Genomic DNA, 230,686 nt, shown 5'->3' on the forward strand with positions numbered 1-230,686 from the left:
CACGGTGAAAGGCGAGCTGCACGTCGGCGGCCAGGAACAGTTCTACCTCGAAGGCCAGATCGCCTACGCCATCCCGCAGGAAAACGACGGCATGCTGGTGCAGTGCTCGACCCAGCACCCGAGCGAGATGCAGCACGTGGTCGCGCACGCGCTGGGCCTGCATTCGCATCACGTGGTGGTCGAGTGCCGGCGCATGGGCGGCGGCTTCGGCGGCAAGGAATCGCAGTCGGCGCTATGGGCCGCGGCGGCCGCGGTGTCGGCCAGGTTGTGCGGCCGCCCGGTCAAGCTGCGCGCCGACCGCGACGACGACATGCTGGTCACCGGCAAGCGCCACTGCTTCCACTACGAATACGAGGTCGGCTACGACCTTGATGGACGCATCGTCGCGGCGAAAGTCGACATGGTCTCGCGCGCCGGCTTCTCGGCCGACCTGTCCGGCCCCGTCGCCACGCGCGCGGTCTGCCATTTCGACAATACCTATTACCTGTCCGACGTCGACATCCGCGCCGCCTGCGGCAAGACCAACACCCAGTCGAACACCGCCTTCCGCGGCTTCGGCGGTCCGCAGGGTGCGATCGCGATGGAGTACGTGCTGGACGAGATCGCCCGCAATCTCGGCCGCGACGCGCTGGACGTGCGCAAGCTGAACTTCTACGGCAAGGAAGAGCGCAATGTCACGCCCTACGGCCAGGTCGTCGTCGACAACGTGATCCACGAACTGGTCGACGAGCTGGAAGGGACCAGCGAATACCGCGCCCGCCGCGCCGCCATCGAAGCCTTCAACGCAGCCAGCCCGGTGCTGAAGAAGGGCCTGGCGCTCACGCCGGTCAAGTTCGGCATCGCCTTCAACGTCACCCACCTGAACCAGGCCGGCGCGCTGGTGCACGTGTACGTGGACGGTTCCATCCTCGTCAACCACGGCGGCACCGAAATGGGGCAGGGCGTGAACACCAAGGTGATGCAGGTGGTGGCGCACGAGCTGGGCGTGGACCTGGGCCGCGTGCGCATCACCGCCACCAACACCAGCAAGGTCGCGAACACCTCGGCCACCGCGGCGTCCACCGGCGCGGACTTGAACGGCAAGGCGGCCCAGGACGCCGCACGCCGGATTCGCGAGCGCCTGGCCGCCTTCGCGGCGAAGCAGCACGGCGGCGCGCCGGAGCAGGTGCGCTTCGCGCTGGATACCGTGTTCGTGAATGGCCAGGAAATCCCGTTCGGCGAGCTGGTGGCCAAAGCCTACCTGGCGCGCACCCAGCTCTGGTCGGACGGCTACTACGCCACCCCGGGCCTGTCCTGGGACCCGAAGACCATGACCGGCCGCCCCTTCTCCTACTTCGCCTACGGCGCCGCGGTGTCGGAAGTGATCGTCGACACGCTCACCGGCGAATGGAAGCTGCTGCGCGCGGATGCGCTGTACGACGCCGGCAAATCGCTGAACCCGGCCATCGACATCGGCCAGGTCGAGGGCGCCTTCATCCAGGGCATGGGCTGGCTGACCACCGAGGAATTGTGGTGGAACGAGGGCGGCAAGCTCATGACCCACGCGCCGTCCACCTATAAAATCCCGGCGGTGTCGGACTGCCCGGAAGACTTCCGCGTGCGCCTGTTCGAGAACCGCAACGTCGAGGACTCGATCCACCGCTCGAAGGCGGTGGGCGAACCGCCGCTGCTGCTGCCGTTCTCCGTGTTCTTCGCGATCCGCGACGCCATCTCCAGCGTCGGCGGCCACAAGCGCAATCCGCCCTTGAGCGCGCCGGCGACCTGCGAAGCGATCCTGAATGCCATCGCCGCCGTGCAGGCGGCAAGCCCGGCGGGCGCCTGAGATGGAAGACTGGTTGAACGCCGCGGCGGAGAGCGCCGGGTCTGCGCATGTGTCCGATCCTGTGCCCAAGGTGCTGGTCACCGTGGCCGTCGTCGAAGGCTCGGTGCCGCGCGAACCCGGCGCGAAGATGCTGGTCGATGCCGTGCGCCAGTGGGGCACGGTCGGCGGCGGCCACCTGGAGCTGCGCGGCGTCGAGACGGCGCGCGCGATGCTGGCGCAGGGCGAGGCCCGGCGCCTGGAACGCTTCCCGCTCGGCCCCAGCCTCGGCCAGTGCTGCGGCGGGGTGGTGCAGCTGGCCTTCGAGCTGCTCGACCACGCCCACGCAAGCCTGCTGGCGGCGCGTCCCGATGAAGACAGCTGGCGCCTGGTGGCGCTGGACGGTGCGCCGGACCTGGCGCTGCTGGACGCGCGCGGACACCGGCTCCACGGCGGCGAAGCGCCGGACTTTACACGCGAACGCGGCACCCATATCATGCGCGAGCCCGACGGCCGGCGCTGGCTGGTCGATCAGGTCGAAGCGCCGCGCGCGCACCTGATGCTGTTCGGCGCCGGCCACGTGGGAGCGGCCATCGTGCGCGCCCTGGCCGAGCTGCGCTGCCGCGTGACCTGGGTCGACGAACGCGAGGACCTGTTTCCCGAACGCGTACCGGCCAATGTGCGCGTCGAAGCCACCGATATCCCTGAAGCGCTGGCGGAACGTGCTTTACCGGGTACCAGTTTCCTCGTCATGACGCACAGCCATGCGCTCGACCAGCGCCTGGCCGAAACGATCCTGAAGCGTCCAGGTATCGATGCCGACTGGTTCGGCCTGATCGGATCGAATACCAAACGCAAGCAGTTCGAGCACCGCCTGCGCGAGCGCGGTGTGGCGCAGGCGCGCCTGGACGCCATGGTCTGCCCGATCGGGGTGGCCGGCATCGAAGGCAAGGAGCCCGCCGTGATCGCCATCGCCGTGGCCGCGCAACTGCTGATGGTGTGGGAAGCCCGCACCGCACCCATACCCTCAACGGAAAGAATCTAATCTCCATGGACACCCAGAACCTGCAGGCCTACCGAGCGAGCCTGCTGCACTTTCACGCCGATCCGGCCTTCAAGGAAGACGCCCATGCCTGGCACGCGGACGGCCTGCTGGTCGTCGAGAACGGCCGGGTCAGGGCGGCCGGCGACTACGACCAGCTTGTGTCCAGCCTGCCGGCCGGCGTCGAGGTGGTCGACTACCGCGGCAAGATCATCACCCCGGGCTTCATCGACACCCACCTGCATTTTCCGCAGACCGACATGATCGCCTCGCCGGCCCCGGGCCTGCTGCCCTGGCTGGAGACCTACACCTTCCCGACCGAGCGCCAGTTCCGGGACCCGGCGCACGGGCGCGTGGTGGCCGACTTCTTCCTCGACGAGCTGCTGCGCAACGGCACCACGACGGCGCTGGTCTACTGCACCGTGCACAAGGAATCGGTCGACGCCTTCTTCGAGGCCAGCCATGCGCGCAACCTGCGCATGGGCGCCGGCAAGGTGCTGATGGACCGCCACTGCCCGGACTTCCTGCAGGACAGCGCCGACCTGCGCGACAGCGAGGAACTGATCCGGCGCTGGCACAACCAGGGGAGAAGCATGTATGCGATCACCCCACGCTTCGCGCCGACCTCGACCGAGGCCCAGCTGGCCGCTACCGGCGAGCTGGCGCGCGCGTACCCCGACACCTTCATCCAGACCCACGTCTCGGAAAACCAGGACGAGTGCAAGTGGGTCGGCGAGCTGTTCCCGCAGCGGCGCAGCTACCTGGACGTGTACGACCACTACGGCCTGATGCGCCCGCGCGCCATGTACGGCCACTGCATCTGGCTGGACGACACCGACTTCGCGCGCATGGCGGAAACCGGCTCGGCGATCGCCCATTGCCCGACCTCCAACCTGTTCCTGGGCAGCGGCCTGTTCGACATCGCGCGCGCCGACAATGCGGGTGCGCTGGTCTCGCTGGGCACGGACGTGGGGGCGGGCACCTCGTTCTCGATATTGCAAACCATGAATGAAGCGTATAAAGTTGCGCGACTGAAAGGCAGCTACCTCCCGGCCCTGCGCATGTTCTATCTCGCGACGCTGGGTGCCGCACGCAGCATGCAGCTCGAGGGGACGATCGGGAATTTCGTGGCGGGGCTCGAGGCCGATTTCATCGTGCTCGACCCCAAGGCCACGCCGCTGCTGGCGCGCCGTACCGCGCACAGCAATACGCTCGAGGAAACCCTGTTTGCGCTGGCCCTGCTGGGCGACGACCGCGCCATCCGCGCCACTTACGCGGCCGGGCGTCTGGTCCACGAGCGGACGCTGCCCTGAGGTTTCCGCCCACCCAGACAGAGAACACCTTCATGCAGAAGACATTAAGCAGCAGCCTTTCGCTTGTACTGAGCCTTGCAGCAGCCCTGGCCAGCGCCGGCGCCGGCGCCCGCCCGACCGCCGCCAACGCCAATGAAGCCGCGACCGCGCGCCACTACGCCGCCCTGATCGCAGGCAGCGAACCGAAGACGGCCGAGCTGACCATGTTCTTCACCCAGATGCCGAAGGGCGGGGACCTGCACCACCATTACTCCGGCGCGCTGTATGCCGAGACCTATGTCGACTTCCTCGACAAGCAGGGCTACTGCGTCAACAAGCAGACCTACCGCATCGAGACCGACAAGGCGGTGGTCGACGCCGAGCGCGCCAAGCCGGCGAAAGAGCGCACCTGCCTGGGCACCGCCGAGGTCTACGCCGACGACTTCACCTACCGCGAGCTGCTGCAGCGCTGGTCGAGCAAGGATTTCTACAACCACGGCGCGATCCAGGCGCCGCCGGACCGCCAGTTCTTCCAGACCTTCCTGTATTTCGGCCCGGTCTCGAACGCCAACTTCCACGAAGGCCTGGCCGAGATCAAGGAGCGCGCGATCCGCGAGAACGTCAGCTACATCGAGACCATGTTCAAGCTGTCGCCCTTCGTCGCCAACAAGGACTTCGACGCCCAGGCCTGGAAAAACGTGCACGACGATGCCGCCTTCGAGGCGCAGATGCGCGCCTGGATGTCCCAGCTCGACCAGGATCCGAAGTTCAACCAGTCGATTGCCGACTTCGTGGCCAGGATCGACGAGGCCTCGGCCGGCATCGACGACGAGCGCTTCACCATGCGCTACCAGACCTATGTGCTGCGCCTGCTGAATCCGTCCCAGGTGTTTTCCTCGATGCTGTCCGGCTTCAAGGCCGCCAGCAAGGACAGCAAGATCGTCGGCGTCAACATCGTCGGGCAGGAGAGCCAGATGGTGTCGATGCGCGACTACACCCTGCACATGAAGATGTTCCGCTTCCTGAAGTCGGTCTACCCGAAGGTCAAGGTGGCGCTGCATGCCGGCGAGCTGGCCCTGGGCGACGTCCCGCCGGAAGACCTGCAGTACCACATCGACCAGGCCGTGAACCTGGCCGGCGCCGACCGCATCGGCCACGGCATCGACCTGGCCCACGAGAGCAATGCCGTGGCCATCATGAAGCGCATGCGCGAGAAGGACATTCCGGTCGAGATCAACCTGACCTCGAACGATTTCATCGAAGGCGTGAAAGGCGAGAACCACCCGGTCACCCTGTACCGCAAATATGGCGTGCCGTATGTGATCTCGACCGACGACGCCGGCGTCACCCGCCACAACCTGGCCAACGAGTACGTGCTGTTCGCCAGCCGCTACAAGCCGGGCTATGCGGAGATCAAGAAGGCCTCGTATGACAGCATCCGCTATTCCTTCCTGGATGCGGCCGAAAAGGCGCGCCTGAGCAAGCAGCTCGATGAGCGTTTCGCGAAATTCGAGGCGGAGATCGCGGGCCTGGATAAAGCCAGCGCAGCCCTTAAACGCTGAGTTTCAGTCAGCTTTCAAATCGTCGTCCCCGCGCAGGCGGGGATCCAAGTACTGCTGGCGCTATCGAAACGCTCGCAAACTTGGGTCCTCGCCTGCGCGGGGACGACGTCGTTTAAGTGTCGTATTTATGCGGCTAAATTGCATATGCTTATGCTATGGATGTGGTCAACTCGCTACATTTTTCACGCTTTCTTGATGGGTTTGCTCAAAAAACAAGCGAAACGATTTTTCTGCAGAAACCCTCCCTTATAATCCGGCCGTCAATGGACATAGTGCAATGCACAAGGGAAATGATCATTTGCGAGTGATTTTCTGATGAATTTATATGAGTTTTGTATAAATTCTTAACGGAAATCATATTTGCCAGGCCTAAGAGCCTCATGCATGATCGGATCAGGATGGTTTTTTAACAAGTTCATCCTCTGATTGAACAGGTAAACGCGCGACAAATTTGTCGTTCTGTCATCAATCTGAAACGTCCATTCTCTACACTGCCGTGTCGATCTCGGGGCACTTCCCCAAGAATTTGTGCAGAATCAAAGCTGCTGTTGTCGTACTTACAATAACACTCTAGGGAGTTTGTAATGCAATCCGTTTTAAATCAACAACCTGTGCTGCGCTTGAGCGCAATCGCTCTCGCATGCCAACTGGCATGCTTCGCGGTCGCGGCCAACGCCCAAACTTCGACGCAGCAGAAGACTGATGCCGACGCAGGCCAGACCCGTGAAGTCGTCATCACCGGCAAGAAGATTGGTATGGGTTTGATGGTCACTGAGGATGCGCCGAAGGCACGTTCGACCATCACGGCAGAGGAACTGGAAAAGCAGCGTCCGACCGGCAACGCGTACGAAGCACTCGAGATGCTGCCGTCGGTGAACAGCTACAACTACGACGCGACCGGCCTGTTCGGTGGCGGCCTGAGCCTGCGCGGCTTCAACAGCGACCAGATCGGCGCGACCATCAATGGCGTGCCGGTCAACGACTCGGGTAACTTCGCCGTCTACCCGCAGGAATATGTCGATCAGGAAAACACCTGCTCGGAATTCGTGACCCAGGGCTCGACCGACGTCGACTCGCCGCAAGTGGGCGCCTCGGGCGGTAACTTCGGCATCGTCACCTGCAAGCCGGAAGACAAGCAGCGCGTACGCGTGATGCAGACCTTCGGCCAGCTGAACATGCGCAAGTCCTTCGTGCGCTACGACACCGGCCTGCTCTCGGACAAGCGTTCGAAAGCATTCATTTCGTACTCGGCAGCCGACGCCGACAAGTGGAAGGGTGAAGGCTCGGCGCACCGCGAGCACATCGATGCCGGCTTCAACTACGACTGGGACCGCTTCAACTACATCCACGCGACCCTGCTGTGGAACCGCGCGGTCAACAACAGCATCAACAACCTGACGCTGGCCGAAATCAACAAGAACGGTTACTACTACGACACGTCGCCCACCTTCGTCGGTCACCTGACCCCGGTCAACGGCACCGTGCAGAAGGAATCGACCCAGACGCCGCCTTATTACGGCCTGTACAACAACCCGTTCAAGAACGGCATCTTCTCGGCCATCGCGAAATTCCGCATCACCGATAACACCGACATCAAGATCGTGCCTTACTACTGGTACGGCTTCGGCAACGGCGGCATCCAGCAGAAGGCCATGTCCGAGACCGGCTTCTACAACAAGGCCACCGGCAAGAACAACGCTGCGGTCGACCTGAACGGCGACGGCGACACCCTCGACACCGTCCTGATGGCGAATGCCTCGGTCACGCATACCAAGCGTCCGGGCGTGACCACCTCGGTCATCCACCACCTGGGCAACCACGAAATCCTGGCCGGTTTCTGGTACGAGCGTGCAAACCACCAGCAGACCGGCCCGATGGTCCCGGTCTCGAACTACGGCGGCTACGACGTCTGGCTGCAGGAAAACGCGATTCGCCGTCCGGACGGTACCTTCTACGAGAGCCGCGACAACCGCACCATCTCGACCGCTTACCAGCTGTTCCTGCAGGACACCATCAGCCTGCTCGACGACAAGGCCTCGATCAACATCGGCGTGCGTAACCCGCACGTCAAGCGCGACGTGACCAACTTCGCCAGCGAAGCCAATACCGTCGGCACCTACCAGATCGCTCGTAGCTACACGACGCCGCTGCCGCAGTTCGGCGCGCGCTATCGCATCACCAACGACGACCAGATCTTCATGAGCATCGCCAAGAACATGAAGGCGCCGCCGAACTTCGTGTTCTCGAACCTGAACACCAACGTTCGCGTCATCAACGGCGTGCCGACGCTGAGCGGCGACGTGTCTGCGGAAACCTCGTGGAACACCGACGTCGGCTACCGTCACCAGGACAGCAAGTACATCGCTACCCTGACCGTGTTCGGCGTGGACTTCAAGAACCGCCAGGTCAGCTACTTCGACCCGGTCAACAACGCCTCGTTCTACACCAACGCTGGCAGCGTGAAGTCCAAGGGTTTCGAGATCGAAGCGAACAACATGCCGATCAACGGCTGGTCGCTGTACGGCTCGTTCGGCTACCTGAAGACCGAAGTTCAGGACAACATCAAGCTGAACGTGCCTGCCAACTCCGGTCTGACCGGTATCCTGCCGACCGCCGGCCTGAGCCTGCCGGGTTCGCCGCGCCTGAAGGGCGGCCTGTCGCTCGAGTACTCGCAGAACGCCTTCTGGGCACGTCTGAAGGCCAAGGCGACCAGCAAGCAGGAGTCGACCTTTGCTCACGACGAACCGGCTGCGCCTGGCTACACCCTCTTCGGTTTCGACGGCGGCTACACCTTCGCGAATTACGGCTTGCTCAAGCGTCCGAAGCTGACCTTCAACGTCAGCAACATCACCAACAAGCAGTACCGCAATCCGGGTTCCGGCATCCCGAACTCGAACCCGATCCCGGGTGTTACCAACACCACCAGCGCACTGCGTTACTACCTCGGCGCACCGCGCTTTGCATCGGTCACCTTCTCGGTCGACATCTGATGTGAGGCTTGCGCCGGACGCGGCAGTTGAGCGTCTGGCGCAGTTCGCCGATAATGAAACAGGCCTTCGGGCCTGTTTTTTTTGATCCCTGCATTCGTATTGACATCCACATGGCCCTTCGTCTTCACACCGCAGCCCTGACCGTCGCGTTCACCTACCTGGCCGCCGGCTGCGCCACTGCCCCGCATCCGGCCTCCAGCCCTGTCGAACTCAATCTCGTCGCCATCAACGATTTCCACGGCAACCTGGAGCCCAGCAAGTACAACTGGGCGCCCGCGGGCAGCGACAAGAAACAAACCATCCAGGCCGGCGGCATCGACGTCTTGATGGGCGCGCTGGACGCCTTCCGCAAGGAAGACAAGGACCTGCTGTTCGTCGCCGCCGGCGACCTGGTCGGCGCCAGTCCGGCCATGTCCTCGATGTTCGCGGACGAGCCCAGCATCGAAGCGATGAACAGGATGGGCCTGGTCGCCAGCTCGCTCGGCAACCATGAGTTCGACCAGGGCAGCAAGGAACTGCTGCGCCAGCAGCACGGCGGCTGCGACTCGCCGCGTCCGGGCAAGGCCTGCCAGCTGTCGAAGGACTTCCGCGGCGCCGGTTTTACCTACCTCGCCACCAACGTGGTCGACGCACAGACCGGCAAGAACCTGGTGCCGGGCTGGCGCATCGTCGACGTCAAGGGCGTCAAGGTCGGCCTGGTCGGCGCGGTGCTGAAGGACACGCCGTCGGTGGCGGTGGCCTCGGCCATCAAGGGCCTGTCCTTCCTCGACGAAGCGGACTCGATCAACAAGTCCATTCCCGACATGCGCGCCCAGGGCGCCCAGGTGTTCGTGGTCCTGATCCACGAGGGCGGCCATACCGGCGAGCCCTATGACAAAACATATTGCGACGGCCTGCAGGGACCGATCGTCGGCATCGTCAGGAAGCTCGATCCGGCGATCCGCCTGGTCATCACCGGCCACTCGCACAAGGGTTACCTGTGCAAGGTCGACGGTCGCGTGGTCACCCAGGCCGACGCCGCGGGCCACCTGCTGTCGCGCATCAAAATGACCGTGGAGCCGGACAGCGGCCGCGTCGACGACATCCAGGTCCGCAACGTGGTGATGACGCCGCAGGCGTTTACGCCGGACGCGCAGATGGCTGCCTACCTGCGCGACGTGCGCGCGCGCAGCACCGCGGAACTGGCGAAGCCGGTCGCGCGCATCGCCGCTGCAAGCGTGCCGCGCAAGGAAAGCGAAGCGGGCGAGTCGCCGCTGGGCGACGTGATCGCCGACGCCGTGGTGGCCGCCACGCGCGGGCAGGGCGTCCAGCTCGGCTTCATGAATCCGGGCGGCATCCGCAAGGACCTGGAAGCGGGCGAGGGTGGAGTGGTCAGCTTCGGCCAGGCCCAGGCCGTTCTCCCCTTCGGCAATACCCTGGTGGTGCTGGACATCACGGGCGCCCAGCTGCGCACCATGCTCGAACAGCAGTGGGACCGCCCCGGCAACGACCGCTACACGCTGCAGGTGTCGAGCGGCCTGTCCTATGCCTGGGACAGCACCCGTCCGGTCGGCCAGCGCCTGGTGCCGGGCAGCCTGAAGGTGGACGGCAAGCCGGTCGACGAGGGCAGGACCTACCGCATCGTGGCCAACAACTTCCTGGCCGACGGCGGCGACAACTTCCCGGTGCTGGCCAAGGGCATCAACCGCCAGGACACCGGCATGCGCGACCTCGACGCCCTGGTCGCCTACCTGAAACAACATCCTGAGATCGGCGCATCCTCGCTGGCCGCGCCGCAGGCCCGTATCAACAAGGTGCGCTGAAACGCACATGTCCCGACAAGGAACCATCATGAAGAAACTCGCTTGTGTACTCGCGCTGGCAGGCGCCTTCGCCTCGGCGAATGCGCTCGCCTGGGGCAACGACGGCCACCGCGCGGTCGGCGCCATCGCCGATAAACTGATCAAGGGCAGCAAGGCCGAACAGCAGGTCAAGGCCATCCTGCTGCCGGGCGAAACCCTGGAATCGGTCGCCACCTGGCCGGACTGCGTGAAGGGCAACTGGTGCGGCCCGCAGACCCCCGACATGGTCGAGTACGTAAACGCCAACCCGAAGCACAGCGAGTACCACTACACCGACGTGCCGTTCCAGCTGGACCACTACCATGACGGCGCGGCCGGCACCGCCGACGACGACATCGTGCAGACCCTGAAGCAGGCGATCGCCGTCCTGCAGGGCAAGGACACCCCGGCCACCAACCCGCACAAGTTCACCCCGCGCCAGGCCCTGATCCTGATCACCCACATGACCGGCGACATCCACCAGCCGCTGCACGTGGGCGCCGCCTTCGTCAACAAGGACGGCAAGTTCGTGGTGCCGAAGACCAAGGCCGAGATCGACGAGACCGCCGTCTTCGATTCGCGCGGCGGCAATAATTTCCTGATGGACGACGAGAAGCTCACCGGCCTGGTCGCCAAGCTGTCCGACGTCATCCCGCAGGAAGAGGCGAAGCCGATCAAGGAAGGCGTGCCGAAGGCGCTGACCAAGCCCTTCCACTCCTACTGGGACAGCACCACCGTCAACTACGCCTTCCGCCGCATCCGCACCAGGACCCCGGACCAGTTCGCGCAGGCCGCGATCGACGGCAAGCCGGTGATCGCTTCCGCCACGGGCGCGCTGGCGACCTGGCCCTACCAATGGGCGGACGATGCGCTGGCGGTGTCGAAGCAGGCCTTCGACGGCGTCACCGTCGGCAAGATCACCCAGCAGACCAGCAAGAAGGGCGAGACCTATTACACCTGGAACCTGGAAGTGCCGCAGAACTACCCGGTGCCGAGCTCGGCGATCGCCAAGACCCAGCTGATCAAGGGCGGGTATCACCTGGCGCAGCTGCTGCAGGCAATTTACCAATAATGTTCGCGTGGGGTGATTGATGCCGGGGGCATCGATCACGTGCCCACGCGATGCGACGCTTGCGCCACCTGCTCATGCGCGCCGCTAGAATGGCGCCATGCGCACATACTCCTACCTCACCCTCGCGGCCGCCAGCCTGCTGCCCGCCCTCGCTTCCGCCCAGGCCCGGCCCCCCGAGCGCGACTTGCCGCTCTGGGAAGCCGGCATCGGCGCCGCCGCCTTCAGCACGCCAGCCTACCCGGGCGCGGACGATCGCTCGAACCGCGGCCTGGTCCTGCCTTACCTGATCTACCGCGGCAAGGTCTTCCGCGCCGACCAGAACGGCATCGGCGCGCGCCTGCTGAATACCGACAAGCTCGAATTCGACGTCGGCTTCGCCGGTTCCTTGCCCGCGCATTCGAACGACGTCGACGCGCGGCGCGGCATGCCGGACCTCGGCACCCTGGTCGAATTCGGCCCGCGCGTGAAGTACAAGTTCGCCGACCTGGGCGAGCGGGGACGGCTGCGCTTCGAGCTGCCGCTGCGCGCCGTGATCGAGGCGAGGAGCGGGCTTCGGCGCCAGGGCTGGACCATGGAGCCGCGCCTGGTATGGGAGAAGCGGGGGGAAGCGGCGCGCTGGACCATGGAAGCCCAGTTGGGCGCCGTGTTCGGCGACGGCCGCATCAACCGCTATTTCTATGAAGTGCAGCCGCAGTATGCGACCGCCGAGCGGCCGGCCTACCACGCGGACAGCGGCCTGATGCTGGTGCGTACGGGGCTGTTCGGCACCTACAAGCTGAACCCGGACCTGCGCCTGTTCGGCTTCGTGCGCTATGAAACGTATGCGGGGGCGGCGAACCGGGACAGTCCGCTGATGAAACGCTCGACGGGAACGTCAGCGGGAATAGGTCTTGCGTGGACCTTCGCGCGCTCGGCGGAGCGAGCGCGCGCGGCTGAATGATCAGCGGGATTTGACGAATGGCTTGCCGATCGCCTTCGGCGCCACCGACTTAGCCATCAGGCCGGCCAGCACGACGACGGTCACGACATACGGGATCATCTGGACCAGCGAGCCCGGGATGCTGCCGATCACCGGCAGGTCGACGCCTTCGAGCTGGATCTGGATCGCGCCGAACATGCCGAACATCAGGCAGCCCAGCACCGTGTGCAGCGGACGCCAGTTGCCGAACACGAGGGTCGTCAGCGCCAGGTAGCCGGCGCCGGCCGACATGTCGCGCAGGAAGAAGCCGCTCTGGACGATGGCCAGGTAGGCCCCCGAGAACGAGCACAGCACGCCGGCCACCAGCATCGCCGCGTAGCGGGTGCGCTCGACCGAGACGCCGGCGGCGTCGGCGGCGTGCGGGTTCTCTCCGCAGGCGCGCAGGCGCAGGCCGAAGCGGCTGTGGTAGAGCACCCAGTGCACGATGGGGACCAGCAGGAAGGCCAGGTACACCAGCGCCGACTGGCCGCCGATCACGTGGCCGTACAGCCAGCCGATCACCGGGATCTTGTCCAGCGCATCGGTGCCGGGCAGGATGATGTCGAACAGGCGCGCCTCGCGCAGGTCCGGGGTGCGGCCGCCTTCATGGAAGAAGAACTGCGCCAGCACGAAGGTCAGGCCGCTCATGGCGATGTTGATCGCGATGCCGCACACCAGCTGGTTGCCCTTCTGGGTGATCGAGACGAAGGCCTGGACCATGGCCAGCGCGACCGACACGGCGATGCCGGCCAGAATGCCGAGCCACGGATTCTGCGTGACGTAGGCGACCGACGCCGAGACGAAGGCCGAGGCCAGGATCTTGCCTTCGAGGCCGATGTCGACCACGCCGGAGCGTTCGGCGAACAGGCCGGCCATGGCGGCGAACATCAGCACCGGCGCGTTGCGGATCGTGGAGACCACGATGCTGGCGATGTGAAAGTCTTCCATTTATGCTTCCTTGCTGGTGCGGTTCAGGTTGATCAGTTTCAGCAGCGCCGGCGCGTAGAAGTTTTCCATTGCGCCGCAGAAGAGGATGATCAGGCCCTGGATGAAGATGAAGGTCTCCTGCGGGATGTTCGGCTTCACGAGCGACAGGTCGAAGCCGCCCTGAATCAGCGCGCCGAACAGCACCGACGAGAAGAAGATGCCGACCGGGTGCTGGCGGCCCATCAGCGCGATCGCGATGCCGACGAAGCCGGCGCCGGCCGGGAAGTTCAGCGACAGGTAATGGGTCGAGCCCATCACCGAGTTGACCGCGCCGAGGCCGGCCAGGGCGCCCGACACCAGCATGGTGACGATGATCATGCGGTCGATCTTCACGCCGGCATAGTGGGCGGCGTGGGCGTTCAAGCCGGTCGCGCGCAGCTTGTAGCCCCACGAGGAGCGCCACACCATCACGCCGTACAGGACCAGGGCGGCGATCGCCAGCAGGAAGCTGATGTTCAGCGGGGTGTCGCCGAACACCGGGAACAGCTTGTTCAGCAGCGGCAGGGCGGCGCTGTCGGCGAACACGCGCGAGGCCGGGTTCTGCTGGCCTTCCGGGATCATCTTCAGGATCACGTAGTTCATCAGGCTGGCGGCGATGAAGTTGAACATGATGGTCGTGACCACCACGTGGCTGCCGCGCTTGGCCTGCAGGTAGCCGGGCAGGAAGGACCACAGCGCGCCGAACAGCGCGGCGCCTCCCATCGCGACCGGGATCATCAGCCAGCCGGGCAGGTGCGCATCGAAGGCCAGCACGGCCAGCGTCAGGCCGAGGCCGCCGACATACATCTGGCCTTCGGCGCCGATGTTGAACAGGCCGGCCTGCATCGCGATCGACACCGCCAGGCCGGCGAAGATGAAGGTCGAGGCGTAGAACAGGGTATAGCCCAGGCCTTCCGGATCGAGGATGGCGCTGTCGACCAGGATGCGCAGCGATTCCGACGGGCTTTCGCCGAGCAGGTGGATCACCAGTCCCGCCACCAGCAGCGCCGACAGCAGGTTCAGGATGGGCAGGGCGAAACCGGTCGCCCAGCGTGGGAGTTCAGTCTTTTTCATGTCAACTCAGTTTCGTCGGACTTGTGCAAGCCGCCCATCAAGAGGCCGATGCGGGTGGTGTCGAATTCGTCGATCGGCAGGATGCCGGTGATGCGCCCGCCCGACATCACGAGGATGCGGTCGGCCAGCGCGCGCACCTCTTCCAGCTCCACGGAGGAGAGCAGGATCGCCACGCCCTCGTCGCGCAGGCGCAGCAGCTGGGTGTGGATGCTCTCGATGGTGCCGATGTCGACGCCGCGGGTCGGCTGCCCGACCAGCATCATCTTCGGATGGGCCGCGACTTCGCGTGCGATCACGACCTTCTGCTGGTTACCGCCCGAGAGCAGGCCGATGCGCAGGTCCGGATTGTTCGGGCGGACGTCGAAGGCCTGCATCAGGCCGGCGCAGCGCTGCGCGATCTTCTTGAAGTCGAACAGGCCCCAGCGGTTCTTGACGCGATCCTGGTAGCCGAACACGGTGTTCTGCATGACCGAGAAATCCTTGATCACGCCGTCGCGCAGGCGGTCTTCCGGCACGTGGCCGATGCCGAGGTCGCGGAAGGTGGCGGGCAGGCCGTCGGCGTTCGCGCGGTCCGCGTAGGGCAGGTCGCGGCCGAGGAACTCCACTTTGCCGGAACTCGGCAGGCGCATGCCGGACAGGATCTCGAGCAGCTCGCTCTGGCCGTTGCCGGACACGCCCGCGATCGCCACGACCTCGCCTGCGCGCAGGGTGAAGTTGATGTCCGAGAGCAGGGCGACGCCGTTTTTGTCCTTCAGCTGCAGGTTCGAGACCTTCAGCACCTCGGCGCCCGGCTTGTAGGGCGCGCGCGGCAGCTCGCTCTGGATCGGACGGCCGACCATCATATTGGCCAGCTGCTCCTTCGAGGTCTCCGCGGTCCTGACGGCGCCGACCACCCGGCCGGCGCGCATGACCGTCACCTCGTCGGTGATGTCCATGATCTCCTGCAGCTTGTGGGTGATCAGGATGATGGTCTTGCCCTGGTCCTTGAACAGCCGCAGGATCTGGAACAGCGACGCGGTTTCCTGGGCGGTCAGGACGGCGGTCGGCTCGTCCAGGATCAGGATGTTGGCGCTGCGGTAGATCTGCTTGAGGATCTCGACGCGCTGCTGGGCGCCCACGGAGAGGTCGTGGACGGTGGCGAGCGGGTCGACGTCGAGGCGGTAGCGCGCGCAGATCTCGCGCAGTTTCGCTTCGACCTCGCCGCGCGTGGCGGCCAGCTTGAAGCTCCCCTCGTTGCCGAGCATGACGTTGTCGAGCACGGTCATGTTCTCGACCAGCATGAAGTGCTGGTGGACCATGCCGATGCCGAGCGCAATGGCCTCGTGACTGGTGCGGATGTCGCGCGCCTGGCCGTCGATCAGGACCTGGCCGCTGTCGGCGTTGTAATAGCCATACAGGATGCTCATCAGGGTCGACTTGCCGGCGCCGTTTTCGCCGATCACGCCGTGAATCGAGCCTTTGGCGATCGAGAAGCTGACCTCGGCATTCGCCTTGACCGCCCCGAAGGCTTTGCTAATGTTGCGGAATTCTACGGCTGGCTGCATAGCGATCCGTTTTCGGTAGACAAAGTAATTATGGAAAACATTCATTCAAAAGCGCGCCGCGCCGGATCAAGCCGGCGCGGCGCGCTTCATCGGTAAAACAAAAATGCGGTCGAAACCTGTGGCCTATTGCGGGCAGGAACCGGCCGCGCGATAGTCGACGACCTTGATCTTTCCGCTGATGATGTCGTCCTTGGCGGCGAGCACACGCTTCTCGATTTCCGGCGTGATGACGGCCCGGTTGTACTTGTCGAGCGCCCAGTCGACGCCGCCTTCCTTCAAGCCTTCGTAAGTGATGCCAGAGGTGAACTGGCCATTCTTCGCCTTCATGAAGGCCTCGTAGGCGGCGTTGTCGACGCGCTTGACCATCGAGCTCAGCATGGTGCCCGGGTACAGGTAGTTCTGGTTCGAGTCGACGCCGATCGCCAGCTTGCCCTTTTCCTTGGCCATCTGCAGGGCGCCCATGCCGGAACCGCCGGCCACCGCGAACACGACGTCGGAGCCGCGGTCGAACTGCGCACGCGCCAGTTCGCCGCCCTTGGCCGGGTCGTTCCAGGCCGCGCTGGTGGTGCCGACCATGTTCTGCAGGATCTGAATCTTCGGCAGCACCGATTTCGCGCCCTGGGAATAACCGCAGGCGAACGCGCGGATCAGCGGGATGTCCATGCCGCCGACGAAGCTGATCGTCTTGGTCTTGGAAGCCATGGCGGCGGCCACGCCGACCAGGTAGGAGCCTTCCTGTTCCTTGAACAGCACCGAATTGACGTTCTTGCCCTGCGCGTTGCCGTCGATGATGACAAAGTGGACGTTCGGGTATTCGGCGGCGATCTTCTGCACCGGCTGGGTCTGGGAAAAGCCGATCGACACGATCAGGCTCAGCTTCTTGCGCGCGAGCGCGCGCAGCACCTGCTCGGCCTGGGTGTCATAGTTGGCCTGGGCTTCAAACACCTTGACGCCGGTTTCCTTCATGAAGCGCGTCACGCCTTCGGCCGCCGACTGATTGAAGGACTTGTCGAACTTGCCGCCGGCGTCGTAGACGATCGCCAGCTTGGCCCCGGCGATGTCGGCCGAGGCGCTGGCGCTCACGCAGAGCGCCGCGATCGTCATACTGAGTTGCTTGAATTTCATCTATTCTTCCTGAATCCTCTACATGGGAAGACCGGCACAAGCCTGCCGCTGGGCGGCAATGCAAGGACCAGCCATCCGAGGCGTATTCGTTCCTGTGGTGTCGATGTCGATCGTGGCCGAGGCCGGTGGGCGTGCCTGCGCGTCATGGCAGCAGGCAGAACCGGGAAGTCGACCACGATGCTGCGCATTGTCTCCGCACCCTGGCGTTTAACTATGCATCAGACGTTTATCTGTGGCAAATACGATTTTACTTCGCAATTTATTTAGTGGAAATATAAATAGTGCCACTTTTCAGTGGTTTCCTACAGAAAACCACAGGTCTTGACGCGCGCGTAATGACAGGAAAGGCTTATTTATGGACCAGCGGAAGCTCGCTCGAAAGCGGCGCCGCCAGCACGGCCAGTGCCGGGCCGACGCCGATGGCGGGCACGACGATCGGATCGGCGGGGACGGGAAGGAGGGGCGCCGGCGCGCCGTCGATGGCGACCGAGGCGATGAGCGGCGCAGGAATCGGGGCCGACGATGCGGCGCTGGCCGGCAGCGCATCGGCCCCGGGGCTGCCCGCCGCCGCGGCTTCGGCCAGCGGCTTGCCGAACTGGGAGCGCAGGAAGGCCGCGATGCGGTTCTGGGTGCCTTCCAGATAGGGGATGTTCATGTGGTCCGACTCGGGCACGATGTCGTCGCCGCACAACTGGGCCAGCTTGGCCACCAGCTGGTCGGTGTGCGAATGCGGGACCACGTCGTCGCTGGCGGCGCGCAGCACATAGGTCGGCGCCTTCAGGGCCGGGGCATATTTGATCGACTCGAAGCGGTGGCGCAGCATGTACTCGATCGGCATCACGCGGAACTTGCGCTTGGCGATCGCCAGGATCGAGTCGTAGGGCGTGACCAGGACCACCGAGTGCACCGGGCGCTCCTTCGCCACCTGCACGGCGACGCCGGAGCCCAGGCTGCGGCCGACCACCGCGATGCGGCGCGCATCCACGTGGGCGCGCGACGCCATCCAGTCGAACAGCATGCAGCCGTCTTCGACCATGTGGATCTCGGCCGGATCGCCATGGGATTCACCGTAGCCGCGGTAGTTCACTGCCAGCACGGCCATGTCGGGAAACAGCTTGCCGGCATCGCGCACCACCCAGGAGACTTCTTCGGAACGGCCGCCGAAATACACGACGGCCGGATGCGGACCCGGAATCTTCGGCGTCATCAGCCAGCCGCAGAGGCGGGTGCCGTCGGCGGCGCGCAGCACCACGGGGCGGGTGCGGTGGCCGCTGCTGCGCGGGCTTTGCACTTCGCGCTCGACGGTCGGATTGAACACCAGGCGGCGCTGGTTCGCCGCGACCGCGGCCGTCAGGCCCAGCCACAGCATGCTGGCAAAGCCAGCCATTCCTGCCGCTACTTTTTTCCGAGTGTCCATGGTTACTAGTCTAGCTCTATCATCTTCAGGATTCTGTGCGCTGCTGTACAAAGCCGGGAAGGCTTGACGCAAAGCTGCGCGCACGTTGCCATGGCGCAACAATAACATGGCGGGCGGAAAGCTGCAGGGGCCGCCTAGGCAGCGTCCTGGGCGACCGTCTGATAGCGGACGCGCTGGATGGGCAGCAGTCTTGGCGGCGTCGCGCAATTGCAGGCGCACAGGTCGTTTTCCAGCGCGACCAGCCGGCCGTCATGGCGCTCCGGCGTGCGCGGTCCGGTGCAGACGATGGCGCCGGTGGCGCCGCAGCCATGGCAGCTGACTTCATCGCCTTCGAGCGCGATGCGGGCGCCGTCGATCGACATGGCGCTCGAGGCCGAGGTGACGACGCCGTCTGCCGTCGTGCGGGCGCCCAGGGTGATGTGATGCCGTCTCATGGCGGCCATGTTGCCATCGCCATGCCCGCCCACATTGGGATCGGTTAAGATGCCGGGGTCTTGTCGAATTCATAGCAAAGGAGACCTTCGTGCACTACCTGCTGATGTATGAACTGGCGCCCGACTACCTGGCGCGCCGCGGCGAATTCCGGACTCCGCACCTGAAGCTGGCCTGGGAAGCCGAGCAGCGCGGCGAGCTCGTGCTCGCCGGCGCCCTGGCCGATCCGGCCGACACCGCCGTCCTGCTGTTCACCGGCGACTCCCCGGAAGCCGCCGAGCGCTTCGCCAAAGCCGATCCTTACGTTACCGAGGGCCTGGTGACGAGCTGGCGCGTGCGTCCGTGGACCACCGTCATCGGCAGGGACGCAGCGACGCCGTTACGGAGCGCCTGAAAAACCCTCATGGCTGCGTTGCATCGTCTCGCCGTACTGGCGTACTGTCTTTGTGGTCCGCCACCGCGGCGATGCGCCTTGCCCTGAGGGTTTGTCAGACGCTCCCTTATTTACTTGGCCGCCAGCAGCTTCACGACGATGTTGTGGGTCGTGAGCGCGAACGAGCCGTCCGGCGCGCGCGCGATGCCGATCGGGCGGTCGAGGCCGCCGGGCAGGGCGCCCAGCACGATGCCCTGCTGGCCCGGCACGCCCGCCACCGTGCTGGTCACGTTGTCGAGGTTGATCCTGCGGACGGTGGCGTTGCCGGTGTCCGCGATATACAGGTCGTTGCCCTCGACGGCGATGCCGCTCGGGGCGCACAGCCGCGACACGCTGGTGCTGCCGTCCACCGAACCGCACTGGCCGGCCTGGCCCGCCAGGGTCGAGACCTCGCCCTTGGCGCTGATCATGCGGATGGTCGAGTTGCCGGTGTCGACCACGTACACATTCCCCCATTCGTCGACGCCCACGTCCTGCGGATTGCAGAAGCGCGCCACGTCGCCGCGCCCGTTCGCGCTGCCGCACACGCCGGGCGCTCCGGCCACGGTGCTGACCTTGCCGCTGGGATCGATGCGGCGCACCGTGTGGTTGCCGGTGTCCGCGATCCACAGGTTGCCCCAGCGGTCCAGGGCGATGCCTTTCGGATTGCAGAACTGGGCGGAGGTGGAGTTGCCGTCGCTGCTGCCGCAGGTGCCGTTGCCGGCCAGCGTGAGGACCGTGCCCGAGGCCGTAAGCTTGCGCACCACCGAGTTGCCGGTGTCGGTCACGTAGAGGTTGCCCGCGGTATCGGTTTCGATGCGCGTCGGCTGGTTGAAGCGCGCCGCGCCGCCGTTGCCGTCCGCATAGCCGACCGCGTTGCTGGCGCCCGCCAGGGTGGTGACGACGCCCTGCGGCGTGAGCTTGCGGATCGTCGCGCTGGCCGGTTCCGCCACGTACAGGTTGCCGGCGCTGTCGGCGACGATGCCTTCCGGGGCCTTGAAGCGCGCCGCCGGCCCGGTGCCGTCCTTCGACCCCGAACAGACGCCGCAGACGTCGCCCGCGATGGGATACAGGCCGGTGGCGCCCTGCGGGTGATCGGGCCAGCTTGGCCAGTCGGGGTGGTTGGGCCAGGGGTGATCGTGCCAGACGACGCCGACGCCGATGCCGACGTCGCCGCCGCAGCTGGCGAGGCCGATCGCTGCCAGCAATGGAATGCAGCGCAATAGCGGTTTCATGACAGTCTCCCTTTGATGACGCGTCGAGCATAGCGGTCGGGCCCACCTTTTTAGCATGCGCGCACTCAATACAAATAAGGCGCGTTCATGCAGTCGCCATATTGCTGACTTAAAAGCGACGTGCCCGCCGACTGCGACGATGTATCTCATCCACTCTTAAACCGGCCTCATGCTGAGGTAATATCTCCCAGCTAATAACTCAGCTGGAGACCCATGCACACTGCCGTCAACCTGTGGCCGCTGCTCGGCATCGTCGTCGTCGTCGTTGGATTTCTGCTGCGGGCGAACCCGGTGCTGGTGGTGATCGCCGCCTGCGGCGTGACCGGGGTGGCCGGCGGCCTGTCCCCCGTGCACCTGCTGGAATCGCTCGGCACGGCCTTCGTCAAGACGCGCAACCTGCCTTTGATTTTGCTGCTGCCGCTGGCCGCGATCGGCCTGCTGGAGCGCGCCGGCCTGAAGGAACATGCCCAGGCCAGCATCGCGAAGATCCGCTCCGCCACCACCGGCCGCCTGCTGACGGTCTACCTGCTGGTGCGCGAACTGGCCGCCGCCTTCGGCCTGACCAGCCTCGGCGGCCATCCGAACATGGTGCGGCCGCTGGTGGCGCCGATGGCGGAGGCCGCCGCCGAGGCGCGCGGCGTAAAGCTCGACGAAGCGATGCGCCAGCGCATCCGCGCGATGAGCGCCGCCACCGACAACGTCGGTTTGTTCTTCGGGGAGGACGTGTTCGTGGCGTTCGGCGCCATCGTGCTGATGCAGACCATCCTGCGCGCCGAAGGGCTGGAAGTCGATCCGCTGCGCATGGCGCTGTGGGGCATCCCGACCGCGGTCACGGCCTTCGTCATCCACGCCTGGAACCTGCGCCGGCTCGACGCCTGGATCCTGCGCGGCGCCGCGGGCGGAGGGCGGCCATGATCCTCGCGCTCGACGATTTCTATGTGCTGGTCGGCCTGCTGTTCGCGGCCACCGCCATCATGAACCTGCGCGACCGCAGCAACCCGCGCAGCCATGCCACGGCGCTGTTCTGGGGCCTGTACGCGCTGCTCTACCTGTTCGGTGGGCGCATGCCGGCGGCGGCCACCGGCCTGCTGATGGTCGCGATGGCGCTGGTGGCCGGCAGCGGCCTGGTCAAGGGCGGCAAGGCCCAGCTGCCGGCGGAAGAGGTACGCCGCGCCAGCGCTGCGCGCCTCGGTCACAGGCTGCTGATTCCGGCGCTGGCGATCCCGGTGGTGACGATGATCGGTTCCACCTTGCTGAAAGACGTAAGGATCGACGCCACGCCGCTGCTCGATCCGAAGAACCTGACCCTGGTGAGCATGGGCTGCGGCTCCATCGTGGCGCTGGTGCTGGCCGGCTGGCTCACGCGTTCGACCCCGCTGCAGGGCGTGCGCGAGGCGCGCCGCCTGATCGACGCCATGAGCTGGGCGGTGGTGCTGCCGCACATGCTGGCGGTGCTCGGCCTGCTGTTTTCCGAGGCCGGCGTCGGCAAGGCGGTGGCCCACATCACCACCTCCTACATCGACATGGATTCGCGCCTGGTCGCCTGCGCCGCCTTCTGCATCGGCATGGCGCTGTTCACGGTCGTGATGGGCAACGGCTTCGCCGCCTTTCCCGTGATCGCGGGCGGGATCGGGATTCCGGTACTGGTCGGGGTGTATCATGCGAATCCGGCCGTGATGGCGGCGATCGGCATGTTCAGCGCCTATTGCGGCACCCTGATGACGCCGATGGCCGCCAACTTCAACATCGTGCCGGCGGCCTTGCTCGAGCTGCACGACAAGAACGCCGTGATCAAGGCCCAGCTGCCGACCGCGCTGCCGCTGCTGCTGGCGAATATCGTCCTGTTGTACTTCCTGATGTATCGATGAAGCCATGAAAACCGTTCTGCTTACCGGATTCGAACCCTTCGACGGCGCCGCCATCAACCCGGCCTGGGAAGCCGTGCGCCTGCTGGACGGCTGGTCCGGCGATGGCTTCAGGGTGGTGGCGCGCCAGCTGCCCTGCGTGTTCGGCCGCGCCGCCGAGGCCCTGTGCGGCTTCGTCGACGAGCTCGAGCCCGACATCGCGATCGCCGTCGGCCAGGCCGGCGGCCGGCCCGAGATCTCGGTCGAACGGGTCGCCATCAACGTCGACGACGCCCGCATTCCCTGCAACGCCGGGCTGCAGCCGGTCGACGTGCCCATCGTGGCGGACGGGCCCGCAGCGTATTTCACGAACCTGCCGATCAAGGCCATGGTGGCGGCGATCCGCGAGCGCGGACTGAAGGCGGGCGTATCGCAGACCGCCGGCACCTTCGTGTGCAATCACGTGTTCTATGCGCTGATGCACCATGTGCGCGGGCAGGATCGCGGCCAGCCGATCAGGGCCGGCTTCATCCACGTGCCTTTCCTGCCGGAGCAGGCCGCGCGTCATGCGGAACCGACGCCGTCGATGGCGCTGGACGATATCGTGGCGGGGCTGCGCGTGGCGGTCGAGGTGGCGCTGGCGGTGGAGGTGGACCTGGCGCAGGCAGGCGGCGCCACCCATTGACCGTCAGCCAGCCAGGCCTTTTTGCAGGACCTCGGCCACCAGCTCGTTCATCTCGATCCCGCGCTCCTTCGCCAGGGCTTGCAGCTGCTTGACCAGGTCGCCATTGAGCTTGACCGCGAACGGGACCAGTCCCAAGGCCCGGTCACGCTCGCGCTGTTCGCGGCGGTCGGCCGGCGCCGCATCGGCAGTGCCAAAGGACGGTCCGCGCGGGCCCGCCTGGTTCATCAGCTTCTTGGCATCGTACTTCGCCAGGTCGGTTTTTTTCATCGTCTTGCTTTCATGGGTTTTCGAGAACGCATTCTAACCGCGATGCGGGCTCGCCCCATGTCGGCCTGGCCTGAGCCTTACGAGTTCCGACCGGACCGCCGCCGGCGGGCGGCGCGGCGCAGGAGCGCAGCGGCCAGCAGCCCGGCCGGCAGCAGCGCCAGCATCGGCGGCTCGTCGACCGGCGGCGGCGAGATCGCAAACTGCGTCTGGCCGGTCCACTGCCACATCGAATCGGAGATGTAGAACGGCGGCCAGTAGCCGGTTTCGCCATGCGAGACGATGCTCAGGCCGCTCACGGTCCTGGTCGAACTGAGCGTGGCGATATCCGAATAATGCGACTGAGCATCGAACGACAGCTGGCCGGTGTGCAGGTTGTAGTAGAAATCGTCGAGCCGGCACCAGGCGCCGTTGCAGCCGGTGTAGGGGTTCTCGAAATAGCTGTACGAGTTCCAGTAAAACCTGGTGAGTTCGCCGCGCTCGAGCCAGCCGTCGCCATTCGTATCGCTGCCGCTGAAAAAGCCGTCGATCCGGTAGTTGGGATTGAACTGCATGGTATCCGCGTCCTGAAAGCCGGTATAACTGAACGTCCAGGTGGGCTGGGTTTGCGCCTGCGCGGGCGCGATGAGGCAGGCACTGGCGGCGAGCAGCATGGACAGCAGGTATTTCCACATGATGAGCTCCTGCGGCCGCCGTCTCGCGGCCGTATGGACAGCCTAGACCAAAGCCGCGTCCGCCGCTATGCGCACCGGAGACTGTTGGAATCGGACCACGACAGTAAGCTCAGCCAAACGTGAACGCGAACGCGCTCGCCCCGGCGTCGAGGAAGCGGATCTCGAACAGGCGCTCCTTCACGGCGCCGGTTTGCCTGACGAGCTGGTAGAGCCGGGTCCCGGTGACGGCGCCGCTGCCGCCGGCGTCGATGTCGGCGCCGCGGTCAGGTCCGGGCGCGTGGCCGTCGATGCTGACCTGGAAGCGCACCGGCTTGCCGCCCGGCCCCGGTCCCAGCACCAGGTGCAGGTCGCGCGCATGGAAGCGGTAGACGATGCCGCCACCCGCGCCGTTCAGGCGCGCGCGCTCGGCGCCGACGGTCCAGTTGCCGGTGAGGCTCCATTCGTTCAGGCCGACGTCGGTCCTCGCATAGTCATGCGGCGCATCGCGTTCGAGGCGCTTGCCGCCGGCGACCTTCGATGCCTGCGCATAGCCGACATATGTTTCGCCGGAACCCAGGTGCGCGAGGTCGGGGGCGGACTGTTCGCCGGCAGACGGCGGCGCGACGAGCGCGCCCGTTGCGCCGCCCTTGCCGGCTTCCGCCAGCAAGGACTGGATGATGCGTTCGGTCTCCTCGTAGTGTCCTTCGCCGACGAGGCGCGCGCGCAGCCGCCCGCGCGCGTCGGCGATGTAGAACACGGGCCAGGCGTCGTTGTGGAAGGCGTTCCAGATGCGCCTGTCGCTGTCCACCGCCACCGGGTAGTCGATCATGAAACGTGCGACCGCCTGGTTGACGTTCGCGAGCTCCTTCTCGAAGTCGAACTCCGGCGTGTGGACGCCGATCACGACCAGGCCACGGTCGCGGTATTTCTGCGCCCAGGCGCGCAGGTAGGGCAGGGTGCGGATGCAGTTGATGCAGGAATAGGTCCAGAAATCGACCAGCACCACCTTGCCCTGCAGCTGCCTGCCGCCGAGCGCAGGGGAGTTCAGCCAGGTCACGGCCCCTTCCAGCGGCGGCAGCGCGCCGAGCGCGGGCAGGCCGCTGCGGTAGCCGGCGCCGGCCGCGCCGGCGGCCGGTGTCGTGGTCGAGGCGGCAGGCAGGGCGGCGCTGGCCGCAGCCGCCGCAAGCACGGCGGCGCTCAGCCAGCGTAGCGGATGGCGAAGGATGCGCGTGGAATCGAACATGGCGGGCCCTTGGTCAAAGATGATCGACGTCGATCACGGCGTCCGCAAAGGCGCGCGGCGCTTCCTGCGGCAGGTTGTGGCCGATGCCGCCGCGGATGAGTTCATGCCTGTACTTGCCGGTGAAGCGCTTCGCGTACGCCGCCGGCTCCGGATGCGGGGCGCCGTTCGCATCGCCCTCGAGGGTAATCGTCGGCACGCTGATGGCGGGGGACCTGGCAAGGCTGGCTTCCAGCCCCGCATACCTGGCTTCGCCGTCGGCCAGGCCGAGCCGCCAGCGGTAGTTATGGATCGTGATGGCGGCGTGGTCCGGATTATCCAGCGCCGCGGCGCTGCGCTCGAAGGTGGCGTCGTCGAAGCGCCATTGCGGCGAAGCGGTCTGCCAGATCAGCTTTGCGAAATCGTGGCGGTTCTTGTCGTAGCCGGCGCGGCCGCGCTCGGTGGCGAAGTAGAACTGGTACCACCATTGCTGTTCCGCGGCCGGGGGCAGCGGCTGCTTGCCCGCCTCCTGGCTGCCGATCAGGTAACCGCTCACCGAGACCAGTCCCTTGACGCGCTGCGGCCACAGGGCCGCGACGATGTCCGCCGTCCGTGCGCCCCAGTCGTAGCCGGCCAGGATGGCCTTGTCGATCTTCAGCGCATCCATCAGCTCGACTGTGTCGGCCGCGAGCGCCGCGGGTTCGCCGTTGCGCACCGCATGCGCATCGAGGAAGCGGGTCGTGCCATAACCGCGCAGGTGCGGCACGATCACGCGGTAGCCGGCCCTGGTGAGTAGGGGAACCACGTCGATGTAGCTATGGATGTCGTAGGGCCAGCCGTGCAGGAGGATGACGACGGGACCATTGGCCGGCCCTTCGTCCACATAGCCGACATTCAGGACGCCCGCCTCGACTTGCCTGATGGTGGCGAAGGAGCGCGTGTGCGTTTCCGCCTGCGCCAGGCCCGGCAGGGCGAAGGAGGCAGCGGCCAGCGTTGCGGCCGCTGCCAGGAGGCCGATACTGGACTGCTTGTCGTGCGTCTTCATGGTTCACTCCGGTGACGGTTCAGGGAAGAATTCTTAAAATTAATTATCACGATAATGATTATGACCATAACTTTAGACGAAGCCGGCCGACTTTTCAAGTACGATAATCATTATCTCGATAATTAATTCAAAGGATGTCAGATGAGCAAAAATGACCAGGATCGCCAAAACATCGCGAAGCTCGGCGACTTCATGTGCTTTGCCGTCTACTCGACCAACCTCGCGTATTCGCGCGTCTACAAGCCGGTCCTCGAACAGCTTGGACTCACCTACCCGCAATACGTCACCATTATTTCGCTCTGGGAAGAGGACCGGCAGACGGTCAAGGGTCTCAGCGAGAAGCTGTTCCTGGAGCCGAGCACGCTCACGCCGATGCTCAAGCGCCTGGAAGCGATGGGATATGTGCGCCGCGAGCGCGACCCCGAGGACGAGCGGAGCGTGCGGGTGTCGCTGACGGAGGCCGGACGCCAGCTGCGGGAAAAGGCTTTCGATTACCGCGAGATCACGGCGAAAGCCTCGGGGCTGACGCCGGAAGAGTTCCGCACCCTGCAAAAGGCCATCGTGAATCTACGGACCAACCTCGTCGATGCGGCCGGTCCGTCGTCCTGAGCTCAGGATTCGCCCTCGGGACTCACGATCTTCAGGAAGGCCCGCACCACCGGCGCATCGTCCTGGATCGGGTAGGTGATATACAGGTTCGCCGACGGCGGGTTCCCCTTGATCGGCAGGAAGCGCACGCCCGGCCAGCCGATCCGGCCGGTGGTTTCCGGCATCAGGGCGACGCCCAGGCCCGCGCCCACCATCGCCAGCAGGGTCTGCGGCTCGGCGGCTTCCTGGAAGACGGTCGGCTGGAAGCCGGCATTCACGCAGCACTGGATCAGGTAGCGCGGTTCGGCCGACTGGTCCAGGTGCAGGGTCAGCAGCGGCTCGCCGGCAATGTCGGTCAGGGCGATGCTGTCCTTCTTCGCCAGCGGATGCTGGGCGTTCACCGCCACGCAGTAGTCTTCCTGGAAGCATAGCTCCTGGCGCAGGCCGGCGTGCTTGAGTTCATCGGCGTCGCGCTTCGGTTCGCGCCAGAAGCCGACGTCGATCTGCTTGCCGCGCAGGGCGTCCCACTGTTCGTTCGGGCCGAGTTCGTGGATGGTCCAGGTCACGCGCGGGAACTGGCTCTGGAACTGCTCCAGCAGGCCGGGGATCGGGCCCCACATCGCCGAGCCGACGATGCCGACGCGCAGTCGTCCGACCTCGCCGCGGTCGATCTGGCGGATGGTGTCGACCGCCATGCGCATGCGGCCCAGCAGGTCCGATGCTTCCTGCATGAAGGCCTTGCCGGCCACCGTCAGCTCGAAGCTGCGGGTGGTGCGCGCGAACAGGCGCACCCCCAGCTCGCTCTCCAGCTTCATGATCTGCTGCGAGAGCGGCGGCTGCGAGATGTGCAGGCGCTCGGCGGCGCGGCTGAAGCTTTTCTCTTCGGCCACCGCGAGGAAGTATTTCAGCTGCTTCAGGTCGATCGACATGGGCTCAGGCCTTGAGCGCGACGGCCAGCTTTGCGCCGACCTGGGCGTTGTGCTTGACCAGCGCGATGTTGGTGGCGAGGCTGCGACCGTTCGTCAGTTCCTTGATGCGCGCCAGCAGGAAGGGGGTGACCGCCTTGCCCTTCACGCCCTGCTGATCCGCTTCGCGCAGGGCCTGGGCAATGATGGCGCCGATCTCTTCGTTCTGCATCGCCGCGGCTTCGGGCACCGGATTGCTGACCACCACGCCGCCTTCCAGGCCGAGCTGCCACTTGGTGCGGATGAAGCGCGCCTGTTCTTCCGGGGTGTCGAGCTGGAAGTCGGCCCTGAAACCGCTGTCGCGCGTGAAGAAGGCAGGGAAGGCCGCCTGGCCCACGCTCACCACCGGCACGCCGTGGGTCTCGAGGTATTCCAGGGTCAGGCCGATGTCGAGGATGGACTTCACGCCCGCGCACACCACCGCGACGCCGGTCTGCGCCAATTCCTGCAGGTCGGCCGAGATGTCGAAGCTGGTCTCGGCGCCGCGGTGCACGCCGCCGATGCCGCCGGTGACGAAGACTTCGATGCCGGCCAGCTTCGCGCAGATCATGGTGGCGGCCACGGTGGTGGCGCCGAGCTTCCCGGTGGCCAGGACATAGGCCAGGTCGCGGCGGCTGACCTTGATCGCTTCCTGCGACTGGCCCAGCAGCTCGAGCTGCTCGTCGGCCAGGCCGATGCAGATGCGGCCGTCGATGATGGCGATGGTGGCCGGCACCGCGCCGGCGTCGCGGATCACCTGTTCGACTTCGCGCGCGGTCTGCACGTTCTGCGGGTAGGGCATGCCGTGCGAGATGATGGTCGACTCGAGGGCGACGACCGGCTTGCCGGCGGCGCGGGCGGCCTGTACTTCAGGGGAAAACTGGAGGAAGGATTGCATGTTCAGTCCTGGGTGTTCGTGTTGATAAGAGTGTCGGGCCCGAGCCGCGGGTGCACCGTTTCCGGCACGCCGAGGGTCAGGGCCGACAGCTTCAGGCCGCGCCGGCAGGCCAGGCCGAGGTCGTCCGCATCCTGCAGCAGCGACCAGCATACGGCGGCCGCGAAGGCATCGCCGGCGCCGGTGACGTCGACCACCTCGGCGCCATGCGCGTACAGGCGCACGATCTGGTCTTCACCCGCGCCGCCGCGCGTGTACAGCACGCCCTCGGCGCCGCGCGTGACGATCAGGTCGCGCGCGCCCTGGGCCCGCACTTCGGCCACCGCCGCGTCGAGATCGGTCTCGCTGGCCAGTTCGCGCCCGACCCGCGCCGCCAGTTCGCCGCGGTTCAGGATCAGGACGCGCACGCCGGCGAGGTCGCGCGGCAGGCGCGCCATCTTCGGCTCGGACACCGCCACCAGCACCAGCGGCACCTCGGCAAGGCGCGCCTCGGCAAGCACCGCATCCACCGTCTCGAGCGGCAGGTTGAGGTCGGCCACCACCAGCGCGCTGGTCGCGATCCTGGCCTGGCTGGCGGCGACGAAGGCCGGATCGAGGCGGTCGTAGAGGGCCATGTCGGCCAGCGCGACCAGCATCTCGCCATCCTGGTCCAGCACCGCCGTGTAGGTGCCGCTGGCCACATCCGGGAGCTGCAGCGTGCCCCCGGTGTCGATGCCGAGGCTTTGCGCATGCGCGAGCAGGGCGGCGCCCGAGCTGTCCTTGCCGGTCGCAGTCAATAAAGCAACTGCCGTGCCCAGGCGCGCGAGGTTCTCGGCGATGTTGCGTGCGACGCCGCCGAAGGATTCGCTCTGGCTGGCGGGATTCGAGGTGTGCATCGCGATGTCGGCCAGCGAACGCAGTTTGCGGTCGAGGTTGGCCGCGCCGATGCAGGTGACGGGGCGGCGGTCCGGCAGGACGTAGGCGCGCCCGAGCAGCTTGCGCTCGCGGATCAGGCCGGCGATATAGCCGGCCACGGCCGAGCGCGACAGCCCCAGGCTGGCGGCCAGGTCCTGCTGCGCGATGAAGGGATTTGCGCGGATCAGCTCAAGCAACTGTTGTTTTTTGGAGTGCTCGGTCACGGTAGGGCCATTCAAACGAATATAAACAATTGTTTGAGATGTTAAACACTTGTTTGAGGGGCGTCAACGTAAAGCTTTGCCCCTGTTGCCGAGGCGGGCCCGGCGATGTATCCGAAGGCGATGGAACGGCACAGCCTATTTATACCTTATTCATATAAATCGAGCAAAAATTTGGTATTTGCCATACCAATCCACGATAATGCATGATCTGATTATTTTGGTGCACCGGATTCCCAATTCCGTGCGCCGGGCAGTACAGGCCGCCTCACCGGTCCACCCAACCTGAATACCTCATCCAGCGATATCACAAGGAAGCCATCCATGCTCAGCAACACCCCATTCGAAGCCGCCGACGTCATCCGCGCCCGCAAGCCCGGTTTTACGCCGCGTGTGGCGCTCATCCTCGGCTCCGGTCTCGGCGTGCTGGCCGAGCAGATGACGGACGCGGTGGCGATCAGCTACGCCGACCTGCCTGGCTTCCCGATCAGCACCGTGCACGGCCATGCCGGCGAACTGGTGCTGGGCACCCTGGCGGGCGTGCCGGTCGCCTGCATGAAGGGCCGCGGCCACTTCTATGAAGGCTACGGCGCCAGCGTGATGACTTCCGCGGTCCGTACCCTGAAGCTGATCGGCTGCGAACTGCTGTTCGTGACCAATGCCGCCGGCTCGCTGCGTCCGGAAGTCGACGCCGGCAGCATCGTCGTGCTGACCGACCACATCAACCTGCTGCCGGGCAGCCCGATGGCCGGCCCGAACGACGACCGCTTCGGCCCGCGCTTCTTCAGCATGGCCAACGCCTACGATGCCGAGACCCGCGAGATGGTGAAGGCCGTGGCCGCGGAGAAGGGCATCACCCTGCACGAAGGCGTCTACCTGTCGACCCCGGGCCCGCACTTCGAGACCGCCGCCGAGATCCGCGCCTTCCGCACCATGGGCGCGGATATGGTCGGCATGTCGGTGGTCCCGGAAGTGATCGCCGCCCGCCATTGCGGCCTGAAGGTCGCGGGCATGTCCGCCATCACCAACCTGGCCGAAGGCCTGACCCCGTTCCCGCTGTCGCACGAGCAGACCCTGAAATATGCTGCCGTGGCGGCCAAGGACCTGGTGGCGCTGCTGCACGCATTCATCGAACGCCTGGGCGCAACCGCCAAGGCCTAACACGTCGTCCCCGCGCAGGCGGGGATCCAAGTTTGTCGGGTAGTCGAAACGCACGTAAGCTTGGGTTCCCGCCTCCGCGGGAACGACGGTAGAAAAGAGAGATATTTTTATGTCACGCGCATTCATCCTCCTGCTTGACTCCTTCGGCCTCGGCGCGCTGCCCGACGCCGACAAGTACGGCGACACCGGCGCCAATACCCTCGGCCACATCGCCGCATGGGCGGCAAAAGAGGGCAAGCCGATGTCGCTGCCGACCCTCGAAAAGATCGGCCTCGGCGCCGCCGCGCACAAGGCCAGCGGCGCATGGCCGGCCGGTTTCGAACAACGCGAGGGCTTCAGCGGCGCCTGGGGCGTCGCCCGCGAGCAGTCGACCGGCAAGGACACGCAGAGCGGCCACTGGGAAATCGCCGGCGTGCCGGTGCTGTTCGACTGGGGCTACTTCCCGAAGACCGTGCCGTCCTTCCCGCAAGAGCTGACCGACAAGCTGCAGGAGATCACCGGCGTGGCCGGCTGGCTGGGCAACTGCCACGCTTCCGGCACCACCATCATCAACGAGCTGGGCGACGAGCATGTCGCCAGCGGCAAGCCGATCCTGTACACCTCGGCCGACTCGGTGCTGCAGATCGCCGCGCACGAAGAGCACTTCGGCCTGGAGCGCCTGTACGAAGTCTGCGAAGCAGCCTATGAACTGGTCAAGCCCTACAACATCGGCCGCGTGATCGCCCGTCCTTTCGTCGGCAGCAACGGCAACTACAAGCGCACCAGCAACCGCCACGACTACGCCGTCCCGCCGGTCGCGCCGACCCTGCTGGACCACGTCAAGGACGCCGGCGGCGAGGTCATCGCGCTGGGTAAAATCAGCGACATCTTCGCGGGCCAGGGCGTCACCCAGCTGATCAAGGGCGCCGACAACATGGCGCTGTTCGACCGCCTGCTGGAAGTGGCCGACACGGCTGCCGACAAATCGCTCACCTTCGTGAACTTCGTCGACTTCGACATGCACTTCGGCCACCGCCGCGACGTGGCGGGATATTCGAACGCACTGCACGAACTGGACGCGCGCCTGCCGGACTTCATCGCGAAACTGAAGGAAGGCGACCTGGTCGTGATCACCGCCGACCACGGCTGCGACCCGACCTGGCCCGGCTCCGATCACACCCGCGAACACATCCCGATGCTGTTCTTCGGCCCGGCCGCGCCCGCGCAGGAACTGCCGGTGGCCGACACCTTCTCCGATATCGGCGCAACGCTTGCCAAACACCTCGGCGTCAAACCTCTCTCGAACGGAACTGCCCTGCTATGAGCCCGAACCTCGATTTCAAACGTAATACGGCCATCGGCCTCGACCTGGGCTGGATCAACCACCTCAAGGTCAACCGCAACGCCGCCGACCGCCGCGCCGCCAGCCTGGCGAACCGCCGCACGGTCAAGAAGGACTACCAGGCTGCCTGGCTGGTGAAAGCCATCCAGTGCATCGACCTGACCACCCTGTCCGGCGACGATACCCCGGGCCGCGTCGAGCGCCTGTGCATGAAGGCGATGCGCCCGCTGCGCACCGACCTGATGCAGGCACTGGGCCTGGACAACCTGACCACCGGCGCCGTCTGCGTGTACCACGAGATGATCACCCCGGCCGTGCAGGTGCTGAAGGGCCGCCTGCCGATCGCCGCGGTGTCGACCGCGTTCCCGGCCGGCCTGTCGAGCATGGAAACCAAGCTGCGCGAGATCGAACTCTCCGTGGCCGCCGGCGCGACCGAGATCGATATCGTGATCACCCGCCAGCACGTCCTGACCGGCAACTGGCAGGCGCTGTACGACGAGATGCTGGCCTACCGCCAGGCTTGCGGCGAAGCGCACGTGAAGGCGATCCTGGCGACCGGCGACCTGGTCACGCTGGAAAACGTGGCCAAGGCCTCGTGGGTCTGCATGATGGCGGGCGCCGACTTCATCAAGACCTCGACCGGCAAGGAAGGCGTGAACGCGACCATCCCGGTGTCGCTGGTGATGGTGCGCGCGATCCGCGAATACTACGAGCGTACCGGCTTCAAGGTCGGCTACAAGCCGGCCGGCGGCGTCAGCACCGCCAAGTCCGCGCTGCAGTACCTGACCGTGATGAAGGAAGAGCTGGGCAACGAATGGCTGCAGCCGCACCTGTTCCGCATCGGCGCCTCCAGCCTGCTGACCGACATCGAGCGCCAGCTCGAGCACCATGTCACGGGCTTCTACTCGGCCGCCCACCGCCACGCGCAACCTTAACGTCAAAAATTCACGGATTCGTCATGCCGACTATTAAAGAGATTCTTCAGACTATGGATTACGGTCCCGCACCCGAAAGCACCAAGGAAGCGCAAGCGTGGCTGGACCAGCATGGCCGCCGCTTCGGCCTGTTCATCGACGGCGCCTGGCTTGACGCCACGGAGACCTTCGGCTCCTTCAACCCGGCCGACGGCAGCGAACTCGCCCAGGTGACGCAAGCCACCGGCGACGACGTGGAGCGCGCCGTCGCGGCTGCGCGCCGCGCCCAGCCGGGCTGGGTCGCCATGGGTGGCCACGGCCGCGCCAAGGTGCTGTATGCGATCGCCCGCCTGCTGCAGAAGCACGCGCGCCTGTTCGCGGTGCTCGAGACCCTGGACAACGGCAAGACCATCCGCGAGACCCGCGATGCCGACCTGCCGCTGGCCGCGCGCCACTTCTACCATCACGCGGGCTGGGCCCAGCTGCAGTCGGAAGAATTCGCCGACTACCGCGCCGTCGGCGTGGTCGGCCAGATCGTGCCGTGGAACTTCCCGCTGCTGATGCTGGCATGGAAGATCGCACCGGCGCTGGCCGCGGGTAACACCATCGTCTTCAAGCCGGCCGAGTTCACCTCGCTCACGAGCCTGCTGTTCGCCGAGATCTGCCAGCAGGCCGGCGTGCCGGCGGGCGTGGTCAATATCGTCACCGGCGACGGCCGCGTGGGCGAAGCCATCGTGAACCACCCGGGCATCGACAAGCTGGCCTTCACCGGCTCGACCGAAGTCGGCCGCATCATCCGCAAGGCCACCGCCGGCACCGGCAAGAAGCTGTCGCTGGAACTGGGCGGCAAGTCGCCCTTCATCGTCTTCGAAGATGCGGACCTCGACGCCGCCGTCGAAGGCCTGGTCGATTCGATCTGGTTCAACCAGGGCCAGGTCTGCTGCGCCGGCTCGCGCCTGCTGGTGCAGGAATCGGTCTACCCGCGCTTCATCGCCAAGGTCAAGGCGCGCATGCAGAACCTGCGTGTCGGCTCGCCGCTCGACAAGTCGAACGACATCGGCGCGCTGGTCGATCCGGTGCAGCAGCAGCGCATCCACGGCCTGGTCGAAGCGGCCCGGCTCGAGGGCTGCGAAATCTGGCAGCCGGCCTGCGAAGCGCCTGCCGCCGGTGCCTGGTACCTGCCGACCCTGATCACCGGCGCCTCGACCTCGGCGGCCGTGGCCCAGACCGAAATCTTCGGCCCGGTGCTGGTGGCGATGAGCTTCCGCACCCCGGGTGAAGCGGTCCAGCTGGCCAACAACACCGTCTACGGCCTGGCCGCCTGCGTCTGGACCGAGTCGATCAGCCTGGCGCTGGACGTCGCCCCGGCCATCAAGGCGGGCGTGGTGTGGATCAATACCGCGAACCAGTTCGACGCCGCCTGCGGCTTCGGCGGTTACAAGGAATCGGGCTTCGGCCGCGAAGGCGGCAAGGAGGGCATGTACGAGTACTTGACCCCGCTGGCGGAAGACCGCCGCCCGGCCGCGCCGCTCATCGCCGAGAAGGGGAAAGTGAAGCAGTCGGAAGAGGGCAACCCGTTCGCCGTCGACCGCACCGCCAAGCTCTACATCGGCGGCAAGCAGGCCCGCCCGGACGGCGCCTACAGCCGTGCGATCGTGGGTGCGAACGGCGCCTTCCTGGCCGATATCGGCGAAGGCAACCGCAAGGACATCCGCAACGCCGTCGAAGCCGCGCACAAGGCGGCCGGCTGGTCCAAGGCCACCGCGCACAACCGCGCGCAGGTGCTGTACTACATCGCCGAGAACCTGGCCGTGCGCGCCGACGAATTCGCGTCGCGCATCGCCCAGCAGACCGGTTCGAAGAACGCCGCCGCCGAAGTCCAGGCCTCGATCGAGCGCCTGTTCTACTGGGCCGCCTGGGCCGACAAGTACGACGGCCTGGCGCACCAGCCGCCGATGCACGGCATCACCGTGGCGCTGAACGAGCCGGTCGGCGTGATCGGCATCGTCTGCCCGAACGAGAATCCGCTGCTGGGCTTCGTCTCGCTGGTGGCCCCGGCCCTGGCGCTGGGCAACCGCGTGATCGCCGTGCCGTCGGAAGCGCATCCGCTGTCCGCGCTGGACCTGTACCAGGTGCTGGACACCTCGGACCTGCCGGGCGGCGCGCTGAACATCGTCACCGGCTCGGCTGACGAACTGGCGCGCACGCTGGCCTCGCACTTCGACGTCGACGCCGTGTGGCGCCACGACGGCTCGGCGGAAGGTTGCGCCGAAGTCGAGCGTCTGTCGGCCGAGTCGCTGAAGCGCACCTGGACCGGCGGCGCGAAGGGCCGCGACTGGTTCGATCCGAAGCAGGCTTGCGGCAAGACTGTGCTGCAGCATGCGTCGCAAGTCAAAAACGTCTGGATCCCGTACGGCGTCTGAGGGAACCTCGATAAACCTACTGCGCGTTGGATTGTTGGCCTGCGATGCTCGCCGTACCGAATGTACGGCTGCGCTTCTCGGCCAACACTCCTTCCGCTCGCTACGGTTTCTCGAGGTCCCGATACGTTCGTAAAAAATTGAAAGAAGCATTATGTTTTTACCCCAAGAAATCGTCCGCAAAAAGCGCGACGGCGGCATCCTGAGCAAGGAAGAAATCCAGTTCTTCGTGCGCGGCATCCCCAACGGTGACGTCACCGAAGGCCAGATCGCGGCCCTGGCGATGGCCGTCTACTTCAACGACATGAACATGGACGAACGCGTCGCCTTCACGCTGGCGATGCGCGATTCCGGCCAGGTCATGGAGTGGAAGTCGCTGAACCTGCCGGGACCGGTGGTCGACAAGCACTCGACCGGCGGCGTCGGCGACGTCGTCTCGCTGATGCTGGGCCCGATGATCGCGGCCTGCGGCGGCTTCGTGCCGATGATCTCGGGCCGCGGCCTGGGCCACACCGGCGGCACGCTGGATAAATTCGATTCGATCCCGGGCTACTCCACGGTACCCGATCCGGACCTGTTCAAGAAGGTCGTGAAGGAAGTCGGCGTCGCCATCATCGGCCAGACCGCGCAACTGGCGCCGGCCGACAAGCGCTTCTACAGCATCCGCGACACCACGGCCACCGTGGAATCGGTGGCGATGATCACCGGCTCGATCCTGTCGAAGAAACTGGCGGCGGGCCTCGACGCGCTGGTCATGGACGTCAAGGCGGGCAGCGGCGCCTTCATGCCGAGCTACGAGAAATCGGTGGAGCTGGCCGAGTCGATCGTCAAGGTCGGCAACGGCGCCGGCACCAGGACCTCGGCGATCCTGACCGGCATGAACGAATCGCTGTGCCCGGCCGCCGGCAATGCGGTCGAAGTGCGCGTCGCGATCGACTACCTGACCGGCAAGTCGCGCCCTGCGCGCCTGCACGAAGTCACGATGGCGCTGTGCGCCGAGATGCTGCTCATCTCCGGCCTGGCAGCGAGCCTCGACGAAGCCCGCGCCAGGCTGCAGCACGCCCTGGATTCGGGCGAAGCCGCCGAGCGCTTCGCGCGCATGGTCACCGCCCTGGGCGGCCCGGCCGACCTGATGGACAAGCCGGACGCCCACCTTGCCAAGGCGCCGATCGTGGTGCCGGTGCCGGCCCTGGCGTCGGGCTACGCGTATTCGACCGACTGCCGCGGCCTGGGCCTGGCCGTGGTTGCCCTGGGCGGCGGCCGCGTGCGCCCACAGGATCCGATCGACTTCGCCGTCGGCCTGACCGACCTGGTCGAGCTGGGCGATAAGATCGACGCCGGCCAGCCGCTGGCCATGGTGCATGCGCGCACCCGGGAAGCAGCCGAGCAGGCCGTGCGCCAGGTGCAGGCGGCTTACCGCATCGCGCTCGATGCGCCGGCTGCGCAGCCGATGATCTACAAGACGATTCGTCCGTAAACCACTACCGTCGTCCCCGCGCAGGCGGGGACCCAAGTTCATCATGAAATACGACAAACTGATCGACGAAGCCCGCGCCGCCCGCGAACTGGCCTACACGCCGTACTCGAAGTTCAAGGTCGGCGCCGCGCTGGAATGCAGGGACGGCCGCATCTTCCGCGGCTGTAACGTCGAAAATGCTTCCTACGGCCTGTGCAACTGCGCCGAGCGCACGGCCTTCTTCTCGGCCATCGCCCACGGCTACAAACCCGGCGACTTCACGGCCCTGGCCGTGATCGGCGACACCGAGGGCCCGATCGCCCCTTGCGGCGCCTGCCGCCAGGTGGTCCTGGAACTGGGTGGCAACGAGCTGCCGGTGGTGCTGACCAACCTGAAGGGCGACCTGATGGAGACCACCGCGGCCGCTCAATTGCCGAATGCCTTCGGTGGCTGGGACCTGCAGAAATAATCGGGAAAAGCCGGCGGGACCTCTATCCTATTCGAAACGAATAGTGCGCTGCGCATGGATGAGTTGCGGTAGTGTTTATTAACTCCGATGCAACAAATTCGAGAGGATCCCGCCCGGTCTGCCGCTGATGTCGGCACAGGATGACCGGGCGTTTTCATGTTCTTCGACAGCGATGTCCTGTTCATAAAAAACCATGAAAAACACCTGTGCTTCACTTGCCGTCGCGCTCGCGGCGGTTTTCGCCTCCATCAACCCGGCACAAGCGACTGTCATCGACTTCAACGGCCTTTCCGGTGCTCCTTATCCGGGAGGGTATGCGGCGTATGGCGGTCTCTATACCTACATCGAAGGTCCGGTGAGCCTGCAAGGCTTTACTTTCGTGCCGACCAATCCCTATCCGTATCAGTATTTCGCGGGCGATCTCAACGCCCTTATTTTTTGCTATGGCTGGAACGATCATTGCGCCGCGAATGCTACCGATTACCTGTTGAGCTCGGCGACGCAGTCGATCCGGCGCAGCGACGGCGGTGTGTTCAAGCTGAACGCGTTTGACCTCGGCAATTATGTCGACGACGACGACGCCAGTCCGGCCCAGTCCAGCTTCCTGGTCGAAGCCCGGCGCGCCGATGGCAGCACCGTCAGCCAGATCATCATGCTGGATGCGATACCCAACTACGCATCCGGCCCTGCCGGCGACCTCAATCATTTCACCTTTACCGGCTTCGACAACATCACCTCCGTGAACATCAATCTGCTGACGGCGCGGAAGTGGACCGGCATGGTGCTGGACAACGTCGACGTAACGGCGCTCGGTTCCGCCCAGGTCCCGGAACCGGCTTCACTGGCCCTGCTGGGCATCGGCCTGGTCGGCCTGCTGCGCCGGCGCCCGCGCTCCTGACATCCTGCAGGCCCGTGAGCCAATCGGGGCGCAGCGCCGATGCCGGGATCACGGCGGCAACGCCCTGCGGCTGGCGGCGACCTGCGTCCCTTCCACGACCTCGAACACGGTATCGCCCGCTTCAAGGGACTATAAATCCGACTTGAAATCCTGACCACACCCTCAACATGGGGCTTATCCGGATTCATATTAAGGAGGCAAGGTCATGAGCCCGCAAGATTCACAGATGTTGCACGATTTCCTGAGCCAGCTGATCCAGGCGCGCGGTATCCAGAAAGATCCGGAAGCCGACGCGCAGATCCAGCGCGCGGTCGCCCAGCAGCCGGACGCCGCCTACCTGCTGGTGCAGCGCTCGCTGCTGCTGGAGCAGGCGCTGAAGGGCGCCAAGGACCAGATTGCACAGTTGCAAGACCAGATGCGCAGCGCCCAGCAGGGCGATCGGCGATTCCTCGACGCCAATACCTGGGGCAACAGCGGCGCTTCGCAGCCCGCCAATGCGCAGATGCAGCAGGAGCGGCGCGAATACCAGCGCGATCCGCGCGACTATCCACCGCAATACCAGCAGCAGTATCAGCCGCAATACCAGCAGCCGCCGGCGGGCGGCGGCATGTTCGGCGCGCGTTCCGGCGGCTTCCTGGGCGGCGGCGGTGGCCTGCTGGGCTCGATCGCGGCCACCGCGGCCGGCGTCGCAGCGGGCAACTTCCTGTTCCAGGGTATCGAAAACATGTTCGGACACCACGAGCGTGGCGGCAATCATCTGCTGAACAGCGATGATCCGGGCAACAATCTGTTCAACGACCAGTCGGGCAGTTCGCTGGCCGATCAGGCCGGCCTCGGCGACGTCGGCCAGTCCTCCGGCAACCGCCTGCTCGACAGCGGGTCCGGCGACGTCGCCTCGGAAGGCCTGTTCGACAGTGGCCTCGACGACGGCGGGAGCCTGGACAGCAATGGCGGCTTCTTCGACGGCGACGGCTCCGACGAAGGCCTGTTCGGCTGACACTCCCTCAGGGCCGCGGCACAGCGAGCCGCGGCGGCGACTCACATCTGCTGGAACAGATAGGTGTGATTGCGGCTCACCTCGAGCTCGAACGGCTGGTTGCGCAGCCTGAGCATATGGCGTCCGCGCAGGTCGCGCGTGACTTCGCCGATGGCGTCCACGCGCACCAGGGTCGAGCGGTGGATGCGCCAGAACTCGTCCGGGTCGAGCTCTTCGGCCAGCTCCTTCAGCGTCTTGCGGATCAGGAATTCGCCGCCGGCCGTCTGCACCCGCGTGTACTTTTCGTCGGACTGGAAGAACAGCACTTCGCGCGTGCTCACCATGCGCAGGCTGGCGCCGACCTGGGCCTGGATCCAGTGCAGGTAGCCGGTCTTCGGCCTGCCGTTGCCCATGTTCTGCCCCCGGTTTTCCAGCAGCGACGTCAGCCTGGCCAGCTGCTGGCCGATGTCCGGCTGCGCGGGCGCGGGCGCCTGGCGTTGCGATTTCAGTTGCAGCTGCAGGCGTGCGCAGGTCGTCGCCAGGCGCTCGGCGCTCACCGGCTTGAGCAGGTAGTCGAGCGCGCCCTGTTCGAAGGCGTCCAGCGCGTACTGGTCGTAGGCGGTGGCGAACACGATGTGCGAGTGCCGGTACAGCCGGCGCGCGGCGTCGATGCCGCTCAGGCCCGGCATGCGGATGTCGAGGAAGGCGATGTCGGGCCGGAGCCGCTCGCCCAGTTCGACGGCCTCGACGCCGTTCGCGGCTTCGGCGACGATCTTCAGTTCCGGCCAGGCCGCCGCCAGGCGCGCGCGCAGCAGGTCGCGCATCGGCGCTTCGTCGTCGGCGATCATGGCGGTCAGTACGCCTTCCTCGTTCATGCGGTCTCCATCATCTTGTAGGGCAGTTTGATCAGGGCGCAGGCGCCGCCGCCCGGCGGGGTGTGGATCACCAGCTCGGCATTCGCGCCGTACAGCAGCTGCAGGCGTTCGCGGATGTTCGCCAGGCCGACGCCGTCGTCAGCCAGCGGGTCGATGCCGACCCCGTCGTCGCAGACTTCGACGTGCAGGGTGGCCCCGTCCACGTAAGCGCGCACGGTGACGGTGCCGCCCGCGATCTTCGGCTCCAGGCCGTGCTTGATCGCGTTCTCGATCAGGGTCTGCAGCATCATCGGCGGGAAGGGCGCGCTGCCGAGGAAGACCGGCACCTCGAAGCGGACATTCAGCCTCTCCTTCATCCGCGCCTGCATGATCGAAAGATAGGCCTTCGACAGCTCGACCTGCTTGCCGAGCGTGCCGCCGTCGCGGGCGCGCATCTGCGGCAGGGTCGAGCGCAGGTATTCGATCAGGTGGGCGTGCACCCGCGCCGCTTCCGGCGGATCGGTCTCGATCAGCTGGCCGATCAGGGCCAGGGTGTTGAACAGGAAGTGCGGCTCGACCTGGGCCTGCAGCGCGGCCATCTGCGCCTCCATCAGGCGCCGCTCCAGCGTGGCGACATTCGCCTGCATGGTCGCCTCCTTCGCCACCAGCTCGGCTTTTCTCTTGCCGCCGGCGAGGATCTTGACGCCGAAGGAGGCGATGAAATACCAGGCCGCCAGCTGTTCCACGTTCAGGGGGATGCAGACCAGGAAGGCAAGGAACCAGGTCAGCGCCAGCTGGCGCCATTCGACCACCGCGAGCCAGTCGAAGAAGCGCCACCACAGTTTGCTGGCTTCGTTGAAGGCGTCGCGCAGGAAGTCGAGTCCGCGGTTGATCTGGCTGGCGCTCATGGCATCGCGGCGCCGGGGCCGTCTCCGCGGAAGGGTTGGAAAGTAATAGCGTTCATGAGCAGTTCCCGTGAGTCGATGATGCCACTGTAATCCCGGCGCCGGGCGGCCGCCAGCCGCCGACGACGAAGTGCAGAAACAGGGGGACAGGCGGTTGGCCGTGGAGATGAGCGGCCATGTTTCCTGGGTAGCGGAAAGCGTGGCGGTAAGTGAACAGTCGTTTTGTTATCGATGTCAAAAGAATTGACATCGATAACAATGCCGTGATTCAATATTTCCGTCATTACAACTAAAAACCTCACCAGGAGACTCATCGCATGAAAAAAGGCACCAACCGGTTTGTGTTGTCCTCGATCGCCCTCGCGGTCCTCACCCTGACCAATCAGGTCCACGCGCAGACGGAAAGCGCCGCCGCGCCGGCCGCGAATGCCGAAGCGGACGACAGCCAGAACCGCGTGGTCGTGGTCGGCACGACCTCGCTGAAACGTACCGAACGCGAAAGCTCGGTCGCCGTCACGGTGGCCGACCGCGAAGATCTCGACCGCAAGGCGCCGCGCAGCATGGCCTCGGCGCTCGAACTGATCCCGGGCGTGATCGTCGAGGATTCGGGCGGCGAAGCCTCGAACAACTTCACGGTGCGCGGCCTGCCGGGCGGCGGCCAGAATTTCATCCAGATTTCCGAAGACGGCCTGCCGATCTTCTATAACGCCGGCTTCGCCGACCAGCTGGTGAAGATGGAGCTGTCGATCGACCGCCTGGAAGCGGTCCGCGGCGGCACCTCGGGCATCCTGACCACCAACGGCGCCGGCGCCACCGTCAACTTCATCACCTTCAAGGCCAAGGACGAAGCAGCCGGCGCAGTGCGCCTGACCGGTTCCGACTATGGCACCAAGCGCATCGACCTGCGCTACGGCGGTCCGCTGGGCAATGGCTGGTATGCCGGCTTCGGCGGCTTCATGCGCACCTCGGACGGCGTGCGCAACCCGGGCTTCACCGCCGACAAGGGCGGCCTGATGCGCGCCTACTTCGGCCGCAAGTTCAGCGACGGCGAATTCAGCGTGAACCTCAAGGTCGTCAACGACCACAACATGTTCCTGCTGCCGACGCCCTTCATGAACCCGTCCAACCCGACCGCGGTGCCTGGCTTCGACGGCAACTACGACACCATGGTCAGCCGCGACAACGCGATCCAGCAGGGCCACGCTTCGTCCGGCATCAAGGAAAACGACGCCACCAAGGGCATCCAGACCAAGGCCACCGCGATCGGCTATGACTTCATCAAGAGCGTCGGCCCGGACCTGACGCTGCGCGCCAAGGGCCGCTACACGGACTTCGACAACCAGTTCAACGCCGTCTTCACCTACGATAACGCGAGCCTGCGTTCGGCCGCCGACCGCCTCGATCCGACCAAGAACGCCGATATCCGCACCATGCTGGCGGGCTTCCCGGGCACCACCGCGGCGCTGCGCGGCGTCTCCAGCGGCGCCATCTATTCCGGCGCGAACCTGGCGAATGTCGGCGGCAATGGCCTGGTGGCGGACAGCATCAGCTCGTCGCAGCTGCACGCCAAGCAGGTGATGGTCAACGACATCAGCCTGACCTGGACCCTGCCGAAGAACAGCCTGACCGCCGGCCTGCTGACCATCCACCAGGACAGCCAGGACAGCAGCGACGGCAACCTGCAGTTCCTCGGCGAAGTCCGCAACCAGCCCTCGCGCCTAGACATCGTGGCCCTGAACGCCGCCGGCCAGGTGGTCGGCCAGCTCACCGACAAGGGCACGGTCGCCTACAATCCCTGGGGCGTGGGCACCTCGAAGGAACAGCTCCAGTCCGACAACCTGTACATCAACGACGAGTACAAGTTCAATGACCGCCTGCGCCTGGACGCCGGCGCCCGCTTCGAGCGCCTGAAGGTCAACCAGTGGAACCCGAACGGCACGACGATCACGCCGGCCGGCGCCTTCAACGCGAACGGCACGGATGCCGACAACATCATCGTCAACAACAGCCAGCCGGTGTGGGACGGCACTTTCAACACCACCTCGAAGAAGCATTCCGACAAGTCGCTGACCGCCGGCGGCAACTACCTGATCAACGACTACCTGGCAGGCTACGCCCGCTGGTCGCGCAGCTACCAGGCCCAGGGCGGCGACGAGCCGACCAAGATCACCTTCGAGGAGCTCGGCGCCCGCTTCATGATGAAGGGCTTCTCGGCGTCCGCCACCTTCTTCCACACGATCTTCAACAACTTCAACTACAGCCGCCGCTTCGACAACGACAACGAGGACACCAAGGTCCACGGCGGCATCGCCGTCAACGGCCTGGAGTTCGACCTGGCCTGGCGTCCGGTGCGCTTTGCCGAGCTGCGCGCGGAAGGCGTGTACCAGAAGGCCACGGTGCACTACGACAGCGTGAGCGGTCCGTCGGCGTCGAAGGTCGACATGTCGACCCTGGGCGGCAAGCCGGAGCGCTCGCCGGAAGTCAACCTGACCGTCACCCCGGCCTTCCTGCTGCCGAACAAGAAGGGCGAGATCTATGCGAGCTTCCACCAGATGGGCAAGCGCTTCGCCGACAGCGGGAACACCATCGTCCTGCCGGCCTACCACACGGTCGACCTGGGCGCGCGCTACGACATCCAGCCGAACCTGACGTTCAACATCAGCGTGCAGAACCTGACCAACACGATCGGCCTGACCGAAGGTAACCCGCGCTCCAGCTTCACCGAGCTGGCCGGCAACTACTTCTTCGCGCGCTCGATCCTGGGCCGGAACATCCAGGCCAGCCTGACCACCTCGTTCTGATCCATGAGTTCAATTCACGCAAATCAACTGCCCGGCACGGTCGACCCGTCGAAGCGGCAGTTCCTCATCTGGAGCATGGCTGCCGCGCTGGCCACGCAGGTCGGCGGCGCGCAGGCGGCGCCGCGGGCGGACGACGAGCCCGCCGGCGAGCTGCTCCAGTTCGACATCGACGAGCCCGGCGTCGAGCACCATTTCTATCGCCGTGGCGAAGTGGCCGCGCATGTGCAGGCCAACAGCGGCGACAAGCCGCGCCTGATCGTCGCTTTCCCGGCGGGGAATACCGGCATGGGCCTGTGGTTCGCGAGCGAGGGCAAGCCCGCCGCGCTTGGTCTCGCGCCGGCGACCAGGCTGGCGGGGAGGGTGCGCAAGGATGGCATGCGCGGCGTGACCGCGCACCTGCGCAGCAGCGCCGCCAGCCTGGAGATCGGCCCCGCGGTGCTGGCCAACATCCGCACCCTGCGCGACTACGTCACCACCGGCGGCAAGATGCTGCCGAAGGAAGTTGCGCACCAGGTCGATCGGCCGGCAAAGCCCAAGGGCGCGCTGGTGCTCCATCGCACCTCGGTCGAAGGCAAGCACCATCTCGAGCTGCGCATCGTTCCCGAGCGCGGCACCACGCTGGTGACGCGCGGCGGACGCGATATCCTGGTCGCCGGCGACGGCGGGCAGGTCCACTTCGCCGTCACCGCGCTGACCGATTACACGCCGCTGACGCCCTTCGCCATGCGCGAGCTTCTGAACGCGGATGCCGCCGACCGCCCGCGCGACAGGCAGGCGCTGGCCTTCCTGGCGTCGGCCGAGAATTTTTCGGCGGGTTCCTGGCGCTTCCTGACCTATTTCGGCCGCGATACCCTGCTGTCGACCGCGATGCTGATGCCGGTCTTGAAGCCGGCCGCCACCGAAGCCGCGCTCGGCTCGGTGCTCGAACGGCTGTCGCCGGAAGGGATCGTCGCGCACGAGGATGCGATCGGCGAGTTCGCGGTGCTGGAGAACATGCGCTCGCCACACCCACCGGCCGACCTGCAGACGCCGATCCGCGACTACAAGATGATCGACGGCGATTTCATCCTGGCGCCGGTGCTGGCCGGCTACCTGCTCGATTCGAGCCAGGGGCGCGCCCGCGCGCGGGCCTTCCTGGCGCGCCGGACCACGGGCGGGCAGGATTATGCGGCCCGGGTCCGCAGCAACCTGGAGCGCGTGCTGCGCCTGGCGGCGCCCTTCGCGGCCGATCCGGTCTATTCGAAGCTGATTGCGCTGAACGAGGGCGTCCCGGTCGGGAACTGGCGCGATTCGAACAACGGGCTGGGCGGCGGGCGCTATCCCTTCGACGTCAACGTGGCCCTGGTTCCGGCGGCGCTGAAGGCGGCGGAGCGGCTGTATCGCAGCGGGCTGCTCGGCGCCCGCCAGGAAAACGCGGAACGCGCCGCCCGCCATGCCGCGGCATGGCAGGACACGGAGCGCTTCTTCCGGATCACGGTGCCGCTTGCTACCGCGAAGGAACAGGCTGCGGCCTACGCCAGGGCCGAAGGCATCGATCCCGCGCCGGCTGTTGATGCGATCACGGCGCCGGTGCGCTACGACGGCATCGCGCTCGACGCCGCCGGCAAGCCGGTCCCGGTGATGCATACGGACTCCAGCTTCGTGATGGAATTCGGGATGCCGCCGCCGGACTGGCTGGACGCGGCCGCGGCGCAGATCCTGCAGCCTTTCCCGGCCGGCCTGCGCACGGCGGTGGGCGTGGTGGTCGCCAACCCCGTTTACGCGCCGGACCCCGTGAAGCAGATCTTCACGCGCAAGGATTACCACGGCACCGTGGTGTGGTCCTGGCAGCAGGCCATGCTGGCGTCCGGTTTCAGGCGCCAGCTGGCGCGCACCGATCTGCCGGCCCGGACCCGCGGCGCGCTGCGGGCCGCCGAACAGGCCCTGTGGCAGGGCATCCTGGCGATGCAGGAACGCAGCTCCGCGGAACTGTGGGGATGGGAGCCGAAGGACGGGAAGGCCTCGCTCACCGGGTGGGACAGCGCGGAAGGCGACGAAGCCTGCGCGGCCCAGCTGTGGAGCACCGTCTACCTGGCGGTCAAGCCGCCTGCGGCCGGCTGAGCTGCCGCGGGGCGGGCCCTTATTGTTCCTTCCAGGTGCGCCGGCGATCGATGATGAACGTGCCGGCCACCACCTTCACGCCCATGAAGAGGATGAACAGGAACAGGGCCAGCGGCAGGATGCTGATCACGGCCGCCAGCAGGATGCAGCAGACCAGCATGGCCGGCCAGGGCATCGCGGCGATGATGCGCCCGCCGCGGCGGCAGGCGCGCACGATGTCGCGGGCGACGTCTTCCATGCTGTCGCAGAAGGTGCGGAAATTGGCGCTTTTCATGTTGATAACTCCCAGTGTGCTGCAGTCGATGGAATCACTGTAGTCCTGGCGCTCGGGCGATTCCAGCGTGCTCCGACGAAATGCGGGAAACGGAGGATGGGCGGTCGGGAGGGGAGATGAATGGCCGGCCGGCGGACCCCTGCCGGGACTTTGATAATATTGTATCTATGAAAGTTTTAGAATCCATGGCCGCATGACCCGCACCGGCCGCCTGTTCCAGCTGATGGATGCCCTGCGCGGCAATCGCCGCCCGGTCACGGCCAGCGCGCTGGCCGAACGGCTCGGCGTGTCCGAGCGCACCATCTACCGCGACATCCAGGCCCTGGCCCAGCTCGGCGCTCCGGTGGAGGGATCGGCCGGCCTCGGCTACCTGCTGCGCAGCGGCTTCTTCCTGCCGCCGCTGATGTTCGACGCCGACGAGCTGGAGGCGCTGGTGCTGGGCGCGCGCTGGGTGCGGCGCCAGGGCGACAGCGCCCTGAGCGCGGCCGCCGACCGGGCCCTGGCCAAGATCGCCACCGCCGCGCCGCGCGACCTGCGCGACCACATGGCCGAGACCAGCCTGTGGGTGCCGGTCGGGCCGGCGCCGGCGCCGCTGGATCCTTTCGTGCAGCCGGCGCGCGAGGCGATCCGGCGCCAGTGCAAGCTGCGGATCGCCTACCGCGACGAACACAATGCGCCGTCGGAACGGGTGGTGTGGCCGTTCGCGCTGGCCTTCTTCCAGGAGCGCCGCGTGATGGCGGCCTGGTGCGAACTGCGCGACGCGATCCGCCACTTCCGCGTCGACCGTATCGTCCAGGCCGAACTGGGCAGCGAACGCTATCCGACGCCGCGCCATGCGCTGTTGAAGCAATGGCGGGCGATGTACGACATCCCCGATCTCTCCTGACAGGATCTGTCATCAAGGCTCATTAACATTGCCATCTCTTCCACCTGAAAGGAGACGGCAATGCAGCTCTACTACCACCCGATTTCGTCCAACGCCCGCCGCGTGCTGCTGGCGGCCGACCACCTCGACATCCGGCTCGACCTGGTCGAGGTCAATCTCATGAGCGAGGCCGACCGCCGCCGGCTTGCGGAAGTCAACGACAACGGCAAGATCCCGGTGCTGGTCGACGACGGGTTCATCCTGACGGAATCCTGCGCGATCATGCAATACCTGGCCGACAGCAAGCCGGGCCAGACGGTCTATCCGCGTGACCCGCTGGCGCGCGCCGACGTGAACCGCTGGATGTTCTGGGCCTGCCAGCACTTCGCCCCGGCGATCAGCGTGCTCTCCTGGGAAACCCTGTGGAAGAAGCTGGTCACCGGCGAAGATGCCGACCCCGGGGAGCTGGCGCGCGGCGCGGCCGACCTGGCCCAGGCCGCCGCCGTGCTGGACAGGCACCTGGCCGGCCGCCGCTGGCTGGCGTGGGACGGCGTGACCCTGGCCGACTACGCGGTGGCGGCCCCGTTGATGTACCGGGAACGGGCGCGGCTGCCGCTGGACAGCTATCCGCACCTGACGGAATGGTTCGCACGGATACAGGAACTTCCAGCCTGGCGCAACAGCGAAGCGGTCTGGTAAAAAAATTTTCAAATGCTTGTCGATTTCGTCCATCATCGATCGTCGTCAGGATGCAGGCCGTTTTTCAAACACTTTCAATATGGGGACGTCATGAACAAGCAGATCTTCGTCAACCTGCCGGTCAAGGACCTGGACAAGTCCAAGGCCTTCTTTAGCGCGCTCGGCTACAGCTTCAATCCGCAATTCACCAACGACAAGGGGGCCGGCATGGTCATCGCGGAAGGCAGCATCTACGCGATGCTGCTGACCGAGCCCTTCTTCAAGACCTTCATCGACAAGCCCATCGTGCAGGCGAAGGAAGCGACCGAGGTGCTGGTCTGCCTGAGCTGCGAGAGCAGGGAAGAGGTGGACAGCCTGGTGGCGAAAGCGGTCGCCGCCGGCGGCCGCGCCCCGCGCCCGGCGCAGGACCACGGCTTCATGTATGCCCACGCCTTCGAAGACCTGGATGGCCACATCTGGGAACTGGTCTGGATGGCGCCGCAAGCCTGATCACCCGACATTCAACCAGGAGAACATCATGAGCAAGCAAGTCATCTTCAACCTGCCGGTCAAAAACCTGGAAAGATCCAGGGCCTTCTTCGCGAGCCTCGGCTTCGGCTTCGATCCGAACATGTCCAACCCGAACGCGGCGATGGTCGTGATCGAGGAAGACAGGATCAGCGCCATGCTGATGACCGAAGACTTCTTCGGGAGCCTGATCGACAAGCCCGTGGCGAAGGCGAAGGAGGCGAACGAGGTGATCATCTGCCTGATGTGCGAGACGCGGGACGAAGTGGCCAGCCTGGTGGAAAAGGCCGTCGCCGCCGGCGGCCGCAGCCCGCATCCGCTGGAGGATCATGGCTTCATGGTCACCCAGGGTTTCGAAGACCTGGACGGCCACCTCTGGAACCTGGTCTGGATGAACCCGGCCAGCCAGGCCTCTCAGGCTTCGTCCCAGTAACGCCTGAGCAGCCCGTAGTTGACCGTGTCCGCGAACTCGCCGAACACGATCCAGCGCTCGGGCATGTAGCCTTCCTTCCTGAAGCCGAGCTTTTCGAGCACGCGCGCCGAGCCGATATTGCGCGGGTCGATGTCGGCTTCGATGCGGTTCAGGTCCAGGGCGTCGAAGCCGTAGCGGATGATGGCGCGCAGCGCCTCGGTCGCGTAGCCCTGGCCCCAGTGCTTGCTGGCGAGGGCGTAGCCGATCTCGCAGCGGCGGTTCTGCTCGAAGAAACGGTGCAGGGAGACGTTGCCGATCATCTCGCCGCTGTCGCGCAGGACGATCGCCAGGCGCATGCCGCTGCCGTCCGCGTAGGCGGCGATGGTGGAGGCGATCGCCTGGTGCGCCTGGCCGATGTCGGTCCAGGGCTCGCTGCTCCAGTAGCGCGCCACCACCGGGTCGGAGAACACGGCGTAATGGCCGGCGGCGTCGTCTTCGTTCATCCAGCGCAGTTCCAGGCGCTCGGTCGTCAGGGTGACGGGTTTCAGGTCGGGCATACAATTCCTGTCATTGAAGGCCGAGCGCGGCCAGCACCATGCCGGTGATGAGCTGCGTGGCGTCGTCGAAATCCTGCTCGGTGAGTTCGGCGCGGTCCAGCACCAGCGCCATCTGGGCCGAGAAATCGGCATAGGACTGGGTCATGGCCCATACCGCGAACAGCAGGTGCGTGGCGTTGACCGGCGCGATCCTGCCGTCGGCGATCCAGCGTTCGAACACGGCGATGTCCTGGCGCAGCAGCGGCACCACGCGCTGGCGGATCTGTTCGCCGTACAGCTTGGCGCCGCCGATCACTTCCATCGCATACACGCGCGAAGCCAGCGGCTGCTCGCGCGAGAAGCGCAGCTTGGCGCGGACGTAGGCGCGCAGCACGTCGGCCGGGGCCTGCCCGGCGTCGGCCAGGCTGGCCATGCGCGCCAGCCAGTCGTCCAGCACGTCGTCCAGCACGCGTTCGTACAGCGCATGCTTGGTCGGGAAGTAGTACATCAGGTTCTGCTTGGACAGCCCGGCGCGCTCGGCCACCTCGGCGATCGGCGTACCCTCGAAGCCGCGCTCGGCGAACAGGCGCACCGCTTCGCGCAGGATCGCGCCCTCGACCTCCTCGCGATGCTGGACGCGCTTGCCGGGCAGGGTGTCGGGAGTCGGCGTGGTCATGGCCATCCTTGTCGAGATTGGGCGCGCAGGAAGTCGAGCAGCGCCGCTTCGCCCGCATAGGCGACGTTGAAGCGGAACCAGGGCGACGCCGGCGCGTGCAGGCTGAAGAACTCGCCGGGCGCGAGCAGGATGCCGGCGCGCAGGGCGCGTTCGGCGATGGTCTTGCCGTTGCGGTCCGGGGTGCTGGGCCGGGTCCAGCCGGCGCTGACGAACATGCCGCCGCGCGGGCGCGCCAGCAGTTGCAGCCCGGCTTCCTGCAGGCGTTCCTGGGCGCGCGCGCTGGCCTCGAGCAGCTGCTGGGCCAGGCGTTCGACCTGGCGCCGGTAGGCGCGGTTGCTGACCGCATCGAACACGGCGCGCTCGTTGACCTCGGAGGTGGTCAGCCCGGTCAGCATCTTGACCCGCACCAGTTCCGGGACCAGCGAGCCGGAGGCGCAAATGGATCCGACCCGCAGCACCGGCGACAGGGTCTTCGAAAAACTGCCGATGCGGATGACGCGGCGCAGGCCGTCCATCGCCGCCAGCGAGGCTTCGCCGGGCGCCGCCAGCTCGCGGTAGATGTCGTCCTCGACCAGCCAGAAATCGAACTGTTCGGCCAGCGCCAGCAGGCGGTGCGCCTGGACCTGCGACAGCGAGGTGCCGAGGGGATTCTGCAGCACCGTGTTGACGAACATGAGCTTGGGGTGCCGGGCCGCCGCTTCCCGCGCCAGCACGTCCATGTCCAGGCCGGCCGCGGTGCGCGGGATGCCGACGGCGACGCAGCCGTGGTGGCGCACCAGGGCCAGCAGGTTGCTGTAGCCGGGATCCTCGACGAACACGACGTCGCCGGGACGCGTCAGCGTGCGCAGGACCAGGTCGAAGGCATGGGTCGCGCCGTGGGTCAGCAGCAGCTGTTCCGGCTCGACCGCGCACAGTTCGGCCGACAGGCTCTGGGCCAGGTGCTGCCGCAGCGAGGGAAAGCCGAGCGGATGTCCATAGCCGCGCAGGCGTCCGGCCGGGATCTTCATCGCATGGCGCACCGCGTCGAGGATGGTCGACTCGCCATACCACTCGGGCGGCAGCCAGCCGGCGCCGACCGGCAGCGCATCGGACTGGCCGGAATACAGGTCGGGGGTGAGGGCGTCGACCGCGGCGGACAGGACGGCCGGGCCGGCGGCGGGACCGGCGGCGTGCTCGCCGGGGGATGCGGTATCCGGGCCGCGCGCGACGAAGAAGCCCGAGCCGCGGCGCGAGGACAGCACGCCCAGGTGCAGCAGGCGGTCGTAGGACTCGACCACCGTGAAGGTGCTGACGCCGTTGACCTTTGCGAATTGTCGAACCGAGGGCATCTTGCTGCCGACGCGCAGTTCGCGCCGATTTACCATCCCGGAGATCGCGGCGACGATCTGGTCGACCAGGCTGCCGCGGCGCTGGCGGTCGATCGCCAGCACCGGCCAGGCAGGGTCGGGTTCCATTCCGTGCAGGTGTTCTCCAGCCACAGCCATTGCCGACTCCTTCCGGTGCGACGCTGGCAACTGTACAGGTTATGCTACCAATACGGTTGGACCATTTCGCTGGTTGTGTATATGTGCCGCCCTTGTCTTGCTGTCTATTATTGCACGATGATTTTGCCAATTGGTAAATCTTTTGGCCCACATAAGAGGGGAGAGACATGAACGAGTCCAAGCCGCAATCGATGTCGTCGTTCTGGATGCCATTCACGAACAACCGCGACTTCAAGGCCCATCCCCGCCTGCTGGTATCGGCGGAAGGCATGTACTACAAGGACGTCGACGGCAACGCCATCCTCGACGGCACCGCCGGCCTGTGGTGCGTGCCCTGCGGGCATGCGCAGCCGCGGATCGTCGCCGCCGTCAGCGAGATGGTCGGCCAGCTCGACTTCGCGCCCACCTTCCAGATGGGCCACCCGGCCGCCTTCGACCTGGCCGAGCAGTTGATGGAGTACACCGGCCACAAGTTCGGCCATGTGTTCTACACGAACTCGGGCTCGGAAGCGGTGGACACCGCCCTCAAGATCGCACTCGCCTACCACAAGGCGCGCGGCGAGGGCGGGCGCACCCGCCTGATCGGCCGCGAGCGCGGCTACCACGGGGTCGGCTTCGGCGGCCTGTCGGTCGGCGGCATCGGCCCGAATCGCAAGAACTTCGGCCCGCTGCTGCCCGGCGTGGACCACCTGCCGCACACGCACAACCTGCTGAAGAACGCCTTCTCGCGCGGCGAGCCGGAGTTCGGCGCCGAGCTGGCCGACGAGCTGGAGCGCATCGTCGCCCTGCACGACCCGTCGACGATTGCCGCCGTGATCATCGAACCGGTGTCGGGTTCCACCGGCGTGCTGGTGCCGCCCAAGGGCTACCTGAAGCGCCTGCGCGAGATCTGCAGCAAGTACGGCATCCTGCTGATCTTCGACGAGGTCATCACCGGCTTCGGCAGGCTCACGACGCCGTTCGCGGCCGACTATTTCGACGTCGAGCCGGACATGCTCACCACGGCCAAGGGCATCACCAACGGCACGGTGCCGATGGGCGCGGTGTTCTCGAAAAAATTCATCCACGACGCCTTCATGGACGCGCCGCCGGGCATCGAACTGGCGCACGGCTACACCTATTCGGGCCACCCGCTGGCCTGCGCGGCCGGCATCGCCACGCTGCAGGTGTTCAAGGAGCAGGGCGTGCTCGACAACGCGAGGGCCATCCAGCCCTACTGGGAAGACGCGGTGCATGCGCTGCGCGGGCTGCCGCACGTGATCGACATCCGCACCATCGGCCTGGTGGCCGGCATCGAGCTGGAGCCGATCCCCGGCAAGCCGGGCGCGCGCGCCTTCGCCGCCTTCAAGAAGGCGTTCGCGGACGGCATCCTGATCCGGGTGACGGGCGATATCATAGCCCTGTCGCCGCCGCTGATTCTGGAGAAGAAGCACGTCGACGAACTGTTCGGCAAGCTGACCGACGTACTCAAAAACCTGGACTGAACCACTATCATGAACGAGACGATCCATCATTACATCGGCGGCCGCGAGGTCGAAGGCGCATCCGGACGCTACGCCGATGTCTACAACCCGGCCCTGGGCCAGGCCTGCGCGCGGGTGGCGCTGGCCGGCAACGACGAGGTGGGCGCGGCCGTGGCCGCCGCCCAGGCAGCCTTCCCGGCCTGGGCGGCGACTCCGCCGCTGGCGCGCGCCCGGGTGCTCTTCAAATACCTGCAGCTGTGCCAGCAGCATACCGACGACTTCGCCGCCCTGATCACGCGCGAGCACGGCAAGACCTTTGCCGACGCGCAGGGCGAAGTCGCGCGCGGCATCGAGGTGGTCGAGTTCGCGGTCGGCATCCCGCAACTGCTGAAGGGCGAATTCACCGACCAGATCGCGCGCGGCATCGACGCCTGGTCGATGCGCCAGCCGCTCGGGGTGGTGGCCGGCATCACCCCGTTCAACTTCCCGGTGATGGTGCCGATGTGGATGTTCCCGGTCGCCATCGCCTGTGGGAATACCTTCGTGCTGAAGCCGTCCGAGCGCGACCCCTCGCCCTCGCTGCTGCACGCGCGCCTGCTGAAGGAAGCCGGGCTGCCGGATGGCGTGTTCAACGTGGTGCACGGCGACAAGGGCGCGGTCGACGCCATCCTCGACCATCCGGACGTGCAGGCCGTCAGCTTCGTCGGCTCGACCCCGATCGCCGAGTACATCTATGCGCGCGGCAGCGCCGCCGGCAAGCGCGTGCAGGCGCTGGGCGGGGCCAAGAACCACATGGTGGTGATGCCGGATGCCGACATGGACATGGCGGTCGACGCCCTGATCGGCGCCGCCTACGGCTCGGCGGGCGAGCGCTGCATGGCGATCTCGGTGGCGGTGGCGATCGGCGACGCGGGCGACAGACTGGTGGCGCGCCTGGCCGAGCGCACGAAGGCGCTGAAGGTCGGCGACGGCATGGCGCAGGGCGCCGAGATGGGCCCGGTGGTGACGCAGGCGGCCAAGCAGCGCATCGAGAAGCTGATCGGCGAAGGCGTGGAGCAGGGCGCGACCCTGGTGGTGGACGGGCGCAACTTCAAGGTGCCGGGCTTCGAGGCGGGTTTCTTCGTGGGCGGCACCCTGTTCGACCACGTGCAGCCGGACATGAGCATCTACCGCGAAGAGATCTTCGGCCCGGTGCTGTGCGTGGTGCGCCTGCCGGACGTGGGCAGCGCGCTGGAGCTGATCAACCGTAACGAGTACGGCAACGGCGTCGCCGTGTTCACCCGCGACGGCGGCGTGGCGCGCGAATTCGTGCGCCAGGTGCAGGTGGGGATGGTGGGCGTGAACGTGCCGCTGCCGGTGCCGATGGCCTTCAACAGCTTCGGCGGCTGGAAGAAGAGCCTGTTCGGCGACCATCACGCCTACGGGCCGGAAGGCGTGCGTTTCTATACGCGGCACAAGGCGGTGATGCAGCGCTGGCCGAATACGGCGAGCAGCGGCGTGGAGTTCGCGTTTCCGCAGATGAAATAAGCACCAGCCTCAAAACCGTCGTCCCCGCGGAGGCGGGGATCCGAGTTGCATGCATCTCGACAGCTTGTCGAACTTGGCCCCCCGCCTTCGCGGGGGCGACGGTGACTCAGCATTTCCAGCAGTACGACGTACTCAACAAAAAGGGATGCCATGATCGAGTCACTCCAGCACCTGCCAACGGCAGCGGGTACGCACGACGCATTGTCCGAGCGCTTCACCGACCTCGCGCCGCCGCTCACGAACCGCCAGGCCGCCATCGAAAGCGCGCGCTGCCTCTACTGTTACGACGCACCCTGCACGCGCGCCTGCCCGACCGGCATCGACGTCGCCAGCTTCATCCGCAACATCCACGACCATAACCTCGAAGGCGCGGCCACCACCATCCTGCAGCAGAACATCTTCGGCGGCAGCTGCGCGCGCGTGTGCCCGACCGAAATCCTGTGCGAGGACGCCTGCGTGCGCAACAACGATGCCGAGGGCCAGCCGGTGAAGATCGGGCTGCTGCAGCGCCATGCGCTCGACAACGCGCAGTTCGACAGCCATCCCTTCAGGCGCGCACCGAGCACCGGCAAAACCGTCGCCGTGGTCGGCGCCGGCCCCGCCGGGCTGGCCTGCGCGCACCGGCTGGCGATGCTGGGCCATGACGTGGTCGTGTTCGAGGCGCGCGAAAAGGCCGGGGGCCTGAACGAGTATGGCATCGCCAAATACAAGCTGCCCGGCGACTTCGCCCAGCGCGAGCTCGCGTTCCTGCTGTCGGTCGGTGGCATCGAGATCCAGTACGGCCGCGCGCTCGGGGCCGACCTGCAGCTGTCCGAGCTGCACGCGCGCTACGACGCCGTGTTCCTCGGCCTGGGTTTATCGGAAAGCCGCCGGCTCGGCCTGACCGGGGAAGATGCGCCCGGCCTGATGGCTGCGGTCGACTACATCGCCACGCTGCGCCAGGCCCGGGACCTGGCCGCGCTGCCGGTGCCGCGCCGCGCGATCGTGATCGGCGCCGGCAATACCGCGATCGACATGGCGGTGCAGATCAAGCGCCTGGGCGCCGACGAGGTCACGCTGGTGTACCGGCGCGGCTTCGACGCCATGAGCGCGACCGGGCACGAGATCGAGATCGCCAAGGCCCATTTCGTGCGCATGCGCACCTGGGCCGCGCCGCTCGAGGTGCTGCTCGACGATGCCGGCCGTGTGCGCGGCATGCGCTTCGAAGAGACCCGGCTCGAAGACGGACGCCTGGTGACGACCGGCGGGATCGTCGAGATCGCCGCCGACGCCGTGTTCAAGGCGATCGGCCAGGGCATGGACCTGGCCGCCCTGGTCGATCCGGCGGCGCAGGGCCTGGAAAACGAGCTGGAGCTCGAACGCGACAAGATCCGCATCGACGCCTGCTTCCGTACCGCGCTGCCGGGCGTGTATGCGGGCGGCGACTGCGTGGCGCCGGGGCAGGACCTGACGGTACAGGCGGTCCAGCACGGCAAGCTGGCCGCGCTGGCCATCCATCACGACATCCAATCCAAAGCGGAGGCAGCATGGCCGACCTGAGCATCGATTTCTGCGGCATCAAGTCCCCGAACCCGTTCTGGCTGGCCTCGGCGCCGCCGACCGACAAGGCCTACAACGTGGTGCGCGCCTTCGAGGCCGGCTGGGGCGGCGTGGTCTGGAAGACGCTGGGCGAGGATCCGCCGGCCGTCAACGTGTCTTCGCGCTACTCGGCCATCTACGGCAAGAACAGGGAGGTGATCGGCTTCAACAACATCGAGCTGATCACCGACCGCAGCCTGGAAATCAACCTGCGCGAGATCACCGCCGTCAAGAAGGCCTGGCCGGACCGGGCGCTGGTCGTGTCGATGATGCTGCCCTGCGAGGAAGCGCCGTGGCGCGAGATGCTGCCGCTGGTCGAGGCCACCGGCGCCGATGGCATCGAGCTGAACTTCGGCTGCCCGCACGGCATGCCGGAGCGCGGCATGGGCGCCGCGGTGGGCCAGCAGCCGGACCTGATCGAGCGGGTCACGCGCTGGTGCAAGATGTACACGCGCCTGCCGGTGATCGTCAAGCTGACCCCCAACATCACCGACGTGCGCGCGCCCGCGCGGGCGGCGCTGGCGGGCGGGGCCGACGCGGTCTCGCTGATCAACACCGTCAATTCCATCACCCACCTCGACCTCGACCGCATGGTGGCCTATCCCATCGTCGGCGGCGCCAGCACCCACGGCGGCTACTGCGGCGCGGCGGTCAAGCCGATTGCGCTGAACATGGTGGCCGAGATCGCGCGCGACCCGGCCACCGCCCGCCTGCCGATTTCCGGCATCGGCGGCATCGGCAGCTGGAGCGATGCCGCCGAGTTCATCGCCCTGGGCGCCGGCTCGGTCCAGGTCTGCACCGCCGCGATGCTGCACGGCTTCCGCATCGTCGAGGAGATGAAGGACGGGCTGTCGCGCTGGATGGACCGCAAGGGCTACGAGAACATCGCCGCCTTCTCGCGCAAGGCGGTGGCCAACACGACGGACTGGAAATACCTGGACATGAATTACCAGGTCATCGCCAGCATCGACCAGGACCAGTGCATCCAGTGCGGCAAATGCTACGTGGCCTGCGAGGATACCTCGCACCAGGCGATCGCGAAGCTGATCGGTGCGGATGCCAGGGGGGAAACGCGGCGCTACGAGGTCAAGCCGTCCGAGTGCGTGGGCTGCAACCTGTGCGAGATCACCTGTCCGGTCGAGGGCTGCATCACCATGGTGCCGCAGCCGAGCGAAAAACCGTATATGAACTGGACGAAGGACCCACGCAATCCGCGGGCAGAGGTACTATGCGGGGAAATCTAAACCGCAACCGACGGAGAAACACCCGATGAGCATGGACCCCGCAGTCAACAAAGAACTCTGGAACGAGGACTTGGCGCCAACCGGCGCCGCGCAGCGCACCTGGCGCTGGTATCACTTTGCCGCCCTGTGGGTCGGCATGGTCATCAGTATCCCGGCCTATATGTTGGCGGCCAGCCTGATCGAAGGCGGCATGTCGGCGTGGCAGGCGGTGCTGACCGTGTTCCTGGCGAACGTGATCGTGCTGCTGCCGATGCTCCTGATCGGCCACGCCGGCACCAAGTACGGCATCCCGTACGCGGTGCTGGCGCGCGCCTCTTTCGGCACGCGCGGCGCGCGGCTGCCGGCGCTGATGCGGGCGATCGTCGCCTGCGGCTGGTACGGCATCCAGACCTGGTTCGGCGGCAGCATGATCTATACGCTGCTCGGCGTGCTGCTCGGCGCTCCCATCGGCGGCAGCAACCTGCCGGGGCTCGGCATCAACCCGGGCCAGCTGGCCTGCTTCCTGGGCTTCTGGGCGATCCAGATGTATTTCATCGTGCACGGCATGGATTCGATCCGCAAGCTCGAGACCTATACCGCGCCCCTGAAGATCGCGATCTGCTTCCTGCTGCTGTGGTGGGTGTATGACAAGGTCGGCGGCTTCGGCCCGCTGCTCGCCCAGCCCTCGCAATTCGTGGCGGGCGGCTCGAAGGCCGGCCTGTTCTGGTCGGTGTTCTGGCCTTCGCTGACCGCGATGATCGGCTACTGGGCCACGCTGGCGCTGAACATCCCCGACTTCACCCGCTTCGCCAGGACCCAGCGCGACCAGGTGGTCGGCCAGTCGCTTGGCCTGCCGCTGCCGATGGCGCTGCTGGCGGCGCTGGCGGTGACCGTCACCTCGGCCACCGTGGTCCTGTACGGCAAGACCTTGTGGGACCCGGTCGACGTCGCCAGCCGCATGACCGGCGCCGGGGTGCTGGTGGCGCTGCTGATCCTGCTGATCGATACCGCGAGCGTCAACCTGGCCGCCAACATGGTGGGCCCCGCCTACGACTTCTCGGCCCTCTCGCCCAGGCATATCTCCTACCGGGTGGGCGGCTACATCACGGCGGGGATCGCTCTGGTCATGATGCCGTGGAAGATCCTCGAGAAGACCGAGAACTACATCTTCATCTGGCTCACCGGCTACTCGGCCCTGCTCGGCCCGATCGCCGGCGTGCTGATCATCGACTACTACTTCATCCGCAAGACCGAGCTGGCGGTCGACCAGCTGTACCGCGACGACGGCATCTACACGTACAGGAACGGCTGGAACACGGCCGCCATCGTCGCCTTCGTGGCCGGCGTGCTGCCGAACATCCCGGGCTTCCTGAACGCGGCCTTCCCGGACGCCTTCCCGAACGTCGGCGCCGGCTTCAAGACTTTATATACCTATGCATGGTTCGTCGGCATCGCGATCGCCGCGGTGGTGTACGGCCTGATGATGAAGGGCAGGGCGGTGCCGGCCATGGCGGCCGTTCGCCCGCTCGACTAAGCCAAACCTGGGGAGAAGATCCATGAGCGTATTGATCCGCGGTGGTACCGTCGTGAACGCCGACCGCGCGTTCCGCGCCGACGTGCTGTGCATCGGTGACAAGATCGCCGCCGTCGGCGAACATCTCGATGCGCCGGCCAACGCGACCGTGATCGACGCCGGCGGCCAGTACGTGATGCCGGGCGGGATCGATCCCCACACCCACATGCAGCTTCCCTTCATGGGCACCGTCACCGCCGACGATTTCCATACCGGCACCGCGGCCGCGCTGGCGGGCGGCACCACGACCATCATGGACTTCGTGATTCCCGATCCGCAGCAGCCGCTGATGGACGCCTTCCACACCTGGCGCGGCTGGGCGCAGAAGTCGGCCGCCGACTACACCTTCCACGTGGCCGTCACCTGGTGGGACGAGTCGGTGCACGACGATATGGGCACGCTGGTGCGCGAGCACGGCGTGAACAGCTTCAAGCACTTCATGGCCTACAAGAACGCGATCATGGCCGATGACGAGACCCTGGTGAAGAGCTTCCGCCGCGCGCTCGAACTGGGGGCGATCCCGACCGTGCATGCGGAGAACGGCGAACTGGTCTACCAGCTGCAGCGCGAGCTGCTGGCCAAGGGCATCCGCGGTCCCGAGGCGCATCCGCTGTCGCGCCCGCCGGCGGTCGAGGCCGAGGCGGCCAACCGCGCGATCGCCATCGCCGGCGTGCTCGGCACCCCGGTCTACATCGTCCACGTGTCCTGCGTCGAGTCGCTGGAGGCGATCCAGCGCGCCCGCGCGCACGGCCAGCGCGTCTACGGCGAGGCCCTGGCCGGCCACCTGGTCATCGACGACAGCGTCTACACGAATCCCGATCCGGCCTTCGCACGCGCCTTCGTGATGAGCCCGCCGTTCCGCTCCAGCCACCACCAGACCGCGCTGTGGCAGGGCCTGCAGGGCGGGAACCTGCACACCACCGCCACCGACCACTGCACCTTCTGCGCCGAGCAGAAAGCGATGGGCGCCGACGATTTCACGCGCATCCCGAACGGCTGCGGCGGCGTCGAAGAGCGCATGGCCGTGGTCTGGGACGCCGGCGTGAATACCGGCCGCCTGACCCCGTCCGAGTTCGTGGGCGTCACGTCCACCAATGCGGCCCGGATCTTCAACATCTACCCCCGCAAGGGCGTGATCCAGGCCGGCGCGGACGCGGACATCGTCGTGTGGGACCCGGAAGGCAGCCGCACCCTGTCCGCCGCGACCCAGCATTCGAAGGGCGGCTTCAATGTCTTCGAAGGACGGACCGTGCGCGGCGTGCCGACGCATACGGTGGCGGCCGGGAAGCTGGTCTTCGCGAACGGCGAGCTGCGCGCGGAAGAGGGGGCGGGACGATATGTCGAGCGTCCCGCATTCACCGCAACCACCGCAGCCTGAACGCGAATAGCGCCGCCATCGCTCGAACCGTCGCCCCCGCGCAGGCGGGACCCCAGGTTCTGCCGGCATTGTGATAACCATGAGGACCCATCCATGAACGAACTCCGCATCAACGGCCCCCGCCTCTGGAACTCCCTGATGGACCTGGCGAAAATCGGCGCCACCGACAAGGGCGGCGTCAAGCGCCTTGCCCTCACCGATCTCGACCGCCAGGGCCGCGACCTGGTGGTCCAGTGGGGGAAGGATGCCGGCCTCTCCATCACCGTCGACAGGATCGGCAACGTCTTCATGCGCCGCGAAGGCGCGAACCCGGCGCTGCCGCCGATCGTCACCGGCAGCCACATCGACACCCAGCCGACCGGCGGCAAGTTCGACGGCAACTACGGCGTGCTGGCCGGGCTCGAGGTGGTGCGCACCCTGAACGAGCTGCAAATCCGTACGGAGGCGCCGATCGAGGTCGCGTTCTGGACCAACGAGGAAGGCTCGCGCTTCGTGCCGGTGATGATGGGTTCCGGCGTGTTCTGCGGCGCCTTCAGCCTGGAGACGGCGTATGCGGCGCGCGACGTCGACGGCATCAGCGTCGGCGAGGAGCTGGCGCGGATCGGCTACCAGGGCGCGCAGACGCCGGGCGAGCACCCGATCGGCGCCTACTTCGAAACCCATATCGAGCAGGGCCCGGTGCTGGAGGATGCGGACAAGGTGATCGGCGTGGTGCCGGCCGTGATGGGCCTGTCCTGGTACGACTGCACGGTGGAAGGCATGGAAGCGCATGCCGGCCCGACCCCGATGCACCTGCGCCGCGACGCGCTGCAGGTCGCGACCCGCATCATGCAGGAGACGGTGGCGCTCGCGAACCGCTATCCACCCTACGGCCGCGGCACGGTCGGGATGGTGCAGGTGTTCCCGAACAGCCGCAACGTGATCCCGGGACGGGTCAAGTTCAGCATCGACCTGCGCAACGTGAACGACGAACTGCTGAATACCATGCACGAGGAGATGACGGCCTTCGTCGACCGGACGCGCGCGGAAACCGGCCTGGGCGTCACGCTGGAGCGCGTGTCCTACTATCCGCCTTGTCCCTTCCACCCGGATTGCGTGGGCGCGGTGCGCAACGCCGCCGCAAAGCTCGGCTATTCGACCATGGACGTGGTGTCCGGCGCCGGCCACGACGCGATCTACGTGGCGCGCCTGGCGCCGGCCGGCATGATCTTCGTGCCCTGCAAGGACGGCATCAGCCACAACGAAATCGAGGACGCCCAGCCCGGCCACCTGGAAGCCGGCTGCAACGTGCTGTTGCACGCGATGCTGGAGCGGGCAGGGGTCGTGGCCGGCTAGCATACCGGCGCCCGGCGCGGCAGGCGAATTTGTTGCACGTTGGTAACAATTCTGTTCAGGATGTTTCCCGAGTCGCCTAACCTGGGGAAGTCGTAGCATACTTGGGTTTTCAGTCCCCCAAGGTAAATATGCCGATGCTGACTGGACACTACGAAACCCCGCTGGTCCTCGCCTCGATCCTGGTGGCGATCGTCGCCTCCTACGCGGCGCTCAGCCTGGCGGCCCGCGTGAGCGAATCGCGCGGCCGCGCCGTCGCCGCCTGGGTGGGCGGCGGCGCCATCGCCATGGGCTCGGGCATCTGGGCCATGCACTTCGTCGGCATGCTCGCCTTCCGCCTGCCGATCCCGATTGCCTTCGACCTGCCGCTGACCCTGGTCTCGCTGCTGCTGCCGATCGCCGCCTCCTGCCTGGCGCTGTGGCAGGTCAGCCGCGCGGAACTGGGGCCGAAGCGCCTGGCGGTCAGCGCCGTCCTGATGGGCCTCGGCATCAATGCCATGCACTACACCGGCATGGCCGCCATGCGCATGGAGCCAGGCATCGTCTACGATCCCTGGCTGTTCGCGCTGTCGGTCCTGATCGCCATCGCGGCCTCCGGCCTGGCGATGTGGATCGCCTTCCGCCTGCGCCGCAACGTACCGCACGTGTGGCTGGCGCGCATTGGCGCGGCGGTGGTGATGGGCGCGGCCATCGCCGGCATGCACTATACCGGCATGGCGGCCGCCAGCTTCCCGCTGGACAGCGTGTGCATGGCCGCACGCAGCGGCGTCAACCATGACGGGCTGGCGACCCTGGTCGTGATCGCGACCTTCGGCGTGCTCGGCTTCGCCCTGCTGGCCTCGCTGTTCAATGCGCGCCTGGAAGCGAATGCGCGCGTGCTGGAGATCTCGGAAGCCATCGCCGCCGAGCGCCAGGAACTGCTCATGCGCGAGCGCGCGGCGCGCGACGAAGCCGAGCGCCTGAGCGCCCTGAAAGACGAATTCCTGGCCACCCTCTCGCACGAACTGCGCACGCCGCTCAACGCGGTGATGGGCTGGGCCAGCATGCTCCAGCGCGGCGCCAAGGACGAGGAGACGCTCAGGCGCGGCCTGCAGACCATCGAGCGCAATGCCCGCGCCCAGGGCCAGCTGATCGACGATCTGCTCGACATGAGCCGCATCAACTCCGGCAACCTGCGCCTGGACGTGCAGCTGATCGACCCCGAGAAGGTGGTCGAGGCGGCGCTCGGCACCGTGCACCCGGCCGCGGTGGCCAAGCGCATCGACCTGCGCGTGGATGTCGAACGCAGGCCGGGAGGAATGCGCTGGACCGTGCTGGGCGACCCCGCCCGCCTGCAGCAGGTGATGTGGAACCTGCTGTCGAATGCGGTGAAGTTCACGCCGGCCGGCGGCATGGTGCAGGTGATGCTGGGCCGCGACGGCGACGACATCGTGATCCGCGTGGTCGATTCCGGCATCGGCATCGCGCCCGATTTCCTGCCGCATGTGTTCGACCGCTTCCGTCAGCAGGACGCGTCGATCAGCCGCAAGCACGGCGGCCTGGGCCTGGGCCTGTCGATCGCACGGCAGCTGGTCGAACTGCATGGCGGGACCATCGCCGTCTCCAGCCAGGGCACGCATGCCGGCACCACCTTCACCGTGCGCCTGCCGCTGGCCGCGCCGGAAGCCGTGACGCCGGCGCCGCCCGAACCGGCCGTCGCCGCCGCCGCCCCGGCGGGGCAGGGCGAGCTGGCCGGCGTCAAGGTGCTGCTGGTGGACGATGCGCCGGACACCCTCGACGTGCTGCAGCAGATCCTGCAGCACAGCGGCGCGTCCATCATGGCCGCGCCGAATGCGGGGACGGCCCTCGCACTGCTGGAGCGCGAGCGGCCGGACGTGATCGTCAGCGACATCGGCATGCCCGACGTCGACGGTTTCGAGCTGATGCGCCGCATCCGGCGCCGTTCGGAAGGCGCCGGCGGCGCCATCCCGGCCATCGCCCTGACCGCGTTCACGCGCCAGGACGACCGCAGCAAGGCGCTGCAGGCCGGCTTCGACGACTACCTCGCCAAGCCGGTCGAACCGGGCTCGCTGGTGGCCCACATCGTGCAGGCGGTGGGCCAGCGCGGCGCCGCGGAAACCACGGCCAGCGTGTAGCGGCTTCCTGCGCCGATCCTGTCACTGCAGGTCGATCCGGCCGTACTGGCCGTGCGCCTCGTCGGCGGGACCGGCCGCGAAGAACAGGGTATTGGTCGGCTGGTTGCTGACGCCGTTGCCGAAGGCGATGCCCCACAGGCCGTCGATGACGATCGGCGTGTGGTCGGCCTTCGACAGCGTGCCGGCGAACTCGCCGCTGTCGGCCTTGTAGGCATTGATTTTTCCATCGCCAAAATTTCCCACCAGCAGCATGTTGCTGGCGTCGCCGAAGTTGGCCGGCGCCATCGCCATGCCCCAGGGCGCGTTCAGCGCGCCGCCGGTGACGAGGCGCCGCACCAGCACGCCGCTGGCCTCGAAGACGTCGACGATGCCGCGTCCGTCGCCCTTGGTCTCGTCGATGCTGCCGGCCGTGCGCAGCGCATAGGCCACGTAGATGCGGCCGCCGAGGGCCTGGATGCCGAAGGGCGCGTAGCCGGCAGGCAGGTTCGGGTCGGTGAAGTTGCCGGGCAGGGCCGCCCGGCGCCAGTTGCTGTCGTAGACGTCGACCACGCCGTTGCGGAAGTCGGCCGCATACACATAGTTGACGCCGCCGAAGCTGGCGATCGCCAGGCCCTTGTACACCGCGCCGCCGGCGCCGTTATCGACCGCCACGATCGCGTTGGTGCGGTTGACCCCCGGCGACCAGCCCGACAGCGTGCCGTTCTCGGCGGCGAAGATGAAGGCGCTGTTGCCGCTTGCGCCGTTCTGCGTCACCTGGAAGCCGGGGTTGCCGTTGAAGACGATGCCGGTCGGGCTGGCGGTGGCGCCGCTGGCGCCGGGCGGGATCGCGACCACCAGGGTCTGCGGCACGCCATTGCCGTCATACAGGGTCGAGGTCGCGCTGCCGTTGTTCGCCACCCAGACGAAGCCGGTCGGGTTGAACGCGATCCCCCAGGCGTTGACGAGCTTGGCATCCGTATGGTCCGCAGCGGTGCCGACGTCGCCCACCAGCGAGCGCGTGGCGAAGGTGCTGGCGATGCTGGGCGTGACGGCCACCGGCGGCATGGTCGGCGTCGAGCCGCCGCCATCGCCGCCGCCGCCGCCGCAGGATACGAGGGCGGCAGCCAGGCTGACGCCGAACAGGCCGGCCCTGAGGCAGGCGGTCGCTCTGGAATGGATGCTCATGATTGCTCCTGTCAGGACAGTCAAAGGAAGGGCATCCGTTAATGCCAGTGTGGACCTTGGAAGTTCAAATAAGTTCAATCAAAAGCGGATGCTGGCGCTGCCGCTCAGGGCGTGGGCGCGCGGTGCGCCGTCGTCCGCGCGCAGCAGGGTCTGCAGGCCGACCTGCACGGTGCAGTCGCCGATGGTGGACGCCAGGCCGATGCGCAGGTCGGCCCGGTTATGCGACTCGGCATAGCCGCCCAAGCCGTGCAGCAGGCCGGCATGGAAGGTCAGCCTGAGCTGCTCGTCGAGGGGCTGGAAGGCGTTCAGGTCGAGGTAGGCGGTGCGCTCCCCGCCGTAGTAGGCCGGCGACAGGAACAGGCGCGCGCTGGCGCGGTCCAGCGCCAGGCCGGCATGGAATTCGGTGTAGTCGTAGCGGTGGTCGCGCAGGAAGGCGCTGCGGCTGATGCCGGCATCCCAGCCCAGGCCGGAGGCCAGCCGGCCGGCGCGGCCGCCGTAGACGATCAGCTGCGTCTGGTCCCGCTCGCCCAGCGTCGCCGGCGAGGCGAAGCCGCCCGCATACCAGCCGTTTTCCAGGTCATGGTCGATGCGCAATTGCAGGGCTGGATGGCCGGCGCTCAGGGAGATACCGCGCACCGTGTACTCGGACACCAGCGCCAGGCTGCCGCTGGTCTGCGCAGCGGCCGGCGCGGCCGTACAGGCAAGACAAAGGCAGGCGACGGCGCGCACGCCGCGGGCTAAGGGGATGCATTGGCTGTCGCGGCGGCGGTCGTTCGGCATTGGCACACGCATGCTCCGGCGGCGCGAGCAATGGTCGCGCATGCGTCTATGCTACCAGCTTGCTCCCGTCCAGTACCGGCATCGTGCGCGACCCGGACCGTACGCGGCGCGGACGCGAGCATGCCCCGCAGCTGACGCGGCGTGGCGCCGGGACGCAGTTCGCTCACCAGCGCGGCCAGCCCGGCCACCTGCGCCGCCGCGTACGAGGAGCCGGACACCAGACCCCAGCGCGCGCCCGGCAAGGTAGCCGGGATGTCGGCGCCCGGCGCCCGGACGGCCCCGGCCGGCAGGAAACGCCGGTCGTCTTCCTGCGTCACCGCGATCACGCCGGGGTGCGAGGCGGGGAAGCCGCCGTCGGCGCGCTGCGGGTCGACCGCGGCGATCACCGCCATGTCGCGCGCCAGGGCGGCGTCGATCAGGCTCTGCAGCAGGCGGTCCGCCGGCCCGCCCAGGCTGAGGTTGATGATCCGGGCGCCGTTCAGCAGTGCGAAATGCAGGGCCTTGCCGAGCGTGAAGCTGTTGCAGAGGGTGTCATGGCGCACGGTCTCCCAGCAGGCGCGCAGCGCCATCAGCCTGGCCTGCGGCGCGATGCCGGCGATGCCGAGTCCATTGCCGGCGAGCGCGGCGATGATGCCGGCCACCGCGGTGCCATGCGCTTCGGCGGCGTCGGGCACGGTGTCGACGAAGTTCTGGCGCAGCGCGAGCTGCCCGGCCAGGTCCGGATGGCCGCCGTCGACGCCGCTGTCGATCACCGCCACCGTCACCTTGCGCCCGGTGCTGATGCGCTGCAACTCGGAAAGGCGCCAGGTGCGCGCGGCCGGCTGCATCGGATACAGCGGGTCGGCGCCGCCCGCCAGCCCGTGGTAGGCATTGACGGCCTGGGCCCAGGCCACGCGCGGATCGTGGGCCAGCGCATCGAGCACGCGCTCGAGCGGGACGCCGCTCCCATCTTCCATCACGAAGCAGTCGATGCCGATCGCCGGCATCGGCCAGTCGTCCACCACCGTCAGGCCATGGGCGGCCGCCAGTTCGCTGGCCTGGCGGCGCCGCGCGGCGCGGGTGGCGTCGTCGGCATAGCCGCCGCCATAGCTGCTGTCCGGCCGGAAGTGCTGGGGCGGCATGCGCAGCATCACCAGCACCTGGCGCGAGGGCGCCGCCTGTCCTTCCCGGTCCTGGGCGCCGCAGGGCAGGGCGCAGCAGGCCAGCAGCAGCGACAGCAGGGCGGCGAACAGGCGTTTCAAGGCCGGCCCTCCGCGCCGAGCGTTTCGGCAAGCACGACGGCGGGTTCGGCGCGCAGCCGGGGCAGGGCGCGGGCCGCGTCGCCGCCTTCCGGCAGCGCGAGCAGCCAGGCGTCGGCGGCGGTCGGGCCGCCCACCACGCGGGCGCCGCTGGCCCGCACGATGCGGCGCAGTTCGCGTTCCGGCGTCTCCGGGCGGAACACGACCACGAGGCCGGCCTCGGCGACGGCCGGCGCCCCGAGTCCGCGGTAGCGCGCGCCCTCGTCCGGACGCAGCAGCAGGGCCGCCAGCACCGCGATCAGGCAGCACTGCAGGGCCACGGCGACGCGCAGCCAGCTGCGGTCGTTGGCGGCGGGGGGCGTGTGGCGGCGTGCGGGCGCGTCGGCCGGCGTCGGGCCGGGCGGGGACGCGGCCGGCGCAGGCGGGGCGTCGAGACGCGGCAGCATGCGCGCCCAGGCGCGCTCGGGATCGCAGTCGGGCGCGGGTCCGGGGCCGGCGGCGCGCACCGCCTGCAGCAGCGCGAGATCGTCGCGGCAGCAGGCGCAGGCGCGCAGGTGGGCGCGCAGCCGCTCCTGCTCGGCGCCGCCCAGGGCGCCGTTGTCGAGCCAGGGCAGGGCTTCCTGCGCGTCCCGGTGCTCGCGGGCGAAGACGTCGTCGTCGAGGCTCATGTCCTGCCCTCCAGCTGCCTTCCCAGGCGCGCGGCGAGGCGCCGGCGTGCGTGGAACAGGCGTGTCTTCACTGTGTTGACGGGGCATTCCATGATATCTGCGATCTCCGCGTAACCCATGTCGTGATAGAAGGTCAGCTGGAAGGTGGCGCGCTGCTCCAGCGGCAGGGTGGCGAGCGCGGCGTCCAGCGCATGGCCGAGGCGCTGCTGCTCGAAGCGCCATTCCGGCTGGCAGTCCGCGGCGCTTTCGCAGCTGTCCGGATAAGCGTCCAGCGGCTCGTCGAGGCCATGCAGCGCCTTGCAGGCCTTGCGGTAGGCGATCGCGAACACCCAGGTCGACAGCTTGCAGGTGCCGTCGAAGGTCGCGGCCCGCTGCCACACGACCAGCATGGTGTCGTTGACGATCTCCTCGATCGTGGTCGCGCTGCGCGTCATGCGGTGCAGGAAGCGCGTCAGGCGCGGAAAGTAGGTCCGGTACAGGATTTCGAAAGCATGACGGTCCCCGGCCGCAATCCGGCCAACCAGGTTCGCTTCGCCATCAGGCCGCGCATTCGCCAGCTCGTCCACGTGTCCGGTCTCCCTTTTTCGGTGAATACCGTCTTGCCGCCTGAAGGTTCATATTCTTGCACGGATCGGCGCGCGGGGGACCGGGTTGGCGTCGATCAATAAATTTGTGGGGCATATAGTTGCGTGCGCAAGCGAACGGATGCAGCCGTCGCCTGCGCGCATGATCGGGCCATGGACTTTAAGGACACCGACAAGCCTTCTCCGGAAGCCTCGGCCTGGCTTTCGAAGCTGGGCCCGGGCCTGATCACCGGCGCTGCCGACGATGACCCGAGCGGCATCGCCACGTATTCGCAGGCCGGCGCCCAGTTCGGGTTCAACCTGCTGTGGACCCTGCTGCTCACCTATCCGCTGATGGCGGCGATCCAGGTCATCAGCGCCCACATCGGCCGGGTCACCGGACGTGGCCTGGCCACCAACCTGCAGCGCTTCGCGCCGCGCCGGCTGGTGTGGCTGATCGTCGGCCTGCTGCTGGTCGCGAACGTCATCAATATCGCGGCCGACATCGCGGCGATGGGCGACGCGATGGCGCTGGTCGCTCCCGGCAAGGCCCATTACTACGCGGTGGCTTTCGGCGTGCTGTCGGTGCTGCTGCAGGTGTTCGTTCCCTACCAGCGCTACGTCAACCTGCTGAAATGGCTGACCCTCGTCCTGCTGGCCTATGTCGCCACCGTGTTCGTGGTGCGCGTGCCCTGGGCCGAGGTGCTGCGTTCCCTGGTCTGGCCGCATCCGGAATGGAACAGGGAATACCTGACCACCGTGGTCGCGGTGTTCGGCACCACCATCAGTCCCTACCTGTTCTTCTGGCAGGCTTCGCAGGAAGTCGAGGAGCTGCGCGCGGACGACGATGCGCAGCCGCTGCGGCGCGCGCCCGGGCAGGTCGAGGCCCAGTTCCGGCGCATCCGCTTCGATACCCTGGTCGGCATGGCGGTATCGAACCTGGTCGCCTTCTTCATCATGCTGACCACCGCGGCGACCCTGCATACGCACGGCGTGCATGACCTGCAGTCCTCGGCCCAGGCCGCGTCGGCGCTGAAGCCGGTCGCCGGCGAGCTGGCCTTCGTGCTGTTCGCGGCGGGGATCGTCGGCACCGGCCTGCTGGCGATTCCGGTACTGGCCGGCTCGGCCGCCTATGCGATGGCCGGCACCTTCCACTGGAAAAGCAGCCTCGACAGCAAGTTTTCGGCGGCGCGCAAGTTCTACGCCATCATCATCGTCGCCACCCTGGCCGGGGTCGGCATCAACTTCGTCCCGCTCGATCCGATCAAGGCGCTTTACTGGAGCGCGGTGCTGAACGGCGTGATCGCGGTGCCGGTCATGGTGATCATGATGGCGGTGGCCTCGAGCGAGAAGATCATGGGCGCGCTGAAGATCTCGGGAAGGCTGCGCCTGCTCGGCTGGCTGTGCACCGCCGTGATGGCGGTGGCGGTGCTGGCCATGTTCGGCGCCTCCCTCATGGGATAGGAGCGCCTTTATTGGAAGGTGGTTTCGCGTTCCGGGGTGGCGCTGATGCGGTGGATCGACAGGTCGGCGCCGTCGAATTCCTGCTCGGCGTCGAGGCGCAGGCCGACCGTCTTCTTCAGTACACCGTAGACGATCCAGCTGCCCAGGCCGGAAATGACGATGCCGAGCAGCGTGCCGATCAGCTGCGAGGCCAGCGACACGCCGCCCAGGCCGCCCAGCGCCAGGCTGCCGAAGATGCCGGCGGCGATGCCGCCCCAGGCGCCGCACAGGCCGTGCAGCGGCCACACGCCGAGCACGTCGTCGATCTTCCAGCGGTTCTGCGCCAGCGTGAACAGCGACACGAAGATGCCGCCCGCGATCGCGCCGGTGACCAGCGCGCCGAGCGGATGCATCAGGTCCGAACCGGCGCATACCGCCACCAGGCCGGCCAGCGGTCCGTTGTAGACGAAGCCCGGGTCGTTGCGGCCCATGACGAAGGCGACCAGGGTGCCGCCCGTCAGCGCCATCAGGGAATTCACGGCCACCAGGCCGTTCATCTTGTCGAGCGTCTGCGCGCTCATCACGTTGAAGCCGAACCAGCCCACGGTCAGGATCCAGGCGCCCAGCGCCAGGAAGGGAATGTTCGACGGCGGGTGGGCGGCGATGCGGCCGTCCTTGGCGTAGCGGCCGCGGCGCGCCCCCAGCAGCAGCACCGCCGGCAGCGCGGCCCAGCCGCCCACCGCGTGCACCACCACCGAGCCGGCGAAGTCGTGGAAGGGCGCGCCGAAGGTCACTTGCAGCCAGTCCTGGATGCCGAAGCGGTTGTTCCAGGCGATCCCCTCGAACAGGGGATACACGAATCCGACCAGCAGGGCGGTGGCCGCCATCTGCGGATGGAACTTGGCGCGCTCGGCGATGCCGCCCGAGATGATGGCCGGGATCGCCGCCGCGAAGGTCAGCAGGAAGAAGAACTTGACGAGCTCATAACCGTTCTTCGCCACCAGCGTGGAGGTGGCGCCGAAGAAGTGCATGCCGTAGGCGATGCCATAGCCGACGAAGAAGTAGGCGATGGTCGAGACGGCAAAGTCGATCAGGATCTTGACCAGGGCGTTGACCTGGTTCTTGCGGCGCACCGTTCCCAGTTCGAGGAAGGCGAAGCCGGCGTGCATCGCCAGGATCATGATCCCGCCGAGCAGGATGAAGAGCGCGTCGGCGCCGGTTTTGTAGGCATCCATGCAAAAATTTTCCAAAAAAGTGCACGCAAGTGGCGTGAGCACTTCTTGGTAGCAATTTGCGTTCCAATTTGGGGCGCCCATGCATCCCTCATGCGCGGGCAGGGTGCGTTGCCCCATTAGCGGGCAGGAGCACCGCATTGGTGCGTCCGTGCGCCAAATTGGGTTACTGCTTGAGCAAGGCCTTCGCCGCTGCCATCACCTGGTCGCGCAGCCACTTGTGCTCCGCCGACTGGTGCACCCGCTGGTGCCACAGTTGGTAGAAGCGCATCGGCGGGAACTTGAGCGGCACCGTGAAACTCTTCAGCGGCAGCGTCTTTTCGTAGAAGCGGATGAACTGGCGGCCGGTGGTCAGCACCAGGTCGGTCTGGGTCAGCATGTAGGGAATCAGGCCGAAGTAGGGCGACTCGACCGCCACCTTGCGCTGCAGGCCCTCGCGCTCCAGGAAGGAATCGATCACGCCGTGGTAGCCCGGCAGCATCGGCGACGGCGCCACGTGCGGCAGGCCGAGGTAGTCCTCGAGCGACATCGCATCGCTGGCGGTACGGCGCGCGTAGGCGCTGTCGGCGCGCATGGTGCAGATGATCGGGTCCTCGAACAGCTTGGAGATGTGCAGGTGGGCGGGCGGCTCATCCCAGTTGGCGATCACCAGGTCGATCTCGCCGTCCGACAGCATGCGCAGGTAGTCGGTGCCGGCCCCGAGGTGGTGGATCGAGACCTTGCTGTTGGGCGCGTCGCGGCGGATGCCGGCGACCACGCCGGGCAGGAACTGGGTGTCCAGGTAGTCGGGCGCGGCGATATGGAAGGTGCGCGCGGCCTGCTCGGGCACGAAGGGCGACTTCCGGATGAACAGGCTCTCGGTCTCGTCGAGGATGCGCTTGGCCGGCTTGAGCAGGCTCTCGCCGTGCTGGGTCGGCACCATGCCGCGCGCGCCGCGCACCAGCAGCGGGTCGCCGGTCAGCTCGCGCAGCTTGCGCAGCGAGGCCGAGATCGAGGGCTGGGGCTGGTTCAGCTTGAGGGCCACGCGCGATACGTTCTTCTCCACCAGCAACAGGTAGAGTATGCGGATCAGGTGCAGGTCGAGGTGCTGGGGAAGGCTGCTCATCAAAAGGCTTCGTATATGCGTGCGCGTATGTCAAATATACGGTATTTTTGATGTTGAATAAATGGAAAGCGGTTTATCTTGTTTAGTCGTCTCTACAAAGGATGTTCATGGAATACCTGCTTCCCTATGGCCTCGAATGGATGAACCTGCTGGTGCGCTGGCTGCACGTCATCACGGGCATCGCCTGGATCGGCGCCTCCTTCTATTTCGTCTGGCTGGATAATTCCCTGCGGCCGCCGGCGCCGGGCGGCGAACTGGCGAAGAAGGGCGTGGCCGGCGAGCTGTGGGCGGTGCACGGCGGCGGCTTCTACAACCCGCAGAAGTACCTGGTCGCGCCGGCCGAGCTGCCGAAGGAACTGCACTGGTTCAAGTGGGAAGCGTATTCGACCTGGCTGTCGGGCTTTGCGCTGCTCACCATCGTTTACTACTTCAACGCCCAGGCGATGATGGTCGACCGCGGCGTGGCCGATCTCTCGACCGGGCAGGCGGTCGGCATCGGCCTGGGAAGCCTGGTGCTGGCCTGGGTCGTCTACGACCTGCTGTGCCGCTCGAAGCTGGGCAAGCACGACCTGGCCTTCGGCGCCGTGATGTTCGTGTTCCTGAGCGGCGCGGCCTGGGTGCTGACCCACTGGCTGAGCGGACGCGCGGCCTACATCCACGTGGGCGCGATGATCGGCACCATCATGGTCGCCAACGTGGCGATGGTGATCATCCCCGGGCAGCGCAGGATGGTCGATGCGATGATCGCCGGCCACAAGCCCGACCCGGTCTACGGCATCCGCGGCAAGCAGCGCAGCGTGCACAACAACTACTTCACGCTGCCGGTGCTGTTCATCATGATCAGCAACCACTTCGCCATGACCTACCGCCACGAGCACGCCTGGGCGGTGCTGGCCGGGATCATGCTGGCCGGGGTCTTCATCCGCCACTTCTTCAACCTGCGCCACAAGGGCCGCGTCGAATGGAAGTACCCGGCCGTGGGCGTGCTCCTGCTGCTGGCGGTCGCCGTGGCGATCGCGCCGAAACCGCCGGCGGCAAGCGCCGCGACGAACGCCGGCGCCGACGCCAGCGTGCAGTTTGCGGCGGTGCAGGGCATCATCCGGCAGCGCTGCGTGTCCTGCCATGCCGCGCATCCCACGCAAGCCGGCTTCGCCACCGCCCCCGCCGGGGTGATGCTGGACGATGCGCACGGCATCGAGCAGAACGCCCAGCGCATCTACCAGCAGGCGGTGCAGCTGAAGGCGATGCCGCTGGCGAACATGACGAACATGACGGATGCCGAGCGGGCCCAGGTGGCGGCGTGGTTCGAGGCCGGCGCAAAAACGCAGTAGTCCGGCCTTGTGACAAAGCGAGGATTTCCAAGCGTCAAGAATTGCTATGCTGTCGATCCTCGAATCCAGGCTGGTAAAGATTGACCATGAAACTTCTCATCCCTGTCGCCGTCGCATTGGCGCTGTGCGTCCTGTTCATCAAGCCCGTGCGCGCGCGCGCGGGGAAGCGGGCGCCGGATGCGAAGTACAGGGGCCGCGCCCTCATGAGCGATAACGAGATGGAATTCTTTGGCCGGCTCGTCGCGGCCCTGCCCGAGCATTACATCTTCCCCCAGGTGGCGATGTCGGCGCTGCTCGAATCCGCCAGCACCGACAGGAAGCGGGCGCACGACGACCGCCTGCGCATCGCGCAGAAGCGGATCGACTACGTCGTGTGCAACCGGCGCTGCGAAGTCGTCGCCGTCGTCGAACTGGACGACAGGACGCATTCGGCCGCCAGGGACAAGCTGCGCGACGGCCGCCTCGAGCAGGGCGGCTTCAGGACGGTCCGCTTCCAGTCGCGCCAGAAGCCGCCGGCGGCTGCGATCCGCGCCGCCATCCTCGCGCCTGCCGCGCCGTCCGGGCCATCCGTCCTCGATCCCGTTGCGGTGGGCTGAACCGGCGCGGGCCTGCGCTACTGCTGCGTCTTGCGAGGCACGATCGCGAACTGCGGCGCAGTGCCGTAATCCGGCTTGACGCTGCGGTCCATGAAGCGTTTCCAGGCCTTGCGTCCGGCTTCTCCGCCGACCTCGGCCGCATAGGCCAGCGCCGGCTGCAGGTTCGAGGGGTAGCCGGTGGCGGCTGAGGAATAACCGCTCATTTCGCCCTGCTTGAGCTTGAGCGCCTGCGCCAGCTCGGCGCTCTCGCAAGGGAGCTTCGCAACCTCGGGCGGATGGCTGGCCTTCCAGGCTTGTTCCATCGTCGTGTAGAAGGGCGAGGTGGACGAATCGCGTACGGTTAGTGCGTAGATCGATGCGTCTGTCCAGCAGGCCTCCGGGGCCGTCATACGCATGATCGGGAATTTCGCCTTCCAAGCCAGCAGGCGTTTGGCGCCATCGAAGCCGAGGTCGGCGAGGTGGCCGACGGCGGCGGTAAAGAAGTCGTCCATCCACGGCGCCATCCCAGTGCCGTTCTTGTAACCGAGCGCGTAGCCGTTGACGATGACGCCGAGCTTGTTGGCGTTGCGGTTGTCGGTGTACTCGGCGTTGTACCAGTCCAGGTTGCTCTTCAGGATGCGCTGGAAGTCGTCCTTCAGCGGATCGCCGTCCGGCACGACATAGGCCGCTTCGCCCAGCGTGCGCAGGGCCCAGGCCTGGCCGCGCACCTGCTCGGGCCTGAGCAGGCCCTTGATGTTCTCGCGGTAGCCGGGATTCGAGTTGAACACGTCGTACATCGCCCAGAATTCCAGCTCTTCCAGATAGTAGAAGTCACCGGTGACCAGGTAGGGCAGGTAGGCGAAGGAAGCCTGGTGCGAGACGTCGTGGACATAGGGCGTCTTGCAGGCATCCTTGGGACAGGGCGGGAAGGCTTCGGATTTGCCGGTCTTCGGGTTGCGCGTATCGGAAGCGTGGCCAGCGACGGTCATGTAGGGGTGGTCGATCAGGCTGACCGGCCGGCCGGTGGCGCGGTCGCGGTAGTGCATCGACCAGCTGCCGGCCAGGTCGGCGGTGCCGAGCGTGACTTCCCTGGCCCGCCTGTCCATGCTGAGCAGGTAGAGCGCGCTCCAGCCGGGCAGCAGGCCGATGTCGTCGCGCCCGCCGGTGGTCGGCATGTAGGCGATCGCCATGCCGATGCCCATCGGTTCGGTCTTCAGCCCGCTCCACTTGGCTTTCAGCTCGGCCAGCGCACGGTCGGAGACGCGCACCGAGCGGTCGTAGTTCGGCAGCGCGCGCGAGGCGATCAGGTAGCCGGTATCGTGGCGGATGTGCACTTCGGGCACCTCGCCCCACCAGAAGGTCTTGCGCCAGCGCGCCTGGTTGAAGTGGACCAGGCCCGTTTTCGCATACGCCTGCTTGCCCCCAATGAGGATACGGGCGTCGTAGGTCTCGTTGCGCGGCGCCTGCTGGAAGGCCCAGGCGTTCTCGATGGTGACGTCGACGCGGGCCTTGCCCAGCGCGCGATACCAGCGCACGGCGAAGCGCGCGCTCAGGCGCGGATGCTCCTCGCCCTTGTCGTTCCTGAGCGGGGCCGAGACCAGCCATTCCGTCACCAGCGGACCGTCGAGCCAGAGCTCGGGCTTCTGCCGCAGCAGCCTGTCGGCGGAGGCGGTCCAGGCCTGGCCGTCGATGGTGGCGCTGGCCGCGGCCGTGAAACCGGCGTCGAGCAGGGCCGCCACGGAAGCCGGCGTCCCGGCCCTGGCGGGCTTGTCCTTCGCCTTCACCAGCGCCATCGCCTGCGCGCCGGCCCTGGCGGCGCCCGGCAGCACCGCGCTGATGACGGCGTGCCGCACCGAGCCGTCCGCGTGCGTGGCCTTGACGTCGACCTGCAGCGGCACCGTACGGCCATCGGGCAGGCGGCCGACCAGCGTGTCCGTGCGTTTCAGGTCGCCCGCTGCGAACACCTGGCCGAAGGTGACGGGCAGCGCGGCCTTCGCTTCGCCGCCTTCGGCCTCGATCACCACGCCGGTGATGCCGTCGCCCCAGTCCATGACCGCCGGCGCCGGTGCGGACGCCGCTTCCTCCGCGGCAGCCGGTCCCGGCGCCGCCTTGGCCGCCGCCTTTGCTGCCGCCTTTACCGCTGTCTTTTCCGCCGTCTTCTCCGCCGCCGGGGCGCCGCCATAGCGCGACTGCAGCACCTTGTCGGCATCGAGCTGCCCGGTCTCGGGCAGGTTCTGGGCCGGGGCAACGGCGGGCAGCAGGGCAAGGAAGAGAAGGGAGGGCGGCAGTCTTGTTGAAGGCATGGGATCTGGGGCAAGGATGAAAAAGGCGCCCGGAGGCGCCTCGATGATACCGCTTACTGTGCAGCAGGCGGCGCCGGCTGCTTGAGCGTGCGCTCGAACAGCTGGTAGATGCGGCGGTACTCGTCGTACCAGCTCTCGGGCTGGACGAAGGAGTGGCGCTCCATCGGATACGGCGCCAGTTCCCAGTGATCCTTCTTCAGCTCGATCAGGCGCTGGGCCATGCGCACCGAGTCCTGGAAGAACACGTTGTCGTCGACCATGCCGTGCGCGATCAGCAGGTTGCCCTGCAGGTTCTGCGCGTACTCGATCGGCGACGATACCTTGTAGGCTTCCGGATCGATGTCCGGGGTGTTCAGGATGTTGGCCGTGTACTCGTGGTTGTACGTGGTCCAGTCGCTGACCGGACGCAGCGCGGCGCCCGACTTGAACACTTCCGGTGCGCGCAGCAGTCCCATCAGGGTCATGAAGCCGCCGTAGCTGCCGCCGTAGATGCCGACCCTGTTCGCGTCGCCCTGCTCGTTGGCGACCATCCAGTTCACGCCGTCCAGGTAGTCTTCCAGCTCCGGGTGGCCCATCTGGCGGTAGATCGCGCTGCGCCACTTGACGCCATAGCCTTTCGAGGCCCGGTAGTCCATGTCCAGCACCACGTAGCCCTTCTGCACCAGCAGGTTGTGGAACATCTGCTCGCGGAAGTAGGGCGTGTAGCGGTGCGAAACGTTCTGCAGGTAGCCGGCGCCGTGCACGAACATCACTACCGGGTACTTCCTGCCCGGCTCGAGCCGGGCCGGGCGGTACAGCTTGGACCAGATCGGTTCCGCGCCATGGGTCGAGGGGACGGTCACGAACTGCGGCTGGATCCAGTCGTGGGCCTTGAATTCGGCGCTGCGGGTATCGGTCAGTTTCACCGCGTCGCCGCCGTGCGAGGGCAGGGTCGCGATCTGCGGCGGCAGGTAGGGGCCGGAGTAGTGCACCAGCAGCCTGCGCTGGTCCGGCGACAGGCGGAAGTCTTCGACGCCGCCATCCAGGCTGCTGACTTCGCGGGTCGACCCATCGCGGGCATTGACGGCGCAGACTTCGTAGGCGCCCGGGGTCTTGCGGTTGCACATGACCCAGGCGGTGGCGCCGTCGAGCGACCAGGCCACGTCGGTGGCTTCCCACTTGCCCTGCGTGAGCGCGCGGCTGCGGCCGGACGCGTCCAGCGTGTACAGGTGCGAGTAACCGGTTTCCTCCGACAGGTACCACAGGGTGCCGTCGTCCGGCAGCCAGCCGAAATCGCTGTTGTCGAAATTGACCCAGGCCGGGTCGCTCAGGCGGTGCACCGGCTTGAGCGCGGCGCGCGGCAGGTCGACGGTGGCGATCCAGCGGTCCTTGTTGTCGACCGAGCGCAGCATCACGGCGGCATTCGCGCCGTTCGCGCTCCAGACCACGGACTCGCCGTCGAAGCCGATCTTCAGCGGCCGGTTGCCCTTGAGCGGATCGAGCTTGCGCTCGGCGCGCATGGCCGCCAGCGGGTCGTCCTTGATGCCGGGCAGGACGTCGAAGGACAGGTCCTTCACCGCGTGCGTGAGCAGGTTGACCAGTTTCAGGCCGTGCGGGTGCGGATCCTTGCGGCCGACGCGGGTGCGCTCGTCCGAGGTCTCTTCGTAGCCGCTTTCCATCACGTAGCGCGGCATCTTGCCGACGCGGCCCTTGTCGCCATCCTTCGGCCCGGTCACGACCAGCAGCCAGCGGCCGTCCGGCGACAGGTGGGTGGCCGCGATCGACAGCTTGTCGCCCAGGTAGACCGGGGCCGGCGCGCGGGTCGGGTCGGTGCGGCGCTCTTCCTCGGCGCGTTCGCGGTTGGCGTCGCGCTCATCCTTCTGGCGCTTGAGGGTGGCGATCAGGCGCAGTTGCATGTCGCGCAGCGCATCCGCATCCTGGGCGCCCGGCTCCCTGGCCGCGCGCACCGTGGCGACCGGCGAGACCAGCCGGCTGGCGCGGTCCCAGACGCCCCAGTCGTCGCCGATGCGGAACTGCACGCCGCGGCCGTCGGCGGCATACTGCAGGGCGCTGACGGCGACGCCGTTGTTGCGGGTGATCTGCACCAGTTCGCCGCTCCTGAGGTCGCGCTCGAACAGGTCGCCGTTGCGCACGAAGGCGGCGCGGGTGCGCTCGCGGTTGTAGACCACCAGCGCGCTATCCAGTTTGGCAAGCTCCGCATCCTCGACCTTGCGCGCCTTGTTCAGGCCGGACTGAAAGCCGGTCTGGTAGATGTCGCGCAGCGGCGAGCCGGCGCGCTTCTGCTTGTACAGGACCTGCTTGCCGTCCCAGCTCCACCATGCGGTTTCGACCGGATTGCCGATCCAGTCCGGATTGGCCATGGCCTGGTCGAGGGTCACGGGCGTCGAGGTGGCGGCGATGGCGCCGGTGGCGGCAGCGCCGGGCAGGGCCAGCAGGGCAGCCAGGACGGCGATAGCGGAAGCGGAAGCGGAAGCGGGAATGCGCATCTGTGGTCTGGGTAGAAATTGCAAAAAGGCATTCTAGCGCAGCCGGCAAACGGAGAGGGCGGATTCGCTGCGGGGCGTCGCGCGCCTGCGTACGTACGAAGTCCGTAAACGACAACGCCCGGCCAATGCCGGGCGCGGAGAACGATGACGACTGAAGAAACTTAGCTGAGTTCTTTCAGTTTCGGGTGATCGGCCAGCCACATCTGCGGGTGATCGGCAGCCCACATTTCGGTCGGGGTGGTCACGTGCGGATTGCGGATGAAGAACACGATGCGGGTGACGATGGCCAGGGCCGAGATGGCGACGGTGACGTATTCGACTGGGGTCATGATGGTGTCCTTGTTATTTGGAAGCGAAGTGGCGCAGTTCGGCCGACAGGGCCGGGCTATGGGATTCGGCGGCGGCGGCCAGCGCCATCAGCTCGGCGCGGCTGTTCTGGGCGCGCTGGGTCTCGCTCTGGGCGATCCAGCCGCCGTGTGCGGCGTAGAGTTCGATCGCGAAGTCGCGGATCTTGGCGATGCTGTCGGCGAATTGCTGGCGCAGACCTTTGTCTTGTGCCTGGATGATGGTAGCGGTGCTCATGAAGTTCTCCGATAAATCTCTGTTGTTGCGGTGCAGTATAGGGAGAGTTCAGACATAAAGGAACTTTTAGTTTGTGATTCCTTCGATCAGCTTTGTGAATATTTGTTCGACTTGCACTGCGGCCCGTCTTTGCTTCTGTTATGCATTTCGGAAATATCTCTCTGGCCCGGAACTTGCATATTCCCAAGGCATGAAATCGCCATCCCCCGTCCAGCGCACCTTGCGCATCGTCGTGGTCAATACCGCGTGCGGCGCCGGCGAACACGCCATGGCGGCCCAGGCCCGGCGCAACACGGCGCTGCGCATCGGGTTGCTGGAGTCCGGCTACGACATCGTCGCCTCGCTGCCGGCCGATGTCTTCCTGCCCGAGCGGATCGCCCAGATCCAGCCGGACATGATCATCATCGACAGCGAATCCGACGCCCGCGACGTGCTCGAGCACATCGTGATTGCCACCCGCGACGATCCGCGCCCGATCGTGCTGTTCACCGACGATCAGGACCCGTCCAGCATGGATGCGGCCCTCGGCGCCGGCGTCTCGGCCTATATCGTGGCCGGGCTGCAGGCCGAGCGCGTGAAGCCGGTGCTGGACGTGGCCCTGGCGCGCTTCCGGCGCGAGCGCCGGCTGCTGGACGAACTATCGAGCACCCGCCGCCAGCTGGCCGACCGCAAGCTGGTGGACCGCGCCAAGGGCGTGCTGATGGCCAGGAGCGGCCTGACGGAAGAGCAGGCCTACCAGAAGCTGCGCAGCATGGCGATGAACAAGAACCTGAAGCTGGGCGAGGTGGCGCAGCGCATTCTCGATGTGGAAGATCTTTTATGAGTAGCGAGCGTCCCGAAAAAACCGGCATCCGCGCCGGCTTCATGCCCCTGACCGACTGCGCCCCGCTGGTGATGGCCTCGGTGCTCGGGCTGGACGAAAAATACGGCATCAAGCTCGAACTCAGCCGGGAGCATTCCTGGTCCGGCATGCGCGACCGGCTGGTCAATGGCAGCCTGGACGTGGCCCATGTGCTGTACGGGCTGGTATACGGCGTCGAGACGGGCATCGGCACGCGCGCCGTGCCGATGGCGGTGCTGATGAATTTGTCGCGCAACGGCCAGGCCATCACGCTGTCGCGCGCGCTGGCGGAGCAGGGCGTGCGCGACGGCCCCTCGCTGGCGACCCACATCCGCAAGAGCCGCCGCCGCCTCACCTTCGCCCACACCTTCCCGACCGGGAACCACGCGATGTTCCTGTATTACTGGCTGGCGGCGGCCGGCATCGATCCGCTGCGCGACATCCAGGCCGCGACCGTCCCGCCGGGCCAGATGGCGGCCAGCCTGGCGGCCGGGCACATCGACGGCTTCTGCGCGGGCGAACCCTGGAGCGCAGGCGCGGTGCTGGACGGCGCCGGCTTCACCGCGGCCGCCAGCCAGGACATCTGGCCGGACCATCCGGGCAAGGCCCTGGGCGCCACCGCCGCCTTCGCCGACGCCCATCCGCGGGCCTGCCGCGCGCTGGTGGCGGCGCTGCTGGAGGCGGCGCGCTGGCTCGATGCGTCGCCCATCCACCGCGACGCCGCGGCCGAGGTCCTGGCCAGCCCGGCCTGGGTGAACGCCAGCCGCGACCTGATCGCCGCGCGCCTGCAGGGCCGCTACGAAGACGGCCTCGGACGGCGCTGGAACGATCCCGATCCGCTGCGCTTCCACGCGGGCGGGGAGGCCAACTTCCCCTGGCTGTCCGACGGCATGTGGTTCATGACCCAGCACCGGCGCTGGGGCCTGCTGCGCGAGGATCCCGACTGGCTGGCGGTCGCCGCCCGCGTCAACCGGGTCGACCTGTACCGCGAAGCCGCCGGGATGGCGGGCGTCGACGCCCCCGCCGGCCTGCTGCGCTCGTCGGTGCTGATGGACGGGCGGATCTGGAACGGCCGCGATCCCCTCGCTTATATCTCCCCATGAACGGTGCAAGCCCGCGCCTCATTATCGGGCATGGTGCACCGCAATAGCGCGCATTCGCCGGGTGCAGGCCGGCGCCCCAAGGGGAAAGGTCTCTGGCACGGCTCTTGCAAACACTCCCATCAAGGATCAACGGCGATCCCATGAATACTTAGCCGGTCCAAAGGCGGACCGGCACACAGGACAACGGCGTCCGCTGCACCCGGTCACATCCACGATGTGTTCGGCCAGGCAGCGGACGCCTTTCTTTTTTTCGGGAGCGATCATGGCCGGCAAAGCAAATTCGATCAAGCTGTTTTCCTTTAACACGCCGCAGATGCGTGCCTTCCACCTGAGCTGGGTGGCCTTCTTCGTCTGCTTCTTCGCCTGGTTCGCCTGCGCACCGCTGATGCCGGTCATCAAGGGCGAGTTCCACCTGTCGATGGCGCAGATCGCGGACATCAACATCGCGGCGGTCGCCATCACCATCCTCGTGCGCCTGCTGGTCGGCCCGCTGTGCGACCGCTTCGGTCCGCGCAAGACCTATACCGGCCTGCTGGCGCTCGGCGCCATTCCGGTGCTGGGCGTGGCCATGGCCCAGAGCTACGAAAGCTTCCTGCTGTTCCGCCTCGGGATCGGCGCGGTCGGCGCCAGCTTCGTGATCACCCAGTACCACACCTCGGTGATGTTCGGCCCGCGCGTGGTCGGTACCGCCAACGCGGCCTCGGCCGGCTGGGGCAACAGCGGCGGCGGCGCGGCCCAGGCCCTGATGCCGCTGCTGATGGGCGCCATCGTCATGGCCGGGGTCAGCGAGACCATGGGCTGGCGCGCGGCCCTGCTGGTGCCGGGCGTGCTGATGCTCATCGTGGCGGTGGCCTACTGGAAGTTCACCCAGGATTGCCCGGAAGGGAATTACGCCGAGCTGCGCGCGGCCGGCCTGCCTTTCGAAGCCGGCGGCAAGGGGGGCTGGGCCAGCTTCGTCGACGCCTGCCGCAACTACCGGGCCTGGCTGCTGTTCGTCACCTACGGCGCCTGCTTCGGCATCGAACTGTTCATCCACAACGTCGCCGCCGTCTATTACGTCGACCACTTCAAGCTCTCGCTGAAGGAAGCGGGGATGGCGGCCGGCAGCTTCGGCCTGCTGGCCCTGTTCGCCCGCGCCCTCGGCGGCTGGCTGTCCGACAAGGCCGCAGCAAAGGGTAGCCTGAACAGCCGCGTCACCCTGCTGTTCATCCTGATGGTGGGCGAAGGCCTGGGCCTGCTGTGGTTCTCGCAGACCGGCGGCGTGGCCTCGGCGATCGTCGCGATGCTGTCCTTCGGCCTGTGCACCCACATGGCTTGCGGCGCCACCTACGCCCTGGTGCCCTTCGTGAACCGCAGGGCCCTGGGCGGCGTGGCCGGCATCGTCGGCGCGGGCGGCAACGTCGGCGCGGTGCTGGCCGGCTTCCTCATGAAAGGCACCGGCGACGTGCGCCAGACGCTCATGATCCTCGGCGGCGTGGTGCTGGTATCCAGCCTGTGCGCGATCGGCGTGCGCTTCGGCGCCGCCGCAGCAGAAACCCCGGCGCCTGCCGCCGCTTAAGGAATACGGATCATGAAACTGATCGTCATCGGCCACGGCATGGTGGGCCACAAATTTCTCGAATCTCTCTACGCCGACGCCGGCGCGGCAGCGTTCGACGTGACGGTGCTGTGCGAAGAGCCGCGTCCGGCCTACGACCGGGTGCACCTGTCGGAATTCTTTGCCGGCCGCAGCGCCGACGAGCTGTCGCTGGTGGCGCCGGGCTTTTTCGAACGCCACCCGGAGCGCCTGCGCCTGAAGCTGAACGCGAAAGCCGTGGCGCTCGACCGCGCCGCGAAAACCGTCACCCTGGCCGACGGCGAGGTGCTGGGCTACGACAAGCTGGTGTTCGCCACCGGCTCATCGCCTTTCGTGCCGCCGGTACCGGGCCGCGAACGCGCCGGCTGCTTCGTCTACCGCACCATCGAAGACCTCGAAGCGATGCTGGCTTGCGGCTCGACGGCACGGTCGGGCGTGGTGATCGGCGGCGGCCTGCTGGGCCTCGAATGCGCCAAGGCGCTGCGCGACATGCGGCTCGACACCCATGTGGTCGAATTCGCGCCGCGCCTGATGGCGGTGCAGGTCGACGAGCTGGGCGGGCGCATGCTGCGCTCGCATATCGAAGCGCTGGGCGTGACCGTGCACACGCAGAAGAACACCTTGCGCATCGTCGACGGCGAGACCGCCGCGCACCGCATGGAGTTCGCCGACGGCAGCGTCCTCGAGACCGACATGATCGTGTTCTCGGCCGGCATCCGCCCGCGAGACGAGCTGGCGCGCAGCGCCGGCCTGGCGCTCGGCCCGCGCGGCGGCATCGCCATCGACGACGCCTGCCTCAGCTCCGACCCGGACGTGTATGCGATCGGCGAGTGCGCGGCCTGGAATGGCCAGACCTTCGGCCTGGTCGCCCCCGGCTACGACATGGCGCGCACCGTGGCGCGCGCGCTGCTCGGCCAGCAAGGCACGTTTGCCGGCGCCGACATGAGCACCAAGCTCAAATTGATGGGCGTGGACGTGGCTTCGATCGGCGACGCGCACGGCAATACCGAAGGCAGCCGCAGCTTCCAGTTCAGCGACGAACGCAAGCGCATCTATAAAAAGATCGTCGTCTCCGATTGCGGCAAGCGCCTGCTGGGCGCGGTGCTGGTCGGCGACGCCGCGGAATACGGCAACCTGCTGCAGATGGCGCTCAACAGCATGAAACTGCCTGCCTCGCCCGAATTCCTGATCCTGCCGCAAAGCGAAGGCGGCGCCCGCCCGGGCATCGGCGTCGAGGCGCTGCCGGCCACGGCCCAGGTCTGCTCCTGCAATGCGGTCAGCAAGGGCGCGATCGCGGAGGCGGTGGCGGGCGGCGCCTGCGACATCGCGGCCGTCAAAGCCTGCACCAATGCCGGCACGGCCTGCGGCGGCTGCGTGCCGCTGGTGAACCAGATCATGAAGGCCGAGATGGCGAAAGCCGGGCTGGCCGTCAGCAACCACCTGTGCGAGCACTTCCCGTACTCGCGCCAGGAACTGCACCACCTGGTGCGCGTCGGCCAGATCAAGTCGTTCGTCGAACTGCTGGGCAAGCACGGCAAGGGCCTGGGCTGCGACATCTGCAAGCCGGTCGCCGCCAACATCCTGGCCTCGACCTGGAACGACTTCGTGCTGAAGCCCGAGCACGCCAGCCTGCAGGATTCGAACGACTACTTCCTCGGGAATATCCAGAAGGACGGCACCTATTCCGTGGTGCCGCGCATGCCGGGCGGCGAGGTCACGCCGGACGGACTGATCGCGGTGGGGCAGGTGGCCAAGAAGTATGGCCTGTACACCAAGATCACCGGCGGCGCGCGGGTCGACATGTTCGGCGCCCGGGTCGACCAGCTGCCCTTCATCTGGGAAGAGCTGATCGCGGCCGGCTTCGAATCCGGCCACGCCTACGGCAAGTCGCTGCGCACCGTGAAATCCTGCGTCGGCTCGACCTGGTGCCGCTACGGCGTCGGCGACAGCATCGGCTTCGGCATCGCGCTGGAGAACCGCTACAAGGGCCTGCGCGCGCCGCACAAGATCAAGTTCGGCGTGTCCGGCTGCACCCGCGAATGCGCCGAGGCCCAGGGCAAGGATGTCGGCCTGATCGCCACGGACAAGGGCTGGAACCTCTACGTGTGCGGCAACGGCGGCATGAAGCCGCGCCATGCCGAACTGCTGGCCTCGAACCTGGACGAGGAAACCGTCGTGAAGCTGGTCGACCGCTTCCTGATGTTCTATGTGCGCACCGGCGACCGCCTGCAGCGCACCAGCACCTGGAGGGAGAGCCTGGAGGGCGGCCTGGACTACCTGAAGCAGGTGGTGGTCGAGGACAGCCTGGGCATCGCCGCCGAACTGGAAGCCGACATGCAGCGCGTGGTCGACAGCTATGCCGACGAGTGGAAGAACGCGGTCGAAGACCCGGCGGTGCGCGCGCGCTTCCGCTCTTTCGTGAACAGCGAAGGCGTGGACGACAACGTGGTCTTCATGCCGGAGCGCGGCCAGGTGCGCCCGGCCACCCCGGACGAACGCACGCGCGTCATCCCCATCACCCGTATTGCCTGAACCATCGAGGAGAACCATCATGCATCGCGATATCCAGCTCAAGCAATGGAACCCTGTCTGCCCCCTCGACCGCATCGTGCCCGACACCGGCGTGTGCGCGCTGCTGAACGGACGCCAGGTGGCCGTGTTCCGCGTCGGCGCCGAGTCCCCGGACCTGTTCGCCATCGATAACTTCGACCCGAATTCGCAGGCCGCCGTGCTGTCGCGCGGACTGGTCGGCAGCATCGGCGAGCGCGTCGTGGTGGCCTCGCCGATCTACAAGCAGCATTTCGACCTGCGCACCGGCGAGTGCCTCGAGGCGCCGCACAACTCGGTGTCGAGCTATCCGGTGCGGGTCGAAAACGGCCAGGTCCTGGTGGGAGCCTGAGATGAACAAGCCCTCGCTGGTCGTGATCGGCAACGGCATGGCCGGCATGCGCACGGTCGAGGAACTGCTGAAGCTGGACCGCGACATGTACGACATCACCGTGTTCGGCGCCGAGCCGCACGGGAACTACAACCGCATCCTGCTCTCGCCGGTGCTGGCGGGCGAGAAGACGGTCGAGGACATCATGCTGCACACGCGCGAGTGGTATGCGGCGAACGGCGTCACCCTGCGCGCCGGCGACCCGGTCGTGCGCATCGACCGCCAGCGGCGCATCGTGGAAGCGGCGTCCGGCCTCGCCGTGCCCTACGACCGCCTGCTGGTCGCGACCGGCTCGAAGCCCTTCATCGTGCCGGTGCCCGGCCATGGCTTGCGCGGCGTGATCGGTTTCCGCGACCTGCACGACGTCGACGCCATGCTGGCGGCGGCGCGCACGGGCGGTCGCGCGGTCGTGATCGGCGGCGGCCTGCTGGGCCTGGAAGCCGCCAACGGCCTGCTGCGCCGGGGCATGGAGGTGAGCGTGGTGCACGTGACCGCCAGCCTGATGAACCAGCAGCTGGATGCGCCTGCGGCCGAGCTGCTGCGCGCCTCGCTGGAGCGGCGCGGCCTGCGTATCCTGCTGAGCCGCCAGACCGCCGCCCTCGAAGGCGAGGACCGCGTGCAGTCGGTGCGCCTGGCCGACGGCGAAGTCATCCCGGCCGACCTGGTGGTGATGGCGGCCGGCGTGCGTCCCAACGTCGCGCTGGCCCAGGCGGCAGGGCTGCACGTGGAGCGCGCGATCGTGGTCGACGACACCCTGCAGACCTACGACCCGCGCGTCTACGCCGTCGGCGAATGCGTGCAGCACCGCCGCGCCACCTTCGGCCTGGTGGCGCCGATCTGGGACCAGGCCCGCGTCTGCGCGGCCCACCTGGCTGGCGCCGGTCATCGCCGCTACGTGCAGCAGGCTACCGCCACCAAGCTGAAGGTGACGGGCGTCGACCTGTACTCGGCCGGCGACATCGTCGGCTCTGATGCCAGCGAAGACCTGGTGCTGCGCGACCGCCGCGGCGGCGTCTACAAGCGCCTGGTGGTCGGCGGGCGCCGCCTGCTGGGCGTGGTGCTGTACGGCGACGTCGCCGACGGACCCTGGTACTTCGAGCTGATCCAGAACCGCACCGACATCTCTTCCATCCGCAACCACCTGCTGTTCGGCCAGGCGCAGTCCCTGGCAGCCGCGTAACCGGAGTCTCCCATGAAGCTGTCCGCCATCCCCACCGCCGTGCGTACCACCTGTCCCTATTGCGGCGTCGGCTGCGGCGTGCGCGCCCAGGTCGGCAAGGACGGACAGCTCGCCATCCAGGGCGACGATGCCCATCCGGCCAGCCAAGGCCGGCTGTGCGTGAAGGGCTCGGCGCTGGGCGAGACCGTGGGGCTCGAAGGGCGGCTGCTGTCGCCGATGCTGCGTGACGGATCGGTGCTGCGCGAGAGCTCCTGGGACGAGGCGCTCGCCAGGGTGGCCGGCGGTTTTCAAAAGATCATCGCCGAGCACGGACCGGATGCGGTGGCGCTGTACGTCTCCGGCCAGCTGCTGACCGAGGATTACTACGTCGCCAACAAGCTCATGAAGGGCTATATCGGCAGCGCGAACATCGACACCAATTCGCGCCTGTGCATGTCCTCGGCCGTGGCCGGCCACAAGCGCGCCTTCGGCGAGGACATCGTGCCCGGCTGCTACGAGGACTTCGAACTGGCCGACCTGGTGGTGCTGGTCGGCTCGAACGCGGCCTGGTGCCATCCGACCCTGTACCAGCGCATCGCGCGCGCCAAGGAGGCGCGGCCGCAGATGAAGGTGGTCGTGATCGACCCGCGCCGCACCGCCACCTGCGACCTGGCCGACCTGCACCTGCCGCTTAAAATCGGCAGCGACGTCTGGCTGTTCAACGGGCTGCTGGCTTACCTGGCGACCCACGGCGCGGTCGACGCCGCGTTCGTCGAAGCGCATACCGCGGGCCTGGGCGATGCACTGGACGCGGCGGGGCAGGCCGGCAGTCTGATCGACGTCGCCAGGGCCTGCAAACTCGACCACCGGCAGCTGCTGGCCTTCTATGAACTGTTCGCCAGGACCGAAAAGACGGTCAGCGCCTTCACCATGGGGGTGAACCAGTCCTCCAGCGGCGCCGACAAGGTCAACGCCATCATCAACTGCCACCTGGCCACGGGCCGCATCGGCCGTCCCGGCATGGGGCCGTTCTCGCTGACCGGCCAGCCGAACGCGATGGGCGGCCGCGAGGTGGGCGGCCTGGCGAACATGCTGGCGGCCCACATGGAGCTGGACGATGCCGGCCAGCGCGCCGCGCTGCAGGCTTTCTGGGACGCGCCGCGCATGGCGGACAAACCGGGCCTGAAGGCGGTCGACCTGTTCCGCGCGATCGAGGAGGGCCGCGTGAAGGCGGTGTGGATCATGGCCACCAACCCGCTGGTCAGCCTGCCGGATGCCGACCAGGCCAGGTGCGCGCTGGAAAAATGCGAGCTGGTGGTGGCGTCCGACATCGTGCTGGGCACCGACACGAACGCGCTGGCCGACGTGCTGCTGCCGGCCCTGGGCTGGGGCGAGAAGGATGGCACGGTCACCAATTCCGAGCGCTGCATCTCGCGCCAGCGCGCTTTCCTGTCTGCGCCCGGCCAGGCGCGGCCCGACTGGGACATCGTTTCCGAGGTCGCGCGCCGGATGGGCTTTTCCGGTTTCGATTTCACGTCGCCGCACCAGATCTTCGACGAGCACGCGCGCCTGTCGGGCTGGCGGAACGGCGTCGGCGGCCAGCCCCGCCGCGTGTTCGACATCACCGGCCTGGCGGGCATGACGCGCAGCGATTACGACGCGCTCGAACCCGTCCAGTGGCCGGTCCGCGCGCCGGGCGATCGTACTGCACGCCTGTTCGGCGACGGCCATTTCGCCTACCCGGACGGCAAGGCGCGCTTCGTGGCCACGCGCGTGCGCCTGCCCGCGCATGCGCCCGACGCCGACTTCCCGCTGGTGCTGAACACCGGCCGCGTGCGCGACCAGTGGCATACGATGACGCGTACCGGGCGCTCCGTCAAACTGGCCGAGCATGTGCCCGAACCCTTCGTTGACCTGCACCCCCAGGACGCGTTGCTGTGCGGCGTGAAGGAAGGCGAGCTGGCGCGCGTGTCGAGCCGCTGGGGCGCGGCCGTGGCGCGCGTGCGGCACGGCGGCGGCATCGCGCGCGGCAGCGTGTTCATGCCGATCCACTGGAGCGGCCAGACGGCGTCGGACGCGCGCGTCGGCAGCATCGTGAATCCGGCCGTGGACCCGGTCTCGGGCGAGCCGGAGTTCAAGCATACGCCGGTGCGTGTCGAACCCTTCGGCGTGAACTGGTACGGCTTCATCCTCAGCCGCGCGGCGCTGCCGCTGGAAGAAGCGGCCAACTGGACCCGCATCCAGGGCGCGGGCTTGGTGCGCTACGAGCTGGCCGGGCGCAATCCCTTTGCCGGCGCGGCCGGCTGGGCGCGCCGGCTGCTGCAGGTGGACGAGGAAGACGCCGACTGGATCGAGCTCGAGGACCGCAGCGGCGGCGTGTTTCGCGCGGCCCACCTGGTCGACGGCCGCATCGAGGCCTGCCTGTTCGTGTCGCAACGCCAGGACTTGTCGGCGCCCGGGTCTCCTTCCCATCAGTGGCTGGCGCAGGTGTTCAACAAGGAGGCCTTGACGCCGCAGGACCGCATCGGCCTGCTGTCCGGCCGCGCAAGAGAGCAGGGGGCCGATCCGGGCCCGACCGTTTGCTCCTGCTTCGGCGTGGGCCGCAACACGATCCGCATCGCGATCGAGAAGCAGGGCCTGCGCGACGCCTCGCAGGTCACGGCCTGCCTCAAGGCCGGCGGCAATTGCGGCTCCTGCGTACCGGAGATACGGGCGCTGCTGGCGGCTTGCAGTTCAGGCAGCGATTAATGCAGTCCATCGCAAAACCCCGGACGGGCGTGAATTCGCTGCTTACAATGCATTCACCTTAACCCGACCGAGAGTCTGCGATGCGTCCCTCCACCCTTGCCCTTGCCGCCATCCTCACCATCGCCGCTTCCGCCGCCCGGGCGGACAGCGAGGTCCGCACCACCCCGGCGTTCACGTCGATCAGTGCGCAGGGCCCGTTCAGCCTCACCGTGGACGCCGGCAAGGCGCAGTCGCTGACGGTGCGCGGCGACGCCAGGTTTCTCAAGGAATTGACGAGTGAAGTCGTGAATGGCGAACTGCGCCTTCATATGCGCAACAAGAGCTACAGCACTAAGAGCGGCGACCAGCGCATCGTCATCACCGTGCCGGCGCTGCGTGCGCTGGACGTCGAAGGCGCGGGCGAGATCAAGCTCAACGGCATCCGCGGCGAGCGCCTCGACGTGAATTACCGGGGCGCCGGCAGCATGACCATCAATGGCGAAGTCAGGACCTTCAAGATGCAGGCGGAAGGTGTCGGCGAGGTCGATGCGAAAGACTTCATTGCGAACGACGCGGATATCCGCTTCCGCGGCGTCGGCGACGTCAAGGTCTACGCCAGCAACAGGCTCGACGCGGTGGTGCAGGGCATGGGCGACCTGACCTATTACGGCAAGCCGCGCACGGTCAACAAGTCGGCTTCGGGCATCGGCTCGGTCAAGGCGGGGGACCGATAATCCCGAAGGCCTGCGGCACCGCGACCCGCATGATGTCGATGAAGCGCCGCAGCCGCGCCGGATAAAAGCGCGCCGGCGGATAGACCAGGTGGATCGGCAGCGGCGCCGCCTCCCAGTCCGGCGTCAGCTGCACCAGGCGGCCCGCCTCCAGCTCTTCGCGCAGGGCCCAGGACGAGCCGACCGCCACCCCCACGTCCAGCAGCGCGGCGCTGCGCATCGCGTACAGGTTGTCGGTGACCAGGCGCGGCTGGATCGGGAAGCGCAGCGTCTCGGCGCTCTGCCGGTGCGTCAGCGCGACCTCGTTGCGGTAGAAAGGCGACACCGCGATCCAGGGCAGGGCGGCCAGTTCGCCCGGATGCCCCGGCACGGCGCCGCCTTGCAGCAGCGATGGCGCGCAGACCACGATGCGCGGCACTTCTCCCAGCCGGATCGCGACCACCGAGGGGTCCGGAATGTCGCCGACCCGGATCGCGCAATCGATGCCCTCGGCGATGAAGTCCGGCGTGCGGTCGTGCAGGATCCAGTCGACCGCCATCTTCGGATAACGTTTCAGGTACTCGGCCAGCGGCGTCACCAGCTGCTGCTGGCCGAAGGCGTGCGGCGCGATCACGCGCAGCAGCCCGACCGGTTCCTCGCCGGCGCCGCGGATCTCGCTCTCGAATTCCTGCCAGCCGGCGATCAGCTCCTTGGCCCGGGTGTAGCAGCGCATGCCGTCGTCGGTCAGCTTCATCGCGTGGGTCGAGCGCTGCAGCAGGCGCACGCCGAGCGACTTTTCCAGGCTCTTGAGGCGCCGGCTGACGGTGGGCTGGGTCGTCTGTAACAGCCGCGCCGCCGCCGACAGGCTGCCGGCATCGACGATGCGGACAAAGGTTTCCACCAGCATCATGCGATCGGTTATGCGATCTGTGGTGGAAGCAATGCCGTTAAGTTCGAAGTTCATACGCCCAGTGTATAACAGTTCGACGTCCGCCGCGTCTACCGTCCTCGCGCCGGGATCAGGATAATGGCGCCATCGAGAAACCATCGGAAGCGCACCATGAACACTGTCCAGACCCTGGAAGCCCGGCCCCACCTGTCCTCATCGCTGACCTTTCTGCTGGCGGGGGCCACCGGGCTGACCGTCGCCGCGCTCTACTACAGCCAGCCGACCCTGGGCGTGCTGGCCGGCGACCTGCACGCCAGCCCGCGCGAGATCGGCTGGATCCCGACCCTGACCCAGCTCGGCTATGCGCTCGGCCTGCTGCTGCTGGCGCCGCTGGGCGACCGCTTCGACCGCCGCAACATCATCCTGCTGAAGGCCGTGATCCTGTGCGCTGCGCTGCTGCTGACCGGCTTCGCGCCGGGCCTGCCGGTGCTGCTGGTGGCCAGCCTGCTGGTCGGCCTGTTCGCGACCGTGGCCCAGGACATCGTCCCGGCCGCGGCCACGCTGGCGCCGCCGGAGGAGCGCGGCAAGGCGGTCGGCACGGTGATGACGGGCCTGCTGATGGGCATCCTGCTGTCGCGGGTGGTGAGCGGCTTCGTCGCCGAGACCTTCGGTTGGCGCGCCATGTTCGTCGCGGCCGCGGTCAGCGTGGCCCTGCTGGCGGTGGTGCTGGCGAAGGGTTTGCCGCGCTTTGCGCCGACCACCAGCAAGCCCTACCCGGAGCTGCTGAAATCGCTGGTGCACCTGTGGGTCGAATATCCGAAGCTGCGCCAGGCCGCGCTGGCCCAGAGCCTGCTGGCGCTCGGCTTTTCCGCCTTCTGGTCGACCCTGGCCGTGATGCTGCACGATGCGCCCTTCCACCTGGGCTCGGGCGCTGCCGGCGCCTTCGGCCTGGCCGGCGCGGCCGGCGCCCTGGCCGCGCCCTTCGCCGGCCGCCTGGCGGACCGCCACGGCCCGGACTGGGTGCTGCGCATCGCCTGCGCCATCGCGGTGGTGTCCTTCGCGTCGATGCTCCTGATGCCACTGCTGCCGGTGTCGGCCCAGCTGGTGCTGCTGGCGCTGGCGACGGTCGGCTTCGACCTGGGCGTGCAGGCCAGCCTGATCTCGCACCAGACCATCGTCTACGGCATCGCGCCGGAAGCGCGCAGCCGCCTGAACGCGGTGCTGATGACCTGCATGTTCATCGGCATGGCGACCGGCGGCCTGCTCGGCGCCCAGGTGCTGGCGAGCTGGGGCTGGATGGGCGTGACCCTGGTGGCGACCCTGGCGGCCGGCGGCGCGCTGCTGGTGCGCCTGGGGACCAAACGGTAATCAGGCCGGCGCGATGCTGGTCGCCGCATTGACGGCCAGCTGCGCGGCGAAGGCCCGCTGATAGGCCGGCCGCGCTTCGCCGCGCGCCACATAGGCGCCCAGCTTCGGAAATTCGTCGAGGATGCCCGACGGCCGCGCCCTGAGCAGCACCGACACCATCATCAGGTCGCCCGCGCTGAACGCGCCGTCGAGCCAGTCGGCATCGCCCAGGCGCGCCGACAACTGCCGCAGGCGCTGGCGGACGCGCTCCATGACCAGCGGGATGCGCTCCTGGGCCCAGGGCTTGTCGCCCTCGAGGATCCTGGCGGTGAAGATGTCGAGGATCGGCGGCTCCACGGTATTCACGGCGGCGAACATCCACGCGACCGCGCGCGCCCGCGCGTTGGCCTCGGCCGGCAGCAGGCCGGGGAAACGCTGGGCGATATGCAACACGATCGCGCCGGTCTCGAACAGCGCGAGACCGTCTTCCTCGTAGGTCGGGATCTGGCCGAAAGGATGCAGGGCCAGATGCGCGGGCTCCTTCATCGCGCCGAAGGACAGCAGGCGCACCGCGTAGAGCTGGCCCGTTTCTTCGAGGGCCCAGCGCACGCGGGTATCGCGCGCCAGTCCCTTGCCGCCGTCGGGCGAACGTTCGAAGGCGGTGATCGTGATGCTCATCGCAGGACTCCTCGTATCAGTAGCTGCCGAAGGGGAAGGGCCGCTTGGTGACGGCGACCAGGACGATGTACGCGAACAGCGCCAGCGCCGCGGCAAACGCGGCCTGGCGCTGGCCGGGCGAGCGTCCGCGCTTCAATGCGACCGAGCCTAGCACGATATAGCCGAGCAGGGCCAGCACCTTGGCCGTCAGCCAGGGCTGCTGGCCCGGATAGCGATGGCTCCAGGCGGCCAGGCCGACGGCGCTGGCCAGCAGCAGGGTATCGACGATGTGCGGCGCGATGCGCACCCAGCGCCGGCCCAGCATGGGCGAGGCGCGCAGCATCCAGGCGCCGCGCAGCAGGAACAGCGTGCCCGAGAGGGCGACGCAGCCGATGTGGAAGTGCTTCAGGCTCAGGTAGTCGATGCGGTAGTCCATGCGGACTATGATACCGTCCCGATGCGCATGTTGATCGGCCAGCGGATGCTGCGCCTGAGGTTCGGATCGCCCCAGGCCTGTCCGATATCGTTGGCGAATGCCGTGAGCAGCGCTTCCTGCCCGGCTTCCTTCGCGCTCTTCACGGCCGACCAGGTCGTGAGATAGCCCAGGAACTCGCTCAGGTGCCAGTCGAGGCGGATTTCCAGCGCGGGCGGCGCCAGTTCCTCGAAGGGGAAGTCGATCGTCGCATAGCCCGTATCGACCAGCTTGCGCTCCGGTGGCCAGTAAGGACCGATCTCTTCCCAATAAAACTTCTGGAAACGTGCGTCGAGCGCGGGGTCGAGCTTCATCACGCCGTAGCTGACCAGCGCCAGGACCGCGCCCGGGACGGCGATCCTGCGCGCTTCCCGGTAAAAGGCCGGCAGGTCGAACCAGTGCGCGGCCTGGGCCGCCGTGATCAGGCTGGCGCTGGCATCGGGCAGGGGCAGCTGTTCGGCGGGCGCGCAGCGGTAATCGATGCGCTCGTCCGGGACCGCGTTCGCGATCTGGTCTTCGCTTGGATCGAGGCCGACCACCTTGCCGAAGTAAGGCGCAAGCAGCTGGGTCAGCTGGCCGTTGCCGCAGCCGACGTCGACGGCGAGTTGCTGGCCCGGCGCCTGCGATGCCAGGAAGGCCGCGAGCTGCGGCGGATACTCGGGCCGGAAGCGGGCGTAGGCGCGGCCGCCCTGGTCGAACCAGTTGCGGGATGGGGCCTTATTTGTCGGCATGTGAACTTGCTCCTTTTGCTTGTGCTTTCGCGGTGGCGATACGGGCTGAAAAACCTTCGCGCTGCAGCGCTTCGGCAGCAGCTTCCAGCACCTGCCGCAGGGGATAGCCGATCTCCTGTTCGAGCCCGTCGATGGCGCCGAAGGTGGCGCGCCAATGACGTTCGAGCTTGGCCACCAGGCTGCGCCCGGCCGCGGTCAGCCGGATGCCGCTCTTGCGTCCATCCTCGACCGCGTGGCGCGCGATGAGGCCATCGCCTTCCAGCAGCGCGACGGTCTGGCTGATGGCGCCTTGCGTGAGGCGGGTGCGCTCGGTGATGTCGGTGACCGTCTGCGCGCCGGCGTCCAGGGCGCGCAGGACCGGCGTGTAGCGCGCCCGGTAGTTCAGGCTCATCGCACGGTAATGCTCTTCCGCGCCCTGTTCGACCAGGTCGTTGACGTAGCGGAGCAGTTCGCCCAGCCCGGGTGCTTGTCTCGAATTCATGCACCGATAATACATTAGCGCTAATGTAAATTCAAGGCCGGGACGCCGCCAGGCTGGCGACGACCGCCGCCGCCAGGATCAGCCCGACCACGCCCAGCGCGATGCCGACCGGGATCTTGTAAAGGTCCAGCAGCAGCATCTTCGCGCCGATGAAGATCAGGATCGCCGCCAGCCCGTACTTCAGCAGGTGGAAGCGCTGCGCCATGTCGGCCAGCAGGAAAACCATCGCGCGCAGGCCGAGGATGGCGAAGATGTTGGAGGTGAACACGATGAAGGGATCCCGCGTGACGGCGAAGATGGCCGGTATCGAGTCGACCGCGAAGATCAGGTCGGTGACCTCGACCAGCGCCAGCACCAGGAACAGCGGCGTCGCATGGCGCAGGCCCTGCAGGGTCACGAAGAAGCGCTCGCCGTGGTAGTGCTCGGCGATCCGCAGGTGGCCGCGCATCCAGCGCAGCACCGGGTTGGCCGCGAGCCCGGGCTCGCGGCCGGCGAACAGCAGCATCTTTACGCCCGTCGCCAGCAGCAGCAGGCCGAACAGGTAGAGGAGCCAGTGGAAGCGCGCCAGCAGGAGGGCGCCGAGCCAGACCAGGATGGCGCGCATGAGGATCGCGCCCAGCACGCCGTACAGCAGCACGCGTTTCTGCAGCGCGGCCGGGACCGCGAAGTAATGGAAGAGGCTGATCCAGACGAACACGTTGTCGACCGCCAGCGACTTCTCGATCAGGTAGCCGGTGAAGTATTCGAGCGCCCGCGCGCGCGCGATGTCCGGGCTGGCAATGCCGGCGAGGTAGCACCAGAACAACGCGCCGAAGACCAGCGCGATGCTCACCCAGATCACCGACCAGGCGGCCGCCTCGCGCGCGCCGACCGTGTGTGCGCCTTCCTTCTTGAGCATGAAGAAATCGACGGCCAGCAAGGCGATGACCAGCACCGTGAAGGATGCGTAGAGGCTGGGCGTGCCGATCGAGGCGGGCATCGTTCCACCTGCAGCGAGAGCGTTGGTTTTGCTGGGACAGCGGAGCGGGACGATAAATCCCGGCGGCTTACTTCAATGCGCAGGTCCAGCGATGTTCCGGCAGGGTCGGCGTCACCAGGTAGAACCTGTTGCTGTCGCCCTTGATCGGTGTGGCCTCGCCCTTGTCCAGGTAGCCGCCCGTAAAGCTGATCTTTCCGGATGCCGCGTCAAAGGCGAAGCGCCCCGTGCTTGGTTTCTCGAACCCGAGATAACTGTATGCGCCGTCTGGCGACACGGTGAAGCTGCCGTGCGGGATGAATTCGTAAGTGCCGGAACTTGCCTTGAACTTCGAGGATACGCAACTGTACTTGCCATGCGTGAGCGGCGCGGCGTGCGCCGCAGCGCCGAAGGTGCAGGACAACAGAATGGCGCATGCCAGTAACTTCATGGTCTTCCCCCGATGTTCTTGAATGAATGGTCGAGAAGATATTGTGCACCACTAATGCCGATCCAGGCCAGTGAGGCAGTTACAGGGGAAATTTCTGGAAGAAGATGGTCGGGGTGAGAGGATTCGAACCTCCGGCCTCTACGTCCCGAACGTAGCGCTCTACCGGGCTAAGCTACACCCCGACTGGTATGAAACTTGAAACTGCGTGCTGAGGGAGAAAACTGATGGTCGGGGTGAGAGGATTCGAACCTCCGGCCTCTACGTCCCGAACGTAGCGCTCTACCGGGCTAAGCTACACCCCGACTGGTTTGAGATCCGTCGCCGAATCTCGGGAAGGCATTACTATAGTTGCCTCAATGGTTCCTGTCAACTGCGAAGCTGCACAGCTGCAGCAGGCTCTGCTTGTATTCGCTCTCCGGCAGGTCGGCGATTGCGTCGGCGGCGCGCCTGGCGGCGGCTTCGGCTTCGCCGCGCGTATAGTCGAGCGCACCGCTGGCGGTGACGGCGGCCAGCACGGCGTCGAAATGGGTCTCGTCGCCCTGTTCGATGCAGCTGCGGATCAGTTCGCGCTGCTCCGGCGTGCCGTTTTCCATCACGTAGATCAGGGGCAGGGTAGGCTTGCCTTCGCGCAGGTCGTCGCCGACGTTCTTGCCGATCTCGGCGGCGTCGCCGGCGTAGTCGAGCACGTCATCGATCAACTGGAACGCAGTGCCCAGCGAGCGGCCGTATTCGCCGGCGGCGTCGACCTGGGCGTCGTTCGCGCCAGCCACCAGGGCGCCGAGCTGGGCGGCGGCCTCGAACAGCTTGGCGGTCTTGGAGCGGATCACGGTCAGGTAGCTTTCCTGGGTGACGTCCGGATCGTGCATGTTCAGCAGCTGCAGGACTTCGCCTTCCGCGATCACGGTGGTGGCGCGCGACAGGATTTCCATCACGCGCATGTCGTCCAGGCTGGTCATCATCTCGAAGGCGCGCGAGTACAGGTAGTCGCCGACCAGCACCGAGGCCGCATTGCCGAACATGGCGTTGGCGGTCTGGCGGCCGCGGCGCATCGAGGATTCGTCGACCACGTCGTCGTGCAGCAGGGTCGCGGTGTGGATGAACTCCACCACCGCGGCCAGTTCGTGGTGGCCCGCGCCCTTGTAGCCGTAGGCGTTTGCCAGCAGCAGCACCAGCACCGGACGGATCCGCTTGCCGCCGGCGCTGATGATGTATTCGGAGATCTGGTTTACCAGCGCGACCTCAGACTGCAGCCGCTGTCGGATCACGCCGTTCACGGCCTCCATGTCGGCTGCGATCGTGCGGGTGATGGGGTTCTGTTGGGCGGTTTGGGTGGCGGCGGACAAGGCGGACCTGCTGACGTTGAGTGCGATGTGGATGTGTTAAGTGGCGCGATTATACGATAAGCAAGCAATTCTCGCGCTTTTTCACATGAGTTGCGCGGGCAGGGGCATCCAATGTATAATCCTCTGTTCCCCGGATCCCGAGCACGCTGTACGCCGGATCCGTTGGAATTTCTTCAAACAATCAATGAGGTTTCAAATCATGTACGCGGTCATAAAAACCGGTGGCAAGCAGTATAAAGTTGTCGCTGGCGAAAAACTCAAAATCGAACAGATACCGGCAGACATTGGTTCCGAACTCACTATCGATCAGGTTCTCGCCGTCGGCGAGGGCGAGAGCATCAAATTTGGTGCTCCGCTGGTGGAAGGTGCTTCGGTTCGCGTGACTGTTGTTTCGCAGGGTCGCCACGACAAAGTGCGTATCTTCAAGATGCGTCGTCGTAAGCACTACCAGAAGCGTCAGGGCCATCGCCAGAACTACACCGAAATCCAAGTGGTTGCGATCAACGGCTAATCGCCGCGCGTCCTCATCAGTCATCAAGGAGCATCTAAATGGCACACAAAAAAGGCGGCGGTACTACCCGCAACGGCCGTGACTCAGAAAGCAAACGCCTTGGCGTGAAAGTCTACGGCGGCCAGTCGATCAACGCAGGCGGCATCATCATGCGTCAGCGCGGCACCACCATCCGTCCGGGCACCAACGTTGGCCTGGGCAAGGACCACACCCTGTTCGCCCTGGTGAACGGCACTGTCAAGTTCGTCAAGCAAGGCGTCGGTTCGAAGCAGTACGTGACCGTCGTTGCTGCTGAAGCAGTCGCTGCTTAATACGCAGGCGTAAAAAGAACCTCGGCGTATCGCTACGCGAGCCGCCGGGTTCCAGTGAGGCGCAAGCCTTGCAATCGATAGGCTCTGCCACAGGTAGAGCCTTTTTAATTTCTGGCGTTGTCACCGTTAAGTGCGTATCCATGGGCCCATCTTGTGGCACATTTAACAGTGACATAGCCTTCAGTTTTGGTGGTTCATCATGAAGTTTATCGACGAAGCAAGAATCGAAGTCATCGGCGGCGACGGCGGCAATGGCTGCGCCTCGTTCCGGCGCGAGAAATTCCGCCCCTTCGGCGGTCCGGACGGCGGCGACGGCGGCCGCGGCGGCTCGATCTGGGTCGTTGCCGACCGCAATATCAATACGCTGGTCGACTTCCGCTTCTCCAAAGTGCACATGGCCAAGAACGGCGAACCGGGACGCGGCTCCGATTGCTATGGCAAGGGCGCCGAAGACGTCACCCTGCGCATGCCGGTCGGCACCATCATCATCGATGACAACAACGGCGAGATCATCGCCGACCTGACCGAGCACGGCCAGAAGGAACTGCTGGCGCGCGGCGGCGAGGGCGGCTGGGGCAACATCCACTTCAAGACCTCGACCAACCGCGCGCCGCGCCAGAAGACCGAAGGCAAGGAAGGCGAGCGCCGCGCGCTGCGCCTCGAGCTGAAGGTGCTGGCCGACGTCGGCCTGCTGGGCATGCCGAACGCCGGCAAGTCGACCTTCGTGACGGCGATCTCGAATGCGCGTCCGAAAGTCGCGGACTATCCGTTCACGACCCTGCACCCGAACCTGGGCGTGGTGCGCGTCTCGCACGAGAAGAGCTTCGTGATCGCCGACATCCCCGGCCTGATCGAAGGCGCGGCGGAAGGCGCCGGCCTGGGCCACCAGTTCCTGCGCCACCTGAGCCGCACCGGCCTGCTGCTGCACATCGTCGATTTCGCACCGGCGGACGGCAAGAGCGACCCGGTCAAGGACACCAAGGCCCTGGTCAAGGAACTCGAGAAGTACGACGAGGAGCTGGTCAACAAGCCGCGCTGGCTGGTGCTGAACAAGCTGGACGTGGTGCCGGAAGAAGACCGCAAGAAGCTCGTCAAGGACTTCGTCAAGAAACTGGCCTGGAAGGGCCCCGTGTTCGAGATCTCGGCGCTGAACCGCGAAGGCTGCGAAGACCTGGTCCACGCGATCTACAAGTACCTGGAAGAGAAGCGCCATAGCGAGCAGCGCTCGGAAGAAAAGCAGATGACCGAGGAAGCGCGCGGCATCTCCTCCATCGACCCGGACGATCCGCGCTTCAAGATCCTCGAAGACTGATTTGGCATCATCCACGCAACAAGGGTTCGTCGATTCGCTCCAGCTGCGCGCGCGCCTGCGCAGCCAGCTGCTGCATGTCACCGCCACGGCCGGTTCGCTGGCCGCGCTGGGCGCCTTCCTCGATCCGGACCGGGTCGCGGAGGCGATGGGCCTGTTTCTCGTCGGCGTCAACGGCTACAGCCAGTTCTACGCCATCTATGTCGGAGTGCGCCTCGCTACCGCGGGACTGGCGCTCCTGGCGGCCAGGCGGGGCGACCAGCCCATCCTCGGCGACCTCGCAGCATTATTCATCCTGGCGCAGCCGCTCGGCCGCCTCGCCGCGTCCTTCGTGATCGGCCTGCCCCAGGGCTCACTGTTCGTCGTTAGCGGGATCGAAGTGCTGGTCGGCCTGGCGCTGCTGCTGCTTCGCCCGCGAGGAAAGCTTTTTTCGCCATCGCCCCCATCATGAGCTCCGCCATGTCCGCCACTTCCGTCATCCAGTCCACCGGCCGCATCATCGTCAAGGTCGGCTCCTCGCTCGTCACCAACGAAGGCCGCGGCCTCGACAACACCGCGATCGCACGCTGGGCCGCCCAGATCGCCTCGCTGCGCACCCTCGGCAAGGAAGTCGTGCTGGTGTCCTCCGGCGCGATCGCCGAAGGCATGCTGCGCCTCGGCTTCACGGCGCGCCCGACCGATATCCACGAGCTGCAGGCCTGCGCCGCCTGCGGCCAGATGGGCCTGGCCCAGATCTACGAAACCAGCTTCGCCACCCATGGCGTCAAGACCGCCCAGGTGCTGCTGACCCACGCCGACCTGGCCGACCGCGAACGCTACCTGAACGCGCGCTCGACGCTGACCACCCTGCTGCGCCTGGGCGTGGTCCCGATCATCAACGAGAACGACACCGTGGTCACGGACGAGATCAAGTTCGGCGACAACGACACCCTCGGCGCCCTGGTCGCCAACCTGATCGAGGCCGACGCCCTGGTCATCCTGACCGACCAGAAGGGCCTGTACTCGGCCGATCCGCGCAAGGACCCGCAGGCCAGGCTGATCGCCGAAGCCCAGGCCGGCGACACCTCGCTCGAGGCGATGGCCGGCGGCGCCGGCAGCAGCATCGGCAGCGGCGGCATGCTGACCAAGGTGCTGGCCGCCAAGCGCGCCGCGCGTTCGGGCGCGCACACGGTGATTGCCTGGGGCAGGGAAGACAATGTGCTGGTGCGCCTGGCCGGCGGCGAAGCGATCGGCACCCAGCTTCTGGCGCCGACCGCGCGCCTGACCGCGCGCCGCCAGTGGATGGTCGACCACCTGCACACCGCCGGCGAACTGGTGCTGGACGCCGGCGCCGTGCAGAAACTGGCGAAGGAAGGCAAGTCGCTGCTGCCGATCGGCGTCACCGGCGTGCGCGGCGAATTCGGCCGCGGCGCACTGGTGACCTGCGTGTCCGAAGACGGCGCCGAGATCGCGCGCGGGCTGACCAACTACACCGCTTCCGAAGTGAAGCGCATCATGCGCCACGCGTCATCGGAGATCGAGGCGATCCTCGGGTATGTCGAGGCGCCGGAACTGGTGCACCGGGATAACCTCGTCCTGCTCTGAAACCTGTGGAGAGCCGGCGTCTCAGCGGCACGACTGCCCGCCTGCGCCGGCCTGCAGCACCCCCGGCTCGGACACCGTGATCGTGTTCAGGCTGGGGTGGAAAGAAAAGCGCAGCGCATCGATCTGCTGCACCTTCCCCAGCGCCTGCTGCAGCCACACGTAATCGCAGCCCGGCGGCGCCGCGTGCGCGCTGACCGGTCCGGCATCGATCCAGTTGCCCTGGCCGTCGCGGAATTCCACTTTGTCGAGCTTGTCCAGCGCCTCGCGGTTGAGCCCCGCGTGGAAGGCCGTGGCGCTTGCCGTCTTGTCGAACAGGTAGATGTGGGTATAGGGGCGATCGGGTTCGATGGTCGCCTTCGGCGCGGGCAGCCAGTTCCGCTGCGCCGCCTCGCCGGCCGATCCGAGCGTGCAGGCCGATGGCATCGTGGCCAGCGTGTGATGGATGGTCTCGGCGTCGCGGCGCGCCTGCTCGGCGGCGCGGACCGGATCCTGGTCGGGCGCGGCCCGGCCAATGGCGCAGCTCAGGGAAAGGCAGGCAAGCAGCAGGGCCGGGCGGGAATGGCGTGTCAAGGTCATCCCCAAGCCTAGCATTTCCAAGGCGCTGAATATGCGCGGATTATTGCACTGCCGCTCGTCAGTCGCCCTCGTGGCAGACCACGCACAGCTTGTTGCCGTCCGGGTCGCGGAAATAGGCGCCGTAATAATTCTCATGATAGGCGGGCCGCAGCCCGGGCGCGCCGGCGCAGCTGCCGCCATGCGCGAGCGCGAGGGCGTGCGCGCGGTCGACTGTCGCGCGGTCGGGGGCCAGGAAGGCCGTCATCTGGCCATTGCCGGCGCCGTGTTCGCCCTCGGCGGGCGCGCCGACCAGGAACAGCGGCCGCGCCTGGCCAGGCATCTGCCAGCCGGCCCAGGGGCGGCCGTGGTCGCAGAAGCGCTGCGCGATGCCGAGCAGGGACATCAATGGCTCGTAGAAGGCAAGTGCCCGGTCGAAGTCGACGGCGCCGATGAAAACGTGCGAAAACATATCGCAAGCCTAACAGTTCCGATGCCGGATTGATACCAATGCCGCATTAAGGTAAATAAATTGCTATCACGTGGAAGGAAATCCTACTTTTCAGTTGATGTGTTGTGCTACATTATTTAGAAATCAAGAACAGCCAACCTTCATCCGAAAGGACCTGCCATGACCCGACACGCCGCGCTGGCGCTTGCCTTGTGCTGTTTCATGCTGCCGCCGGCCGGCGCCCAGGAATTGAATCTCGCCTCGCAGCTGCTGGAGGGCGGGACCGGCATCTTCGTGATCGGCGCCTTGTCGGTGCTGGCGCTGGCGGTGGCTTTCGAACGCCTGGCGAACTTCCGCGCCGCGAAAGTCGCGCCGCAGGCGCTGGCCGACGAGGCGCTCGGCCTGTGGCGCGCCGGCGATTTCCATGCGCTGGCCGAGCGCGCCGGCACGGACCGCAGCAGCCTGGCGCGCGTGCTCGAGTTCATGGCCGGGCATCCGCGCCTGCCGGTCGAAGCATTGTCGGCGCGCGCCGCGGAAATCGCATCGACGGAGCTGCGCCTGCAGCAGCAGAAGGCGTATGCGCTGAACGTGGTCGCCACCATCGCGCCCATCGTCGGCCTGCTCGGCACCGTGGTCGGCATGATCGAAGCCTTCCACGTGATCGCCTTTAACGGCATGGGCGATCCGACCCTGCTGGCGGGCGGAATCTCGAAGGCCCTGGTCAACACGGCGGCCGGGCTGTCGGTGGCCTTGCCCTCGCTGGCGATGCACCACTTCTTCCGCAACCGCATGGTCAACATCGGCATCACGCTGGAACGCCAGCTGGGCCGCCTGCTGGACGAAGTGCGCGCACGGGAAGACAAGCGGGAGACGCACCATGCACATTGATCTCGGCGACGACGAGCAGCCCGAGATCGGCCTGATCGCGCTGATCGACTGCATCTTCTTTTTGCTGATGTTCTTCATGGTCGCGACCTCGTTCAAGCAGAAGGAAACGCAGCACAAGGACAAGGCCATCCCGATCACGCTGCCGCGCTCCTCCGCCACGCTCGACCTGCTTGATGCCGCGCCCGATCCGCTGGTGATCCGGGTCGACCGCGCGGGCCAGGTGGCGATCGGCGAGGACAAGCTGTCGGTCGAGGCCCTGCATGCACGTCTGTCGGGCGAGGCGCATGCGCATCCTGGCCGGCCGGTGCGCATCGAGGGCGATGGCAATGCTTCTTACCAGTCCATCGTCCATGTGCTCGACCTGTGTCAGTTCGAAGGCCTGACCAATATCGCGATGCGTGCGCGGCGGCAGTAAATGAATGCCGACGCGACTTCCCGGCTGGACGGTCCGAGCATGGTCGAGCCGTGGCGACACCGATCCTGGCTGCTCGCATCGCTGGCGGCGCACGGCATGCTCGCGGCCAGCCTTTACACGGCCGGCCCTGTACACGTTGCCATCAAGCGCGACGACGGCTTGCGCGCGCAGGTCGCGCAGTCGCTGCAGCACACGGAGGAGCGCCAGATGCGGCGCGAGCTGCGCACGATGGAGGAAATCCGCGATGCGCTGGCGGAAAGCGCGGGCCAAGCCGGCGGCGAAGGAAAGGGCGGCACGGACACCGCCAGGTCGCCCGATCCCGCTGCGCGGGCGCGTGAATTGGCCCGGCAGATCGAGCAAGTGCAGCGAAAGATCCGTGCCACCGAGATGGCGCGCCTGCTGCGCATCCCCGAGGCCGAAGCCCTCAAGCGCGTGCAGCGCGAGGAGGCGCGCAGGCCCAGGCCCGCGCCGCCGAAGCACGCAAGCCCGGAAGTCCAGGTGGCCCGGCTGGCGCAACAGGCCAGGGCCGCCCTGGCGCAGCGCCGCGCGCAATTGCTGGCGCAGCAGCAGGGTGTCGCCATCAAGCCGGAGACCGCAGTCAAGCCGGAGACCGGAGAACTGAAGCCAGGCCGGCCGCAAGGTGGCAAGGCCGGCCAGGGACCGGGTACGGGCAAGTCGCCCGGCCAGGGTGGCCAGGGGCAAGGCAATGGCCAGATGAGCGGCCAGGGCGGCCAGGGCGGACGGCCAGGGGGCAAGGGCATCGTACAGAACTCGGCCTCGCGCGGCAGCAAGGTCGAGGCCCTGGTCAGCGGCCTTGCACTGGGTGCGCCCGGCGCGATCACGGGCAGCAGCATCGACATGTCGAGCAATGCCTTCAGCGACTCCCGCAGCTTCGGCGCGTTCCTGGAACCGCCGCCGGTCGACGCCGCGGCCATGCGCATCGGCCACGGCCGCACGATCGGCGCCGGCGGCGCCTACGCCAACCGCATCTTTCTCGATACCTGGTATGTGATCGGCCCTTTCGAAGGCGCCGGCCATGACAGCCAGAACGCGATCTATCCGCCCGAACGCGGCGTGGACCTCGACGCGGTCTATTACGGCAAGAACGACCTGCCGGTGCGCTGGACCTTCCAGCAGGACGCGCGCTACCCGTCGATACCGCTGCCGCGCGCCGAGAACGCCGTGTATTACGCCTACGCCGAGGTCGAGGTCGACCGCGACATGGACCTGTGGGTGTGGATCGGCGGCGACGACGATACCAAGATGTGGTTCAACGACCGCCTGGTCTGGCTCAGCGGCGATGGCATTGATAAGCCCTGGTACCGCCAGCCGTTCATGACGCTGCCCGAGATGCGCACCCTGAACCTCACCGAAGGCCAGCGCCGGCTGCACTTCAACAAGGGGCGCAACAGCATCCTGCTCAAGTTGTACAACGGAGTGAACCTGATGTTCTATTCGGTGGTGCTGTCCAGGTGACCATGTTCGACCAGGTCCGGCGTTGCCCATTCCTGTCGCTGTCGCTCGTGGCGCATGCAACGCTGCTCGGCGTGCTTTACGTGGGCGCATATCGCGTCGAGCTGGACCGGCAGCGCATCCAGCGCAGCCGGGAGCAGCCATCGGTCGAAGCCGGCAAGCGGCTGATGGAACGGGCGCGCCTCGAAAAGCGCGTGCGCGACATGGCGCGGATCAAGTCCCGGCTCGAATCAGGGGCGGCTGACAAGGACGACGACGTGCAGTTCAGCGCGCAGCCCAGGACGCCGGAAGAACTACTCAAGGAAGCCAGGGAGCTGTCCCGCAAGATCGACGAGATCGAGCGTGACGCCCGCGCCGAACGACTGGCGAAACTGCTCCACATCCCGAAGCAGGAAGCGCTTGAAAAGCTCGCGCAGATGCGCAAGCCGGAAGAGCCGGCCGGCGCCCAACCCGGCAAGCCAGTCGATGCGACGGCGAAGATCGAGCAGCTCGAAGCAAAGGCACGCGACGCGCTGGAACGGCGCGGCCGGCAACTGGAGCAGCAGCAGGACGGTATGCGCGTGGCGGCAAGCGGATCACGCGGCGGCGGACAAGGCGGGCAGCTTGGCGGCCGCCGCCCGGGCCCGGAAAGCCCCGGCGGCGCGTCCATGTCGTCCGTGCTGCGGGTGATCGATGCATTCATCAGTTCCGGTGGGCGGGGCGTGGGGACGCGGGCCAATATCGTAGCGGGCAGCCACGACGACGTTGATCAAAGCGTCGTGCGCATTCCCGAGGTCCCCGCCGGCGCCATGGTCAAAGGCACGGGGCGCATCATCGGTCCCGGCGGCCCTTATGCCAGCCGCGTCTACATCAATCGCTGGTACCTGATCGGCCCCTTCGACCGCAGGCACGGCGACGCGCAATTGCCGGATGCGCCCGATCCGCCCGAGCAGGCCGTGGTCCTGGACGCCGCCTATCGCGGCAAAGACGGTCGCCTGCTCAGGTGGGAATACGTCGACTCGGCAAGCTATCCCCTGATTCCCCCACAGCCCGCCGAGGACGCCGTGTATTACGGCTATACCGAGCTGATGATGGACAGGGAACGGGACCTGACGATCTGGGTCGGCGCCCACGACGACGCGCAGCTGTGGCTCAACGACAGGCTGGTCTGGCGCGGCAGGAATGTGGCCAAGGCGCGGTTCTACAGGGAGGTCAATGACACGGGCAATACCCATGGCCGCGATTACAACTTCAGCGAGGGCAAGCGCGTCGTGCACCTCAGGCAGGGCCGCAACAAGCTGTTCTTCAAGCTGTCGAACGGCGTGGGCGCCCTGTTTTTTTCGCTGGTGCTGACGAAGTGATGGCGCCGGAAACGGCGCTGGCGCTGGCGGCGAAGGCCAACGCCGCTGCGAAAACCTTGTAGACTACCGCGATGGAAAACATGACACCCCTCGCCGTCGTCCAGGCCCAATTGGACGCTTTCAACGCCAAGGACATCGATGCGCTGATGCGCGCCTACGCGCCGGACGCCGAGCAGTTCGCACTGCACGGCGAGCGCCTCGCCAGCGGACACCGGGAGATCCGTCCGCGCTACCTGGCGCGCTTCAGCGAGCCGGACCTGCATGCGCGCCTGCTCGCACGTACCGTGATGGGGAATTTCGTGACCGACCTCGAGCTCATCACCCGCAACTTCCCGGAAGGCGTGGGCACGCTCGAAATGCTGTGCATTTACGAGGTCGTCGACGGGCGCATCCGCCGCGCGTCCTTCGCGCCGGGCGCGACTACGCTGCTGAATCCGTAAGCGAGGGCAGGGACGGCGGCAAGGCCTCTGGCGGCGCCGGTGTCTTGTCCTTGAACTCGCACAGGTCGTTGATGATGCAGTTCCAGCACTTCGGCTTGCGCGCGATGCAGGTATAGCGACCGTGCAGGATCAGCCAGTGGTGGGCGTCGTGCAGGAATTCCTTGGGCACGAACTTCAGCAGCTTCTGTTCGACGATATCGACGTTCTTGCCCGGTGCGATTTTCGTGCGGTTCGAGACGCGGAAGATATGGGTGTCGACCGCCATCGCCGGCTCGCCGAAGGCCGTGTTCAGCACCACGTTGGCGGTCTTGCGGCCCACGCCCGGCAGCGCTTCCAGCGCCTCGCGCTCGCGCGGCACTTCGCCACCGTACTGGTTCACCAGGATTTCGCAGGTGGCGATGACGTTCTTGGCCTTGTTGTTGTACAGGCCGATGGTCGAGATATAGGTCTTCAGCTCGTCCAGGCCGAGGTCGAGGATGGCTTGCGGCGTGTTCGCCACCGGGTACAGCTTGCGCGTCGCCTTGTTGACGCCGACGTCGGTCGACTGGGCCGACAGCAGCACCGCAATCAGCAGTTCGAAGGGCGTGCTGTATTCGAGTTCGGTGGTCGGATGCGGGTTGGCGGCGCGGAAGCGCGTGAAAATCTCGTAGCGCTTAGTTGCGTTCATGTTGTGCGTTCATTCGGGTTTTCCCGCGGCTTTCTGGCGCGCGCGCTCGATGGCGGCGGCGATGATGGCGCGCTTGCGTTCCTTCTCGGCCAGCTCTTCGGCGGTGTTGGTTTGCTCGGCGGTCACCGCGCGCATCTTTTCCAGGGCCTTGGCGGCCAGGCGTGCATCGTTCTCTTCCTTCTCGCGCCGCAGGCGCTCGCTGCGGAAGTCGTGACGCGCGCGGGCGCTATCGGCCTGTTCCTGCGACCAGGCGTCCCAGCCGGTACGCTCGCCCGTCACCGGGATCATGCTGATGCAGTCGACCGGGCAGGGCGCCACGCACAGGTCGCAGCCGGTGCACAGGCTGGGCAGGATGGTGTGCATCTGCTTGGGCGCGCCGAGGATGGCGTCCACCGGGCAGGCCTGGATGCACAGGGTACAGCCGATGCACAGGCTCTCGTCGATGAAGGCGACCGGGCGCGGGCGTTCCAGGCCGTTGGCGGGATTGATCGGAATGACCGGACGGCCCGTCACGCGCGACAGGCGCGCGACACCTTCCATGCCGCCCGGCGGGCAGCGGTTGATGTCGGCCTCGCCGCTGGCGATCGCTTCCGCGTACGGACGACAGGCGGGGTAGCCGCACTTGGTGCACTGGGTCTGCGGCAACAGGTCTTCGATCTGGTCGGCGAGGGATTTCGTCACGGTGCTCAAGCGATGTCTGGACTTCGGCGTTTGCGAAACCGCCATTATCCGCTAAATGGCCAGCGGCGTCGAAGCCCGGCCGCACGGCTGCTCGACCGTCAAGGACGCTGCCATTTGTCCTACAAGCTTACGTGATGCAACGTACCGAGTGCAGAGCTCGTCCGGTGGTCTACTGGACCCAGGCAATGAACGAACAGGAGGGTCTTATGGAAAAGAAGCACCTCATTATTCCTGCGCTGCTGACTGCACTGCTGGGCGCCAGCGCTCCGGGTTTTGCCCAGAGCCATTATGACGGCGACCGCGACGGCTACGGCCAGCGCGACCGCAGCGACCGCGGCGATCGTGGCAACCGCGATTACCGCAGCGATCGCAACGACCGTAACGATCGCGGCGACCGTCGCGAGGACCGCCGGGACGGCTACCAGGCCCGTGGCGGCGGCCGCTACGGCAATGAGGGCTGGGGTGGCGACGAGCGCCGCTGGAGCGGTGCGGGCCCGGAGCACAGTTTCCGCCGCGGCGACCGCCTGCCGGAACGTTACCGCAATCACCAGTACGTGGTGAACAACTATCGAGAACACCATTTGCGACCTCCGCCGAGGGGCTATCACTGGGTGCAAACGGGTGGCGACTATGTGCTGGCGGCGATTGCCAGCGGCGTGATCGCAGACCTGATCATCAATCATTGAGGTCGATGAAATGAAGCGCAGGCCACCCCCGGGTGGCCTGCTGCATATTCGGAGGACGCATGCACTTTGGACGCACATCGATTGCCCTGTTCGTCGCCGGCGCCCTGTGCGTGGGCGCGCCCGCGCGGGCGCAGGATGCCCAGGCGCGCCAGGAAATCGCGCACCTGCTCGACTTCGTCGCCCAGTCCGGCTGCCAGTTCAATCGCAATGGCAGCTGGCACGACAGCAAGGCGGCGCGCGACCACCTGCAGGACAAATACGACTATTTGCAGCGCCGCCATCTGGTGCCCGACACCAGGGCCTTCATCGAACGCGCGGCGTCGGAAAGCAGTTTCAGCCACAAGCCCTACCACGTGCGCTGCGCCAATGGGCAGGAGATCACCAGCGCGCAATGGCTGAATGCCGAGCTGGAGCGGTACCGGGCCGGCACACGCTGACAGGCCTGCAAAAAAAATGCCGCGGATTCCGCGGCATTTTTCATGGGCGCGCCTGGCAATCAGGCATTCTTGCGAATGAACTCCCCGATCATCGGGCAGATGATCTCGCGCCAGCGGCGGCCCGAGAAGATGCCGTAGTGGCCGCACTTGGGCGCCGTGAAGTGCTGCTGCTTCCCGGCCGGGATGCTGGTGCACAGCTCGTGCGCGGCCTGGGTCTGGCCGGCGCCGGAGATGTCGTCCAGCTCGCCTTCGATGGTGAACAGGGCCACGCTCTCGATGTCCTGCGGACGCACCAGCTGGCCACCGACCTGCCAGGTGCCTTTCGGCAGGGCGAAGTCCTGGAACACGGTCTTGATGGTCTCGAGGTAGTACTCGGCCGGCATGTCCAGCACGGCGTTGTACTCGTCGTAGAACTTGCGGTGCGCTTCCGCCGAATCGTCGTCGCCGCGCACCAGGTGCTGGTAGAACTCGCGGTGGCTCTGGGCGTGACGGCCCGGGTTCATGGCGATGAAGCCGGCGTGCTGCAGGAAGCCCGGGTAGACCTTGCGGCCGAAGCCCGGGTAGTTGCCCGGCACCGCATAGATCACGGTGTTTTCGAACCACGAGAACGGCTTTTCGGTGGCCAGGTCATTGACCGCGGTCGGCGACTTGCGCGGGTCGATCGGGCCGCCCATCATGACCATGGATTTCGGCAGTTTCGGATCCTTGTTGGTCGCCATCAGCGAGATCGCGGCCAGCACCGGCACGGTCGGCTGGCAGACCGAGATCACGTGCACGTCCGGCCCCAGGTGGCGGATGAAGTCCTGCACGTAATAGATGTAGTCGTCGAGGTGGAACGCACCATCCGACATCGGCACCATGCGGGCGTCGACCCAGTCGGTGATGTAGACGTCCTGGTCCGGCAGCAGGGCGCGCACGGTATCGCGCAGCAGGGTGGCGTGGTGCCCCGACAAGGGAGCGACCAGCAGCACGGTCGGCTGCTTGAGCGCCGCGAAGGCCGCGTCCGGCAAGTCTTTCTTGAAGTGCAGCAGCTTGCAGAAGGGCTTGCTGACGACGGTGCGTTCCATGATGCCGACGGTCTGGCCGTCGATCGTGGTCGAGTCCAGTCCGAAAGCAGGTTTTTCGTAATCTTTGCCCAGGCGGTACATCAGCTCATAGCCGGCAGCGATACGCTGGGCGAACGGGGTGTGGGCAAACGGCGAGACGGGATTCGAGAACAGTTTTGCAGAGGCGTCGGCCCACTGCATCAGCGGGTTCAGGAAGGAGCGTTGCATCTCATGCAGTTGGTATAGCATATTATATCCTTCACATTGCTCTGCTTACATTTTGCGCAGCAGATTCATCAATTATAGGTCAATTGGCTTGGCGTGGGGCAACATGAAATGGTGTCCTGAATCTAAAAAATAGCGCGTTGCAACATTAGTATCACAGTTCCGTATCTACCTTCGGTTAAGTGCCCTACATAAGAAAAATGCCCCGCAAGAGCGGGGCATTTTTTGTCGTGCTTGGTAACGGAACGTTCAGTCGAATACCGGGGTCTCGACGCCGAGGATCTTGTGCAGCTTCGGCGAGGTCGTCGTGTACTGCATGTGGATCTTCTTGTCCGGGAAGATGTACGGCGCGGCGCCGAAGGCGGCCAGCGCGGCTTCGTGGAAGCCCGACAGGATCAGCTTCTTCTTGCCCGGGTAGGTGTTGATGTCACCCACGGCGAAGATGCCCGGCACATTGGTTTCGAACTTCTCGGTATCCATCACTTTCAGCTGCTTGCGCTCGATGTCCAGGCCCCATTCGGCGATCGGGCCCAGCTTCGGCGACAGGCCGAAGAACACCATCAGCATGTCGAGCGGGACGCGGCGGGTCACGCCGTCGGCGCCGGTGACCTTGACTTCGGACAGCTTGCCATCCTTTTCGTCGAAGCCGGTGACCTGGCCGGTGATCAGTTGCATCTCGTACTCTTCGCACAGCTGCTTCATCTTGGCGACCGAAGCAGGGGCGGCGCGGAAGTCGTCGCGACGGTGCACCAGCACGACGGATTCAGCCTTGCCGACGAAGTTCAGGGCCCAGTCCAGGGCGGAGTCGCCGCCGCCGCAGATGACCAGGTTCTTGCCTTCGAACAGCGCCGGATCCTTGACGCGGTAGAACAGCTGGCTGTTCTCGAATTTCTCGATGCCGTCGACCTTGATGGTGCGGGCCTGGAAGGAACCGACGCCGGCGGCGATGAAGATGGTCTTGGTGATGAAGCGGGTGCCGGTCGAGGTTTCGACATTGAAACGCTGGTCTTCACGACGCTGGACGGTGGTGACTTCCTGGCCCAGGTGGAAGGTCGGGTCGAAGGGCTCGATCTGCTTGAGCAGGTTGTCGGTCAGTTCCTGGCCGGTGCAGACGGGCACGGCCGGGATGTCGTAGATCGGCTTGTCCGGGTACAGTTCCACGCACTGGCCGCCGACGGCCGGCAGCGAATCGATCACGTGGGCTTTGATCTCCAGCAGACCCAGTTCGAACACCTGGAACAGGCCGACCGGGCCCGCGCCGATGATCACGGCATCGGCTTCGATGGCGCCGGCAAAAGTGCTGTTGGGAGCGATGGTGCCCGCTTCCGGGGCAGCATTGATAGTCATGTTCTTCCTGTTGATGTTAGCGGGCGAGCTGGCCCAGCTTGTCCTTGACGTCCTTCCACTCTTCCGCGTCGGGCAGGGCAGGCTTGGTCTTTGTGATCGACGGCCAGTTGCGCGACAGGTCGGCGTTCAGCTTGATGAATTGCTGCTGGTCAGACGGCACGTCTTCTTCCGCGTAAATCGCGTTGACCGGGCATTCCGCCACGCACACGGCGCAGTCGATGCACTCGTCCGGATCAATGGCGAGGAAGTTCGGGCCTTCCCGGAAACAATCTACCGGGCATACATCCACGCAATCGGTATAGCGACAACGGATGCACGATTCGGTGACAACGTGGGTCATAACAGTCCTTAATCAGTGGAAGCGGCGGCGTGTTGGGGAGAAGGGCTCGCCGGACGCGGCAAAGCACTGTATTTTAGGGCAATTCGGCCTTTACGACAAATCAGGCTTATACACAATACACATAAGCAAATGTTCTTCCCGCGCCGAGAATTGCCGAATAATCAATGGCCCGCGCACGCCGCCGGGCGGTCGGGCGCGGGCCGCGATCGCCGGCTCAGGCAGCGGGAATGGACTCGGCCTTGCCCGGCGCTGCCCCGGTGCTCGTGACCCGGGCGGTGGCGAGCGCCGCCGTCACCCCGCCCGCGTCGAGCTTGAGCGCCGCGATCGTGGCTTCGGCGTCCGTCGTCGCCGACGCTTCGCCGGCCGGACCGAAGCGGCCGTGATCAAAGCACCAGCGCGCCAGGGCCTGGGCCTCGGCGTCCAGGATGCGTTCCACGTCGTAGTACTCGGCCAGGTTCATGGTGCCGCAGCAGGCGCGCCGGTCCTGCTTGGCGCCCGGGGCGTCGCTCACCAGCGGCGCCAGGCGCAGCCCGGCCGGGTGCGGGCCGCTCAAGCCGGCCGGCACCTCGACCACTTCGCGCTGGGCGAAGCGGTTGCGGATGAAGGTCGTGTATTCAGGCGGCTTGCCGTCTTCCAGGGCCAGGCGCAGCATCTCGTTGGCGACGTCGGCATAGCTGGCGGCCAGGTCGGGCGCGGCGATCAGGGCGCGCAGCAGCAGGCCGCGCAACCAGGCCGCGACCCGGTGCAGGACGCTGGCGCAATCCTCCAGCTCCGGGTTGCGCTCGAAGGCGAAGATGTCGGCCAGGATGTCGTACACGGCGCCGGTAAACACTTGCGAGATCGCATGCACCTCCGTGCCGGCCTCGCTCAGGGTCAGGTCGTTGTCGGCGTTGCGCAGGCCGTTGGTGCTGCCCAGCGCCAGGCCGAACTGTTCGGCGATGTCGGCGAGGAAGGTCTTGTCGTGCAGGTGCGCCTTGGTCTGGGCCACCACCGCCTCGCACTGGTCGAGCTGGGACAGGGCCAGGAAGATCGCGGTCAGGTCGCCGAAGGATTCGTGCAGGCCGCCCGTCTGCGGCGGGTTGTCGGCCATCAGCCACTGCGGCTTGAGGCCGTCCAGCACCGCGTGGCCGGTCTCGTGCGAGACGATGTCGAAGGAGCGGCAGGTGTACAGGCGCGCGCTCTCGCCGGGCGGGACGAAATCGCCGAATTTCAGGCAGGCCTGGGCGCGGCTGTAATACGCGTTCATCACGTTCGGCAGGCCGTAGGGATGGACCTGCAGCGGCGAGGTGTCGACGCTGCTGTTCCACTGCCAGGGCAGGGGCATCGCGGCGCCGGCGGTGGACAGGGCGCGCTGGTACATGGTGAGGGTCTGGCGCACCACGGCGTAGGTGTGGACGGCGTCGAACTGCGGCGTGTCCGGCATGGTCACGAAGTCGCCGAAGGCGTTCGGCTCGACCGCCGGGATGCCGGCATCGCCGGCGATGGCGATGCGGGCGTCGCGCGGGCCGGCCAGCACCACGCCGGGCAGGTAGACCTTGCGGGTGCCGATCTCGGACACCGACGGATCCTGCTTCCACATCAGCACCCGCGCGCCGAAGGCGTAGGGCAGCGGGACATCGCCCGGCGCGCCGTCCTCTGCGCTGTCGGCGAGGCCCGGACCTGCCGGCAGACGCGGGCGGCCGGGCTGGTCCAGCAACTGGGCGGCCTTGCGGTGCTGGCGATAGGGAGCGGTCGGCATCGGCACGTAGCCGATCGGGGGCTGGACGGGATCGGGCAGGCTGGCTTCTGATGACATGTTGACTTTCCTCCGGTAAGCAGGCTGCGACAGGCTAGCCGCGTAGGAAATGGTCGCGCGTCATCATATTTGGGCATTGATGCTGGTCAACAGGCTCGACGCTGCTGGCCTTTGCGTCACCCAGGTGGCATCATGGCGGACTTTGTCGTTGTCGATTCAGGAAGGAACAGCCAGGATGGCGGATATCAGCATCACCCAGCAACACCAGCTCAGCCAGGACGCGGCGCGCGCGGCGGCCCAGAAAGTGGCGGACAAGCTGGCCGGCGAATATGGCCTGCAGTGCAGGTGGGACGGAGACGTGCTGCGTTTCGAGCGCAGCGGTGTGGAAGGGACGCTCGCGCTGGGCGAACGCCAGGCTGCCCTGCGCATCAAACTGGGCCTGCTGATGGGCGCTTTCCGCTCCACCATCGAGGCGAAGGTGGCGGAAAGCATGCGCAAAACGTTTATTTGAGGTCTTCGATCAGGTCGACGTACTGCTGCATCGCCTCGTCCTGCGAGGTGCCTTTCAGCGCCGCCCAGGCGTCGTACTTGGCGCGGCCGACCATGTCGGTAAAGCCCGGACGCTCGCCGGTGACATCGCCGCTCGAACCCTGCTTGTACAGGGCGTAGATCTTCAGCAGGGTCATGTTGTCCGGACGCTCGGGCAGGTTTTTCGAATCGGCCTGCGCCTGGGCGAACTGTTCTTGCAAACTCATGGCAACTCCTTGAATAAAATGGCAATACTTCGGCCATCTTAGCGCATCGTGTGCGGAATCACGCTTGATTCCGGGAGATTTTAGAGGAGTTGCTCAAGTAGGGCAGGCACGCCGTGCCCGCCCTGAGCTCAGGCCGGTATTACAGCCCCAGCAGCTCGACGTCGAAGATCAGGGTGGCGTTCGGCGGAATCACGCCGCCGGCGCCGCGTGCGCCATAGCCCAGGCTCGCCGGGATGATCAGGCGGCGCGCACCGCCCACCTTCATGCCCTGCACGCCTTCGTCCCAGCCCTTGATCACATGGCCGGCGCCCAGCGGGAACTGGAACGGGTCGTTGCGGTCCTTGCTGGAATCGAACTTGGCGCCCTGGCTGCCGTCGTCGTTCTGCAGCCAGCCGGTGTAGTGCACGGTGACGTACTGGCCGGCCTTGGCTTCCGGGCCGCTGCCTTCGATGGTGTCTTCGTATTGCAGGCCGGAATTCGTGGTGGTGATGGGCATGATGTTGTCCTCTTGTTCAGTGTGAAACGACGATTGTAGTGCATGCCTTCCCAATCTGCCATTCACGTACTGTTGACGCCTTTTCTACTGTGTTGCGACGATGCGCCGAATTCTTCATGAAACCTGTCAACCACCCTTCGAGGAAAGGCGTTTCCCCGTAGAATAAGAACTTCTTCCACCTCCGGGCACCTCGTCCTCCCATGCTGCGTCGTATTCGTAAGCTTCTACTCTCTGGTATTTGTCTGTTGACCGCGGCGCAGGCCGCCCAGGCCAATGTGGTCGTGGTCCTGAACTCGCGTGACGCCACGGTCCAGCTGCTCGACCAGGCCACCGGCACCGACAACGGTACTTTCGCCGTCGGCAAGGAGCCGCACCACCTGATGGCCACGCCGGACAACAAGTCCGTGATCGTCGCCAGCTCGGTCGGCAACGAGCTGATCTTCCTGGATCCAATCACCGGCAAGATCCAGCGCAAGGTGACCGACGTGCTCGACCCTTACCAGATCGGTTTCTCGCCGGACCAGAAGTGGTTCGTCTCGACCGCGCTGCGCCTGGACCGGGTCGACATCTACCAGTACGTGAACGGCAACTTCGTGCTGAGCCGCCGCGTGCCGATGCCGCGCATGCCCAGCCACATCGCCTTCGACGCGGCCAGCACCACGGCCTTCATCACCCGCCAGGGCAGCGACCAGGTCAGCGCGATCGACCTGAAGACCGGCGCCATCAAGTGGACCCTCCCGGTCGGCAAGCTCCCGGCAGGCATCACCATGACCCCGGACGACAAGTACCTGCTGGTCGGGATCATGGGCAGCGACTACGTCGAGGTGATCGACTGGCGCACGGCGAAGAGCGTCAAGCGCATCAAGACCGGCAACGGCGCGCACAACTTCCGCGCGGTCGGCGACAAGCGCCACGTGTTCGTCTCGAACCGCGTGCAGAACTCGATCAACATCATCGACCAGGTCACGCTGGAGAACGTCGGCATGATCCCGGTGCCGGGCGGCCCGGACTGCATGGAGCTGTCGGCCGACGGCAAGACCCTGTGGGTGACCCAGCGCTGGATCAAGAAGGTGGCCGTGATCGACGTCGCCAGCCGCAAGGTGATCAAGATGATCCCGGTCGGCCGTTCGCCGCACGGCGTGTTCTTCGCCAACGCGGCGCCGAGGATGTGATGCGCGCGCGGCCCGGGTTGAAGCTCTCCCAGGCCGCCGCGGCGCTGCTGCTGGCGGCCACCATCTTCCCGGCCCTGCAGACGCCGGCGCTGGCCGCCGACGTTTGCAAGGGCACGATCTACCTCACTTTCGACACCGGCAGCCAGTCGCAGGCCGAGCTGATCGCCGACACCCTGCGCCGGCACCACATCAAGGCCACCTTCTTCCTGGCCAACGAAAAGACGGTGCGCGGCGACTGGTCGCTCGATCCGTCCTGGTCCGGTTTCTGGAAGGCGCGCGTGGCGGAAGGCCACGCCTTCGGCACCCACACCTTCGACCACGTCTACTGGAAGCGCGACGAGGCCGGCGGCCGCATGCTGGTGAAGCCGCAGTTCGGCGCCCGGGCCGGTAAACCGGAAAGCTGGAGCGCGCAGCAGTATTGCGACGAGCTGCGCCGCGTCGATACCCGCTTCCAGGAACTGACCGGACACCACCTCGACCCGATCTTCCGTGCGCCGGGCGGGCATACCTCGCCGAACGTGCTGGCCGCCGCGAAAAGCTGCGGCTACCGCCACGTCGGCTGGGCGCCGGCCGGCTTCTCGGGCGACGAGACCTCCAGCGAAGCCTACCCGAATGCGCTGCTGCTCAAGCGCGCCCTCGGCGGCTTGAAGGATGGCGACATCTTCATGGCCCACATGGGCATCTGGTCGAGAAAAGATCCGTGGGCGCCGGCCAACCTGGAGCCGCTGATCGCCGGCCTCGAGCAGAAAGGCTTCTGTTTCGCTACACTGCGTGAGCATCCGGATTACGCATCTCAATTCAAAAAATGATTCAGCATTTCCTCGATTGGTTCGCATTCCTCCAGGGCTGGCTGTTCGAGTCCGTGGTCGAACCCTTCCTGTTCTACACCGGCATGGGCGAATACGCCGAGGACGCCTTCGAGGGCGTCGAGTGGTTCCTGGCCGGCGCCTGCGAAGTGGCGGCCCTGTACCTGGTGCTGCGGCCGCTGGAGTCGCTCATCCCGGTCCAGAAGATGAGCGACCGCTACGCGCGCTGGAACGACTTCGTCTACACCCTGATCCACCGCCTGGGCTTCTTCACCATGGCGGTCTTCTTCACCCTCGACCCCATCATGGACCGCGTGGCCGGCGCGCTGCGCATGGACGGCGTGCACCCGTTTAACCTGGAGTCCCTGGTTGGCGGCATGAGCCCGCTGGCCAGCTTCCTGGTCTACCTGGTGGTGATCGACTTCTTCGATTACTGGTTCCACCGCGGCCAGCACAAATTCCGCTGGTGGTGGGCCCTGCACAGCCTGCACCACAGCCAGCAGAACATGAACCTGTGGAGCGACGACCGCAACCACCTGCTGGACGACCTGCTGCGCGACGTCTACCTGGCCGTCATCGCGCTGGCGATCGGCGTGGCGCCCTCGCAGTACGTGCTGCTGGTCTCGGTCTCGCGTGCGCTGCAAAGCCTGCAGCACGCGAACGTGCGCCTCCACTTCGGCTGGCTCGGCGAGCGCCTGCTGGTCTCGCCGCGCTTCCACCGCACCCACCATGCGGTCGGCATCGGCCATGAATCGAAGGGCCGGGAGCTGGGCGGCTGCAATTTCGGCGTGCTGCTGCCGGTCTGGGACCTGCTGTTCAGGACCGCCAACTTCGAAGCGGCCTTCCACGGCACCGGCGTGCGCGACCAGTTCGAACGCACCACGCCCGACGGCAGCATCAGGCCGGCGCGCGACTACGGCCGCGGCTTCTGGCGCCAGCAGTGGCTGGGACTGGTGCGCCTGGCAGAATCGCTCGGGCGCCGCCCCCGGCGCCTCGGGCAATGAGGGCCTGATGCTGCGCCCGATCGCGATCGCCTACGGCCGTGCACTGCGCTCGCAGTTCTCGAGCCGCATGCTGCTGTTGTCGGTCGTGCCGCTGCTGCTCTCGCTGGCGCTGTGGGGCAGCCTGCTGTACGCCGGCATGCAGCCCCTGTACGACTGGCTGCAGGACACGTTCAGGGAATACGGGCTGTTCGAGACCAGCGGCAGCATCCTGTCGATGCTGGGCCTGGGCTTCCTGAAGACCCTGGTGGTGCCGCTGGCGGCGATGCTGGCGCTGCTGCCGCTGATGATCATCACCTCGCTGCTGTTCATCGGCGTGGGCGCGATGCCGGCCATCGCGCGCCACGTCAGCAGGATCCAGTTCCCGGGCCTGGAACGGAAGGAGGGCGGCAGCTTCCTCGGCAGCCTGGGCGTCAACCTGTCCGGCATCGTGGTGTTCGCACTGCTGTGGATCGTGACCCTGCCGCTGTATGCGCTGGCGCCGCTGGCGCTGGTGGTGCAGGCTGTGCTGTGGGGCTGGCTGACCGCGCGCGTGATGAGCTACGACGCGCTGTCGATCCACGCCAGCGTCGAGGAGCGCCACGCCATCGTCCGCGGCCGCCGGCGCCAGCTGCTCCTGATCGGCACCATCTCCGGCCTGCTCGGCGCGCTGCCGGGCGTGGCCTGGATCGGCGGGGCGCTGCTGTCGGTGGTGCTGTTCCCGGTGCTGGCCGTGCTGTCGATCTGGCTCTACCTGATCATCTTCATCTTCACCGGGCTGTGGTTCCAGTACTACTGCCTGCAGGCGCTGGCCGACCTGCGCGCCGCACAGTCGGGCAAGGAGCCCGCGCCGCTCTGAGAGCGTTTTCAATCCAAGGAGGCAAGGATGGCATTCGGACTCATTATCATCGGTGATGAAATCCTGTCCGGCAAACGCAGCGACAAGCACCTGCCCAAGGTGATCGAGCTGCTCGGCGAGCGCGGGCTGCGCCTGGCCTGGACCGAGATCGTCGGCGACGATCCGGCGCGCATCACCGCGCTGCTGGAGCGCAGCTTCGGCGGGTCCGACATCGTGTTTTCCTGCGGCGGCATCGGCGCCACCCCGGACGACCACACCCGCCAGTGCGCGGCGGCGGCGCTTGGGGTGCCGCTGGCGCTGCATCCGGAAGGGAAGCTGCTGGTCCAGGAACGCATCCGCGAGACTGCGCGCGAGGCCGGCATCGAGCCCGACCTGAACAGCCCCGACAACCTGCATCGCCTCAAAATGGCCGAATTCCCGGCCGGCAGCGCCATCATCCCGAATCCCTACAACCGCATCCCCGGCTTCAGTGTCGCCAGGCACGCCGGTGCGCCGCATCACTTCGTGCCGGGCTTCCCGGTCATGGCGTGGCCGATGATTGCCTGGGTGCTCGATACCTGCTACCGCGACCTGTTCCACCGCGAAGCCCGCGCGGAGCGGTCGATGCTGGTTTTTGAACAGGCCGAATCGGTGCTGACGCCGCTGATGGAGCGCCTGGAAGCAGCCTATGCGGGCGTCAACGTATTCAGCCTGCCCAGCGTTGGTGATGGTGAGACCCGCCGCCACATCGAGCTGGGCGTGAAGGGTGATCCGGTTCAGGTTGCTTCCGCCTTCGGCGACATGTGTGCCGAACTGGAGCGCATGAAGGCCGAATACCAGCTCTTACCCTAGCACTTGCAGGCGTAGTTGCGAGAGGCGTTGCGGCGCTGGTACGGTGGTTCAAACTGAGCCGTTGTTTTTTTGCGAAAATACTGGGGCGATGTCAAAAATCTGTACGAGTGGCTCCTGTGTGTCACATTGATGTGGTGGAATGATGTCTGTAGGCAGCGCAATCTAGAGTGAGGTTGCGCCTGGCTTTGTGAACTTCTTGACGACCTGGATCACTCGCACCGACCAGTAGTGGCAGTAGTGGGCGCGCCGGTTGACGGGAATGGCAGAACATAGATTCAAACCGGTAAAACCATATGCAAAGTACTCGCCGTCCGGGACGGCCCCGTATCTCCCGCGCCTTCCGCCGCATCCGCAACCTCGTGCTGCCGGGCCATTCTGCACTCGCCGGCGTGCCCGCGATGGCCGCCGTGCATGATGTTCCCCTGCACGACAACGCAACCCGCCTGGAGCCGAATTTCGAGCCTACGGCCGTTCCCTTGCCTGCGGAAGCCGGCCAGGGCATGGAGCCGCCCTCGACGCCGGCGCCGCCGCCCCGGCCCCGCTGGCGCAAGCTCAAGCGCAGCTTGCTGGTGCTGCTGCTGATCGCGGTTGCCGGCGGTTCCGCGTTTGCCGTCTACGAAAGCCGCACTTCGGCGATGCAGGCGCGCTTTTTCGCGGGCCTGGCCAAGAAGGTCAGCTACCGCGTCGAGAACGGCCCGAGCGACGCGATCCGCTTCCCCTCGGCCAGCCCCTATGACGAACGGCTCGGCTACTCGAACCTGCCGAACTACCTGGCCAAGCTGAAGACGCGCGATTACGTGATCGTGTCGCAGGCGCGCATGTCGCCCAAGATGGTGGAGCTGGCCGACATGGGCCTGTTCGCGACCTACCACGAAAAGACCCGCGCCGGCCTCGACATCCTCGACTACAGCGGCGTGCCGCTGTTCTCGGCGCGCTTCCCGGAACGCCTGTACGAGCAATTCGACACCGCGCCTTCGCTGCTGGTGCAAAGCCTGCTGTTCATCGAGAACCGCGAGCTGCTCGACACCACCTATCCGAAGCGTAACCCGGCGGTCGAGTGGGACCGCTTCTCGAAGGCCGTGTTCGACAAGTCCCTGCACGCGGTCGGCCTGGGCAGCGGCGGCCGCGTCGCCGGCGGCAGCACGCTGGCGACCCAGATCGAGAAGTACCGCCATTCGCCGGAAGGCCGCACCGCCTCGCTGACGGACAAGCTGCGCCAGATGGCCTCGGCCATGCTGCGTTCCTACCAGGACGGCGAGGACACCAGCGCGACCCGGCGCCGCATCGTGCTCGAATACCTGAACACGGTGCCGCTGTCGGCCAAGCTGGGCTACGGCGAGGTGAACGGCATCGGCGACGGCATGTGGGTCTGGTACGGGCGCGATTTCGCCGAAGTGAACCGCATCCTGCGCAGCAATGCCGCGACGCCCGAGTTTGCGCTGGTCTACAAGGAAGCGCTTTCCCTGATGATCGCGCAGCGCCGCCCCGCCTATTACCTCGGCGCCGGCGAGAAGGATCTCGAACAGCTCACCAACAGCCACCTGCGGGTGCTGGCCCAGGCCGGCGTGATCTCCCCGGCCCTGCGCGACGCCGCGCTGGCCGTGACCCTGCATCCGGCGCTCGGCTCCGGCGTGGCGCCGCCGCCGGCCAACACCTTCGTCACCCGCAAGGCCGCCAACGCGGTGCGCAACCACCTGGCCAACCTGCTGGGCGATTCGCGCCTGTACAACCTCGACCGCCTCGACCTGTCGGTGGTGACCACGCTGAATGCGGACGCCCAGAAGGCCGTCACCGCGGCCCTGCGCCGCCTGACCGACACCGAAGCCGCGGCCGCCGCCGGCCTGACCGGCAAGGGCATGCTCGGCAACGGCGACCCGTCGAAAGTCGTGTACAGCTTCACGCTGATGGAGCGCGGCCCCCAGGTCAACTACCTGCGGGTCCAGACCGACAACTACGACCAGCCGCTCGACATCAACGAAGGCGCCAAGCTCGACCTCGGCTCGACCGCCAAGCTGCGCACCCTGACGACCTACCTCGACATCGTCGACCAGCTGCACCAGCGCTATGAGCCGATGAGCAAGGCCGAACTGGCCAAGGTGAAAGTCGATCCGAAGGACCGGCTGAGCCAATGGGCGGTCGAGTACTTCATGACGCTGCCGGCCGGCGCCGACCGCGGCCTGCCGCCGATGCTGCATGCGGCGATGGAGCGCAAGTACTCGGGCAATCCGGGCGAAGCCTTCTTCACCGGCGGCGGCGTGCACATCTTCGGCAACTTCAGCAAGCTGGACGACAGCCGCATCCTGACCGTGCAGCAGGCGCTGCAGAACTCGACCAACCTGGTGTTCGTGCGCCTGATGCGCGACGTGGTGCGCTACTACATGTTCCAGCTGCCGGGCTCCTCGGCCCAGCTGCTGGCCGACGCCGACGACCCACGCCGCGCCGAGTACCTGTCGCGCTTCGCCGACCGTGAAGGCAAGGATTTCCTGGCGCGCTTCTGGAACAAGTACCGCGGCATGGAGTGGCCGGAGATCGAGACCGCGCTGATGCAGGGCGTGCGCCCGGCCGCGTCGAAGCTCGCGGCGGTCCACCGCACCATCATGCCGGACGCCTCGCTGGCCGAGTTCAGCAAGTTCATCCACACCCGCCTGCCGGACGACAGGGAGGTCGACGAGGAACGCATCGCCAAGATGTACGACCAGTACTCGGTGGCGAACATGTCGCTGGCCGACCGCGGCTACGTCGCCTCGGTGCACCCGCTCGAGCTGTGGCTGGCCGGCTACCTGCGCACCCATCCGAAAGCCGGCTGGGACGAGGTGACCAAGGCCTCGGTCAAGGAGCGCCAGGAAGTCTACTCCTGGCTGTTCAAGACCCACCGCAAGCATGCCCAGGACAAGCGCATCGCCGGCCTGATCGAGGTCGAAGCCTTCCTGAAGATCCACGCGCAGTGGAAGAAGATGGGCTACCCCTTCGACTCGCTGGTGCCGTCCTACGCGACCACGCTGGGCGCCTCGGCCGACCGTCCGATCGCGCTGGCCGAGCTGATGGGCATCATCGTCAACGGCGGCGTGCGTAAGCCGACCCAGCGCATCGACTCGCTGCACTTCGCCAAGGACACGCCGTACGAGACCCTGGTCAAGCGCGGCCAGCTTGACAAGGGCGAGCAGGTGCTGAACCCCGACGTCGCGCGCGCGGTGGCCGACGCCATCCGCGGCGTGGCGCAGGAAGGCACGGCCAAGCGCGTCAAGCAGGCCTTCTATAAACAGGACGGCAGCGTGATCGCGATGGGCGGCAAGACCGGCACCGGCGACCAGCGCTTCGACGTCTACGGCGCCGGCCACCGCCTGATCGAATCGCGTTACGTGAACCGTTCGGCCACGTTCGTGTTCAACATCGGCGAGCGCTTCTTCGGCAGCATGACGGCCTATGTGCACGGTCCGGAATCGGCCCATTACGACTTCACCAGCGCACTGCCGGTGCAGCTGCTGGTGACGCTGGCGCCGAGCCTGATGCCGATGATCGAAAAGCAGGACCTGGTGACGGTGCCGGGCCTGCACGTGACGACCGCGGCCGAGAAGGCGGCGGCCGCCACCGCGAAGGGCGCCCAGCTGAGCGACGACGTCGCCACCGTGAAGCCGGCGCCGGACGACGCCAAGGTGGAAGAGGTGGAGGCGCTGGCCAGGCCGGCCAAGCCGGCGGCGGCCGAGCCGGTCAAGCCGGCGGCGGAAGCCAGGCCGGCCAAACCGGCCAAGGCGGCCGCCGAGCCGGTCCATGCCAAGCCGGCGAAGGACGCCGCCGCGAACGCCAGGACCGAAGCCGGCGACGCGCCGCATCGCAAGCCGGCCGGGGAGGGCGCCCATCCCAGGGCGGCCGATGTCCTGCGCGCGAAACCGCGCGCCGAGGCGCCGGAACAGCCGAAGCCCGAGCCGGCGCGTCCGAAGCCGGCCGCGGTGGAGGAAGTGCTGCATTGAACGGCAGCCCTGAACGGCAGGGGGCCGCGTGAGGCGGCCCAAGCTCGGCAAGTTCAGCCTGGTGTCGCTGCGCGACCTGCTGGTCGCGTCCTTACCCACCATACTGCTGGTGCTGGCCGCCTGCGTGGTGGCCTACATCGTGGTCGACCCCGCGCCGCCGCGCCGCGTGGTGCTCGCCACCGGCCAGGAAAACAGCGCCTACGAAGAGTTCGGCCGCAAGTATGCGGCGCTGCTGGCGCGCGAGGGCATCAAGGTCGAGCTGCAGCGCTCGCTCGGCTCCGAAGACAACCTGCAGCGCCTGCTCGACGGCCGCGCCGACATCGCCTTCGTGCAGAGCGGCTCGACCAGCGAAGCCAGGACCGGGCAGCGCGAGCTGATGTCGCTCGGCAGCCTGTTCACCGAGCCGGTGTGGCTGTTCCTGCGCACACCTAAAATCCACAGCCTGACCCAGTTGAAGGGCCTGCGCATCAACCTCGGCCCCGAAGGCACGGGCGTGCCCCGGCTGTTCCGGCAGGTGCTGGCGGTGAACGGGGTCGAGCCAGGCCAGCTCACCATCTCCGCGCTGGAGAATACCGCGGCCACCGTCGAACTGCTGGCCGGCCGTATCGACGGCCTGGTGTTCAGTTCCGCGCCCGAGGCGCCGCTGATCCAGATGCTGCTGCAGACCCCGGGCATCCGTCTCTTCGACTTCCGCCAGGCCGAGGCCTACACGCGCCGCCTGCCTTTCCTGACCCATGTGGTGCTGCCGCGCGGGATCGTCGACCTCGGGCGCGACATACCATCGCAGGACTTCCACCTGATCGCGCCGACCGCGACCCTGGTCGCGCGCGAGGACCTGCATCCGGCCCTGGTCGACCTGTTCGTGAAATCCGCCATCGAGATCCACGGCGGCGCCGGCTGGTTCTCGCAGCAGGGCCAGTTCCCGTCGCCGAAGTACACCGAGATCCCGGTCGCGCGCGAGGCCGCCAAGTACTACCGCGACGGCCCGCCTTTCCTGCAGCGCTACCTGTCGTTCTGGCTAGCCAACCTGTTCGACCGCCTGTGGGTCGTGGTGGTGGCGCTGGCGGCGCTGGTGATCCCGCTGTCGAAGATCGTGCCGCCGCTGTACGTGTGGCGCATCCGCTCGCGCGTGTACCGCTGGTACGGTCAGCTGCGCGCGGTCGAGCAGGCGCTGGAGAACGCGGACCCGGCCGATTGCGACCAGGTGCGCACCGACCTGCTGCGCCGCCTCGACGACATCGAGGCGCGCGTGAACCACATCTCGATTCCGCTGGCCTATGCCGATGCGCTGTACGGCCTGCGCAGCCACATCAACTTCGTGCGCCAGCGCGTGCGGGCCGGGATTAAAACCTAGCCGTTCAAGAGACCGCGAAAACCGTCGTCAAGCGCCCACCCAGGGCAGGCCGGCCTTGCACCAGCCGCCCACGGTCTTGCGGTGGCCGTCGCCGTCGCGGTCGCCCTCGAAGCCTTCGAGAATGTCGAACGCATTTTTATAGCCGAGCTCGGTCGCGACGCGGGCCGCATGGCGCGAGCGCACGCCGGAGCGGCACAGGAACAGCACCACGTCGTCCTTGTCGGCGGCCTGCTGGAGCTGGGTGGCGAAGTCGGGGTTCGGCGCGCCGCCCGGATACAGGCTCCACTGCACGGCGCCCTGCTGGCCCTCGGGGATGGCGGGGCGGCCGATCCAGTCGCGCTCCGCATTCGTGCGCACGTCGACCAGTTTGACGCGCGGGTCCGTCTGGAGGAGGGCGAAGGCTTCCTGCGGCGTGACGGCGCCGGCATAGGGCTGGCCCGGGGCGCGTTCCCTGGCGGCGCGCAGGATCTCGTCGTTTGTACTCATGGCTTCCTCCTGGTTGAGTTCGTTCGCAGCGCTCGCACAAATGGTGCACGCTGCCTCAAGTTGGTGCATACTGCCGCACTTGCACCAAGCTGGTGCGTATGCATGAGTTTGCACTCGGCTTGCATCAAGTTTGTGCACCCTTACCGGGTCATTGATTTTAAGGGGCAAAACGCGAGCGATCCAAGGACTGATTGCTTATTTGCTCATGGTCAAGTGCTGGCACAATTTCTGCTTTAACTGAAATGCGCCTGTCGCACGCCCCCTTGGCGTCGCCGACACCCCTTTTTCAATCAGGAGAATACGAATGGCAAGGACCGCCGCAGATGTAATGCAGATGCTGAAGGAAAACGAAGTCAAGTTCGTCGATTTGCGTTTCGCCGATACCCGCGGCAAAGAGCAGCACGTGACCGTTCCCATCTCGCATTTTGACGAAGACAAGTTCGAATCCGGCCACGCTTTCGACGGCTCGTCGATCGCCGGCTGGAAAGGCATCGAAGCATCGGACATGCTGCTGATCCCGGACCCGAGCACCGCCAACATCGACCCGTTCATGGAAGAGACCACCGTCTTCATGCAGTGCGACGTGATCGAACCGTCGGACGGCAAGGGCTACGACCGTGACCCGCGCTCGATCGCCAAGCGCGCCGAGGCCTACCTGAAGTCGTCGGGCATCGGCGACACCGCCTTCTTCGGCCCGGAGCCGGAATTCTTCATCTTCGACTCGGTCAACTGGAAAATCGACATGTCCGGTTCGATGGTCAAGATCAATTCGGAAGAAGCTTCCTGGTCGACCGACAAGGAATTCGAAGGCGGCAACAGCGGCCACCGTCCGACCGTCAAGGGCGGCTACTTCCCGGTCCCGCCGGTCGACAGCTTCCAGGACATGCGTTCGGAAATGTGCCTGATCCTCGAAGCCCTGGGCATCCCGGTCGAAGTGCACCACCATGAAGTGGCCGGCGCCGGCCAGAACGAAATCGGCACCCGGTTCTCGACCCTGGTCGAGCGCGCCGACTGGACCCAGAACATGAAGTACGTGATCTGGAACGTCGCCCACAGCTACGGCAAGACCGCCACCTTCATGCCGAAGCCGATGAACGGCGACAACGGCTCGGGCATGCACGTGCACCAGTCGATCTGGAAGGACGGCAAGAACCTGTTCGCAGGCGACGGCTATGCCGGCCTGTCGGAAACCGCCCTGTACTACATCGGCGGCATCATCAAGCACGCCAAGGCCCTGAACGCGATCACCAATCCGGGCACCAACTCGTACAAGCGCCTGGTGCCGGGCTACGAAGCCCCGGTCAAGCTGGCCTACTCGGCCCGTAACCGTTCGGCGTCGATCCGCATCCCGCACGTGGCCAACCCGAAGGGCCGCCGCGTCGAAGTGCGCTTCCCGGACCCGCTGGCCAACGTCTACCTGTGCTTCGCTGCGCTGCTGATGGCCGGCCTGGACGGCATCCAGAACAAGATCCACCCGGGCGAAGCCGCGACCAAGGACCTGTACCACCTGCCGCCGGAAGAGGACAAGCTGATCCCGACCGTCTGCTCGTCGCTGGAAGAGGCGCTGGAAGCACTGAACAAGGACCGCGAGTTCCTGACCCGCGGCGGCGTGTTCAGCGACAGCATGATCGACGCCTACCTCGAGCTGAAGATGCAGGAAGTGCAGCGTCTGCGCATGACCCCGCACCCGGCCGAGTTCGACATGTACTACTCGTCGTAATCGATCGTCAACGCGTACACGTTTAGTGTATCCGTGAGGTAACAAAAACGCGGGGAAAGCCGGCTGGCTGCCCCGCGTTTTTTTCATCCGGAGTCGGATGCGGTATAGTCGGAAGCTTCCCAACCAGGCACATTCGTGCCGACTGACCTGATGCGAATGACAAGCATTGCTTTCATGCTGCGCCCGGCCGGCATGCTTTTGGCGCTGACGCTGGCCACACCCGCCTTTGCCCAATCCGTCGTCTACCGCTGCGTCGACAAGGAAGGCCGCGTGCTCTACACCGATGCCAACGCCGGCAACTGCAAGGTGGTCGATTCGATCGTCTCCGGCGCCATCTCGTCGCCGGCGCCGACCCGTGCACCGGCCGTGAGCATGCGCCAGGGCGCCGCCCGTCCGGCGCCCGCGGCGTCCAGCCCGGCGAACTTCCCGCGCGTCGACAGCGCCACCCAGCGCGCGCGCGACGACGACCGCCGCGCGATCCTCGACGAGGAGCTGCGCTCCGAGGAAAAGAAGCTGGCCGACCTGAAACGCGACTTCAACAACGGCGAACCGGAACGCCAGGGCAACGAGCGCAACTACGCCAAATACCAGGAGCGCGTGGCCCGGATGCGCGACGACATCGGCCGCGCCGAGAAAAACATCGAAGCGATCAAGCGCGAGATCGCCAACATCCGCTGACCCTGTGACCCACACCTTCGAATGACGACTTCCGACCGTTTCACCGGGCTCGAACTGCTGGCCTCCGCCGTGCTGGTCGCCGACACCGGCGGCCTGGTGCGCTATGCGAATCCGGCCGCCGAACACCTGCTCGAGATCTCGGTGAAATCGCTGTCGCGCCAGAAGCTGGCCGGGCTCTTCCTGAACGGCGAGGAGCTGGATGCGCTGTGCCGGCAGGCGCTGGCGCACAAGTACGCCGACCTGCGCCAGGACCTGACCCTGCAGCGCGGCGGGCGCGAGCCGCTGCACGTGCACAGCATCGTCAGCGCGGCCGGGGATGGCGAAGTGGTGGTCGAGCTGCGCGAGAACGTGCAGCAGCTCAAGCTCGACCGCGAAGAGCGCCTGCTCGACCAGAGCCAGGCCAACAAGGAACTGATCCGCAACCTGGCGCACGAGATCAAGAACCCGCTGGGCGGCATCCGCGGCGCGGCGCAATTGCTGGAACTCGAGCTGCCGGATGCGTCCCTGAGGGAATACACCCAGGTCATCATCAAGGAAGCCGACCGCCTGCAGACCCTGGTCGACCGCCTGCTGGCGCCGCACCGTCGCCCGCACATCGTCGGCGACGTTAACATCCACGAAGTCTGCGAGCGCGTGCGCAGCCTGGTGCTGGCCGAATTCCCGGCCGGCCTGGCGATCCGGCGCGACTACGACGCCTCGATTCCCGAATTCCGCGGCGACAAGGAACAGCTGATCCAGGCCGTGCTGAACATCGTCCACAACGCCGCCCAGGCCCTGCGCGCGCGCATTGCCGCGGGCGACGCCCAGATCGTCCTGCGCACCAGGGTGGCGCGCCAGGTCACCCTGGCCAAGGTTCGTTACGGGCTGGCATTAGACTTGCATATCATTGACAATGGACCGGGCATCGCCCCCGAGATCCGCGACCGCATCTTCTATCCGCTCGTCTCCGGACGGGAGGGCGGCAGCGGCCTCGGGCTGACGCTGGCGCAGACCTTCGTGCAGCAGCACCTGGGGATGATCGAGTGCGAAAGCCGGCCTGGACTGACGGACTTCCGCATCCTGATCCCCCTGCCATAAGCGGCGGGCGCAGTGCGGCCGCGGTCCAAACAATGAACCATTGCGGAAGCACGAATACATGAAACCAATCTGGATTGTCGACGACGATGCATCGATCCGCTGGGTGCTGGAAAAGGCCCTGGCGCGCGAGAACCTCGCAACCCGGAGTTTTGCCAGCGGCCGCGAGGCGCTGGCCGCGTTCGAGGACGACAGCCCGCAGGTGCTGGTCTCGGACATCCGCATGCCGGGCGAATCCGGCCTCGACCTGCTGGCCGCCGTCAAGGAAAAGCATCCCGGCCTGCCGGTGATCGTCATCACCGCGTTCTCCGACCTCGATTCCGCGGTCGCTTCCTTCCAGGGCGGCGCCTTCGAATACCTGGCCAAGCCCTTCGACATCGACAAGGCGGTCGCGCTGATCCGGCGCGCGCTGGAAGAGAGCCTGCGCGAAGCCAGCGTCGAGATCGCCCCCAGCGAGACCCCCGAGATCCTCGGCCAGGCGCCGGCGATGCAGGAAGTGTTCCGCGCCATCGGCCGCCTGTCGCAGTCGAACGTGACGGTCCTGATCACGGGCGAGAGCGGCACCGGCAAGGAGCTGGTCGCGCGCGCCCTGCACAAGCACAGCCCGCGCGCTTCCCAGCCTTTCATCGCCCTGAACACGGCGGCGATCCCGAAGGACCTGCTCGAATCCGAACTGTTCGGCCACGAGCGCGGCGCCTTCACCGGCGCCCAGGCAATGCGGCGCGGCCGCTTCGAGCAGGCCGAGAACGGCACCCTGTTCCTGGACGAAATCGGGGACATGCCCTTCGATTTGCAAACCCGGCTTCTGCGCGTGCTGTCCGACGGCCACTTCTACCGCGTCGGCGGGCACCAGCCGGTCAAGGCGAACGTGCGCGTGATCGCCGCCACCCACCAGAACCTGGAGCAGCGCGTGCGCGACGGCCTGTTCCGCGAAGACCTGTATCACCGCCTGAACGTGATCCGGCTGCGCCTGCCGTCCTTGCGCGAGCGGCGCGAGGACATCCCCCTTCTGGTGCGCCACTTCCTGGTGCAGAGCGCACGCCAGTTGGGCGTCGAGGCCAAGCGCCTGAGCGAGGAGGCGGTACGCTTCCTGTCCGGCCTGGAACTGCCGGGCAATGTGCGCCAGCTCGAAAACCTGTGCAACTGGATCACCGTGATGGCGCCCGGCCAGACCGTCGAGGTCAAGGACCTGCCGCGCGACCTGACCCAGGCCCAGCCGGCCGGCGCGGCCTCCCCGAGCGCCACGGCGGCGGCGGTGGCGATGCCGGCGCCGTCGGCCGGCCTGCTGCAGGGCTTTGCCGACGGCGGCGGCGTCCTGCCGTCGATGGCCTTGCCGGTGCCGGCCGGCGCCGACGGCTGGATCGGCCTGCTCGAACTGCAGGCCGCGCGCATGCTGTCCGAAGGCCAGGTCGAGGTGATGGACGTGCTCGGCAAGCAGTTCGAAACGGCCCTGATCCGCACGGCGCTCAAGCATACGCACGGGCGCAAGAACGACGCGGCGATCCGGCTGGGGATCGGTCGGAATACCATCACCCGCAAGATTGCCGAGCTGGGGATCGACGGCGCGAAGGACGAATAAGCGTCGTCCCCGCAGTCCCCGTCGTCCCCGCGCAGGCGGGGACGACGCGCTAACTTGGTGTAAGCTCTTGCATCCGCGCACCACGCGCTGCTTCATCGAATCCTCATGCTGATCAACTGCGTCGCCTACCAGGAAGGTAAAAAACTCTCCGATATTCCCGTCGAGGACATCAGCGACTATCTGGCCTTGCCCGGCTGCTTCGTCTGGGTCGCGCTGCGTGACGCCAGCGATGAAGAGATGGCGCAGATGCAGGAGGAGTTCAACCTGCACGAACTGGCGGTCGAGGACGCCGCGCGCGGCCACCAGCGGCCGAAGATCGAGGAATACGGCGACTGCCTGTTCACCGTCGTGCACACCATCGACCTCGAGGGCGACGCCCTGGCCACCGGCGAGCTGGCCATCTTTGCCGGCCCCAACTACGTGCTGTCGGTGCGGCGCGACGCCGCCAAGGGCTTCCTGGGCGTCCGCGCGCGCGCCGAGCGCGAGCCGCACCTCCTGAGCATGGGCTCGTCCTTCGTGATGTACGCGCTGATGGACGCCGTGGTCGACCGCTATTTCCCGATCGTCGACCTGCTCGAGTCCGAGCTGGAAACCATCGAGGACCGCATTTTTACCCACGGCGCCCAGCGCCAGAACGTCGAGCGCCTGTACCAGCTCAAGCGCAAGGGCGTGGAGCTGCGCCATGCCGTGATCCCGCTGATGGACGCCGTCGGACGCCTGCTGGGCGGCCGTGCGCCGGTCCTGGCCACCGGGGTCCAGGATTACTTCCGCGACGTGCACGACCACCTGATCCGCATCGCCGGCCGCCTCGACACGATCCGCGACACGATCGCCACCGCGATCCAGGTGAACCTGTCGATGGTGTCGATCGACGAGAGCGAAGTGAACAAGCGCCTGGCTGCCTGGGCCGCGATCTTCGCCGTGTTCACGGCCTTCGCCGGCGTGTGGGGGATGAATTTCAAGTACATGCCCGAGCTGGAATGGAAGTGGGGCTACCCGATGGCGCTGGGCGCAATGATTGCCGTCTGTATCTATTTGTATCGGCGTTTCCGCAAGGCCGGCTGGCTATAGCGTGATGAAAACGTGAAGGAAGTCATAAAAAGGCGCCCCAGGGCGCTTTTTTGTTGCCATGCAGCAAATTGAGCGAGCCGAATGTTGTTCAGCAAGTTAATATTTGTTACGAAATGTTCTGTTGTAGATATGCATTTTTTGCGTGGTAGATATTGACCAAGGGGCAAGGAGGCAACCATTATTCAGCCTGCCGCCTTGGGTCGACGCTTTCGCCCAAGCGAGCGCATCATCATCCACGTTTGGGACAAGAATGTTTAAGGAAAAAACCCTGTCGCGCTCCGTGCGCGTCATGTTCGCCGGCGCCCTGGGCGTCGGCCTGTTGGGCCAGGCCCTGGCGCAGGAATCGGACAAGCCGATCGCCCGCGTCGAAGTGACCGGCTCGTCGATCAAGCGCGCCGACGTCGAAGGCTCGCTGCCGGTACAGATGGTCAGCGCCGCCGACATCAAGCGCACCGGCGCCACCAACACCGCCGAACTGCTGACCACCCTGACCGCGAACACCATGGCCGGCGCAAGCAACCAGGCTGAAGGCGCGGGCCAGTCGACCTATGGCCTGTCCAGCGCCAGCCTGCGCGGCCTCGGCTCGAGCAAGACCCTGGTGCTGGTCAACGGCCGCCGCCTCGGCAACTACGCCACCGACGGCACCGCCGTCGACGTCAACTCGATCCCGCTGGCCTCGATCGATCACGTGGAAGTGCTGAAGGACGGCGCTTCCGGCGTGTACGGTTCGGACGCGATCGGCGGCGTCATCAACTTCATCACCCGCCAGAACTACCAGGGCGTGGAAGCCACCGCCTACACCAGCGTCAGCCGCTATGGCGGCGGCCAGACCCACAAGGCCAGCCTGCTGGCCGGCTGGGGCGATTTCGACGAAGACCGCTACAACATCACCCTGTCGGCCGACGTCAGCAAGGATGACGCGATCTTCGGCCGCCAGCGCGGCTATGCGAACAACGCCTGGAACAACAACGGCCTGCGCGACGCCAGCGCCACCCCGAGCGGCGCCTTCAGCACCTTCGACCCGGTCACCACCCCGAACGCAATGGGCGTGACCCCGAACGCGCTGAACTCGATCGGCTCCGGCATCGGCAACGGCCTGTCGCAGAGCAACTGCGCGGCCAACGGCAGCGCCTGGGACGCCAACCTCGGCAAGTGCCGCTTCGACAGCTCGCCGTACGTCAACCTGGTGCCGGCAGCCAAGCGCGCCAACGTGGGCGGCAGCTTCCGCTTCAAGCTGAACGACAAGGCCGAACTCTTCATGGAAGGCTTCGTGTCGCGCAACGAGACCACGCAGCGTGCGCAAGCCTCGCCGTACAGCGCCTCCTTCCTGTCGACCGACCCGGCCTTCGCGACCCAGAACCTGTACCCGGCGATCGTCGTGTCGCCGAGCAGCCCGTACTACCCGACCGCGCTCGCCACCTCGGCCGGCGTCAACGGCCAGCCGCTGACCGTCAGCTACCGCGCCTTCGACGGCGGCGACCGCATCGCGCGCGACACCGCGATCGCCTCGCACCTGGCCATGGGCTTCCGCGGCACCGTCAAGGGCTATGACTACGACGTCGCCTACACCCACAACTCGAGCGACGTCACCGAGCGCGCGATCCAGGGTTACCAGAACCAGACCGCGCTGGTCCGCCTGCTGAGCAACAACAACGCCTTCAACCCGCTGACCCAGTACCAGTCGGCCGACCTGGCGCGCCAGATCTACGGCACCAACTACGTCGGTCCGGTGATGAACGCGACCCTGCGCAACGACGCGCTGAACGCACGCATCTCGGGCGACCTGTACCAGCTGCCGGCCGGCATGATGAAGTTCGCCGTCGGCGCCTCGATGAGCGACGAGAACCTGTCGGTCAACCCGAGCGCGGCTTACCAGAGCGGCGACGTGTCCGGCTACGGCGGCGCCCAGCTGCCGCTGTCGGCATCGCGCAATTCGTCGGCGGTGTTCGCCGAGACCATCGTCCCGATCGTCAAGAACCTGGAAGCCGACGTGGCCGTCCGCCACGACCGCTACCCGAACGCCAGCGCCACCAACCCGAAGGTCAGCCTGCGCTGGCAGCCGGTCTCGCAGCTGCTGCTGCGCGGCTCCTACGGCAAGGGCTTCCGCGAGCCGTCGCTGCCTGAGCTGATGAACCAGCAGACCATCGGCACCAGCCCCAACCTGACCGACCCGGTCACCGGCCAGTTCGGCCAGTTCAACCAGACCTACGGCGGCAACCCGAAGCTGCAGCCGGAGAAGTCGGAACAGTCCTCGCTGGGCTTCGTGGTCGATCCGGTCAAGGGCCTGTCGATCGCCGTCGACTGGTGGAAGATCAACGTGAACAACCTGGTGACCACGCTGTCGCCGTCGTTCACGCTGAACCAGGCGGCCGCCGGCAACCCGGCCTACACCAGCCTGGTGAGCCGTGATTCCGCAGGCAACATCACCAACATCGTCGGCACCAACATCAACGCCGGCAGCGTGAAGACCGAAGGCATCGACCTGGACGTGCGCTACGCCCTGCTGAAGAGCCCGACCTACGGCAACTTCAACCTGCGCCTGAACGGTACCTACACCTCGAAGTACGACCTGACCCTGGCGGACGGCACGGTGCAGCGCAGCGTCGCCGCGACCATCGACAAGGACGGCAACGTCCTGGGCGCGGTCTCGAACGGCGGCATCATCTTCCGCTGGCGCGACCAGCTGACCCTGGACTGGAAGTACAAGAAGGTCGGCCTGTCGCTGACCAACAACTTCCAGTCGGGCTACTGGGATGCAGCCCGCGCTGATGCGGACCTGCCGATCGCCCAGCACGTCGGCGCCTTCTCGACCTGGGACCTGCAGGGTACCTACGGCGGCATCAAGAACCTGACCCTGACCGCAGGCGTCAAGAACCTGTTCAACCGCAAGCCGACCGAAGTCATCACTGGTGGTTCCTACTTCCAGACTGGCTACGATCCGACCTGGTACGACCCGCACGGCCAGACCGGCTACGTGAGCGCGACCTACCAGTTCTAATCCTGGTACAGGCGTAAGCGAAAACCCGCCGCATGCAGATGCGGCGGGTTTTTTTATTTGAAGACCTTCTTCGGCAGCATCGCATGCACGCCGACGTTGCCGTCCACCAGCTGGGTGATTTCCATGTCGACCGCCACGCTGGACAGCATGTAGGCGTCGTCGCGCGACAGCTTTTTCTCGTCCACCAGGAAGGCGATCATGTCGCGCAGCGCCAGCGTGGTCGCTTCCTTCAGGTCCTTCGAAAAGCCCATCGAGATGTAATGGGTCGGGGTTTCGGCGCGCGGCCAGATCAGGTGGCGGTCCTTGTGCACCACGAAGCGGAAGGTGCCGGACAAATAGGTTTCCAGCGCCGTGATGTCGACTTCGCCGTTGCCCTGGGCCGCGTGGCCGTCGCCGGCCTGGAACAGGGCGCCCTTGGCGGCGACCGGAATGTAGAGGGTGGCGCCGGCCACCAGCTCCTTGTTGTCCATATTGCCCGCGTGGACAAAAGGCGGGGCGCTATCGATCTTGCCGCCGGCCGGGGCCACGCCCATGCTGCCGAAGAAGGGGCGCAGCGGGATCTCGATGCCCGGCGCGAAGTGGCCGACCATCTTCCGGCGGTCCAGCGGCACCACCTTGTAGCGGCCGTAGGGATACTCGGTCGGCAGGAAGCCGGAACCGACGCCGAACACGTTGCAGGCGAAGTTCGCGTCCAGGTCCACCTTCAGGATCTGCACTTCGAGCACGTCGCCCGGCTCGGCTTCCGCGATCGCCACCGGCCCGGTCAGGATATGGCCGCCCGGCCCCTTGTCCTGCACTTCATTGTAGATCGCCGCGGTATAGGGCGGGATGTCTTCCGGCCTGACTCCGCGCGCGATCATGCGCTCGGGCGAGCCGCAGGTCGACAGGGTCTGCATGCGCACCGTATCGCCCGAATGGACGGTCAGGGCGGGCTTGGACTGGCCCGAGTAATAGCCCCAGGCGACGGTGGCGGGGGTGGCGGGCAGGGTGTAGTCGGCGGCGAAGGCAGGCGCGCAGGCGACCAGGCCGAGGCAGGTGGAGAGGATTTTTTTGCGCATGGAGGCGGTGGTTGGAATGGTCGTAGGGTGGGCACCTTGTGCCCACGCGTGACCTTATCACAGCGCCTGCGTCCGCGCGGGCACGCGGCGCCCACCCTACGATGCGCTCGCCGCGGTGGCCCCGCAGGCCAGGATGACCAGGCCGATGCCGAGCCACTGGACCCCGCCGAGCCGTTCGCCCAGCACCGCGAAGCCGGCCAGCGCCGCCACAGCCGGCGAGGAGCTGACCAGGATGCCGAACACGCGCCGCGGCAGCCTGCGCAGCGCGATCATCTCCAGCGTGTAGGGGGCGGCCGAGGACAGCACCGCGACCGCGAGCCCGGCCAGCAGCACGAAGGGCGAGAGCAGGGCGCTGCCGGCGTAGACCGCGCCCACCGGCACGATGAAGACGCTGGCCGCCAGCATGCCCCAGGCCACCGTGCCGGAACCGGCCGCCTGCGAGGCGCGCTTGCCGAACACGATGTACAGCGCCCAGCAGAACGCGGCGCCGGCCGCATAGGCGATTCCGGCCGGGTCGAGCGCGGCTCCGGCCCCGGCGCGCAGCGGCAGCAGTAGCCACAGGCCGAAGGCCGCGCAGGCCACCCACACGAAGTCGCGCGCGCGGCGCGAGGACAGCAGCACCACCGCGAGCGGCCCCATGACCTCGATCGACACCGCGATGCCGATCGGGATCCGCGAGAAGGCCCGGTAGATCAGCAGGTTCATGCTGCCGAGCGCGAGGCCGTAGAGCAGCAGGCTGGGAATCTCGGCGCGCGAGGGCAGGGTGCGCCAGGGGCGGGTGAACGCCGCCAGCAGCAGGGCCGACAGGCCGACCCGCAGCCCGACCACGCCTTCGGCCCCGACCAGCGGGAACAGGTGCTTGGCGAAGGCCGCCCCGGCATAGGTCGAGACCATCGCCGCGGCGATCGCCAGCACCGGGAGCGTGGCGCTGTCCCCGGCTGCGGCGAAGGCGAGCTTGTCGGCCGGGGTGGTCACGCTCAGGCGACCAGCGACAGGGCCACGGCCTCGGCGACCTTGATGCCGTCGATCGCCGCCGACATGATGCCGCCCGCGTAGCCGGCGCCTTCGCCGGCCGGGTACAGGCCGCGCGTGTTCAGGCTTTCGAGGCTGTCGTCGTGGCGCTTGATGCGGATCGGCGAAGAGGTGCGGGTCTCGACGCCGGTCAGCACCGCGTCTTCCTTGTAGTAGCCCTTGATCTGCTTGTCGAAGGCGACGAAGGCTTCGCGCAGGGCGACGGTGGCGTAGTCGGGCAGGGCGGTGGCGAGGTCGGTCAGGTGCACGGCCGGCTTGAAGGACGGGACCACCGAGCCGAATTCCGTCGAGGCCACGCCGCGCACGAAATCGCCCATCAGCTGGCCCGGCGCATCGTAGTTGCTGCCGCCGTGGACGAAGGCGCGCGACTCCAGCTCGCGCTGGAAGGCGATGCCGGCCAGCGGGTGGCCCGGGTAGTCTTCCGGCGTGATGCCGACCACGATCGCGCTGTTGGCGTTGCGTTCGGCGCGCGAGTACTGGCTCATGCCGTTGGTGACCACGCGGCCTTCCTCGCTCGAGGCGGCGACCACGGTGCCGCCCGGGCACATGCAGAAGCTGTACACGCTGCGGCCGTTCGAGGCGTGGTGCACGATCTTGTAGTCGGCCGCGCCGAGGATCTTGTTGCCGGCGTTCGGGCCGAAGCGGCAGGCGTCGATCAGCGACTGCGGGTGCTCGACCCGGAAACCGATCGAGAACGGCTTCGCTTCGACATACACGCCGCGGTCGTACAGCATCTGGAAGGTGTCGCGCGCGCTATGGCCGACCGCCATCACCAGGTGGCGGGTCGGGATTTCCTCGCCCGAGGCCAGGCGCACGCCGACCACCTGGCGATTGCCGCCTTCGCCGTCGACCAGCACGTCCTCGACCCGGGTCTCGAAGCGGATCTCGCCGCCCAGCGACAGGATCTCGGCGCGCATCTGCTCGACCATCTTGACCAGGCGGAAGGTGCCGATGTGCGGCTTGCTGACGTACAGGATCTCTTCCGGTGCGCCCGACTTCACGAACTCGGACAGGACCTTGCGGCTGTAGTGCTTGGGATCCTTGACCTGGCTGTACAGCTTGCCGTCCGAGAAGGTGCCGGCGCCGCCTTCGCCGAACTGGACGTTCGACTCGGTGTTCAGCTTGCGCTTGCGCCAGAAGCCGAAGGTATCGACGGTGCGCTCGCGCACCACCTTGCCGCGTTCCAGGACCAGCGGATTCAGGCCCATCTGGGCCAGGATCAGGGCCACGAACAGGCCGCACGGGCCCATGCCGACCACCACCGGACGCGGCATGCCGGGCGCCGGCTTCGCGGTGGTAACGAATTTATAGCCGGTGTCGGGGGAGGGCATGACCTGGCGGTCGTGCTGCAGTCGTTTCAATACCTGCGCCTCGTCCTTCACCTGCACGTCCAGCGCGTAAATCAGCACGATGGCGCTGCGCTTGCGTGCGTCGTAGCTGCGCTTGAACACGGTGAAGTCGATCAGCTCGTCTTCAGCGATGCCGAGACGGCTCAGCACGGCCTGGCGCAGTGCCGGTTCAGGATGGTCAAGGGGAAGTTTTAATTCGGCAATTCTCAGCATGGGTAGGGGCTTCGCTAGCAAACGCGTCAGAGGTTCAACCCTCTATTGTAAGCCGCCCGGCGCTCGTCGTGGAAATGTCCGCCCGCAGCGTGTCCGGTGTCCGCACTGTCCGGCATGCGCCGCGCTTGCCTGTACAGCAGTGTCCGGACGGCTGTCTTTGTGTCCGGTACGTTGCACATATCCAACATGGGACAAATTAAGGACAAATTCTTTGTATGCACCATAAATGGGCGCGCGCCATTTTATTGGCCGACTTGCCTATACATATGATGCAGCGCAATACGTCGAATCGTGAGGATATCGAGGTGTATTTATGCGTATTTACTTGATTTTGTTCAATTTTTTTTTGGCGTGAATAAGCTTATGCGTTTTGGAAACAGTTGTATTGCTGCGCTACACAATTGTGCATATTGCGCTGCCCCAACATGGTGCGCGAATTTGTCGTATTTACGGCCGTATGCTTGATGGGTTTTTGGCAATTGACACTTGCAGAAACGTTATGTTTCTATGTGCGTACATATCTTTGTCTCAACAAGGATACGGCTTCGCCTTATCGGTGAAAAAAGAGAGGAAAGCCAGTGGTTTTGGCAACAGGAAGTGATTCAGCAAGCAGTTATCGGGCCGTTGAGAGAACGGTTGAAACACCACAATAGGAAATCACATGCTTAAGAAAACCGTTTTAGTACACGCATTGAGCCTGGCGTTTGCCGGCGCTGCGTTGACCGTTGGCGTGATGGAGCCGGCAATGGCCCAGTCGAACGCCTCGGGTAACATCGTCGGCAGCATCGACGCCCCTGCCGGTGCAACGATCAACATGGTGAACACCGAAACCGGCTATCGCCGTTCGGTCACGCCGGAGCCGAGCGGCCGCTATATCGCGACCGCCATGCCGCCGGGTCACTATCGTGTCGAGCTCGTGCGTAACGGTGCCGTTGCCAATACCATGGAAGTCGACGTGCTGATCGGCCAGGGTGTCGATGCATCCTTCCGCGCAGCCGGCGTGCAGACCGTGCAGGTGAGCGGCCGCCGCAACCGTATCGACGTGTCGAATACCAATAACGGCGCGGTGTTCACCGCGAAGGAACTGGCCAAGCTGCCGACCACCCAGAACGTGGCGGCGATCATCCAGCTGGCTCCGAATACCACCCGTGCCGACCCGCGCTACTCGGGCGGCGCTTCCTTCGGCGGCGGCGCGCCGTCGGAAAACTCGTACTACATCAACGGTTTCCCTGTCACCAACCCTGTCACCCAGCTGGGCGCCTCCGAACTGCCGTTCGGCGCGATCGCCCAGGCACAGGTGCTGACCGGCGGCTTCGGCGCAGAATTCGGCCGTTCCGTGGGCGGTGTGGTCAACATCACCACCAAGAGCGGTACCAACAACTGGGAAATCGGCGCCAGCGCGCAGTTCACCCCGGACAGCCTGCGTTCGAGCGCCAAGAACCGCTATTACCCGAACACCGGCGCCAAGGAAAATGCGGCGACCGACGGCACCCTGTACCTGCAGCGCGACAATATGCATCGCAACGAGTACCTGTACTCGGCCAACATCGGCGGCCCGCTGATCAAGGACACCCTGTTCGCCTTCGTCGCCCTCGAGCAGCGCCGCGCCAACCAGGAACGCGTGAACGGTATCCGCACCTCGTCCTCGCTGGCCGCGACCGGCTACGAGAAGACCCAGGACAAGACCGACCGCTACGTCGGCAAGTTCGACTGGAACATCAACGACAACAACCGCCTCGAAGCGACCTTCATCGGCGACGTCGGCCGTGAAAACCGCCAGCTGTTCGGCTACACCTACCCGACCGGCAGCGGCTCGGGCATCGTCGGCCCGCAGACCGCCTCGCAGCACTACAAGAACAACGAAAACTTCTCGCCGTCGATCGGCGCCGAAGTCTCGATCTTCCGCTACACCGGCAACCTGACCGACAACCTGACCCTGACGGCGCTGGCCGGCGAGAGCCGCAACCCGGTGTCGTCGAGCTACGACCAGGTCGGCAATGTACCGGCAAACATCTTCCAGATCAGCGCACCGAGCAACGCACGTGCGCCGGGCCTGAACTACTTCAGCCCGCAGGTGCTGTCGGGCAGCGTGGACAACGCCGAATCGAGCAGCACCATCCGCTCCAAGCGCCTGGACCTGGAATACAAGCTGGGCGACCACACCATCCGCGCTGGTCTCGACAACAATGAACTGCTGTCGAGCAAGATCGGCCAGACCTACGGCGGCGGCGGTATCTGGGTGTATGCCAAGACTGCCAACCCGAACAACCCGCTGGCCTTCGGCCCGACCCGCGCCACCACCGCCAGCGGCGGCGGCCTGGGTACCCAGGGTTACTACGTGAGCAAGCGCCTGTTCGACTCGGTGACCGACGCCGGCTCGAAACAGGATGCGCAGTACATCGAAGACCGCTGGCAAGCCACCAAGAACCTGCTGCTGACCCTGGGCCTGCGTAACGAAGGCTTCAAGAACATCAACGGCGACGGCCAGACCTTCCTCGAAGTCAAGAGCCTGATCTCGCCGCGTATCGCAGCGAGCTGGGACGTGAACGGCGACTCGTCGCTGAAAGTCTACGGTACCGCCGGCCGCTACGCGCTGCAGATCCCGACCCACCTGGCAGTGCGCGGCGCCAGCCGTTCGACCCTGACCCGCCAGGCCTTCACCTATACCGGCACCGACCAGTACGGCCAGCCGACCGGCCTGAATCCGATCTCGGGCGTCTACTCGGTGAACAACGAGCTGGGCCAGGCGAAGGATCCGAACACCGTCACCGCCCGCGACATCAAGGCCACCTACCAGGATGAAGCCACCCTGGGCCTGGAAAAAGCCTGGACCCCGGACCTGACCGTCGGCGCACGCGTTACCTACCGCAAGCTGAAGCAGACCATCGACGATTACTGCGATCCGCGCCTGTTCGACAAGTATGCCGCCGATCACAACATCAACACCGACAACTGGACCGGCTTCGGTTGCGCCACCTTCAACCCGGGCGGCGATTCGACCTTCCTGGTCGACTATGCAGGTACCGGCTCGAACTACACCAAGGTGCATTTCACCGCGGCCGAAATGGGCTTCGACAAGCCGAAGCGTACCTACGCCGCGATCGACCTGTTCGCCGAGCACCCGTACCGCAACGGCTGGTATGGCCGCGTGAGCTACACCTGGTCGCGCAGCAAGGGTAATACCGAAGGCCAGACCAAGTCGGACAACGCACAGACCGACGTCGCCGCGACCTCGACCTGGGATAACCCGGAGCTGATGGTGGACTCCTATGGCCTGCTGCCGAACGATCGTACCCACCAGATCAAGGCCTTCGGCTTCTACGACATCACGCCGGAATTCACGGTCGGCGGCAACCTGCTGGCAGCCTCTGGCCGTCCGCGCAGCTGCTTCGGCTGGAACCCGGATGTGCCGCCTGAGGCTGACTACGGTTCGGTGTTCTTCTACTGCAACGGCAAGCCGGCGCCGCGCGGCTCCTACGGCAAGCTGCCTTGGGATGTCCGTCTGGACCTGAACCTGGCTTACCGTCCGGCTGCGCTGAAGGACCTGGCATTCAAGGTTGACGTGTTCAACGCCACCAACCGCCAGACCGTCCAGGTGTACGACGAAACCTACAACGTGAGCAGCACGACCGATGTCAGCCCGACCTACGGCCAGGTGATCAGCTACACCGCACCGCGTTCGGTCCGCTTCTCGGTGGAGTACAGCCACAAGTTCTGATCGAACTCCGGTTCGGCAGTCTCGAAAGCCCGCGGGTTCGCCCGCGGGCTTTTTTTATCTGTTCAATAGTGTTGTTTGACACCCACAACATCGGCGCCGGCATGCATCGGGCGAAAGGCGTTTTTTCACGCCGCGCTTTCACTGGAGCGCACCAAATTGTTGCGTCGCGGGCAAGGCGCAAAGCGCTGGGGAGGGAGGTGAGATTTTTGTTAAGGCCCGCAGAATGGCGGGATTGCGGCAAGAATTTTATTCGCCTAAAGCGAGTGGGAGAGGCGAAATATTGCGGCGCACCATGCGGCTGCACGCTTCTTGCACCGTAATGGTGCAAATAAATCCAGCTAAAAACAGGCTGGTTGATACATATACGAAATTGACACCCCAAGAATTTGTGTGTTTTTATCGCAATAGTTTATCTTTTGAGCAAAGACCATCCGGTCATTCATGATGCAGGAGATAAATACACCTGTCAATACATGGGCGGGGAGTTAAGTGATTTAAAACAAGGCAGCCTACAAGGCTGCCAGAATTGAAAATAAGGGAATCACATGTTGAAGAAAACTGTCTTGGTTCATGCTCTGGCGCTTGCATTTGGGGGAATGGCGCTGACCGTGGGCATGATCGAGCCTGCAATGGCGCAGTCGAACGCATCCGGTACCGTGTACGGTAAAGTCGCGGGCGGTGGTGGAGATACCATCGTCCTCAAGAACAATGGTACCAACGCAACCCGTACCGTTACCGTCGATACGGCGGGTAATTTCCGTGCGACCAGCCTGCCGATCGGCACCTACACCGTCACCCTGGCCAAGGGTGGCAATACCATCGGCACCACCCAGGTCGAAGTCCTGGCCGGCCAGGGTGTCGAAGCGGCCTTCGCAGCAGCCGGCGGCGTGCAAACCGTGCAGGTGACCGGCCGCCGCGCCCGCATCGACGTGTCGAGCTCGGTCAACGGCGCCACCTTCACCGCGCGTGAACTCGACAAGCTGCCGATCGGCCGCAACGTCGATTCGATCATCCAGCTGGCCCCGAACACCACCCGCAGCGACCCGAGCTACGGCGCCGGCGCCAGCTTCGGCGGCGGCGCGGCAACCGAGAATGCCTACTACATCAACGGCATGGTCGTCACCAACCCGCTGACCGGCCTGGGTTCCTCGGAACTGCCGTTCGGCGCGATCGCCCAGGCGCAGGTCCTGACCGGCGGCTACGGCGTCGAATTCGGCCGTTCGATCGGCGGCGTGGTCAACATCACCACCAAATCCGGCACCAACACCTGGGAAGCCGGCGCCTACGCCTCGATCACCCCGTCCTCGACCCGCGCCAAGTACCGCGACCAGTACTACGCGAACACCGGCGCCTTCCCGGACACCGACAACACCCTCTACCTGCGCCGTTCGCAGAACGAAGTGTCGCAGAAGCAGTACTCGGCCTACGTGGGCGGTCCGCTGATCAAGGACACCCTGTTCGGCTTCGTCTCGCTGGAGCAGACCAAGGGCGACTCGCACCAGGTCGTCGGCGCCACCAGCTCCAGTGTCCTGGGCACCTCGGGCTGGCGTGATGCAGAAACCAAGACCAAGCGCTACTACGGCAAGCTGGACTGGAACATCAACGACAACCATCGCCTGGAATTCACGAGCATCGGCGACCTGCCGGAGTCGGATTACAGCTACCGTTCCTACGACTACGCCACCGGCGCCGTCGGCTCGACCGTCAACACCTCGAACCACCAGGAATTCGGCCCGGCCCAGAACAACGGCGGCAAGCTGAACAGCCTGCGCTACATCGGCAACATCACCGAAAACCTGACCATCAATGGCCTGTACGGCAAGATGAAGTCGGAACACATCTACAGCCCGTCGGGCTACGATCCGACCCTGGCGCAGGTGTCGGCCGCAGCGGCCAACCGCTATCCTGGCTTCAACTACGTGGCCGGCCAGAAGGTCACCGGCACGGTGCCGCTGAGCGGCTCGAGCGATGAAATCGAATCGAAGCGCCTGGACCTGGAATACAAGCTGGGCAACCACACCCTGCGCGCCGGCCTGGACAACAACAAGATCGTCACCAAGGATGCCGGCGTCGGCTATGCCGGCGGCAGCCTCTGGCAATACCAGAAGACCTCCACCCTCGACACGCCGCTGGTGGTGTCGGGCGGCGTCCTGCCGGCGCCGCTGAGCAGCTACGGCGGCATCGCGGCCCAGGGTTACTATGTCCGCAACATCGTCTACCAGACCTATTCGAACGCTTATGCCGGCCAGGACGCCCAGTACCTGGAAGACCGCTGGCAGGTAACCAAGGACCTGCTGGTGACCGCCGGCGTGCGTCGCGAAGGCTTCTACAACGCCAACCAGGACGGCACCAAGTACATCGAGATGAAGAACCAGTGGCTGCCGCGCCTGAACGCGTCGTGGGACGTGAACGGCGACAGCTCGTTCAAGGTCTACGGCAGCGCCGGCCGCTACACCGTGCCGATCCCGAGCTCGGTCGCACTGCGCGGCGCCAACGGTTCGAAGTACACCTTCCAGTACTACACCTACACCGGCACCGACGCGAACGGCCTGCCGACCGGCACCACCCAGCTGACCGCCCCGGTGTCGAACAACAACGAGTATGGCCAGGCCAAGGATCCGAAGACCGTCGCCGCGCAGGGCATGAAGCCTGCGTACCAGGACGAGATCACGCTGGGCTTCGACCGCCAGCTGACGCCGGACTACACCTTCGGCGTGATGTTCACCTACCGCAAGCTGAAATCGACCATCGACGACCTGTGCGATTCGCGCGCGTTCGACGCCTATGCCGCGCGTAACAACATCGACACCTCGAACTACGCCGGCTTCGGTTGCGCCACGTTCAACCCGGGCGAGGACAACAACTTCCTGGTCGACTATGCGGGCAACGGCACCTACACCAACGTACACCTGAGCAAGGCCGACCTGGGCTTCGACAAGCCGTCGCGTACCTATGCGGCGCTGGACTTCAGCTTCGAGCACCCGTACCGCAACGGCTGGTGGGCGCGCGTGACCTACACCCTGTCGCGCAACAAGGGCAATACCGAAGGCCAGACCCTGTCGGATACCTCCACCGCCCAGGCCGACGTCGCCGCGACCCAGACCTGGGACTACCCGGAGCAGATGATCGGCGCGAATGGCCTGCTGCCGAACGACCGCACGCACCAGATCAAGGCCTTCGGTTTCTACGACCTGACGCCTGAATGGACCGTCGGCGGCAACCTGCTGCTGGCATCCGGTCGTCCGCGTTCCTGCTTCGGTACCGATCCGCTGCACCGTGGCGGCGACTACAGCAGCGCTGCGCACTACTGCTTCGGCGATGTGGCCGAAAACAACGTGCTCTCGCCGCGTGGCAGCCTCGGCCGCCTGGGTTGGGAAAAGACCGTCGACCTGAACCTGGTCTACAAGCCGAAGCTCGTACAAGGCCTGGCGCTGCGCATGGACGTCTATAACGTGTTCAATAGCCAGACCGTCACGAAGGTGGACGAGGAGTACAACAGCGACTCCGCACGTGTCGCCACGTACGAAATGCCGACCTTCTTCACCGCGCCGCGTTCGATGAAGTTCAGCGCCGAGTACAACTACAAGTTCAAGTAATCGGATTTGTGGCCTGAGCCCGCCGCCAGCGCGGCGGGCTTGCGAAGCCCACGGTTCGCCGTGGGTTTTTTCTTTATCTATATCAGTCGGCAGCCCAGACCGCGTTCAGCGTCGCCAGCGCCGCCAGCCCGGCGGTCTCGGTGCGCAGCACGCGCGGGCCCATCGACAGGGCCAGCGCGCCATGCGTCAGCGCCATCTCTTCCTCCTGCGGGCTGAAGCCGCCCTCCGGGCCGATCACGAAGCTCACCGCCTGCGGCCTGGTCGCGCGCGCCCAGCCGGCCAGCGACTGCGTCGCGCGCGGCGACAGCAGGATACGCGGCTCCTGCGCCGGCTGCGCGATCCAGCGTCCGAAGTCCTGCAGCGGCGCCAGCCGCGCCAGCCGGTTGCGCCCGCTCTGCTCGGAGGCGGCGATGATCACGCCTTCCCAGTGCGCCTGGCGTTTGTCGGCGCGCTCGCCCGACAATTTGACCACCGAGCGCGCCGCCGCCAGCGGCTGGATGCTTGACACGCCCAGTTCGACCGCCTTCTCGACGATCCAGTCCATCTTGCTGCTACCCTCGGGCAGGCCCTGGGCCAGCGTGACGGCATAGGGGAGTTCGACGTCGACCGCTTCCACGGCGACGACTTCCGCGCTGGCGCGGCGTTTGCCGATCTCGCGCAGGCGCGCGCGCGCCTGGCCGCCTTCGCCGTTGAACAGCACGACCTCGTCCCCCGGCTGCTGGCGCACGACGTGCAGGTGATGGGCGACGCTGTCCGGCAGGTCGACGATGGCGCCGGCGAGGAGCGGCTGGGGGCAGTAAAAACGTGGCATGGACGGCAAGGGATAGAGAAGACAGACCGGCATTTTAAGGCGTCGCTGGTGTCCTCTGGTAAAATACCCGGTTAAGGCCAGCTTGTGCGCCCACCGCTTCCCAATCCTCAGACTCACCACATTCAGATGAAACCTCTGCAAACCACCACCCTGATGGCCAACGCGATCCGCGCGCTGGCGATGGACGCCGTCCAGAAAGCAAATTCCGGCCACCCGGGCATGCCGATGGGCATGGCCGAGATGGCCGTTGCGCTGTGGGATGGCCACTATCGCCACAACCCGACCAATCCGGGCTGGATGAACCGCGACCGCTTCCTGCTCTCGAACGGCCACGGTTCGATGCTGCACTACGCGCTGCTGCACCTGTCGGGCTACGACCTGTCGATGGACGACCTGCGCAACTTCCGCCAGATGCACTCGAAGACCCCGGGCCACCCGGAAGTCCACATCACCCCGGGCGTGGAAACCACCACCGGTCCGCTGGGCCAGGGCATCGCCAACTCGGTCGGCATGGCGCTGGCCGAGTGGCTGCTGAGCAAGGAATTCAACCGTCCGGGCTTCGACATCGTCGACCACCACACCTACGCCTTCCTCGGCGACGGCTGCCTGATGGAAGGCATCTCGCACGAAGTGGCTTCGCTGGCCGGCACCCTGCGCCTGAACAAGCTGATCTGGCTGTATGACGACAACGGCATCTCGATCGACGGTAAAGTCGAAGGCTGGTTCACCGACAACACCCCGCAGCGCTTCGAAGCCTACGGCTGGAACGTGATCCCGGACGTCGACGGCCACAGCGTCGAAGCCGTGGATGCGGCGATCGCCAAGGCCAAGACCTCGGACCGTCCGACCCTGATCTGCTGCAAGACCATCATCGGCAAGGGTTCGCCGAACCTGCAGGGCGGCGACAAGGTACACGGCGCCGCGCTGGGCGAGAAGGAAGTCGCCGCGGTGCGCGAGCACCTCGTGTGGGACGCGATCCCGTTCGACATCCCGGCCCCGATCTACGAAGCCTGGGACCAGAAGCAGAAGGGCGCCGAGGCCGAAGGCCAGTGGAACAAGCTGTTCGACGGCTACCGCGCGGAGTATCCGGAAATGGCCGCCGAATTCGAGCGCCGCATGAAGGGCGAGCTGCCGGGCAAGTTCGAGGAAGCCCTGGCCGCCGCCGTCGCCGCGACCGTGGAGAAGAAGGAAACCATCGCTACCCGCAAGGCCAGCCAGAACGCGATCCAGGCCCTGGCGCCGGTACTGCCGGAATTCCTGGGCGGCTCGGCCGACCTGACCGGCTCGAACCTGACCAACTGGAAGGAATCGGTCGCGGTGCGCTCGGGCACCCCGGGTAACCACATCAACTACGGCGTGCGCGAATTCGGCATGGCCGCGATGATGAACGGTATCGCCCTGCATGGCGGCTACATCCCGTTCGGCGCGACCTTCCTGACCTTCTCGGACTACAGCCGCAACGCGCTGCGCATGGCCGCGCTGATGAAGATCCGTTCGCTGTTCGTGTTCACCCACGACTCGATCGGCCTGGGCGAAGACGGCCCGACCCACCAGTCGGTCGAGCACGTGTCCTCGCTGCGCCTGATCCCGAACCTGGACAACTGGCGTCCGTGCGACACCACCGAGTCGATGGTGGCCTGGGGCGAAGCGCTCAAGCGCAAGGATGGCCCGGCGACCCTGATCTTCTCGCGCCAGAACCTGCCGTACATGGAGCGTGACGCATCCACCGTCGCCGGCATCGCCAAGGGCGGCTACATCCTGCGCGACGCCGCCAATCCGCGCGCCGTGCTGATCGCCACCGGTTCGGAAGTCGAGCTGGCCGTGAACGCCGCCGCGACCCTGGCCGGCCAGGGCATCGCCGTGCGCGTCGTCTCGATGCCGTCGACCGACGTGTTCGACCGCCAGGACGCCGCCTACAAGCAGGCCGTCCTGGGCAAGGGCATCCCGCGCGTGGCGATCGAGGCCGGCGTGACCGACTTCTGGTACAAGTACGTGGGCCTGGAAGGCGCCGTGGTCGGCATCGACACCTTCGGCGAATCGGCCCCGGCGCCGGTGCTGTTCAAGCACTTCGGCTTCACCGTCGAGAACGTCGTCGGCAAGGTCAAGTCCGTGCTGGCCTAAGGTTTGACCTACCGCCGCACGGACCTGGAGACGATCCGTGCGGCAGGTTTTTCGCGCTATGCTTCGACGATAAGATTTTTTTCAATCAGGAGTAGACAATGACGATCAAAGTAGCAATCAACGGCTATGGCCGCATCGGCCGCAACGTGCTGCGCGCTTTCTACGAAGGCGGCAAGAAGCAGGACATCCAGATCGTGGCGATCAACGATCTCGGCAACGCCGAGCACAACGCCCACCTGACCCGTTACGACACCACCCACGGTAAGTTCCCGGGTACCGTCGTGGTCGAAGGCGACACCATGATCGTCAACGGCGACAAGATCCGCGTGTTCGCGCAGCGTAACCCGGCCGAAATCCCGTGGGGCGAGCTGGGCGTGGACGTGGTGCTGGAGTGCACCGGCTTCTTCACCACCAAGGAAAAGGCATCGGCCCACCTGAAGGGCGGCGCCAAGAAGGTCATCATCTCGGCCCCGGGCGGCAAGGATGTCGACGCCACCATCGTGTTCGGCGTGAACCAGGACGTGCTGAAGAGCACCGACACCGTGATCTCGAACGCTTCCTGCACCACCAACTGCCTGGCCCCGCTGGTCAAGCCGCTGAACGATACCATCGGCCTGGAGAACGGCCTGATGACCACCGTGCACGCCTACACCAACGACCAGGTGCTGACCGACGTGATGCACGAAGACCTGCGCCGCGCCCGTTCGGCCACCCAGTCGATGATCCCGACCAAGACCGGCGCCGCCGCCGCGGTCGGCCTGGTGCTGCCGGAACTGAACGGCAAGCTGGACGGCTACGCGATCCGCGTGCCGACCATCAACGTCTCGATCGTCGACCTGTCCTTCATCGCCAAGCGCGACACGACCGTCGAGGAAATCAACAAGATCATGAAGGACGCCTCGGAAGGCGCGTTGAAGGGCATCCTGACCTACAACACCGAGCCGCTGGTGTCGGTCGACTTCAACCACAACCCGGCATCGTCGAACTTCGACGCCACCCTGACCAAGGTCTCGGGCCGCCTGGTGAAGGTCTCGTCCTGGTACGACAACGAGTGGGGTTTCAGCAACCGCATGCTGGATACCACCGTGGCGCTGATGAACGCGAAGTAATCGGGTTCGGCACCAACAAAAAACGCTCCTTCGGGAGCGTTTTTTTTCGGGCGGCTTATTTCTTCTTCGGCCAGGGCGTCAGGATCTCGAAACCGTCCCTGGTTACCGCGATCATGTGTTCCCACTGCGCCGACAGCGATTTGTCGGCCGTGACCACGGTCCAGCCGTCGTCGAGCTGCTCGACGTCGGCCTCGCCGGCGTTCAGCATCGGCTCGACGGTGAAGGTCATGCCTTCCTTCAGCAGCAGGCCGGTGTTCGGGCGGCCGTAGTGCAGCACCTGCGGGTCTTCGTGGTAGACGCGGCCGATGCCGTGGCCGCAGTATTCGCGCACCACCGAGTAGCCGGCCTTCTCGGCCAGGGTCTGGATCGCGTGGCCGACGTCGCCCAGGCGCGCGCCCGGCTTCACCACGCGGATCCCGGCCATCATCGCATCGAAGGTGGTGTCGACCAGGCGCTTTGCCTCGGGGGAGGGGGCGCCGGCGAAGTACATGCGGCTGGTGTCGCCGTGCCAGCCGTCCTTGATCACGGTGACGTCGATGTTGACGATGTCGCCGTCCTTCAGGACCTCCTGCTCGCTCGGGATGCCATGGCAGACCACCCCGTTCACCGAGGTGCACAGGGTCTTCGGGAAGCCGTGGTAGCCGACGTTCGCGGGCGTTGCCTTCTGCACCTTGCGGATGTATTCGTTGCAGCGCCGGTCCAGCTCCTCGGTGGAGACGCCGGGCTGGACGTGTTCGGAAATCATTTCCAGCACTTCGGCGGCCAGGCGGCCGGCGACGCGCATCTTGGCAATGTCTTTGTCGTTCTTGAGTTTGATAACCATGGTAATTTCGTTTCGCTTTGACCGCTCATGATACCCGGTCAAATGAAAAAATGCCCGCCGGGCGAACCCGGCGGGCATCGGTCAAGTGCTGTTCAGGCAGCCCTTGCGGGCCGCATGATCAGAACTGCTGGTTGTAGCGGACGTAGACGAAGCGGTCGATCGGCAGGTTGGCATCGACAGCCGACGAGGAAGCAGCACCCAGGATGGTAGTGCGCGGCTGCTTGTCGAAGATGTTGTTGGCGCCGACCATGATCTGGCCCTTCCAAGGCGTCTTGTAGGACACGCTCATGTCGTTGTAGACCATTGCGCCCATCTTGTTGTAGTTCGTGCCCCAGGCCGCGGTGCCGCCCGGGTTCGAGCATTCGACGGTCTTGCTGTAGCACTTGTCCTTGAGGCCGCCGAAGAAGCGGGCGGTCCAGGTTGCGCTCCAGTTGCCCAGGTTCCAGTCGAGCGACAGGTTCGACTTGGCACGGTACAGGGCGTAGCCGCCGTCGTATTCGCCCAGGGTGCTGCTCCACTCGGCGGTTTCGTCGGCCTTGCTGCGGTACTTGGTCACGAAGGTCGAATCCGAACGCAGGCCGAACTGGCCGTATTGGCCGCGCGGGAAGCGGTACGAGAACGACAGGTCGTAGCCTTCGGTTTCCAGCGCGCCCAGGTTGGCGTTGCCGCGTGCCAGGCTGACGATCTGGCCGGTGATCGGATCACGCTTGATCGCGTTGCAGAACGACTGCACGCCCTGCACGTAGCAGTACTCGGCGACCTGGGTTGCCGTAATGCCCGAGATCAGGTTGTTGACCTTGATGTTGTACCAGTCCAGCGAGCCGGAGAAGCCCGGCAGCCACGACGGGCTGTAGACGAAGCCGATGGTCTTGGTCTTGGCGCGTTCCGGCTGCAGCGCGGCATTGCCGGCGCCGGCCATGAACGCGGACGCGCTCTGCGCGCCGCCCGAATCGCCGATCGGGGCGCCGGTCTGGTCCAGCTGGCGGAAGTTCGGGCCTGCGCCGGCTGCGGAGCAGCGGGCGTCGACGCCTGCGGCGCCACGCACGCCATACACGCTGTCGCACGGGTCCATGTAGGTGTCGAAGGTCTGCTGGCCGCCGCCGAAGGTATCGCCAACGGTCGGCGCGCGGAAGCCCTGGGCGTAGGTGCCACGCACCAGCACGTCCTTGATCGGCTTCCACATGAAGCTGGCCTTGCTGTTGGTGGTGTTGCCGAAGTTGCTGTAGTCGGAGTAGCGGGTCGCCAGGTCGACGCTCAGCAGATCGGCGAAGGCAACGCCCTTCAGGATCGGGATGTTGGTCTCGAGGTAGGCTTCACGCACCGAGTAACGGCCGCGGGTCGGATTGCCTGCCAGGTCGGTCGAGTAGCCCGACTGCTCGAACTGGCCCGGCACGTCGTAGCCGCGTACTTCGCGATGTTCCAGGCCGCCCGCCACGCCCAGCATACCGGCCGGCAGCTGCAGCAGTTCGCCGCCGATGTTGGCGGTCGCGCTGTTGATGGTGCTGCCATAGGTCGCCTGGCCGGTCGACATGATGTAGTTGATGGCATCCTGGCCGTTGGTGCCCGGGCCGCCGATCATGTTGAACGGCTGGCATTCGGACAGCGCGATCGGGGAGTCCGGGGTACCGCACTGGACCACGCCGCTGGCATTCATGAAGGACGGGCCCAGGGCCTTCTTCAGGTTCAGCAGGTTGACGTTGCCGGTGCCGTAGGTGGTGCCGCGCACCGCGCTGTGGTTGTAGCCGACGTCCCAGTTCCAGGCCTTGCCGCGCACTTCGAAGTTGCCCGACAGGGTTGCATCGACGTGGAAGGTGCGGTTTTCGTTTTCGGTCACGCGCGGCACTTCGATGGTGCGGCGGTAGAAGTACAGGTCTTGACCGAAGCCGTTCCAGTAGCTGTTCTTGTCGATATAGACCGGGTAGGTCGACTGGCTTTCGCTGTTCAGCGGATAGCCTGCGATCTGGGCAGTCGACGAACGCTGCGAGTACATCGCGGTCGTGCTGAACTGCATGTCGTACGGCAGTTCGATGGTGCCCTTGGTGAACAGCGTGTCGAGCTTGTTCGGCATCTGGAACATCATCTGCGAGGCGCTGTTGAAGTTGTCCTCCGGACGGCCATCCCAGTCGTGGTAATTGGCCGGGTTGCGCGGATCTGCGCCGACGCCGATGCCGTTGCCGCCCTGGCCGCCAGTGTGGTTCAGGACGGAGTCGAACGAGAAGCTGCCGTCGGAGGGGCCCACTTCGCCCCACGGGCCGACGCCCAGGCCGGCGGTCTTGTGATTCGGACCCTTCGGATACTTGGTGATTTCGCGGTCGCGCGCCCACACGGTGCCCTGCTCGGTGTGCGACAGGCCGAACATCAGCGAGGTCTTGTCGCTGTTGGCGCCGTAGCTGATCGAGAAGTCCTTGTTGCGGCCATCGCCCTTGTCCAGTGCACCGGTGTAGATGCTCAGCTGGCCGCCTTCGAGGCGCTTCTTCAGGATGATGTTGACCACGCCGGCGATCGCGTCCGAACCGTAGATCGAGGAGGCGCCATCTTTGAGGATCTCGATGCGCTCGATCATCGACGACGGGATCGTCGACATGTCGGTGAAGCCGTCGACGGTCTGGGTCCAGCGCTTGCCGTCCACCAGGACCAGCAGGCGGTTCGAGCCCAGGTTGCGCAGGCTGATGTACTGGCCGCCGTTTTCACGATTCGAGGTCAGCGAACCGCCGCGGTCGAAGTCCGGCGTGCCGGCGGACGAGAGCTGGTTCAGAATGTCGCCCACGGTGACGAGACCCGTTTTCTGAATCTGTTCCTGGGTCATGATCTGGATCGGCTGCGCCGTTTCCAGGTCGACCTGGCGGATACGCGAACCGGTCACTTCGATGCGCTGCATTGCCGGCGCCTGTTGCGGCTGGGCTTCTTGAGCGTAGGCCGCGTGCATCCCGAAAGCAACACCGCCCGCACACATCAGGCGAATCGAACGGGACAAGACTTTTTCCATCATGATTGCAAAACTCCTAGGGTTAGGGCACGGCGGGCTGGGGTACAACCCGGCCGTGAAACACTATGTCGCTGTCGCGACTTATTTAGGAACAATGTACCTGTACATATTTTTCCAAGCTTGCAATAAAATCATTTGAAATGCCGTTTGTCAATATTTTGTGAAGTATGTTTATGCGTGTTGTTTGCGCGCGTAATTACAAACATTCTCCTACTTGACCGAATTTCGATTTTCTATTCGTTAACTTGCAATTTGGATTTTTTTCTGCGTTGACGAAAAGCAGCCCGTGCAGTGTGTCATCGGGATGCCGTTTTGCACAGAAAGCACGACAGGAATGTTGCTGAGACAGGGTTTTTACTTAAAATTTTGTCACATTTCTGCAACGTTCCCGGTCGTTTTACTTGTGGGAAATTTTACGGCCGCGCGGGCGGCGGCCGTGGAGGGATCAAGCGTCGAAGCAGGCGCGCCAGAGCTGTACGACCACCTTCGCATGGGCAGCCACCAGCGACGGGTCGACCCGCGCGTTCTCCTGGCCCTGCAGGCGTACCTGGTGCTGGAGGCGGCGCATGAGGCGGTAGGCGTCGGCGGCCCCATCGGCCAGCGCCGGGTCGATCAGGCCGAGCTCGCCGCACATGCGCAACAGGGCGATATTGCCCTTGTTCGCGGTCAGCTGCGGATGCTGGAAGGCATGCCGCAAGACCAGGTATTGCACGATGAATTCGATGTCGATCATGCCGCCATCGTCGTGCTTCAGGTCGAAACGGTCGCTAAAACTCGGATGGGCGTCGTGCATGCGCCTGCGCATCCTGGCCACTTCGTCGCGCAGTTCGGCCTCGCGCGAACTGCGGTCCTGGCGCAGCACTTCTTCGCGGATTTCCTCGAAGCGCGCGCCGATGGCGGCGTCGCCGGAACAGAAGCGGGCCCGGGTCAGGGCCTGGTGTTCCCAGATCCAGGCCGAGCTGCGCTGGTAGCGTTCGAAGGCGGATACCGAGGACACCAGCATGCCGCTGGCGCCGTCCGGGCGCAGGGCGGTGTCGATGTCGAACAGGATGCCGGCCGGGGTATGCGTGGTCATCCAGGTGATGAAGCGCTGGGCCAGCTTGGCGTAGTTGCCGGGCGCATCCTGGTCGTCGTCGTCGAACAGGAAGATCACGTCCAGGTCGGACACATAGCCCAGCTCCTTGCCGCCCAGCTTGCCGTAGGCGATCACGGCGAAGCGCGGCACTTCGCGGTGGCGCTTGGCGATGGTGAGCCAGGCGCGCTTGACCACCTCGGCCACGATCAGGTCGGCCAGGGCGGACAAATGGTCGGCCAGGCGCTCGACCGAGAGCTCGCCGGCCAGGTCCAGCGCAAGCAGGCGGAACAATTGGGCGTGGTGCGCTTCGCGCAGGATGTCGAGCTGGCGTTCGGTGTCGCCGGCGGCGGCGTCGAGCTGGGCGGCGAGGCTGGCCGCCAGGGCCGGCAGCTCGTCGGCCCCGGTCGCGGCGGCATTGCGGTCGTCCAGCAGCTCGTCCAGCAGGATCGGGTGCTGGGTCAGGAAGGTTGCGGCCCAGCCGCTGGCGTTGATCATGCGGATCACGCGCTCGAGCGTGTGCGGGTACTCGGTCAGCAGCGACAGGTAGGCCGAGCGCCGCGCGATCGCCTCGAAGAAGTCGAGCAGGCGCCCGAGGGTGGCGGCATGGCTGCCCAGGCCCGCATCGCGCACCACCGCGGCGATCTGCGGCAGCGCCATGTTGACCAGCGCCGCCAGGCGGTTGCGGCTGGCGTCGGGCAGGGTCTGCAGGCGCGGCGCCTGCCAGGTCGCGATCAGGCGCGCGGCCGCTTCTTCCGGCCGGTCGAAGCCGAGGGCGGTCAGCTGCTGGGCGATCGCCTCGCCATTCTCCGGGTCGCTCATCGCGGCGGCCGGATCGATCGCTTCGGCGTCGCCCGACCTGTCGGCCGACTTTTCGGCGAAGATGGCGTCGAACTGCGCCGCCACGTAGGCGCGCCGCTCGTCCAGCCGCGCCAGCAGCGTGGCCTCGTCAGGCAGGCCCATCATCTGCGCCACCGCCAGCCGGTCTTCCTTCGAGGCGGGCAGGGTATGGGTCTGCGCGTCCTCCAGGTATTGCAGACGGTGTTCGAGGTTGCGCAGGAAGGTGTAGGCCTCCAGCAGGCGCTCGACCGTATCCGGCGGCAGCAGCTCGCGCTCGGCCAGCAGGCGCAGCGTCTGGCGGGTCGAACGCTCGCGCAGCGCCGGGTCGCGTCCGCCGCGGATCAGCTGGAAGACCTGGGCCAGGAATTCGATCTCGCGGATCCCGCCGCGCCCCAGCTTGACGTTGTGGCTGCGTTCCGGGTGCAGCCGCTCCTGGCGGTTGACCTCGGCGCGGATCTGGGCGTGCATGGTGCGGATCGCGTCGATCACGCCGAAGTCGAGATAGCGCCGGAACACGAAGGGACGGACGATCGCGTCCAGGGCCGCGATATCGACCGGGTCGCCGGTGACGGCGCGCGCCTTGACCCAGGCGTAGCGTTCCCACTCGCGGCCCTGGACGATCAGGTAATCCTCGACCATGTTCAGGCTGGCGGCCAGCGGCCCCGACTTGCCGTTCGGGCGCAGCGCCATGTCGACCCGGAAGGTGAAGCCGTCTTCCGTGATCTCCGAGATCGCGGCGATCAGTTTCCGGCCCAGGCGCACGAAGAACTCGTGGTTCGACAGCGAGCGCTGGCCCGCTCCGGCCTGGGTATCGCCGTCTTCCGGATAGACGAAGATCAGGTCGATGTCGGACGACACGTTGAGCTCGCCGCCGCCGTGCTTGCCCATCGCCAGCACCATCATCTGCTGGGGACGGCCGGATTCGGCGCCGATCGGCACCCCGTGGGCGGCCGTCATTTCCGCCATCAGTTCGGCCAGGTGGGACTGCACGGCGAAGTCGGCGAAGCGGCTCATCGCCGTGACGACCTCGTCCAGGTCGGCGCGGCCGTCGAGGTCGCGCTGGATAATGGCGCAGATCAAGAGATTGCGCAGGCGGCGCATGGCGCGGCCCAGCGGCAGCCGGTTTCCATTCGGGCCGGCGCTGGCCTGGACTTCCAGTGCTGCGCCGAAATCGAGGGAGGACAGCGATAATTCGGCCATGGCGGCAAGCTGTCCGGCCCGGGCCGGATCGGCGCCGAGCCAGCGTTGATAAAAGCGTGAGGCGCTTGCAGGGGAGTTCATGGGCGGGTCCAGACGAGTTTTGTACGTTCCGGGAGGCGTGCTATGGGGTAAAATTGCCCGCCATGCTGCCCTGGGTCAGCGTGATGGTAAGGTAGACGCCGCGATCGTTGCAAGCGCTTCTCTTATTCATAAATATTTACGGCGAGCCTACATTTATTAGCATCCTGATGCACAACCCGGAACAGCAGGCCGAACGAGGGGACAAGGACCGGCACGCGGACGACGCGCGTGGCGCGCAGTCCCATGCGTCCGCGCCCCCCGCCGACGCGCAGCAGGCGGGTGCGCACCTGCCGCTGGCGGAGCGCTGGCGCCGGCTGCGCGCGGCCTATCGCTACGCCAACCTGGCTTCGCACCACGTGCTCGGCTTTGCGGTCAAGACCGTCCTGCTGGTCTATTTCGCCTTCATGCTGCTGTTCCTGGCGCTGCGCTGGGCGATCCTGCCGAACATCGACCTGTACAAGCCCGACATCGAACGCGCCGCCAGCCGCGCCCTCGGCAACCAGGTCACGATCTCGCGCGTGTACGCCTCCTGGCGCGGGCTGCATCCGAACCTGTTCCTGGGCGATGTACGCCTGCGCGATCCCCAGGGGCGCCAGCTGCTGGCCCTGCCGTCGGTCTCGGCGACCCTGTCCTGGTGGTCGGTCGTCGCCGCCGAGCCGCGTTTCGACAGCCTCGAAATCAACCGTCCGGAACTCGACGTGCGGCGCACCGCCGACGGCGTGTTCTGGGTGGCCGGCGTGCGCATCGACCCGAACCAGAAGGAAGAAAGCAGCGGCGGCGGCGCCGACTGGCTGCTGCGCCAGCGCGAGATCGTGATCCGCGAAGGCCGGCTGTCCTGGACCGACCAGCTGCGCGCCGCGCCCGTGCTGGAGCTGAGCAACGTCACCATGGCGCTGGAAAACCGCTGGACCGCGCACCGCTTCGCCCTCAAGGCCACGCCGCCGGCCGGCCTCTCCGATCCGCTCGACGTGCGCGTACGCTTCACCCACCCGGCCTTCGGCGCCCGGGCCTCGGATCCCGGCCGCTGGAAAGGCGAGCTGTACGCCGACCTGCGGAATACCGACCTGGCCAGCTGGAAGCAGTACCTCACCTATCCCTTCAACGTCGACACCGGCCGCGGCTCCGTGCGCGCCTGGCTCGGCTTCGACCAGGCCCGCCTGGCCAGCTTCACCGCCGACCTCGCCCTGGCCGGGGTCAGCGCCCGCCTGGCGCCGGACGCGCCGCCGCTGGCCCTGGCGCGGGTGTCCGGGCGCCTGTCGGCGCGCGAGGAAATCAAGCCCGGCGTCGAGGACGGCAAGCCGACCTTCGGCGCGCTCGGCCACAGCATCGGCCTGGAGAACTTCGCGGTCGTGACGCGCGACGGCGTGGTGCTGCCCCCGGCCACGCTGAGCGAAAGCTGGCGTCCGGCCACGGCCGGCAAGCCGGAGCGCTTCCAGGTGCGCGCAGCCCGGGTCGACCTGGGCGCGCTGGCCACGCTGGCGGCCCAGATGCCCTTGAGCCCGCAGCAGCGCGAACTGCTGACCGGACTGGCGCCGCGCGGCCGCCTGCTCGACGTCGACGCCGAATGGGAAGGGCGCTTCCCCAGCCTGCACGCCTACCGGGTGCGCGGCCAGGTCGAAGGCCTCGGCATCGATGCGCTGGCGGCCCAGCCCGGGCGCGCGGCGCTGCCCGGCGTGCGCAACCTGAGCGGCAGCATCGACGCCAGCAACCGCGGCGGCAGCATCAACATCGCTTCCGAGAAGCTGGCGCTGGCACTGCCGGCCTGGTTTGCCGAGCCCGAGATGCCCTTCGACGAACTGGGCCTGCGCGCGCGCTGGTCCTACCCGCAGGCCGACCAGCTGCTGGTCGAGGTCGACGGCTTCGATTTCGTCCAGGGCGGCCTGAAGGGTACGCTGTCGGGCCACCACCTGCTGCCGCTGACCGAGGGCAGGGACGGGATCAAGGGACCGGGCAGCGCCGACTTCACCGGCACCGTCGACGGCTTCGACATCGCCAGCATCGGACGCTGGCTGCCGCTGGTCACGCACGAAGGCCTGCGCGAATGGCTGACCGGGGCGCTGCAGGGCGGCACCCTGCACGACGCCAGGGTGCGCCTGCGCGGCGAGCTGGCCCATTTCCCCTTCCACGCCGGGAATGCGGCGGAGCGTGCGCGCGGTGAATTCCACGTCAGCGGCCGCATCGATAACGGTAAGCTCGACTATGCGCCGGCGCACCGCGCGGCGGACGGCAGGGCGCCGCTGTGGCCGCTGGCCGAGAACATCAACGGCGCCATCGTGTTCGACCGCGCGCGCATGGAGATCCATGCCGACACCGCCCGCACCCTCGGCCTGAGCCTGAACAACGTGACGGCCGTGATCCCGGAACTGGGCGCCCGCGAATCGATGCTCGACATCGATGGCGCCGCCAGCGGCCAGCTGCAGGAATTCCTGCGCTACGTGGCGGCCAGCCCGGTGCTGGAATGGATCGGCAACTTTACCGAAGACACGAAGGCCACCGGCAGTGCGCGCCTGGGCCTGAAGCTGCACCTGCCGCTGGCCGAGCTGCATGCGACCAAGGTCCAGGGCGCGCTGCAGTTGCAGAACAACGACGTGAGCCTGTTCCCGGACCTGCCGCCGATCCAGGCCGCGCTCGGCAAGATCGAGTTTTCCGAACACGGCGTGAACCTGAACGGCATCGGCGCCAGCTTCCTGGGCGGGCCGCTGCAGCTGTCCGGCGGCACCCAACGCGACGGCGCCATCGTGATCCGCATGGCCGGCGCCGCCACCGCCGAGGGCATGCGCGCCACCAGCTCGCTGCCGGCGCTGCAGAGATTCGCGAAACGGCTGTCCGGCGGGACGCGCTTCGGCGGCTCGGTGACGGTGAAGGACCGCCAGACCCAGATCATGCTCGATTCGAACCTGGCCGGCCTCGGCATCGAACTGCCGGCGCCGCTGAACAAGCCCGCCGCCGATGCGCTGCCGCTGCGCTTCACGCTGAACGGCCAGCCGACCGGAGAGAACGGCGTGGCGCACGACGAGATCCGCGTCGCCCTCGGCACGACGATGGCGGCGCGCTACCTCCGTGAACGCCAGCCGCACGGCTCCTGGATCGTCACGCGCGGCGGCATCGGCGTGAACGTCCCGGCGCCCGAGCCGGACAGCGGCATGATGATCAACGTCAGCATGAAGTCGGTCAACGTCGACCGCTGGCTGGCGGTCGCGTCCGCGATCGCCGGCCCGGCCGACGCTTCGCATCCGGGCTCGCCGCAGGCCGCGCTTGAGGCCGGGCAGGGCGGCGGCATGGCCCAGTACGTGATGCCGGACCTGATCGGCGCGCGCACCGGCGAACTGGTGATCGGCGAGCGCACGCTGCACGACGTGGTGGTGGGCGTGTCGCACCAGCCGGGCGTGTGGCAGGCCAGTGTCGATTCGCGCCAGGTCACCGGCTGGGTCACCTGGGATGAAGCCCAGAGCGGCCAGTCGTCGGGAAAAAGCGGGGGCAAGGTCACGGCGCGCCTGGCTTCGCTGGATATCCCGGAATCCTCGGCCAACGAAGTCAAGGACTTGCTGGAAGCGGGCAAGAACCCGGGCGCCGGCATTCCCGGCCTGGACATCGTGGCCGAGCGCTTCGAGCTGTTCGACAAGCAGTTCGGCCGCCTCGAACTCGTCGCCAGCAACGCCCAGGCCCTGGCCGGCGGCGAATGGCGCATCGAGCGCCTGGCGATCACCAATCCGGACGGCCAGCTGAAGGCGAGCGGGCGCTGGCTCACGCGCGACGGGCGCAGCAATACGGCGCTGAACTTCAAGCTCGACATCAGCGACGCCGGCCGCCTGCTGGACCGCCTCGGCTTCCCGGGCACCCTGCGCCGCGGCAAGGGCTCGCTGGCGGGCGACATCTCCTGGGCCGGGCTGCCGTATTCGCTCGACATTCCGAGCCTGTCCGGCCAGGTGCAGATGAACGTCGAAGACGGCCAGTTCCTGAAGAAGGACCCGGGCGCGGCCAAGCTGCTCGGCGTGCTGAGCCTGCAGATGCTGCCGCGCATGCTCAAGCTCGACTTCCACGACGTGTTCTCGGAAGGCCTGGCCTTCGACGGCATCACCGCCAACGCCATGATCTCGCGCGGGGTGGTGCACACCGATAACCTTAAAATGCATGGGGTGGCGGCAACCGTGCTGATGGACGGCACCGCCGACATCGCCAATGAAACGACCAACCTGCACGTGGTGGTGATCCCGGAATTCAACCTGGGCACGGGGCCGCTGGTGTATGCGCTGGCGGTCAACCCCGTGATCGGCATCGGCAGCTTCCTGGCCCAGCTTTTCCTGCGCGCGCCGGTCATGAAGGCCCTGACTTACCACATGCAGGTGACCGGTCCGTGGAAATCGCCGAACGTGACCAAGCTGGATAACCAGGCGGCAAATTCGGCGGCCAATGCGGCGGCGGCCGCCCAGACAGCGAACAAGAAAGGCCAATGATGAGCAAGACGACAGTTGCAGCAGTGCAGATGGTGTCCTCGCCCGAGGTCGGGGAAAATCTCGACACCGCGCGCCGCCTGCTGGCGGAAGCGGCGGACCGCGGCGCGACACTGGTGACCCTGCCGGAATACTGGCCGATCATGGGCATGTCGGACAGCGACAAGGTCGGCCACGCCGAGCAGCCCGGCCACGGCCCGATCCAGGATTTCATGGCGGAGCAGGCGCGCGAGCACGGCTTCTGGCTGATCGGCGGCACCCTGCCGCTGGTGTCCGGTGAAGAGGGCCGGGTGCTCAACACCACCCTGGTCTACGATCCGGAAGGCAAGCCGGCCAGCCGCTACGACAAGATCCACCTGTTCGGCTTCACGCGCGGCCAGGAAAGCTATGACGAGGCCCGCACCATCGTGCCGGGCGAGTCGGTCGGCAGCTTCGAGGCGCCGTTCGGCAGGGTCGGCCTGTCGGTCTGCTACGACCTGCGCTTCCCGGAGCTGTACCGGGCGATGGGGGAAGTCGCGCTGATCGTGGTGCCGGCCGCGTTCACCCACACCACCGGCATGGCGCACTGGGAAGTGCTGCTGCGTGCGCGCGCCATCGAGAACCAGTGCTACGTGCTGGCATCGGCCCAGGGCGGCACCCACCGCAACGGCCGCCGCACCTTCGGCCACAGCATGCTGATCAGTCCCTGGGGCGAGGTGATCAGCCAGCTGCCGGAAGGCGAGGGCGTGGTCAGCGGCGAGATCGACACGGATTTCCTGGCTGAAGTGCGCCAGAGCCTGCCGGCGCTGAAGCATCGCAAGCTCTAACCTAGGGTGGGCGTGCCCACCCTACGCGGCGTGATATGGCACAATGCCTTCTCCTTACCAGAAAGACCTGAACATGACGCCATTCGAACCGAATCTTTCCTCTCTCGCAGTCGCACGCGACGTGCTGTTGACGCCGTTCGGGCTGGACGAAGGCAAGCTCATCACCACGCTCGGAACGATGTTCACGCACAAGGTCGACTATGCCGACCTGTATTTCCAGTTCACCAAGAGCGAAGGCTGGAGCCTGGAAGAAGGCATCGTCAAGAGCGGCAGCTTCTCGATCGACCAGGGCGTCGGCGTGCGCGCCGTGTCCGGCGACAAGACCGCCTTTTCCTATTCCGACGAGATCTCGCAGGCCGCGCTGCTCGACGCCGCCGCGGCCACCCGCACGATCGCGCGCGCCGGCGCCGGCCGCGTCAAGGTCGCCAGCGGCATCCAGCCGAGCGGCGGCCGCTCGCTCTACCTGCCGCACGACCCGCTGAATTCGCTCGACGCCACCGCCAAGGTCAAGCTCCTCGAGCGCGTCGAAAAGATTGCCCGCGCCAAGGATCCGCGCGTGGTGCAGGTAATGGCCGGCCTGGCCGGCGAGTACGACGTGGTGCTGGTGGTGCGCAGCGACGGCGTGCTGGCGGCCGACATCCGCCCGCTGGTGCGCGTGTCCGTCACCGTCATCGCCGAGCAGAACGGCCGGCGCGAGATGGGCTCGTCCGGCGGCGGCGGCCGCTACGACTACAGCTATTTCAGCGACGAGCTGCTCGACCAGTACGCCAGCGAAGCCGTGCAGGCAGCCCTGGTCAACCTCGAAGCGCGCCCGGCCCCGGCCGGCCCGATGACCGTCGTGCTCGGCCCGGGCTGGCCCGGCGTGCTGCTGCACGAGGCGGTCGGCCACGGCCTGGAAGGCGACTTCAACCGCAAGGGCTCGTCCTCGTATTCCGGCATGATCGGCCAGCGCGTCGCCGCCAAGGGCGTGACCGTGGTCGACGACGGCACCCTGCAGGACCGCCGCGGCTCGCTGAATATGGACGACGAGGGCAATCCGACCCAGTGCACCACGCTGATCGAGGACGGTATCCTGAAGGGCTATATCCAGGACACGATGAACGCGCGCCTGATGAAGATGCCGGTCACCGGCAACGCGCGCCGCGAATCCTTCGCCCACCTGCCGATGCCGCGCATGACCAACACCTACATGCTGGCCGGCGACAAGGACCCGCAGGAGATCCTGGCCTCGGTGAAGAACGGCATCTACGCGGTCAATTTCGGCGGCGGCCAGGTCGACATCACCAATGGCAAGTTCGTGTTCTCGGCCAGCGAGGCCTACATGATCGAGGACGGCAAGGTGACCTATCCGGTGAAGGGCGCGACCCTGATCGGCAACGGCCCGGACGTGATGAACCGCATCTCGATGATCGGCAACGACATGCGCCTGGATTCGGGCGTGGGCGTGTGCGGCAAGGAAGGCCAGAGCGTTCCGGTGGGCGTGGGCCAGCCGACCCTGCGTATCGATGGGGTGACCGTCGGCGGTACGGCTTAATTCCTTAGCCTATGCACGTCGTCCCCGCCTCCGCGGGGACGACGTTTTTGGACGACGTTTTTAGAAGGTATACCGCGCCCCCACCTGATAGAAACGTCCGCGCGCGCCTTCGAAGTCCAGCGGGTTGTAGGCCTGGGCGCCGTAGGTCAGGGGATCGAGCGGTGCGATCTTGTCGAACAGGTTCTGGATCGAACCGAAGACTTCCCATTTCGGCGCCGGCTTCCAGCGCGCCACCAGGTCGAAGCTCGTGAACGAAGCCAGTTCGCAGCCCCGCGGCGCATCCGAACCATCGGCGAAGTGGCTGGCGCAGCCGCTCGGATCACCCCTGAAGAAGGTGTTCTCCAGCTTGCCGCGGTAATTGATGTTGAGCGACAGGCGCAGGTCCCTGCGGTCCCAGCCGAAGCGCACATTGGCGCGGTTGTCCGGCGTACCGGTGCAGTTCGTCACGTCGCAGTTGCCATGGGTGCCGGCGAACTCGCGCGAGGTACCGTCCTGCTCGGTGCGCAGCCATTCGAACATGTGCGTGTATTTCACGTCGAAGCTCAGGTTCCCGTAGTCGTCCGGCAGGCGGTGGCTGTAGCGGGCGTCGATGTCGATGCCGCGCACCTTGGTCTGGGCCGAGTTGACGTAGCGCGTCAGCACCGCCGTGATGGCGCCGGGGTCGCCCGGAATGCCGCTGACGCTGGTCGGGTCGCGTACCACGCTGCCGGCGGCGATGGCGGCGTCCACCTGCTGCTGGTTGATCTCGTTGCTGCGCTTGATCTTCCAGTAGTCGACCGAGATGCTGGTGCGCGGCAGCGGGTCCCAGATCATGCCCAGGGTGTAGCTCTTGGAACGCTCCGGCGACAGGTCCGGGTTCGGCGACGTGATCAGGGCGATCGGCGCCGGATCGCAGGTGCCCGGCACGCCCAGCGCGCAGCGCGCCGGGTCGGAGGCGGTTGAAAAGGCGGCCAGGCCGCCGACCCCGTTCTCGGCCGGACTCGGCGCGCGGAAGCCGCGTGCGAAGGTGCCGCGCAGGGCGAATTCGCGGGTCGGCGTCCACTTCAGGCCGGCTTTTGGGGTGTAGGAATTGCCCACGTCCGTAAAGTGGTCCCAGCGCATCGCGGCCGAGGCTTCGATGTTGTAGGGCAGCGGCGCCAGCGCCTCGCCGTACAGGGCGAACACATTGCGCGAGCCGCTATAGGCCGAATAGCCCAGGCCGATGATGTTGCCGCGCTCGGTGCCGGTGGTCGGGTTCAGCTCGGTGCTCTCGTGGCGCCACTCGGCGCCGAGCGCCAGGCCCAGCGGGGCGGTCAGGTAGGGAAGACCGGCGAACTCGCGCGTGGCCTTGAAGTCGATCTGGCCGACCTTGCTGTTGGCGCTGTTGCCGATGGTCGGCGACAGGGCCTCATACATGGCCCGCGAGTTCAGCCCGGCGTTTTCGGCGATGCGCCACACCGTGCCGATCGGCAGGGCCGCATAGGCCGGGCTGCCGGCCAGCGCGGCGCCGATGTTGGCCGGGGTCGGGTTGAGCAGGGCGAAGGCGACGTCGCGCTGCAGGTAGCCGTTCTGGTTGTTGTTGACGTGGTTGTGCGAATACAGCAGGGCGCTGTCCCAGTCCCAGCCGAAATGGCTGCCCTTGGCGCCGCCGATCCAGCGGATGAAGTTGGATTCGATCTTGGAAGTGCGCGGGCCGACGTCGGCCGCCAGGTAGCGCAGCCGCGCGGCGGTGCCGAAATAGGGGTTGTCCGGATGGTTGGCGCCGAGCGCGACGACGGCGTTGTTGACCGGCCCGCCCGGGAAGCCGACCGAGGCGCTGACCGAGGACGGCGTGGTGGCGGTGTCGCTGGTGCTGGTGTACCAGTTCAGCTCGCTGTAGGCCTGGAGCTCGGGCGTGAACTGGTAGGCGCCGCGCACGAAGGTGCTCAGGTTTTCCTGCTTCGGCTGGATCTGGTTGTATTCGAGGGTGGAGTCGATCAGGCAGCCGCCGCCGGGGTCGCCCTGCGGGTGGGAGGTGAAGTTCGAGCAGGCCGCGCCCGGGAAGATGCGGGTGAAGCCGGGGCCGGCCAGGTTGCCGCGGTTGTAGTAGTTGGCGGTGTCCGCCGGATTGCGCACGTTGCCGTTGATGGCATTGCCGGCCGCGCCGCTGCCCGGGATGATGGCGCCGGTGCCGCCCAGCGCCTCGTTGGCCGAGTAGCCGAAGGGCCGCAGGTCGATGCGGCCGATGTAGTCGCGGCTGCGGCGGTCGTGGTACCAGATCTCGTCGAACTTCTTGTATTCGACGCTGAACAGGAAGTTGTAGAGGTCGCTGTCGAGGTTGCCGGCGCCCTTGGTGAAGGCGACGTTGGTCTGCTTGCCGTCCCACTGCTCGGTGGCGCCGCGCGAGACGCGCAGGGTATTGCCCTGGTAGTCCTTGCGCAGGATGACGTTGACCACGCCGGCGATCGCGTCGGAACCGTAGATCGCCGAGGCGCCGTCCTTCAGCACTTCGATGCGCTCGACGGCGTCGGTCGGGATCACGTTCAGGTCCGAGAACTGCTTCTGGCCGTCGTCGGCCAGGCCATAGGGGGCCATGCGGCGGCCGTTCATCAGCACCAGGGTCGAGGCCGCGCCCAGGCCGCGCAGCGAGATGCCGGAGGCGCCGGCGGCGAAACCGTTGCCGAAGGTGGTCGGCACCGAGCCCTGGTTGTCGACCGCCAGGGTCTGCAGCAGCTCGGCCACGGTGGCCTTGCCGGAACGTTCGATGTCGGCGCGGTTCACGGTGATGACGGAGGACGCGGTCTCGGCCTCGGAACGGCGGATGTTCGAGCCCGTGATTTCGACGCGCTGGATCGGCTTGGGCGCGGCTTCCTGCGCCTGGGCCGCGAGCGGCAGCGCCGGCAGCGCCAGCAGCGCCATGCCGGCGGCGGCACCGCTGGCGAACAGGCGGCGGATCGTTCGGGATATCGGGGTTTCAGTCATTTCCAGACTCCAGTGGCATTGAGGGATCCCTGCCCAGCTCGCACGGGGCGCAAGTCGGCCGGGGCATGGTGCGACTCTTGCACTGGACCCGCAGGGATGACTGACATCTCTCAAGCGTGCTCCGCTCATCCGTGATGGGTGTCAGCTTCATGCAACCGATCGCCTGTCATGAGGGCCGCACGCGACGGATAAAGAGCTTGCCAATGCTCATATATTGTTGTTATAGTCAGTTGGACACCCAGGACGACCTATGCGCCACACTGCCTTCTTTACCTTTTATTTTTGGTTTAGCCATTCCAGCCAAACGGCGGTGGAGTAGCGGCAGGTTCACGCAACAGCAGAACGTAGTCCGACGCAAGATTCCAGAAAAACCGCCAGCGATGGCGGTTTTTTTTTCATTTAAAGAACCGGAGAACAGCAATGCCACGCACCGACGATCTACGCATCCGCGAAATGAAGGAACTGACGCCGCCGGCGCACCTGATCCGCGAGTTTCCGGTGACCCCGGCCGCCGAGCAGACCGCGGCCTCGGCGCGCATCGCCCTGCACCGCATCCTGCATGGCCAGGACGATCGCCTGATGGTGGTGATCGGCCCGTGCTCGATCCACGACCCGAAGGCGGCGCTGGAGTACGCGCGCCGGCTGGCGGAGCAGCGCGAGCGCTTCAAGGGCGAACTCGAGATCGTGATGCGCGTGTACTTCGAGAAGCCGCGCACCACGGTGGGCTGGAAGGGCCTGATCAACGATCCCTACATGGACAACAGCTTCCGCATCAACGACGGCCTGCGGATGGCGCGCGAGCTGCTGCGTGACATCAACGAACTGGGCCTGCCGGCCGGCACCGAATTCCTCGACGTGATCAGCCCGCAGTACATCGCCGACCTCGTCAGCTGGGGCGCGATCGGCGCCCGCACCACGGAATCGCAGGTGCACCGCGAGCTGGCGTCCGGCCTGTCCTGCCCGGTCGGCTTCAAGAACGGTACCGACGGCAACATCAAGATCGCCGCCGACGCCATCAAGGCTTCGTCGCAGCCGCACCACTTCCTGTCCGTGACCAAGGGGGGGCACTCGGCGATCGTGTCGACCGCGGGCAACGAGGACTGCCACATCATCCTGCGCGGCGGCAAGGCGCCGAACTACGACGCCGCCAGCGTCGAGGACGCCTGCCGCCAGCTGGCCGCCAACGGCCTGGCCAGCCGCCTGATGATCGACGCCTCGCACGCCAACTCGAGCAAGAATCCGCAGAACCAGGTGCCGGTGTGCGCCGACATCGCCGGCCAGCTGGCGGCGGGCGACACCCGCATCGTCGGCGTGATGGTCGAGTCCCACCTGGTGGGTGGGCGCCAGGACCTGGTGCCGGGCAAGGAGCTGGTCTACGGCCAGTCGGTGACCGACGGCTGCATCGACTGGGAAACCAGCGTGGGCGTGCTGGAAGGGCTGGCGCAGGCGGTGCGGCAGCGGCGACTGCGGGAAGACGCATAAACCGGCCCCCCGCCTGCGCGGGGGAGGCGCTTCCGGCAATGCCGGGAGCGGCAAAAAAAACGGCGAACCGAGGTTCGCCGTTTTCATTTACGCCACCACTAGATTACATGGAGTAGCGCAGGCCCAGCTTGAAGTAGCGGCCGATGGCGCCGCTGGCGTCCATCGGGTTGTAGCTCATGCCGCCGTAGGTCAGCGGATCGAGCGGCGCGACCTTGTCGAACAGGTTCTGGATCGAGCCGTAGATCTGCAGGTTGCGGTTGACGTTGTAGCGTGCCGACAGGTCGATCGTGGTGAACGAGGCCAGGCGGCAATTGCCCGGCGCCTGAGAACCATCGGCGAAGCTGTTGGCGCACTTGTCGCCCGCGAAGTACACGTTCTGCATGTCGGCGCGGTAGTTGGCCGTCGCGGTCATGTTGAACTTGTTGCTGTAGTCCCAGGATGCGGTCGCGCTGATCTTGTCCTTCGGCGTGCCGGCGCAGTTCGAGGTGTCGCAGTTGCCGTGGGTGCCGGCGTACTGGTAGCGGGTGCCGCTCTTCTCTGCGCGGACCCACGATGCGATGTGGGTCCAGGTCAGGCCGACGGTGCCGCGGCCGTAGTCGCCGAAGCGCATGCGCTGCTTGACATCCAGGTCCACGCCCTTGATCTCGGTGAAGCTCGAGTTCTGGTACGGGGCGTTCGACAGCAGCAGGGTGCCGGTGTTCGGGATCGCGACGCCGTTCACCACCAGGTTGTTGTCGTTGCGGATCGCGGTCGGCAGCGCGGCTGCTTCGACGTAGGACAGCGGGTTGATCTCGTTTTCACGGCGGATCTTGAAGCCGTCCAGCGAGAAGCTGGTGTTGGTCAGCGGATCCCAGACCATGCCCAGGGTGTAGCCCTTCGAGGTTTCCGGTTGCAGCTTCGGGTTGCCGACCTTCACCGCGCCGATCGAGATCGCGCAGTCGGCCTGGGTGGCGCCGCCGGCTGCCGGCACGCCGCCCGGGCAACGGATCGGATCGCGCACCGAGGAGCTGCCGGTGCTCTGCGATTCGACGCCCGCTTCGGCCGGTCCTGGCGCGCGGAAGCCTTCCGAGTAGGTGCCGCGCAGGGCGAAGGTCTTCAGCGGGGTCCACTTGACGCCGACTTTCGGGGTGGTCGACGAGAAGTTCTTGTACTTGTCGTAGCGCACCGCACCGGTCAGTTCGACGGTCTTGATCACCGGCGCCGCCACCTCGACGAAGACGGCCGAGATGTTCTGGTCACCCTTGGCGGCCACGTAGGAAGCGTTGATCGAACCGTCCGCGGTGCCCGACAGCGAGGGGTTGTCCAGCTTCTCGCGGCGGTGTTCGGCGCCGAAGGCCAGGCCCAGGGCGCCGCCCGGCAGCTGCATCAGCTCGCGCGAAGCCTTGAAGTCGACGATGTCGAGCTGGGTCATCGAGTGCGAGGTCGCGTTGGTCACCATCGCGGCGTACAGCGAGGCCGGGTTCTTGCCGGCCTGCGCGCCGATGTAGTACGGGAAGTACTGGCTGGCCGGGTTGCCCAGGGCTGCCTGCAGCACCTTCATGTTGATCATGTTGCTGTAGTCGAGGTCCAGGGTGGACCGCGAGTGCAGGAAGGCGGTGTCGAAGTCCCAGCCGAACTGCTGGCCCTTGATGCCGATCACGAAGCGCGAGAAGGCGTTGTCGACCGAGCGGGTGCTGGGGCCGACGTCGAACATCGAGTAGCGCAGGCGCACGTCGGCGCCGTACGGGTTCTGCGGATGCTGGGCCGACATCAGGATCGTGTTGCCGTAGGAGATCACGCCGGTCGGGCTGTTGGCATTCGGCGGGAAGGCGACGGTCGAGCTGGTCGACGGCGGGGTCAGCATGAACGAGGTGTCGCGGCTGGAGTAGCCGGCTTCCGCGTACAGCTGCAGGCCGCCATCCAGGTTCTTGGTGCCGCGCGCATACAGGTTGAAGCCGTCGATCTGCGGCTGCATCGAGCGGAACTGGTCCTGGTACCACAGGCAGCCGCCGGCCGGGTCCTGGTTGACCACCGGCGAGAACTGCGAGCAGCCCGGCAGCGAGACGTAGTTGTTGGTCTTCGGATCGCGCAGGGCGCCGGCCGGGCTCGGGCTGGAGGCGCCCGGGGTGATGTAGCCGCCGGCGAACTGGCTGTTGGCGGCGTAGCCCCACGGGCGGATGTCGCCGTGGCCGATCCATTCGCGATCGGCGCGGTCCTTGTTCTTCAGTTCGTGGTTGGTGTACACCTCGATGTTGGTCATGACGTTGTAGCCGTCATTGTCGAGGTTGCCCTTGCCCCAGGTCAGGCTGCCCTTGCCCATTTCGGCGTCGCGGTAGCGCGATTCGCCGCCTTCGGCCTTCAGGACCAGGCCGCTGAAGTCCTTGCGCAGGATGATGTTGACCACGCCGGCGATCGCATCCGCGCCATAGGTCGACGATGCGCCGTCCTTCAGGATCTCGATGCGTTCCACCGCTTCCATCGGCACGGTCGACAGGTCGGTGAAGCTCTTCTGGCCGTCGTCGGCGCGCGCGAACGGGGCCATGCGGCGGCCGTTCAGCAGCACCAGGGTCGAGGTCGCGCCCAGGCCGCGCAGCGAGATCGCGGTCGAGCCGGCGGCGAAGCCGTTGCCGAAGCCGGTCGGCAGCGAGCCGGCGCCGTCGGCGGTCAGGGTCTGCAGGTATTCTGCGACGGTGGCCTTGCCGGACTTGGCCAGGTCTTCGCGGGTCACGACCTGCACCGGCGAGGCGGTCTCGGCGGTAGCGCGCTTGATGCTCGAACCGGTCACCTCGACGCGCTGAATCGACGTCGAGGAGGTCTCCTGGGCCGTGGCGGCGGCGCCGAACGCCACGTAGGCGAGGGCGACGGTCACTGCCTGGGCGATTGCTTTTTTCTTATGCATTACAACTCCAAAATGGTCTGATAACGGCATATATGCATACGTATATGCCAGAAAAGTGAATTGCTTGATGTAGCCATTCGTAGTTTGGAAAGAAATGTAGATTTTTTTTCCAACTTGCGCATCAGACCACCTAATGCTTGAGCTAGTCAATATGCATACAACTGCAATATTGCGTCAATACAACAGTCGATTGCTTGCCAAGCGGCGGCGGCGCCCACAAAATCGTGCGGATGCGTATTGACGCACTGACAAAGGGACAGCAATGGTGGATGAGGAAACAGGTGTCCTGGCGCGCCAGGCCCAGGAGGCATCGAAGGGCGGCAACCCGCGCCTGGCGGCAGAGTTGTGGACGCGGCTCCTGGCCAGGGCGCCGTCGCACCCCGGCGCCCTGCTGGCGCTGGCGCAGCTGCGCTACCGCGGCGGAGCGCTGGAGGAGGCGCGCAGCCTGCTCGAGCGCCTGGTGCAGCTCGACGGGCGCGACAAGCAGCAGTGGATCAACCTGGCGGTGGTCTGCATGGCGCAGGGCGACGAAGCCCGGGAGACCGAAGCGATCCGGCGCGCGCTGGTACTCGATCCGCTCGACCTGCTGGCCCTGATCCTGCGCGCCGGCCTGCTCCAGCGCCAGGGCAAGCGCCACGCGGCGGCGCGCGCGCATGGGGCGGTGGCCGCGGTGGCGCCGCCGCTGCAGCAGCTGGCGCCGGAGCTGCGGCCGGCGGTCCAGGAAGCCATGGCCTACCGCGAGCAGTACAACCGCGAATTCGGCGATTTCCTCGACGACTACCTGGCGCCCGCGCTGGACAGCCTGCGCGGCGAGGGCACGCGGCGTTTTGCCGAATCGCTCGATATCATGCTGGGCCGCAAGCGCCGCTACGAACCGCAGCCGGCGCTGTTTCATTTCCAGGGGCTGGCCCCGGTGAGCTTTTTCGAGCGCAAGGATTTTCCCTGGCTCGACCCGATCGAAGCGGCGACCGACGTCATCCGCGACGAATTCCTGCGCGCGCTGGCCGGCGACGAAGGTTTTACGCCCTACTTGCAGTACGGCAGCGACGAGCCCTTGCGCCAGTGGGCCGAGCTGAACCATTCCCCGCGCTGGAGCGCCTTCCACCTGATCGAGGGCGGGCGGGTGAACGGGGCGAATGCGGGCCGTTGTCCGCAGACCATGCGGGCGCTGGCCGGCGCGCCCCAGCCGGACCAGCCGGGCCGCACGCCGGTCGCGATGTTTTCGCTGCTCAAGCCGGGCACCCGGATTCCGCCCCACTGCGGCGTCAGCAACGTGCGCCTGGTGACCCACCTGCCGCTGGTGGTGCCGCCGGGTTGCGGCTTCCGCGTCGGTAACGACATCCGCGAATGGGTCGAGGGCAAGGCCTGGGTCTTCGACGACACCATCGAGCACGAGGCCTGGAACAACAGCGGCCAGCTGCGCGCGATCCTGATGTTCGACATCTGGCATCCGCACCTGACCGGCCCCGAGCGCGCCCTGGTCAGCTCCCTGAGCGCCGGCATGCGGGCGTTTTCCGGCGCCGAAGGCAGCGACGGCCTATAAGACAGGGGCATGAAAAAACCGCCGCCGGGTTGCCCCGGCGGCGGTTTTTTTATCGGCGTTTCAGACCTGTTCCATCAGAAGCGATAGGTCAGGTTGGCGTACACGAAGCGGCCGTAGGAGTCGTACACCTGCGGGAAGGTGTTGCCGTTGCCGAAGGTGCCGGTCACCGAGCTCGACGAAGCGATCGGCGGATCCTTGTCGAACAGGTTGTTGATGCCGAAGCTCACGGCCAGCTTGCGGCCGATGCGGTAGGTGCCGTTCAGGTCGATGTAGCTGCGCGAGGCCAGGTAGGCGTCACGCTGGGTATCGAGTTCGCCTGCCAGCTGCGTATTGCTGTCCAGCATGTCGTTCTTCATGCGGTCGATGTAGCGCCAGGTGAGCGACAGGTCCAGGTTGTACGGGCTGGTCCAGGTCGTGCGGAACTTGTGACGCCATTTCGGGGTCGGGGTGCCGCAGGTCGCGCCGTACAGGCCGGTGCAGTCATAGCTGCCATTGCCCGGCAGGTTCTCGACTTCGTAGCTGTGCACGTAAGTGCCGTTCAGGGTGAAGTCCAGGCCGCCCAGGCCGCCCAGGCGCGCACGGTAGCTGGCGCCGAGGTCGACGCCCGAGGTGCCTTGCGAACCGATGTTGGTGGTGCCGGCTTCGACGTAGCCGCCCGGGGTCAGCCACAGCGAGCCGAGCTGGTCGCGATGGACCAGTCCGCAGTACAGCGGGTTGCCGGTGGTCAGGCACTGGGTGAACACGCTCTGGGCGTTGACCGCCTGGATCGCGTCCTTGATCTTCAGCTTGAACGCGTCCACGGTGATGGTCAGGTTCTTGACCGGATCGATCACCAGGCCGACGGTGTAGGTGTTGGCGGTTTCCGGCTTGACGTTCGGATTGCCGCCGGTACGGCCGTTGTACTGGTTGGTCGAGTTCTCGGTCAGCTTGCCGTACTGGGCAGCGGATACGCCGGTGAAGGCGCACTGCGCCGCGGTGGCCTTCGGGGTGTCGCCTTCGCACGGGTCGTCGTTCGGACCGGCCAGTACCACGGCTTGCGGGGTGAACAGCTCATAGATGTTCGGTGCGCGCACCGCACGCTGGACCGAGCCGCGCACGCGGACCATGTCGACCGGCTGCCAGTCGAGACCGAAGCCGAAGGTGTTGGTCTTGGCGCCGGTGCTGTAGTTCGAACGGCGGTAGGAACCGCTCAGGTCCATGTGCTTGGCGAACGCCATGTTGTCCAGCAGCGGCAGCTTGAACTCGCCGAAGGCTTCCTTGACGTTGTAGGCGCCGCGCACGGCCGGCGATGCGCCGCCCGCGCCGGACAGGTCGCCGGTCTGGTTTTCATAGTCCGGCTCGAAGGACAGTTTTTCGACGCGCTGCTCGTAGCCGAAGGACACGCCGGCGCCGCTCTCGGCGGTCGGCAGCTTGAGGCCGTAGCCGGTGAGGTCGGTGCCGAAGTTCAGGCCGAACACGCTCTGCTGGGTGAAGCCGCCGTTCGAACCGGTGGCGTTCAGGTAGTCCAGCGCGCCCTGGGTCACGCCGCCCTGCTTGAACAGGTTGTACGGCACGCAGTTCGGATCCGAACCGTTGACGACCGAGCGGCACACGGCCTTGCCCGAGGCGTCCGCCACCACGTCCAGCGCGTTGGCGATCAGGCGGCTCGAGAAGTAGCCGGTCGAACGGTCCTGGTGGTTGACGCGCGCGAACTGGCCGAACACGTCGTAGGTCCAGCCGCCGACTTCGCCCTTGAAGCCGAGTACTTCGCGGAAGGACGAGTCGGTGATGTTGTTGCTGCGCGGGCCGCCTTCGACGTTACGCTTGCCGACCGAGAAGGTCTTGCTGGTGCCCGGGGTCAGGCCCAGCGCGGCGCGCCAGGCATCGTTCAGCAGCGGGTTCTCGTAGGCGATGGTGGCCTGCTGGCCGTAGAAGATGCCGCCCGGTGCGATCTGTGCGTCGGTGGTGTAGTTGTGGAAGCTGAACTCGTTGTACAGGCGCACGTTCGGATTGATATCCAGGTGCATGGTCGAGTTGATGTTGTACTCGTCCGACGGGCGCTGGAAGAAGTTCAGCGGACCGAAGTTGTAGGCATCGGTGGCCGAGACGTATTTGCGCGGGTTGCCGCTGGCGTCCGGCGTGAACGAGCCGACGCGGGCGATCGAGGTGCCCGAGCCGGAGCAGGCGAAGCCCGGGTCCGAGGCACCCAGCGAGCAGGCAGAGTAGTCGCGTTGGGATTGCAGCAGGGCGTCGGCGTGGCGGTGGGCGACGAAGAAGGTGGCGTTACCCTTGTTGTCGGCGAAGTTCGAGCCGGCCAGCAGGCTGAAGTCGTATTTCTTCGCATCGAAGGCGTGGTTGCCCGGCAGCGGGAAACCCTTCTTGTTCACGACCGCCTGGATTTCGTCGTTGTGCTGCTGGTGGTTGGCGCCGGAGATGTTGGCCTCGACTTCCACGCCTTCGAAGTTGTCCTTCAGGATGAAGTTGACGACGCCGGCGACCGCGCCCGAGCCGTAGACGGCGCCGGCGCCGCCGGTCAACACGTCCACGCGGCGGATCAGCTCGCTAGGAATCTGGTTCAGGTCGGCTGCGGTGCTCAGCACGCTGCCCGAGGGCAGGCGCTTGCCGTTGACCAGCACCAGGGTGCGCTGCGCGCCCATGCCGCGCAGGTCGACGGTGGCGGTGCCGCTGGCGCCGTTCGAGATGGCGGCGCCCTGCGAGGCGAACACCTGGGGCAGGTTGTTCAGCAGGTCTTCGGTATTGCGCACGCCGTCGATCTTGATGTCCTTGGCGCTCAGCGTCGTGATCGGGCTGGAACCTTCCGTGTTCAGCGAAGGGATGCGCGAACCCGTCACTTCGACGCGCTGCATCGAAGCGGCGGCTGCCGTGTCCTGCGCCGGGGCCGCGCCATCCTGCGCGCCCGCGACGCCTGCGCTCAGCGCCATGCCGCCTGCGAACATCAAACGGACTGATCGAGATAGTACTTTTTCCGCCATCATTGTTGTCATTCCTTTATGTCTGGCTACGTCCCTCGTGCGGCCGTACCCAGGTAAATTGTTATGAGGTGTCGCTACTTTCTTGGGAAAACGAAGCTGTAGCTCTGCAATGGAAGCATTGACATTAAGCAATGTCAATACAAGCGGATTGTTGGTGTATAAATACAACGACAAGAGGTTTATTCTGAATAAATGAAAATAAATCGAATAAGTATCTGAATAACTTTGAAAAACGCAAAATAAAATATAGTATTTACAATGTATGCATGTATACATATCGTTTTCGCCCCGGAAAGAATATTGGTTGGAATACAGCCAGGACTTGCCAAGCCGGGCCTGGCGCTGGCCGGGACTTGTCAAAGCAGCCGATTCGTGCATGAGGCGGGCGCGGGGCCCGGATCGCATATTTCGCGATGCAAGGGCGGAAAACTGGTCTATAGTCTCGTTTTGCTCCTGAGAATCACCGGGAATCCCGATGTTTGCTTATATACTCCGCCGCCTTTGGCAAATGCTGCCGACCATGGCCGGTGTGGTGCTGCTGGTTTTCTTGCTGTTCAACTGGGTGGGGGGCGATCCTTCCTACCTGCTGGCGGGGAAGATGGCGGATGCGCAGGCGATCGCCAATATCCGCACCCAGCTCGGGCTGGACCAGCCCTGGTACGTGCAGCTTGGCATCTTCGTCAGGCAGATCCTGAGCTTTGATTTCGGCAATGCCTGGAGCACGGGCGAACCGGTCTCGCACATCCTCGCGACCCGGCTCGGCCCCTCGCTGACGGTGCTGGTGCCGCTCACCGTGCTGGAAACGCTGATCGGCATCGCGCTGGCGCTGGCGATCGCGTTCGTCCGCGGCTCGCTGACCGACCGCCTGGTGATGGTCGCCTGCACGGTCGGGATGTCGATCTCGATCCTGGTCTACATCATCGTGTTCCAGTACGGGCTGGCCTACAAGCTCGGGTTGTTTCCGGTGCAGGGCTGGGGCGACCGCTTCCTGGAAAACCTGCTGCGCTACGCCACGCTGCCGATCCTGATCGGCCTGACGGTGTCGGTGGCGCCGACCCTGCGCCTGTTCCGCAGCTTCGTGCTGGACGAGGTGGGCCAGGACTACGTGCGCACCGCGCGCGCCAAGGGCCTGTCCGAGCGCCGCATCGTCTGGGTCCACGTGCTGCGCAATGCCGCCATCCCGATCATCACCTACGTCATGTCGAACCTGCCGGCGCTGCTGATCGGCGCCTTCCTGCTCGAGCGCTTCTTCGGCATCCCGGGTATCGGGCGCGAAGTGATCCTGGCGGTCGAGCGCAGCGACTTCCCGGTGATCAAGGCAATCACGGTCTACGTGGCCGCCGCCACCATGGTATTCAACCTGCTGGCCGACCTGATGTACCAGGCGGTGGACCCGAGGGTGCAACTGAAATGAATCACGCTGTCTCGCCCGGCCTGTGGGCGCTCGCCTGGCGCCGCCTGCGCGCCGACCGCATCGCGATGGCCTCGCTGGCGGTGGTCCTGCTGTTCCTGCTGTCGGTGCTGCTGTCCGCCACCGGCCTGGTCGCCGCCGACTGGGAACAGGAGGTGGCGGTGAACTATGCGCCGCCCAGCTTCGCCGGACCGGATCCGGCGCTGGCGGCGCTGGCCCGGCCATTGCCGCCGGCGCCTCCGAACAGCTTCGATCCATTGGCGGCCGACCTTGGCGCCCTGAAGGCGGAGCTGGCGCGGCATGGCCACGCCACGCAGGCCGCGAAGGCCACCACGCTGCCCTTCGGCGCCGACAAATGGGGGCACGACATCGTCAAGAAAACCATCAAGGGCGGCCAGACCTCGATCGTGGTCGGTCTGGTGGCGGCCCTGGTGGCGGTGGCGCTGGGCACGCTGTTCGGCGCCGTCTCCGGCTTCTATGGCGGCAAGGTCGACGACCTGTTCAACTGGTTCTACAGCATCTTCACCTCGATCCCGTCGATCCTGATGATCCTGACGGTGGCGGCGGTGCTGCAGACCAAGGGCGTGCTGACGATCGTGCTGATCCTGGGCCTGACCGGCTGGACCGGGCCCTATCGCCTGATCCGCGCGGAGTACATCAAGCACAAGGCGCGCGAATACGTGATGGCCGCCGACGCCATCGGCGCGTCCGGCTGGCGCCGGATGTTCTCGCACATCCTGCCGAACGTCTCGCACGTGGCCCTGGTGCAGATGTCGATCCTGGTGGTCGGCTTCATCAAGGCCGAGGTGATCCTGTCCTTCCTGGGCTTCGGCGTGCCGGTCGGCGTCGTGTCCTGGGGCAGCATGCTGAACGAAGCGCAGAATGAACTCATCCTCGGCAAGTGGTGGCAGCTGGCGGCCGCCGCCAGCGCGATGGCCCTGCTGGTGACGGCCTTCTCGCTGTTCGCCGATGCGCTGCGCGATGCGCTCGACCCGAAACTGAAGTGAGTCCCATGAGCGAGCATCTTCTTGAAGTGCGCGACCTGCGCGTTTCCTTCCGCATCGATAAAAAGAACACTTTCGAAGCCCTGAAGGGCATTTCCTTCAGCCTGCCGAAGAACGCGACCGTGGCCCTGGTGGGCGAATCCGGCAGCGGCAAGTCGGTCAGCTCGCTGGCGGTGATGGGCCTGCTGCCGCAGGAGACCACCATCCTCCACGAGGGCTCCTCGATCCGCTTCGACGGCCGCGAGCTGCTCGGCCAGCCGGTCGAGGCCCGGCGCAAGCTGTGCGGCAAGGACATCGCGATGATCTTCCAGGAGCCGATGTCCTCGCTGAACCCGGTGTTCACGGTCGGCTTCCAGATCGGCGAGGTGCTGCGCCAGCACCTCGGCATGAACCGGCGCCAGGCGCGCGCCCGCAGCCTGGAACTGCTGGAGGAGGTCGGTATCCCCGACCCGGCCAGCAAGATCGACGCCTACCCGGGCCAGATGTCGGGCGGCCAGCAGCAGCGCGTGATGATCGCGATGGCGATCGCCTGCGAACCGCGGCTCCTGATCGCCGACGAGCCGACCACCGCGCTGGACGTGACGATCCAGAAGCAGATCATGGAGCTGATCGGGCGGCTGCAGAAGAAGCACCAGATGGCGGTCCTGTTCATCACCCACGACCTCGGGCTGGTGGGAGAAATCGCCGACCGCGTGATCGTGATGCGCCACGGCGAGGTGCGGGAGGAGGGGGCGGCTTCCCAAGTGCTGCACGCGCCGGTGGATGCCTATACGCGGGCCCTGCTGCACTGCCGGCCGAAGCTGGACGAGCGGCCGCTGCGGCTGCCGGTGATCGACGATTACCTGAGCGGGCGGGTCAGCGCGGATGCCGAGCTGCCGCAGCGCTCGCGCGGCTATGCGGCCGATGACGACAGGGTGCTGGTGGTCGAAGGCCTGCAGAAGAGCTTCTGGCTGCGCGAGGGCCTGTTCGGCAAGCGCGAATTCAAGGCCGTGAAGGATGTGTCGTTTACGCTCCCGCGCGGCAAGACGCTGGGCGTGGTGGGCGAATCCGGCTCCGGCAAGACCACGGTCGGCCTGACCCTGCTGCGCCTGCACCGCGCCACCGGCGGCAGCGCCATGTTCGACGGCCGCGACCTGCTGGCGATGAGCGACCGCGAGTACCAGGCCTATAAACGGCGCATCCAGATCATCTTCCAGAACCCGTATGCCTCGCTGAACCCGCGCTTCACGGTCGGCCAGATCCTGCTGGAGCCGATGCGCATCCACCGCATCGGCGCCAACGATGCCGAGCGCACCGAGCATGCGCACTATCTGCTGAAGCGCGTCGGGCTGCCGGAGCAGGCCTTTCACCGCTATCCGCACGAGTTCTCCGGCGGCCAGCGGCAGCGCATCGCGATCGCGCGCTGCCTGACGATGAAGCCGGAGATCCTGGTGTGCGACGAGTCGGTATCGGCGCTCGACGTCTCGGTGCAGGCCCAGGTGCTGAACCTGCTGCAGGACCTGCAGGACGAGTACAAGATGAGCTACATCTTCATCTCGCACGACCTGTCGGTGGTGAAGTACATCTCCGACCGCGTGATGGTGATGCACCACGGCAGCGTGGTCGAGACCGCCGATTCGGACGAGCTGTACCGTAACCCGCAGCATCCCTACACCCAGGCTTTGCTGGCCGCCATCCCGCGCGGCGCCTGAGCATTCGGGGTCAATTCGGGATCAGAGCACTTTTTCGGGCAAGCTCGAATGAGGATTTGTTGGCTGATCTTCCTGTCAAATCGGTCGATTTGGCGCGAATGCGAAATGTGCTCTGGCTCCGAATTTTCCGTCCAGTGCGTCCAGCAGAACAGGGACGGGCGCACCGGGCAAGACCCGCGGGCCGGAGCCGCAACAGGAGGCCTGGCTTCTCAGTTAATATGAGAGCATGGCCCAGTTCTCCCACCTGATACACACCTATGGCGTGCTGATCGTGTTCGGCACCGTGCTGCTCGAACAGATCGGCCTGCCGATTCCCGCCTTTCCGGTGCTGATCATCGCCGGCGCGCTGGCGGTCGACCAGAACGCCAACTGGCCGCTGTACCTGGCGGCCAGCGTCGTGGCCTGCCTGATCAGCGATTATTTCTGGTTCCGCGCCGGCCGCCACTACGGCAAGCGCATCCTGCGCCTGCTGTGCCGGATTTCGCTGTCGCCGGATTCCTGCGTCAGCCAGACCGAAGACAACTTCAGCCGCTGGGGCGCCAAATCCCTGGTGGTCGCCAAGTTCATTCCCGGCTTCAATACCATCGCGCCGCCGCTGGCAGGGGCAATGGGCACCACCACCCAGCGCTTCGTCTGGCTGTCGATGGCGGGCGGCCTGCTGTGGAGCGGGGTCGGCATGGGCCTGGGCGCCTGGTTCCACGGCAGCGTCGACGAGGTCATCGGCTGGTTCGAGACCCTCGGCAGCACCGCGCTGATGGTGGTCGGCGCCTTGCTGGCCCTGTTCGTCCTGCTCAAGTACATCGAGCGCCGCCGCAACCTCGGCGCCACCATGCTGCCGCGCATCGACATCGACGAATTCAAGGCCCTGCTCGAGGCCGGCCACGATCCCCTGATCGTCGATGCCCGCAGCCTCACCGCGCGCCAGATGGAAGCCGGCATCCCCGGCGCCCTGGTGTATGGCGACACGCCGCCGGAACGCCTGATGGCCAGCCTCGACCGCGAGCGCCACATCGTGGTGTATTGCAGCTGCCCGAACGACGTCACCGCAGCCCAGGTCGCGCAGGCCTTCATCGCCAAGGGCTTCCACCGCGCGCGCCCCTTGCGCGGTGGCCTCGACGCCTGGAACACGGATGGCGCCGCCAGCCAGGCCGATGCCGGATTGCGTCCGAAAATCGGCTGATTTGGTAGCTCGACTACTCATGAGCGATGGCAATTTTTTGAGAGATTCCTAGCGAAACAACGGGTCGTGTACCTAAACTACAATAAACGCTTGCGCTGAAGCCAAGAAATCCTTAAGCTTCTGGAATCTGTTTCCGATCGCTTGCCATGACCGCTGCACCTGCAACCACCGCTCTCCAGCCGACTTCCGCCCCTCTGCATGCGTCTCCGGCGCATGCCAGTCCGCGTCTGCTCGCCGACATCGGCGGCACCAACGCACGCTTCGCGCTGGAAACCGGGCCGGGCCGCATCGCCCACATCGAAGTGCTGGCCTGCGCCGGCTATCCGACGCTGGCCGACGCCCTGCGGGCCTACCTGGCGCTCCCCGGCGTGGCCGAGACGGTCGCCGGCGCCGGCGCGGTGCGCCACGCGGCGATCGCGATCGCCAACCCGGTGATGGGCGACATGGTCCGCATGACCAATCACCACTGGCAGTTCTCGATCGAAGCCCTGCGCCGCGAGTGCGGCTTCGATACCTTTGTCGTGGTCAACGATTTCGAGGCGCTGGCGATGGCGCTGCCCTGGCTGGCGGACAGCGACAAGCGCCAGGTCGGCGGCGGCGCGGTCGACGCGGGTGCGCCGATCGGCCTGCTGGGCGCCGGCACCGGCCTCGGCGTGTCGGGCCTGATCCCGGCGCCGGACGGCAAGGGCTGGACCGCGCTGCGCAGCGAAGGCGGCCATGTGACGTTTTCGCCGGCCAACGAGACCGAAGTCGCGATCCTGCAGTACGCCTGGCGCGAATTCGCGCACGTCTCGGCCGAGCGCCTGCTGTCCGGCGCCGGCGTCGAGCTGATCTACCGCGCGCTGGCGCATCACCGCGGCGTCGCTGTCGAAGCGCTCGATGCGCCGGAGATTTCGCGCCGCGCCCTGGCCGACGAATGCGCGCTCTGCATTGACGTCGTCGAGGCCTTCTGCGGCATGCTGGGCACGGTGGCCGGCAACCTGGCCGTCACCCTTGGCGCCCAGGGCGGCGTGTACATCGGCGGCGGCATCGTGCCGCGCCTGGGGGAGCGCTTCGAGCGTTCGTGCTTCCGCCGCCGCTTCGAGCAGAAAGGCCGGTTCGAGGCCTATCTGGCGGCGGTCCCGACCTATGTGATCACGGCCGAGTACCCGGCCTTCCTGGGCGTTTCCGCGATCCTGACCGAGCGCCTCGGCGCTTGAGCGGGCGCGGCGCGGCGGGCAGCAGTGCCGGGCGGCGGGCCGCCTCGCGCGCGCGGCATCTCCCATTCCGGGTTTTATCGGGTACAATGGCCGCCAATTGGTAGAAACGATGTCGTTTGCTTGCCTGGCACGCCCGGAGCCTCGCCTCCACAGCCTGGTTTCCTCACTGCGCCAGCAGCCCCGTTTCTCCTGAAAGTCAACCATTGCAGTCCGCTTTCCGGCGGGTTGCCGCGTGGCCGGACAGGGCGTAAATGCTCCCCGCCACGGTATTCCGCCCTGTGCCACCACCGGGCCACGGAACCCAGTTTCAACGCGTGTTGTCTCATCCGGAGGCTTCGGCTTCCGTGTCGTTTCCACGACATGTCGTGAGCGCTGAACTGGTTTGTGTTTGATATTTTCTTTGCGCGACTTGCAAGATCCGCTGACGACATCGTTATGAACACTGATGAGGCCAAGAAGGTCCTCGAGACCGCCTTGCTCTGTGCGCGCGAGCCGATGACGATCCACGGCATGAAGAAGCTGTTCGCCGACGTCGATCCGAACGGCAGGCAGATCGGCGTGGGCGTGGGCGCCGACACGATCAAGATCCTGCTGGAAGAACTGCGCCAGGACTGGCAGGACCGCGGCATCGAGATCGTCAGCCTGGCCTCCGGCTGGCGCTTCCAGAGCCGGCCCGAGATGAAGCCCTACCTCGACCGGGTGGCGCCGGAAAAGCCGCCGAAGTATTCGCGGGCGACGCTGGAGACGCTGGCGATCATCGCCTATCGCCAGCCGGTCACGCGCGGCGACATCGAGGAGATTCGCGGCGTCGCCGTGAACTCGCAGACGATCAAGATGCTGGAAGACCGCGGCTGGATCGACGTGGTCGGCCACCGCGAGGTGCCGGGGCGCCCGGCGCTGCTGGGCACGACGAGGCAGTTCCTCGACGACCTCGGCCTGGCGTCGCTGTCGCAGCTGCCGCCGCTGCAGCAGGTGGGCGACGGGGCCGACGGGCGCAGCCTGGCGGCGCTCGAGGCGGCTTTGCAACAATTTGACGACACTTCACCCGTTGAAGTCCCGGTGCACGAAACTGAGCACACAACCGAGCACGAACCTGAGCACGACCCTGCGCCCGCAACCGGCGGTTGATCTCGCGCCTGGTCAGCAACAATAAAGATACGAATGATGAATCCAACCGACACCACCGAGACGACCCCTGCCGACGCAGGGCTGGAGGCGGCCGCCAAGCCGAAGCGCACGCGCGCCAAGCCGGCGGCCGACGGCGCGCAGCCGGACACCGATAGCAAACCGAAACGCACCCGCAAGGCTGTCGCCAAGCCGGCCGAGGCTGATGCCGCCGCCGTTGCAGGCGCCCCGGCCGCTGCCGAGCCGGCAGCCGAGGCCGCCAAGCCGGCCCGCAAGCCGCGCGCCAAGAAAGTCGCGGACGCGGCCGCACCGGCGCCCGCCGCCGAAGCCGCTCCGGCGGCGCCGGCCGCTGTGCTCGCTGTAGCCGACGCTGCCGCGCCGGCAGTGCAGGCCCAGGCCGACGGCGAGGGCGAGGGCCAGCGCAAGCCGCGCGGTCCGCGCCAGATGCGTGAACAGCGCCAGGTCCGCGAAGCCCGCCAGCCGCGCGTCCAGCCGGACGCCGCCGACGCCGACACCGGCGCCGCGGCTGCCGAGCCGGCCCAGGCCGGTGCGGAGCAGGGCGCCGAGCCGCGCGGCGAGCAGCGCCAGCACGCGCGCGCCGGCAAGCAGGACCAGAAGAAGGGCAGGAAGGGCCAGCAGGCCCGCCAGCCGGGCCAGCAAGTCCAGGGTCAGCAGCCCCAGGGCCAGGCGATCCAGCAAGGCAAGCAGCAGGGCAGGAACGCCCGCGGCGGCAAGGACACTCGCGGCGGCAAGCCGAACGATGCCGACGCCGTGTTCTCCTTCGTCACCTCGGACGCCTTCGACGCCAGCGAGGGCGGCCGCGGCCAGGCCCAGCCGTCCAAGGCGCGCCGCGACCTGACCGCCGAGGACGATGCGCCGAAGCTGCACAAGGTGCTGGCCGAGGCCGGCCTGGGTTCGCGCCGCGACATGGAAGAACTGATCATCGCCGGCCGCGTGTCGGTGAACGGCGAGCCGGCCCACATCGGCCAGCGCATCCTGCCGACCGATGCCGTGCGCATCAACGGCAAGCTGCTGCAGCGCCGCGTGAACAACAACAAGCCGCCGCGCGTGCTCGTGTACCACAAGCCGGCCGGTGAAATCGTCAGCGCGGACGATCCGGAAGGCCGTCCGTCGGTATTCGACCGCCTGCCGAACATGAAAACCGGCAAGTGGCTGGCCGTCGGCCGCCTCGACTTCAACACCGAGGGCCTGCTGCTGTTCACGAATTCCGGCGACCTGGCGAACCGCCTGATGCACCCGCGCTACAACATCGACCGCGAGTACGCCGTGCGCACCCTGGGTGAACTGGAGGAAGGCATGCGCCAGAAGCTGCTGGCCGGCGTCGAGCTGGAAGACGGCCTGGCGTCCTTCACCAAGATCGCCGACGGCGGCGGCGAAGGCGTCAACCGCTGGTACCGCGTGGTGATCGGCGAAGGCCGCAACCGCGAGGTGCGCCGCATGTTCGAGGCGGTCGGCCTGACCGTCTCGCGCCTGATCCGCACCCGCTACGGCGCAATGACCCTGCCGACCGGCCTGAAGCGCGGCCGCTGGGAAGAGATGGAAGAAAACGACGTCCGCAACTTCATGACCGCCTTCGGTATCGAGAAGAAGGGCGGCGCAGCCCAGGGCCAGGGCCAGCAGGGCCAGGGTCCGAAGCAGAAGCAGGGCGGCGGCAACAAGGGGCGTGAGGGAGCCGGCGCCGGCGCCGATCGCAGCAACGGCAACCGCATCGACCGTGCCGACGCCAACCGGAATGTCGACCCCTTCGGTCCGCCGGTGGTGCGCGTCGGCGCCCAGCAGGGCGGCCGCGGCCAGCCCGGCATGCAGGGCGGCGCGCAGGGGCGCGGCGGTTTCGGCGGCGGCCAGGGCCAGGGTCGCAACGGCGGCCAGGGACGCAGTGGCGGCCAGGGCCGCAGCGGTGGCGGTGGTACGGGCGGTGGCGGCAAGGGTCCGCGCCAGCCGGATCCGCTGCAGACCACTTTCGGTTTCGCCGGCGCAGGGCAGAACCGCCGTCCGCAAGGGCCGCGCGTCAGCGATCATGGTATGCCCCGCCGCGGTCGGCGCAGCTAGTCGCGTCCGGTAAACCCCCGATGGCGGCGTTGCGCGGTCTCGCCGTACTGGCGTACTGTCTTCGACCGCGCGCCTTGCCCTCGGGGGTTTGCCGGACGCTCCGACACTGGTCGCGTTTGGTAAACCCCCGATGGCGGCGTTGCGCGGTCTCGCCGTACTGGCGTACTGTCTTCGACCGCGCGCCTTGCCCTCGGGGGTTTGCCGGACGCTCCGACACTGGTCGTGCCGGCACCCTGATGGCGACTTTGCCGGTCGCTCGGAGGCTGTGTTTGTGCGCAGAAATCGGGGGCGCTCGGCGCGCCGGGCGGCGAAGGTGTAAACTGTTGCATACCTGTTCATTTTGCAGGGCAGCGATTGCGAGCTGCCCCTTATCGGGTTATAATTCGAAACCAATCCAAGTTCTCCCCGGTGTTTTGTTTGGTGTGAGGAAGTCGATCTGGTGAGGAATATAAGAAGATGGGCAGTTGCCCATTTTTTTTTTGTTGAATCGTTTTGAAGGTCCGATGCCGGACCGGTGATCTGGAGAAGTCAGTGCAGCTGTTTGATTTGATTGCCACGACAGTCGGTGGACTGGGCTACGACCTCGTCGATATCGAGCGAGCCGAGCGAGGCATCCTGCGCGTGTTCATCGATTTTCCGGCGGCGGTAGCGGACGAAAAGGGACCGATCTCGGTCGAGGATTGCGCCACGGTGAGCCACCAGCTGTCGCACGTGCTGATGGTCGAAAACATCGACTACGAGCGCCTGGAAGTATCGTCGCCCGGACTGGACCGTCCGGTGCGCACCCTGGCCGACTTCGAGCGCTTTGCCGGCAGCGAATGCACCGTCAAGCTGCGCGTCGCGATGCCCGGCACCGCGAACCGCAAGACCTATACGGGCATCCTGCATGCGCCGCAGGGCGACAAGGTCGGATTGGAATTTGAAAGCAAGGATGGGCCGGCGTTATTGGAATTTACGCTGGCCGAACTGGACAAGGCACGTTTGGTGCCGAAGGTGGATTTTAGGAGTCGCAAAGCATGAGTCGCGAAATTTTGTTACTGGTTGATGCGCTCGCGCGCGAAAAAAACGTCGATAAAGAGGTCGTCTTCGGCGCGCTCGAGTTCGCACTGGCGCAGGCCACGAAAAAACGCTACGAGGGCGATGTCGACATCCGCGTGAGCATCGACCGCGACAGCGGCGAATTCGAAACCTTCCGTCGCTGGCACGTCGTGCCCGACGAAGCCGGCCTGCAACTGCCGGACCAGGAAATCCTGCATTTCGAAGCCAAGGAACAGATTTCCGACATCGAAGTCGACGAATACATCGAAGAGCCGATCGAATCGGTCGAGTTCGGCCGCCGTTTTGCACAGGACACCAAGCAGGTCGTGCTGCAGCGCGTCCGCGACGCCGAGCGCGAGCAGATCCTGCAGGACTTCCTGGAGCGCGGCGACGCCCTCGTCACCGGCACCATCAAGCGCATGGAGCGCGGCGATGCGATCGTCGAGTCGGGCAAGATCGAAGCGCGCCTGCCGCGTGACCAGATGATTCCGAAGGAAAACCTGCGCATCGGCGACCGTGTCCGCGCCTACATCCTGCGCGTGGACCGCAATATGCGCGGCCCGCAGGTGATCCTGTCGCGCACCGCGCCGGAATTCATCATGAAGCTGTTCGAGCTGGAGGTGCCGGAAATCGAGCAGGGCCTCCTGCAGATCAAGTCGGCCGCCCGCGACCCGGGCGTGCGCGCCAAGATCGCCGTGTTCACGGCCGACAAGCGCATCGACCCGATCGGCACCTGCGTCGGCATGCGCGGTTCGCGCGTGCAGGCCGTGACCGGCGAGCTGGGCGGCGAGCGCGTGGACATCGTGCTGTGGTCGGAAGATCCGGCCCAGTTCGTGATCGGCGCGCTGGCCCCGGCCAACGTGTCGTCGATCATGGTCGACGAAGAAAAGCACGCGATGGACGTCGTTGTCGACGAGGAAAACCTGGCGATCGCGATCGGCCGCTCGGGCCAGAACGTGCGCCTGGCGTCCGACCTGACCGGCTGGAAAATTAACATCATGACGGCCGAGGAATCGGCCAACAAGGCTGAACAGGAAACGGCCGCCGTGCGCGCGCTGTTCATGGAAAAGCTGGATGTGGATGAGGAAGTGGCGAATATCCTGGTCGAGGAAGGTTTCTCGAGCCTTGAAGAAATCGCTTACGTTCCCATTTCGGAGATGCTCGAAATCGAATCGTTCGACGAAGACACCGTCAACGAACTGCGCACCCGTGCCCGTGACGCACTGGTGACCGAAGCGATCGCTTCCGAAGAAGGCCTCGAGGGTATGGAAGAGGGACTGGTCAACCTGGAAGGGATGGACCGCACTACCGCCGGCAAGCTTGGCCTGGCCGGCATCAAGACCCTCGAACAATTCGCGGGTCTGGCCTACGACGAGTTCAGCGCCATCCTGGCGTTGCCGACCGACCGTGCCCGTGAACTGATCAAGAACGCATTTAATGATGTGACCGACGATGAGATGAAACTGGTCGACGCCAAGTACGACGACCGGGCCAAGGCTCTTCAGGCGAAAGCCTGGAGTCAGGTGGAAACGGCCAAGGCATAAGGGTTTATGCAAAGACCGGGGCGGTGCCGCGGTCTTTGCGTTTCCAACCCAAGCAAATTTCTTTATCATCGCGCGACACATAGAAAAGAGGACTGAATGGCGAGTAACAACGTAGCCCAATTTGCCACCGAACTGAAGATGCCTGCAGACTTGCTGCTGACGCAGCTGCGTTCTGCTGGCGTCGAGAAAAGTTCGACGTCAGATCCCTTGTCCAAGGATGATAAGGATAAGCTGCTGAACCATCTGCGCCGTACCCATGGCGCCGCCGAATCCGGCGAAAAGAAGAAGATCACGGTGACCCGCAAGGAAACCTCCGAGATCAAGCAGGCTGACGCCAGCGGTAAATCGCGCACGATCCAGGTCGAAGTACGCAAGAAGCGCACCTTCGTGCAGCGCGACGACCTGGTCACGGCCAAGGCCACCCAGGCGCCGGTGATCGATGCCGCCGAACAGGCGCGCCGCGAAGAAGAAGCGCGCCGCCAGTCGGAGCTGATCGCCCGCCAGGAAGCGGAACTGCGTGAAAAGCAGGAACGCCTGGCCAAGCTGGAATCCGAAAAGGCCGAGCAGGCCAAGGCAGCCGAAGAGCAGGCCAAGCGCGACGCCGAAGAGCGTGCCCAGCGCGAAGCCGCTGCTGCTGCCCAGGCCGAATCCGTCGCCAAGGCCGACGCCGCCGGCGCTGCCGACGCGGAAGCGGAAACCAAGAAAGCCGCCGCGGATGAAGCCAAGAAGGCAGCCGCCGAGGAATCCAAGCGCAAGGCCGACGAAGCCGCCAAGGAAGCCGCCGAACGCGCTGCCGCCACCGAGCGCGCACGCAAGGCCGTGGCCGACGAAGTGGCCCAGATCAAGGCCATGATGGCCCAGCCGCGCCGCGTGATCAAGGCGCCGGAAGTGCCGCCGGCCAAGCCGAAGGCAGCCGAACCGGCAACCCTGCACAAGCCGGCCGAGAAAAAGGCCGCGGATGCCAAGCCGGGCGAGGCGGCAGGCAGTGGCGCGCGTCCGAAACCGGGCGACAAGAAGTCGATCAAGTCGGCCAATGTGGCCTCGACCTGGTCGGACGAGAAGAAGCGTGGCGCCCCTGGCGGCGGCATGAAGGGCCGTGGCGCCCCCTCGACCGGCGGCCGTGACGGCTGGCGTGCGGGCGGCGGTCGTGGCGGCCGTCGTGGCGGCCACGACGATCGCGAATCGAACTTCCAGGCCCCGACCGAGGCGATCGTCAAGGACGTCCACGTCCCTGAAACGATCACCGTGGCCGAACTGGCGCACAAGATGTCCGTGAAGGCGTCGGAAGTCATCAAGCAGCTGATGAAGCTGGGCCAGATGTGCACCATCAACCAGGTGCTGGACCAGGAAACCGCGATGATCGTGGTGGAAGAGATGGGCCACAAGGCCTTCGCCGCCGCCGAGGACGATCCGGAAGCACTGCTGGCCGACCAGGGCGAGCACGCCGAGTTCGAATCGAAGCCGCGTGCGCCGGTCGTGACCGTCATGGGCCACGTCGACCACGGCAAGACCTCGCTGCTGGACTACATCCGCCGCGCCAAGGTCGCCGCGGGCGAAGCCGGCGGTATTACCCAGCACATCGGTGCTTACCACGTGGACACCCCGCGCGGCATGGTCACCTTCCTGGATACCCCGGGTCACGAGGCGTTCACCGCCATGCGTGCCCGTGGCGCCAAGGCGACCGACATCGTCATCCTGGTGGTGGCGGCCGACGACGGCGTGATGCCGCAGACCAAGGAAGCAATTGCTCACGCGAAAGCCGCCGGCGTGCCGCTGGTGGTGGCGATCAACAAGATCGACAAGCAGGGTGCGAATCCTGACCGCGTGACCCAGGAACTGGTGGCCGAAGGCGTGGTGCCCGAGGAATACGGTGGCGAGTCGCCGTTCGTCCAGGTGTCGGCGAAAACCGGCCAGGGCATCGACGACCTGCTGGAAAACGTGCTGCTGCAGGCCGAAGTGCTGGAGCTGAAGGCGCCGGTGGAATCGCTGGCCCGTGGCCTGGTGGTCGAAGCCCGTCTGGACAAGGGCCGCGGCCCGGTCGCCACCATCCTGGTGCAGTCGGGTACGCTGAAGCGCGGCGACGTCGTGCTGGCGGGTTCGTCCTTCGGCCGCGTCCGTGCGATGCTGGACGAGAACGGCAAGTCGGTGAGCGAAGCCGGTCCGTCCTTCCCGGTCGAGATCCAGGGCCTGACCGAAGTGCCGAGCGCCGGCGAAGAAGTCATGGTCATGGCCGATGAGCGCAAGGCGCGCGAAATCGCACTGTTCCGTCAAGGTAAGTTCCGCGACGTGAAACTGGCCAAGCAGCAGGCGGCGAAACTGGAGAACATCCTCGACCAGATGGGCGAAGGCGAGGTCAAGAACCTGCCGCTGATCGTCAAGACGGACGTGCAGGGTTCGCAGGAAGCGCTGGTCGGTTCGCTGCAGAAGCTGTCGACCTCGGAAGTGCGTGTCCAGATCGTGCACGCGGCCGTGGGCGGCATCACCGAGTCGGACGTCAACCTGGCGACCGCGTCGAAGGCAGTCATCATCGGCTTCAACGCCCGTGCCGACGCCCAGGCGCGCAAGCTGGCCGAGACCAACGGCGTCGATATCCGTTACTACAGCATCATTTACGATGCGATCGACGAGATCAAGACCGCACTGTCGGGCATGCTGGCGCCGGAGAAGCGCGAGCACATCACCGGCCAGGTCGAAATCCGCCAGGTCATCCTGGTGTCGAAGATCGGCGCGATCGCGGGCTGCCTGGTCACCGATGGCGTGGTCAAGCGTACCTCCTCGGTCCGCCTGCTGCGCAACAACATCGTGATCTGGACCGGCGAGATCGATTCGCTGAAGCGCTTCAAGGACGATGCGAAGGAAGTCCGCGCCGGCCTCGAGTGCGGCCTGTCGCTGAAGAACTACAACGATATCGAGGTCGGCGACGTCCTGGAAGTGTTCGAAGTCCAGGAAGTGGCGCGTACGCTGTAATCACGGTCGATCCATCGATTGGAGTAGCATTGGGGCTGGTAGGCCTGCGCCGCGTGGCGTGGGCCACTGGCCCCAAGTTTTTTTAAGAATAAAATGCCAAAACACAGTAAAAGTATTCCGTCGCGCGGCCTGCGCGTCGCCGACCAGATCCAGAAGGACCTGTCGGAACTCATCGCGTTCGAACTGAAGGACCCGCGCGTGGGGATGGTCACGATCAGCGAAGTCAAGCTGACCCCGGACTACGCGCACGCCAAGGTCTACTTCACGCTGCTGAAGGACAGCCCGGAAGAGGTCAAGCAGACCCTCGAAGGCCTGAGCAAGGCGGCCGGCTACCTGCGCAACCTGCTTGGCAAGCGCCTGCACATCCATACGCTGCCGACCCTGCATTTCCTGCACGACACCTCGACCAGCCGCGGGCTCGCCATGTCGGCGCTGATCGACCAGGCGAACGCCACCCGCGCCGCCGACTATGTGGACGAGTCGGCTCCCGCAAACACCGACGAAGACGCGGATTCCGAGTGAACGCCAGGCCGCCGAAAAAGCCCCGCGACCTGGTCGACGGCGTGCTCCTCATCGACAAGCCGGTCGGCCTGTCCTCGAACGATGCGCTGACCAGGGTGAAACGCATCGTCAACGCGAAAAAGGCCGGCCACACCGGCACCCTCGACCCGTTCGCCACCGGCCTGCTGCCGCTGTGCTTCGGCGAGGCGACCAAGTTCTCGCAGGACCTGCTGGAAGCGGACAAGAGCTACCTGGCCACCGTCCACCTGGGCATCACCACCACCACCGGCGATACCGAGGGCGAGGTACTCGAGACCCGCGACGTCGACGTGACGACCGAACAGGTCGAAGCCGCGCTGGCGCGCTTCCGTGGTCCGATCCTGCAGGTACCGCCCATGTATTCGGCCCTCAAGCGGGACGGCAAGGCCCTGTACGAGTACGCGCGCGAGGGCGTGACGCTGGAGCGCGAAGCGCGTCCGGTCACGATCCACGAACTGGAACTGGTCGCCATCGCGGCGCCGTTCCTGACGATCCGCGTCACCTGCAGCAAGGGCACCTATGTGCGTGTGCTGGGCGAAGACATCGGCGCGCTGCTGGGCTGCGGCGCCCACCTGAGCGCGCTGCGCCGGGTGCAGGTCGGCGCGCTCACCACCGCCAACATGGTCACGCTGGAAGAGTTGCAGGCGCACGAGAATCCGCTCTCGCTGCTGGCCCCGGTCGACGCGCTGCTGTCGAGCTTTCCAAAGGTCGAGTTGACGCCGGAACTGGCGAAGCGCTTCCTGAACGGCCAGCGCCTGGCACTCGGCAAGGAGGCGGTCGCGGTGCCGCAGGAGGAGGGCAGGGTGAGGGTATATGCCGATGGCAGGCTGCTGGGCACGGCCATCCTGCAGGAATACGCGATCCTGGCGCCGGAACGCCTGATTGCGGCGCAGCAATCATCGTAAAACAATGCCTGGCGGCCCTTGAAATCCGCCAGGCGCGCTGCATATTGCCCCTGTCCCGGAAGCGGCGGCGCCTGCCGCCGGGCGGCAAGCGCGACGTCATCAAGCTTCAATATTTTGCCGCTACGCTGGTTGTTGGCAGCAAATCGTTGAAAATTCAGGCTTTTTCCCGGCGCTGCAACGCAGCACTGTCCATAACCGTGCTATAGTAGCGGGTTCTGGAAATCGGCTATGCCGAGCGCCACTAGCCGAGCGGCCCTGAGCGGACGCCTCCACCCATCACGCAACATTCACTGTTGAATACGCATATGTCAGACACCAAACGCGCGATTCGTAATATCGCAATCATCGCCCACGTTGACCACGGCAAGACCACCCTCGTGGACCAGCTGCTGCGCCAATCCGGCACCTTCCGTGAAAACCAGGCGGTCGACACCCGCGTGATGGACTCGAACGATCTCGAAAAAGAACGTGGCATCACGATTCTGTCGAAGAACTGCGCAGTCGAGTACGAAGGCACCCACATCAACATCGTCGACACCCCGGGCCACGCCGACTTCGGCGGCGAGGTCGAGCGCGTGCTGTCGATGGTCGACTCGGTGCTGCTGCTGGTCGACGCCCAGGAAGGCCCGATGCCGCAGACCCGTTTCGTGACCCGCAAGGCGCTGGCCCTGGGCCTGAAGCCGATCGTGGTCGTCAACAAGGTCGACCGTCCGGGCGCGCGCGCCGACTGGGCCATCAACCAGACCTTCGAACTGTTCGACAAGCTGGGCGCGAACGACGAGCAGCTGGACTTCCCGATCGTCTACGCCTCGGGCCTGAACGGCTATGCCGGCCTGACCGAAGACGTGCGCAGCGGCGACATGAAGCCGCTGTTCGACGCGATCCTGAAATACGTGCCGGTGCGCGACGACAATCCGGACGGTCCGCTGCAGATGCAGATCACCTCGCTGGACTACTCGTCCTACGTGGGCAAGATCGGTATCGGCCGTGTCAACCGTGGCCGCGTCAAGACCGGCCAGGACGTGATCGTCCTGAACGGTCCGGATTCGACCCCGATCAAGGGCCGCATCAACCAGGTGCTGAATTTCAAGGGCCTGGAGCGCGTGCTGGTCGATGAAGCCGTCGCCGGCGACATCTGCCTGATCAACGGTATCGAAGACATCGGCATCGGCTCGACCGTGTGCGCCGTGGATACCCCGGAAGCGCTGCCGATGCTGACCGTCGACGAGCCGACCCTGACCATGAACTTCATGGTCAACAACTCGCCGCTGGCCGGCCGCGAAGGCAAGTTCGTCACCAGCCGCCAGCTGCGCGAGCGTCTCGAGCGCGAACTGAAGGCCAACGTCGCGCTGCGCGTGCTGCCGACCCCGGACGACACCGTGTTCGAAGTGTCGGGCCGCGGCGAGCTGCACCTGACGATTCTGCTGGAAAACATGCGCCGTGAAGGCTTCGAGCTGGCCGTGTCGCGTCCGCGCGTGGTCTACAAGATGGTCGATGGCGTGCGTCACGAGCCGTACGAAAACCTGACGGTCGACGTCGAAGAAGTCAACCAGGGCGGCGTGATGGAAGAACTGGGCCGCCGCCGTGGCGACCTGCAGAACATGGAATCGGACGGCAAGGGCCGTGTTCGCCTGGAATACCTGATCCCGGCCCGTGGCCTGATCGGCTTCCAGGGCGAATTCATGACCCTGACCCGCGGTACCGGCCTGATGAGCCACGTGTTCCACGAATACGCACCGGTCGACAACAGCAAGGGCGAACTCGCCGGCCGCCGTAACGGCGTGCTGATCTCGCAGGACGACGGCGCCGCCGTGGCCTACGCGATCTGGAAGCTGCAGGACCGCGGCCGCATGTTCGTCGAGCACAACACCCCGGTGTACGAAGGCATGATCATCGGTATCCACTCGCGCGACAACGACCTGGTCGTCAACCCGATCAAGGGCAAGCAGCTGACCAACGTGCGTTCGTCGGGTACCGACGAAGCCGTGCGCCTGGTGCCGCCGATCCAGATGTCGCTGGAATACGCCGTGGAATTCATCGAGGACGACGAACTGGTCGAGATCACCCCGAAGAGCATCCGCCTGCGCAAGCGCCACCTGAAAGAGCACGAGCGCAAGAAGGCAAGCCGCGAAGCCGCGTAAGCCCCTGCGCCACACCCGAAAAACCCGCTGCCTGCAGCGGGTTTTTTTTTGGCTCACGAATCCATCGATTTGGCTCGTTGAGCCAGGACAAAAAATGCATTGAATGAAACGAAAGTAATAACATGATTGCCACTTAATTGACTTTCAATTAAGGCGAGACACCCGTCGATCACAATAAAACTGGAGATACCATGAAACTGCTGAAACAACTCGCCGTTGTCGCCGCCCTGTCCTCGATCGCTTCGTACGCATCGGCCCTGACCCCGATCGCCGACAGCGACCTGTCCAAGGTGTCGGGCCGCGACGGTGTGTCGATCGCTGCCGACCTGCATATCAACATCGGCGAATTCAAGTACACCGATACCGACACCGCCGGCGGCTCGGTGAGCTTCAACAACATCAAGATTACCGGCGCCATCGCCGCCACGATCGACATCGTGAACAACGCTACCTTCACCGCCGATGCGATGGGCCCTGGCAGCGTCCTGGGCGTCATGGCGCCTGCAGCGCCGGATGCCACCAACCCGGCTGGCGTCAGTACCGGCCTGCCGAACTTCGCCCCGAAAGGCGACGTCGTCAAGATCGCAATCCCGCTGGTCGACACCAGCAAAAACCTGAGCATGAGCGTCGACTCGATCCGCATGGGCGGCGTCGTGGATGCCAACGGCAAGAACGTGGGCGCGTCCTTCGGTTCCTTCGCCGTCAACGACATCAAGCTGCAAGGCACCACCGTCTACATCTGGGCTCACTAATCCCCGGTTTGGTGATGGGACGGCCCGTGGGCGATTTTGCCCCGGGCCGTTTTTGACTTGACGCGCTCGTCGGGATGTCCATGAGCAGAAATTTTTTCGTCGCACTGGCGTTTGCCGCATGCAGCCTGCTGGCATCCGGGCGGGCCTGGGCCCAGATGCATGCACTGTCGGACAGCGAGCTGTCCACCGTGAACGGGCAGGGCCTGTTCAGCGTCAGTAATTCCAGCTACAACGGCTTCGATTTCACCCGCATCGCCCTCGACGCCGACGTCACCCTGAACGCCAACCTGGCCAATCTGCGCCTGGGCGAATACAGCTATGCGCCGCGCAACGGCAGCGGCGCCGACCTCGACATCAGCGCCTTGCGCTTCGGCCGCAGCGACGCCGGCGAGGCCAACCGCCTGGTACAGATCACCAACCCCTATTTCGAATTCGTCTACCGGAACACCGGCAGTGCCGGCCAGCGTGAAGTCGTGGGCATGCGCCTGGGCTTCGACGGCATCAGCGGCGACATCGGCATGAAGATCGCGACCCTGTCCGGCGCCATGCGGATCGACGCCGGCGCGGCCGGGGCCATCGATACGCTCACCGATCCGGGCGGCGGCAAGCGCTGGGACGGCAACTGCGCCGGCTGTACCCTGAGCCTGTCCCAGGTCGGCGCCGTGACCGCCGGCGACGCCGCCGGTCCGAGCCGCGATTTCTGGATCTCGGTGCTGAAGACGCCCGTGCAATTCCAGGCCGCGCCCGGCATGCCGGCCCTGACCGAGGCCCAGGCCGGGATCTGGCTGAACTGGCGCGACAAGCTGAGCGCCCTGAACCTGACCGGCATGGTGCCGGCGAATACCGCGCCGGGGCACTGATGCGCGCGCTGACGCTGCTGCCGCCGACGCTGCTGCCAATCCTGCTGGGGCTGCTGCCGGGCCCCGCGCGCGCGCTCGAGCCGCTGCCGGACAGCGCCCTGTCGAAGATCGGCGGGCGCGACGGCATGAGCTTCAACCTGTCGAACTTCGCGGTGTCGGGCAATGCAGTGCTGCGCTACACCACGCCGGACAACCGCAGCAGCATCGGCATCGGCAACCTGGCGGCTTCGCGCTCCGACAACCTCGACGCGCCCTTTGCCGATCCCTACCGCCTGGACGTGATTTCCGGCGGGCCGGGCAGGGCGGACATCGTCAACATCGCCATGCCGCAGAACCTGGCCGGGCGCGAAGTCTGGCAGATGGCGCTCGACTTCGACGTCGACGATGGCGGCTTCGTGGTCAAGGGCGGCAGCGTGATCCTGAAGGACCTGGTCTATTACGGCGGCGGCTTCCAGTGGTCGACCCCGGCGACGGGCGATGGCCTGGCCTTCGGCATGTCGACCCGCATGGAGATCGGCAGCCTGGCGCTGCAGCCGAACGGCCGCGATGCCCCTGGCGAGGCGATGGTGCTGTCGAACGTGCGCATCGGCGCCGCCACCGAGGACGGCTCCGCGCCGGTGGCGCCGTGGCGCCTGGCCGAGGTCGGCAGCCAGGCCGGCATCTTCAACGTCCGCACCGACGATGCCGGGAATGCACGCCTGCACATCGGCATCAACTGGCCGGACGCCGGCGCGGCGGCAGGCGCGGGCACGCTCCAGATCGGGAATATCGGCTTCCGCAGCGATGCCGGGAACGTCGACCTGGGCAGCTCGCGGATCGGCTCCATCCAGCTTCAATACCTCGACATCAAGTTCCGGCCATGAAGCGCATGCTGCTGCCCATGCTGCTGCTGTGCAGCGCCGCGATCGCCGGCCCGCAGGCGCTGCCGGACAGCGAACTGGCCCAGGTCAGCGGCGCCGACGGCATCAGCTTCGCGGTCAAGCTGAACCTGAACCGCCAGCCCGACGCCGGCAGCACCGACAGCCGTCTCACGATCGCACAGACGGTCGACGCCCGCACCACCTACATGGTGGTCAGGAACATCGGCGGGGTGATCACGATGGTGGGCCTGAACATCAGCCCGCAGACGGCCGCCGACGGCACCGGCACCAACTACGTGGCGCTGACGCTGCCGGGCTACGCGCGCTTCACGGACACGGGCTTCGATTCGATCAGCGTGCAGGCCGACCCGCATGGACCGGTGAGCGGCAACCTGGGGCGGGTCAGCCTGAACGGCGAGATGACGATGCAGGGCCAGCTGCGCTTGTGGTCGCACTGATTTTTTGCTGGAACTCGCCGGGCGCCTTGCCGAACCAGCGCAGGCAGGCGCGGTGGAAGGCGCTGGGGTCCGAGAAGCCCAGTTTGTAGCTGAGGTTCTTCACGCTGATGCGGTCGCTGCCCAGGTACTGCTGGGCGATGGTGCGCCGCACTTCGTCGACCAGGGTCGAGAAATCGGTGCCCTCGTCCGCCAGGCGCCGCTGCAGGGTGCGCTCGCTGATCGCGAGGCGCCGGGCGACGGCGTCGCGCAGGGCGCCGCCCTGGTCGATCATGGCCGGCAGCATCTCGCGCACGCGCGCCGTGAAGCTGCTGCGCTCGGCCTGCATCAGGCGCTCGTCGAGCAGGCGGAACAGGCCTTCGGCGACCAGCGGGTTGGCGGTCGGGATCGGCATCGTGATGTCGACGTTGGCGAATTCGAGGGCGTTGGCCGGCGCGCCGAAACGCACCGGGCAGCCGAAGCGCGCGGCGTAAGGAGCGGAGTCGCCGGGCGCCGGATAGGCGTATTCGACCGCGACCGGTTTGAGCTCGGGGCGGCCGCCGACGAAGCGCAGGGTGCTCAACAGCAGGTTCCAGGTGAAGTCGTAGCGCTGCACCGGCACCGGCCGCACGCCGCCGACCAGGTTCAGGCCGACGCGCACGCGGTCGCTCTTTGCTTCGATGGTGGCGCGCACCACCGGCGATACCAGCGGCATGTAGCGCATCAGGTTGTCCGCGGCCTGCCGCAGGGTCGGCGAGGCCAGCATCAGGTGGCCCAGCACGCCGAGCCAGCTGAGCGGATCGGGGGCGAACACGCGAAAGCCGATCAGCGGGTCGCCGCTGGCCGCGGCCAGGCCTTCCCAGAGCAGGCTGAACTGGTCGGACAGCGCCAGCAGGTCGGCGGCGCGGCCGCCGCCCTGCTCGAACCAGCCGAGACCGGCCCGAGCGAACAGGCCGTCCACGTCGACCCCCTCGGCCGAGAGGCAGCTCTTGATGCGCTGCACCACGTCCGTGGCCGACAAATACTTCACGCTGGGCCTCGCGCCTGGGTCATGTCCGTCTCCTTGTTTTTTTTATTATGTGTGCATGCCCAAGGCGGGTGCGTCGGAAAATGACCCTTAGTTTTTCAAAAAACGCTCATCCTTGCGCTTACATCCGCGACTGCTGGCGCGCGCGCGCCGGCGTGATCCCGTAGGCCGCCGAGAAGCAGGAGGTCATGTGGCTCTGGCTGTTGAAGCCGCATTGCGCCGCAACACGGGCGATCGAAAAACTGGTGCGGGTCAGCAGTTCGTGCACCCGCTCCAGGCGCAGGCGCAGCACGTAGCGGTGCGGCGTCATCCCCATCGCTTCCTGGAAGATGCGGCGGAAATGCGATTCCGACACGCCCGCCCGTTCGGCCAGCTCGGCGTTCGACAGTTCGTTCGAGAGGTTCTCGCCGATCCACTCCAGCACACCCTGCAGGCGCCCCAGCTGTAAGGCATCGGGCGGCACATGGCGTCCGGTCTTGCCCTCCAGGACGCGGCAGGTCTGCTCGATCATCAGGTGCGCCAGGCGGTCGACGAAGCCGCGCTCCGGCATGCTGGTGCGCGCCAGCTCGCCGAGCAGCTGCTGGGCGCTGGCGTTCACCAGCGGGTCGGAGAAGGGCGGCGCCTTGGTGCGCGCGGTCAGCAGGCGCTGCAGGTGGCGCACCAGCTCGTGGCCAGGGTCGAGGAAGTGGAACATCGCCATGTCGATCGCGCCGCAGAAGGTCCAGCGGCTGGCGAAGCCCGGCTGGAACACGGTCGAGGCGCCGGCCAGGAAATCGAAGGAGCGTCCGGCGCTGCGGCCGGCGGTGGCGCGGGCTCCGCCCAGGTGGCATGCCAGCACCATCGAGTCGAGCGGCGGCACTTCGCAGCCGCCCAGCTGGAAGATGTAGCGCTCGGCGCGCAGCGGCACGCCGGCGACCTCGACGCTGATCACCGGTTCGCCCAAGGCATTGCTGATCCTGTCCCAGGTGTTCATCGATCCATTTCGAATGAGCGGTTTTTTACAAAATCGATAGCGTTTTATAACACCGGGAAACCTTTCCTGCATACAAAATATAGAAAAACTGCAATAAACGTGGCCAAAACGCCACGCCGATCTGCGGGCACACAAAGGAACGCGAGACGCGTCCGGGGAGACAAGAATGATCGCAGTCCTGCTGGGCATCCTGGCGGCGATGCTGGGGGGAGCGGGCGTGCTGGCCAAGCATGAGGCCCAGGACCGTCCGCTCGACCGCTTCGACATCCCGACCACCATGTCGGTGGCCGCCACCGGCGTGCAGAACGTCACGATAGAGCCGTTCTCCGAGCTCAAATACAAGAACATCGTCCACCAGGCCTACGACTACAGCTGCGGCTCGGCGGCCCTGGTCACCATCCTCAAATACCACCTCGGCCTCGACGTCACCGAACAGCAGTCGATGGAAGGCATGATGGCCTTCGGCGAGAAGGAGAAGATCATCGAGCGGCGCGGCTTTTCGCTGCTCGACATGAAGCGCTACCTGGCCTCGCTGAACGTGCAGAGCGCCGGCTTCCGCGCCGAGATGGCCGACCTCCAGACCCTCGACCAGCCGGGCATCGTGCCGATCGACTACGCCGGATTCAAGCACTTCGTGGTGCTGCGCGGGGTGCGCGGCGGCCTGGTGTTCCTGGCCGATCCGGCGATGGGCAACATCATCTTTTCGGTCGAGGAATTCGCCACCCTCTGGGACCGCAACACCCTGTTCATCGCCTACCCGCCGAAAGACCGGCCGCCGGTCGCGAAGCTGGCGCTGTCCGACAACGAACTCGGCGTGACCGACATGGACCGCGTCCGCAACCGCGGCCTGCTGCGCCCGATCGACAACCAGCTGCAGATGGAGCGCCTGCTGAACGGCTTTGGCGGCGTCTCGATCCGGAAACAATAGAAACAGACCACCACGAAGGATCACCATGAAGACTCGTTCCCTGCTGGCGCTGGCCGTATGCGGCCTGTTCGTCCAAACCCTGGCCCAGGCCCAGCAGTCGTCCACGCCGGCGCCTTCTTCCGATGCCGTCCGCGATGCGCTCGCGAAGAAGGAGGGCGACGCCGACAACACCACCCTGCTGAAGGAAACCCTGACCGCCGTCGACAAGCAGTATTCGCTGATCCGCAAGGGCCAGGTCCAGGTGAACTATGAGCTGAACTACGCCTACATCGGCCAGGAAAAGATCAACACCGACCTGAGCTCCGGCCAGGCAACCCTGTTCTCGATCCAGAACAGCAATTCGCACACCGTCACCAACACCCTGATGCTCGACTATGGGGTACGCAACAACCTGACCGCCAACGTCAGCATGCCCTTCATCAGCCGCTATGCCGACAACACCGGCTACTCGGGCGTGTCGCACACGCTCGGCGACCTGGGCCTGAACGTGCGCTGGCAGCCCTACGAGGTCAAGCGCGACGAGCCGAGCGTCACCCTGACCGGCGGCGTGCGCCTGGCGACCGGCGAGAGCCCGTTCAAGGTCGACAGCGAGAAGGGCCTGGCGACCGGCTCCGGCATCAACACCTTCAACGTGGGCGCCAACGTGACCCGCATCGTCGACCCGGTCGCGCTGTTCGGCTCCCTCAACCTCGGCTACGGCCTGACCGCCAGGCACCTGAACCAGCAGCTCTACGGCGCCACCCTGCGTGAAGTGAAGCCGGGTCCGAGCTTCGGCTTCGGCCTCGGCTTCGCGTACGCGCTGTCGTACAAGATCACGACCTCGTTCTCGTTCCAGGAATCGATCTCGGGGCGCTCCACGCTGACCTTCCAGAGCGACGACCGCTCCCAGCCCCCGAGCCAGGCCAAGACCCAGACCCAGAGCGCCGGCATCCTCTCGATCGGCCTGGGCTATCGCTTCACGCCCAAGACCACGGTCAACGTCACGGTCGGCGCCGGCCTGACCGCAGCGGCGCCGAACCTGAGCCTGACCATGAGCGTTCCGCTGCTGCTGAAATGAAGGCGCGCCTGCTCGCCGCCGCGGGTCTGATCGCTGCCATGCCGGCGGCGCAGGCCGGCGTCACCGACAACCTGGCCACCAGCCCGACCGCGATGGCGATGGGGAATGCGGTGACGGCCGATCCGCCCGGGATCGAGTCGATCCACTTCAACCCCGCCGGCCTGGCGCGCCTGACCGGCAGCCACCACATCGACACCATCTTCGTCGCCTCGATCCGCAACCCGAACCGGTTCGTGACCGCGCCGGACATCGACATCGGCGGCTTCAAGGACGATCCGATCAACGGCACGTCGAGCGGGCCGGTGAGGCAGGCGGTGGCGCTGCCCTGGATCGGCATCCCGAAGGCGCGCCTGCCGGCGGTGGCGGTGCCGGGCCTGGGCTTTTCGTACAATGCGCCCGGCTCGCGCTGGACCTTCGGCACCCTGGTCTACCTGTCGCAGGCGATGAGCATGGATCGCACCAAGGATCCGAACGATCCGGCGCGCTTCGACGGCCGCCTGGTCCAGCTGCAGCGCCTGAACTACCTGTCGCCGACCGCTGCCTACAAGATCTCGGACACCTTGCGGATCGGCCTGGCGGTGCCGATCGCCTACGCCAACTTCGCGATCAACACCGACTTCCGCGCTCCGAACAAGCTGCTCGGCACGGTCGGCCAGCTGCAGAAGGCGCTGTGCCCGGACGGCAACGGCACGGTGATCGATACGCTCACCTTCGGCCTGTGCGGCGGCGGTCCGGCAGGCATGGTCGATCCCTTCAAGCGGGCGGCCAACATCGACTTCGACATGCACGCCTCATTCGATCCGACCTTCAACGTCGGCATCCTGTGGGAGCCGAAGAAGTGGTTCGCGCTGGGCCTGGTGTACCAGGGCGGCGCCACCACCACCTATACCGGCCGCTACCAGGTCAAGGCCGACCCGATGCTGCGCGGCTTCGTGCATGGCCTGAATTCGAGCCTGCTGGGTCCCATCGTCGGCGCCGTCACCGGCATGCCGGCGGATATCCCCGAGTACCAGGGCGGGAACATGACCGCCAGGATCCCGTTCCCGTGGCGGGTGCAGGCCGGGATCAAGTTGATGGCGACCGACTACGTGCAGCTCAACGCCGACGTCAGCTACGCCGACTGGGCCAAGTGGAACCAGCTCACCTTCGAGTTCGACGAAAGCGTCAAGCTGCTCGAGATGGCGCGCCTGTTCGGCTATGCGAGCTCGCGCCAGGCAACCTTCAAGATGGGCTTCAAGAGCGTGGTCAACTACAGCTTCGGCACCCAGATCAAGCTCACCAACAAGCTGTCGCTGCGGGCCGGCTTCGAACCGCGCAAGAGCTCGATCCCGGGCGACAAGATGAGTCTTCTCGCGCCGCTGCCCGACACCACGCTGAAGAGCCTGGGCCTGCGCTACCGCTTCGACAGCGGCGCCGAGGTCAACGTCACCGGCAGCTATATCAAGGGCAGCTACAACATCCCGGCGCGCAGCGACTGCAACCTCAACTGCGACGATTTCTTCAACCTGATCTACAACCCGTATGCGGCGACCGGTGTGTCGGGCAGCCTGATCGTGCGGTACTTCGGCGCCTCGTATACGCGCCCGTTCTGAACTGTGTTTTTAATGGAGATGACGATGTCCAGATTGATGTGTGCGATGAGTATGGCGCTTGGCCTGGGCCTGGCGGGCGGCGCCTGCGCCCAGACGGCCGCGGTGCCCGCCGAGAAGCAGGCGCTGGTGAAGCGCGTGCTGGCCAAGATGGCCCTGGATTCGGTCGGCGTCCAGATGCTGCAGGCGCCGGTGGCCGAGCTGGTGCGCCAGTCGCGCGTGGTGGTGAGCAGCCGGGTGCCGGCCGAGAAGCAGGAGGCGGCGATGAAGGATGTGACGGCCGAGGCGACGAAGTTCCTGGACCAGGAGATGCCGCCGCTGCGCGCCAGCACCCAGGCGGTGGTGCAGGCGAATGTGGCGCCGCTGCTGGCGCAGAAGTTCAGCACGGAAGAACTGAAGCAGCTGGCCGACATCCTCGAAGCGCCGGTGCTGGCCAAGTTCGAGACCCTGGTGCCGGAAATGAAGAAGACGGTCGGCGAGAACGTGGCCAAGGCCAACGGGGCGCAGATCGAGCCGAAGATGACGGAGCTGCAGAACCGCGTCGGCCTGCGCCTGCGCGCGGCAGTCGGCCAGTAAACAACGAGACGGAGGGCGGGCGATGGACTGGATGACGCAAAGGCGCGAAAAATCCCAGCTGGGGCAGATCCTGCTTGGGAAGAAGCTGATCTCGGAAGCGCAGCTCGACGCGGCGATCCGCGAACAGGGCCGCAGCGGCCGCCGGCTGGGCGAGATCCTGGCCGACATGAAGCTGATCACCGAGGCCCAGGTGCGCGGCGCGATCCGGCGCCAGCGCAACCTGCGGATGGCGGCGGCGCTGGCCACGGCCCTGCTCGGACCGCTGCATGCGTATGCCGCGGTCACGGCGGCGCCGGCCGCGGCGGTGTCGACCCGCATGGCCGGCGAGCGCTCGCTGCGCGAGCTGTCGGACGAGGAGCTGGGCGACATCATGGCCCAGGGCCGTAACGACGACGCCCTGCGCGACCAGGCGCGCCAGGCCGAGCTGCGCCTGGCGGCCCTGAGCGGCCTGGCCGGTGCGAACGCGGCGCAGTCCGTGCAGCATGCGCTGCCGGACGGCGGAGTACGCGTGCTGGGCGAGCTGGCGCAGGTCTTCAATCCGCTGGGGATGCTGCTGTCGGCCGACACGACGGTCGCCGACGTGAGCTACGATCCGGAAAATTCGCACGCGCTGATCAACAAGGACGGTTCGATCACGCTGCGCATGCCCAGCACCATCGGCGAGATCAGCTTCCGCAATATCCGCGTGGGCAGCGGGCCCGGGCCGAGCTTCGGCAGCGTGGACATCCACGATATCGACTTGCGGGGAACGACGATCAGCGTGAAGCCACGCTGACGGGGGAGGATCAGCGCAGGCCGAGCAGGGCCAGCACGCGCTCGCGGCTGACGCCCACCAGCGCCGAGGTCAGCGCCAGCAGCGACTCGTAGTCCGGGTTGGCGGCCGTATCGGCGAACCCCTGGACCGCTTCCTCGACTTCGGGGGGCGGGGTGGTGGCCGCGCTCATCTCGGCGCTGGCCGCCGACAGGGCGTTGCTGGCCGCGTCCTGCGAGCGGTGCACGCGCTCGAGCGCCTGCACCACTTCGCGCAGGCTCTGGCGCAAGCCATCGCCGTTGCCGCCGACATTCCACTGCTGGGGCAGGATCGTGGGCGGGATTTCTTCGGTGGCCACGCGTCCGCGTCCGCTGACGGCGATGCTGTCCTTGACCGTCGGCCAGTTCGATTCCGGGGTCGAGAACACCAGCGCGCCCTGGTTGTCGAGGCCTGCGCGCACGCCCAGTGGCGCCATCGCGCGGTCGATCGCGGCCGCGATGTCGGCCTTCGACTGGCTGGGGTCGACGTTCACCGACAACTGCGGACCGCCGTTGCCGCCGACCGAGAACGCCAGGTTCTGCGGCCCGCCCTGCTGCAGCGAATCGATGTCCAGGCTGCGGATGCGGAAGCGCTGGGTCGCCGGCCGGTTGCTGAAGTTCAGGTTGGCGTCGACGCCGCCGCCGGCGCTCTGCTTGCGCGCGGCGAGGGTCGAGGCCAGCTGGCGCACGTGGGCATCAAGCTGGGGCGGCGCGCTGGCGCGGCTGCCCGCCAGCTTGGACGACAGTTCGCTCTTCAGCGTTTCGAGCTGGCTGGCGACACGGCCCAGGTAGTCCAGCGCCTGCTGCGCGCGGGCGACCTGGTCCTGCAGTGCGCCGCCGATGCCGGCCGGGTTGCTGCGCAGGGTAGGGGAGACGGTCGCCGGCGCGGCCTTGCCGGCGCTGGCGGCTTCGGTGGTGCTGGCCGGCGCCAGGCCGGTTGAAGCGGTGCCGCGGGTGCCGAGAAGTCCGCCGGCGCCGCCGGCGGTCGTTGTACGTAATGTCGTTTCCATCGCCTTCAGAGTGCTGCGAACAGGGAGAGAGTGCCGATCTTGCTGTATGCCTTGTAGCTTGCCTGCAGGGCCGTCGAATAACCGTTGAGCTCGATCGAGGCGGCGCCGACGTCCAGCTGGCCGATTTCGAGGATCGCGGTCTGGTTCGACAGGCTGACGTTCGCCTGGTTGGCGTCGATCGTCTTGAGGATGTTCTGCTGGCCGCCGAGCACGGCGACCTTGCCCGAAAACAGGTCCATGGCGGCATCGAAGCCGTCCAGGTTGGCCGAGAGGACGCCGCGCACGGCCGGGTCGTTGGCGTTCACGTTGGGCGCGGACAGGGTCGAGATGGTCTGGTCGAGCTGGTTGAGCAGCTTTTCGAGGCCTTTCACGTTCTGGTTCGCGGTCTGGGTGATCCCATTCCCGACGACCACGGTCTGGTCGTTGGTGTTGCCGGCGTAGCTGTAGCGCGAACCCAGCGCCGCATTGGCGTCGTAGGCGATCGGCGCGGTGCCGGTGGCGGTGCCGGCGAAGATGGTGCGGCCTTCCTGGTCGATCGAATTCGCTGTGTACACCAGGCTGTCGCGCAGCGAGCTCAGGGAAGTCACCATCGCGTTCAGGTCGTCCGAGGTATTGCTGCCGTTCGAGGCCCACACCAGCAGGTCGCGGCCCGAGTTCATCTCGTTGACCATGTTGCTCAGGTAGCCTTCGTTCTTCGACATGCGCTGCTGGACGGCGGCGATGTTGGCGCGGTACTGCGTGATGGCGGCTTCTTCGCGCTTCAGGCGCGAGATGCGCACGCTGTTGACCGGGTCGTCGGACGGCAACTGGATGCGGTTGCCGGTCGCCATCTGCTGGGTGACGTAGGTGATGCGCTCCTGGTTCTTCTGGAGCGACTGGTTCATCATCGCCTGGTATTGGCTGGTCGCGATTCGCATGGGAGTTCTCCTTGACCCTATTCCTTCAACCCATCATCGCCAGGGTGGCGTCGAACAGCGCATTCGCGACCGACATCACTTTCATGTTGGCCTGGTACATGTTCTGGTATTCGACCAGGTGCACGGCTTCCTCGTCCTGGTTGACCCCGCTGGTCGACTGCCAGTCGTCCATGGCCGAGTCGCGCATCGACTGGGCGGTCGACAGTGCGCCCTGGTTCTGCTGGCTGTTCACCGCCAGCCTGCCGACCAGCTGGGTATCGGCGTCGCTGAGCATCACGCTGCCGATGCCGGTCATGCTCACGCTGCCGCTCTTGATGTCGACCAGCTTGCGCAGGTTGCCGGTGTCGCCCGGCGTGCCGTCGCCGGAAAACGCCAGGTCCGAGGTCTGGTAGCCGTCGGCCAGCTGCAGCATGTTCGAGGTGTTGCCCGGGGTGTAGACGAACATCGGCTTGCCCAGCTTGTTGTCCATCGTGTAGCCGGCGCCGAGCTGGGTGTTGACCTGGTCGGCGATGTGCTTGGCCATCTCGCCCACGTTCTGCTGGAGCGGCAGCAGGGTATTCTTTTCGTAGCTGGTCAGGCCGCCCAGCTGGCCGCCGGCATTGGTCACGTCGAGGTCGAACTTGGTGCCGGCAAAGGTGAGGCTGAAGGTCTGGTCGGCGCCGCCGCTGACCGCCAGCTTGCCCGCCACGCCGCCCAGCACCAGCGCCTGGCCGCTGCGCAGCGATACGTTGCGGGTGCCGTCCGGCTGGTCGCTGACTTCCAGCGCCATCTGGCTGGCCAGGCTGTCGATCGCCTGGTCACGGGTGTCGATCAGGTTCGACGCATTGCTGCCGCTGGCGTTCGCATTGGCGATCTGGGTGTTGAGCGCGGCGATCGCCGCGATCGAGCTGTTGGCCGAGTCGACGATCGCCGTGCGCTGCTGGCGCACCGACTGCAGCTGGGCGTTGAATACGTTATTCAGGCTGTTGAAGCGCTGGGACAGCAGCCCGGCGGCGGTCACCACCTGCTGGCGCAGCGGAGTCGAGGTCGGGTCGACGCCGGCCACCGCGTTCAGGGCGGCGAAGAAGGTGTCGACGCCGTTCGAGAGGCTGGCTTCGTCGTCGCCCATGACCTTCTCCAGCTGGGTCAGGTAGGGCTGGGTCTGCGAGTACTGGCCCAGGTCGGACCCGGTGCGCCACAGCTGCTGGGTCTTGTAGTTGTCCGAGAAGCGCAGCAGCGAGGTCACGCGCACGCCGTTGCCGGCCTGGGCGGTGCCAGCCGCCGGCGCGACCGCGCTCAGCAGCGCCGTCTGGCGGGTATAACCTTTGGTCTGCAGGTTGGCGATGTTCTGGCTGCTGGAGGACAGGGCCAGTTGCGAAGCAAGCGCGCCGGACAGGGCGTTGTTCAGGATGCTCATGGTGCAAGTCTTTCTAATGCGGGCTCAGTAAGTAGGGGCGACCGTTCAGCCCGCTTTATTAAGTCCTGGCGGCAACAATTGCTTCAAAATCGCATCGGCCACGCCGAATGCGCGCTGGCCGGCCATGTGCCCGGCCAGCATCTTGTCGGCCATGTCCAGCATGTCGCTGTTGACCGGGTCCTTCATTGCGCTGTCCTCGGGCGCCAGGGTGCGCGCGCTTTCGCGCATCTGCTGCAGCATGTGCGAAATGAAGAAGCTTTCGAATTCGACGGCCGCCTTGGTGGCTTTCGCAACGTAGGCCTTGTCGGTGCGCGGATCGGCCGGGTCGGCGGCCGGCGCCACCGGCGCCTTGTCGAGGTCGGCGGCGCCGTCCTGCACCGGGGCGCCCAGCGGGTTGAGTTTGTCGAGCATCAGATCACCACCAGTTCGCCTTCGATCGCGCCGGCCTGGTCGAGCGCCTGCAGGATCGCCATGATGTCGTCCGGCGACGCGCCCAGGCTGTTGACCACGTCGATGATGGTCTGCAGCCTGGCGCCGGCCGGCCAATGGAACATCTGGCCCGAGCCCTGGTCCACCGAGACCTTCGATTGCGGGGTGACGGCGGTCTGGCCTTTCGAGAACGGGCCGGGCTGGCTGACCGAGGAGCTTTCCGAGATCACGACCTTCAGCGCGCCATGGGTGACGGCGGCCGATTTCACGCGCAGGCCATCGGAGATCACCACGGTGCCGGTGCGCGAGTTGAACACCACCTTCGGCACCTCGACGCCGGCTTCGACCGGCATGTTTTCCAGCTTGGCGACGAAGGCCACGCGCTCGGTCGGGTTGGTCGGCGCGACCACTTCGACGCTGGTGCCGTCGGCGGTGGTGGCGACCGGGCCGTAGCGGCGGTTGATCGCATTGACGACGTTGGTGGCGGTGTCGAAGTTCGGATGGCGCAGGCGCAGCACGACCTGCTGGCGGGTCGCGAAATCGGTCGGGATCTCGCGCTCGATCATGGCGCCGTTCGGGATCCGGCCGCCGGTCGGCGTATTCACCGTCACCGAGGAGCCGCTCTTGCCGGACGCCGCCAGGCCGCCGACCACCAGGTTGCCCTGGGCCAGCGCATAGACTTCGTTGTCGGCCGCGCGCAGCTGGGTCAGGAGCAGGGTGCCGCCGCGCAGGCTCTTCGCATCGCCCAGCGAGGACACGGTGATGTCGATCGCCTGGCCGCGGCGGTAGCCCGGCGGGAACACGGCCGACACCATCACGGCGGCGACGTTCTTGTTCTTCGCGTCTTCGCCGGCCGGCAGCTTGACGCCGAACTGCTTGAGCATGTTGACCACCGACTGGCTCGAATACTTCACCTGGGTCGAGTCGCCGCTGCCGTTCAGGCCGACGACCAGGCCGTAGCCGACCAGGGGGTTGTCGCGCACGCCTTCCACGCTGGCCAGGTTGCGCAGCGGCTGGACGCGGCTCTGCGGCAGCGGGTCCGCGTTCGGGGAGCGGCTTGCCGACGCCGCCGGCGCGGCCAGCGCCGGCAGCGCCAGCGCCGCGGCCAGCAGCGCGGAAGCGATACGGAAAATCGAGCCTGTTACGGGAATTCGAATCATGGTTTGCCTTGAAGGGGCGTTCAGAAGGGCATCAGCGGACCGGTGAAGAACCGGGTCAGCCAGCCGGGCGTGTTGGCGTCGGCCAGCGTCCCCTGGCCGGAGTAAGCGATGCGGGCATTCGCCACGCGCAGCGACGAGACCTGGTTGTCGTTGTCGATGTCGGCGGCGCGCAGGAAGCCGGCCAGGCGCAGGAACTCCTCGCCCTGGTTCAGCTGCAGGCGCTTTTCGCCGGACACGCGCAGCAGGCCGTTCGGCAGCACTTCCTGCACGATCACGGTGACCGCGCCGGACAGCGCGTTCTGCTGGGTGCTGGTGGCGTCACCCTGGAAACCGCGGTTGGCATTGATGCCGATCGCGGTCTTCGGGAAGGTCTTGCCGAGCGCCTTGAGCGGGTCGACCGTGACGTCCGCGCCCTTCGAGAAGCTGGTGCCGGCCTTCTTGCTGGCCTGGGTGGTTTCCTGCAGCAGCACGGTGACGGCGTCGCCGACGCGGAACGCGCGCGCGTCCGAGGTCAGCGACACGGTGTCGGCCGAGAACACGCCGCCGGACACGCCGGCGCGCACCGGCGCCGTCGCCGGCAGCGCGAATGCATCGTCGGCCGGCTTCGGGTTGTTCAGCGGGACGCGCGTGGCGCAGCCCGCCAATAACAGTGCGGCGACTGCCGCGGAGCTCAGGCGGATCATGATCAGCGGGATGCCTGTGCCAGGTATTGGAGCATGTTGTCGGCGGCCGACAGCACCTTGGTGTTCATCTCGTAGGTGCGCTGGGCTGCGATCATGTCGACCATCTCTTCGACGACCTGCACGTTCGAGCCTTCGAGCGCGCCCTGCTTGATCTTGCCGAAGGCGCCGTCGCCGGCCTTGCCTTCGTTCGGGTTGCCGCTGGCGGCGGTTTCCTGGAACAGGTTCTCGCCCATCGCCTGCAGGCCGGCCGGGTTGATGAAGCTGGTCAGGGTCAGCTGGCCCAGTTCGGTCGGGGCCACGGCGCCCGGCACGGTCGCGCTGACCATGCCGTTCTCGCCGATGGTGATCGCGGTCGCGTTGTTCGGCACGGTGATCTGCGGCACCAGGGGCAGGCCCTGGGCGTTGACCAGCACGCCGTTCGAGTCGACCTGCAGCTGGCCGGCGCGGGTATAGGCCGGGGTGCCGTCCGGACGGCGCACCTGCAGGAAGCCGTTGCCGGAAATCGCCACGTCGAGCGACTGGCCGGTGGTCTGGATGCTGCCGTTGGTGAAGACCTTCTGGGTGCCGACGACGTGGGTGCCGTTACCAAGCTGGACGCCGTTGGAGACGGTGTTGTCCGCGGTCTGGGCGCCCGGCTGCTTGTCGACCTGGTAGAACAGGTCTTCGAACACGACGCGGTCGCGCTTGAAGCCGACGGTGTTCACGTTGGCCAGGTTGTTGGCGATGGCCTGCAGTTTCGCATCCTGTGCCTGCACGCCGGTCTTGCTGATCCACATTGCTGGATTCATGGTCTACTCCTTGTATGTTTTAAGCGCCGAGGAGGCGGTTGCCCGACTCGTTCATGCTGTCGCTGGCCTTGAACAGGCGCATCTGGATCTCGAAGCTGCGGTTCAGGTTCATGGTCGCGACCATTTCCTCGACCGCCGACACGTTGCTGCCCTCGAGGGCGCGCGGCTTGACGCTGACGGCCGGATCGGCCGGCAGGCTGGCGCCGTCGCGGGCGACGATCAGGCCGGCCTCGTTCTTGGTCAGCTGGGTGCTTTCCGCGTTCACGAGCTTGAGCTTGTCGACCACCTGCATCTGGGTCGCGCCCTCGGTCAGTACCGAGATCGTGCCGTCGGTGCCGATCTCCACCGCGGTGTGCGGCGGCAGCGTGATCGGGCCGCCTTCGCCCATCAGCGGATGGCCGTGCACCGACAGCGCGCCGTTGGCGTCGGTCTCGATCTCGCCCGAGCGGGTGTAGGCTTCGCCGTCGCCGAACTGCACGGCGAGGTAACCCTGGCCGCCGATCGCCACGTCGAGCGGACGCCCGGTCTCGCGCACGGTGCCGGCGCGGGTCGAGATCGCGTCGGATTGCATGGTCGCCATGTGGCGGTCGTCGTAGCCGTAGCCGCCCAGTTCGGTGTTGCCGGCGACTTCCATCGCTGCGCGGAAGCCCGAGGTGTCCAGGTTCGCCAGGTTGTTGGCGTGGACCTGCTGCGAGCGCATCAGGCGCTCGGCGCCGGAAACGGCGGTGAAGATCAGTTTATCCATCTGTCAGCGATCCCGGTGATTACAGAGCCTGCATCAGCGACTGCATCATCTGGTTCTCGGTCGTCAGGACTTTCGAGTTGGCCTGGTAGTTGCGCTGCGAGGTCATCAGACCGACCAGTTCCGACGTGATGTCGACGTTCGAACCTTCCAGCGCGCCGGTGGTCAGCTTGCCCGACAGGCCCACGCCCGGCACGTTGTACAGGGCGGCGCCGGAATCGGCGTTGGCGCTCCAGCTGGTGTCGCTGATCGCCTGCAGCGCGCCTTCGTTGGCGAAGGTCGCGATGGCGACGGTGCCGACCACTTGCGACTGGTCGTTGCTGTACTTGGCCACCAGCGAGCCGTCCTTCGCCAGTTCGACGCCGACGAAGGCGCCCGAGGCGTAGCCGTCGCTGCGGTTGGTGGTGGTGGTGGCTTCGCCGGCGAACTTGGTGGTGCCGGTGTAGTCGATGCTGAAAGCGATCGGGGCCGCGCCGCCTTTCGGGGTCAGGGTCAGCGCCATCGGCGTGGTGCCGGCGACCAGCTGGCCCTTGGCGTCGAACTTCAGGGTGTCGGTCGTGGCTTCGACGGCGTTATCGTCGAACTTGTAGTGGACCGTGACGCTGGTGTCGTCGGCCTTCACGAAATACTGCGACACGGTGTGCTGGGTGCCCAGCGAGTCGTAGACGACCGATTGCTTCACCATGTTGTAGCTGGTCGAATCGGCGGCGTTGAAGGTGCCGGTGGCCGGCGGGGTCCAGTCGGCCGACAGGTTGCCGACGAAGGCGATGCTGGTGGTCGGCGAAGCGTCGATCTGGCCGGTCGGCACCTGGATGTCGCCCATCGGGCCCAGCGCGCCGCCTTTCGACGGACCGTAGCCCTGCACCTTCTTGCCGTTGCTGTCGATCAGGAAGCCCTTGGTGTCGGTCGAGAAGATGCCGACGCGCGAATAGGTCAGGCTGCCCGTGCTGTCGCGGCCGACGAAGAAGCCGCGGCCGTCGATTGCGGCGTCGAGGCCGCGGCCGGTGGTCTGGGTGCTGCCGTTCTGGCCGATGGTCTGGGTCAGCGAACCGACTTCCACGCCGTTGGCCTGGGTGCCGGCATACACCGAGGAGAAGTTCGCGCGGCTGCTCTTGAAGCCGTAGGTGGCGGCATTGGCGATGTTGTTCGAAGTGGCTTCCAGCGATTGGTTGATGGCCTGGATGCCGGACAGTGCGATGTCGAAGCTCATGTCGTTTCCTTAATCTTGATATACGGTGGGTTTACTTGCCGTTGAAGCCGGTAATGGACGAGGGATCGACTTCGCCGACGCCGGCCACCTGGAGCGCCACCGCGCCGTTCGCCACGCGCACGCTGTTCAGGCGCGCGGCGACTTCGATCTGGGGCGAACTGCCGTCCGACGGCACGGCCTGGATCGCGTAGCTGCCCGGCGGCAGGCCAAGCGCCGCCGGATCGATGGTGAACGGCAGGGCGCCCGACGCGTGGGCGCCCAGTTCGATCGTGTGCTGCTGGCCATCCATGCCGGTCAGGACCAGGCTGGTGGCGCTGCTGGCGCCGAGCAGGTTGACGGTGCCGCTGACCTTCCCGTCGCCGAGCTTGAGGCTGGAGGTCGCGACCGTGACCTCGGAGCCCACCTGGCTGCCCATCGCCAGCGTCTGCATGCTTTGCAGGACGCTCGCGTTCGCGGTCGTCATCTGCGACAGGTTCTGCAGCGCTTCGGTCTGCGACAGCTGCGACAGCTGGTTGACGTAGGCAGTCGGATCCTGCGGCGAGAGCGGATCCTGGTTCTGGATCTGCGCCACCAGCAGCTTGGTGAACATGTCGCGGTTTGCGCCGACGTTGACCTGCGCGGCGACCTGGCCGCCGGTTTGCGCGGCGCCCGCGCCGAACTGGTTGTTCGTCGTTGAAGTCGTGGTGACCATGATCAGCCTTCTCCCAGCTTGAGCAGCGACTGCTGCATGGATTTGATACGGCCCAGTACCTCGACGTTGGTCTCGAAGGCGCGCGAGGCGGACATCATGTCGGCCATCTCGGCCACTTCATTGACGTTGGTGTAATAGACCATGCCGTCGGCGTCGGCCTTCGGGTTGCCCGGCTCGTGCGCGCGGCGCAGCGGCTCCGCGCTCTGCACCACGTCCAGCACCTGGACGCCGCCGCCGTTCTGGCTGCCCATCACGGTCGCGAACACCGGCTTGCGCGCGCGATAGGCTTCGGATTCCGAGCCGGCCGCCACGTCCGCGTTGGCCAGGTTGCTGGCGATCGTGTTCAGGCGCACCGACTGCGCCGCCATCGCCGAGCCGGCGATCTGAGAAATGTCCTTGAAACCCATATGATTACTGTCCGTTGATGGCCTTGGCGAGCCCGCGCAACTGCATGTTGATGAAGGTGAGGCTGGTCTGGAAATCCGAGGCGTTCTGCGAGAAGGCCGCCTGCTCGACCCCGATCTCGACGGTGTTGCCGTCGGCGCTGGGGTGGAAGGGGACGCGGTACAGCGGGTCGCCGTCGCTGAGGCTCAGCTCGCCGTTTTCGCTGTCGACGCGCTCCTGGAGCATGGCGCCGAAGTCCACGTCGCGCGCGGTGTAGCCGGGCGTACTCTCGTTGGCGATATTCGCTGCCAACACCTTGGTGCGCTCGGCGCGCAACTCGAGCGCGTCGGCGTGAACGCCGAGCGCGTCCTTGAAATTAATCGTCATGTCCGGAAGCTCCGTCGGTTTTTACTGCGGTGATTGTTAAAATCAGGTTTTTCTCTGACGCTATTCTCTAATGAATGCTTTCCGCAAGGCAACCCTTGTTGCTTCGTCAATCGCACTGTTTTCTGCGTTCGCACAAGCTGCTTCACCCTCACTGCCAGTGCAAATTGAACAAGCCGCCCGGGTCGAACTGGAAAAACAGATGGCCTCCTCGGGCCTGACCGAAGCCCAGTTCGACGTCGCCGTCGTGACCACCCGCGCCGCGCCGCCGTGCGCGCAAAACATCGCCATCGAGCCCCTGGATACCCGCTATCCCCAGCGGATGCGCTTCCTGGCGCGTTGCAACGACACCCCCGGGTGGAGATACGAGTACATCGTCCGGGCCCGTGTAACGGCCATGGTCGCGGTCGCCAGCGGCACGGTCGCCCCCAACGAAGCCTTGACCGATGCACAAGTCACGATCGAGCGGCGTGATATTTCTAACATCGCCGATCCGATCAGTTCGCCCCAGGAAGCTGTCGGACAAATGTCACGCAGAATGTTGCGGCCAGGAGACATTTTGCGCAGTGGACAACTCAGCAGTCCGGTTCTGGTCAAGCGCGGCGACGCCGTCATGATGGTGGCGCGCCGCGAAGGCATCGAAGTCAGCACGGCCGGCGAGGCGCTGGACGCCGGCGCGCGCGGCGCCGTGGTCCGGGTGCGCAATGCCGGCAGCGGGCAGGTGGTGCGCATGCGCGTCGCGGGTCCGGGCACCGTCGAGCCGGTCGACGCCGCCTTCGAACGCTGATTCAGCTGCCGCTCCCCTGCAGTTTGCCGGCCAGGCGCGCGAGTTTCGCCGCGTAGGCCGGGTCGGTCGCATAGCCGCCCTTGGCCAGGCCCTGGGCAAAGGCCTGGGCGTTGCTGCCGGCGCCGAGTGCGCCGCGGAAGCGCGGGTTATCGATCAGCATCTGCGCATAGTCGCGGAACGCGCTGGCCTGGTCCGGGTAGGCGCGGAAACGTGCGCTGGTCTTGAGCGCCGCGCCGCCGACGTACTCGGTGGTGGCGGACTCGGCCACGTCGCCGCGCCAGCCGGCGTTGGCCTTGATGCCGAACAGGTTATGGGTCGAGCTGCCGTCGCCGTTCTTCAGCGGGCGCTGGCCCCAGCCGGACTCCAGCGCGGCATGCGCCGACACCAGTTCCGGCGCCACGCCCAGCTTGTCGGCGGCTTCCTTGGCCCAGGGGGCAATGCTGTCCAGGAAGGCCTGCTGGTCGGGCGAGGCCGCGCCATCGCCGACGATGGCGTTGGCGGCCTGGCTGGCGCGCGCCTGCCAGACCTGGCCTTCCGGCGAGAGGCCGGCGGCGGCGCCCGCGGCGGATAGCGACAGGCCGCCGCCATCCTTGATGAAGGAGGCCACTTCTTCCTGCACCTCGCCGAAGATGCCCTTGAAGCCGCTGCCGCCGCCAAAGCCGGCGGTCGGGCGGGTCGGCGCCGTCGGCGCAGCGGCCGGGGTGCTTGCTATGTTCAGGTCAGCGTGGCGCATACAACTGCTCCTCGCCGTGCAGCACGCGCTGCATCACACTGTACTGGTCCGCCATCAGGGCCGCGTTGCGGGCGGTGGCCCGCTTGCAGTCGCGCACCAGCTGCTCCAGCTGGGCCCAATCGCCGGTCGCGCGTGCGCGCTGCGGCGCCGCCAGGCTGCCGAGCATGTCGTCCATCGTCGCCTGGGCGCCGAACAGGGCGCGCACCAGCTGCACGCGCTGCTGGCGGCGCTGTTCCATGGCGTCGAGCTGGGGCATGAGTTGTTCGGCAAGGCCGCTCAGTTCAGCGCCGCGATGGCGCAGGGCGGCCTGGAACTGGCGTTCCAGCAGCTCGCGGACGGTGGCGCAGGCGCCAAGGTCGGCCTGGATGCCGTCCAGCAGATGCGTCAGCGCCTGGTCTCGGGTCATGCGGCTCATGCGCTTACGCCTTGCTGCCGTGGAAACGCTGGATCAGCCCGGCGAGACGGCCGGCGTCGAACGGCAGCTCGCCCTTTGCCAGGGCGTCGCGCAGTTCGGCGACGCGGGCGCCGTCGAAGTCGGGCATGGCGCGCAGCGCGCTTTGCGCCGGCTGCAGCACTGCCGATTCGAGGGGCGCGCCGGCGGGCGCGGGCGTGGGGGCGGGGGCTGCGGCTGCGCCGCCGGCCTGCGGCGTGATTTGAACGGAGGGAGTGGAGACGCCGGTGATCTTCATGCGTTGTCCTCGGGTTTTCGATTGGATCGTCATGGTTTCTTTGCCATTTGGCTGCGCAGTTCCTTCAGCGCTTCGTCGCCCGGTTTGCTGATCGATACCTCTTTGCCGAGGGATTCGGTCGGGCCCGGGCTGCCGAACATGGTCGCCATGCTGGCGGCCTGGGAGCTGGTCAGGATCAGGAGTTCGATGCGGCGATTGACGGGCGCATCGGGTTTGGCTGCGTCGAACGGGGCGCGGTCGGCCATCCCGACGACCTGAAGGATGCTTTCGTTGCGCATGCCACCGATGAGCAGCTCGGAGCGCGCAGCCAGCGCGCGGTTGACCGACAGGCTCTCGTTGGAGAGGCTGAGCGGACCCTTCCTAGTGTACTGCAAGGAGTCCGTGTGGCCCACAATCAACATCTGATTTTCCATTTTTTCGAACAGGGGCGCCATCGCACGCAACAGTTTTGCGAAGCGCGCGGTCGGCAGCGGGCTGCCGCGCACGAACATGCCCTGGCGATCGGTATCGTGCAGCATCACGCGCAAGCCGTTCGGTGTGATCACCGTGGCAAGGTTCGATGACAGGCCGGCATCGGCGCTCATCTGCTCGAGCGCATGCGCCAGCGCCGCCAGCTCGGACGCCGACTCGTACTTGGCGCGCACGGTTTCCTTGGCGCCATCCTGGGCGCCCTGCCTGATGTTTTGCGGGGCGCCGGTACTCGGCCCTTCGCTGCCGCCATTGCTCCTCGGGAGCTGGAAGCGTTCGATCATGCTGCCGCTGGGGTTGCCGGCGATTTCCGGCTTGCCGCCGCTGCCTTCGATCAGGCCGCTGGCAGCGTTGTCGCGCACGATGTTCTTGGCCGTCTGCGCGTCGCGTGCCGCAATCAGCCACAGCACCAGGAACAGCGCCATCAGCGCCATGCAGAAGTCGGCGAATGCGACCTTCCAGGCGCCGCCGTGCTCATCGTCGTAGTGCCTGCCGCCGCCACGCTTGATGATGGTGTCGCCGTTGTGCTTGTCGCCCTTTTTGTCTGCTTGCATGCTGCGTCTTCCCGTGCCTTATGCGCGCTTCTTGACGGCGCCGGCGTCTTCGCCGTCGGCCATCGCGTTGATCCAGGTTTCCAGCTGGGCGAAGCTCGGCTTGGTGTTCAGCTGGATCAGGCGGCGCCCGGCGTCGATCGCCAGCAGCGGCGGCTTGCCGGCCACGTGGGTGACCAGCACGACCTTCACTGTTTCCATGGTCGAGGCTTCCGAATTGACCAGCTGCTTCATCATTCCCGAGATCGGATCCAGCACGCCGTAGCAGAAGAAAATACCGATGAAGGTGCCGACCATGGCGGCGCCGATGTGTTCCGCGATCTCGGCGGTGTCGGCGCCTTCGCCGACCGAGTTCATGGTGATGACGATGCCCAGCACCGCGGCCAGGATGCCGAAGCCCGGCATCGCCTCGGCCACCTTGTGCAGCGACTTGGACGGCTGCGTCAGTTCCTCGTGGATGGCGTCCAGTTCCTGCTCCAGCACGCCTTCCAGTTCATGGGCGTTGATCTTGCCCATGGCCATCAGGCGGAAGTTGTCGACGATGAAGGCCAGCAGTTTCGGCTCCGCCAGGATCAAGGGGTAGCGCTGGAACATCGGGCTTTCCTTGGGCGCCTCGACGTGGGCGTCGAGCGCCTTCAGGCCGCCGGCAGCGGTCTGCAGCAGTTCGTACATCAGCAGCAGCAGCTGGCGCTGGAATTCGGAGTCGTGCTTGTGCTTGCCCGCGATCTTCTTTATCTGGCCCATCATTTCGCCCAGCACGTGCCTGGGGTTGGCCAGCACCAGCGCACCCAGCGCGGCGCCGCAGATGACGATCAGCTCGTTGGGCTGCCAGATGGCGAGGGCGGTGCCGCCCATCATGACATAGCCGCCGAACACGGCGCCCAGCACGATCAGGATGCCAAGAATTTGCATGGTAATTACCTTTATTTCGTTGAGCGCTTCAGGCCTGGGCCAGCGCCGCTTTCATTTTTGCCAGCGCGCTCTTGTTGAGCTGGCACACGCGGGCGTCGGACAGGTCGAGCACGGCAGCGATTTCCTTGTAGCTGAGCTCGAATTCATAAATCATCTGGATCACGCGCTGCTCGCGCTCGGTCAGCGCATTCAGCGCCTGCTCCAGGCTGCGGCGTACGATGAACTGCTCTTCCGGGCCAGGGCTGCTGCCGGCGCGCTCGCTGGCGTGATCCAGGATCTCGTCGAAGCTGAGCAGTTCCTCGGCGCAGTCGTCGAGCAGGAACTGGCGCCATTCGTCCTGGCTGATGCTCAGGGCGTCGGCGGCTTCCTTGTCGCTCGGTTCGTGGCCCAGCTTGCGGGTGAGGGTGCGCACGGCGTCCCGCATCTTGTGGCTGTCCTGGCGCACGGCGCGCGGACGCCAGTCCTGGCGGCGCAGTTCGTCGAGGATCGCGCCGCGCACGCGCAGGCCGGCGTAGCTGGCGAAACCGGCGTCGGGCGTGCCGTAGCGGCGCAGCGCTTCCAGCAGGCCCATCAGGCCGATCTGCTCCATGTCCTCGCGTCCCATCGCGCCCGATACCTGCGAATTGAGCTGGCGCGCGATGCGCTTCACCAGCGGCGCGTAGGCGACCAGGTGGCGCTGCTCGTCCTTTGCGCTCATCGCCGCGTGCACGGCGGCGTCGGCGTACTCGGTGCTGGCGTAGCTGTCGGCGTAGTCGGTCATGTAACCCACGTTGTCCCCGGCGTTTATTCGATGATCAGCTTGCCGATCATGACTTCCGCAAACGGCTTTTCCGCATGCGTGCGTTCATAGTCGGCGTCGAAGGCGTGGTTCAGCTGCTCGGCGTACTTCTCGACCGTCATGCTCGACGCCTCGGCCATCGTGTAGGCCGACAGCGTGCGCACCGCCAGGCTGCGCAGCAGCGGCAGGTTCTCCTTGGTTTCCTTTTCCTTTTTCGGATCGGTCGCCAGCACCAGGTCGGTCGACAGGTAGTGGGGGGCACCGTCGTCGGCGCCGCGGCGCAGCATGACGATCACCTTGTCGAGGGTGACGTACTTGACCGGCTTGGCTTCTTTTTTCTCGGATTCGGCTTGCTTTGCTACGGCCGTGGCCGTAGCCGGCTTCGGCATGAACCACCACACGGCGCCGCCGGCGACGGCGGCGCTGACGATGACTGCGCCGGCAATGGCGATAATGGTTTTCATCTTGCTCATGGTCGTTGTTCTTTATTCACGCCCGCCCAGCGAGAAACTGGACGCGCCGGACGATGCATTGCCGGCCTCGGCCAGGGCGCGGCCGGGCTGGTGGTCTTCCTGTTCACGGCCCTGCTGGCGGCCGCGGCCCTGTTGCGGATCGCCGAACGGCACGGCGCCATTCTTCGGCGCCGGGGTGACCGTCACCGCGACCTCGCTGAACTGGCGCTGCGACAGGTCGCTGCGCAGGTTGTCGCTGACGGTCTGCAGCTGGCGCAGGACCTCGCCGTTGCTGGCCGAGATGTTCACTTCCAGCGTGCCGGCGCTGTGGCGGATCGCGATGTCGATGCGGCCCAGCTGGGGCGGCTCGAGACGGATCACGGCCTGTTCGATATTGTTGCCGACCTGGACGTGCAGGCGGTCGCCGAGCGCTTCCTGCAGGCTCTGGCGCCATGCAGTCGGCGGGCCGGCCAGCTTGACGGTATCGGCCGCCGGGGCAGCGGCTGCCGGTTGGGCCGGCGCGGCCGCGGCGACGATGGCGGCGCTGCCGGCGGACGTGCCGGCGTGTTCGGCGCCCTTGTCCGGGGCGCCGATATCGCCCGCAGTGCCGGCGACGGTGCGCGGCTGGGCGGCCGGGCGCGCCGCCGGGGCGGCGTCCGGCTGGGCCTGGGCCTGCTGGGCCGGCTTCACCGCGGCCAGCTGGGGCAGGGCGAGGGCGGCGTTGTCGGCGGCAGCGGCCGGCGCGCTCTGGCCTGGCGCAGCGACTTCCTTGCCGTCGCCGGACTTGGCGTCGTGGGCGCCGGCGCCGTCGGCCTCGGCCACGGCGGGCCGGGCCGCCTGCACGGCTTGTGCGATCTGCGCCGGAGACAGCGGCATCAGGGGCATGGCCATGGCGGCCAGCAATGCGCCATCCTGCGGCAGGCTCGGGGCCTGGTCGTCGTCGGCCGCGTCAGTGGCGGCCGCGGGGGCGTCGGTAGCGGCCGCAGGGGCGGCATCGGCCTGTGCGGCGTCCGTCGGCGTGCCGGACTGGACCGCCAGCAAGGCGCCTTGGGCCTGCTGGCCGAGCCATTCGGCGAACGGCAGGGCGGCGCCGGCACCCGGCTGGGCATCCGCGCCCGCCTGCACGGCTTGCGCCGGCTGGGCGCCGTCGGCGTTCTGCGCCGGGGCCGACGGGGAAACGGTGTTCATCAGCATGTTGGACATCATCGTGCGGCCTGGCCGATGCCGTGGTCGGTGTCGCTGTGCATCGCATAGGCGAGCCAGCCGTCTTTGTTGGTGCGCATGTCTTCCAGGCGGCCATGCAGTGCGCGGGCAGCGTTGGCGACCGCCTCTGCGGCATAGTCGTGCGCTTCGCGCAGGCGCTGCAGGGCTGCGCGTTCGGTCTGCGACAGGGGGCCGCGCGCGGCCAGCGCTTCCAGCTGCGGCGCGAGCGCGCGGGTGGTGTCCGCCAGTTGTTCCCACGCGGCGCCGTCGGCGGCGCTGCGCAGCGAATCGGCGATGCGGAGCAGGGCGGTCGACTTATCCATTGCGCGCCTGCACGCCAGCCCAGCCCTGGCGAATCGTGGTCATGATCTTCACGACTTCGTCGACCATCGCCGGATCCTGCTTGATGCCCGCACCGTTCAGGTGATTGCCGCAGAAGGCGTAGAGGTCGGCGAGATTGGCGACGACCTGGCCGCCGCTTTCGGAGTCGAGTGAGCTCGACAGTCCATTCAGGATGTCGACGCACTTGTTGATGCTGATCGCGCGCTGCTCGTAGCGCTTGCCGACGATGTGCGCGCGGACCCGCGCCAGCTCTTCCAGCAGGCCGTCGGTCAGCAGCAGCACGAGTTCGATCGGCGACGCGCTCGAGGTCTGCGCGTCCAGGTTGACAGCGTGATAGCTGCCGTATGCTTCTTGATAAGACATCGGATTATCCCTTAGGACGACTTGTCGTTGCTGAACAGTGCATTGAACATGGAGACATTACTATTCATGGTCGACTGCAGCGTCTGCAGCTCGGTAAACTGTTTTAGGTAGCGCTGGTAGGCCGCGTCGTACTGGGCGTCGAGAGTGGTCTGGCGCTTGCTCAGGTCGGACTGCAGCTTGGTGGTGGCGTCGGTGCGCTGCTTGATCTGGCCATTGGCGCCGTTGCTCCAGGTGTCCAGATACGTGTTGAGTGCGCCCGCAATGCCTTTCGGGCTGCTGGCGCTGGCCGAACCGATCAGGTCGTCCAAGCCGGTCGGGTTGATCGCCAGCTGCTTTGTCAAGCGGGTCGAGTCGAGCGACAGGGTGCCGTCACGGGCCGCGATGATGCCGTAGCTGGCCAGCGAGGTGGTGCCGGTCGAGCGCAGCATGCTGACGAGGCGGCTCTGCAGGGCGCGCACGCCGGCATCGTGGGCAAAGGCGCCGGCTGCCCGCTTGGTGGACGGGTCGCCCGCATCCACCAGGCCGTCGACGCTGGTCTTCAGCTTGTTGTAGGCGTCGACGAAGGCCTGCACGTTCGAGATCGTGCCGCTGGTATTGCCGGCCACGGTCAAGGTCAGCGGCTTGTCGCTCGATGCCTGCGCCTGGTTCACGGTCAGCGACACGCCGTCGATGTTGGTGAAGGTGTTCGACGCCTGGGTGACCGCGGTGCCGGTGCTGGAGTCGGTCGCGTTGAACAGCACGACGGCGTCCTGCGCCTGGGTGGTCACCACGCGCTTGCTCAGGCCGACGCTGGTGGTCAGGCTGGGGTCGACGGTGGCGCCGGCAGTGCCGAGCCAGATGTCGTTGGCCGCGCCGGTGTTCTTCGAGGTCACTACCAGCTGGGCGACGCCGTTCAGGGTTACCACGCCGGCCGAGACCTGGCCGGCATTGGTCGGCTCGCGGTTGATGGCCGCGGCGATCTCGCGCACGCTCAGCGCGCCGTCGCCGTCGGTGTCGGCAGTGGCGTCCAGGTTGACGCTGATCTGCGGAGTGGTAGCGACCGGCGACGGCGGGTTGGTCGAGGGCGAGGCCGGCGGCGCCAGCGTGATCGTCAGCTGGCCGCCATAGGCGGTGCTGCCCAGGCCGTACGAGACCTGGCCGGCGGTGGCGATCTGCTTGACGAACACGTTGTAGCTGCCGGCGGCGGCGGTCGGCTTCGCGGTCGCGCTGCCGATGGCCGTGTTGGACACGGTCGCGCTCTGCGCGAGCATCGACTTGCCGATGCCGGTCAACGAGGCGAGGCTGGACTGGAAGGCCGACAAGGCCGAGCTCAGGGCCGAGAGCGCCTTGGTGGTCGCGGTTGCGGCGCTGGTCTGGTCCGTGATCTGCTGCTGGACGCCGGCAGTCGATTTCTGCGCCAGCGCCTGCGCGGTGCTGGTCGGGTCGTAGGTCGGGGCGGTGATACTGGACATGCTTGCTCCTTATTGATTTGCCAGCCACGACTGCGTGGCGATTTCATCTTCCTGCTTGCGCTGGACGCGGTCCTGCTCGCGCGCGAACGCCGTCTCGTGCTGGGACAGCACCTTGCCGAGCAGTTCGCGACGGGTCCAGGCCTGGGCCAGGTGGCGCTGCGAGACCGCCATGTTGGCTTCGTGCAGGTGCAGGTCGGTGCGCTGGGTGTCGGCCAGCGCGAACACGGCCTGCTTGTAGTTGCCGCAGTTGACCGCCAGCGCCGGCGACAGCGGCAGCGGTCCTGCGGGCTTGCCCGAGGGGCCGCTGCCGACCGCCAGATCCGTCAGGCGCTCGACGGTGGCCTGGTAGCGCGCGCGCATCGCTTCCTGCTTGGCCAGCTCGGCCTGCAGGCGTTCGACTTCGGTGCTGCGCAGGCGCACCAGGGTGCCGAGGCTCGTTATGGTGTTCTGTTTGCTCATGCCATCATCGCCATCAGCTGCTCGACGCAGGGGCCGAAGGGCGCATCTTCTTTCGTGCCCTGGCACAGGAAGGACTCGATGTGCGGATGCAGTTTCACCGCGCGGTCGGTTTCCGGATCCGCGCCCGGCTGGTAGGCGCCGAGCGGAATCAGGTCGCGCACGCGCGCGTGCTTCGCCATCGCGGCCTTCAGTCGGCGCGCCGCCTGGGCATGTTCCGGCGTGACCACCTGGGCCATGCAGCGGCTGATCGACTGGGCCACGTCGATCGCCGGGTAGTGGCCGCGCTCGGCCAGCTCGCGGGTCAGCACGATGTGGCCGTCGAGGATCGCGCGCGCGCTGTCGACCACCGGGTCCTGCTGGTCGTCGCCTTCGGCCAGCACCGTATAGATGGCGCTCATGCTGCCGGTGTCGGACTCGCCGTTGCCGGCCGACTCGCACAGCTGTGGCAAGTGCGAGAATACCGACGGCGGGTAGCCGCGCGTGGCCGGCGGCTCGCCCAGCGACAGCGCCACTTCGCGCAGCGCCATCGCGTAGCGGGTCAGCGAGTCGCACAGCAGCAGCACGTTCTGGCCGCGGTCGCGGAAGTGCGCCGCCACCGAGTGGCACAGCTCGGTCGCCATCACGCGCATCAGGGGCGATTCGTCGGCCGGCGCCACGACCAGCACGGCGCGCTTCAGGCCTTCGGGGCCGAGCGACTTCTCGACGAATTCGCGCACCTCGCGGTTACGTTCGCCGATCAGGCCGACCACGATCACGTCGGCCACGGTCTGGCGCGTGATCAGGCCGAGCAGCACCGACTTGCCGACGCCGGAGCCGGCCATCAGGCCGACGCGCTGGCCCTTGCCGATCGTGAGCATCGAATTGATCGCGCGCACGCCGACGTCCAGCGGTTCCTCGACCGGCGCTTTTCGCAAGGGATTCACCTTGGGCGGCGTGGTCGGCAGGGTCTGGTCGCCGCCGAGGCGGCCCAGGCCGTCGATCGGCTCCCCCAGGCCATTCACCATGCGGCCCATCCACGAGGGGCCGATCTGGATGCTGGACGGGCCGGTCGCCGGGAGTACGCGGGCGCCGGTCACCAGGCCGTCGGACTTCTTGAACGGCATCAGGTAGGTGACCTTGTCGCGAAAGCCGACGACCTGCGCGTCCAGCCAGTCGCCGTCGACCAGTTCGACGCGGCAGCGCTGGCCGGTGTGCAGTCGCACGCCGACGCTTTCGAGCAGCAGGCCCTGCACCGCGACCAGGCGCCCGGTGGGCGTGGCCACCGGCACCGCGCCGATGTCGAGCGCGCGCAGGGTCTGGGCCAGTGCGCTCATGCACCCTCCTTGACGTCGGCGGCAGCCAGGCCTTCACGCACCTGCTCCATGCAGGCGGCGAGGCGGCCCTGGCAGCCGGCATCGACTTCGTGGTCGCCGGCCTTGACGCGGCATTCGCCCGGCTCGAGGCGCGGGTCGGCCATCAGGTTCCATTTCTTGGCCCGCTTCGGGTCCAGTTCCTGGATGCGCTTGAGTTCTTCCGGATTCAGCATGACCTCGATCTCGTCGCGGGTCGGCGGCATGGCCGTCAGCGCCTCGTCGACGAGCGCCAGCATCTGCACCGGCTGCAGGGCCAACTCGGCGCGGATCACCTGGCGGGCGATCTTGCCGACCAGGTCCACCACCTCGTTGCGCTGGGTATTCATGTATTCGGTCTTCAGCTTCTTGAGACCGCGCAGCATCGCGTCCACCGGCTTGGACATTGCCTCGAACTCGGCCATCGCGCGCCGCAGGCCTTCCTCGTAGCCGCGCGCCACGCCATCCTCGTGACCGGCGTCGAAGCCGTCGGCACGGCCCTGTTCGAGGCCGGCGTCGTAGCCGTCCTGCTGGCCCTGGCGATAACCGTCGGCCATCGCGCCTTCCCAATCCTGCTGTGCGGTCGCGGAAGGCGCATTGCTGGCGGCAGCCGCCATGAACTTGGCGAGCGGCGGAAAGTGATAAGGCCGGAACTGCTTCATTCGGCAGTCGCCTCGGCAAACAGCTGGACTTCGATTTCACCGTTGTCGGCCAGGTCCTTGACCGCGGCCATGATCTCGCGGCGGGTCTGCTCGATGCGCGACATCGGCACCGGGCCGGAACGGCGCATGAGGTCTTCGAAGCTTTGCGCCTGGCGCTTCGGCATCGCGCCCAGGATGACGTCGCGCAGCGCCGGCTCGGCGCCCTTGAGCGCGACGGCCCACTGCTCCAGCGGGATCTCGTCCAGCAGGCGGGTGACGGTCTGCTCGGACTGCTTCGACAGGATGAAGAAGTCGTACATCGACATCTCGATCTGCGACACCACCTCGGGATCGTGGGCGCGCAGCAGTTCGACCATCTCGGCGCGGTTGTTCGGCAGGCGGTTGAGGATCTCGGCGGCCTGGCGCACGCCTTCCACGGCCGAGCTCTGGGTGTCGAGCGCGGACAGGCAGCGGGTCACCAGCTCTTCCAGTTCGGACAGCAGGTCGCGGTCGATCTCTTCCAGGCGCGCCAGGTTCAGCAAGACCAGCTCGCGGCCTTCTTCCGGCAGCGCATCGATGATCTGGCCGGCCAGCGCGGGCGGCAGGAAGGCCAGGAACACGGCCTGCATCTGCACGTGCTCGGCGGCGATGTACTCGGCCAGCCATTTCGGCGAAGCGTACTGCAGGCGCGCCATCATCGGGCGGATGGCGTCGCCGTAGATCGTGTTCAGGACACTGTTGGCGATCTCGCTGCCCAGCGCCAGGTCGAGCGAACGCTTCAGGTAGCTGCGCGAGGCGCCGTGCAGGCCGCTCTGCTGCCGGTAGTCGTCGAAGAACTTCTGGATCGAGTTCTTCACGGCGTCGACCTTGATGCCGCTCATCCGGCTCATCACCTGGGTCAGCTCGATCAGTTCCTCGCGCTCGAGGCAGCGCAGCACGGCCGCGGCGGGCTCTTCGCCGATGGACAGCAGCACGATCGCAGCCTGTTCGACCGGGGTCAGCGCCACTTCCTGCACGTCGTTATTGTTCAGATCCGCCATTTTTCTTCTGCACCCATTGTTTGACCACTTCCGCCACCCGCTCCGGCTCCTTGCCCGCCAGATTCTTCAGGTGATCCACCATCACGTCCACGGCCGATCCGGCCGGGGGCAAATCAAAGTTTTCCAGCAGCGGCTGGACCGTCATCATGCTGTCCGCGGCGCTTGCGCCCGCCGGCAGCGCCATCGCCGTTCCTGCGGCTGCGCCGGCCGGCGCGGCCAGCGCGGCGGCATTGCCCGGCAGGGCGGGGGCGCCGGCGGCGCCCGGCAACTGGGCCAGGCCTGCCGCTCCCGCCGCCTGCGGCGCGACCTTCTGGGTCAGCATCCGCATCAGGGGACGCAGCACCGCGAACCAGGCGAACAGCGCGCCCACGATCCAGGCGGCCCAGCCGGTCATGTCGACCACGTTGTCGCGCTGCTGGTACCACGGCTCGACCGGGGCCGGCGCCGGGAAGCTCAGCGAGGACACGGCCAGCACGTCGCCGCGGGTGGCATCGATGCCGAGGCCGCCGCGCAGGATCTTGTCGATGTTGGCGATCTCGTTCGGGGTCCAGCCGCTCTTCGGCGACGCGGCCCTGGCGTTGTTCAGCACCACCGCCACCGACAGCTTCTTCAGGCGGCCGCGGGCACGCTTGATCTGGGTGATCGCACGGTCATAGGCGTACTGGCGGGTGGTTGCGTTCTTGCGCGCGCTGCCGTCGTCCGGCTTGGCGGCATTCGGATCGGTCGCGGCATTCGCGGCATTCGGATCCGGCGGATTCGCGGACACCGGCGCACGGTTCGACAGCGTGCCCGGCACGCCGAGCGCCATGCGGCTCTTTTCCATCTCTTCGCGCATCGCTTCGCTGGTGACCTTCGGCGCTTCGCCGTACTTCTCCTGGGTCTCTTCGATCTTGTCGTTGTCGACGTCGGCGGTCACGCTCACTTTGAAGTTGTCGGCGCCGAGGACCGGACCGAGCAGCTCGTTGACGTTGGCGCGCACCTCGTCCTGGAAGTGCTTGGCCGCGGTGTCGCTCTGGGCGGCGCCGTCGAAGCCGTCGCTCAGGTCGACGCGCGAGGACAGGTAATTGCCGTTCTGGTCGACCAGCGACACGCGTTTCGGGGCCAAGCTGGCCACGCTGCCCGAGACCAGGTTCACGACCGCGGCGATCTGCTCGTTCGACAGGGTGTGGCCCGGCTTGAGGGCGACCACGATCGAGGCCGAGGACTTGTCGCCGTCGCTGGCGACGAAGGAGGTGGACTTGGCGATCGCCAGGTGCACGCGCGCCGACGCGATCGCGTCGATGGTCTGGATCGACTGCGCCAGCTCGCCTTCCAGGCCGCGCCGGAAGCGCACGTCCTGCACGAACTGCGACACACCCAGCGGGTCGCTCTTGTCCATCAGTTCCAGGCCGGCCGGCAGCTGCGCGGTCACGCCTTTGGCGGCCAGCAGCATGCGCACCTTGCCCAGCTGGGAGGAGGGGACCAGCACCTGGCCACTGTCCGGGTGGACGCGGTAGCCGATGTGTTCGGCTTCGAGGACGCTCATCATGTCGGTGGCGGCGACTTTCTCGTGCGCGCCGAAGACCGGCTTGTAATCCGCCTGGTCCCTCCACATGAACAGCGTGACCGCGGCGGTGATGGCGATCGCCAGCACCAGCATGGGGGTCAGGTTTTTCGAGAGCGCCGGCGGCAGCGTCGGCATGCGTTTCCCGCCGAGGGCGGATTTGAGGGCAGCAATCACGGTAGGGGTCTTCCTGGTCAGACGGGCAGCTTGAGCAGTTCGTCCATGGCGCCCATCACCTTGTTACGGACTTGCATCAGCATCGAGAACGAAAGGTTGGCCTGCTGCGACGACAGCATCGCGCCGACCAGGTCGTCGCTCTTGCCGCTGTCGACGGCGGCCATCTTGTCTTCGGCCGCGCGCTGTTCGTTGTCGACGCCGGACAGGGCATCCTTCATGCTCTGCGCGAACGAGAACTGGCCATTGGCGGGGCCTTGGCTGGCCAGTCCGGCATCCAGCGCAGGCGCCACCGCAAGGCGGCTGGCATCGTTGGTCAAATTGGCCAGATCGGCCCGGATCAGACCAGCAAGTTCAGTTGCCATCGTGTTTTCCACTCCCATGCTTGTGTGTGATGCGTGTAACGGTTAGTAACGATTTTACAGTGTTGCTTGGTGTCAATGTTTCAGAATTCTGTTTGCTGACTGGTAATTGTTAAATTTTCAGCGTCTGTCCGAGACTTGGTTTCCTGTGCGGAACCGGGGAGAATACCGACGGCGTTTGATTTTCCTAGGGAGGATATTCCTGTTCCGACGCCGAATAGGAGCATCTTACCGTACGGCAACGGCGAATTCAAAGAGGAATCTCAAACGCCGCGACACAATTTAACAGGTATAATTGTTGCCCAGAGGAATGAAACAAAGGCATTCCTGCTTATTGAATTGTTAATTCTTTCATGCCCATCGCACACCCTGACACCACCCCGCAGCACCAGGTACTCGACCCCGCTCTGCTAGGGCGTCCGGTGCATCTGCTGCCGCTCTTCGCAGCGCGCCTGCAGGATGACCTGGACGCTGCCATGCAAGGCGGCGCCCGCCGTTACTGGGGCGGCTGGCGCCTCGATACCGTCGAATTCGGCCGCGCTCCGCAGCAGGGAACCCTGCGCTGGATGGCTGCCGCGGGCACGATGGGCACGGTTTCTGTGGCCTTCGAGCGTGGCTTATTGCTGACACTGTTGGAGCGACGCTACGGTGGGCGTAGCGCTGGCGCAACTCAGCAGGATCCGGAAAGCGTCCGCGTCACCGCCACCGAAGACCGCCTCGTCGTCGTGTTGACGCAACACATGGTCGATCTGTTGTATGGACGCGTCGCTGTCAGTCTTGCAATGGAGGTGGCGCCGAAACCGGTCCCGGCCGGCGCCGTGGCAAGTTCGCCAATGCCGGGCAAGAGCGCCTGGGCACTGCGCGTGCAGGTCCGCGATGCCAATGGAGCAACTGGCCAGTTCTGGATCGCACCGGACCAGGGCCTGATGGCGACCATTCTCGGCACCCTGCGTCCGGACAACCAGCGTCCGCGCGCCGCGCGTGGGCCGTCCGAACCGCTGTCGTCGAAGCTGCAGGTGAAGCTCGATGGCGTACTGGTTACCAAGGAAATGACGCTGGGAGCACTGTTCGACCTCAATGTGGACGACGTGGTCCCGGTCAATGTCGGCCGCGCCGACGTGCTGCTCGACGAAGCCCGCCTGTTTACGGCGGCCGTGGCCGAGTACAAGGGAAAGCTGTGTTTAACCTCTTTTGAAGATGCCGAATAAATGGACATGAACCTGAACGAACAGATCGCCGGCGGCGACATCATCATCGACGACCTGGCCGCCGACGAAGGCGCGGCCGCAGTGTCGCCGGCTGCGCCCAAGGCGCGGCTGCCGCAGATGATGCGCCGCATCCCCGTGACCCTGACGCTGGAAGTGGGCTCGGCCCGCATCTCCCTGCAGGAACTGATGGACATCGGCCCGACCTCCGTGATCCCGCTGGACGCCATGGCCGGCGAGCCGCTGGTCATCAAGGTCAACGGCGCCGCCATCGGCCGCGCCGAAGTGGTGGTCGCCGGGGAGCAGTACGGTCTCAAGGTGATCGATCTCGACGGGCTCAACCTGGACCTGATCGCACCATGACGTTCAAGCAGGGCGGCGCGGTGTTGCGCCGCGGTGCGCCGGTCCTCGCCGGCGCGGTTCTTTTGCTGGCCGCCGGCGGCGCGCTGGCCGCACCGCAGAACCCGGACCTGCTGCCGGGGATCATCCCGGGCACGGGCAGCGGCCTGACCGTGAAATCGCAGATCCTGGTCCTGATGACCATCCTCGGGCTGTTGCCGGTGATGGTCATGATGATGACCAGCTTCACGCGTTTCGTGATCGTGCTGTCCTTGCTGCGCCAGGCCCTGGGCCTGCAGCAGGGCCTGCCCAACCGGATCGTCACGGGCGTCGCCCTGATCCTGACGTTGCTGGTGATGCGCCCGGTCGGCGAGCAGATCTGGAACGAAGCCTTCGTTCCCTATGACAAGGACAAGATCACGCTGGAGCAGGCGCTCAAGACCGCCGAGGTGCCGCTGTCGCGCTTCATGCTGGCCCAGACCAGCAAGGCCGCGCTGCTGCAGGTCGCGCACCTGGCGGGCGAAGCGCCCGAGATGGCGCCGATGCAGCGCGGGTTCACCGTCAAGCTGGCCGCTTTCGTGCTGTCCGAGCTCAAGAGCGCGTTCCAGATCGGCTGCATGCTGTTCATTCCCTTCCTGATCATCGACCTGGTGGTGTCGTCGGTGCTGATGGCGATGGGCATGATGATGCTGTCGCCCCTGGTGATCTCGCTGCCGTTCAAGCTGCTGCTGTTCGTGCTGGTCGATGGCTGGAC

General features: G+C 66.4%; 199 protein-coding genes and 2 tRNA genes (2 of these 201 only partly in view). 108 read left to right on the forward strand and 93 right to left on the reverse strand.

What is annotated here, in order from left to right; genetic code table 11:
- From xdhB to AM586_RS20140, 8 genes are all read left to right on the forward strand, one after another.
- Positions 1–1,822, forward strand: the 3' portion of a protein-coding gene (gene xdhB, locus AM586_RS20105) for a xanthine dehydrogenase molybdopterin binding subunit (protein ID WP_052233445.1). 518 nt of this gene lie to the left of the window's left edge; 1,822 of the gene's 2,340 nt are visible here — the last part of the coding sequence; the start codon falls outside the window, past its left edge; the stop codon is at positions 1,820–1,822.
- Between the two features lies 1 nt (position 1,823).
- The gene (xdhC, locus tag AM586_RS20110; RefSeq protein WP_052233444.1) at positions 1,824–2,843 is read left to right on the forward strand and encodes a xanthine dehydrogenase accessory protein XdhC; all 1,020 of its coding nucleotides are present in this window, start codon (positions 1,824–1,826) and stop codon (positions 2,841–2,843) included.
- Positions 2,844–2,848: 5 nt separating this feature from the next.
- Positions 2,849–4,153, forward strand: a complete 1,305-nt coding sequence (guaD, locus tag AM586_RS20115; RefSeq protein ID WP_052233443.1) for a guanine deaminase — start codon at positions 2,849–2,851, stop codon at positions 4,151–4,153.
- A gap of 32 nt (positions 4,154–4,185) precedes the next feature.
- The gene (locus AM586_RS20120) at positions 4,186–5,694 is read left to right on the forward strand and encodes an adenosine deaminase (protein ID WP_052233442.1); all 1,509 of its coding nucleotides are present in this window, start codon (positions 4,186–4,188) and stop codon (positions 5,692–5,694) included.
- A gap of 755 nt (positions 5,695–6,449) precedes the next feature.
- Positions 6,450–8,684 (forward strand): TonB-dependent receptor, encoded by a 2,235-nt coding sequence (locus tag AM586_RS20125; protein ID WP_229411117.1) that lies wholly within the window; start codon positions 6,450–6,452, stop codon positions 8,682–8,684.
- A 110-nt stretch (positions 8,685–8,794) separates the two neighbouring features.
- On the forward strand, positions 8,795–10,486 hold the full coding sequence (locus AM586_RS20130; RefSeq protein WP_052233440.1) for a bifunctional UDP-sugar hydrolase/5'-nucleotidase: 1,692 nt from the start codon (positions 8,795–8,797) through the stop codon (positions 10,484–10,486).
- 28 nt (positions 10,487–10,514) lie between these two features.
- Positions 10,515–11,576, forward strand: coding sequence for a S1/P1 nuclease (locus AM586_RS20135; protein WP_052233439.1), 1,062 nt, complete (start codon positions 10,515–10,517; stop codon positions 11,574–11,576).
- A gap of 97 nt (positions 11,577–11,673) precedes the next feature.
- Complete coding sequence (locus AM586_RS20140) at positions 11,674–12,516, forward strand: MipA/OmpV family protein (protein ID WP_052233438.1); 843 nt, start codon at positions 11,674–11,676, stop codon at positions 12,514–12,516.
- Here the strand turns inward: AM586_RS20140 and AM586_RS20145 are convergent, their stop codons facing one another.
- From AM586_RS20145 to AM586_RS20170, 6 genes are all read right to left on the reverse strand, one after another.
- On the reverse strand, positions 12,517–13,482 hold the full coding sequence (locus AM586_RS20145; RefSeq protein ID WP_052233437.1) for an ABC transporter permease: 966 nt from the start codon (positions 13,480–13,482) through the stop codon (positions 12,517–12,519). It lies immediately after the preceding gene.
- On the reverse strand, positions 13,483–14,574 hold the full coding sequence (locus tag AM586_RS20150; RefSeq protein WP_052233436.1) for an ABC transporter permease: 1,092 nt from the start codon (positions 14,572–14,574) through the stop codon (positions 13,483–13,485).
- Entirely contained in the window at positions 14,571–16,118 is a 1,548-nt protein-coding gene (locus tag AM586_RS20155) for an ABC transporter ATP-binding protein (protein WP_052233435.1), read from the reverse strand. The genes AM586_RS20150 and AM586_RS20155 overlap by 4 nt, the downstream gene beginning before the upstream one ends.
- Positions 16,119–16,241: 123 nt before the next feature.
- Complete coding sequence (locus AM586_RS20160) at positions 16,242–17,243, reverse strand: BMP family protein (protein WP_052233434.1); 1,002 nt, start codon at positions 17,241–17,243, stop codon at positions 16,242–16,244.
- A gap of 349 nt (positions 17,244–17,592) precedes the next feature.
- On the reverse strand, positions 17,593–18,630 hold the full coding sequence (locus AM586_RS20165) for an alpha/beta hydrolase (protein ID WP_229412966.1): 1,038 nt from the start codon (positions 18,628–18,630) through the stop codon (positions 17,593–17,595).
- 164 nt (positions 18,631–18,794) lie between these two features.
- On the reverse strand, positions 18,795–19,094 hold the full coding sequence (locus AM586_RS20170; protein WP_047824761.1) for a PAAR domain-containing protein: 300 nt from the start codon (positions 19,092–19,094) through the stop codon (positions 18,795–18,797).
- A gap of 89 nt (positions 19,095–19,183) precedes the next feature.
- Here AM586_RS20170 and AM586_RS20175 point away from each other — a divergent pair, with 89 nt between their 5' ends.
- A complete protein-coding gene (locus AM586_RS20175) occupies positions 19,184–19,486 on the forward strand; it encodes a YciI-like protein (protein WP_047824619.1) in 303 nt (100 codons plus the stop codon).
- A gap of 110 nt (positions 19,487–19,596) precedes the next feature.
- Here AM586_RS20175 and AM586_RS20180 read toward each other — a convergent pair whose 3' ends face one another.
- Positions 19,597–20,739 (reverse strand): alkaline phosphatase PhoX, encoded by a 1,143-nt coding sequence (locus AM586_RS20180; protein ID WP_156328149.1) that lies wholly within the window; start codon positions 20,737–20,739, stop codon positions 19,597–19,599.
- A gap of 213 nt (positions 20,740–20,952) precedes the next feature.
- Here AM586_RS20180 and AM586_RS20185 point away from each other — a divergent pair, with 213 nt between their 5' ends.
- The 3 genes from AM586_RS20185 to pcp are packed head-to-tail and all read left to right on the forward strand — an operon-like array spanning position 20,953 to position 23,268.
- Entirely contained in the window at positions 20,953–21,654 is a 702-nt protein-coding gene (locus AM586_RS20185; RefSeq protein ID WP_047824618.1) for a DUF969 domain-containing protein, read from the forward strand.
- Positions 21,651–22,607 (forward strand): DUF979 domain-containing protein, encoded by a 957-nt coding sequence (locus AM586_RS20190; RefSeq protein ID WP_047824616.1) that lies wholly within the window; start codon positions 21,651–21,653, stop codon positions 22,605–22,607. Before AM586_RS20185 ends, AM586_RS20190 begins: the two co-directional genes overlap by 4 nt.
- Before the next feature lie 4 nt (positions 22,608–22,611).
- Complete coding sequence (pcp, locus tag AM586_RS20195) at positions 22,612–23,268, forward strand: pyroglutamyl-peptidase I (protein ID WP_047824614.1); 657 nt, start codon at positions 22,612–22,614, stop codon at positions 23,266–23,268.
- Positions 23,269–23,271: 3 nt separating this feature from the next.
- On the opposite strand, the gene AM586_RS20200 is transcribed toward pcp, so the two are convergent.
- The 4 genes from AM586_RS20200 to AM586_RS20215 form a co-directional block, all read right to left on the reverse strand.
- Positions 23,272–23,535: a hypothetical protein gene (locus tag AM586_RS20200; protein WP_047824612.1), complete on the reverse strand. Its 264-nt coding sequence runs from the start codon at positions 23,533–23,535 to the stop codon at positions 23,272–23,274.
- A gap of 77 nt (positions 23,536–23,612) precedes the next feature.
- Positions 23,613–24,206, reverse strand: coding sequence for a hypothetical protein (locus AM586_RS20205; protein WP_047824609.1), 594 nt, complete (start codon positions 24,204–24,206; stop codon positions 23,613–23,615).
- 109 nt (positions 24,207–24,315) lie between these two features.
- Positions 24,316–25,428, reverse strand: a complete 1,113-nt coding sequence (locus tag AM586_RS20210) for a thioredoxin family protein (RefSeq protein ID WP_052233432.1) — start codon at positions 25,426–25,428, stop codon at positions 24,316–24,318.
- Positions 25,429–25,441: 13 nt separating this feature from the next.
- Positions 25,442–26,449, reverse strand: a complete 1,008-nt coding sequence (locus AM586_RS20215) for an alpha/beta fold hydrolase (protein WP_047824607.1) — start codon at positions 26,447–26,449, stop codon at positions 25,442–25,444.
- Between the two features lie 141 nt (positions 26,450–26,590).
- On the opposite strand from AM586_RS20215, the gene AM586_RS20220 reads away from it, so the two are divergent.
- On the forward strand, positions 26,591–27,058 hold the full coding sequence (locus tag AM586_RS20220; protein WP_047824605.1) for a MarR family winged helix-turn-helix transcriptional regulator: 468 nt from the start codon (positions 26,591–26,593) through the stop codon (positions 27,056–27,058).
- Positions 27,059–27,060: 2 nt separating this feature from the next.
- Here AM586_RS20220 and AM586_RS20225 read toward each other — a convergent pair whose 3' ends face one another.
- From AM586_RS20225 to AM586_RS20235, 3 genes are read right to left on the reverse strand one after another with little or no spacing between them, the layout of a single operon-like run.
- Positions 27,061–27,966: a LysR family transcriptional regulator gene (locus AM586_RS20225; protein WP_047824603.1), complete on the reverse strand. Its 906-nt coding sequence runs from the start codon at positions 27,964–27,966 to the stop codon at positions 27,061–27,063.
- Between the two features lie 4 nt (positions 27,967–27,970).
- Positions 27,971–28,879, reverse strand: coding sequence for a pseudouridine-5'-phosphate glycosidase (locus AM586_RS20230; protein WP_047824602.1), 909 nt, complete (start codon positions 28,877–28,879; stop codon positions 27,971–27,973).
- A 2-nt stretch (positions 28,880–28,881) separates the two neighbouring features.
- The gene (locus AM586_RS20235; RefSeq protein ID WP_047824600.1) at positions 28,882–29,994 is read right to left on the reverse strand and encodes a carbohydrate kinase; all 1,113 of its coding nucleotides are present in this window, start codon (positions 29,992–29,994) and stop codon (positions 28,882–28,884) included.
- 321 nt (positions 29,995–30,315) lie between these two features.
- Between AM586_RS20235 and xapA the strand changes: the two genes are divergently transcribed.
- The 8 genes from xapA (at position 30,316) to AM586_RS20275 (ending at position 39,627) form a co-directional block, all read left to right on the forward strand.
- A complete protein-coding gene (xapA, locus tag AM586_RS20240) occupies positions 30,316–31,152 on the forward strand; it encodes a xanthosine phosphorylase (RefSeq protein WP_047824598.1) in 837 nt (278 codons plus the stop codon).
- A gap of 109 nt (positions 31,153–31,261) precedes the next feature.
- Positions 31,262–32,455: a phosphopentomutase gene (locus AM586_RS20245; protein WP_047824596.1), complete on the forward strand. Its 1,194-nt coding sequence runs from the start codon at positions 31,262–31,264 to the stop codon at positions 32,453–32,455.
- Complete coding sequence (deoC, locus tag AM586_RS20250; RefSeq protein WP_047824594.1) at positions 32,452–33,408, forward strand: deoxyribose-phosphate aldolase; 957 nt, start codon at positions 32,452–32,454, stop codon at positions 33,406–33,408. Before AM586_RS20245 ends, deoC begins: the two co-directional genes overlap by 4 nt.
- A gap of 23 nt (positions 33,409–33,431) precedes the next feature.
- A complete protein-coding gene (locus AM586_RS20255; RefSeq protein ID WP_373887927.1) occupies positions 33,432–35,810 on the forward strand; it encodes an aldehyde dehydrogenase family protein in 2,379 nt (792 codons plus the stop codon).
- 151 nt (positions 35,811–35,961) lie between these two features.
- A complete protein-coding gene (gene deoA / locus AM586_RS20260) occupies positions 35,962–37,284 on the forward strand; it encodes a thymidine phosphorylase (RefSeq protein WP_047824589.1) in 1,323 nt (440 codons plus the stop codon).
- Positions 37,285–37,327: 43 nt separating this feature from the next.
- Entirely contained in the window at positions 37,328–37,732 is a 405-nt protein-coding gene (locus tag AM586_RS20265) for a cytidine deaminase (protein WP_047824587.1), read from the forward strand.
- Positions 37,733–37,925: 193 nt separating this feature from the next.
- The gene (locus tag AM586_RS20270; RefSeq protein ID WP_082439417.1) at positions 37,926–38,630 is read left to right on the forward strand and encodes a PEP-CTERM sorting domain-containing protein; all 705 of its coding nucleotides are present in this window, start codon (positions 37,926–37,928) and stop codon (positions 38,628–38,630) included.
- Between the two features lie 205 nt (positions 38,631–38,835).
- Positions 38,836–39,627 carry a DUF2076 domain-containing protein gene (locus AM586_RS20275; protein WP_047824581.1) on the forward strand — a complete coding sequence of 264 codons (792 nt, stop codon included), beginning with the start codon at positions 38,836–38,838 and terminating at the stop codon, positions 39,625–39,627.
- A 41-nt stretch (positions 39,628–39,668) separates the two neighbouring features.
- On the opposite strand, the gene AM586_RS20280 is transcribed toward AM586_RS20275, so the two are convergent.
- Positions 39,669–40,481, reverse strand: a complete 813-nt coding sequence (locus AM586_RS20280) for a LytTR family DNA-binding domain-containing protein (protein ID WP_047824579.1) — start codon at positions 40,479–40,481, stop codon at positions 39,669–39,671.
- Positions 40,478–41,368, reverse strand: a complete 891-nt coding sequence (locus tag AM586_RS20285; RefSeq protein ID WP_047824577.1) for a sensor histidine kinase — start codon at positions 41,366–41,368, stop codon at positions 40,478–40,480. The genes AM586_RS20280 and AM586_RS20285 overlap by 4 nt, the downstream gene beginning before the upstream one ends.
- A gap of 314 nt (positions 41,369–41,682) precedes the next feature.
- Here AM586_RS20285 and AM586_RS20290 point away from each other — a divergent pair, with 314 nt between their 5' ends.
- Complete coding sequence (locus tag AM586_RS20290; RefSeq protein WP_047824575.1) at positions 41,683–44,166, forward strand: TonB-dependent receptor; 2,484 nt, start codon at positions 41,683–41,685, stop codon at positions 44,164–44,166.
- Positions 44,167–44,169: 3 nt separating this feature from the next.
- Positions 44,170–46,266 carry a hypothetical protein gene (locus AM586_RS20295; protein ID WP_052233430.1) on the forward strand — a complete coding sequence of 699 codons (2,097 nt, stop codon included), beginning with the start codon at positions 44,170–44,172 and terminating at the stop codon, positions 46,264–46,266.
- 19 nt (positions 46,267–46,285) lie between these two features.
- Here the strand turns inward: AM586_RS20295 and AM586_RS20300 are convergent, their stop codons facing one another.
- Complete coding sequence (locus tag AM586_RS20300) at positions 46,286–46,540, reverse strand: hypothetical protein (protein WP_229411115.1); 255 nt, start codon at positions 46,538–46,540, stop codon at positions 46,286–46,288.
- Positions 46,541–46,733: 193 nt separating this feature from the next.
- Here AM586_RS20300 and AM586_RS20305 point away from each other — a divergent pair, with 193 nt between their 5' ends.
- From AM586_RS20305 to AM586_RS20320, 4 genes are all read left to right on the forward strand, one after another.
- Positions 46,734–47,426, forward strand: coding sequence for a YafY family protein (locus tag AM586_RS20305; RefSeq protein WP_047824572.1), 693 nt, complete (start codon positions 46,734–46,736; stop codon positions 47,424–47,426).
- 60 nt (positions 47,427–47,486) lie between these two features.
- Positions 47,487–48,104: a glutathione S-transferase family protein gene (locus AM586_RS20310; RefSeq protein WP_047824570.1), complete on the forward strand. Its 618-nt coding sequence runs from the start codon at positions 47,487–47,489 to the stop codon at positions 48,102–48,104.
- A gap of 90 nt (positions 48,105–48,194) precedes the next feature.
- Positions 48,195–48,593 carry a VOC family protein gene (locus AM586_RS20315; RefSeq protein ID WP_047824569.1) on the forward strand — a complete coding sequence of 133 codons (399 nt, stop codon included), beginning with the start codon at positions 48,195–48,197 and terminating at the stop codon, positions 48,591–48,593.
- Between the two features lie 28 nt (positions 48,594–48,621).
- Positions 48,622–49,044 carry a VOC family protein gene (locus AM586_RS20320; RefSeq protein WP_052233429.1) on the forward strand — a complete coding sequence of 141 codons (423 nt, stop codon included), beginning with the start codon at positions 48,622–48,624 and terminating at the stop codon, positions 49,042–49,044.
- Here AM586_RS20320 and AM586_RS20325 read toward each other — a convergent pair.
- Genes AM586_RS20325 through AM586_RS20335 form a run of 3 tightly spaced genes read right to left on the reverse strand, consistent with a single transcriptional unit; the run spans position 49,026 to position 51,719 of the window.
- Entirely contained in the window at positions 49,026–49,580 is a 555-nt protein-coding gene (locus tag AM586_RS20325; protein ID WP_047824567.1) for a GNAT family N-acetyltransferase, read from the reverse strand. The two genes, AM586_RS20320 and AM586_RS20325, sit on opposite strands and share 19 nt — an antisense overlap.
- A 10-nt stretch (positions 49,581–49,590) precedes the next feature.
- The gene (locus AM586_RS20330; protein ID WP_229411114.1) at positions 49,591–50,235 is read right to left on the reverse strand and encodes a TetR/AcrR family transcriptional regulator; all 645 of its coding nucleotides are present in this window, start codon (positions 50,233–50,235) and stop codon (positions 49,591–49,593) included.
- On the reverse strand, positions 50,232–51,719 hold the full coding sequence (locus AM586_RS20335; protein WP_052233428.1) for a PLP-dependent aminotransferase family protein: 1,488 nt from the start codon (positions 51,717–51,719) through the stop codon (positions 50,232–50,234). Before AM586_RS20335 ends, AM586_RS20330 begins: the two co-directional genes overlap by 4 nt.
- Before the next feature lie 167 nt (positions 51,720–51,886).
- Here AM586_RS20335 and AM586_RS20340 point away from each other — a divergent pair, with 167 nt between their 5' ends.
- The 8 genes from AM586_RS20340 (at position 51,887) to AM586_RS20375 (ending at position 63,928) form a co-directional block, all read left to right on the forward strand.
- Complete coding sequence (locus tag AM586_RS20340; RefSeq protein ID WP_047824561.1) at positions 51,887–53,203, forward strand: aspartate aminotransferase family protein; 1,317 nt, start codon at positions 51,887–51,889, stop codon at positions 53,201–53,203.
- A gap of 9 nt (positions 53,204–53,212) precedes the next feature.
- Positions 53,213–54,709, forward strand: a complete 1,497-nt coding sequence (locus AM586_RS20345; protein WP_047824560.1) for a CoA-acylating methylmalonate-semialdehyde dehydrogenase — start codon at positions 53,213–53,215, stop codon at positions 54,707–54,709.
- 150 nt (positions 54,710–54,859) lie between these two features.
- Entirely contained in the window at positions 54,860–56,248 is a 1,389-nt protein-coding gene (locus tag AM586_RS20350; RefSeq protein ID WP_047824558.1) for an NAD(P)-dependent oxidoreductase, read from the forward strand.
- Positions 56,236–57,531, forward strand: a complete 1,296-nt coding sequence (gene preA, locus AM586_RS20355; protein ID WP_047824556.1) for an NAD-dependent dihydropyrimidine dehydrogenase subunit PreA — start codon at positions 56,236–56,238, stop codon at positions 57,529–57,531. The genes AM586_RS20350 and preA overlap by 13 nt, the downstream gene beginning before the upstream one ends.
- A 25-nt stretch (positions 57,532–57,556) precedes the next feature.
- Positions 57,557–59,044 carry an NCS1 family nucleobase:cation symporter-1 gene (locus AM586_RS20360; protein WP_047824554.1) on the forward strand — a complete coding sequence of 496 codons (1,488 nt, stop codon included), beginning with the start codon at positions 57,557–57,559 and terminating at the stop codon, positions 59,042–59,044.
- A gap of 22 nt (positions 59,045–59,066) precedes the next feature.
- Entirely contained in the window at positions 59,067–60,461 is a 1,395-nt protein-coding gene (gene hydA / locus AM586_RS20365; protein WP_047824553.1) for a dihydropyrimidinase, read from the forward strand.
- Positions 60,462–60,554: 93 nt separating this feature from the next.
- Positions 60,555–61,796 carry a Zn-dependent hydrolase gene (locus tag AM586_RS20370; RefSeq protein ID WP_047824551.1) on the forward strand — a complete coding sequence of 414 codons (1,242 nt, stop codon included), beginning with the start codon at positions 60,555–60,557 and terminating at the stop codon, positions 61,794–61,796.
- A 134-nt stretch (positions 61,797–61,930) separates the two neighbouring features.
- Complete coding sequence (locus AM586_RS20375; RefSeq protein WP_162600567.1) at positions 61,931–63,928, forward strand: MHYT domain-containing protein; 1,998 nt, start codon at positions 61,931–61,933, stop codon at positions 63,926–63,928.
- Positions 63,929–63,949: 21 nt separating this feature from the next.
- On the opposite strand, the gene AM586_RS20380 is transcribed toward AM586_RS20375, so the two are convergent.
- The 5 genes from AM586_RS20380 to AM586_RS20400 form a co-directional block, all read right to left on the reverse strand.
- Positions 63,950–65,092 (reverse strand): TIGR03118 family protein, encoded by a 1,143-nt coding sequence (locus AM586_RS20380; protein ID WP_047824550.1) that lies wholly within the window; start codon positions 65,090–65,092, stop codon positions 63,950–63,952.
- A 78-nt stretch (positions 65,093–65,170) separates the two neighbouring features.
- Complete coding sequence (locus tag AM586_RS20385; RefSeq protein ID WP_052233426.1) at positions 65,171–65,872, reverse strand: TorF family putative porin; 702 nt, start codon at positions 65,870–65,872, stop codon at positions 65,171–65,173.
- Positions 65,830–67,113, reverse strand: coding sequence for a S8 family serine peptidase (locus AM586_RS20390; protein ID WP_052233425.1), 1,284 nt, complete (start codon positions 67,111–67,113; stop codon positions 65,830–65,832). The genes AM586_RS20385 and AM586_RS20390 overlap by 43 nt, the downstream gene beginning before the upstream one ends.
- Positions 67,110–67,778 carry a zf-HC2 domain-containing protein gene (locus tag AM586_RS20395; protein WP_047824549.1) on the reverse strand — a complete coding sequence of 223 codons (669 nt, stop codon included), beginning with the start codon at positions 67,776–67,778 and terminating at the stop codon, positions 67,110–67,112. The genes AM586_RS20390 and AM586_RS20395 overlap by 4 nt, the downstream gene beginning before the upstream one ends.
- Positions 67,775–68,344 carry an RNA polymerase sigma factor gene (locus AM586_RS20400; protein ID WP_047824548.1) on the reverse strand — a complete coding sequence of 190 codons (570 nt, stop codon included), beginning with the start codon at positions 68,342–68,344 and terminating at the stop codon, positions 67,775–67,777. The genes AM586_RS20395 and AM586_RS20400 overlap by 4 nt, the downstream gene beginning before the upstream one ends.
- A 171-nt stretch (positions 68,345–68,515) precedes the next feature.
- On the opposite strand from AM586_RS20400, the gene AM586_RS20405 reads away from it, so the two are divergent.
- A complete protein-coding gene (locus AM586_RS20405) occupies positions 68,516–69,805 on the forward strand; it encodes an NRAMP family divalent metal transporter (protein ID WP_047824546.1) in 1,290 nt (429 codons plus the stop codon).
- An 8-nt stretch (positions 69,806–69,813) separates the two neighbouring features.
- On the opposite strand, the gene AM586_RS20410 is transcribed toward AM586_RS20405, so the two are convergent.
- Positions 69,814–71,019 carry an ammonium transporter gene (locus AM586_RS20410; protein ID WP_047824545.1) on the reverse strand — a complete coding sequence of 402 codons (1,206 nt, stop codon included), beginning with the start codon at positions 71,017–71,019 and terminating at the stop codon, positions 69,814–69,816.
- A 163-nt stretch (positions 71,020–71,182) separates the two neighbouring features.
- Complete coding sequence (locus AM586_RS20415; protein WP_047824543.1) at positions 71,183–72,121, reverse strand: LysR substrate-binding domain-containing protein; 939 nt, start codon at positions 72,119–72,121, stop codon at positions 71,183–71,185.
- Positions 72,122–72,228: 107 nt separating this feature from the next.
- Here AM586_RS20415 and AM586_RS20420 point away from each other — a divergent pair, with 107 nt between their 5' ends.
- Together AM586_RS20420 and AM586_RS20425 are read left to right on the forward strand one after the other, a co-directional pair.
- The gene (locus AM586_RS20420) at positions 72,229–73,452 is read left to right on the forward strand and encodes a urate hydroxylase PuuD (RefSeq protein WP_047824753.1); all 1,224 of its coding nucleotides are present in this window, start codon (positions 72,229–72,231) and stop codon (positions 73,450–73,452) included.
- An 86-nt stretch (positions 73,453–73,538) separates the two neighbouring features.
- Positions 73,539–74,048 carry a DUF2726 domain-containing protein gene (locus AM586_RS20425; protein ID WP_082439419.1) on the forward strand — a complete coding sequence of 170 codons (510 nt, stop codon included), beginning with the start codon at positions 73,539–73,541 and terminating at the stop codon, positions 74,046–74,048.
- A 17-nt stretch (positions 74,049–74,065) separates the two neighbouring features.
- Here AM586_RS20425 and AM586_RS20430 read toward each other — a convergent pair whose 3' ends face one another.
- The 4 genes from AM586_RS20430 to AM586_RS20440 form a co-directional block, all read right to left on the reverse strand.
- Entirely contained in the window at positions 74,066–76,330 is a 2,265-nt protein-coding gene (locus AM586_RS20430; protein WP_229411113.1) for a hypothetical protein, read from the reverse strand.
- 53 nt (positions 76,331–76,383) lie between these two features.
- Positions 76,384–78,816, reverse strand: a complete 2,433-nt coding sequence (locus AM586_RS20435; RefSeq protein ID WP_109370496.1) for a S9 family peptidase — start codon at positions 78,814–78,816, stop codon at positions 76,384–76,386.
- A 161-nt stretch (positions 78,817–78,977) separates the two neighbouring features.
- Positions 78,978–79,145, reverse strand: a complete 168-nt coding sequence (locus AM586_RS28290; protein WP_156328148.1) for a hypothetical protein — start codon at positions 79,143–79,145, stop codon at positions 78,978–78,980.
- Positions 79,146–79,158: 13 nt separating this feature from the next.
- A complete protein-coding gene (locus AM586_RS20440) occupies positions 79,159–79,398 on the reverse strand; it encodes a hypothetical protein (RefSeq protein ID WP_047824541.1) in 240 nt (79 codons plus the stop codon).
- Between the two features lie 190 nt (positions 79,399–79,588).
- On the opposite strand from AM586_RS20440, the gene AM586_RS20445 reads away from it, so the two are divergent.
- The 8 genes from AM586_RS20445 (at position 79,589) to AM586_RS20480 (ending at position 90,476) form a co-directional block, all read left to right on the forward strand.
- Positions 79,589–80,221: an ANTAR domain-containing response regulator gene (locus AM586_RS20445; protein WP_047824539.1), complete on the forward strand. Its 633-nt coding sequence runs from the start codon at positions 79,589–79,591 to the stop codon at positions 80,219–80,221.
- Entirely contained in the window at positions 80,218–81,342 is a 1,125-nt protein-coding gene (locus tag AM586_RS20450; protein WP_047824538.1) for a CmpA/NrtA family ABC transporter substrate-binding protein, read from the forward strand. The genes AM586_RS20445 and AM586_RS20450 overlap by 4 nt, the downstream gene beginning before the upstream one ends.
- Positions 81,343–81,604: 262 nt before the next feature.
- Positions 81,605–82,900, forward strand: coding sequence for an MFS transporter (locus tag AM586_RS20455; protein ID WP_047824536.1), 1,296 nt, complete (start codon positions 81,605–81,607; stop codon positions 82,898–82,900).
- Between the two features lie 12 nt (positions 82,901–82,912).
- A complete protein-coding gene (nirB, locus tag AM586_RS20460; RefSeq protein ID WP_047824535.1) occupies positions 82,913–85,450 on the forward strand; it encodes a nitrite reductase large subunit NirB in 2,538 nt (845 codons plus the stop codon).
- Between the two features lie 19 nt (positions 85,451–85,469).
- Entirely contained in the window at positions 85,470–85,817 is a 348-nt protein-coding gene (gene nirD / locus AM586_RS20465) for a nitrite reductase small subunit NirD (protein WP_047824534.1), read from the forward strand.
- Between the two features lies 1 nt (position 85,818).
- Complete coding sequence (locus AM586_RS20470) at positions 85,819–87,036, forward strand: NAD(P)/FAD-dependent oxidoreductase (RefSeq protein WP_047824749.1); 1,218 nt, start codon at positions 85,819–85,821, stop codon at positions 87,034–87,036.
- Positions 87,037–87,048: 12 nt separating this feature from the next.
- A complete protein-coding gene (locus AM586_RS20475; RefSeq protein ID WP_047824533.1) occupies positions 87,049–89,763 on the forward strand; it encodes a nitrate reductase in 2,715 nt (904 codons plus the stop codon).
- 80 nt (positions 89,764–89,843) lie between these two features.
- On the forward strand, positions 89,844–90,476 hold the full coding sequence (locus tag AM586_RS20480; RefSeq protein ID WP_047824531.1) for a head GIN domain-containing protein: 633 nt from the start codon (positions 89,844–89,846) through the stop codon (positions 90,474–90,476).
- On the opposite strand, the gene AM586_RS20485 is transcribed toward AM586_RS20480, so the two are convergent.
- The gene (locus AM586_RS20485; RefSeq protein WP_229411132.1) at positions 90,457–91,359 is read right to left on the reverse strand and encodes a LysR family transcriptional regulator; all 903 of its coding nucleotides are present in this window, start codon (positions 91,357–91,359) and stop codon (positions 90,457–90,459) included. The two genes, AM586_RS20480 and AM586_RS20485, sit on opposite strands and share 20 nt — an antisense overlap.
- 153 nt (positions 91,360–91,512) lie before the next feature.
- Between AM586_RS20485 and AM586_RS20490 the strand changes: the two genes are divergently transcribed.
- Positions 91,513–92,709 (forward strand): MFS transporter, encoded by a 1,197-nt coding sequence (locus AM586_RS20490; RefSeq protein ID WP_047824529.1) that lies wholly within the window; start codon positions 91,513–91,515, stop codon positions 92,707–92,709.
- Here the strand turns inward: AM586_RS20490 and AM586_RS20495 are convergent, their stop codons facing one another.
- The 9 genes from AM586_RS20495 to ispB all read right to left on the reverse strand — a co-directional run bounded on the left by AM586_RS20495 (position 92,710) and on the right by ispB (position 97,778).
- Positions 92,710–93,366: a glutathione S-transferase family protein gene (locus AM586_RS20495; protein WP_047824527.1), complete on the reverse strand. Its 657-nt coding sequence runs from the start codon at positions 93,364–93,366 to the stop codon at positions 92,710–92,712.
- Between the two features lie 16 nt (positions 93,367–93,382).
- Entirely contained in the window at positions 93,383–93,781 is a 399-nt protein-coding gene (locus tag AM586_RS20500) for a SirB2 family protein (RefSeq protein ID WP_229411112.1), read from the reverse strand.
- Positions 93,782–93,786: 5 nt separating this feature from the next.
- A complete protein-coding gene (locus AM586_RS20505; protein ID WP_047824525.1) occupies positions 93,787–94,548 on the reverse strand; it encodes a class I SAM-dependent methyltransferase in 762 nt (253 codons plus the stop codon).
- The gene (locus AM586_RS20510) at positions 94,535–95,029 is read right to left on the reverse strand and encodes a MarR family winged helix-turn-helix transcriptional regulator (RefSeq protein WP_047824523.1); all 495 of its coding nucleotides are present in this window, start codon (positions 95,027–95,029) and stop codon (positions 94,535–94,537) included. The genes AM586_RS20505 and AM586_RS20510 overlap by 14 nt, the downstream gene beginning before the upstream one ends.
- Before the next feature lie 31 nt (positions 95,030–95,060).
- Positions 95,061–96,008 carry a TerC/Alx family metal homeostasis membrane protein gene (locus AM586_RS20515; protein WP_047824521.1) on the reverse strand — a complete coding sequence of 316 codons (948 nt, stop codon included), beginning with the start codon at positions 96,006–96,008 and terminating at the stop codon, positions 95,061–95,063.
- A 67-nt stretch (positions 96,009–96,075) separates the two neighbouring features.
- Positions 96,076–96,435: a hypothetical protein gene (locus tag AM586_RS20520; protein WP_156328147.1), complete on the reverse strand. Its 360-nt coding sequence runs from the start codon at positions 96,433–96,435 to the stop codon at positions 96,076–96,078.
- 105 nt (positions 96,436–96,540) lie between these two features.
- Positions 96,541–96,617 (reverse strand) — tRNA-Pro (locus AM586_RS20525).
- 43 nt (positions 96,618–96,660) lie between these two features.
- A tRNA-Pro gene (locus AM586_RS20530) sits at positions 96,661–96,737 on the reverse strand.
- Between the two features lie 51 nt (positions 96,738–96,788).
- On the reverse strand, positions 96,789–97,778 hold the full coding sequence (gene ispB / locus AM586_RS20535; protein WP_047824519.1) for an octaprenyl diphosphate synthase: 990 nt from the start codon (positions 97,776–97,778) through the stop codon (positions 96,789–96,791).
- A gap of 199 nt (positions 97,779–97,977) precedes the next feature.
- Between ispB and rplU the strand changes: the two genes are divergently transcribed.
- The 5 genes from rplU to proB all read left to right on the forward strand — a co-directional run bounded on the left by rplU (position 97,978) and on the right by proB (position 101,493).
- Positions 97,978–98,289, forward strand: a complete 312-nt coding sequence (gene rplU, locus AM586_RS20540; RefSeq protein ID WP_047824747.1) for a 50S ribosomal protein L21 — start codon at positions 97,978–97,980, stop codon at positions 98,287–98,289.
- A 38-nt stretch (positions 98,290–98,327) separates the two neighbouring features.
- Entirely contained in the window at positions 98,328–98,600 is a 273-nt protein-coding gene (gene rpmA / locus AM586_RS20545; RefSeq protein ID WP_047824517.1) for a 50S ribosomal protein L27, read from the forward strand.
- Positions 98,601–98,799: 199 nt separating this feature from the next.
- Positions 98,800–99,912 carry an Obg family GTPase CgtA gene (gene cgtA, locus AM586_RS20550; protein ID WP_047824516.1) on the forward strand — a complete coding sequence of 371 codons (1,113 nt, stop codon included), beginning with the start codon at positions 98,800–98,802 and terminating at the stop codon, positions 99,910–99,912.
- A gap of 1 nt (position 99,913) precedes the next feature.
- Positions 99,914–100,360, forward strand: coding sequence for a hypothetical protein (locus AM586_RS20555; protein WP_229411111.1), 447 nt, complete (start codon positions 99,914–99,916; stop codon positions 100,358–100,360).
- Between the two features lie 8 nt (positions 100,361–100,368).
- Positions 100,369–101,493 (forward strand): glutamate 5-kinase, encoded by a 1,125-nt coding sequence (gene proB, locus AM586_RS20560; protein ID WP_047824745.1) that lies wholly within the window; start codon positions 100,369–100,371, stop codon positions 101,491–101,493.
- 21 nt (positions 101,494–101,514) lie between these two features.
- On the opposite strand, the gene AM586_RS20565 is transcribed toward proB, so the two are convergent.
- Together AM586_RS20565 and AM586_RS20570 are read right to left on the reverse strand one after the other, a co-directional pair.
- Positions 101,515–102,063: a hypothetical protein gene (locus AM586_RS20565; protein WP_156328146.1), complete on the reverse strand. Its 549-nt coding sequence runs from the start codon at positions 102,061–102,063 to the stop codon at positions 101,515–101,517.
- A 64-nt stretch (positions 102,064–102,127) separates the two neighbouring features.
- Positions 102,128–102,517: a VOC family protein gene (locus AM586_RS20570; protein WP_047824513.1), complete on the reverse strand. Its 390-nt coding sequence runs from the start codon at positions 102,515–102,517 to the stop codon at positions 102,128–102,130.
- A gap of 159 nt (positions 102,518–102,676) precedes the next feature.
- Here AM586_RS20570 and AM586_RS20575 point away from each other — a divergent pair, with 159 nt between their 5' ends.
- From AM586_RS20575 to AM586_RS20595, 5 genes are all read left to right on the forward strand, one after another.
- On the forward strand, positions 102,677–103,384 hold the full coding sequence (locus tag AM586_RS20575; protein WP_060566698.1) for a MotA/TolQ/ExbB proton channel family protein: 708 nt from the start codon (positions 102,677–102,679) through the stop codon (positions 103,382–103,384).
- Complete coding sequence (locus tag AM586_RS20580; RefSeq protein ID WP_047824511.1) at positions 103,374–103,799, forward strand: biopolymer transporter ExbD; 426 nt, start codon at positions 103,374–103,376, stop codon at positions 103,797–103,799. Before AM586_RS20575 ends, AM586_RS20580 begins: the two co-directional genes overlap by 11 nt.
- The gene (locus AM586_RS20585; RefSeq protein ID WP_047824510.1) at positions 103,800–105,275 is read left to right on the forward strand and encodes a hypothetical protein; all 1,476 of its coding nucleotides are present in this window, start codon (positions 103,800–103,802) and stop codon (positions 105,273–105,275) included.
- A gap of 2 nt (positions 105,276–105,277) precedes the next feature.
- Positions 105,278–106,612 carry a hypothetical protein gene (locus tag AM586_RS20590; RefSeq protein ID WP_047824508.1) on the forward strand — a complete coding sequence of 445 codons (1,335 nt, stop codon included), beginning with the start codon at positions 105,278–105,280 and terminating at the stop codon, positions 106,610–106,612.
- Between the two features lie 80 nt (positions 106,613–106,692).
- A complete protein-coding gene (locus AM586_RS20595) occupies positions 106,693–107,052 on the forward strand; it encodes a nuclear transport factor 2 family protein (protein ID WP_229411110.1) in 360 nt (119 codons plus the stop codon).
- On the opposite strand, the gene nth is transcribed toward AM586_RS20595, so the two are convergent.
- Together nth and rsxB are read right to left on the reverse strand one after the other, a co-directional pair.
- Positions 107,033–107,719 (reverse strand): endonuclease III, encoded by a 687-nt coding sequence (gene nth, locus AM586_RS20600; protein WP_047824506.1) that lies wholly within the window; start codon positions 107,717–107,719, stop codon positions 107,033–107,035. The genes AM586_RS20595 and nth overlap by 20 nt on opposite strands.
- 9 nt (positions 107,720–107,728) lie before the next feature.
- Entirely contained in the window at positions 107,729–108,445 is a 717-nt protein-coding gene (gene rsxB, locus AM586_RS20605; protein ID WP_047824505.1) for an electron transport complex subunit RsxB, read from the reverse strand.
- A gap of 161 nt (positions 108,446–108,606) precedes the next feature.
- On the opposite strand from rsxB, the gene AM586_RS20610 reads away from it, so the two are divergent.
- Both AM586_RS20610 and AM586_RS20615 read left to right on the forward strand, forming a co-directional pair.
- Positions 108,607–109,086 (forward strand): RcnB family protein, encoded by a 480-nt coding sequence (locus AM586_RS20610; RefSeq protein ID WP_047824503.1) that lies wholly within the window; start codon positions 108,607–108,609, stop codon positions 109,084–109,086.
- A gap of 59 nt (positions 109,087–109,145) precedes the next feature.
- On the forward strand, positions 109,146–109,523 hold the full coding sequence (locus tag AM586_RS20615) for a DUF5329 domain-containing protein (protein ID WP_047824501.1): 378 nt from the start codon (positions 109,146–109,148) through the stop codon (positions 109,521–109,523).
- Positions 109,524–109,582: 59 nt separating this feature from the next.
- On the opposite strand, the gene AM586_RS20620 is transcribed toward AM586_RS20615, so the two are convergent.
- The 4 genes from AM586_RS20620 to AM586_RS20635 all read right to left on the reverse strand — a co-directional run bounded on the left by AM586_RS20620 (position 109,583) and on the right by AM586_RS20635 (position 114,276).
- A complete protein-coding gene (locus AM586_RS20620; protein WP_047824499.1) occupies positions 109,583–110,818 on the reverse strand; it encodes a polyhydroxyalkanoate depolymerase in 1,236 nt (411 codons plus the stop codon).
- A 225-nt stretch (positions 110,819–111,043) separates the two neighbouring features.
- Positions 111,044–112,141 carry an NAD(P)/FAD-dependent oxidoreductase gene (locus AM586_RS20625; protein ID WP_047824497.1) on the reverse strand — a complete coding sequence of 366 codons (1,098 nt, stop codon included), beginning with the start codon at positions 112,139–112,141 and terminating at the stop codon, positions 111,044–111,046.
- A gap of 16 nt (positions 112,142–112,157) precedes the next feature.
- Positions 112,158–112,481, reverse strand: a complete 324-nt coding sequence (gene fdxA, locus AM586_RS20630) for a ferredoxin FdxA (protein ID WP_047824495.1) — start codon at positions 112,479–112,481, stop codon at positions 112,158–112,160.
- Between the two features lie 214 nt (positions 112,482–112,695).
- On the reverse strand, positions 112,696–114,276 hold the full coding sequence (locus tag AM586_RS20635) for a hypothetical protein (RefSeq protein ID WP_229411109.1): 1,581 nt from the start codon (positions 114,274–114,276) through the stop codon (positions 112,696–112,698).
- Positions 114,277–114,325: 49 nt separating this feature from the next.
- On the opposite strand from AM586_RS20635, the gene AM586_RS20640 reads away from it, so the two are divergent.
- The gene (locus tag AM586_RS20640; protein WP_307163686.1) at positions 114,326–114,727 is read left to right on the forward strand and encodes a polyhydroxyalkanoic acid system family protein; all 402 of its coding nucleotides are present in this window, start codon (positions 114,326–114,328) and stop codon (positions 114,725–114,727) included.
- Here AM586_RS20640 and AM586_RS20645 read toward each other — a convergent pair.
- Positions 114,720–114,971: an acyl-CoA-binding protein gene (locus AM586_RS20645; RefSeq protein ID WP_047824491.1), complete on the reverse strand. Its 252-nt coding sequence runs from the start codon at positions 114,969–114,971 to the stop codon at positions 114,720–114,722. The genes AM586_RS20640 and AM586_RS20645 overlap by 8 nt on opposite strands.
- A gap of 139 nt (positions 114,972–115,110) precedes the next feature.
- Entirely contained in the window at positions 115,111–115,467 is a 357-nt protein-coding gene (locus AM586_RS20650; protein ID WP_047824490.1) for an FKBP-type peptidyl-prolyl cis-trans isomerase, read from the reverse strand.
- Positions 115,468–115,667: 200 nt separating this feature from the next.
- Here AM586_RS20650 and AM586_RS20655 point away from each other — a divergent pair, with 200 nt between their 5' ends.
- The 7 genes from AM586_RS20655 (at position 115,668) to AM586_RS20685 (ending at position 125,437) form a co-directional block, all read left to right on the forward strand.
- Positions 115,668–116,639 carry a YncE family protein gene (locus AM586_RS20655; RefSeq protein ID WP_047824488.1) on the forward strand — a complete coding sequence of 324 codons (972 nt, stop codon included), beginning with the start codon at positions 115,668–115,670 and terminating at the stop codon, positions 116,637–116,639.
- Complete coding sequence (locus AM586_RS20660; RefSeq protein WP_047824486.1) at positions 116,639–117,448, forward strand: polysaccharide deacetylase family protein; 810 nt, start codon at positions 116,639–116,641, stop codon at positions 117,446–117,448. Before AM586_RS20655 ends, AM586_RS20660 begins: the two co-directional genes overlap by 1 nt.
- Positions 117,445–118,449 carry a sterol desaturase family protein gene (locus AM586_RS20665; RefSeq protein ID WP_047824485.1) on the forward strand — a complete coding sequence of 335 codons (1,005 nt, stop codon included), beginning with the start codon at positions 117,445–117,447 and terminating at the stop codon, positions 118,447–118,449. Before AM586_RS20660 ends, AM586_RS20665 begins: the two co-directional genes overlap by 4 nt.
- Before the next feature lie 7 nt (positions 118,450–118,456).
- A complete protein-coding gene (locus AM586_RS20670; RefSeq protein ID WP_047824483.1) occupies positions 118,457–119,284 on the forward strand; it encodes an EI24 domain-containing protein in 828 nt (275 codons plus the stop codon).
- Between the two features lie 27 nt (positions 119,285–119,311).
- A complete protein-coding gene (locus AM586_RS20675) occupies positions 119,312–120,115 on the forward strand; it encodes a molybdopterin-binding protein (RefSeq protein WP_047824482.1) in 804 nt (267 codons plus the stop codon).
- A gap of 500 nt (positions 120,116–120,615) precedes the next feature.
- The gene (locus AM586_RS20680; RefSeq protein WP_229411130.1) at positions 120,616–124,083 is read left to right on the forward strand and encodes a transglycosylase domain-containing protein; all 3,468 of its coding nucleotides are present in this window, start codon (positions 120,616–120,618) and stop codon (positions 124,081–124,083) included.
- A 28-nt stretch (positions 124,084–124,111) separates the two neighbouring features.
- On the forward strand, positions 124,112–125,437 hold the full coding sequence (locus AM586_RS20685) for a TAXI family TRAP transporter solute-binding subunit (RefSeq protein WP_047824480.1): 1,326 nt from the start codon (positions 124,112–124,114) through the stop codon (positions 125,435–125,437).
- Between the two features lie 27 nt (positions 125,438–125,464).
- Here the strand turns inward: AM586_RS20685 and AM586_RS20690 are convergent, their stop codons facing one another.
- Positions 125,465–125,923, reverse strand: coding sequence for a rhodanese-like domain-containing protein (locus AM586_RS20690; RefSeq protein ID WP_047824478.1), 459 nt, complete (start codon positions 125,921–125,923; stop codon positions 125,465–125,467).
- Positions 125,924–126,227: 304 nt separating this feature from the next.
- Between AM586_RS20690 and glnA the strand changes: the two genes are divergently transcribed.
- The 6 genes from glnA (at position 126,228) to AM586_RS20720 (ending at position 135,043) form a co-directional block, all read left to right on the forward strand.
- On the forward strand, positions 126,228–127,643 hold the full coding sequence (gene glnA, locus AM586_RS20695) for a type I glutamate--ammonia ligase (RefSeq protein WP_047824477.1): 1,416 nt from the start codon (positions 126,228–126,230) through the stop codon (positions 127,641–127,643).
- Between the two features lie 156 nt (positions 127,644–127,799).
- On the forward strand, positions 127,800–128,321 hold the full coding sequence (locus AM586_RS20700) for a DUF4124 domain-containing protein (RefSeq protein WP_082439421.1): 522 nt from the start codon (positions 127,800–127,802) through the stop codon (positions 128,319–128,321).
- A 21-nt stretch (positions 128,322–128,342) separates the two neighbouring features.
- Positions 128,343–129,398 carry a nitrogen regulation protein NR(II) gene (gene glnL, locus AM586_RS20705; protein ID WP_047824473.1) on the forward strand — a complete coding sequence of 352 codons (1,056 nt, stop codon included), beginning with the start codon at positions 128,343–128,345 and terminating at the stop codon, positions 129,396–129,398.
- 58 nt (positions 129,399–129,456) lie between these two features.
- The gene (gene ntrC, locus AM586_RS20710; protein ID WP_047824471.1) at positions 129,457–130,974 is read left to right on the forward strand and encodes a nitrogen regulation protein NR(I); all 1,518 of its coding nucleotides are present in this window, start codon (positions 129,457–129,459) and stop codon (positions 130,972–130,974) included.
- 105 nt (positions 130,975–131,079) lie between these two features.
- Positions 131,080–132,045 (forward strand): magnesium/cobalt transporter CorA, encoded by a 966-nt coding sequence (gene corA / locus AM586_RS20715; protein ID WP_047824469.1) that lies wholly within the window; start codon positions 131,080–131,082, stop codon positions 132,043–132,045.
- Between the two features lie 250 nt (positions 132,046–132,295).
- Positions 132,296–135,043 (forward strand): TonB-dependent receptor, encoded by a 2,748-nt coding sequence (locus AM586_RS20720; protein ID WP_047824467.1) that lies wholly within the window; start codon positions 132,296–132,298, stop codon positions 135,041–135,043.
- A gap of 53 nt (positions 135,044–135,096) precedes the next feature.
- Here AM586_RS20720 and AM586_RS20725 read toward each other — a convergent pair whose 3' ends face one another.
- The 3 genes from AM586_RS20725 to AM586_RS20735 form a co-directional block, all read right to left on the reverse strand.
- Complete coding sequence (locus tag AM586_RS20725) at positions 135,097–136,101, reverse strand: acetamidase/formamidase family protein (RefSeq protein WP_047824465.1); 1,005 nt, start codon at positions 136,099–136,101, stop codon at positions 135,097–135,099.
- Positions 136,102–136,197: 96 nt separating this feature from the next.
- Entirely contained in the window at positions 136,198–137,076 is an 879-nt protein-coding gene (locus AM586_RS20730; RefSeq protein WP_229411108.1) for an EamA family transporter, read from the reverse strand.
- Positions 137,077–137,078: 2 nt separating this feature from the next.
- Positions 137,079–138,695, reverse strand: a complete 1,617-nt coding sequence (locus AM586_RS20735; RefSeq protein WP_047824463.1) for an NAD(P)/FAD-dependent oxidoreductase — start codon at positions 138,693–138,695, stop codon at positions 137,079–137,081.
- 661 nt (positions 138,696–139,356) lie between these two features.
- Between AM586_RS20735 and AM586_RS20740 the strand changes: the two genes are divergently transcribed.
- Both AM586_RS20740 and AM586_RS20745 read left to right on the forward strand, forming a co-directional pair.
- Positions 139,357–142,413 carry a TonB-dependent receptor gene (locus AM586_RS20740; protein WP_047824461.1) on the forward strand — a complete coding sequence of 1,019 codons (3,057 nt, stop codon included), beginning with the start codon at positions 139,357–139,359 and terminating at the stop codon, positions 142,411–142,413.
- Between the two features lie 596 nt (positions 142,414–143,009).
- Complete coding sequence (locus tag AM586_RS20745; RefSeq protein WP_047824459.1) at positions 143,010–146,009, forward strand: TonB-dependent receptor; 3,000 nt, start codon at positions 143,010–143,012, stop codon at positions 146,007–146,009.
- Positions 146,010–146,091: 82 nt separating this feature from the next.
- Here AM586_RS20745 and AM586_RS20750 read toward each other — a convergent pair whose 3' ends face one another.
- On the reverse strand, positions 146,092–146,820 hold the full coding sequence (locus AM586_RS20750) for a 16S rRNA (uracil(1498)-N(3))-methyltransferase (RefSeq protein ID WP_047824457.1): 729 nt from the start codon (positions 146,818–146,820) through the stop codon (positions 146,092–146,094).
- Positions 146,821–146,946: 126 nt separating this feature from the next.
- Here AM586_RS20750 and tkt point away from each other — a divergent pair, with 126 nt between their 5' ends.
- Positions 146,947–148,941 carry a transketolase gene (gene tkt, locus AM586_RS20755; protein WP_047824455.1) on the forward strand — a complete coding sequence of 665 codons (1,995 nt, stop codon included), beginning with the start codon at positions 146,947–146,949 and terminating at the stop codon, positions 148,939–148,941.
- A 98-nt stretch (positions 148,942–149,039) separates the two neighbouring features.
- Positions 149,040–150,050, forward strand: a complete 1,011-nt coding sequence (gap, locus tag AM586_RS20760; RefSeq protein ID WP_047824453.1) for a type I glyceraldehyde-3-phosphate dehydrogenase — start codon at positions 149,040–149,042, stop codon at positions 150,048–150,050.
- Positions 150,051–150,105: 55 nt separating this feature from the next.
- On the opposite strand, the gene map is transcribed toward gap, so the two are convergent.
- The 3 genes from map to glnE all read right to left on the reverse strand — a co-directional run bounded on the left by map (position 150,106) and on the right by glnE (position 157,052).
- The gene (gene map / locus AM586_RS20765; protein ID WP_047824451.1) at positions 150,106–150,873 is read right to left on the reverse strand and encodes a type I methionyl aminopeptidase; all 768 of its coding nucleotides are present in this window, start codon (positions 150,871–150,873) and stop codon (positions 150,106–150,108) included.
- Positions 150,874–150,991: 118 nt separating this feature from the next.
- Positions 150,992–153,847, reverse strand: a complete 2,856-nt coding sequence (locus AM586_RS20770; RefSeq protein WP_229411107.1) for a TonB-dependent receptor domain-containing protein — start codon at positions 153,845–153,847, stop codon at positions 150,992–150,994.
- Between the two features lie 457 nt (positions 153,848–154,304).
- Entirely contained in the window at positions 154,305–157,052 is a 2,748-nt protein-coding gene (glnE, locus tag AM586_RS20775) for a bifunctional [glutamate--ammonia ligase]-adenylyl-L-tyrosine phosphorylase/[glutamate--ammonia-ligase] adenylyltransferase (RefSeq protein ID WP_082439423.1), read from the reverse strand.
- Positions 157,053–157,219: 167 nt separating this feature from the next.
- On the opposite strand from glnE, the gene AM586_RS20780 reads away from it, so the two are divergent.
- From AM586_RS20780 to tldD, 3 genes are all read left to right on the forward strand, one after another.
- Complete coding sequence (locus AM586_RS20780; RefSeq protein ID WP_082439424.1) at positions 157,220–161,506, forward strand: YhdP family protein; 4,287 nt, start codon at positions 157,220–157,222, stop codon at positions 161,504–161,506.
- Entirely contained in the window at positions 161,506–162,309 is an 804-nt protein-coding gene (locus tag AM586_RS20785) for a carbon-nitrogen hydrolase family protein (protein ID WP_373887930.1), read from the forward strand. The genes AM586_RS20780 and AM586_RS20785 overlap by 1 nt, the downstream gene beginning before the upstream one ends.
- A gap of 73 nt (positions 162,310–162,382) precedes the next feature.
- Entirely contained in the window at positions 162,383–163,843 is a 1,461-nt protein-coding gene (gene tldD / locus AM586_RS20790; protein ID WP_047824739.1) for a metalloprotease TldD, read from the forward strand.
- Positions 163,844–163,903: 60 nt separating this feature from the next.
- Here the strand turns inward: tldD and AM586_RS20795 are convergent, their stop codons facing one another.
- Positions 163,904–166,783, reverse strand: coding sequence for a TonB-dependent receptor (locus AM586_RS20795; RefSeq protein WP_047824445.1), 2,880 nt, complete (start codon positions 166,781–166,783; stop codon positions 163,904–163,906).
- 420 nt (positions 166,784–167,203) lie between these two features.
- On the opposite strand from AM586_RS20795, the gene aroG reads away from it, so the two are divergent.
- A complete protein-coding gene (gene aroG, locus AM586_RS20800) occupies positions 167,204–168,265 on the forward strand; it encodes a 3-deoxy-7-phosphoheptulonate synthase AroG (RefSeq protein ID WP_047824444.1) in 1,062 nt (353 codons plus the stop codon).
- A gap of 103 nt (positions 168,266–168,368) precedes the next feature.
- Here aroG and AM586_RS20805 read toward each other — a convergent pair whose 3' ends face one another.
- Entirely contained in the window at positions 168,369–171,143 is a 2,775-nt protein-coding gene (locus AM586_RS20805) for a TonB-dependent receptor (protein WP_082439425.1), read from the reverse strand.
- Between the two features lie 262 nt (positions 171,144–171,405).
- On the opposite strand from AM586_RS20805, the gene AM586_RS20810 reads away from it, so the two are divergent.
- Positions 171,406–172,686, forward strand: a complete 1,281-nt coding sequence (locus tag AM586_RS20810) for an aspartyl/asparaginyl beta-hydroxylase domain-containing protein (protein WP_052233421.1) — start codon at positions 171,406–171,408, stop codon at positions 172,684–172,686.
- Between the two features lie 74 nt (positions 172,687–172,760).
- On the opposite strand, the gene AM586_RS20815 is transcribed toward AM586_RS20810, so the two are convergent.
- Positions 172,761–175,607 carry a TonB-dependent receptor domain-containing protein gene (locus tag AM586_RS20815; RefSeq protein WP_229411106.1) on the reverse strand — a complete coding sequence of 949 codons (2,847 nt, stop codon included), beginning with the start codon at positions 175,605–175,607 and terminating at the stop codon, positions 172,761–172,763.
- 526 nt (positions 175,608–176,133) lie between these two features.
- Between AM586_RS20815 and AM586_RS20820 the strand changes: the two genes are divergently transcribed.
- From AM586_RS20820 to AM586_RS20900, 17 genes are all read left to right on the forward strand, one after another.
- Complete coding sequence (locus tag AM586_RS20820) at positions 176,134–177,072, forward strand: ABC transporter permease (protein WP_047824440.1); 939 nt, start codon at positions 176,134–176,136, stop codon at positions 177,070–177,072.
- Positions 177,069–178,076, forward strand: a complete 1,008-nt coding sequence (locus AM586_RS20825; RefSeq protein ID WP_047824439.1) for an ABC transporter permease — start codon at positions 177,069–177,071, stop codon at positions 178,074–178,076. Before AM586_RS20820 ends, AM586_RS20825 begins: the two co-directional genes overlap by 4 nt.
- 5 nt (positions 178,077–178,081) lie before the next feature.
- Positions 178,082–179,764 carry an ABC transporter ATP-binding protein gene (locus AM586_RS20830; RefSeq protein WP_047824438.1) on the forward strand — a complete coding sequence of 561 codons (1,683 nt, stop codon included), beginning with the start codon at positions 178,082–178,084 and terminating at the stop codon, positions 179,762–179,764.
- 226 nt (positions 179,765–179,990) lie between these two features.
- Positions 179,991–180,944, forward strand: a complete 954-nt coding sequence (locus AM586_RS20835) for a DedA family protein/thiosulfate sulfurtransferase GlpE (RefSeq protein ID WP_047824437.1) — start codon at positions 179,991–179,993, stop codon at positions 180,942–180,944.
- Between the two features lie 146 nt (positions 180,945–181,090).
- Positions 181,091–182,143, forward strand: a complete 1,053-nt coding sequence (locus AM586_RS20840) for a glucokinase (protein ID WP_047824436.1) — start codon at positions 181,091–181,093, stop codon at positions 182,141–182,143.
- A 435-nt stretch (positions 182,144–182,578) separates the two neighbouring features.
- Positions 182,579–183,271 (forward strand): SMC-Scp complex subunit ScpB, encoded by a 693-nt coding sequence (gene scpB, locus AM586_RS20845; protein ID WP_047824434.1) that lies wholly within the window; start codon positions 182,579–182,581, stop codon positions 183,269–183,271.
- Between the two features lie 36 nt (positions 183,272–183,307).
- Positions 183,308–185,338, forward strand: a complete 2,031-nt coding sequence (rluB, locus tag AM586_RS20850) for a 23S rRNA pseudouridine(2605) synthase RluB (RefSeq protein WP_047824736.1) — start codon at positions 183,308–183,310, stop codon at positions 185,336–185,338.
- A gap of 531 nt (positions 185,339–185,869) precedes the next feature.
- Positions 185,870–186,358 (forward strand): ribosome maturation factor RimP, encoded by a 489-nt coding sequence (rimP, locus tag AM586_RS20855; RefSeq protein ID WP_060566700.1) that lies wholly within the window; start codon positions 185,870–185,872, stop codon positions 186,356–186,358.
- Complete coding sequence (gene nusA, locus AM586_RS20860; RefSeq protein WP_060566701.1) at positions 186,355–187,920, forward strand: transcription termination factor NusA; 1,566 nt, start codon at positions 186,355–186,357, stop codon at positions 187,918–187,920. Before rimP ends, nusA begins: the two co-directional genes overlap by 4 nt.
- A 96-nt stretch (positions 187,921–188,016) precedes the next feature.
- Positions 188,017–190,887 (forward strand): translation initiation factor IF-2, encoded by a 2,871-nt coding sequence (gene infB, locus AM586_RS20865; protein ID WP_047824431.1) that lies wholly within the window; start codon positions 188,017–188,019, stop codon positions 190,885–190,887.
- 93 nt (positions 190,888–190,980) lie between these two features.
- Positions 190,981–191,409 (forward strand): 30S ribosome-binding factor RbfA, encoded by a 429-nt coding sequence (gene rbfA / locus AM586_RS20870; RefSeq protein ID WP_047824430.1) that lies wholly within the window; start codon positions 190,981–190,983, stop codon positions 191,407–191,409.
- Positions 191,406–192,332 (forward strand): tRNA pseudouridine(55) synthase TruB, encoded by a 927-nt coding sequence (gene truB, locus AM586_RS20875; RefSeq protein ID WP_047824429.1) that lies wholly within the window; start codon positions 191,406–191,408, stop codon positions 192,330–192,332. The genes rbfA and truB overlap by 4 nt, the downstream gene beginning before the upstream one ends.
- A gap of 305 nt (positions 192,333–192,637) precedes the next feature.
- On the forward strand, positions 192,638–194,473 hold the full coding sequence (gene typA, locus AM586_RS20880) for a translational GTPase TypA (RefSeq protein WP_047824427.1): 1,836 nt from the start codon (positions 192,638–192,640) through the stop codon (positions 194,471–194,473).
- Between the two features lie 191 nt (positions 194,474–194,664).
- The gene (locus AM586_RS20885) at positions 194,665–195,225 is read left to right on the forward strand and encodes a DUF6160 family protein (protein ID WP_047824426.1); all 561 of its coding nucleotides are present in this window, start codon (positions 194,665–194,667) and stop codon (positions 195,223–195,225) included.
- Between the two features lie 80 nt (positions 195,226–195,305).
- Positions 195,306–196,085, forward strand: coding sequence for a hypothetical protein (locus tag AM586_RS20890; protein ID WP_229411105.1), 780 nt, complete (start codon positions 195,306–195,308; stop codon positions 196,083–196,085).
- Positions 196,085–196,948, forward strand: coding sequence for a hypothetical protein (locus AM586_RS20895; protein ID WP_047824423.1), 864 nt, complete (start codon positions 196,085–196,087; stop codon positions 196,946–196,948). Before AM586_RS20890 ends, AM586_RS20895 begins: the two co-directional genes overlap by 1 nt.
- Positions 196,945–197,403, forward strand: coding sequence for a hypothetical protein (locus tag AM586_RS20900; protein ID WP_047824421.1), 459 nt, complete (start codon positions 196,945–196,947; stop codon positions 197,401–197,403). The genes AM586_RS20895 and AM586_RS20900 overlap by 4 nt, the downstream gene beginning before the upstream one ends.
- Here AM586_RS20900 and AM586_RS20905 read toward each other — a convergent pair.
- Positions 197,348–198,409 (reverse strand): AraC family transcriptional regulator, encoded by a 1,062-nt coding sequence (locus AM586_RS20905; RefSeq protein WP_052233419.1) that lies wholly within the window; start codon positions 198,407–198,409, stop codon positions 197,348–197,350. The two genes, AM586_RS20900 and AM586_RS20905, sit on opposite strands and share 56 nt — an antisense overlap.
- 118 nt (positions 198,410–198,527) lie before the next feature.
- Positions 198,528–199,379: a helix-turn-helix domain-containing protein gene (locus AM586_RS20910; RefSeq protein ID WP_047824419.1), complete on the reverse strand. Its 852-nt coding sequence runs from the start codon at positions 199,377–199,379 to the stop codon at positions 198,528–198,530.
- 166 nt (positions 199,380–199,545) lie between these two features.
- Here AM586_RS20910 and AM586_RS20915 point away from each other — a divergent pair, with 166 nt between their 5' ends.
- From AM586_RS20915 to AM586_RS20935, 5 genes are read left to right on the forward strand one after another with little or no spacing between them, the layout of a single operon-like run.
- Positions 199,546–200,307 carry a C39 family peptidase gene (locus tag AM586_RS20915; protein WP_047824417.1) on the forward strand — a complete coding sequence of 254 codons (762 nt, stop codon included), beginning with the start codon at positions 199,546–199,548 and terminating at the stop codon, positions 200,305–200,307.
- A 25-nt stretch (positions 200,308–200,332) separates the two neighbouring features.
- Entirely contained in the window at positions 200,333–201,364 is a 1,032-nt protein-coding gene (locus tag AM586_RS20920) for a transporter (RefSeq protein WP_047824415.1), read from the forward strand.
- Positions 201,361–202,956: an OmpP1/FadL family transporter gene (locus tag AM586_RS20925; protein ID WP_082439426.1), complete on the forward strand. Its 1,596-nt coding sequence runs from the start codon at positions 201,361–201,363 to the stop codon at positions 202,954–202,956. Before AM586_RS20920 ends, AM586_RS20925 begins: the two co-directional genes overlap by 4 nt.
- A gap of 24 nt (positions 202,957–202,980) precedes the next feature.
- Positions 202,981–203,529 carry a DUF2059 domain-containing protein gene (locus tag AM586_RS20930; RefSeq protein WP_156328144.1) on the forward strand — a complete coding sequence of 183 codons (549 nt, stop codon included), beginning with the start codon at positions 202,981–202,983 and terminating at the stop codon, positions 203,527–203,529.
- A 22-nt stretch (positions 203,530–203,551) separates the two neighbouring features.
- Positions 203,552–204,304 carry a hypothetical protein gene (locus AM586_RS20935; RefSeq protein WP_047824410.1) on the forward strand — a complete coding sequence of 251 codons (753 nt, stop codon included), beginning with the start codon at positions 203,552–203,554 and terminating at the stop codon, positions 204,302–204,304.
- A 10-nt stretch (positions 204,305–204,314) separates the two neighbouring features.
- Here AM586_RS20935 and AM586_RS29145 read toward each other — a convergent pair whose 3' ends face one another.
- From AM586_RS29145 to flgB, 12 genes are read right to left on the reverse strand one after another with little or no spacing between them, the layout of a single operon-like run.
- Entirely contained in the window at positions 204,315–205,328 is a 1,014-nt protein-coding gene (locus AM586_RS29145; protein ID WP_047824408.1) for a hypothetical protein, read from the reverse strand.
- 5 nt (positions 205,329–205,333) lie between these two features.
- Positions 205,334–206,245, reverse strand: a complete 912-nt coding sequence (gene flgL / locus AM586_RS20945; protein ID WP_047824406.1) for a flagellar hook-associated protein FlgL — start codon at positions 206,243–206,245, stop codon at positions 205,334–205,336.
- 25 nt (positions 206,246–206,270) lie between these two features.
- Complete coding sequence (gene flgK, locus AM586_RS20950; protein WP_047824404.1) at positions 206,271–207,641, reverse strand: flagellar hook-associated protein FlgK; 1,371 nt, start codon at positions 207,639–207,641, stop codon at positions 206,271–206,273.
- A gap of 45 nt (positions 207,642–207,686) precedes the next feature.
- Positions 207,687–208,052 carry a rod-binding protein gene (locus AM586_RS20955; protein WP_082439427.1) on the reverse strand — a complete coding sequence of 122 codons (366 nt, stop codon included), beginning with the start codon at positions 208,050–208,052 and terminating at the stop codon, positions 207,687–207,689.
- Positions 208,052–209,230, reverse strand: coding sequence for a flagellar basal body P-ring protein FlgI (locus AM586_RS20960; protein ID WP_082439428.1), 1,179 nt, complete (start codon positions 209,228–209,230; stop codon positions 208,052–208,054). Before AM586_RS20960 ends, AM586_RS20955 begins: the two co-directional genes overlap by 1 nt.
- Before the next feature lie 20 nt (positions 209,231–209,250).
- Positions 209,251–209,913 carry a flagellar basal body L-ring protein FlgH gene (gene flgH, locus AM586_RS20965; RefSeq protein WP_197416405.1) on the reverse strand — a complete coding sequence of 221 codons (663 nt, stop codon included), beginning with the start codon at positions 209,911–209,913 and terminating at the stop codon, positions 209,251–209,253.
- A gap of 2 nt (positions 209,914–209,915) precedes the next feature.
- On the reverse strand, positions 209,916–210,701 hold the full coding sequence (flgG, locus tag AM586_RS20970; protein ID WP_197416404.1) for a flagellar basal-body rod protein FlgG: 786 nt from the start codon (positions 210,699–210,701) through the stop codon (positions 209,916–209,918).
- 19 nt (positions 210,702–210,720) lie between these two features.
- The gene (locus AM586_RS20975) at positions 210,721–211,446 is read right to left on the reverse strand and encodes a flagellar basal body rod protein FlgF (protein WP_047824401.1); all 726 of its coding nucleotides are present in this window, start codon (positions 211,444–211,446) and stop codon (positions 210,721–210,723) included.
- 19 nt (positions 211,447–211,465) lie between these two features.
- On the reverse strand, positions 211,466–212,653 hold the full coding sequence (locus AM586_RS20980; RefSeq protein ID WP_047824400.1) for a flagellar hook protein FlgE: 1,188 nt from the start codon (positions 212,651–212,653) through the stop codon (positions 211,466–211,468).
- A 31-nt stretch (positions 212,654–212,684) separates the two neighbouring features.
- Positions 212,685–213,344: a flagellar hook capping FlgD N-terminal domain-containing protein gene (locus AM586_RS20985; protein WP_047824399.1), complete on the reverse strand. Its 660-nt coding sequence runs from the start codon at positions 213,342–213,344 to the stop codon at positions 212,685–212,687.
- A 2-nt stretch (positions 213,345–213,346) separates the two neighbouring features.
- Positions 213,347–213,751, reverse strand: a complete 405-nt coding sequence (gene flgC / locus AM586_RS20990; protein WP_047824397.1) for a flagellar basal body rod protein FlgC — start codon at positions 213,749–213,751, stop codon at positions 213,347–213,349.
- Between the two features lie 4 nt (positions 213,752–213,755).
- The gene (gene flgB / locus AM586_RS20995; RefSeq protein WP_047824395.1) at positions 213,756–214,115 is read right to left on the reverse strand and encodes a flagellar basal body rod protein FlgB; all 360 of its coding nucleotides are present in this window, start codon (positions 214,113–214,115) and stop codon (positions 213,756–213,758) included.
- Positions 214,116–214,185: 70 nt separating this feature from the next.
- Between flgB and flgA the strand changes: the two genes are divergently transcribed.
- Entirely contained in the window at positions 214,186–214,899 is a 714-nt protein-coding gene (flgA, locus tag AM586_RS21000; RefSeq protein WP_047824393.1) for a flagellar basal body P-ring formation chaperone FlgA, read from the forward strand.
- A gap of 1 nt (position 214,900) precedes the next feature.
- On the opposite strand, the gene AM586_RS21005 is transcribed toward flgA, so the two are convergent.
- From AM586_RS21005 to AM586_RS21085, 17 genes are read right to left on the reverse strand one after another with little or no spacing between them, the layout of a single operon-like run.
- Positions 214,901–215,632, reverse strand: a complete 732-nt coding sequence (locus AM586_RS21005; RefSeq protein WP_047824391.1) for a glycoside hydrolase family 73 protein — start codon at positions 215,630–215,632, stop codon at positions 214,901–214,903.
- Positions 215,619–216,047 (reverse strand): flagellar export chaperone FlgN, encoded by a 429-nt coding sequence (flgN, locus tag AM586_RS21010; protein ID WP_047824388.1) that lies wholly within the window; start codon positions 216,045–216,047, stop codon positions 215,619–215,621. The genes AM586_RS21005 and flgN overlap by 14 nt, the downstream gene beginning before the upstream one ends.
- A 4-nt stretch (positions 216,048–216,051) precedes the next feature.
- Positions 216,052–216,354 (reverse strand): flagellar biosynthesis anti-sigma factor FlgM, encoded by a 303-nt coding sequence (flgM, locus tag AM586_RS21015; protein ID WP_109370498.1) that lies wholly within the window; start codon positions 216,352–216,354, stop codon positions 216,052–216,054.
- Positions 216,351–217,343, reverse strand: coding sequence for a flagellar motor protein MotB (locus AM586_RS21020; protein WP_047824384.1), 993 nt, complete (start codon positions 217,341–217,343; stop codon positions 216,351–216,353). The genes flgM and AM586_RS21020 overlap by 4 nt, the downstream gene beginning before the upstream one ends.
- Positions 217,344–217,361: 18 nt before the next feature.
- Positions 217,362–218,252, reverse strand: a complete 891-nt coding sequence (motA, locus tag AM586_RS21025) for a flagellar motor stator protein MotA (protein ID WP_047824382.1) — start codon at positions 218,250–218,252, stop codon at positions 217,362–217,364.
- 28 nt (positions 218,253–218,280) lie between these two features.
- Positions 218,281–219,012: an RNA polymerase sigma factor FliA gene (gene fliA, locus AM586_RS21030; protein WP_047824380.1), complete on the reverse strand. Its 732-nt coding sequence runs from the start codon at positions 219,010–219,012 to the stop codon at positions 218,281–218,283.
- A gap of 23 nt (positions 219,013–219,035) precedes the next feature.
- Positions 219,036–219,503, reverse strand: coding sequence for a flagellar basal body-associated protein FliL (gene fliL / locus AM586_RS21035; protein ID WP_197416403.1), 468 nt, complete (start codon positions 219,501–219,503; stop codon positions 219,036–219,038).
- A 12-nt stretch (positions 219,504–219,515) separates the two neighbouring features.
- Positions 219,516–220,676, reverse strand: a complete 1,161-nt coding sequence (locus AM586_RS21040; protein ID WP_162600569.1) for a flagellar hook-length control protein FliK — start codon at positions 220,674–220,676, stop codon at positions 219,516–219,518.
- 8 nt (positions 220,677–220,684) lie between these two features.
- Entirely contained in the window at positions 220,685–221,008 is a 324-nt protein-coding gene (locus AM586_RS21045; RefSeq protein WP_047824378.1) for a hypothetical protein, read from the reverse strand.
- Entirely contained in the window at positions 221,001–221,390 is a 390-nt protein-coding gene (gene fliS, locus AM586_RS21050) for a flagellar export chaperone FliS (protein WP_047824376.1), read from the reverse strand. The genes AM586_RS21045 and fliS overlap by 8 nt, the downstream gene beginning before the upstream one ends.
- A gap of 11 nt (positions 221,391–221,401) precedes the next feature.
- Positions 221,402–222,841 carry a flagellar filament capping protein FliD gene (gene fliD / locus AM586_RS21055; RefSeq protein ID WP_047824374.1) on the reverse strand — a complete coding sequence of 480 codons (1,440 nt, stop codon included), beginning with the start codon at positions 222,839–222,841 and terminating at the stop codon, positions 221,402–221,404.
- A gap of 9 nt (positions 222,842–222,850) precedes the next feature.
- Positions 222,851–223,300: a flagellar FliJ family protein gene (locus AM586_RS21060; RefSeq protein WP_047824372.1), complete on the reverse strand. Its 450-nt coding sequence runs from the start codon at positions 223,298–223,300 to the stop codon at positions 222,851–222,853.
- Positions 223,297–224,613, reverse strand: a complete 1,317-nt coding sequence (fliI, locus tag AM586_RS21065; RefSeq protein WP_047824370.1) for a flagellar protein export ATPase FliI — start codon at positions 224,611–224,613, stop codon at positions 223,297–223,299. Before fliI ends, AM586_RS21060 begins: the two co-directional genes overlap by 4 nt.
- A complete protein-coding gene (gene fliH, locus AM586_RS21070) occupies positions 224,610–225,290 on the reverse strand; it encodes a flagellar assembly protein FliH (protein WP_047824368.1) in 681 nt (226 codons plus the stop codon). Before fliH ends, fliI begins: the two co-directional genes overlap by 4 nt.
- Entirely contained in the window at positions 225,287–226,309 is a 1,023-nt protein-coding gene (locus AM586_RS21075) for a FliG C-terminal domain-containing protein (RefSeq protein ID WP_047824366.1), read from the reverse strand. Before AM586_RS21075 ends, fliH begins: the two co-directional genes overlap by 4 nt.
- The gene (gene fliF / locus AM586_RS21080) at positions 226,290–227,990 is read right to left on the reverse strand and encodes a flagellar basal-body MS-ring/collar protein FliF (protein WP_047824365.1); all 1,701 of its coding nucleotides are present in this window, start codon (positions 227,988–227,990) and stop codon (positions 226,290–226,292) included. The genes AM586_RS21075 and fliF overlap by 20 nt, the downstream gene beginning before the upstream one ends.
- Positions 227,991–228,046: 56 nt before the next feature.
- Complete coding sequence (locus AM586_RS21085; RefSeq protein WP_047824362.1) at positions 228,047–228,391, reverse strand: flagellar hook-basal body complex protein FliE; 345 nt, start codon at positions 228,389–228,391, stop codon at positions 228,047–228,049.
- Positions 228,392–228,741: 350 nt separating this feature from the next.
- Here AM586_RS21085 and AM586_RS21090 point away from each other — a divergent pair, with 350 nt between their 5' ends.
- The 3 genes in view from AM586_RS21090 to fliP are tightly spaced (each overlapping or abutting the next) and all read left to right on the forward strand, a layout consistent with a single transcriptional unit that may run on beyond the window.
- Positions 228,742–229,596, forward strand: coding sequence for a hypothetical protein (locus AM586_RS21090; protein ID WP_047824360.1), 855 nt, complete (start codon positions 228,742–228,744; stop codon positions 229,594–229,596).
- Positions 229,597–229,956 (forward strand): FliM/FliN family flagellar motor switch protein, encoded by a 360-nt coding sequence (locus AM586_RS21095; RefSeq protein WP_047824358.1) that lies wholly within the window; start codon positions 229,597–229,599, stop codon positions 229,954–229,956.
- Positions 229,953–230,686, forward strand: partial view of a flagellar type III secretion system pore protein FliP gene (gene fliP, locus AM586_RS21100; protein ID WP_047824356.1) — the 5' portion only. 43 nt of this gene lie beyond the right edge of the window; the window shows 734 of its 777 coding nt (coding positions 1–734); its start codon is at positions 229,953–229,955; its stop codon lies beyond the right edge, outside the window. The genes AM586_RS21095 and fliP overlap by 4 nt, the downstream gene beginning before the upstream one ends.

This window comes from Massilia sp. WG5 (genome assembly GCF_001412595.2).
In the GTDB taxonomy this organism is placed as follows: Bacteria; Pseudomonadota; Gammaproteobacteria; order Burkholderiales; family Burkholderiaceae_D; genus Telluria.

Coding starts and splice junctions, on each gene's coding strand:
- AM586_RS20890 (WP_229411105.1), top strand. CDS start 195,306: ATGAGCAGAAATTTTTTCGTCGCACTGGCGTTTGCCGCATGCAGCCTG.
- glnE (WP_082439423.1), bottom strand. CDS start 157,052: ATGAACTCCCCTGCAAGCGCCTCACGCTTTTATCAACGCTGGCTCGGC.
- AM586_RS21040 (WP_162600569.1), bottom strand. CDS start 220,676: ATGCTGATGAACACCGTTTCCCCGTCGGCCCCGGCGCAGAACGCCGAC.
- AM586_RS20675 (WP_047824482.1), top strand. CDS start 119,312: ATGGCATTCGGACTCATTATCATCGGTGATGAAATCCTGTCCGGCAAA.
- AM586_RS20670 (WP_047824483.1), top strand. CDS start 118,457: ATGCTGCGCCCGATCGCGATCGCCTACGGCCGTGCACTGCGCTCGCAG.
- AM586_RS20690 (WP_047824478.1), bottom strand. CDS start 125,923: ATGAGTACAAACGACGAGATCCTGCGCGCCGCCAGGGAACGCGCCCCG.
- AM586_RS20275 (WP_047824581.1), top strand. CDS start 38,836: ATGAGCCCGCAAGATTCACAGATGTTGCACGATTTCCTGAGCCAGCTG.
- AM586_RS20895 (WP_047824423.1), top strand. CDS start 196,085: ATGCGCGCGCTGACGCTGCTGCCGCCGACGCTGCTGCCAATCCTGCTG.
- AM586_RS20960 (WP_082439428.1), bottom strand. CDS start 209,230: ATGATTCGAATTCCCGTAACAGGCTCGATTTTCCGTATCGCTTCCGCG.
- AM586_RS21085 (WP_047824362.1), bottom strand. CDS start 228,391: ATGGCAACTGAACTTGCTGGTCTGATCCGGGCCGATCTGGCCAATTTG.
- infB (WP_047824431.1), top strand. CDS start 188,017: ATGGCGAGTAACAACGTAGCCCAATTTGCCACCGAACTGAAGATGCCT.
- AM586_RS20920 (WP_047824415.1), top strand. CDS start 200,333: ATGAAGACTCGTTCCCTGCTGGCGCTGGCCGTATGCGGCCTGTTCGTC.
- proB (WP_047824745.1), top strand. CDS start 100,369: ATGTCCGCCACTTCCGTCATCCAGTCCACCGGCCGCATCATCGTCAAG.
- AM586_RS20270 (WP_082439417.1), top strand. CDS start 37,926: ATGAAAAACACCTGTGCTTCACTTGCCGTCGCGCTCGCGGCGGTTTTC.
- AM586_RS20225 (WP_047824603.1), bottom strand. CDS start 27,966: ATGTCGATCGACCTGAAGCAGCTGAAATACTTCCTCGCGGTGGCCGAA.
- AM586_RS20835 (WP_047824437.1), top strand. CDS start 179,991: ATGGCCCAGTTCTCCCACCTGATACACACCTATGGCGTGCTGATCGTG.
- AM586_RS20315 (WP_047824569.1), top strand. CDS start 48,195: ATGAACAAGCAGATCTTCGTCAACCTGCCGGTCAAGGACCTGGACAAG.
- AM586_RS20500 (WP_229411112.1), bottom strand. CDS start 93,781: ATGGACTACCGCATCGACTACCTGAGCCTGAAGCACTTCCACATCGGC.
- AM586_RS20445 (WP_047824539.1), top strand. CDS start 79,589: ATGAAATCGCCATCCCCCGTCCAGCGCACCTTGCGCATCGTCGTGGTC.
- glnL (WP_047824473.1), top strand. CDS start 128,343: ATGACGACTTCCGACCGTTTCACCGGGCTCGAACTGCTGGCCTCCGCC.
- AM586_RS20975 (WP_047824401.1), bottom strand. CDS start 211,446: ATGGATAAACTGATCTTCACCGCCGTTTCCGGCGCCGAGCGCCTGATG.
- AM586_RS20395 (WP_047824549.1), bottom strand. CDS start 67,778: ATGAGCCTCGACGACGACGTCTTCGCCCGCGAGCACCGGGACGCGCAG.
- fliA (WP_047824380.1), bottom strand. CDS start 219,012: ATGACCGACTACGCCGACAGCTACGCCAGCACCGAGTACGCCGACGCC.
- rsxB (WP_047824505.1), bottom strand. CDS start 108,445: ATGGCGGTTTCGCAAACGCCGAAGTCCAGACATCGCTTGAGCACCGTG.
- AM586_RS20885 (WP_047824426.1), top strand. CDS start 194,665: ATGAAACTGCTGAAACAACTCGCCGTTGTCGCCGCCCTGTCCTCGATC.
- AM586_RS20370 (WP_047824551.1), top strand. CDS start 60,555: ATGAACGAACTCCGCATCAACGGCCCCCGCCTCTGGAACTCCCTGATG.
- AM586_RS20720 (WP_047824467.1), top strand. CDS start 132,296: ATGTTTAAGGAAAAAACCCTGTCGCGCTCCGTGCGCGTCATGTTCGCC.
- AM586_RS20645 (WP_047824491.1), bottom strand. CDS start 114,971: ATGAGTTTGCAAGAACAGTTCGCCCAGGCGCAGGCCGATTCGAAAAAC.
- AM586_RS20820 (WP_047824440.1), top strand. CDS start 176,134: ATGTTTGCTTATATACTCCGCCGCCTTTGGCAAATGCTGCCGACCATG.
- AM586_RS20815 (WP_229411106.1), bottom strand. CDS start 175,607: ATGGCGCTGAGCGCAGGCGTCGCGGGCGCGCAGGATGGCGCGGCCCCG.
- AM586_RS20200 (WP_047824612.1), bottom strand. CDS start 23,535: ATGAAAAAAACCGACCTGGCGAAGTACGATGCCAAGAAGCTGATGAAC.
- corA (WP_047824469.1), top strand. CDS start 131,080: ATGCTGATCAACTGCGTCGCCTACCAGGAAGGTAAAAAACTCTCCGAT.
- AM586_RS20650 (WP_047824490.1), bottom strand. CDS start 115,467: ATGCCCATCACCACCACGAATTCCGGCCTGCAATACGAAGACACCATC.
- AM586_RS20585 (WP_047824510.1), top strand. CDS start 103,800: ATGAATGCCGACGCGACTTCCCGGCTGGACGGTCCGAGCATGGTCGAG.
- typA (WP_047824427.1), top strand. CDS start 192,638: ATGTCAGACACCAAACGCGCGATTCGTAATATCGCAATCATCGCCCAC.
- AM586_RS20840 (WP_047824436.1), top strand. CDS start 181,091: ATGACCGCTGCACCTGCAACCACCGCTCTCCAGCCGACTTCCGCCCCT.
- nirD (WP_047824534.1), top strand. CDS start 85,470: ATGCATCGCGATATCCAGCTCAAGCAATGGAACCCTGTCTGCCCCCTC.
- flgG (WP_197416404.1), bottom strand. CDS start 210,701: ATGAATCCAGCAATGTGGATCAGCAAGACCGGCGTGCAGGCACAGGAT.
- AM586_RS20280 (WP_047824579.1), bottom strand. CDS start 40,481: ATGAACGAGGAAGGCGTACTGACCGCCATGATCGCCGACGACGAAGCG.
- deoC (WP_047824594.1), top strand. CDS start 32,452: ATGAGCCCGAACCTCGATTTCAAACGTAATACGGCCATCGGCCTCGAC.
- AM586_RS20350 (WP_047824558.1), top strand. CDS start 54,860: ATGATCGAGTCACTCCAGCACCTGCCAACGGCAGCGGGTACGCACGAC.
- AM586_RS20295 (WP_052233430.1), top strand. CDS start 44,170: ATGAGTTCAATTCACGCAAATCAACTGCCCGGCACGGTCGACCCGTCG.
- AM586_RS20305 (WP_047824572.1), top strand. CDS start 46,734: ATGACCCGCACCGGCCGCCTGTTCCAGCTGATGGATGCCCTGCGCGGC.
- AM586_RS20130 (WP_052233440.1), top strand. CDS start 8,795: ATGGCCCTTCGTCTTCACACCGCAGCCCTGACCGTCGCGTTCACCTAC.
- ntrC (WP_047824471.1), top strand. CDS start 129,457: ATGAAACCAATCTGGATTGTCGACGACGATGCATCGATCCGCTGGGTG.
- AM586_RS20570 (WP_047824513.1), bottom strand. CDS start 102,517: ATGTTTTCGCACGTTTTCATCGGCGCCGTCGACTTCGACCGGGCACTT.
- AM586_RS20825 (WP_047824439.1), top strand. CDS start 177,069: ATGAATCACGCTGTCTCGCCCGGCCTGTGGGCGCTCGCCTGGCGCCGC.
- AM586_RS20415 (WP_047824543.1), bottom strand. CDS start 72,121: ATGAGCAGCCTTCCCCAGCACCTCGACCTGCACCTGATCCGCATACTC.
- AM586_RS21095 (WP_047824358.1), top strand. CDS start 229,597: ATGGACATGAACCTGAACGAACAGATCGCCGGCGGCGACATCATCATC.
- AM586_RS20145 (WP_052233437.1), bottom strand. CDS start 13,482: ATGGAAGACTTTCACATCGCCAGCATCGTGGTCTCCACGATCCGCAAC.
- fdxA (WP_047824495.1), bottom strand. CDS start 112,481: ATGACCCACGTTGTCACCGAATCGTGCATCCGTTGTCGCTATACCGAT.
- AM586_RS20435 (WP_109370496.1), bottom strand. CDS start 78,816: ATGCGCATTCCCGCTTCCGCTTCCGCTTCCGCTATCGCCGTCCTGGCT.
- AM586_RS20490 (WP_047824529.1), top strand. CDS start 91,513: ATGAACACTGTCCAGACCCTGGAAGCCCGGCCCCACCTGTCCTCATCG.
- AM586_RS20425 (WP_082439419.1), top strand. CDS start 73,539: ATGAAACTTCTCATCCCTGTCGCCGTCGCATTGGCGCTGTGCGTCCTG.
- tldD (WP_047824739.1), top strand. CDS start 162,383: ATGACGCCATTCGAACCGAATCTTTCCTCTCTCGCAGTCGCACGCGAC.
- AM586_RS21075 (WP_047824366.1), bottom strand. CDS start 226,309: ATGGCGGATCTGAACAATAACGACGTGCAGGAAGTGGCGCTGACCCCG.
- AM586_RS20610 (WP_047824503.1), top strand. CDS start 108,607: ATGGAAAAGAAGCACCTCATTATTCCTGCGCTGCTGACTGCACTGCTG.
- AM586_RS20665 (WP_047824485.1), top strand. CDS start 117,445: ATGATTCAGCATTTCCTCGATTGGTTCGCATTCCTCCAGGGCTGGCTG.
- fliF (WP_047824365.1), bottom strand. CDS start 227,990: ATGCCGACGCTGCCGCCGGCGCTCTCGAAAAACCTGACCCCCATGCTG.
- rluB (WP_047824736.1), top strand. CDS start 183,308: ATGAATCCAACCGACACCACCGAGACGACCCCTGCCGACGCAGGGCTG.
- AM586_RS20915 (WP_047824417.1), top strand. CDS start 199,546: ATGATCGCAGTCCTGCTGGGCATCCTGGCGGCGATGCTGGGGGGAGCG.
- cgtA (WP_047824516.1), top strand. CDS start 98,800: ATGAAGTTTATCGACGAAGCAAGAATCGAAGTCATCGGCGGCGACGGC.
- aroG (WP_047824444.1), top strand. CDS start 167,204: ATGCCACGCACCGACGATCTACGCATCCGCGAAATGAAGGAACTGACG.
- AM586_RS20185 (WP_047824618.1), top strand. CDS start 20,953: ATGCACACTGCCGTCAACCTGTGGCCGCTGCTCGGCATCGTCGTCGTC.
- AM586_RS20745 (WP_047824459.1), top strand. CDS start 143,010: ATGGCGCTGACCGTGGGCATGATCGAGCCTGCAATGGCGCAGTCGAAC.
- deoA (WP_047824589.1), top strand. CDS start 35,962: ATGTTTTTACCCCAAGAAATCGTCCGCAAAAAGCGCGACGGCGGCATC.
- AM586_RS20480 (WP_047824531.1), top strand. CDS start 89,844: ATGCGTCCCTCCACCCTTGCCCTTGCCGCCATCCTCACCATCGCCGCT.
- tkt (WP_047824455.1), top strand. CDS start 146,947: ATGAAACCTCTGCAAACCACCACCCTGATGGCCAACGCGATCCGCGCG.
- fliI (WP_047824370.1), bottom strand. CDS start 224,613: ATGAGCGCACTGGCCCAGACCCTGCGCGCGCTCGACATCGGCGCGGTG.
- AM586_RS20420 (WP_047824753.1), top strand. CDS start 72,229: ATGGAATACCTGCTTCCCTATGGCCTCGAATGGATGAACCTGCTGGTG.
- AM586_RS20385 (WP_052233426.1), bottom strand. CDS start 65,872: ATGCCGAACGACCGCCGCCGCGACAGCCAATGCATCCCCTTAGCCCGC.
- AM586_RS20455 (WP_047824536.1), top strand. CDS start 81,605: ATGGCCGGCAAAGCAAATTCGATCAAGCTGTTTTCCTTTAACACGCCG.
- AM586_RS20980 (WP_047824400.1), bottom strand. CDS start 212,653: ATGAGCTTCGACATCGCACTGTCCGGCATCCAGGCCATCAACCAATCG.
- AM586_RS20910 (WP_047824419.1), bottom strand. CDS start 199,379: ATGAACACCTGGGACAGGATCAGCAATGCCTTGGGCGAACCGGTGATC.
- AM586_RS20735 (WP_047824463.1), bottom strand. CDS start 138,695: ATGCTGAGAATTGCCGAATTAAAACTTCCCCTTGACCATCCTGAACCG.
- AM586_RS20450 (WP_047824538.1), top strand. CDS start 80,218: ATGAGTAGCGAGCGTCCCGAAAAAACCGGCATCCGCGCCGGCTTCATG.
- AM586_RS20340 (WP_047824561.1), top strand. CDS start 51,887: ATGAACGAGTCCAAGCCGCAATCGATGTCGTCGTTCTGGATGCCATTC.
- xapA (WP_047824598.1), top strand. CDS start 30,316: ATGCTCAGCAACACCCCATTCGAAGCCGCCGACGTCATCCGCGCCCGC.
- rplU (WP_047824747.1), top strand. CDS start 97,978: ATGTACGCGGTCATAAAAACCGGTGGCAAGCAGTATAAAGTTGTCGCT.
- AM586_RS20190 (WP_047824616.1), top strand. CDS start 21,651: ATGATCCTCGCGCTCGACGATTTCTATGTGCTGGTCGGCCTGCTGTTC.
- AM586_RS20265 (WP_047824587.1), top strand. CDS start 37,328: ATGAAATACGACAAACTGATCGACGAAGCCCGCGCCGCCCGCGAACTG.
- AM586_RS20580 (WP_047824511.1), top strand. CDS start 103,374: ATGCACATTGATCTCGGCGACGACGAGCAGCCCGAGATCGGCCTGATC.
- AM586_RS21090 (WP_047824360.1), top strand. CDS start 228,742: ATGCCCATCGCACACCCTGACACCACCCCGCAGCACCAGGTACTCGAC.
- AM586_RS20900 (WP_047824421.1), top strand. CDS start 196,945: ATGAAGCGCATGCTGCTGCCCATGCTGCTGCTGTGCAGCGCCGCGATC.
- flgK (WP_047824404.1), bottom strand. CDS start 207,641: ATGAGCATCCTGAACAACGCCCTGTCCGGCGCGCTTGCTTCGCAACTG.
- AM586_RS20805 (WP_082439425.1), bottom strand. CDS start 171,143: ATGCATAAGAAAAAAGCAATCGCCCAGGCAGTGACCGTCGCCCTCGCC.
- AM586_RS20595 (WP_229411110.1), top strand. CDS start 106,693: ATGACACCCCTCGCCGTCGTCCAGGCCCAATTGGACGCTTTCAACGCC.
- AM586_RS20180 (WP_156328149.1), bottom strand. CDS start 20,739: ATGAAACCGCTATTGCGCTGCATTCCATTGCTGGCAGCGATCGGCCTC.
- AM586_RS20575 (WP_060566698.1), top strand. CDS start 102,677: ATGACCCGACACGCCGCGCTGGCGCTTGCCTTGTGCTGTTTCATGCTG.
- AM586_RS20335 (WP_052233428.1), bottom strand. CDS start 51,719: ATGGCTGTGGCTGGAGAACACCTGCACGGAATGGAACCCGACCCTGCC.
- rbfA (WP_047824430.1), top strand. CDS start 190,981: ATGCCAAAACACAGTAAAAGTATTCCGTCGCGCGGCCTGCGCGTCGCC.
- hydA (WP_047824553.1), top strand. CDS start 59,067: ATGAGCGTATTGATCCGCGGTGGTACCGTCGTGAACGCCGACCGCGCG.
- AM586_RS20485 (WP_229411132.1), bottom strand. CDS start 91,359: ATGCTGGTGGAAACCTTTGTCCGCATCGTCGATGCCGGCAGCCTGTCG.
- AM586_RS20345 (WP_047824560.1), top strand. CDS start 53,213: ATGAACGAGACGATCCATCATTACATCGGCGGCCGCGAGGTCGAAGGC.
- map (WP_047824451.1), bottom strand. CDS start 150,873: ATGGTTATCAAACTCAAGAACGACAAAGACATTGCCAAGATGCGCGTC.
- AM586_RS20955 (WP_082439427.1), bottom strand. CDS start 208,052: ATGCTCGACAAACTCAACCCGCTGGGCGCCCCGGTGCAGGACGGCGCC.
- AM586_RS20285 (WP_047824577.1), bottom strand. CDS start 41,368: ATGAGCGCCAGCCAGATCAACCGCGGACTCGACTTCCTGCGCGACGCC.
- AM586_RS20475 (WP_047824533.1), top strand. CDS start 87,049: ATGAAGCTGTCCGCCATCCCCACCGCCGTGCGTACCACCTGTCCCTAT.
- AM586_RS20230 (WP_047824602.1), bottom strand. CDS start 28,879: ATGCAATCCTTCCTCCAGTTTTCCCCTGAAGTACAGGCCGCCCGCGCC.
- pcp (WP_047824614.1), top strand. CDS start 22,612: ATGAAAACCGTTCTGCTTACCGGATTCGAACCCTTCGACGGCGCCGCC.
- AM586_RS20780 (WP_082439424.1), top strand. CDS start 157,220: ATGCACAACCCGGAACAGCAGGCCGAACGAGGGGACAAGGACCGGCAC.
- AM586_RS20330 (WP_229411114.1), bottom strand. CDS start 50,235: ATGACCACGCCGACTCCCGACACCCTGCCCGGCAAGCGCGTCCAGCAT.
- nirB (WP_047824535.1), top strand. CDS start 82,913: ATGAAACTGATCGTCATCGGCCACGGCATGGTGGGCCACAAATTTCTC.
- AM586_RS20930 (WP_156328144.1), top strand. CDS start 202,981: ATGTCCAGATTGATGTGTGCGATGAGTATGGCGCTTGGCCTGGGCCTG.
- AM586_RS20245 (WP_047824596.1), top strand. CDS start 31,262: ATGTCACGCGCATTCATCCTCCTGCTTGACTCCTTCGGCCTCGGCGCG.
- AM586_RS20160 (WP_052233434.1), bottom strand. CDS start 17,243: ATGAAATTCAAGCAACTCAGTATGACGATCGCGGCGCTCTGCGTGAGC.
- AM586_RS20590 (WP_047824508.1), top strand. CDS start 105,278: ATGTTCGACCAGGTCCGGCGTTGCCCATTCCTGTCGCTGTCGCTCGTG.
- AM586_RS20520 (WP_156328147.1), bottom strand. CDS start 96,435: ATGAAGTTACTGGCATGCGCCATTCTGTTGTCCTGCACCTTCGGCGCT.
- AM586_RS20515 (WP_047824521.1), bottom strand. CDS start 96,008: ATGCCCGCCTCGATCGGCACGCCCAGCCTCTACGCATCCTTCACGGTG.
- AM586_RS20495 (WP_047824527.1), bottom strand. CDS start 93,366: ATGAGCATCACGATCACCGCCTTCGAACGTTCGCCCGACGGCGGCAAG.
- fliS (WP_047824376.1), bottom strand. CDS start 221,390: ATGTCTTATCAAGAAGCATACGGCAGCTATCACGCTGTCAACCTGGAC.
- flgC (WP_047824397.1), bottom strand. CDS start 213,751: ATGGGTTTCAAGGACATTTCTCAGATCGCCGGCTCGGCGATGGCGGCG.
- AM586_RS20640 (WP_307163686.1), top strand. CDS start 114,326: ATGGTCGCGCGTCATCATATTTGGGCATTGATGCTGGTCAACAGGCTC.
- AM586_RS20140 (WP_052233438.1), top strand. CDS start 11,674: ATGCGCACATACTCCTACCTCACCCTCGCGGCCGCCAGCCTGCTGCCC.
- AM586_RS21005 (WP_047824391.1), bottom strand. CDS start 215,632: ATGCGCCACGCTGACCTGAACATAGCAAGCACCCCGGCCGCTGCGCCG.
- AM586_RS21045 (WP_047824378.1), bottom strand. CDS start 221,008: ATGGATAAGTCGACCGCCCTGCTCCGCATCGCCGATTCGCTGCGCAGC.
- AM586_RS20125 (WP_229411117.1), top strand. CDS start 6,450: ATGGGTTTGATGGTCACTGAGGATGCGCCGAAGGCACGTTCGACCATC.
- AM586_RS20380 (WP_047824550.1), bottom strand. CDS start 65,092: ATGAGCATCCATTCCAGAGCGACCGCCTGCCTCAGGGCCGGCCTGTTC.
- AM586_RS20625 (WP_047824497.1), bottom strand. CDS start 112,141: ATGACTATCAATGCTGCCCCGGAAGCGGGCACCATCGCTCCCAACAGC.
- AM586_RS20635 (WP_229411109.1), bottom strand. CDS start 114,276: ATGTCATCAGAAGCCAGCCTGCCCGATCCCGTCCAGCCCCCGATCGGC.
- AM586_RS20320 (WP_052233429.1), top strand. CDS start 48,622: ATGAGCAAGCAAGTCATCTTCAACCTGCCGGTCAAAAACCTGGAAAGA.
- glnA (WP_047824477.1), top strand. CDS start 126,228: ATGGCAAGGACCGCCGCAGATGTAATGCAGATGCTGAAGGAAAACGAA.
- AM586_RS20750 (WP_047824457.1), bottom strand. CDS start 146,820: ATGCCACGTTTTTACTGCCCCCAGCCGCTCCTCGCCGGCGCCATCGTC.
- AM586_RS20405 (WP_047824546.1), top strand. CDS start 68,516: ATGGACTTTAAGGACACCGACAAGCCTTCTCCGGAAGCCTCGGCCTGG.
- flgN (WP_047824388.1), bottom strand. CDS start 216,047: ATGAGCCGCATGACCCGAGACCAGGCGCTGACGCATCTGCTGGACGGC.
- AM586_RS20375 (WP_162600567.1), top strand. CDS start 61,931: ATGCTGACTGGACACTACGAAACCCCGCTGGTCCTCGCCTCGATCCTG.
- AM586_RS20700 (WP_082439421.1), top strand. CDS start 127,800: ATGACAAGCATTGCTTTCATGCTGCGCCCGGCCGGCATGCTTTTGGCG.
- rpmA (WP_047824517.1), top strand. CDS start 98,328: ATGGCACACAAAAAAGGCGGCGGTACTACCCGCAACGGCCGTGACTCA.
- flgA (WP_047824393.1), top strand. CDS start 214,186: ATGAATGCTTTCCGCAAGGCAACCCTTGTTGCTTCGTCAATCGCACTG.
- AM586_RS20220 (WP_047824605.1), top strand. CDS start 26,591: ATGAGCAAAAATGACCAGGATCGCCAAAACATCGCGAAGCTCGGCGAC.
- motA (WP_047824382.1), bottom strand. CDS start 218,252: ATGCAAATTCTTGGCATCCTGATCGTGCTGGGCGCCGTGTTCGGCGGC.
- fliH (WP_047824368.1), bottom strand. CDS start 225,290: ATGAAGCAGTTCCGGCCTTATCACTTTCCGCCGCTCGCCAAGTTCATG.
- AM586_RS20740 (WP_047824461.1), top strand. CDS start 139,357: ATGCTTAAGAAAACCGTTTTAGTACACGCATTGAGCCTGGCGTTTGCC.
- AM586_RS20155 (WP_052233435.1), bottom strand. CDS start 16,118: ATGCAGCCAGCCGTAGAATTCCGCAACATTAGCAAAGCCTTCGGGGCG.
- AM586_RS21020 (WP_047824384.1), bottom strand. CDS start 217,343: ATGCAAGCAGACAAAAAGGGCGACAAGCACAACGGCGACACCATCATC.
- AM586_RS20300 (WP_229411115.1), bottom strand. CDS start 46,540: ATGAAAAGCGCCAATTTCCGCACCTTCTGCGACAGCATGGAAGACGTC.
- preA (WP_047824556.1), top strand. CDS start 56,236: ATGGCCGACCTGAGCATCGATTTCTGCGGCATCAAGTCCCCGAACCCG.
- AM586_RS20510 (WP_047824523.1), bottom strand. CDS start 95,029: ATGAATTCGAGACAAGCACCCGGGCTGGGCGAACTGCTCCGCTACGTC.
- AM586_RS20430 (WP_229411113.1), bottom strand. CDS start 76,330: ATGCCTTCAACAAGACTGCCGCCCTCCCTTCTCTTCCTTGCCCTGCTG.
- flgH (WP_197416405.1), bottom strand. CDS start 209,913: ATGATCCGCCTGAGCTCCGCGGCAGTCGCCGCACTGTTATTGGCGGGC.
- AM586_RS20255 (WP_373887927.1), top strand. CDS start 33,432: ATGCCGACTATTAAAGAGATTCTTCAGACTATGGATTACGGTCCCGCA.
- AM586_RS20120 (WP_052233442.1), top strand. CDS start 4,186: ATGCAGAAGACATTAAGCAGCAGCCTTTCGCTTGTACTGAGCCTTGCA.
- AM586_RS20360 (WP_047824554.1), top strand. CDS start 57,557: ATGAGCATGGACCCCGCAGTCAACAAAGAACTCTGGAACGAGGACTTG.
- AM586_RS20725 (WP_047824465.1), bottom strand. CDS start 136,101: ATGCGCAAAAAAATCCTCTCCACCTGCCTCGGCCTGGTCGCCTGCGCG.
- AM586_RS20170 (WP_047824761.1), bottom strand. CDS start 19,094: ATGAGACGGCATCACATCACCCTGGGCGCCCGCACGACGGCAGACGGC.
- AM586_RS20290 (WP_047824575.1), top strand. CDS start 41,683: ATGAAAAAAGGCACCAACCGGTTTGTGTTGTCCTCGATCGCCCTCGCG.
- AM586_RS20655 (WP_047824488.1), top strand. CDS start 115,668: ATGCTGCGTCGTATTCGTAAGCTTCTACTCTCTGGTATTTGTCTGTTG.
- AM586_RS20620 (WP_047824499.1), bottom strand. CDS start 110,818: ATGCTATACCAACTGCATGAGATGCAACGCTCCTTCCTGAACCCGCTG.
- flgB (WP_047824395.1), bottom strand. CDS start 214,115: ATGACGATTAATTTCAAGGACGCGCTCGGCGTTCACGCCGACGCGCTC.
- AM586_RS20925 (WP_082439426.1), top strand. CDS start 201,361: ATGAAGGCGCGCCTGCTCGCCGCCGCGGGTCTGATCGCTGCCATGCCG.
- AM586_RS20795 (WP_047824445.1), bottom strand. CDS start 166,783: ATGACTGAAACCCCGATATCCCGAACGATCCGCCGCCTGTTCGCCAGC.
- AM586_RS20505 (WP_047824525.1), bottom strand. CDS start 94,548: ATGCCGACAAATAAGGCCCCATCCCGCAACTGGTTCGACCAGGGCGGC.
- AM586_RS20150 (WP_052233436.1), bottom strand. CDS start 14,574: ATGAAAAAGACTGAACTCCCACGCTGGGCGACCGGTTTCGCCCTGCCC.
- AM586_RS20985 (WP_047824399.1), bottom strand. CDS start 213,344: ATGGTCACCACGACTTCAACGACGAACAACCAGTTCGGCGCGGGCGCC.
- AM586_RS20210 (WP_052233432.1), bottom strand. CDS start 25,428: ATGTTCGATTCCACGCGCATCCTTCGCCATCCGCTACGCTGGCTGAGC.
- AM586_RS29145 (WP_047824408.1), bottom strand. CDS start 205,328: ATGGAAACGACATTACGTACAACGACCGCCGGCGGCGCCGGCGGACTT.
- AM586_RS20215 (WP_047824607.1), bottom strand. CDS start 26,449: ATGAAGACGCACGACAAGCAGTCCAGTATCGGCCTCCTGGCAGCGGCC.
- AM586_RS20935 (WP_047824410.1), top strand. CDS start 203,552: ATGGACTGGATGACGCAAAGGCGCGAAAAATCCCAGCTGGGGCAGATC.
- flgM (WP_109370498.1), bottom strand. CDS start 216,354: ATGACGATCCAATCGAAAACCCGAGGACAACGCATGAAGATCACCGGC.
- flgL (WP_047824406.1), bottom strand. CDS start 206,245: ATGCGAATCGCGACCAGCCAATACCAGGCGATGATGAACCAGTCGCTC.
- AM586_RS20785 (WP_373887930.1), top strand. CDS start 161,506: ATGAGCAAGACGACAGTTGCAGCAGTGCAGATGGTGTCCTCGCCCGAG.
- AM586_RS20410 (WP_047824545.1), bottom strand. CDS start 71,019: ATGGATGCCTACAAAACCGGCGCCGACGCGCTCTTCATCCTGCTCGGC.
- nusA (WP_060566701.1), top strand. CDS start 186,355: ATGAGTCGCGAAATTTTGTTACTGGTTGATGCGCTCGCGCGCGAAAAA.
- guaD (WP_052233443.1), top strand. CDS start 2,849: ATGGACACCCAGAACCTGCAGGCCTACCGAGCGAGCCTGCTGCACTTT.
- nth (WP_047824506.1), bottom strand. CDS start 107,719: ATGAACGCAACTAAGCGCTACGAGATTTTCACGCGCTTCCGCGCCGCC.
- AM586_RS20440 (WP_047824541.1), bottom strand. CDS start 79,398: ATGAGCACCGCTACCATCATCCAGGCACAAGACAAAGGTCTGCGCCAG.
- AM586_RS20660 (WP_047824486.1), top strand. CDS start 116,639: ATGCGCGCGCGGCCCGGGTTGAAGCTCTCCCAGGCCGCCGCGGCGCTG.
- AM586_RS20615 (WP_047824501.1), top strand. CDS start 109,146: ATGCACTTTGGACGCACATCGATTGCCCTGTTCGTCGCCGGCGCCCTG.
- scpB (WP_047824434.1), top strand. CDS start 182,579: ATGAACACTGATGAGGCCAAGAAGGTCCTCGAGACCGCCTTGCTCTGT.
- xdhC (WP_052233444.1), top strand. CDS start 1,824: ATGGAAGACTGGTTGAACGCCGCGGCGGAGAGCGCCGGGTCTGCGCAT.
- AM586_RS20205 (WP_047824609.1), bottom strand. CDS start 24,206: ATGTGGAAATACCTGCTGTCCATGCTGCTCGCCGCCAGTGCCTGCCTC.
- AM586_RS20830 (WP_047824438.1), top strand. CDS start 178,082: ATGAGCGAGCATCTTCTTGAAGTGCGCGACCTGCGCGTTTCCTTCCGC.
- fliD (WP_047824374.1), bottom strand. CDS start 222,841: ATGTCCAGTATCACCGCCCCGACCTACGACCCGACCAGCACCGCGCAG.
- AM586_RS20325 (WP_047824567.1), bottom strand. CDS start 49,580: ATGCCCGACCTGAAACCCGTCACCCTGACGACCGAGCGCCTGGAACTG.
- AM586_RS20810 (WP_052233421.1), top strand. CDS start 171,406: ATGGTGGATGAGGAAACAGGTGTCCTGGCGCGCCAGGCCCAGGAGGCA.
- fliL (WP_197416403.1), bottom strand. CDS start 219,503: ATGAGCAAGATGAAAACCATTATCGCCATTGCCGGCGCAGTCATCGTC.
- AM586_RS20135 (WP_052233439.1), top strand. CDS start 10,515: ATGAAGAAACTCGCTTGTGTACTCGCGCTGGCAGGCGCCTTCGCCTCG.
- AM586_RS28290 (WP_156328148.1), bottom strand. CDS start 79,145: ATGACCCCAGTCGAATACGTCACCGTCGCCATCTCGGCCCTGGCCATC.
- AM586_RS20310 (WP_047824570.1), top strand. CDS start 47,487: ATGCAGCTCTACTACCACCCGATTTCGTCCAACGCCCGCCGCGTGCTG.
- AM586_RS20680 (WP_229411130.1), top strand. CDS start 120,616: ATGGAGCCGCCCTCGACGCCGGCGCCGCCGCCCCGGCCCCGCTGGCGC.
- AM586_RS20165 (WP_229412966.1), bottom strand. CDS start 18,630: ATGGCTGGCTTTGCCAGCATGCTGTGGCTGGGCCTGACGGCCGCGGTC.
- AM586_RS20470 (WP_047824749.1), top strand. CDS start 85,819: ATGAACAAGCCCTCGCTGGTCGTGATCGGCAACGGCATGGCCGGCATG.
- gap (WP_047824453.1), top strand. CDS start 149,040: ATGACGATCAAAGTAGCAATCAACGGCTATGGCCGCATCGGCCGCAAC.
- AM586_RS21060 (WP_047824372.1), bottom strand. CDS start 223,300: ATGAGCAAACAGAACACCATAACGAGCCTCGGCACCCTGGTGCGCCTG.